At 63.4% G+C, this 190,951-nt stretch carries 151 protein-coding genes and 1 pseudogene (1 of these 152 cut by a window edge); 70 read left to right on the forward strand and 82 right to left on the reverse strand.

Annotated elements, in window-relative coordinates; genetic code table 11:
• The 12 genes from tagH to tssA form a co-directional block, all read right to left on the reverse strand.
• A protein-coding gene (gene tagH / locus G3N95_RS03610; RefSeq protein ID WP_205968563.1) for a type VI secretion system-associated FHA domain protein TagH crosses the window boundary here: on the reverse strand, nt 1-1,652 show its 5' portion. It extends 133 nt beyond the left edge of the window; only the first 1,652 of its 1,785 coding nucleotides appear in the window; its start codon is at nt 1,650-1,652; the stop codon falls past the left edge of the window.
• 33 nt (nt 1,653-1,685) lie between these two features.
• The gene (gene tssI / locus G3N95_RS03615; protein WP_205968564.1) at nt 1,686-3,677 is read right to left on the reverse strand and encodes a type VI secretion system tip protein TssI/VgrG; all 1,992 of its coding nucleotides are present in this window, start codon (nt 3,675-3,677) and stop codon (nt 1,686-1,688) included.
• Between the two features lies 1 nt (nt 3,678).
• On the reverse strand, nt 3,679-4,068 hold the full coding sequence (locus G3N95_RS03620) for a DUF4280 domain-containing protein (RefSeq protein ID WP_147235930.1): 390 nt from the start codon (nt 4,066-4,068) through the stop codon (nt 3,679-3,681).
• Between the two features lie 31 nt (nt 4,069-4,099).
• On the reverse strand, nt 4,100-6,802 hold the full coding sequence (tssH, locus tag G3N95_RS03625; protein ID WP_205968565.1) for a type VI secretion system ATPase TssH: 2,703 nt from the start codon (nt 6,800-6,802) through the stop codon (nt 4,100-4,102).
• 4 nt (nt 6,803-6,806) lie between these two features.
• Nucleotides 6,807-7,886: a type VI secretion system baseplate subunit TssG gene (tssG, locus tag G3N95_RS03630; RefSeq protein WP_205968566.1), complete on the reverse strand. Its 1,080-nt coding sequence runs from the start codon at nt 7,884-7,886 to the stop codon at nt 6,807-6,809.
• Entirely contained in the window at nt 7,871-9,748 is a 1,878-nt protein-coding gene (gene tssF / locus G3N95_RS03635; RefSeq protein WP_205968567.1) for a type VI secretion system baseplate subunit TssF, read from the reverse strand. Before tssF ends, tssG begins: the two co-directional genes overlap by 16 nt.
• 4 nt (nt 9,749-9,752) lie before the next feature.
• Nucleotides 9,753-10,265, reverse strand: a complete 513-nt coding sequence (gene tssE / locus G3N95_RS03640; RefSeq protein ID WP_205968568.1) for a type VI secretion system baseplate subunit TssE — start codon at nt 10,263-10,265, stop codon at nt 9,753-9,755.
• Entirely contained in the window at nt 10,258-11,097 is an 840-nt protein-coding gene (locus tag G3N95_RS03645; RefSeq protein ID WP_205968569.1) for a type VI secretion system accessory protein TagJ, read from the reverse strand. The genes tssE and G3N95_RS03645 overlap by 8 nt, the downstream gene beginning before the upstream one ends.
• Nucleotides 11,098-11,177: 80 nt before the next feature.
• A complete protein-coding gene (locus G3N95_RS03650; RefSeq protein WP_205968570.1) occupies nt 11,178-11,672 on the reverse strand; it encodes a type VI secretion system tube protein Hcp in 495 nt (164 codons plus the stop codon).
• Nucleotides 11,673-11,717: 45 nt separating this feature from the next.
• Entirely contained in the window at nt 11,718-13,214 is a 1,497-nt protein-coding gene (tssC, locus tag G3N95_RS03655; protein ID WP_205968571.1) for a type VI secretion system contractile sheath large subunit, read from the reverse strand.
• Between the two features lie 25 nt (nt 13,215-13,239).
• Nucleotides 13,240-13,740, reverse strand: a complete 501-nt coding sequence (tssB, locus tag G3N95_RS03660; RefSeq protein ID WP_028369702.1) for a type VI secretion system contractile sheath small subunit — start codon at nt 13,738-13,740, stop codon at nt 13,240-13,242.
• Nucleotides 13,741-13,819: 79 nt separating this feature from the next.
• Nucleotides 13,820-14,857 (reverse strand): type VI secretion system protein TssA, encoded by a 1,038-nt coding sequence (tssA, locus tag G3N95_RS03665; protein WP_205968572.1) that lies wholly within the window; start codon nt 14,855-14,857, stop codon nt 13,820-13,822.
• A 763-nt stretch (nt 14,858-15,620) separates the two neighbouring features.
• Between tssA and G3N95_RS03670 the strand changes: the two genes are divergently transcribed.
• From G3N95_RS03670 to G3N95_RS03685, 4 genes are read left to right on the forward strand one after another with little or no spacing between them, the layout of a single operon-like run.
• Entirely contained in the window at nt 15,621-16,352 is a 732-nt protein-coding gene (locus G3N95_RS03670; protein ID WP_241018185.1) for a hypothetical protein, read from the forward strand.
• Nucleotides 16,328-17,116 carry a protein phosphatase 2C domain-containing protein gene (locus G3N95_RS03675; RefSeq protein ID WP_205968574.1) on the forward strand — a complete coding sequence of 263 codons (789 nt, stop codon included), beginning with the start codon at nt 16,328-16,330 and terminating at the stop codon, nt 17,114-17,116. The genes G3N95_RS03670 and G3N95_RS03675 overlap by 25 nt, the downstream gene beginning before the upstream one ends.
• 23 nt (nt 17,117-17,139) lie before the next feature.
• Nucleotides 17,140-17,604 (forward strand): papain-like cysteine protease family protein, encoded by a 465-nt coding sequence (locus G3N95_RS03680; RefSeq protein ID WP_205968575.1) that lies wholly within the window; start codon nt 17,140-17,142, stop codon nt 17,602-17,604.
• Nucleotides 17,605-17,617: 13 nt separating this feature from the next.
• On the forward strand, nt 17,618-19,708 hold the full coding sequence (locus G3N95_RS03685) for a tetratricopeptide repeat protein (protein ID WP_205968576.1): 2,091 nt from the start codon (nt 17,618-17,620) through the stop codon (nt 19,706-19,708).
• Between the two features lie 28 nt (nt 19,709-19,736).
• Here G3N95_RS03685 and G3N95_RS03690 read toward each other — a convergent pair whose 3' ends face one another.
• The 3 genes from G3N95_RS03690 to G3N95_RS03700 all read right to left on the reverse strand — a co-directional run bounded on the left by G3N95_RS03690 (nt 19,737) and on the right by G3N95_RS03700 (nt 27,605).
• A complete protein-coding gene (locus G3N95_RS03690) occupies nt 19,737-23,471 on the reverse strand; it encodes a filamentous hemagglutinin N-terminal domain-containing protein (protein WP_205968577.1) in 3,735 nt (1,244 codons plus the stop codon).
• Nucleotides 23,472-23,607: 136 nt separating this feature from the next.
• Entirely contained in the window at nt 23,608-25,284 is a 1,677-nt protein-coding gene (locus G3N95_RS03695) for a ShlB/FhaC/HecB family hemolysin secretion/activation protein (RefSeq protein ID WP_205968578.1), read from the reverse strand.
• An 8-nt stretch (nt 25,285-25,292) separates the two neighbouring features.
• Nucleotides 25,293-27,605, reverse strand: coding sequence for a CHAT domain-containing protein (locus tag G3N95_RS03700; protein ID WP_346778349.1), 2,313 nt, complete (start codon nt 27,603-27,605; stop codon nt 25,293-25,295).
• A gap of 297 nt (nt 27,606-27,902) precedes the next feature.
• On the opposite strand from G3N95_RS03700, the gene G3N95_RS03705 reads away from it, so the two are divergent.
• Nucleotides 27,903-29,996, forward strand: a complete 2,094-nt coding sequence (locus G3N95_RS03705; RefSeq protein WP_205968579.1) for a serine/threonine-protein kinase — start codon at nt 27,903-27,905, stop codon at nt 29,994-29,996.
• A gap of 40 nt (nt 29,997-30,036) precedes the next feature.
• Nucleotides 30,037-31,878 (forward strand): MltA domain-containing protein, encoded by a 1,842-nt coding sequence (locus G3N95_RS03710; RefSeq protein ID WP_205968580.1) that lies wholly within the window; start codon nt 30,037-30,039, stop codon nt 31,876-31,878.
• Between the two features lie 124 nt (nt 31,879-32,002).
• On the opposite strand, the gene G3N95_RS03715 is transcribed toward G3N95_RS03710, so the two are convergent.
• The gene (locus G3N95_RS03715; protein ID WP_205968581.1) at nt 32,003-33,583 is read right to left on the reverse strand and encodes an isocitrate lyase; all 1,581 of its coding nucleotides are present in this window, start codon (nt 33,581-33,583) and stop codon (nt 32,003-32,005) included.
• Nucleotides 33,584-34,198: 615 nt separating this feature from the next.
• Between G3N95_RS03715 and G3N95_RS03720 the strand changes: the two genes are divergently transcribed.
• A complete protein-coding gene (locus tag G3N95_RS03720) occupies nt 34,199-35,497 on the forward strand; it encodes an MFS transporter (RefSeq protein ID WP_205968582.1) in 1,299 nt (432 codons plus the stop codon).
• Between the two features lie 54 nt (nt 35,498-35,551).
• Entirely contained in the window at nt 35,552-36,334 is a 783-nt protein-coding gene (locus G3N95_RS03725; protein ID WP_205968583.1) for a substrate-binding domain-containing protein, read from the forward strand.
• Between the two features lie 24 nt (nt 36,335-36,358).
• Here G3N95_RS03725 and dctA read toward each other — a convergent pair whose 3' ends face one another.
• The 4 genes from dctA to G3N95_RS03745 form a co-directional block, all read right to left on the reverse strand.
• Nucleotides 36,359-37,669 (reverse strand): C4-dicarboxylate transporter DctA, encoded by a 1,311-nt coding sequence (gene dctA / locus G3N95_RS03730; RefSeq protein WP_205968584.1) that lies wholly within the window; start codon nt 37,667-37,669, stop codon nt 36,359-36,361.
• Nucleotides 37,666-38,634, reverse strand: a complete 969-nt coding sequence (locus G3N95_RS03735) for a LysR family transcriptional regulator (protein WP_205968585.1) — start codon at nt 38,632-38,634, stop codon at nt 37,666-37,668. The genes dctA and G3N95_RS03735 overlap by 4 nt, the downstream gene beginning before the upstream one ends.
• A gap of 165 nt (nt 38,635-38,799) precedes the next feature.
• Entirely contained in the window at nt 38,800-40,902 is a 2,103-nt protein-coding gene (locus tag G3N95_RS03740; protein ID WP_205968586.1) for an acetate--CoA ligase family protein, read from the reverse strand.
• A 14-nt stretch (nt 40,903-40,916) separates the two neighbouring features.
• Nucleotides 40,917-41,702: an enoyl-CoA hydratase/isomerase family protein gene (locus G3N95_RS03745; RefSeq protein WP_205968587.1), complete on the reverse strand. Its 786-nt coding sequence runs from the start codon at nt 41,700-41,702 to the stop codon at nt 40,917-40,919.
• 242 nt (nt 41,703-41,944) lie between these two features.
• Here G3N95_RS03745 and G3N95_RS03750 point away from each other — a divergent pair, with 242 nt between their 5' ends.
• Nucleotides 41,945-43,270 (forward strand): MFS transporter, encoded by a 1,326-nt coding sequence (locus tag G3N95_RS03750; protein WP_205968588.1) that lies wholly within the window; start codon nt 41,945-41,947, stop codon nt 43,268-43,270.
• Between the two features lie 12 nt (nt 43,271-43,282).
• Here the strand turns inward: G3N95_RS03750 and G3N95_RS03755 are convergent, their stop codons facing one another.
• Entirely contained in the window at nt 43,283-44,083 is an 801-nt protein-coding gene (locus tag G3N95_RS03755; protein ID WP_205968589.1) for an IclR family transcriptional regulator, read from the reverse strand.
• 320 nt (nt 44,084-44,403) lie between these two features.
• Here G3N95_RS03755 and G3N95_RS03760 point away from each other — a divergent pair, with 320 nt between their 5' ends.
• Nucleotides 44,404-44,859 carry a hypothetical protein gene (locus G3N95_RS03760; RefSeq protein ID WP_205968590.1) on the forward strand — a complete coding sequence of 152 codons (456 nt, stop codon included), beginning with the start codon at nt 44,404-44,406 and terminating at the stop codon, nt 44,857-44,859.
• 47 nt (nt 44,860-44,906) lie between these two features.
• Here G3N95_RS03760 and G3N95_RS03765 read toward each other — a convergent pair whose 3' ends face one another.
• The 8 genes from G3N95_RS03765 to G3N95_RS03800 form a co-directional block, all read right to left on the reverse strand.
• Entirely contained in the window at nt 44,907-45,323 is a 417-nt protein-coding gene (locus tag G3N95_RS03765) for an organic hydroperoxide resistance protein (protein WP_205968591.1), read from the reverse strand.
• Nucleotides 45,324-45,349: 26 nt separating this feature from the next.
• Nucleotides 45,350-45,619, reverse strand: coding sequence for a hypothetical protein (locus G3N95_RS03770; protein ID WP_205968592.1), 270 nt, complete (start codon nt 45,617-45,619; stop codon nt 45,350-45,352).
• 277 nt (nt 45,620-45,896) lie between these two features.
• A complete protein-coding gene (locus G3N95_RS03775; RefSeq protein WP_205968593.1) occupies nt 45,897-46,358 on the reverse strand; it encodes a MarR family transcriptional regulator in 462 nt (153 codons plus the stop codon).
• Between the two features lie 138 nt (nt 46,359-46,496).
• A complete protein-coding gene (locus G3N95_RS03780; protein WP_205968594.1) occupies nt 46,497-50,687 on the reverse strand; it encodes a bifunctional nitrate reductase/sulfite reductase flavoprotein subunit alpha in 4,191 nt (1,396 codons plus the stop codon).
• Nucleotides 50,688-50,719: 32 nt separating this feature from the next.
• On the reverse strand, nt 50,720-51,067 hold the full coding sequence (gene nirD, locus G3N95_RS03785; RefSeq protein ID WP_205968595.1) for a nitrite reductase small subunit NirD: 348 nt from the start codon (nt 51,065-51,067) through the stop codon (nt 50,720-50,722).
• Between the two features lie 43 nt (nt 51,068-51,110).
• A complete protein-coding gene (nirB, locus tag G3N95_RS03790; RefSeq protein WP_205968596.1) occupies nt 51,111-53,675 on the reverse strand; it encodes a nitrite reductase large subunit NirB in 2,565 nt (854 codons plus the stop codon).
• Nucleotides 53,676-53,709: 34 nt separating this feature from the next.
• Entirely contained in the window at nt 53,710-55,011 is a 1,302-nt protein-coding gene (locus G3N95_RS03795) for an MFS transporter (protein WP_205968597.1), read from the reverse strand.
• A 498-nt stretch (nt 55,012-55,509) separates the two neighbouring features.
• A complete protein-coding gene (locus tag G3N95_RS03800) occupies nt 55,510-55,818 on the reverse strand; it encodes a hypothetical protein (protein ID WP_205968598.1) in 309 nt (102 codons plus the stop codon).
• A 602-nt stretch (nt 55,819-56,420) separates the two neighbouring features.
• Here G3N95_RS03800 and G3N95_RS03805 point away from each other — a divergent pair.
• From G3N95_RS03805 to G3N95_RS03815, 3 genes are all read left to right on the forward strand, one after another.
• Nucleotides 56,421-59,117, forward strand: a complete 2,697-nt coding sequence (locus tag G3N95_RS03805; protein WP_205968599.1) for an enterotoxin A family protein — start codon at nt 56,421-56,423, stop codon at nt 59,115-59,117.
• A 572-nt stretch (nt 59,118-59,689) separates the two neighbouring features.
• The gene (locus G3N95_RS03810; RefSeq protein WP_205968600.1) at nt 59,690-60,673 is read left to right on the forward strand and encodes a hypothetical protein; all 984 of its coding nucleotides are present in this window, start codon (nt 59,690-59,692) and stop codon (nt 60,671-60,673) included.
• 8 nt (nt 60,674-60,681) lie between these two features.
• The gene (locus G3N95_RS03815; protein ID WP_205968601.1) at nt 60,682-60,984 is read left to right on the forward strand and encodes a hypothetical protein; all 303 of its coding nucleotides are present in this window, start codon (nt 60,682-60,684) and stop codon (nt 60,982-60,984) included.
• Between the two features lie 168 nt (nt 60,985-61,152).
• Here G3N95_RS03815 and G3N95_RS03820 read toward each other — a convergent pair whose 3' ends face one another.
• Nucleotides 61,153-62,073, reverse strand: a complete 921-nt coding sequence (locus tag G3N95_RS03820; RefSeq protein WP_205968602.1) for a LysR substrate-binding domain-containing protein — start codon at nt 62,071-62,073, stop codon at nt 61,153-61,155.
• A gap of 107 nt (nt 62,074-62,180) precedes the next feature.
• On the opposite strand from G3N95_RS03820, the gene G3N95_RS03825 reads away from it, so the two are divergent.
• Together G3N95_RS03825 and G3N95_RS03830 are read left to right on the forward strand one after the other, a co-directional pair.
• The gene (locus tag G3N95_RS03825; protein WP_205968603.1) at nt 62,181-63,263 is read left to right on the forward strand and encodes a tartrate dehydrogenase; all 1,083 of its coding nucleotides are present in this window, start codon (nt 62,181-62,183) and stop codon (nt 63,261-63,263) included.
• Nucleotides 63,264-63,375: 112 nt separating this feature from the next.
• Complete coding sequence (locus G3N95_RS03830; protein WP_205968604.1) at nt 63,376-64,695, forward strand: MFS transporter; 1,320 nt, start codon at nt 63,376-63,378, stop codon at nt 64,693-64,695.
• A 49-nt stretch (nt 64,696-64,744) separates the two neighbouring features.
• Here the strand turns inward: G3N95_RS03830 and G3N95_RS03835 are convergent, their stop codons facing one another.
• Entirely contained in the window at nt 64,745-64,924 is a 180-nt protein-coding gene (locus G3N95_RS03835) for a CsbD family protein (RefSeq protein WP_205968605.1), read from the reverse strand.
• Between the two features lie 188 nt (nt 64,925-65,112).
• Complete coding sequence (locus tag G3N95_RS03840; RefSeq protein ID WP_205968606.1) at nt 65,113-68,298, reverse strand: EAL domain-containing protein; 3,186 nt, start codon at nt 68,296-68,298, stop codon at nt 65,113-65,115.
• A gap of 399 nt (nt 68,299-68,697) precedes the next feature.
• Between G3N95_RS03840 and G3N95_RS03845 the strand changes: the two genes are divergently transcribed.
• Nucleotides 68,698-69,564: a GNAT family N-acetyltransferase gene (locus G3N95_RS03845; RefSeq protein ID WP_205968607.1), complete on the forward strand. Its 867-nt coding sequence runs from the start codon at nt 68,698-68,700 to the stop codon at nt 69,562-69,564.
• Nucleotides 69,565-69,575: 11 nt separating this feature from the next.
• On the opposite strand, the gene G3N95_RS03850 is transcribed toward G3N95_RS03845, so the two are convergent.
• Nucleotides 69,576-70,442: a 3-hydroxybutyryl-CoA dehydrogenase gene (locus tag G3N95_RS03850; RefSeq protein WP_205968608.1), complete on the reverse strand. Its 867-nt coding sequence runs from the start codon at nt 70,440-70,442 to the stop codon at nt 69,576-69,578.
• A 175-nt stretch (nt 70,443-70,617) separates the two neighbouring features.
• Between G3N95_RS03850 and G3N95_RS03855 the strand changes: the two genes are divergently transcribed.
• Nucleotides 70,618-71,046: a hypothetical protein gene (locus tag G3N95_RS03855; protein ID WP_205968609.1), complete on the forward strand. Its 429-nt coding sequence runs from the start codon at nt 70,618-70,620 to the stop codon at nt 71,044-71,046.
• A 125-nt stretch (nt 71,047-71,171) separates the two neighbouring features.
• On the opposite strand, the gene G3N95_RS03860 is transcribed toward G3N95_RS03855, so the two are convergent.
• The 5 genes from G3N95_RS03860 to G3N95_RS03880 all read right to left on the reverse strand — a co-directional run bounded on the left by G3N95_RS03860 (nt 71,172) and on the right by G3N95_RS03880 (nt 77,259).
• A complete protein-coding gene (locus G3N95_RS03860) occupies nt 71,172-71,456 on the reverse strand; it encodes a hypothetical protein (protein ID WP_241018186.1) in 285 nt (94 codons plus the stop codon).
• Nucleotides 71,457-71,666: 210 nt separating this feature from the next.
• Nucleotides 71,667-73,031, reverse strand: coding sequence for a leucine-rich repeat-containing protein kinase family protein (locus tag G3N95_RS03865; RefSeq protein ID WP_241018187.1), 1,365 nt, complete (start codon nt 73,029-73,031; stop codon nt 71,667-71,669).
• 454 nt (nt 73,032-73,485) lie between these two features.
• A complete protein-coding gene (locus G3N95_RS03870) occupies nt 73,486-74,433 on the reverse strand; it encodes an amino acid ABC transporter substrate-binding protein (protein ID WP_205968610.1) in 948 nt (315 codons plus the stop codon).
• Nucleotides 74,434-74,446: 13 nt separating this feature from the next.
• The gene (locus G3N95_RS03875; RefSeq protein WP_205968771.1) at nt 74,447-75,754 is read right to left on the reverse strand and encodes a dicarboxylate/amino acid:cation symporter; all 1,308 of its coding nucleotides are present in this window, start codon (nt 75,752-75,754) and stop codon (nt 74,447-74,449) included.
• Nucleotides 75,755-76,311: 557 nt separating this feature from the next.
• Entirely contained in the window at nt 76,312-77,259 is a 948-nt protein-coding gene (locus G3N95_RS03880) for a lyase (RefSeq protein WP_241018233.1), read from the reverse strand.
• 520 nt (nt 77,260-77,779) lie between these two features.
• On the opposite strand from G3N95_RS03880, the pseudogene G3N95_RS03885 reads away from it, so the two are divergent.
• Nucleotides 77,780-78,497, forward strand: a pseudogene (locus tag G3N95_RS03885) (transposase); the annotation flags it as partial.
• Nucleotides 78,498-78,654: 157 nt separating this feature from the next.
• On the opposite strand, the gene alr reads toward G3N95_RS03885, so the two are convergent.
• The 17 genes from alr to G3N95_RS03970 all read right to left on the reverse strand — a co-directional run bounded on the left by alr (nt 78,655) and on the right by G3N95_RS03970 (nt 98,956).
• A complete protein-coding gene (alr, locus tag G3N95_RS03890) occupies nt 78,655-79,752 on the reverse strand; it encodes an alanine racemase (protein WP_205968612.1) in 1,098 nt (365 codons plus the stop codon).
• Nucleotides 79,753-79,924: 172 nt separating this feature from the next.
• Nucleotides 79,925-81,529: an aldehyde dehydrogenase (NADP(+)) gene (locus G3N95_RS03895; RefSeq protein ID WP_205968613.1), complete on the reverse strand. Its 1,605-nt coding sequence runs from the start codon at nt 81,527-81,529 to the stop codon at nt 79,925-79,927.
• A gap of 430 nt (nt 81,530-81,959) precedes the next feature.
• On the reverse strand, nt 81,960-83,213 hold the full coding sequence (locus tag G3N95_RS03900; RefSeq protein ID WP_205968614.1) for an MFS transporter: 1,254 nt from the start codon (nt 83,211-83,213) through the stop codon (nt 81,960-81,962).
• 186 nt (nt 83,214-83,399) lie between these two features.
• On the reverse strand, nt 83,400-84,752 hold the full coding sequence (locus tag G3N95_RS03905) for an MFS transporter (RefSeq protein WP_205968615.1): 1,353 nt from the start codon (nt 84,750-84,752) through the stop codon (nt 83,400-83,402).
• A gap of 51 nt (nt 84,753-84,803) precedes the next feature.
• Complete coding sequence (locus G3N95_RS03910; protein WP_205968616.1) at nt 84,804-85,697, reverse strand: phosphate ABC transporter substrate-binding protein; 894 nt, start codon at nt 85,695-85,697, stop codon at nt 84,804-84,806.
• A gap of 39 nt (nt 85,698-85,736) precedes the next feature.
• Nucleotides 85,737-87,287, reverse strand: a complete 1,551-nt coding sequence (locus tag G3N95_RS03915) for an acetolactate synthase large subunit (protein ID WP_205968617.1) — start codon at nt 87,285-87,287, stop codon at nt 85,737-85,739.
• Entirely contained in the window at nt 87,287-88,144 is an 858-nt protein-coding gene (locus G3N95_RS03920) for an aldolase/citrate lyase family protein (protein WP_205968618.1), read from the reverse strand. Before G3N95_RS03920 ends, G3N95_RS03915 begins: the two co-directional genes overlap by 1 nt.
• A gap of 78 nt (nt 88,145-88,222) precedes the next feature.
• Nucleotides 88,223-89,068, reverse strand: coding sequence for an amidohydrolase family protein (locus tag G3N95_RS03925; protein ID WP_205968619.1), 846 nt, complete (start codon nt 89,066-89,068; stop codon nt 88,223-88,225).
• 25 nt (nt 89,069-89,093) lie between these two features.
• Nucleotides 89,094-90,119, reverse strand: a complete 1,026-nt coding sequence (locus G3N95_RS03930) for an amidohydrolase family protein (protein WP_205968620.1) — start codon at nt 90,117-90,119, stop codon at nt 89,094-89,096.
• 17 nt (nt 90,120-90,136) lie between these two features.
• Complete coding sequence (locus G3N95_RS03935) at nt 90,137-91,108, reverse strand: ABC transporter substrate-binding protein (RefSeq protein WP_205968621.1); 972 nt, start codon at nt 91,106-91,108, stop codon at nt 90,137-90,139.
• Between the two features lie 514 nt (nt 91,109-91,622).
• A complete protein-coding gene (locus G3N95_RS03940; RefSeq protein WP_205968622.1) occupies nt 91,623-91,913 on the reverse strand; it encodes a DUF4148 domain-containing protein in 291 nt (96 codons plus the stop codon).
• A gap of 138 nt (nt 91,914-92,051) precedes the next feature.
• Nucleotides 92,052-93,059: a LysR substrate-binding domain-containing protein gene (locus tag G3N95_RS03945; protein WP_346778350.1), complete on the reverse strand. Its 1,008-nt coding sequence runs from the start codon at nt 93,057-93,059 to the stop codon at nt 92,052-92,054.
• Nucleotides 93,060-93,119: 60 nt separating this feature from the next.
• On the reverse strand, nt 93,120-93,650 hold the full coding sequence (locus G3N95_RS03950) for a carboxymuconolactone decarboxylase (protein WP_205968623.1): 531 nt from the start codon (nt 93,648-93,650) through the stop codon (nt 93,120-93,122).
• 51 nt (nt 93,651-93,701) lie between these two features.
• The gene (locus G3N95_RS03955) at nt 93,702-95,708 is read right to left on the reverse strand and encodes a tripartite tricarboxylate transporter permease (RefSeq protein WP_205968624.1); all 2,007 of its coding nucleotides are present in this window, start codon (nt 95,706-95,708) and stop codon (nt 93,702-93,704) included.
• 96 nt (nt 95,709-95,804) lie between these two features.
• Nucleotides 95,805-96,659, reverse strand: coding sequence for an amidohydrolase family protein (locus tag G3N95_RS03960; RefSeq protein ID WP_205968625.1), 855 nt, complete (start codon nt 96,657-96,659; stop codon nt 95,805-95,807).
• A 74-nt stretch (nt 96,660-96,733) separates the two neighbouring features.
• Nucleotides 96,734-97,774, reverse strand: coding sequence for a tripartite tricarboxylate transporter substrate-binding protein (locus G3N95_RS03965; RefSeq protein WP_205968626.1), 1,041 nt, complete (start codon nt 97,772-97,774; stop codon nt 96,734-96,736).
• 231 nt (nt 97,775-98,005) lie between these two features.
• Entirely contained in the window at nt 98,006-98,956 is a 951-nt protein-coding gene (locus G3N95_RS03970) for a LysR substrate-binding domain-containing protein (protein WP_205968627.1), read from the reverse strand.
• A gap of 172 nt (nt 98,957-99,128) precedes the next feature.
• Here G3N95_RS03970 and G3N95_RS03975 point away from each other — a divergent pair, with 172 nt between their 5' ends.
• A complete protein-coding gene (locus G3N95_RS03975; RefSeq protein ID WP_205968628.1) occupies nt 99,129-100,148 on the forward strand; it encodes an ABC transporter substrate-binding protein in 1,020 nt (339 codons plus the stop codon).
• A gap of 113 nt (nt 100,149-100,261) precedes the next feature.
• Here the strand turns inward: G3N95_RS03975 and G3N95_RS03980 are convergent, their stop codons facing one another.
• Complete coding sequence (locus tag G3N95_RS03980; protein ID WP_205968629.1) at nt 100,262-101,407, reverse strand: porin; 1,146 nt, start codon at nt 101,405-101,407, stop codon at nt 100,262-100,264.
• A 424-nt stretch (nt 101,408-101,831) separates the two neighbouring features.
• On the opposite strand from G3N95_RS03980, the gene G3N95_RS03985 reads away from it, so the two are divergent.
• The gene (locus tag G3N95_RS03985; RefSeq protein WP_241018189.1) at nt 101,832-102,095 is read left to right on the forward strand and encodes a DUF4148 domain-containing protein; all 264 of its coding nucleotides are present in this window, start codon (nt 101,832-101,834) and stop codon (nt 102,093-102,095) included.
• Nucleotides 102,096-102,228: 133 nt separating this feature from the next.
• Here G3N95_RS03985 and G3N95_RS03990 read toward each other — a convergent pair whose 3' ends face one another.
• The gene (locus G3N95_RS03990; RefSeq protein WP_205968631.1) at nt 102,229-103,062 is read right to left on the reverse strand and encodes an oxidoreductase; all 834 of its coding nucleotides are present in this window, start codon (nt 103,060-103,062) and stop codon (nt 102,229-102,231) included.
• Nucleotides 103,063-103,156: 94 nt separating this feature from the next.
• Between G3N95_RS03990 and G3N95_RS03995 the strand changes: the two genes are divergently transcribed.
• From G3N95_RS03995 to G3N95_RS04005, 3 genes are all read left to right on the forward strand, one after another.
• Entirely contained in the window at nt 103,157-104,128 is a 972-nt protein-coding gene (locus G3N95_RS03995; RefSeq protein WP_205968632.1) for an AraC family transcriptional regulator, read from the forward strand.
• 281 nt (nt 104,129-104,409) lie between these two features.
• Nucleotides 104,410-105,699 (forward strand): MFS transporter, encoded by a 1,290-nt coding sequence (locus G3N95_RS04000; protein ID WP_205968773.1) that lies wholly within the window; start codon nt 104,410-104,412, stop codon nt 105,697-105,699.
• Between the two features lie 57 nt (nt 105,700-105,756).
• The gene (locus tag G3N95_RS04005; protein WP_205968633.1) at nt 105,757-107,514 is read left to right on the forward strand and encodes an IlvD/Edd family dehydratase; all 1,758 of its coding nucleotides are present in this window, start codon (nt 105,757-105,759) and stop codon (nt 107,512-107,514) included.
• A 121-nt stretch (nt 107,515-107,635) separates the two neighbouring features.
• On the opposite strand, the gene G3N95_RS04010 is transcribed toward G3N95_RS04005, so the two are convergent.
• The 3 genes from G3N95_RS04010 to G3N95_RS04020 all read right to left on the reverse strand — a co-directional run bounded on the left by G3N95_RS04010 (nt 107,636) and on the right by G3N95_RS04020 (nt 110,964).
• Nucleotides 107,636-108,532, reverse strand: coding sequence for a LysR family transcriptional regulator (locus tag G3N95_RS04010; RefSeq protein WP_205968634.1), 897 nt, complete (start codon nt 108,530-108,532; stop codon nt 107,636-107,638).
• A gap of 66 nt (nt 108,533-108,598) precedes the next feature.
• A complete protein-coding gene (locus G3N95_RS04015) occupies nt 108,599-109,873 on the reverse strand; it encodes a hypothetical protein (RefSeq protein WP_205968635.1) in 1,275 nt (424 codons plus the stop codon).
• 659 nt (nt 109,874-110,532) lie between these two features.
• Entirely contained in the window at nt 110,533-110,964 is a 432-nt protein-coding gene (locus tag G3N95_RS04020; protein ID WP_205968636.1) for an Lrp/AsnC family transcriptional regulator, read from the reverse strand.
• Nucleotides 110,965-111,198: 234 nt separating this feature from the next.
• Here G3N95_RS04020 and G3N95_RS04025 point away from each other — a divergent pair, with 234 nt between their 5' ends.
• The 4 genes from G3N95_RS04025 to G3N95_RS04040 all read left to right on the forward strand — a co-directional run bounded on the left by G3N95_RS04025 (nt 111,199) and on the right by G3N95_RS04040 (nt 115,520).
• On the forward strand, nt 111,199-112,260 hold the full coding sequence (locus tag G3N95_RS04025; protein ID WP_205968637.1) for an ornithine cyclodeaminase: 1,062 nt from the start codon (nt 111,199-111,201) through the stop codon (nt 112,258-112,260).
• Nucleotides 112,261-112,310: 50 nt separating this feature from the next.
• Complete coding sequence (locus G3N95_RS04030) at nt 112,311-113,255, forward strand: arginine deiminase-related protein (RefSeq protein ID WP_205968638.1); 945 nt, start codon at nt 112,311-112,313, stop codon at nt 113,253-113,255.
• A 346-nt stretch (nt 113,256-113,601) separates the two neighbouring features.
• Nucleotides 113,602-114,435: a class I SAM-dependent methyltransferase gene (locus G3N95_RS04035; RefSeq protein ID WP_205968639.1), complete on the forward strand. Its 834-nt coding sequence runs from the start codon at nt 113,602-113,604 to the stop codon at nt 114,433-114,435.
• A gap of 263 nt (nt 114,436-114,698) precedes the next feature.
• Nucleotides 114,699-115,520 carry an alpha/beta hydrolase gene (locus G3N95_RS04040; protein ID WP_205968640.1) on the forward strand — a complete coding sequence of 274 codons (822 nt, stop codon included), beginning with the start codon at nt 114,699-114,701 and terminating at the stop codon, nt 115,518-115,520.
• A 47-nt stretch (nt 115,521-115,567) separates the two neighbouring features.
• On the opposite strand, the gene glcC is transcribed toward G3N95_RS04040, so the two are convergent.
• A complete protein-coding gene (gene glcC / locus G3N95_RS04045) occupies nt 115,568-116,347 on the reverse strand; it encodes a transcriptional regulator GlcC (protein WP_346778351.1) in 780 nt (259 codons plus the stop codon).
• Between the two features lie 234 nt (nt 116,348-116,581).
• Between glcC and glcD the strand changes: the two genes are divergently transcribed.
• The 3 genes from glcD to glcF are packed head-to-tail and all read left to right on the forward strand — an operon-like array spanning nt 116,582 to nt 120,442.
• Nucleotides 116,582-118,081, forward strand: a complete 1,500-nt coding sequence (glcD, locus tag G3N95_RS04050; RefSeq protein WP_205968642.1) for a glycolate oxidase subunit GlcD — start codon at nt 116,582-116,584, stop codon at nt 118,079-118,081.
• Entirely contained in the window at nt 118,081-119,148 is a 1,068-nt protein-coding gene (glcE, locus tag G3N95_RS04055) for a glycolate oxidase subunit GlcE (protein ID WP_205968643.1), read from the forward strand. The genes glcD and glcE overlap by 1 nt, the downstream gene beginning before the upstream one ends.
• A 13-nt stretch (nt 119,149-119,161) precedes the next feature.
• Nucleotides 119,162-120,442 (forward strand): glycolate oxidase subunit GlcF, encoded by a 1,281-nt coding sequence (gene glcF, locus G3N95_RS04060; RefSeq protein ID WP_205968644.1) that lies wholly within the window; start codon nt 119,162-119,164, stop codon nt 120,440-120,442.
• Between the two features lie 91 nt (nt 120,443-120,533).
• Here glcF and G3N95_RS04065 read toward each other — a convergent pair whose 3' ends face one another.
• The 7 genes from G3N95_RS04065 to G3N95_RS04095 all read right to left on the reverse strand — a co-directional run bounded on the left by G3N95_RS04065 (nt 120,534) and on the right by G3N95_RS04095 (nt 128,162).
• Nucleotides 120,534-120,887, reverse strand: coding sequence for a BON domain-containing protein (locus G3N95_RS04065; protein WP_205968645.1), 354 nt, complete (start codon nt 120,885-120,887; stop codon nt 120,534-120,536).
• A 118-nt stretch (nt 120,888-121,005) separates the two neighbouring features.
• Nucleotides 121,006-122,445: an aspartate ammonia-lyase gene (gene aspA, locus G3N95_RS04070; RefSeq protein ID WP_205968646.1), complete on the reverse strand. Its 1,440-nt coding sequence runs from the start codon at nt 122,443-122,445 to the stop codon at nt 121,006-121,008.
• A gap of 24 nt (nt 122,446-122,469) precedes the next feature.
• Complete coding sequence (locus tag G3N95_RS04075; RefSeq protein ID WP_205968647.1) at nt 122,470-123,969, reverse strand: amino acid racemase; 1,500 nt, start codon at nt 123,967-123,969, stop codon at nt 122,470-122,472.
• Nucleotides 123,966-125,249 (reverse strand): dicarboxylate/amino acid:cation symporter, encoded by a 1,284-nt coding sequence (locus G3N95_RS04080; protein ID WP_205968648.1) that lies wholly within the window; start codon nt 125,247-125,249, stop codon nt 123,966-123,968. The genes G3N95_RS04075 and G3N95_RS04080 overlap by 4 nt, the downstream gene beginning before the upstream one ends.
• A gap of 181 nt (nt 125,250-125,430) precedes the next feature.
• A complete protein-coding gene (locus tag G3N95_RS04085) occupies nt 125,431-126,345 on the reverse strand; it encodes a LysR substrate-binding domain-containing protein (protein WP_205968649.1) in 915 nt (304 codons plus the stop codon).
• A gap of 222 nt (nt 126,346-126,567) precedes the next feature.
• The gene (locus G3N95_RS04090; protein WP_205968650.1) at nt 126,568-127,911 is read right to left on the reverse strand and encodes a type II toxin-antitoxin system HipA family toxin; all 1,344 of its coding nucleotides are present in this window, start codon (nt 127,909-127,911) and stop codon (nt 126,568-126,570) included.
• A 2-nt stretch (nt 127,912-127,913) separates the two neighbouring features.
• Complete coding sequence (locus G3N95_RS04095) at nt 127,914-128,162, reverse strand: helix-turn-helix transcriptional regulator (RefSeq protein WP_205968651.1); 249 nt, start codon at nt 128,160-128,162, stop codon at nt 127,914-127,916.
• Between the two features lie 287 nt (nt 128,163-128,449).
• Between G3N95_RS04095 and G3N95_RS04100 the strand changes: the two genes are divergently transcribed.
• The 9 genes from G3N95_RS04100 to G3N95_RS04140 all read left to right on the forward strand — a co-directional run bounded on the left by G3N95_RS04100 (nt 128,450) and on the right by G3N95_RS04140 (nt 135,612).
• A complete protein-coding gene (locus tag G3N95_RS04100) occupies nt 128,450-128,785 on the forward strand; it encodes a hypothetical protein (protein ID WP_205968652.1) in 336 nt (111 codons plus the stop codon).
• Between the two features lie 123 nt (nt 128,786-128,908).
• Nucleotides 128,909-129,295: a hypothetical protein gene (locus tag G3N95_RS04105; RefSeq protein ID WP_205968653.1), complete on the forward strand. Its 387-nt coding sequence runs from the start codon at nt 128,909-128,911 to the stop codon at nt 129,293-129,295.
• Nucleotides 129,292-129,432, forward strand: coding sequence for a hypothetical protein (locus G3N95_RS04110; RefSeq protein ID WP_201647661.1), 141 nt, complete (start codon nt 129,292-129,294; stop codon nt 129,430-129,432). Before G3N95_RS04105 ends, G3N95_RS04110 begins: the two co-directional genes overlap by 4 nt.
• A gap of 33 nt (nt 129,433-129,465) precedes the next feature.
• Nucleotides 129,466-130,860 (forward strand): amino acid permease, encoded by a 1,395-nt coding sequence (locus G3N95_RS04115; RefSeq protein ID WP_205968654.1) that lies wholly within the window; start codon nt 129,466-129,468, stop codon nt 130,858-130,860.
• 17 nt (nt 130,861-130,877) lie between these two features.
• A complete protein-coding gene (locus G3N95_RS04120; RefSeq protein ID WP_205968655.1) occupies nt 130,878-131,555 on the forward strand; it encodes a hypothetical protein in 678 nt (225 codons plus the stop codon).
• Complete coding sequence (locus G3N95_RS04125; protein ID WP_205968656.1) at nt 131,542-131,829, forward strand: hypothetical protein; 288 nt, start codon at nt 131,542-131,544, stop codon at nt 131,827-131,829. Before G3N95_RS04120 ends, G3N95_RS04125 begins: the two co-directional genes overlap by 14 nt.
• A gap of 303 nt (nt 131,830-132,132) precedes the next feature.
• Nucleotides 132,133-133,263, forward strand: a complete 1,131-nt coding sequence (locus tag G3N95_RS04130; RefSeq protein WP_205968657.1) for an aminomethyltransferase family protein — start codon at nt 132,133-132,135, stop codon at nt 133,261-133,263.
• A gap of 228 nt (nt 133,264-133,491) precedes the next feature.
• Nucleotides 133,492-135,081: an APC family permease gene (locus G3N95_RS04135; protein WP_241018238.1), complete on the forward strand. Its 1,590-nt coding sequence runs from the start codon at nt 133,492-133,494 to the stop codon at nt 135,079-135,081.
• A 42-nt stretch (nt 135,082-135,123) separates the two neighbouring features.
• On the forward strand, nt 135,124-135,612 hold the full coding sequence (locus tag G3N95_RS04140) for a hypothetical protein (protein WP_205968659.1): 489 nt from the start codon (nt 135,124-135,126) through the stop codon (nt 135,610-135,612).
• Between the two features lie 6 nt (nt 135,613-135,618).
• Here the strand turns inward: G3N95_RS04140 and G3N95_RS04145 are convergent, their stop codons facing one another.
• Entirely contained in the window at nt 135,619-137,487 is a 1,869-nt protein-coding gene (locus G3N95_RS04145; RefSeq protein WP_205968660.1) for a PAS domain-containing protein, read from the reverse strand.
• Nucleotides 137,488-137,553: 66 nt separating this feature from the next.
• On the opposite strand from G3N95_RS04145, the gene G3N95_RS04150 reads away from it, so the two are divergent.
• Nucleotides 137,554-139,371: a histidine kinase gene (locus tag G3N95_RS04150; RefSeq protein ID WP_205968661.1), complete on the forward strand. Its 1,818-nt coding sequence runs from the start codon at nt 137,554-137,556 to the stop codon at nt 139,369-139,371.
• Here the strand turns inward: G3N95_RS04150 and G3N95_RS04155 are convergent.
• The 5 genes from G3N95_RS04155 to G3N95_RS04175 all read right to left on the reverse strand — a co-directional run bounded on the left by G3N95_RS04155 (nt 139,368) and on the right by G3N95_RS04175 (nt 145,161).
• The gene (locus tag G3N95_RS04155) at nt 139,368-140,510 is read right to left on the reverse strand and encodes a porin (RefSeq protein WP_205968662.1); all 1,143 of its coding nucleotides are present in this window, start codon (nt 140,508-140,510) and stop codon (nt 139,368-139,370) included. The two genes, G3N95_RS04150 and G3N95_RS04155, sit on opposite strands and share 4 nt — an antisense overlap.
• A 144-nt stretch (nt 140,511-140,654) precedes the next feature.
• Nucleotides 140,655-141,248, reverse strand: coding sequence for a dimethylamine monooxygenase subunit DmmA family protein (locus G3N95_RS04160; protein WP_205968663.1), 594 nt, complete (start codon nt 141,246-141,248; stop codon nt 140,655-140,657).
• A 27-nt stretch (nt 141,249-141,275) separates the two neighbouring features.
• Complete coding sequence (locus G3N95_RS04165) at nt 141,276-142,955, reverse strand: APC family permease (protein WP_205968664.1); 1,680 nt, start codon at nt 142,953-142,955, stop codon at nt 141,276-141,278.
• Nucleotides 142,956-143,118: 163 nt separating this feature from the next.
• Nucleotides 143,119-144,189, reverse strand: a complete 1,071-nt coding sequence (locus G3N95_RS04170; protein ID WP_205968665.1) for a DUF3445 domain-containing protein — start codon at nt 144,187-144,189, stop codon at nt 143,119-143,121.
• Nucleotides 144,190-144,204: 15 nt separating this feature from the next.
• Nucleotides 144,205-145,161 carry a PDR/VanB family oxidoreductase gene (locus G3N95_RS04175; RefSeq protein WP_205968666.1) on the reverse strand — a complete coding sequence of 319 codons (957 nt, stop codon included), beginning with the start codon at nt 145,159-145,161 and terminating at the stop codon, nt 144,205-144,207.
• A gap of 505 nt (nt 145,162-145,666) precedes the next feature.
• Here G3N95_RS04175 and G3N95_RS04180 point away from each other — a divergent pair.
• The 8 genes from G3N95_RS04180 (at nt 145,667) to G3N95_RS04215 (ending at nt 157,943) form a co-directional block, all read left to right on the forward strand.
• Nucleotides 145,667-146,779, forward strand: a complete 1,113-nt coding sequence (locus tag G3N95_RS04180; protein WP_205968667.1) for an aminomethyltransferase family protein — start codon at nt 145,667-145,669, stop codon at nt 146,777-146,779.
• A 165-nt stretch (nt 146,780-146,944) separates the two neighbouring features.
• Nucleotides 146,945-149,137, forward strand: a complete 2,193-nt coding sequence (locus G3N95_RS04185; RefSeq protein ID WP_205968668.1) for an FAD-dependent oxidoreductase — start codon at nt 146,945-146,947, stop codon at nt 149,135-149,137.
• 162 nt (nt 149,138-149,299) lie between these two features.
• On the forward strand, nt 149,300-151,462 hold the full coding sequence (locus G3N95_RS04190; protein WP_205968669.1) for a heterodisulfide reductase-related iron-sulfur binding cluster: 2,163 nt from the start codon (nt 149,300-149,302) through the stop codon (nt 151,460-151,462).
• Between the two features lie 31 nt (nt 151,463-151,493).
• On the forward strand, nt 151,494-153,050 hold the full coding sequence (locus G3N95_RS04195) for a hypothetical protein (RefSeq protein WP_205968670.1): 1,557 nt from the start codon (nt 151,494-151,496) through the stop codon (nt 153,048-153,050).
• The gene (locus tag G3N95_RS04200; protein ID WP_205968671.1) at nt 153,047-153,847 is read left to right on the forward strand and encodes an electron transfer flavoprotein subunit beta/FixA family protein; all 801 of its coding nucleotides are present in this window, start codon (nt 153,047-153,049) and stop codon (nt 153,845-153,847) included. The genes G3N95_RS04195 and G3N95_RS04200 overlap by 4 nt, the downstream gene beginning before the upstream one ends.
• Nucleotides 153,847-154,797 carry an electron transfer flavoprotein subunit alpha/FixB family protein gene (locus tag G3N95_RS04205; protein ID WP_205968672.1) on the forward strand — a complete coding sequence of 317 codons (951 nt, stop codon included), beginning with the start codon at nt 153,847-153,849 and terminating at the stop codon, nt 154,795-154,797. The genes G3N95_RS04200 and G3N95_RS04205 overlap by 1 nt, the downstream gene beginning before the upstream one ends.
• Before the next feature lie 218 nt (nt 154,798-155,015).
• Nucleotides 155,016-155,663 carry a two-component system response regulator NarL gene (gene narL / locus G3N95_RS04210; protein ID WP_205968673.1) on the forward strand — a complete coding sequence of 216 codons (648 nt, stop codon included), beginning with the start codon at nt 155,016-155,018 and terminating at the stop codon, nt 155,661-155,663.
• Between the two features lie 246 nt (nt 155,664-155,909).
• A complete protein-coding gene (locus tag G3N95_RS04215) occupies nt 155,910-157,943 on the forward strand; it encodes a sigma-54-dependent Fis family transcriptional regulator (protein ID WP_205968674.1) in 2,034 nt (677 codons plus the stop codon).
• A 31-nt stretch (nt 157,944-157,974) separates the two neighbouring features.
• On the opposite strand, the gene gph is transcribed toward G3N95_RS04215, so the two are convergent.
• The 3 genes from gph to G3N95_RS04230 are packed head-to-tail and all read right to left on the reverse strand — an operon-like array spanning nt 157,975 to nt 160,826.
• Nucleotides 157,975-158,748: a phosphoglycolate phosphatase gene (gene gph / locus G3N95_RS04220; RefSeq protein ID WP_205968675.1), complete on the reverse strand. Its 774-nt coding sequence runs from the start codon at nt 158,746-158,748 to the stop codon at nt 157,975-157,977.
• 47 nt (nt 158,749-158,795) lie between these two features.
• Nucleotides 158,796-159,668 (reverse strand): phosphoribulokinase, encoded by an 873-nt coding sequence (locus tag G3N95_RS04225; protein ID WP_205968676.1) that lies wholly within the window; start codon nt 159,666-159,668, stop codon nt 158,796-158,798.
• A 15-nt stretch (nt 159,669-159,683) separates the two neighbouring features.
• Nucleotides 159,684-160,826 carry a fructose-1,6-bisphosphatase gene (locus tag G3N95_RS04230; protein ID WP_241018190.1) on the reverse strand — a complete coding sequence of 381 codons (1,143 nt, stop codon included), beginning with the start codon at nt 160,824-160,826 and terminating at the stop codon, nt 159,684-159,686.
• Between the two features lie 133 nt (nt 160,827-160,959).
• On the opposite strand from G3N95_RS04230, the gene G3N95_RS04235 reads away from it, so the two are divergent.
• The 7 genes from G3N95_RS04235 (at nt 160,960) to G3N95_RS04265 (ending at nt 168,174) form a co-directional block, all read left to right on the forward strand.
• Nucleotides 160,960-161,931, forward strand: a complete 972-nt coding sequence (locus tag G3N95_RS04235; RefSeq protein WP_205968677.1) for a LysR substrate-binding domain-containing protein — start codon at nt 160,960-160,962, stop codon at nt 161,929-161,931.
• Nucleotides 161,932-162,123: 192 nt separating this feature from the next.
• Complete coding sequence (locus G3N95_RS04240) at nt 162,124-163,143, forward strand: beta-ribofuranosylaminobenzene 5'-phosphate synthase family protein (protein WP_205968678.1); 1,020 nt, start codon at nt 162,124-162,126, stop codon at nt 163,141-163,143.
• Between the two features lie 22 nt (nt 163,144-163,165).
• Nucleotides 163,166-164,086: an NAD(P)-dependent methylenetetrahydromethanopterin dehydrogenase gene (locus G3N95_RS04245; RefSeq protein WP_205968679.1), complete on the forward strand. Its 921-nt coding sequence runs from the start codon at nt 163,166-163,168 to the stop codon at nt 164,084-164,086.
• Between the two features lie 7 nt (nt 164,087-164,093).
• Complete coding sequence (locus G3N95_RS04250) at nt 164,094-165,278, forward strand: ATP-grasp domain-containing protein (protein ID WP_205968680.1); 1,185 nt, start codon at nt 164,094-164,096, stop codon at nt 165,276-165,278.
• Nucleotides 165,253-166,281: a methenyltetrahydromethanopterin cyclohydrolase gene (gene mch, locus G3N95_RS04255; RefSeq protein WP_205968681.1), complete on the forward strand. Its 1,029-nt coding sequence runs from the start codon at nt 165,253-165,255 to the stop codon at nt 166,279-166,281. Before G3N95_RS04250 ends, mch begins: the two co-directional genes overlap by 26 nt.
• 1 nt (nt 166,282) lies before the next feature.
• Entirely contained in the window at nt 166,283-167,236 is a 954-nt protein-coding gene (locus G3N95_RS04260; protein WP_205968682.1) for a RimK family alpha-L-glutamate ligase, read from the forward strand.
• The gene (locus G3N95_RS04265) at nt 167,236-168,174 is read left to right on the forward strand and encodes a triphosphoribosyl-dephospho-CoA synthase (protein ID WP_205968775.1); all 939 of its coding nucleotides are present in this window, start codon (nt 167,236-167,238) and stop codon (nt 168,172-168,174) included. The genes G3N95_RS04260 and G3N95_RS04265 overlap by 1 nt, the downstream gene beginning before the upstream one ends.
• Nucleotides 168,175-168,202: 28 nt before the next feature.
• Here the strand turns inward: G3N95_RS04265 and G3N95_RS04270 are convergent, their stop codons facing one another.
• The gene (locus G3N95_RS04270) at nt 168,203-168,616 is read right to left on the reverse strand and encodes a dihydroneopterin aldolase (RefSeq protein WP_205968683.1); all 414 of its coding nucleotides are present in this window, start codon (nt 168,614-168,616) and stop codon (nt 168,203-168,205) included.
• A gap of 215 nt (nt 168,617-168,831) precedes the next feature.
• Here G3N95_RS04270 and G3N95_RS04275 point away from each other — a divergent pair, with 215 nt between their 5' ends.
• From G3N95_RS04275 to G3N95_RS04290, 4 genes are read left to right on the forward strand one after another with little or no spacing between them, the layout of a single operon-like run.
• A complete protein-coding gene (locus tag G3N95_RS04275; protein WP_241018191.1) occupies nt 168,832-169,398 on the forward strand; it encodes a flavoprotein in 567 nt (188 codons plus the stop codon).
• Nucleotides 169,398-170,783 (forward strand): DUF6513 domain-containing protein, encoded by a 1,386-nt coding sequence (locus tag G3N95_RS04280; RefSeq protein WP_205968685.1) that lies wholly within the window; start codon nt 169,398-169,400, stop codon nt 170,781-170,783. Before G3N95_RS04275 ends, G3N95_RS04280 begins: the two co-directional genes overlap by 1 nt.
• A 2-nt stretch (nt 170,784-170,785) precedes the next feature.
• Complete coding sequence (locus G3N95_RS04285; RefSeq protein WP_205968686.1) at nt 170,786-171,379, forward strand: DUF447 domain-containing protein; 594 nt, start codon at nt 170,786-170,788, stop codon at nt 171,377-171,379.
• On the forward strand, nt 171,376-172,149 hold the full coding sequence (locus tag G3N95_RS04290) for a (5-formylfuran-3-yl)methyl phosphate synthase (RefSeq protein WP_205968687.1): 774 nt from the start codon (nt 171,376-171,378) through the stop codon (nt 172,147-172,149). The genes G3N95_RS04285 and G3N95_RS04290 overlap by 4 nt, the downstream gene beginning before the upstream one ends.
• Here the strand turns inward: G3N95_RS04290 and G3N95_RS04295 are convergent.
• Genes G3N95_RS04295 through G3N95_RS04305 form a run of 3 tightly spaced genes read right to left on the reverse strand, consistent with a single transcriptional unit; the run spans nt 172,131 to nt 174,810 of the window.
• A complete protein-coding gene (locus G3N95_RS04295; protein ID WP_205968688.1) occupies nt 172,131-172,721 on the reverse strand; it encodes an aspartate kinase in 591 nt (196 codons plus the stop codon). The genes G3N95_RS04290 and G3N95_RS04295 overlap by 19 nt on opposite strands.
• Before the next feature lie 30 nt (nt 172,722-172,751).
• Entirely contained in the window at nt 172,752-173,822 is a 1,071-nt protein-coding gene (locus tag G3N95_RS04300; RefSeq protein ID WP_205968689.1) for a hydantoinase/oxoprolinase family protein, read from the reverse strand.
• Complete coding sequence (locus G3N95_RS04305) at nt 173,812-174,810, reverse strand: ATP-grasp domain-containing protein (RefSeq protein ID WP_205968690.1); 999 nt, start codon at nt 174,808-174,810, stop codon at nt 173,812-173,814. The genes G3N95_RS04300 and G3N95_RS04305 overlap by 11 nt, the downstream gene beginning before the upstream one ends.
• A gap of 337 nt (nt 174,811-175,147) precedes the next feature.
• Here G3N95_RS04305 and G3N95_RS04310 point away from each other — a divergent pair, with 337 nt between their 5' ends.
• Genes G3N95_RS04310 through G3N95_RS04325 form a run of 4 tightly spaced genes read left to right on the forward strand, consistent with a single transcriptional unit; the run spans nt 175,148 to nt 179,851 of the window.
• The gene (locus G3N95_RS04310) at nt 175,148-176,395 is read left to right on the forward strand and encodes a formylmethanofuran dehydrogenase (RefSeq protein ID WP_241018192.1); all 1,248 of its coding nucleotides are present in this window, start codon (nt 175,148-175,150) and stop codon (nt 176,393-176,395) included.
• Complete coding sequence (locus G3N95_RS04315) at nt 176,392-178,080, forward strand: formylmethanofuran dehydrogenase subunit A (RefSeq protein WP_205968692.1); 1,689 nt, start codon at nt 176,392-176,394, stop codon at nt 178,078-178,080. Before G3N95_RS04310 ends, G3N95_RS04315 begins: the two co-directional genes overlap by 4 nt.
• Nucleotides 178,080-179,030, forward strand: coding sequence for a formylmethanofuran--tetrahydromethanopterin N-formyltransferase (gene fhcD, locus G3N95_RS04320; protein ID WP_205968693.1), 951 nt, complete (start codon nt 178,080-178,082; stop codon nt 179,028-179,030). Before G3N95_RS04315 ends, fhcD begins: the two co-directional genes overlap by 1 nt.
• Complete coding sequence (locus tag G3N95_RS04325) at nt 179,027-179,851, forward strand: formylmethanofuran dehydrogenase subunit C (RefSeq protein ID WP_205968694.1); 825 nt, start codon at nt 179,027-179,029, stop codon at nt 179,849-179,851. The genes fhcD and G3N95_RS04325 overlap by 4 nt, the downstream gene beginning before the upstream one ends.
• Before the next feature lie 7 nt (nt 179,852-179,858).
• Here the strand turns inward: G3N95_RS04325 and G3N95_RS04330 are convergent, their stop codons facing one another.
• Nucleotides 179,859-180,782: a LysR family transcriptional regulator gene (locus G3N95_RS04330; protein WP_205968695.1), complete on the reverse strand. Its 924-nt coding sequence runs from the start codon at nt 180,780-180,782 to the stop codon at nt 179,859-179,861.
• A gap of 267 nt (nt 180,783-181,049) precedes the next feature.
• Here G3N95_RS04330 and glyA point away from each other — a divergent pair, with 267 nt between their 5' ends.
• The 7 genes from glyA to G3N95_RS04365 all read left to right on the forward strand — a co-directional run bounded on the left by glyA (nt 181,050) and on the right by G3N95_RS04365 (nt 190,796).
• Complete coding sequence (glyA, locus tag G3N95_RS04335; protein WP_205968696.1) at nt 181,050-182,366, forward strand: serine hydroxymethyltransferase; 1,317 nt, start codon at nt 181,050-181,052, stop codon at nt 182,364-182,366.
• 47 nt (nt 182,367-182,413) lie between these two features.
• Complete coding sequence (locus G3N95_RS04340; RefSeq protein ID WP_205968697.1) at nt 182,414-183,679, forward strand: aminotransferase class V-fold PLP-dependent enzyme; 1,266 nt, start codon at nt 182,414-182,416, stop codon at nt 183,677-183,679.
• Between the two features lie 92 nt (nt 183,680-183,771).
• The gene (locus G3N95_RS04345; RefSeq protein WP_205968698.1) at nt 183,772-184,728 is read left to right on the forward strand and encodes a D-2-hydroxyacid dehydrogenase; all 957 of its coding nucleotides are present in this window, start codon (nt 183,772-183,774) and stop codon (nt 184,726-184,728) included.
• A gap of 49 nt (nt 184,729-184,777) precedes the next feature.
• A complete protein-coding gene (locus G3N95_RS04350; RefSeq protein ID WP_205968699.1) occupies nt 184,778-185,965 on the forward strand; it encodes a malate--CoA ligase subunit beta in 1,188 nt (395 codons plus the stop codon).
• 11 nt (nt 185,966-185,976) lie between these two features.
• Complete coding sequence (sucD, locus tag G3N95_RS04355) at nt 185,977-186,882, forward strand: succinate--CoA ligase subunit alpha (protein WP_205968700.1); 906 nt, start codon at nt 185,977-185,979, stop codon at nt 186,880-186,882.
• A complete protein-coding gene (locus G3N95_RS04360; RefSeq protein WP_205968701.1) occupies nt 186,860-189,772 on the forward strand; it encodes a phosphoenolpyruvate carboxylase in 2,913 nt (970 codons plus the stop codon). Before sucD ends, G3N95_RS04360 begins: the two co-directional genes overlap by 23 nt.
• 46 nt (nt 189,773-189,818) lie before the next feature.
• Nucleotides 189,819-190,796 carry a CoA ester lyase gene (locus tag G3N95_RS04365; RefSeq protein ID WP_205968702.1) on the forward strand — a complete coding sequence of 326 codons (978 nt, stop codon included), beginning with the start codon at nt 189,819-189,821 and terminating at the stop codon, nt 190,794-190,796.
• The last annotated feature ends 155 nt before the right edge of the window (nt 190,797-190,951 follow it).

Raw genomic sequence — 190,951 nt, forward strand, 5'->3', positions numbered from 1 at the left:
TCTGCCTCCCGCTCTACGAACAGATCCCACAGCTTTGCCTTGCGGTTCGACAGCACCTTGTCGAGCACGCCACCCTCTTTCAACTGGGCCTCGATGCTGGCGGGATCGAAACGGCCGAGCACGTCGGCCAGCGCCGCGCGCATGCCGACGATCACCGCGAGTTCATGCGATTCGATGTCGTTGAACGCGCGTTCGAGCGCTTCGGCAGGCGGTAGATAACCGGCGCCGCGGCCCGTGAGCATCTGCGCGAGCGCGCTGTCGACATCGGGGAAAAATTTCAGCGGATTGTTGTCGCGCGCCACGATCAGCGTGACGTCGAGGCGCGCTTCGCGCCGCGCCATCGAACGGGCGCGCAGCACGGCCATCGTGCCGCGCAGCGCTTCGCGCAACATCGTGCCGACGAGCCGCGCGAGTTCCGCCGGCGGCAGGTTCGGCATGCGCGAGGGGTCGAGACCTAGCCCTTCGAGCAGCGCCGCGTACGGATCGCCTTCCGAAGCCCTGTCGTGCGAGGCCGCAGGGTCGGGCCTGGCGGACGGAGCGGCCGCAGGCGTTGCCCTCGGCGCGGGCTCGGCCGTTGCAGCGGCGGCGCATGCAGGCTCGCGTTGCCTGGGCGGAGGCTGTTGCGCGGCCGGCTCTACGGGAGCAGGAACAGGTTCGACGGGAACGGACATCGCCGCAGCCAGCGAAGCTGCGGGCGCGATCTCGGTGGGATCTTCCGGCACCAGCGGCGGCCCGGCGGCCGGTGCGAGCAGGTCGTCGAACGGTGTCGCGACGTCATGACCGGCAGGACCGTCGAGCAGGCCTCGTGACAAGCCCGTCGGGCCGCCCGGCGACGCGGGGACCGACGGCGCGGGGGCGTGCGCTGGGGCCACGCTCGGCGCAGACGTAAACGCATTGAACGGTGCATCGGACGGCGGCGCGGCGAAGGGTGGCGACGCGTGCGCCGCTCCCGCCTGCACGCCGCCCGGTTGCACCGGCGTTTCCCATTGGGCGAGCGCATCCGCGAGCGGATCGTAGTCGGCGGGAATACCGCCCGACGACGGGCTCGCGACACTCGGCACGACAGGCGGCATAGCCGCATGCGATGCCGGGCCCGGCGCGGCGAACGCCTGAAACTCCGGCGCGACATGATCGCTTTCCGACCCCGCGTAGCGCGGCGCCGACGCAATCGGCGGGCGTTCGCCAAACGCAGGCTGTCCGAGGGGATCGAGCGCGCCGAGACCAAACGGATCGCCTTGCGCATCGGCGGGCAACGGGCCGCCAAGCACCTTCACCGCCGCCAGCGGATCAGCCAGACCCGTCACGCTGCGCGCGCCCGTCGCGGCGCGTTTCGCAATCGTCACTTCGAGCAGATAGGTGCCGATCATCAACCGGTCGCCATTCGCGAGCCGCGCCTCGCGCGTGCCGCCCAGTGCGCGCTGGTTCAGCACGCTCGGATTGCTGCCGAGATCGCACAGCAAATACTCGCCGCCGCGGAATTCGATGCGCGCATGCACGCGCGAAATGGCGCGCTGCTGGTCGGGCAGCACCAGCGTGCAATCGGTCGCGCGGCCGATGGTCCCGCCCGTCGGTCCGAACTCGACCGCAATCGGTTCGGCGACCGGCTCGTCATTGAAGCGCACGACGCGCAACGAAAGAATCGGATCGTTCACTTGTCTCCCCGGCCCCAACGGCCAAGCATCGCGTCATGATTTGAGCTTTTTCGTGCCATCGTCGGCGTCCTTCGGCGCGGTCGGCGCGGTCGGCGACGAGCCGCTGCCCGAGCCGGCCGAACCGCCGGAATTCAGCAGGATCGGCGTACCCGATACGGCGACGCTCGCGGGCCCCACCACCACGAACGCGCCGCCCGCCTTCAGCGTAATGCTGACGCCCGCTTCGATCACGACGTTCATCCCCGCCTTGATATGCACGTTCATGCCCGCATCGAGCGCGTAATCCATGCCGACTTTTTCCTGCAACTTCTGGCTGACGTTCAGCGAATCGTTGCCGTCCACCTTGGCGTTGCGGTCACCCGTCACGCTGTCGTGCCGTGCGCCCGTCACGGCGATGAACTCGTTGCCCGTGACCTTCAGATGCCGGTCGTTGCCGACGTTCGTCAGCGTATCGTTCTTGATCCACGTTTCATGATCTTTTTCCGCGTGGAAGAACAGTTGCTCGCTGCCCTTCGTGTCGTCGAAACGCATTTCGTTGAACCCGCTGCCGCCTTTGGTCGAATTGCTCTTCAACGTCGACAGCGCGGAGTTCGCGGGCAGGTCGTACGGCGGCATCGTGTTCGCGTTGTACACGCAGCCCGTGACGAGCGGCCGGTCCGGATCGCCTTCGATGAAATCGACCAGCACCTCCTGGCCGATGCGCGGAATGAAGAACGTGCCCCAGCGCTTGCCTGCCCAACTGTGCGACACGCGCACCCAGCAGCGCTTCATCCGTTCGTTGGCGCCGGACGGAGGCGCGAACTGCTCCCAGTGAAACTGCACCTTGATGCGGCCGTATTTGTCGGTCAGGATCTCGTCGCCGTCGGGACCGACCACCATCGCGGTCTGCGGACCCGCGACAAGCGGGCGCGGCGTGATGCGTTCGGCGCGGAACTGGTTTTCCTTACGCAACGCGGTGAAGCTGCAATCGAAAAACGGCAGTGCGCGGTGATCGCTGTCGCTCGACACGTAGGTGTCGGAGTTGATCTCGTACTCGGCGCTCATCACGAGGTAGTCGTGGTTCTGCGCATCGCACACATGGTCTTGCAGCTTGAAGAGTCCGCCCGGCCACATGCCACGCGCACTCGTGCGTCCGCTGATGCTGTCGTTGCGCGCCTGGCGTATTTCCACGCCGACTTTTGCGTAGCGGTCGCCATCGCCCGACTCGACGTGACCGCTCAGATGTTCCTGCATCGTGTACACGGGCGGGTCGTAGACCTTCGGCCTCGTCGCTCGCGACAGCAAACCCTGCTGGTTGCTCGACGACGGCTTCTCGAAGTCATACTCGTTGACTTCGTACTTGCCCGTCTGCAACTCCGCGCCCGACGACCATTGGTAGACGCACTCCTTTTCCTGCTTCGGTTCGTACCAGCCGTCGTACGAGATCGTCGCGTAGTGATCGATCGGCGCATGGACGTCGGTGGAATCCGTCATCACCAGCGTGTGCTTGCCGCCTTTGTGCTCGAAGTAATAGTAGATGCCCTCGTGCTCCATCAGCCGGCTGACGAAGGCAAAATCGGTCTCGCGATACTGCGCGCAATGCTCGAGCGACGCATAGGTTGCCGAACATTTATTGCTCAGATCCACGTCGTAGTCCTGCAGCACTTTCGCGATGATGTCCGGCACCGTCATCTCGTGAAAGAAGCGGCAGTGGGACGCACGCGTCAGCAGCCACAGCCGTGGCCGCACCATTGCTTCGTAGCGCGCCATGCGGTTGCGCGTCTTGTCGCCGGGCGCGACGAGCCGGAATGCGGTGACGATGCCGTTGATCTGCCGCTCGCCATCGGACGGCAAGTCGATCGCCACCGAGATATCCTGGCCGAGCACGTCGCCGGGTTTCAGGTCGTTGCTCATGCTGAGCAAGTCCAGATGAAACTCGCTCAAGCGGCCCAGTTCCTCGCGGCCGGTCAGGCGCAGGAACAGCAGGTCGCTGCCGGCAGGTGCGCAACTGACGGTGACGTGTCGGGAAGTGTCCTGGCTGGTCATGTCACGGAATCATCGTCTTGACGGTGGCCGGGTTCACGATCGTGACCACGCCGCCCCAGTTGCACATGCACTTCGATACGTTGTCGAGCGACGGCTGGTTGCCGAGCAGCACCGTCGGCGCACCCGGCACCCACGGCGACATCGTCGCGGGCACGCACGGCATCGGCGTCAGCACGCCGAGCGCAGCAGTCGTCGCCGCGGCCACCGTCGGGTTCGCGAGCGAACTGCACACGCCGAACGGCATGATGTTGACGAGCGGCACGTGGTCCATGATGTTGGCCGCGGGCGGCCCCTCGCCCATCACGCGATTCACGGGCAGGACGACGAGTGTCGACGGCGCGGCGCCGAACGAGCATTGCAGCGTCGCGCCCATGCTGACCTGTTGCGGCATATGAATACTCCGTCAAACGTGCAGCGCGCACTCAATCGAACGTGTAGACGAACTCGCCGTCGCGCGCGCCGATCTCCACCTTCGACACCGTCGTGCCGTTCATCATCCTCGTCAGGAACTCGTTGCTGATATGCGGCAGCAAGGTGTTCGTGAGGATCGCGTCGATCATCCGGCCACCGCTTTCCAGTTCGGTGCAGCGGCTCGCGATGAGCTTCACGACGTCGTCGTCATACGCGAACGGAATCTTGTGCGTCGCGCGCACGCGCTTGTCGATGCGTCCGAGTTGCAGGCGGATGATCGCGCCCAGCATCTCGTCGGACAACGGGTAGTACGGAATCACGACCACCCGTCCGAGCAGCGCCGGCGGAAACACCTTCAGCAGCGGCTCGCGCAGCGCCTTGGCGATGCCCTCGGGCTCCGGCATCAGTTCGGGGTCTTTGCACAGATTCGTGATCAGGTCGGTGCCCGCGTTGGTCGTCAGCAGGATGAGTGTGTTCTTGAAGTCGATGACACGTCCCTCGCCGTCTTCCATCCAGCCTTTGTCGAAGACCTGGAAGAAAATCTCGTGCACATCGGGATGCGCCTTTTCCACTTCGTCGAGCAGCACCACGCTATAGGGCCGGCGCCGCACCGCCTCGGTCAGCACGCCGCCTTCGCCATAGCCGACATAGCCCGGCGGCGCGCCCTTGAGCGACGACACCGTGTGCGCTTCCTGATACTCGCTCATGTTGATCGTGATGACGTTCTGCTCGCCGCCGTACAGCACTTCGGCGAGGGCCAGCGCGGTCTCCGTCTTACCCACGCCGGACGTGCCCGCGAGCATGAACACGCCGATCGGCTTGTTCGGATTGTCGAGGCCGGCGCGCGACGTCTGGATGCGCCGCGCGATCATCTCGGTTGCGTGGCCCTGGCCGATGATCCGCTTGTTCAGGTTCTCGGCGAGCTTCAACACGTTCTCGATTTCATTGCGGACCATCCGGCCCACGGGAATCCCCGTCCAGTCCTGCACCACCGAGGCAACAGCCTGCTGGTCGACGGTGGGGAGAATCAGCGGATCGTCGCCCTGATGTGCGGCGAGCTTCGCCTGCAATTCGCGCAACTCGGCAAGACGCGATTCGCGGGCGTCGTCGTCGGCAGGCGTCGAAGGCGCCGCTTCCGCCGCGCCTTCGACCTTGCCCGTCTCGTTGCGCAACTGCCCGCGCAAATCGAGGATGCGTGTCACCAGTTCCTTTTCCGCCTCCCAGCGCGCTTCGAGTTCGGACAGACGCGCTCGCTCGTCCGTCACGCGCGCGGTCGCCGTCGCAAGCCGCTCGCGGGTGTCGACGCCGACGGCCGTCTCTCTTCCGATGATCTCCAGCTCGGTTTCGAGCGCGGCGATGCGCTTTCTCGAATCGTCGACGGAAGGCGGCGTCGCGTGCTGGCTCACCGCGACGCGCGCGCACGCGGTGTCGAGCAGGCTCACGGCCTTGTCGGGCAACTGGCGCGCGGGAATGTAGCGATGCGACAGCCGTACGGCCGCTTCGAGCGCCTCGTCGAGCACCTGAACCTTGTGATGCTTTTCCATCGTCGACGTGATGCCGCGCATCATCAGGATGGCCTTTGTCTCGTCAGGCTCCGGCACCTGCACGACCTGGAAGCGGCGTGTGAGCGCCGGGTCTTTTTCGATGTGCTTCTTGTATTCGGCCCAGGTCGTCGCCGCGACGGTGCGCAGCGTGCCGCGCGCGAGCGCCGGCTTCAGCAGGTTGGCGGCGTCGCCCGTGCCCGCCGCGCCGCCCGCGCCAACCAGCGTATGCGCTTCGTCGATGAACAGAATGATCGGCTTCTCCGAGGCCTGCACTTCCTCGATCACCTGGCGCAGCCGGTTCTCGAACTCGCCCTTCATGCTCGCGCCCGCCTGCAGCAGGCCCACGTCGAGCGTGCGCAACTGCACGTCGCGCAGCGTCGGCGGCACGTCGCCCGCGACGATGCGCTGCGCGAAGCCCTCGACGACGGCCGTCTTGCCGACTCCGGCTTCGCCCGTCAGGATCGGATTGTTCTGGCGGCGCCGCATCAGGATGTCGACCACCTGGCGGATCTCCTCGTCGCGCCCGACGATGGGATCGAGCTTGCCGTTGCGCGCCTGCTCGGTCAGGTCAGTGGTGAAGCGCTTGAGCGCTTCCTGCTTGCCCATCGCGGCGGGCGGCACGGTGCCGCCGTCATCGCCTGTATGGGCCGACTGGGCCGCGGCCTGAGAGCCGTCGCTCGCGGTCATCCCCGCTTCGGGCGAACTGCCGAGCAGGCTGTCGAATTCATCGACGAGAGGATCGAGCTTGACCCGCTCGAACTGGCGCGAGATACCGTACAGCCCGTTGCGCAGCGACGGCGTCTTCAGCAAGCCGACCACCAGGTGACCCGTGCGCACCTGATACTCGCCGAACAGCAGCGAGCCGAACACCCAGCCGCGCTCGACGGCTTCCTCGACCTGCGACGAGATATCGACCATCGACCCCGCGCCGCGCGGCAGCCGGTCGAGCGCTTCCGTCAGATCGCGCGCGAGCGCCGAGGGCTCGATGCCGAAGTGCTTGACGATGCGGTGCAGATCCGAGTCCTGCAACTGCAGGATCTGATGGAACCAGTGCACAAGCTCGATATACGGATTGCCGCGCAACTTGCAGAACACGTTTGCGCTTTCGATTGCGCGATAGGCCAGCTTGTTCAGCTTGCCGAACAACGCTGCACGTCGGATTTCGGCCATTTTGCTAGTCCTTCGGTGAGTGTTGGGATGACGGCTCGCTCGCGCGCGCGTCGCTATGCGCGGGCTCGCCGGATCGTGCGGACAATGAAGCGGGATGCAAGCGCAGCTGACGCTGATCCTGCGTGACCGGGCCGCTCAACAGCCAGCTCGTGTAGCCGAGCCGCGCGCGGCGTCCCAGTGCAAGACGTGGCACATCTTCCTGCCTGAGCCACAGGTTCACGTCCCAGTCGAGACCGTCGCGCACGTAGTTGCGCACCCAGTCGGTGAGGCGCCGCAGACTGTCGCCGCCGGGCAGAAAGCGTTCGTAATCGGCGAGCGTCAACGGCCCGACGACGATGCGGAACTTGTGCTGGCAGTCCCACACGCGCGCGCCGAGCAGCGTCGAGACGCCGAGCCCCGACGAACCGTCTCGCGCGCCCAGGCGCGAGAGCGTGTCACGCGGCAGTTCCATCCAGTGGCCGACCCACTCCTCGATCCGCACCGGCAGGTTGAAGAAACGCGCGAGGATCAACTGCAGACCGGCGGCGGGACGTGTCGGGCCCGCCAGCAGGCCGGCGAAATGCAGCTTCGCGAAGTCGGGCACGGCGTCGCGCTCGCGCAGCGCCGCCTCGGCCAGACCGAACGTGCTGCCGACATAAACCGAAAAACGGTCGCGCTCCGGCCGGTCGAGACTCACGGCAGGCTGCGCATTGGCCCATGCCCGATAGAACAGCGACACCATCCGGTGCTGGAAGATGTCGAGAAAGCGCGCAAAGGTCGGGTCGTTCGCGTTGCGCGCGCGATCGCGCACGTACTCAGTCAGATGCACGGGCAGCGGGCCATGCGGCCCCATCAGGCCAAAGAAATTGACCGCGAGCCGCGCGGGGTGCCCATCGTGCGCCGGCCTTAACACACCGAGCGTGGTCGGGTGGAAGATCAGCTCGGGTTCCTGCGAGAAGCGCACCGCATCGTCGCGCGGACGCAGCGATTCGCCGATTCGCGGTTTGTCCCGCCAGGCGTTCTCGATGAGCCGCACGGCCTGGTAGAAGTCGAAGCGGCAGGCGTTCGCTTCGAGTTCGCGCAGCAGGGTCAGAGGGTCCGACATTGTCCGACCCTCGCTGGCCAGCGCATGATCTCGCCGCGCGACAGCGTTCTGACTACCGTCTCGGCGAACGAATTGATCGATACGTATTGTGCAAAGTAATGCGACAGCACCGCGCCGAGCAGAAACGCGCCGGCGCCTTCGAACGCGGCGTCGTCGAGTGTCAGCGTGATCGCGAGGCCGCGCCCGAACACGATCGGTCCTGTGCACGGCAGACGGCGCGTGACGGGATGCGATCCGATCGATTGCAAGCCTTCGATCATGCGTTGCGCCGCCGGATCGTCGACGGGGCAATAGAGGCTCAGCAGATCGCGCATCGCGCGGGCGCCCTCTTTGGCGTCGCTATCGACGAGCGATGCATAGTTCAGCGACAGGTGACTCAGCAGCCGCCAGGCGACTGCGCCATGCGCATACGACGGCAACGGCCGGCTCGGGCCACTCACGCAGCGCACCGTTTCGACGGGCGCCTCGACGTCGAGTGTGAAATCGCTCGCACCGACGCCGATCGACAAGGTGAGCGGCAAGTCGCGATTGGTGCACAGCACCTGTAGACCGAGCTGGCGCAAATCGCCGCGAAACGGCGCGTTCGCCGCATCGACGAGCGCGATGAACGTCTCGCTGCCGATGTAGCTGGTGCGCTGTCCGCGCTCGGCCTGACGCGACGAGCGCACGCGCTTGTCGCGCCGCACCTGGTAGTACGCGCCTGCGCCATAGCCCGCGCCGAGGTCGCGCGCGTGATAGAACGGTTCGAACTTCTGCTCGGCGGCCGCGCCCGCGCCATAGCCGGTGACTTCCTCGATCCGGTAGACCTCGAAGTCCATCGGCCGCGTGCGATCGGCCACCACGTGATATTCGAACTGCTCGGCGGACAGCGCGATCCGGTCAGTCCGGCGCGGAAACAGGTTGATCACGGGCGTGCAGTGGAGCGCGAAATTCGATGCGTCGACCGCCTGTTCGAGCATCGGGTCGCCGCGCTTCAACAGCACGATCACTTCGACCTCGTTCTCGGCGCAGCGGCGCAGCGCCTGCTGCAAGCCGTCGATCGCAACGAACATGAAGCGCGGCGCGAAAGCGAAGTATTCCTGCAGCAGCCGGTAACCCCGAAAGGATTGCTTGCTGACGGGCAGCAACGCTTCGTCTTCCGAGAAACCCATCGGCGCGACCGACGTAGCGGGCAATTGCACATGCCAGGTCGCGGGACGCGACACCGGCATCACGACGACGCCTATCGCCGATCCGACGAGCCGCTCGTAAAGACGCGTCGGCATCGAGTCAGTGCCGCGCAGATAGAGCGCCAGCCTGTCGAGCTTCAACTGATTGATCTTCAGGCCGCCCGTCGCGCGCAGGCGCAGCCGGAGGCCCGCCTTGACGCCTGCCGGCAGCGCGATATCCGCGCCGCCCAGCGAGCCGGAATGCGTGAAGAACTTCGCATCGGCGATGTCGAGCGGCCACAGCGTCAGGTCGTGCGCGCTGCGATATTCGCAACGCGTCGAACCGTTCTTGTCGAGCAGGCTGCGCAAGGCGCTGCCGCGCGGAACCTTCACCCCTTCCGCGAGACCCGCGTTGCTCAGATCGGGTTGAATCTGCACGACGGCCATCGACGGCGTCGGCGCCAGATAGTGTGGATAGACGAGTTCGGTGAGATGCTGCGTGAAGCGTGGAAACTCCGCATCGATCTTGAACTGCACGCGCGCGGCGAGAAAGCTGAAGCCTTCGAGCAGCCGCTCGACATACGGGTCCGCGCATTCGAGGCTTTCGAGCCCGAGCCGCCCGGCGATCTTCGGATATTCTCTGGCGAACTCGCCCCCCATTTCCCGCAGGTGCTGGAGTTCCGCGCTGTAGTACTTGATCAGTTCCGGGTTCATGTTGTCAGCGCGCGCCGCTTTGGTCGATCACCCTGATTTCCCCCGCCTCCAGATCCAGTTCAGTCCTGAAATAGAGTCGCTCCGGGTACGGCTGGGCCCACAGATCTCCTTCGATCAGAAACGATACCGTGTTGTGCTGCGCCGTAGTCTCCTCGACCTGGATCGCCGTCACGCGCACTGTCTCGCGCAAGATGCGCGGCTCGAACGCCCAGATCGCATCGCGCACGTGTTTTTCGAGCTTTGCCGGATCGACGCCCGACGCCGTCTTGCCGGCAATATCAGGAAACCCGTAGTTCAACACCGACGTGCTCACGTACGGATAGCCGGACACATCCTGCACCGACGCAAGGCCGTTCGCGTTCAGCAGCCACGCGAGATCGCGCTGCACGCTCTGGCGCAACGCGCGGATCGACAGCACCCGGTGTTCGCGCGCCTCCTGCTTGACCTCAGGCTCGTGATCGGTCAGCCGGTCGAGCAGCGACGGTTGCAGCCGGTCACGTGTGCTCAGTTCAGCCATGATCGCGCGCGGCGTCAGCGCCGCCCTCGCTGTCAGGCGCAGCCTCGGTCGCCAGTTCGATCGTGCGGATATCGAGCAACGCGTAGTCGTTCGCGCTGGTCGTCAGCATGCGTTGTCCAACCGGGCGCGCGTCGGCCGCATCGCCGCCGATCCAGTCGGTCAGATGCGCGAGCGACAGCGCACTTTTCTTTTCCGCCAGCGTGCCGGCGTAGCGCGTCGGAATCAGCCCGACCGCCTGGCCTTCATTGGCCCACGTGAAAATCGCCGGCGTCCACACGCGGTCGCGCAGATCGGTCGGCGCTTCGATCTCGATACGCTTGATGCGGAAAAACGGCACCCAGTAGTAACGGCCGTTGAGCACCGTCTCGAGTGTCGGCCCGAGCCGCATGTCGGCATCGGCGATCCACTCGAACGGTTCGCCGTTGATGCTGCCCGACGTGGCGGGCGCATCGCCGAGCGCCTGCTCGCGGGCATTGACAGCGGCTGCATGATCGCCCGCGGCATCGAGCCGCAATGCCTCGACCAGCAGCGCGAGCCAGCCGGTCGGCTCGCCGAAAATCAAAGGCGCGCGCGCACCGTTGAAAACTTCTTCGCGCAACGCTTCGCATTGCAGCGCCTCGCGATAGGTTTGCACCATCGGCAATGCTGCCGCGTCGAGGTCGCCCGCCACATTGAGTTGCGTCAACGCACGGTCCCATGAGCCGAGCACGGCGAGCAACTGGAACAGAAACACCCGGTGCGCAGCCTTCGACGGATCATTCCGAACCTGCATTTGCAACAGACGCAGGCACTCTTCCAGATTGCCTTCGCGCAAGCTTTCTTCTGCCGTCATGTCAGTTCGCTCCGTCGGGCCGGTTCAATGCCGCCGCCGCACCACGCGCCCGTGGCACGGCGGCAAGCGATACGCTGCTGCTAGCCGTTGGTCGGGTCGTTCTTCACGATGTTCCACTTCATCTCGACGACGCCGCCTTCCTTCGCGCCCTTCGCGTTCTGCGGCTGGTATTCGACATGGAACTGCTCGAAGTTCAAGGTCACGTTCTCGGTGAAGCGATCCTCACCACCCGAGCCGCCCGTCGAATACGAACTGATCAGGCACGCGGTCAGCGTGACCTTGTAGTATTCGAGCGGGTTGTCACCGCCGGCCTTGCGCACGGTCAGCACCACCGAATCGATGTGCGTGCCCTTGGCGCAGGCCAGCATGATCGTCGGCGTCGACTTGTCGACGTATTTGGTGAACGATATGTCCTGCACATTCACCTTGCCGGCGCCGCCGCCCGTTCCCAGGTGCATCGTGCCGCTCTGGCTCAACCCCCAGCTCCACGCAAGTACATCGATCTCATCCTTATGCGACTTGTCCTGAGACTCGCCCTTGATATCGCCCAGCTTGATGAACATATCGACGGCCATGTTCTTCTCCACTCAAATCGGTTCGCCACTGACAATGGAATTCCGTCATGCCGCCTTGGCGGACGGAAGCTTTGAGACCAACCGCAACGACACGGTCAGGCCTTCCAACTGATAATGCGGACGCAGGAAAAACTTCGAGGTGTAGTAACCCGGATTACCTTCGACTTCTTCGATCACGACTTCAGCTGCGGCAAGCGGCCTTCGCGCCTTCGACTCTTCGGTGGAATGCGCAGGGTCGCCATCGACGTATTGCAGGATCCAGTTCTGCAGCCAGCGCTGCATGTCGTCCTTTTCCTTGAAGCTGCCGATCTTGTCCCGCACGATGCACTTCAGGTAATGCGCAAAGCGGCTGCATGCAAACAGATAAGGCAGGCGTGCCGCCAGATTCGCGTTGGCGGTCGCATCCGCATCTTCGTATTCGGCTGGCTTGTGCAACGACTGCGCACCGATGAACGCGGCAAAGTCGGAGTTCTTCTTGTGCACGAGCGGCATGAAACCGTTCTTTGCCAGTTCCGCCTCGCGCCGGTCACTGATTGCGATCTCAGTCGGACACTTCATGTCGACGCCACCGTCGTCGGTCGGGAACGAATGCACCGGCAGGCCTTCGACCGCGCCGCCCGACTCGATGCCGCGAATCCGCGAGCACCAGCCATACATCTTGAACGAACGGTTGATGTTGGTCGCCATCGCATACGCAGCGTTGGCCCACGTGTATTTGCTGCTGTCGGCGCCCGCGGTGTCTTCTTCGAAATCGAACTCTTCGACGGGGTTGGTCTTCGCGCCGTACGGCGCGCGCGCGAGGAAGCGCGGCATCGCAAGACCGATATAGCGCGAGTCTTCCGATTCGCGCAGCGAACGCCAGGCGGCGTGCTCGGGTGTCTGGAAGATCTTCGTCAGGTCGCGCGGGTTCGCGAGTTCCTGCCACGAATCCATCAGCATCACGGCCGGATCGGCGGCAGCGATGAACGGCGCGTGGGCAGCCGCGGATATCTTCGCCATCTGCGTCAACAGATCGACATCGGGACCGCTGTTGTCGAAGTAGTAATCGGCGACCAGCGCGCCATAAGGTTCGCCGCCGAACTGGCCATACTCTTCTTCATAAAGCTTCTTGAAGAACGGGCTCTGATCCCAGGCGGTGCCCTTGTATTTCTTGAGCGTCTTGTGCAGCTCGCCCTTCGAAATGTTCATCACGCGAATCTTCAGCGATTCATCGGTCTCGGTGTTGTTCACCAGATAGTGCAGACCGCGCCACGCGCTCTCCACTTTCTGGAACTCTTCCGAGTGAATGATCAGGTTGATCTGCTCGCTGAGCTTCTTGTCGATCTGGGCGATCAGGCTTTCGATGGTCGCAAGCACGTCGTTCGAAATGACGGCGGTATCGCGCAGCGCCTGTTCCGCCAGCGTGCGCACTGCCGTTTCGACGGCTTCCTTTGCCTTGTCGCTTTTCGGCTTGAATTCCTTTTGCAGCAGATTCGCGAAGTCGCTCATCTCGAGCGTACCCTCTGTCTGCTGCGCCTGTCCTTCGAGGTTGGGTTCGGCCATGGTCAGACTCCACTGTTAGTCGCGCTTATTCCTGTGGCTTCGGCGCAGAAGCGAGCGATTGCAGCAAGGCGGGATCGTTCAGCACCTTTGCGATCAATTCCTCGGCACCCGTCTTGCCATCCATGTACGTCAAGAGGTTCTGCAACTGGCCGCGCGCCTCGAGCAGCTTCGACAGCGCGTCGACCTTGCGCGCGACAGCCGCGGGAGAGAAGTCGTCCATGCTCTCGAACGTCATGTCGACCGCGAGATTGCCTTCGCCCGTCAACATGTTCGGCACCTGCACCGCAACGCGCGGCTTCATCGACTTCAGGCGCTCGTCGAAGTTGTCGACGTCGATCTCCAGAAACTTGCGGTCCGCAACGGGCGCGAGCGGATCCGCAGGCTGTCCGGACAGATCGGCCATCACGCCCATCACAAAAGGCAGATGCACCTTCTTTTCCGAGCCGTAAACTTCGACGTCGTACTCGATCTGCACGCGCGGCGCGCGATTGCGTGCGATGAATTTCTGACTGCTTTCCTTGGCCACGACAGTTCCCCTGGTTGACGCCGCACCGTCGAGAGGCGGAGCAACGTATCAGTTGCAATGCTGATGAACTCCCCGACGACTATTCGCTTTCGATACCGCCAACCTGCCGGGCCTGCCCGAGACCTTCCGGCGCGAGGTCCTCCAGTATTTCGATGAAACTCTTGTCCACCAGACGTCGCGCCCGCGCGAGCAATAGCGGCACCGGACTCGACGGCTCGTTCTGTTCGTAATACGCGCAGATCTTGTCCAGCAGACGGATCACGTCCTGCCGGCTGTTGACTGCGCCACTCGGCGCCGCAGGTGATGCCGCGCCCGTGCCCGTTGCTGGATTCGCCTCGCCCTCACCGGCCGGCGCTTCATCCGCAGCTTGCTGGCCGGTGTCGCCGACCCGTTCGCCGAGAAAACCGGCCGCCTGCTGCAACAGCCGCGACAGTGGCGACAAGTCGATCGCCTGCGCTGCGCCGACGCGTTCGGTCAGCAGCGTTTCAATGCGCGTATTGCTCTGGCGCGCGGCAAGCAACGCAGCGTGCACAGCCGCCGCATCGTCGCGCACGTCGGCGATCGCCGCGTCGATCGATGCAAGCGATGGAGGCTCGATACCGTCGGGCACGGTCACGTCGCCCGTCGCATATTCGATGTCGCGCAGCCTGACAATTCCATGCGTGCGCGACGCGGCAAGCGCGGTGTCGCGCACATCAAGCAACATGCCGGACTGTTCGACCAGCACCGCGAGCGCGTTGATACGCGCAGTAGGGTCGTTGTCGTCGTCGGGGTCGAGTTGCGGATAGACGTGATCCCAATGCCGTTCGAGCAGGCCTTCGATCAGCGCCATCCCTTCGGCGAGACCGGTGAAGCCCTGGCGGTTCAGGAGCGCGCGCGCAAGATGAGCGCCGACACGCAGATCACGGCTCTTGCTGAACAGTTCTAGTGACAGGGCCTGGGCTGCTTTCCAGTCAGGCGGTGTGGCGGCGACTACGGTGTCGCCGTACTGGACTTCCGGCTTGCCATGCACGACCTGTTCGAGTTCGAGAAACATCGGGTCGTACTCGACGTCGTCCCCGCACGGACGTTCGGGCGATAGATCGGCAAGCAATACCCCGGCATCGAGCGTGACCATTTTTTGTATCGGCTTCAGTCTGAAACGAATGGTTTTAGCGTGACTGTCCCTCGCGACGAGTCACGCCACGAAAACTGCCGAATCTGGCCTTCATCAAACCGATTTACGACAACTCAAATATGGAACATTGATAGATTCGCGCGATGCCGCGACTTTTCGGAGCGGGTATTGTCACTACAGACCGATATGAGCATAGCACGCAATAATCAAAAGAAAAGGCTCGTCGCTCTGGTCATTCGATTCAAAGGATCGACTCTGAAAATCAATAGAAATCCGAGTTCATAGTCTGCATAAAAAAAGCGGGGACCGCATGCTTCCTTCATCTCGCTTACTCTTATAACGAATGGTCGTGCTTATGTCATTGTGACATTTTCCGAACCAATCAATAGTATTGGGCTGGTAAACGAATTAGCAATTTGAAATTGAAAAAAGAGTGCTAAATCACGCAGCAAGGTAAACCCTCATATAAGTTTCGTAGTCTGATGTGCGATATCTAAGGCATTGCTCTTCGTAGTGTTACGGTGATCAATCGTTCCTTCTCGTCGCACCGAATGGCAACGCACGATATTCGTATTCCCGTTTCCCCTGCCGCAATCGAACAACGCATATCGCAAACCGGTATTGAATCCGCACAGCGCGACGCTGTGCCCAGCATGCGGGGTGACATGTGACACACATCGAAAGCGTACGCACGGCCGATTGCGCCTGCGACAGTGCGCTGCCGGACCTTTGGCAAAGGCGCACATGTCTGAATCGTGACGAGATGGCTTCGATTTATCTGGTCGTACGCCGCGCATTGCAGGGATACCATCCGTTCGAATTGCAAGCGCTGGGCGAAGACAAGGAAGAACTCATTTCACAGTTCATCTATTTCAAGGTCTTCCGTATCGAAGCCGCACATCCGCAGCCAGAAACGTTTCCACTGCACAGCGCGCCGTCAAACGGTCATGCGTTGTGCGCGTACTTTCGCCGATACCTGATCGATTGTCTGCGCAACGCGGCCCATCAGCGCAACGTGTCATTCGACGATGAAAACGTGCTGGCCGAGGTCGAGCAGCAAGGGGCTGTGCAATCCGATCCGGTCGACTCCGTGCTGACGCTATATGGGCTCGACGAGCAAACCGTACGTGAGTCCGCAGCGCGCTTCATCGCGGGACTCGACGAGTGCGACTGGCTGCTGCTAGCGGGCAGCCTGGGCTGGCTGTCGAACGAAAAGGGCGGGCTGTCGCAGATCGCCAGCCGTTATCGAATCGCGTCGTATCACTATCGCGCCCGCAAGCTCGGCGTGACGCTGAAAAAAGGCTCGCTGCCAGCCGATTTCGCTGCAACGAGCATTGGTGAGTGGATCAAACATACGCTCTGCATCGACATCGAGGCAGAGAATCGTGTCGCGATTCTCATCGTGCTGGGCATCCTCGCCGAACAATCGCGAGCTCCGTCGGCTGACCCCGATTCGGCGAGAGGCTTACTGTGCGACTTGCCACAGCAAGCCTGAGCGATCGCGGCGGCCGGCAGCGCAACGAGGACGCGGTAGGCGACTGGTCGAGCGACCGTCTTTACTATTTCGTGGTCGCCGACGGTGCAGGCGGACATGGCGGCGGCGATGTGGCATCGGCGATCGTCGTCGACAGCGTGCTCGCGGATCTGCGCTACCTGACCGTCGCCGAGTTGCCCCCGACAGGCCAGCGGCTCGTCAGTGCCATCCGCCACGCCAACGCGAACATTCTGGAAGAACAGGCACGCGGCGACGCCGCACTGAAGGACATGCGTTCGACCGTCGTGCTGCTCGCGATCGACTGCGAACTGCGCACAGCGGCATGGGCTCATTGCGGCGATTCGCGACTCTACTGTTTTCGTGGCGGACAGATCAACGTGCAAACGCGCGACCATAGTCTCGTCCAGGACATGGTCGACGCGCATCTGATCGAACCCGGCGAGGCGCGCCGGCATCCGCGCCGCAACGTGCTGCTTACCGCGCTCGGCACGCCTGGCGAACTCGCCATCGACGGCCTGGACGGCACGTTCAGCCTGCTCGATCGCGACGCCTTTCTGCTGTGCAGCGATGGACTGTGGGAGTACGTCGACGAGATGTGCATGCGCGAAGCGCTTGACGAAGCCGCAACGCCCGACGCCTGGCTTCATGCACTCGCGGCGCGCGTGCGCGTCACCGCGCCCGCCCGCCACGACAACTTCAGCGCACTGGCCGTGTGGATCGTCGATCCCGAAGACACTCAGTCCACGGTACTGAAGAACAGGTAATACGTGTCGAACCGAGGGAATCGATGACTATCAAGCTGGATGTACCGCTTCTGGCGCAAGAAAAGCCTAACTGCTGCTGGCACACGGCGGCGATGATGATATGGCTGTACCACCAGCATCAGACTCATCGCCAGGGTCCGATGAATACTGTTCCCGAGGCTTACGCGCGTGCGGACACGCAACCGCTCTATTGGGCCGAATTCATCACGCTCGCCAGGAACGTCGGCATGACCGGCCTGCCGATGGCAAACAACTACTCCGTGGAAGCGCTGACGCAGATGCTGACGCAGTCCGGCCCGCTCTGGTGCTGCGGCTATTGGTACGGGCCTTGTCACGTCATCGTGCTCACGGGGGTCGAGCCCGGCACTGTGTTTCTCAACGATCCCGATCAGGGTGTCAAGAAGACGAACACGATCAGCTGGTTCAATCAAAACCTCCAGAGCAATGCCTATTGCTCGATCATGGCGAAAGACCCGTCGAGATACTAGGCGTGCGTGCAACATGAACGACACCGAAGCGCAGCTCGACTCCGCCCTCGTCCATCATCGGGCGGGCCGGCTCGCACAGGCGAAGGCGCTCTACGAACAGATCCTCCGGACGCAGCCGGGACAGCCAGACGCGCTGCACCGGCTGGGACTGCTCGCCTGTCAGACAGGGCAACACGAGGCAGGCATCGCGCTGATGGAGCGATCGCTTGCAGCACGTCCGGACGCTGTGTGCTGCAATGATCTGGGCATCGTCCTGAGTGAACGTGGCCAGGTTGCGCAGGCAATCGAGCGTTACCGGCGCGCAATCGCGCTTCGACCGGACTATCCGGAAGCTCACAACAATCTCGGCAACGCGCTGAAGGACACGGGCGAACTCGAAGCAGCGGCTGCCAGCTACCGCAAGGCAATCGGGTTGCGCCCCGACTTCCCCCAGGCCTACGTCAATCTGTCCGCCGTACAGCGTCGTCAGAAAGCCTATCTGCTTGCGATCGGCACAGCCCAACGGGCGGTCCAGCTTGCACCGGGACTGGCCGAAGCGCACAACAACCTCGGCAATGCCTATCATGGACTCGATGACCTCGCTGCGGCAGCCGCGAGCTATCGGCGCGCGCTCGAACTCGATCCAGTTGATTCCAATACACATCACAACCTGTCGCTGGTTCTTCTCAAGCAGGGACGTTACGGCGAAGCACAGTTGCATTGCCGCCGCGCGATGGCGGCGTGCACGTCCAATGCATCGATGCATGTGTGCCTCGGCGATATCCTGCGCGCACAGGGCGACATGGACGGTGCCATCGACGCCTATCGCGCGGCCCACCAGCTCGATCCAGGCGGCGCAACGCTGGCGCTTCCCCGATTGCTGTTTTGCGCAGCCGGGTCAGCACGCGTGACACCGCAGCAGTTTCTGGACGATGCGCGTCGCTATGGCCGTCTCATGGCCAGCCGGGCCCGGCCATTCGTGCATGACAGGCAGAAGCGCGCCGCTCGCGCTGCGGGCCGTCCGCTGCGAGTGGGTTTCGTGTCGCCCGATCTGCGACAGCATCCAGTGGGTATCTTCCTGGAAAGTGTTCTCGCACATATCGATCGCACTCGTATCGAACCGATTGCCTATGCAACGCATCCGGCGGAAGACGACGTGACTGCACGGCTGAAGGCGCACTTCAGTGCGTGGCACAGCCTGGTCGGGTTGGATACCGAGTCTGCGGCACGGCGCATTCTCGGCGACGGCATCGACGTGTTGATCGATCTCGCGGGTCACACCGCGTGGTCCGCCCTGCCCGTGTTCTGCTGGAAGCCGGCACCCGTGCAGTCAACCTGGATCGGCTTCTTCGCGACGACGGGATGCGAGGCGATCGATTACATCATCGGCGACCGCTACGTGCTGCCGGCAAGCGAAGAGCACCACTTCGTCGAAAAGCCGTGGCGTCTGCCGGACTGCTATGTGTGCTTCACCCCGCCGCCGTATGACGTCGAGGTCGCATCGCTGCCGATGCTGTCGGCGGGCACGGTGACCTTCGGCTACTTCGGGAAACTGACGAAGGTGACGGACGACGTGATCGCGCTCTGGTCGCAACTGCTTTGCTCCGTTGAGCGCTCCCGCCTGTTTTTGAAAGCACCGGCGCTCGATGCACGCGATCTTCAGCAAGCGATGGCCCACAGGTTTGCCATTCATGGCATCGCACCCGAACGACTGACGCTGGAAGGCGCGTCACCTCGAGATCAATACTTTGCCGCATACAATCGCGTCGATATCGCGTTGAGCCCTTTTCCGTATTCCGCCGGCACAACGACAGCCGAGGCGCTGTGGATGGGCGTCCCCGTGCTCTGCCTCGCGGGCGACCGGTTCGTCGCGCACATCTGCGAAAGCATGCTGCACACAGCAGGACTCGGCGACTGGATTGCCGCGAGCCGGCAAGCGTATGTGGAGAAGGCCGTCGCTTTCACGAACGACCGCGCGCGGCTCGCGCACCTGCGCAAGACGTTGCGCGCACGTGTGCTCGCGTCCTCGCTGGGCGATGCGCCGCGTTTTGCGCGCACGCTGGAAGCAGCGTTCCGCGCGATGTGGGACCGATATCTCGCCGCTGACGATTCCGCACAGATGTGACTGTGAAGCAGAACGGACCACGCCAGATCTAGAAATCGCCGCACCCGTGCTGACTGTTCAGCAACATGCAACTGTTCAGATTCGGCTGCGAGCGCACGCGCTTCCACTCCACTGCCAGCAGGTCCTGCGTATCGCCCGGCGGTGTCGTGCTGAACAGCGGCTGGTTCGATCCGATGCAGATGTTCGTGCCTTGCAGGTTGTTCTCATAGACGAACGTTTGCTCCTGGTTGCTGAAGAACGCCTGCAAGCCCGCTTGTGAGACCGGATTGGGCAAAGGAATCACCGTCAGGACGCCGGGCACTTCGTTCACGATGTAGCCAACGCTCGACGCGAAGTTCGGATTGATCGCGTACTGGCCGGGCAGCGAACTCGCATTGGCTGAGGTCGTCAACGATCCCGTCAGCGCGCCGCCCGCTGTATCGCCGTTGATGAGTCCGCTGACGGTAAAGGTGAACACCGGGTTCGGCGCACCGGCGATTCGGGTCGCGCCATCGGCGCTCACCGTCAGCGTCGGGCGCGCAATGTACACGAAGTGATCGCCCGTCGCGGGCACACTGCCGCCCCAGCTGCAACCCGCACCGAATGTGCATCCGTAGAAATTGGGCTGTGCGGTACCCGGCTGCACGTTGGCGCGCGTTTCGCCCGACCACGTGCTGGTCCAGATCCGCCAGCCGTTGGCCGCGCTCAGTGCACCCGAAGTGCCGGCATTGAAGAGTCCGCTCTCCGCGACGAGGTCGACCGTGCCGCCCGCAGTCAGACTGCTGTTGAGCGTCATATTGCCCGTCGTGGCCTGCGCAACGAGATTGCCTGTCAGCGTCGATTGGGTGCCGTCCAGCGTGGTCGGCTGACTGGCGCCGGAATCGTACGCCTGCCCCGTCACCGGCCCGATCACAATGCCGTGCGAGTTCGTGAAGTTCACATTGCCCGCATTGACCATCGCCAGCACGCCCACGTCGTTTTGCGGATCGGTCAGTGTGAAATTGCCCGGACCGGCGAGCAGCAGATTCGCAGCCTGAATGCCGCCGGGATCGGTGACTGCGCCCGCTGACGACAAGCTCAGCGTGTAGCCAGGCATCGACATGCCGTAGTTCATCGCAATGCCTTCGCTCCCGGCAGCAGGATTGGCAAGCGTCAGGTTTGTCGTGAATACAGGCTTCTGGGTGCAAGAGACCGCGTCGCATCCGGCGCCGCCTACCGTAATCCGCCCGGTTTGGGTCGTACTGCCGAGCACGATGTTCTGAAAGCCGTTGAACTGCCCATAGAACGTCCCCTCATCGATGCTGAGACCCGGCACCGTCACGAACAGGCCAATCGGCAGCGCATCGCCGCTGGTGAAATGGAACGTCTGCGAATCAACGCCGCCGGGAAGAATCGACAACGTGCCGTGATCCGAAGAAATCTGGCCGGTCGCACCCACGCCCTGGATCAAGAGGCTCGTGGTTGTGTTGTCGTTCATCGCACGCAGCGTGACGCTGCCGCCCGTTCCAGCCAGAATCTTCGTGCAGCCGCTGCAGTCTTCGGTAATTTGCACGCCTGGCAACGACTGGTTCGTCGAACCGGCTATCGAAACAGCCGTCCCCGCGCCTGTGGCTTCGATCGTCGAATTCGAGATGTTGACGCCCACGCCGTTCGTGTTTTGCGATACCGCTCCCGAACCGATGTACGTGCCGCGAATATCGATCGAACCGCTTTGGGTGCTGATGGTCGAGTCGAGAATGTCGACACCTTCGTTCGAGAAGGTTTCGCAGAAATTCGCCGGTCCCACGGATACACCGTAGAGAGAAATCGAACCGGACGTGGTGGTGAGCGTCGCATTTTCCATCTCGATGCCAGGGGAGCCCGATCCACTCGCCGGCGGCGCCGCACCCCGATTGGCCTCGATGTCGATCGACCCGTTCCCGGTCGTGATCGACGACTGATATCCGATGCTCACGGCGGATGAAAAGCCACCCAGCAGCCCCATGCCGTGGATCGTGACGGAGCCGTTATCGACGCCCCCCGGCTGCGTGACTGTCGTATCGATGGAGCCCTGAAGCGAGACGGATGCGCCGTCAACGGACTTGCCGTCCGTGCCCGCGCCGATCGTCACACTGCCGCCGTTGGTAGCGAGATGCGATCCGATGTTGATCACGTGGGTGCCGGCCGCCGCGTTGGACTGGTTAGCCGTGAACACGAGGTTGAGCGATCCCGCCGTCGACGTAATGCTTTGTCCGAAGTCGAAGATCGAACCTGCGGCGCTCAGTGTCAGCGTTGGGACATCGGTCGAGGCCACGCTCTTTGTGATCGGTGTCTCGATGGTGATGTTGCCCGCCTGTGTTCCGCCTGTTCCTGTCGAGATCGTCACCGATGTGCCGCTATTGAGCGGGCCCTCGATATCGGACTCGAACACGTTCGTGTCCGGACTCGTCGCCGTGAAGGTGACGGTCGAAGTCGAAGGCGTCGCGGCCGTCTGGGCGAGCTCGGTCGGATCGGCGACGATATGGACATCGAACGGATCGAGCAGCCACGTTCCCCCTTTTCCGTGCGCAGCGGACGCATCGATCTTCACACCCGCCGTATCCAGGTAGTGCCCCGACGTTTCGATCAGCCCGCCGTTGCCGCCCTGTGCCCCCCCTCTCGCCGTCAGCGTGCCGTACAGACGGCTCGCAGTCGTGCTGAATGCGACCACATGTCCGCCGTTTCCGTTGGTCAGCGCGTCCGCATGTATGCTCGCGGACGGGGACATCCACACGGCGTTCGCATTGCGGATATCGGTATCGCCGCCTGCCGCGCCGCCGCCGAATCGCACAGCGCCGCCGCCCGCCGAGCCGTTCGCGTCGATTCGCGCACCGTCCGCGAGCGCGACGTCATAACCCGTCACGTCGACCCGACCGCCCGACAGGCCCGCGCCGCCCGTCGCATCGAGCGTGCCGGCGACCATCGTGACACCGTTCGAGCCGCCGTCGAGCACGATATGTCCATTGCGCTCTGCAAGGCTCTGCGCGCGCACGATGCCCTGCTGGTTGATCACCACACTCGCCAGCGCATCGGCCGTCTGCGCGCTCATGATCACCATTCCGCCATCGGCGACCAACGTGCCCGTATTGCCGATCAATGCATGCGCGGCACCTTCGTTGATTTTCAGCGTGGTCAGTCCGTCGCCGGCAAAGTCCACCGTGATGTCGTTGCCGGCGCCCATCGCCACCGTGCCTAGCCGCGCGCTCACCGTGCCGGAATTGCTCACGCTGCCGCCGAGCAGCGCAATCGTGCCGCCTGAGCCGGCGACCAGCGTGCCGGCATTGCTGACGGGCGCAACGGAGTTGCCGACGAAGTGGAAATTGCCGGCAAGAAAATCCGCGTTCGAGATATTGAGCGTCGATGCCACGAGCGAGCCGACATTCACCGATGAGCCCTGCGCAAAGATCACGCCCGCAGGGTTGATGATGAATACCTTGCCGTTGGCCCGCAGTTTTCCCGCGATCGTGCTCGGATCATTGCCGACCACCCGGTTGAGCAATGCCGCCGATGCCGAGGGCTGGGCGATCGTCACCCCTTCGTTCGCGCCGATCGAGAACGTGTTCCAGTTGACGATGGCCTTCGGTGTGCTTTGCGTGATGGTCATCTGCCCCGGGCTGGGTGCATCGACGGCCACCGAGCCCGACACCACGCTTGCACCCGCTGGATTCGCGAGCGCCGCCGGCACGCACGACGCCGCGAACAGCGCCGCCACCGCGCTAGCGATAGTCCCCGCGCGCCGTGGACGTTGATGCACTGGCTTCTTCATCGCACACCTCAGTGCCGGGCTTTGCCCGGCGCGAACCCGATCCGAACGATTCCGTCTGCACGTCGCGGGCGATTCCCGACGATGCGGCGCGCAAACCGGACATCGCTTCCCTCCCCGACGCTTCAGAATCTCTTCATCAAAACGTTTTCGTCAGCTGCACGTAGAGGCGCGGCACCTTGTCGTCGCCGGAGGTATCGGAGCCGGTCGTGCGCCACGCCACGGTGCCCTGCAGCGAGATGCCGCCGGGCGCGACCCAGTACGCACCCAGGCCGATGCCGCTGCGCGTGATCATGTTGGGCCCCTGGTTCGGGCGCGAATTCGCGTTGTACCAACCGGTGCCGAAATCGAAGAAGCCAAACACCGCCGCCTTCGCATTGATCGCGTAGCGCGCTTCGACCGTCGCGACGAAACCTTCGTCGACGAGCCCTTCGGACGGCGAATAGGCTCGCACCGCATGCGGCCCGCCCAGCAGGAAACGCGACGAGTTGTCGAGTGTCGTGGCGGCCCACTGCCCCGATATACCGGCGAACATGCTGAAGCGTTCCGTCACTGCGTTCAGGCGGTTTGCGAAGAACGTCGCGCGCATTTCAGTGCCATGCGTGTTGCGCCCGAACGGGGACGTATCCAGTTCCTCGGCGGCCGCATTCCTGAAATGCAGGCTGCCGATCAGCAGCTCCACGTCGGCGCTGTTGAAGCCGCCGCCCAGCAACGCGTCCCGGCTCTCATAGCTGAGACCGACGCTACCCTCGATCAGCGAACGCGGATTGTGCGAGTCCACTACGCCGATGTTGTCGATCAGGTCGCGATACTCGAGGTTCGCTCGGGCCAGCAGGTTCTGGTTGCGGGTACGCAGCAGCGGCTGGGTCACCGTCAGATCGGCGACGGTCGCTTCGCCTTGCGCATCGAGCGACGCGAACTCCTTCCCGAGCGCATAGTTGAGCCGCGACAACGCGACACCCACGCGTGTGCCGTACGCGTTGACGGGCGCCTCGTAGCCGATCCGGCCGTACACGGTATCGAGCCGCTGGCTGGCGAGCACCCGCAGGTCGAGGTTGTCGCCGATCATGAACGGCGAGTTGAGCCGCGCCAGCGCGCCCACACGCCATGTGCCGCTCGAATCCGCGCCGTAGTTGTCGACATCGACCGCGAAGGTCCAGCGTTTGGCCGGCGCGACGCTGATCGCCAGATCGACGGTGCCTGGCTCGTCGCCTGTTTCGATCGCCGAAGTGACGACGATGCCCGGCAGGTCCGACAGCAGCAGCATCGTGCGTTCGAGATCGTGCTGTTGCAGCGGCTGGCCCACGGGAATCTGCGCGACGCGCGCACGCACCAGGTCTTCGCGGATCGGCGTGCCCGCCGCGATATCGAGCCGCACATGTCCGACGCGCCCTTCGAGCACGGTGAACTGGACCGTGCCCGCGCTCACGTCCTGCGCCGGGATCACCACCTGGGCGAGCAGATAGCCGCGCGCACGATAGACCTGGGTCACCTTGGCGGCAATCGCTTCGAGATCGGCAAATCCGATCTGCCTGCCGATCTGCTCGCGCACGGGCGCGAGCAGTTGATCGGCAGGAATCGTGTCGTTGCCACGGAACGTGATGTCCTTGAGCACGAACGTCGGCCCAGGCACAGCGATGGGCGGCGCGGCCCCTTGCGGCACGGCGGGCAGCGCCTGGCCGCCACCCGGCGGCGCCGGGCGCGTGTCGCGCGGCGCGGTTTGCTGGAGAATGCTGCCGGCATTCGGCAGCGTCTGGCCCCACGCGATCGTGCCGCTACAGGCCATCGCCGCCGCCATCAGTCGGAGTCTGTTCATCGTTCTTCTTAGCGCGCAATGCTCAGGCGCCAGCCTCCCATCAGGTCGAATGGTGCCCAGAAGAACGGGTGTGCAAAGCGGGGGTTCTGCATCACCGCAAGTTGTGCGGTGCGCATCGCATCGATTGCCTGATGCCCGTCAACCAGTTGCGCGTAGAACGTGCGCATCGTCAGCGCACTCGATTCGTCGGCCACGGGCCACATCGACACGATCAGGCTCGTCGCGCCCGCATAGAAGAACGCACGCGTGAAGCCGAGAATCTCGTCACCGCGCGCAATGCGGCCGAGCCCCGTCTCGCACGCCGACAGCGTGACGAGCGAAACGTTGTTCAGTTTCAGGTTGTAGATGTCTTTCGCGAGCAGCGAGTCGGGACCGTCGGCCGGCTGCGTGACGGGCGCGAGCAGGATGCGCGAATGCAGCGGGTCGATCGTGTCGGCTTCCGCATGGGTGGCGACGTGAAGGACGCGGCCGGCAGGCGCATTGTCACGGAAGCTCACGCGCGTCGCACTGGATTGCAGAAAGACTTCCTGACGGGCGAACAGCGGCGCGATGCCGCGGACTTCCGCCTCGGCGCCGGGCAGCGCATAGGCGGGCGCAATCGTCGGATTGCCGAACGCGACCAGATTGCTCGCCACCTGCCGCTCACGCGTTTCGAGCTGCACCGCGACGCTCGCCGACGGCTCCAGCGCGACGGGATGACGCTGGATCAGAAAGCCATCCGGCCCGTGCAACGCCTGGAACGGCAGATAGTGCAGCGCGCCGTGCGGAACGATGATCAGCCGCTCGTCGGGACGCAACCCGAGTGGCGCGATCAGCAGCGCGAACAGCTTGCCGCCATAGGTGATGGCGGTCGGTCGGCGGCGCACGATCGCGTTGCGGAAGTCGGTGACGGCCGTGTCCATATCGGCGCGCGCGATCGGCAGCCGGTAACCCTTGAGCCCTTCGTTGCGGATCACCCACACGATGATCGACTTCTCGAGGCTGTGATATTCGACGAGCGCCTCGTTCGGCTTCAGTGCGTTGCGTACGACATCGAGGCCGGGCACATCGCCGTTCAGTTGCCGGTCGTCCACGCCCGCGTCGACGCGGTTGCGCACGACGTCGAGCAGCGCGCGCGCACGACTGCGTTCGGACAGGTTCCACGCCGATGCATAGTCGCCCACTTCGACCGTCAGCGCGATCGCCATTTCGAACACGGACTGCGTGTCGCCGAAGAGTCCCGTCTTGAACTCTTCGCTACGAAAGCGCGCGCGGATCTTTTCCGAATCGTCCACAGCCTGCAGATAGGCTTCTCGCGCCCGCGCCCTCTCGCCGAGTGCGAGGTCGGCACGGCCGATCCCTTCGTGCGCCCACAGGCGGTCGTAGTTCGCATCGCTTCCGCCGCTTTCCGACAGCAGTGTGGTGAACGAGAGCAGCGCATCCTCGGGCTTGCCCTCGGCCAGCAGCAGATTGCCTTCGATACGCCGGTACTCCGGCGCGAGGTCAGCGCTCGGTGCGGGGCTGGCGGCGTCGAAGGTCTTGCGCGCGCCGACGGTGTCGCCTGCGGCGATCTGCGCATTCGTGATCGAGAGCAGCACCAGCGGGCGGTAACGCGGCGATGCCGTTTCGAGTGCACGCTTGTAGGCGTCCAGCGCATCCTGCGGATGGCCGCGGCGCAGAGCGACGTCGCCAAGCACCTTGTTGGCGGGGGCAAACACCTGTTCGGGCGCTTTGGGGGTGGAGGCGAGTGCTTCCGTGGCGTAGCGTTCGGCGTCGGCGAGATCGCCGGCGTAGCTGTACGCGATCGCGAGGTCGCGTTTCGACAGGGCAGCCAGGTCGGCGTTGTCGGTGCGCTGCGCCATCACCAGTGCGCGAGCGGCCGCCTGGACGCTGTCGCGGAAGTCGCCGCGCTCAGCCGCCGATACCGCCATGCTGCAATAGTCGTATGCAGGCAGCGTGACGCGATCGCGTGAAAGCAGCAGGCGCCCTTCGGAGGTCAATGACTGTAGCGTTTCGGCATCGCGTTCGCGCTCGGCTGCCTGCCGAAAACCCGCCGATTCGGGCGCGAGGCCCGGCACGGCGCTAGCGGACGCAGCGGCTGCTGGAGCGGCGGCGAGCGCACTGCCGCATACGCCGAAGCTCGCGCAGAGAATGAGCGCGGCGGCTATGCCCGCCATGCGCACGCCGATACTCGAAGCCGGACGCAACCCCGCACGCAACCCGGCACGCCATTCGACAGACATGCCGATGCGCGACGCGTGCAGGCATGCAGCGCCACTCTGCACTTCACGCTCCGCGGTGCGCGCCATGCTGGACATCGCGATTCTCGTGAGTTCGTTCACATCGTCTTCCTGCTGGACGGTCCATGGACGCGACCGGAGAGCCGTTGTGACTGCGAGAGTGTGCGGCAAGAGCGAGCACCGCGAGAAATCCCCACCTCTTTCTAACGAAACGATTGGCTATGCGTCATTTTGAATCCGGCCCGGCACACCGACGACGACGGCGTTGCCGCGCCGGGTCGGCCATCGCTTCAAAAACGACCACGTGATTCGTCTAGTAAACACACGCGCATGCGCGTGAGGACGCTGCATGCTCGTTCGCAGCGCCGCGCGACTGGACTTTCCTGGGGATCCGTCCCGATGACCAGCCCCGACGACAAGACGGTAATCGTGTCGCAGCCAACCGAGCCCGACAACCGGTCCGGCCCGGTCGACACGGCGGGCGCGGATAGCGGCAATAGTGCGGACAGCACGGACAGCGCAACCATCATTCCGTCCACGGCCACGGGCGGCAATTCGCATCACGCGCTGCCCGTCGGCACGCGGGTCTCGGAGTTCGAAATCAAGGGATTGATCGGCGAAGGCGGCTTCGGCATCGTCTACCTTGCTTACGACACGCAACTGGGCCGCAACGTCGCGCTCAAGGAATACATGCCGTCCGCGCTCGCTTCACGCGGCAGCCGCGCCGAAGTCTCCGTACGCTCCGAGCGCCACGAAGAAACCTTCCGCGCCGGCCTGAAGAGCTTCGTCAACGAAGCACGCCTGCTCGCACAGTTCGATCATCATTCGCTCGTGAAGGTGTATCGCTTCTGGGAAGCGAATCACACCGCCTATATGGTGATGCCGTACTACGAAGGCGTGACGTTGCGCGACGCGCTGCGTGCGAAAGATACGCCGCCCGACGAAGCCTGGCTGCGCGCACTGCTGACGTCGCTCATCAGCGCACTCGACGTGATGCACCGCGCGCGCTGCTACCACCGCGACATTGCGCCGGACAACATCCTGTTGCTGCAGGACAGCGGGCGTCCGTTGCTGCTTGACTTCGGCGCAGCGCGGCGCGTGATCGGCGACATGACGCAGGCATTGACCGTGATCCTGAAGCCTGGCTATGCGCCGATCGAACAGTACGCGGAAGTCGACTCGTTGAAGCAGGGGCCGTGGACCGATATCTATGCGCTCGCCGCTGTCGTCTATTACGCGATCGTCGGCAAGACGCCGCCGCCTTCGGTCAGCCGGATGATGAACGACAGCTACGTGCCGCTCGCGACGCAGGCTGCCGGCCGCTATTCACCCGCCTTCCTGCAGGCAATCGATCACGCGCTCGCGGTGCGCCCCGAAGAGCGGCCGCAAGACGTCCATACGCTCGCGGCAGAGTTGGGCCTGGCCTTGAGCCGTCAGGACGGCGCGCATGACGAGGCCGTCGCGTTGGCGTCGTTGCGTGCCGCGGCGCCTCCCACGGGCGCGGGTATGTCGGGATCGGAGACGGGCACGGGCGGCGAGCGTCGCCCTGCCTCCCCAGCGCGCACCAACCCGGCCGCATCCACGCCTGGAACAGCGTCTGCCGATGCCGCCAGCGTGTCGCGCCCGACGAGCCGGCGAACCACCGGGCTCGTGGTCGGCGCGGTCGCTGTCGTCGTCCTGGCGGTGTTCGGCGGCTGGTTCGCGATGCGGCCGTCAACGACAAAGGCGCCGCCTGTCGCCACCGGCGTCACTGCCGGCAACCATCAGGCCGTGCCCGGCGTGGAGCACGCGCAGACCGCTCCCCCGCCCGCTGCCGCGTCCACTCTGACGGCGGCAAGCACGCCTGCAAGCGCAGCATCGGGCATGGCCGCCAACACTGCCGCCACTGCGAGCGCCAATCCGTCCGCGAACACGAGCGCGAACGCGGCGCCAAACTCCGCGCAACCCGCCACAGCTGCACTGACGGCTTACACGCCCGGCGGCGAACTCGACCGGATCGTCGGCCTCGCCGATCCGTCGATCCGCGTCACCGCCACGTCGCGCAACACCACCGCGCGCATCAACAAGGATCATCTTCAGTTCAGGGTTGGCTGCAACAAGGCCGGCTATGTGTACGTCTTCATGGTCGACCCCGCCGGGCAATATCTGTTGCTGTTTCCGAACGGGCTCGACAAGAACAATTCGATTGCCGCAGGCCAGACGCTTTCGTTGCCGCGCGCCAGCTGGCCGATGATGGCGGGCGCGCCAGCTGGTCCGAACCACTTTCTGGTGATGATCTCATCCGCGCCGCGCGACTTTTCGGACGGCGGACTGCGCGGCGAATCGGTGTTCGCGGATTTCCCCGAAGATGCGCAGCGCGCCGCCGCAGCCCGCCGCACCGCAAGTTATTCCCCATTCGCGGGCAAGCCGCGTTGTGCAGCGAGCGCGACCCAATGTCCAGACTCGTTCGGCGCGGCAACGTTCACCATCGACGTCATCGGTTCGTCGACGTAGCAGAAGGACAAGGTCGGTGCATCGACGGCCAGGAGGCGGCATGCACAACGTATTCTGGAAGCTCGGCCTGATTGCGACCCTCGCCGGTTGCGCAAGCAGCCAGCCTGCGTCGACGACGATCCTGGGACCGGTAAGCGGACAGGCGGCGCAGGCGTCAGCCCAACCGGCGTCGCCGGCGTCGGCGCCGATGCTCGCACCCGCCACGCAGACGCCATCTGTCCGGACCGAAACGGCCCCCGTGGCACCCGTGACGGCAGCCGCTGTCATGCCCACACCCGCACCCGCGAGCACATCAGCCATACCCGCCGCCTCGACGGCGCACGCGGCCAATACGAGCAGCAGTGTTGCCTTCGCCACCCGTCACGCGTACTACGCCCCCGCCCGCTTCGACGATCTGCCTGGCTGGAACGCCGACGACCTCAGTGGCTCGTGGGACGCGTTCAAACGCAGTTGTTCGGTACTCGGTTCGCGTACGGGCTGGTCGGACCCGTGTGCGGCGTCGCGCTCCGTCAATGCGAACGACGCCGCCGCCATGCGTCGATTCTTCGAAACGTATTTCAACGCTTACCAGATCCGGAATACGGACAAGAGCGACGACGGCACGATGACCGGCTACTACGAGCCGCTGCTCAACGGCAGCCGGCAATACGGCGGCGCCTTTCTCTACCCCGTCTACGGCACACCCGACGACATCTTGTACCTCGATGCCCGACGCCTGCCGGACAGTGCGCGCGCTTCGACGAGTGCCGCGCGCATCGAAGGCCGCGCGGTCATTCCCGTTACCGATGCGACGCCGGGCAATACAAAGGGCATCTATGCGCTCGACCTGCGCGACAGCGTTCCGGACATACGGGACAAGAAGATCCGTCTGCGGCTCGATCATGAGCGCATCGTGCCGTACTACACGCGCGCGGAGATCGAGCGCGGCGCGCTCAAGGCACCTATTCTCGCGTACGTCGACGACCCCGTGATGCTGTACTCGATGCAGGTGCAAGGCGCGGGCAAGGTGCGCATGGGTGATGGCACGGTGCGCCGCTTCGCTTATGCGGAGCAGAATGGCAGGCCCTTCCTGCCACCCGTCGCGCGGGCGGGCGGCAGCGGGAAACGGATCACCGTACGCGGCGTGGATGTCGAGATCGAAGTCGAGGATGAGTCGTCGACGGGCGGCACAGGTAACGCAAGCTCACAGACATCGGGCGATGCCGTTGGCGGCGTTCCCCTCTCCCGCACGCAGGACGACGACGAACCGGTGTCGCCGCTGCTGCGTGGTTTCACACTGGCTGCGGCGACACCGCAAAGCGGCGGATCGGTGACACCCGCCGGACGCCCTGCGGGCGGCGCCAACATCGCAGCCTCTACGTCCGCGGCAAAGACGGGCAACGTCGACGCGGGAACAGCAGGCACGACGGCGAACAGCACGCCCGGCAAGCGCGTGTTTGCCATATCGGACCCCAGCTATGTGTTCTTCAGGCTGATCCCTGATTCGCCGAATGGTCCCGTCGGCGCGCTGGGCGTGCCGTTGTCGGCGGGCCGCTCGGTCGCCGTCGATCCGCGTACGACACCCCTCGGCGCGCCGGTGTTCGTCTCGACACGCGACGACCCGCAGGCACCTGGCGCAATCGACAGGCTGATGATGGCGCAGGACTCCGGCGGCGCCATTCAGGGCGCGGTCAGGGCTGACTATTTCTACGGCTTCGGACAGAGCGCACAGGCGCAGGCGAGCCGAACGAAGGAACGCATGCGCATGTGGGTGCTGTTGCCGAAAGGACTCCCCATCCCGGCACGGGATGCGACGCTGAAAACGCGAGGCGGCGGCGCACCCGCACCGAGTGCGGATTGCGTCGTCAGCGATCCGCAGTTATGCGTCGACGACACGCCATGAGTTGCTCGCGCATTTCGCATCCTGCGACGCTTAGCGCGAATGACCCGTACGAAGAATGCAAAGTCTCGCCGAAAAAAAACGCCAACCTGTTTGGGTTGGCGTTTGCCTTGGAGATTTGCCGATCTCAGAACTGGTTCATGGTGTTGTCTTTACCCGCCGCTTTCAGAGCCGCGTCACCACTGAAATACTCCTTGTGGTCATCGCCGATATCCGAGCCGGACATGTTCTGGTGCTTGACGCACGCGATGCCCTGACGGATTTCCTTGCGCTGCACGCCAGCCACATAACCCAGCATGCCCTGGTCGCCGAAGTATTCCTTGGCCAGGTTGTCGGTCGACAACGCGGCCGTGTGGTAGGTCGGCAGCGTGATCAGGTGGTGGAAGATACCTGCTTCGCGTGACGAGTCGGCCTGGAAGGTCCGGATCTTTTCGTCGGCGACCTGTGCCAGTTCGGTCTGGTCGTACTCCACGCTCATCAGTTGAGCGCGGTCATATGCCGACACATCCTTGCCTGCGGCCTTCATTGCGTCATACGCCTGCTGGCGGAAATTCAGCGTCCAGTTGAACGACGGGCTGTTGTTGTACACCAGCTTGGCGTTCGGGATGACTTTGCGAATCTCGTTGACCATGCCTGCGATCTGGGCGATATGCGGCTTTTCGGTTTCGATCCACAGGAGGTCGGCACCGTTTTGCAGTGCGGTGACGCAATCCAGTACGCAGCGCGCTTCGCCCGTGCCGGCACGGAACTGGAACAGGTTGCTCGGCAGACGCTTGGGACGCAGCAGCTTGCCGTCGCGCTTGATGATGACATCCCCATTGCCCAGTTCGTCAGTCGACAACTCGTCGCAATCGAGGAAGGAGTTGTATTGGTCGCCCAGGTCGCCCGGCGCATGGGTCACGGCGATCTGCTTGGTCAGGCCGGCACCCAGCGAGTCGGTACGGCACACGATGATGCCGTCGTCCACGCCCAGTTCCAGGAACGCATAGCGAATAGCACGCACTTTGGCGAGGAAGTCCTCGTGCGGCACGGTGACCTTGCCATCCTGGTGGCCGCACTGCTTCTCGTCGGACACCTGGTTTTCGATCTGGATGCAGCATGCGCCCGCTTCGATGAACTGCTTGGCCAGCAGGTACGTTGCTTCCGCGTTGCCGAAACCCGCGTCGATGTCGGCGATGATAGGCACGACGTGGGTGACGTGATTGTCGATTTTTTCCTGAATCGCGGCCTTGGCGGAGCCAACGGCCGCGTCCAGCTGACGGAACAGGCCGCCCAGTTCACGCGCGTCGGCCTGGCGCAGGAAGGTGTACAGCTCGCGGATCAGCGCGCTGACGGAGGTCTTTTCGTGCATCGACTGGTCGGGCAGCGGGCCGAACTCGGAGCGCAGCGCGGCCACCATCCAGCCGGACAGGTAAAGGTAGCGGCGATCGGTGCTGTTGAAGTGCTTCTTGATGGAGATCATCTTCTGCTGGCCGATGAAGCCATGCCAGCAGCCCAGCGACTGCGTGTATTGGGACGGATCGGCGTCGTAAGCGGCCATGTCGGCACGCATGATCTTCGCGGTGTACTTCGCGATGTCCAGACCTGTCTTGAACCTGTTCTGGGCACGCATACGGGCGGCATACTCGGGGTTGATGGCGTTCCACGCGCTGCCGTGGTTCTCTTTCAAACCGGCAACTGCCTTGATGTCGTCTTGATACTGGGCCATGGTGTTTCTCCTAAGAGCAAAGCGCGTTTGAGTAAATGGTTTCAGCGTGCCGCTGCGTACGTCGAAGCGAACTGCATGACTCAATGATAGTGCCGTTTGCCGTAACTCTTATATAAGACATAAGACGTAATTTTCCTTTACTTTTCAATGAGCTACATGCTGATTTTCGCCATGCAAAACAGGTTTTCAAGCGGCGAAAGGATGATGCGGACGAAAACCGGAGCGGATTCCGCAATACGAAATGCGCTTTCGCTGGAGGCAAACGGGCGTAGGAACGATCGGCGGTGGGATGGCTTTTGTGGATGACTGTTTTCGTGCTGCGAGAACTTTCGGACCCATCGCCGCCCGTCGCGCGGTTGGATAATCGAGGGCCGCTGACCGAGTGGTCCGTTCGAGCACCGCGTGTGGAAAGCCTCAGCGCGCGCCGCAATCACGACAACCCCTGCCCGGGGCTCACCCGAACGCACGGCGTATCCGGAAGTGATTTCGATTGATAACCGTGAAGCATCAATCGTTCGGAAAATTGCACTTATCGTTTTGGTCGCCACGATCCAACATGTCTCCAATCACAAAGAGCGGCTGGCCGCATATTTCGGAATTTCAGGAGACACGTCGATGCATCCCTCGCCCTCGACCCTTTCACCGGGACGTTCAAAGGCCGCAGCGGTTTTCCGGGTAACGGCCGGAAACTTTCTGGAGCAGTTCGATTTTTTTCTGTTCGGCTTCTACGCCACACAGATCGCCAACGTCTTTTTTCCCGCCGGGAGCGAATTTGCATCGCTGATGATGACTTTCGCCGTGTTTGGCGCGGGTTTTCTCATGCGCCCGCTGGGCGCGATATTGCTCGGGGCATACATCGACGATGTAGGCCGTCGCAAGGGTCTCATCGTCACGCTTTCGATCATGGCGAGCGGCACCATCCTGATCGCCTTCGTGCCGGGATACGCGACCATCGGCCTTCTGGCGCCAGTACTGGTGCTCGTCGGCCGGCTGCTGCAGGGCTTCTCGGCGGGCGCGGAACTGGGTGGCGTGTCGGTTTATCTCGCCGAAATGGCTACGCCCGGCCGCAAAGGCTTCTTTACGAGCTGGCAGTCCGCGAGCCAGCAGGTAGCGATCGTCGTCGCTGCCGCTCTCGGTTTTGCGTTGAACCAGTCGCTGAACGCCACGGCCATTGCGAACTGGGGATGGCGAGTCCCCTTCTTCGTCGGCTGCATGATCGTGCCGTTCATCTTCATGCTGCGGCGAAATCTTGAGGAAACGCAGGAATTCAAGGCGCGCCAGCATCGCCCGAACATGAACGAAGTGTTCCGCACACTGGTGCAGAACTGGGGCGTCGTGATCGCCGGCATGATGCTGGTCGCAATGACCACCGCCAGCTTCTATCTCATCACGGTCTACGCGCCGACCTTCGGCAAGACGGTCTTGCATCTGAGCACTGCGGACAGTTTGCTCGTCACGCTGTGCGTCGCGGTGTCGAACTTCGTCTGGCTGCCGATCGGCGGGGCGCTCTCCGACAAGATCGGCCGTCGGCCGCTTCTCGTCGGCATGACGATACTCGCCATCGCAACCGCCTACCCGGCGCTGTCGTTGCTCGCTCATGCACCGAGCTTCCTGAATATGTTGCTCGCGCTTCTGTGGCTCTCGTTCATGTACGGCATCTATAACGGCGCGATGGTTGTCGCGCTCACGGAAGTGATGCCGGTTGAGGTACGCGTCGCGGGCTTTTCGCTCGCCTACAGCCTGGCAACGGCAGTGTTCGGAGGATTCACGCCAGCGATTTCGACGGCGCTGATCCACATGACGGGCGACAAGGCCGCACCTGGCTACTGGATGAGCTTCGCCGCAGCATGCGCGCTTCTGGCGACGTTCGCACTCTATCGCAGGCGAGCAGCAACGCTGACACCAGCGCACTAACGGGCATGTCATCGCACGAGCGTCTATCCCCCGCTATCTGGCACGACTCCAATCATGAAAAATCCGCTTCTGAAACTATGCGCGACAGCGCTCCTGGCAACCTCGGCCGCTGCCGCCAACGTGCAGGCCGCCGACCTGCACGTCATGAGCTCTGGCGGCTTCACCGCGGCGTACAAGGTGCTCGGCCCCAGGTTTGCGTCTGAGACGGGCAACACGCTCGACACCGCGCTAGGTCCGTCGATGGGCAAATCGCCTGAAGCGATCCCCAACAGGCTCGCGCGCGGCGAACCTGCGGACGCCGTCATCATGGTCGGCTATGCGCTTGACGAGCTGATCAAGGAAGGCAAGGTGATCCCCGGATCCCGCGTCGAGCTGGCCGACTCGCGAATCGGCATGGTCGTGCGCGAAGGCGCGGCGAAACCCGATATCAGCTCGGCGGACGGACTCCGGCAGACACTGCTGCATGCGAAGTCGATCGCATACTCCGACAGCGCGAGCGGTGTCTACATCGAGCGTGAGTTGTTCCGGAAGCTCGGCATCGAGGATCAGGTCAAGTCGAAAGCGAAGATGATCCCGCGGATTCCAGTGGCCTCCGTGGTGGCGAACGGCGACTACGAAATCGGCTTCCAGCAGGTGAGCGAATTGTTGCCCGTCAAGGGCGCGACCTTCGCCGGCAAGATTCCCGAGTCATTGCAATCGGTGACGCGCTTCGCCGCCGGTATTCCTGTGAGTGCACAGCATCCGAAGGAAGCGAAAGCGCTACTCGACTATCTCGCGTCGCCAGGCGTGCAGGATGACGTAAAGTCGACAGGGCTCGATAGCGTCTCCACTCACTGAAAACAGCCTCAGGCCGCCTTCATGTCAACTCCCCGGAGCATTCCGCGCGGGCTTCTCCACACCTTTCGCGTCGCCGTGCGCTGTTGCCCCGAGCACCCGCGCGAGACGCGTACGATCGCAGGCACCTTCCCACATCGAAACGAAGATCACTGCGCAGGCGTTGCTGATCACGCTCGTCAGGGCGCGTGCCTCGGACATGAAGCGGTCGATGCCCACTAGCAGCGCCACCCCGGCGACGGGCAGATCGGGAATCACCGTCAGCGTCGCGACGAGCGCGACGAGCCCGCTGCCCGACACGCCGGCCGCGCCCTTCGACGTGAGCAGCATGACTGCGAGCATCGTGACGATCTGCGGCGCGGAAAGCGGCACGTCGCATGCCTGCGCAATGAACATCGACGCGAGCGTCAGATAGATCGCCGTCCCATCGAGATTGAACGAATAGCCTGCGGGCAACACGAGCCCCACGACTCCCTTGTCGCAGCCGAGCGCCTCCAGCTTTGCGATCAGACGCGGCAGCACCGGCTCCGTCGACGACGTCGCCAGAACGATCAGCAACTCCTCGCGCATATAGCGCAAGAGCCGCCAAAGCGCGAAACCGTGCAGGCGCGCAAGCGGAGCGAGAATGAGCGCTATGAACAGCACGCATGCCACGTAGAAGGACACCATCAACATGCCGAGCGAGCCGACCGAGCGAATCCCGAAGCGGCCCACCGTGAAAGCCATCGCACCGAATGCGCCGAGCGGGGCAAGTCGCATGATCATCGCGAGGATGCGGAACAGGGTCTGAGCGATGCCGTCGATGAACGCCAGCACCGGCCTGCCCGACTCAGGATAATAATTTAGCGAAAAACCGAAGAGCAGCGAGAGCAGCAGCACCGGCAGCACCTCGCCCTTGTCGAAGGCACCGGACATCGTCTCGGGGATAAGGCTCATCGCGAACGCGACAATGCCGGGCGGATGCGGGTCCTTCACATATTGCGCGAGGATACTCACGTCCAGGTGGCTAGCGTCGATATGCATGCCCGCACCGGGCCGCAACACGAAGGCCGTGATGAGTCCGAGCGCGAGCGCCGCGCCTGTCAGGAAATAAAAGAGCGCCAGCGCCTGAAAAATCGTGCGGCCGATCGCCTTTCCGCTCGCAAGCGACGTGATCCCCGAGACGATCGTGCAGAAGACGATCGGCGCAATCATCATCCGCACGAGACGAATGAACCCGTCGCTCAAGGGCTTGAGCAGCGGGCCGGCTTGCGGCAAGAAGTGACCGAGCGCCACACCGCACACCATGGCCAGCACAACCTGCACATAGAGCAGGCGAAGCGGTCTTGCCAACTTCACGACGCGGCCTTCCTGGCCGGCCGCCTTTTCACGGAAGCATCATTGCCGGATGTGTCGCTGCTTGCGACGCCGCCGTGCCTCATCTCGACAATCGTTTTGTGGAACTCCTGAGCGGCCGGTGTCAGCGGACGCCCGCGGCGCCTCAAGATTCCGACGCGCCGCTTCACCACCGGTTCGACGAGCGGTACGCTCGTGAGGATGGGATGATTGTGTCCCGGCATGGCCATCGACGGCACTGCGGCGACGCCGAGCCCCGCTTCGATCAGACCGAGCATGGTTGTGACGTGACGCGTCTCGCAGATGCTTGGCGAACGCGGCGCCACGGCCGACAGCGCCTGATCGAGCAGCAACCGGTTGCCGGAGGTCTTGTCCACCGAAACGTATTCGTGCTCGTAAAGCTCGTTCCAGGTCACGCGTTTCTTGCGCGCGAGCGGGTGGTCGCGGCGGCAAGCGGCAACGAAGCGCTCCTGCAGCAGCATTTTGAACTCGACCTCGGGTTCCTGGCTGCCCATAAAGCTCACGCCAAAATCAGCCTCTCCGCTGATGACGGCGGCAAGGACCTCATTCGCGCTCGAATCCAGAATCTTGACCCTGATGCGCGGAAAGCGGCGATGATAGCTCGCGACGGCGCCTGGCAAGAAATAGTAGGCCACCGAAGGTACGCAGGCGATGGTCACATGACCCAATCTGCTCGAGGAAACATCTCGTATGCCGAGCAACGCGACGTCGAGATCATCGAGCAACTGTTCGGCGCTCGGCGCGAATACGCGACCGACAGTGGTGAGCGTGACGCTGCGCGTGGTGCGCTCGAAGAGACGTACGCCGAGTGCTTCCTCGAGCTTGTCGATCCGGCGGCTCAAGGCCGGTTGCGAAATGCTCACTGCCTCGGCGGCCTTGCGGAAGCTTCCAAGTTCCACCACTGCTCTAAACGCCTGCAAGTCGTTCAGGTCGAAGTTGACACCCACGAGCCATTCTCCGCATTTTAGATGCGGTATTTTGCACGATCCTGTTCAGCGCGCCCATCAAGGACTACACGCGTTTGCAGGCAGCGGCGCACGATGAGCGAATTTCACGAGTCAGAGTTTTACCTGCGAAGGGTACGGGGAGCAAAACTCAGACTCCGTGTGAACTTACGCCGTGCTGCCTGTAACCGCGACACCATCTGCCGCATAAACGCCCTTCCCTTCGGGCAGAACAAAGATCGGATTGATCTCGGCTTCGCGCAAGCGGGGGCCTAGCTGAACCGCCATCCGCGCGAACGCGACAACCGCCGACACAAGCGCCTCGACGTCGGCACGCGGTCTGCCTCTGAAACCATTCAGCAGCGGGTACGTCTTGAGTTCGCGAATCATGGCGAGCGCGTCGTCGCGTGACAAGCCCGTTTGCGGACACAACAGACGCATCGACGTGTCCTCGATCAGTTCCGCTGTGACGCCGCCCATCCCGAGCAGAATCGCCGTACCGAGTGGATCACGATGAAGCCCGAGTATGACTTCGATACCGCCCGTCACCATCTCCTGTACGAGAAAGGCTTCGGCCTTCGTGCCCGTTGCCGTCTCGACATCGTCGCGCATCCGGTTCAGGCGCGCGCCAATCGCATCCGCCGACACGCCGACGGCCACCCCGCCCACATCGCTCTTGTGCGTGATGGTGGCCGAGAGCAACTTCAGGACAACCGGCCCGCCAAGCGTTCGCGCTGCGGCTTCCGCATCCTTTGCGTTGACGACCCGTATTTCGCGGACCGAGGGCACGCCGAACTTCGCAAAGAGCGCTTTGGCTTCGGCCTCGTCGAGCGAACGTTGCGGGAGCTCATCGGAATCGAAACTGATGTGCTCCGGCTGAATTTGCACGCACGCGCCGCGTCGCATGTTCTCTTCGTGCTGCCACAACGCCGTCAACGCGCTCGTCGCGCTTTCCGGACTGGTGAACGCGGGCACACCTTCCCTGTTCAACAAGCGTGTGATTCCCGGCGCGTGCGGACTGACGTACGCAATGACGGGCTTGTTCGTTCCCGGCATTGAATCGCGGATTGCGCCCGCCATCAGATCCGGCATCGCGAGACCAGACGAACCGACGATGACCGCCACTGCGTCATAGCCACTGCTATCCAGCAGTGTGCGAATCGCGCCGCGCAACAACTCCGGCTGCAAACCCGCCAGCGTAACGTCGATCGGATTGCGATCGAGCACCGCATGATCGCCCGTTTGCAACGCGCGCAGGTTGGCTGCTGTCGCTTCATCCGGCGCGGGTGTTTCGAATCCGGCGACGCCCAGGCTGTCCGCCACGAGCGTCCCCGCGCCGCCCGTCGAGGTGAGAATCGCGACGCGCTTGCCGGCAAGTTTGCGACGGGTCGCGAGCGTGTTCGGAACGTCGAGCAGATCGGAGAATGTCGCAGCACGTATCACGCCCGTCTGCTGGAACAGCGCGTCGTACATCCGGTCGGAACCCGCGAGCGCACCGGTGTGCGAGACGGCCGAGCGCGCGCCCGATTCCGAGCGTCCGATCTTGAACACGACGACCGGCTTGCCCGCAGCCCGTGCGTGAAGCGCAGCCGCACGGAACCGTTCGGGATCGCGCAATCCTTCCATATACAGCGCGATTACCGATGTCGCTTCGTCTTCGATCAGATAGTCGACGAAGTCGGCCATGTCCAGATCGGCTTCATTGCTGGTGGACACGAGCTTCGACAGACCGATGCCCGCCGCCGCCGCGCGCGACAGCAACGCGCCGAGGATGCCGCCGCTTTGCGACACGACGCCGAGGCCGCCGACCGTGAACGAATCCGTTTCGAGCGCGCCGCTCGCGGACAACGTGATTCCGTCAGTGAGATTCACGAGGCCGATCGTGTTCGGCCCGAGCAGGCGCATCGGGCCGGCGGCTTCGATCAGTTGCGCCTGTCGCCGTGCGCCTTCGTCGCCCGTCTCCGCATAGCCGCTTGCAAGAACGATCGCCGCGCTCGTGCCCCGGTCGGACAGCTCCTTCACGGCGAGATGCGCGCGCCCGGCGCCGAGCAGCACGATGCCGACATCGGGTGCTTCGGGAAGTGCGGCCACATCGGGATAGCAGGTCAATCCGTCGATGGTTTCGTAGCGCGGGTTGATGGGATAGACAGCGCCGTCGAAGCCATGCTTTTTCAGGTAGGCAACAGGACGCCCGGACGTTTTCGACACATCCGCGGACGCACCAATCACAGCCACGCTTTTCGGGCGCATCAATCGGGAAATGGCGTTCATGCTGGGCTCCGTACTCAACGTGTCTTCGACAAAAAAGCATGCACCGCTTCGCGATGCTCGCGGCTGGTGTAGCACACCGCCTGCGCCTGGCTGCCCTGCGCGAACACCTGCTGCGCCGACAGTTCATAGCTCTGGTTCAGAATCGACTTGCCGAGCGCCAGCGCGGTCGCGGAGCCTTCGCCAAGTTCGGCCGCCCATGCGCGGGCTTCATCGAGCAATGCATCCGGTGCGCACACGCGGTCCGCAATGCCGATTGCGAGCGCTTCCTTCGCTTCCACTTTGCGGCCGCTGAAGATGAGATCCTTGGCGCGCGCAAGGCCGACCCGTCGGGGCAAAAAGTAGAGGCCGCCACCATCGGGTATCAGGCCCCGGCGTATGTAGCTCCACGCGAAGCTCGCTTCATCCGACGCGAGTATGAAGTCGCACGACAAGGCCATGTCCGCGCCGAGTCCCGCCGCCGCCCCGTTGACGGCAGCGATGGTCGGCTTCGGCATCGAATACAGCAGGTCCACCGTATGATGGACGCGTTGCTGGCGTGTCCATCCGTTGAAAGCGACCTCGCCCGCCGGTGCTTCCATGCGCTGCGCCATCCCGCTCACGTCGCCGCCGGCGCAAAAGCCCTTGCCGTTGCCTGTGAGAATGACGGCGCGCACCAGCTTGTCGCGCTGCACGGTTTCCAGCGCGTCGATCAGTTCGGTACGCATGGCGTCGGTCATTGCGTTGCGCTTGTCGGGGCGATTCAGTGTGATAACAGCGACGCCGGATTCCACGGCGAGTTGAACAGTTGCGGATGTATTCATCTATGTCTCGGTTGCGCGGTGTGAATGTCGTGCAATGGAGCATAGTCCCGGCATCGACGTGCCGCATCTGCTTCGTTCCATCCATCGGAACAGTGCTGATTCAATGAGCCTGACCTTCACCGTTCCGCTGTATGAAACGACGGACTTGTCACACTCGTATTGCGACCGATAATGAAGCCCAACGCACAGCACTTGGGGCGCGCCGGGTGCGCAGTGCACAACCCATAACGAGTGGAGACATCATGCACACAGCGCACACGGCGCCACTGGATTCCGTATCTGACCGGCCCCGCGCCGAAGCTGTCTACCGCAAGGTCACTGTCCGGCTTCTGCCATTCCTCTTCATCTGCTACGTGTTCGCGTATATGGACCGCGCGAACATCGGCTTCGCGCATCTGCAGTTTTCACGCGATGTCGGGCTGTCGGATGCGTCGTTCGGGCTCGGTGTCGGCCTGTTCTATGTCGGCTACATGCTGTTCGAGGTGCCGAGCAATCTCTGGCTCGAACGCGTCGGCGTGAGGAAGACGCTGATGCGCATCATGGCGCTGTGGGGTCTCGTCTCCGCCGCAACGGCGTTCGTGCAGACGCCGACGCAGTTCTATATCGCGCGCATCTTGCTCGGCGCCGCCGAAGCGGGCTTCTTTCCCGGCGTGATCCTTTACTTCACGTACTGGTTTCCAGCGGCGCGACGCGCGCGAGTGACGGCGATCTTCATGACGGCCATCTGCGTGTCGGGGATCATCAGCGGCCCGGTTTCGGGGCTGATCCTGAACACGCTTTCGGGTTTCATGAACGTCAAAGGGTGGCAGTGGCTTTTTATTCTGGAAGGACTGCCCTCCGTGGTCGCGGGCCTGTTCGCGTATATCTATCTGACGGACCGCCCGGAGCAGGCAACGTGGCTTTCAGCCGATGAGAAGGACTTGCTGCTCGGCGAACTGCGTCACGACGCGCAGGCAAAAGCCGCGCGAGCGCATGCGTCGATCTGGGTCGCGTTGAAGGAACCGAAGTTCTACTTCCTGACCTTCGCGTACTTCAGCGTGCCGTGGGCGAGCATCGTCGTGCATATCTGGGCGCCCAGCGTGATCCAGAAGAGCGGCGTCACGAACTATTGGCATATCGGCCTGCTGTCTGCGATTCCCTACGTTGCCGGCGCGGCTGCGATGTATCTGCTTGGCAGGAACTCCGACCGGATGCTGGAGCGTCGCTGGCACTTCATGGCAAGTTCTGTGATGGCGGCGCTGGGCGTCGTGTTGCTGCCCGCCTTCGCCAGCCATCCAGCTGCACTGGTCGTGCTGCTTTGCATCGCGACGGCCGGCTATCTGGGCATGTTGTCGCTGTTCTGGACCATTCCGCCGGCCTATCTGTCCAGTACGGTGGCAGCCAGCGGCATTGGACTCATCAGCAGTCTCGGTCAGTTCGGCGGCATTTCCGCACCGACCGTCATCGGTTTCGCATCCACGCATTTCGGCAGCAGCGCGCCCGGCCTGTACGCAGTCGCGATCGTGTCGATTCTTGGAGGACTTGCTGTCGTGCTCGGCATTCCGGCTCGCGCCATCAGCGAGAAATAGCAGACACTTGCGCTATCCCTCGATATGCATCGTCGCGGCAACGATCTCGTCGCGCAGGCGAAGCAGGGACGGCGCAAGTGAATCCACGACCGATTCTAACGAGTCCACCGTACGCAGACTGAAATTGAGCACCGTGAGCTTATGTCCCGGTATGGCGAGCGGTGTCGCCAGCGCAATCACCTCGGGCTGCCACGTGGCAACGCAATATCCGCACTGATGCACGGCCCGCACGGCATCGGCGATCTCTTGCTCCAGCGCGGCCCACCCCGCCCGCTTGCGAGCCCTGAAACGCCCGATCATCGACATGAAGTCCGCCGGCGATTGCATCGCGAGCCACGCCCGTCCCAACGAAGTCAGCTCCATCGGCACCCGTTGACCGGAAACGACGGTACGCAGCGACGCGCGCGAACTGTAGCGGACCGACTCCAGATACACCATGTCTTCACCATCGGCACCGGCGATCCCGACATTGATCCGCAGGCGTTGGGCGGTGTCGCGCATCATCGGTGCGGCCGCCTGCAATAACGTGGAGCCGCTTCGCATGGCCTGCGCGACGCCGAGCACAGGAATGCCTAGCCGGTAAGCGCGGCGCGTCGCATCGTGCTCCAGAAAACCAGCCTCGACCAGCGTGGTCGCGAGCCGGCTCACTGTCGCCTTCGGCAAACCCGTACGTTCGACGAGATCGCCGTTGGTCAGCAAGGCGGCGCCCGGACCGAATGCACGCAGAATCTCTATGCCACGCTCTAGCGAACGGTTCAACGAGCTTGATGAGTCGCGTCGTGGCGAAATGATGTGAGAAGAAGATGACGGCATCCTGAATCAGTCGAGAATGGATCGCGGCGACATTGGAATTATTGCGTCGCAGCCAATTGTTCACGTTATCAGAGGTGAGAACAGACGGAAACACCCTCCTTCAATCGCAGCGCCCGTGACACCGAAGCAGCGGGATGCCACGAGGGACGGCTTCGACAGCGATGCCCTGGCGCATTCGTGCCTCAAGAGCGCGACCAACCGGCCCTATTCGAACCGACGATGCCGTTCGGAATGGGTCATTGTGCTGCGTGCAGGCTACTCGCACGTAAAATCACCAGACGTCGAATCCGACAGCCAGTTTTTCACATATGAGCAATGGCTTGGAGTCCACCATGCGCTTCCAGATCAGGATCACCGTTTCGGACGAACGGGCCGGCGCGCTGCGCGACGATCCCGTTGCTCAATCGTGTGCACCGCTACACGACGTACTGAGCCCGCACCGCGCCGCGCTGATCTGTCAATACGACGCGTTCGCCGGGTACGTGAAGGAAGCGGAGCAGATGGGAACCGACGCGTACCCGCTTTACGAATGGACGCGGCAGATCATCGAAAACCCCGAGAAGAAAGCGAAATACCTGCGTTCGTTCACGGTCTATGTGGACGGCGAGCAGGTGTATGCGAAGGACACCGCCGATTCGCTCGAAGCGGCACTGAACTCGCTGGTGGCGCAGCATCCCGAAGCGGGCATTGAGCGCGTGTTCAGGTACGACACCAATCCCGCCAACAATCCGCAGCCGCCGCAGTCTTCGCGTCCGGACGGCGGCGAGCCAGGGTAGCGGGTCTGCGCGTCCGTCTTCCGAAGGACGCCGCAGATCATTCGCACTCAGACCAGCGCGATTTCCACATCGATATTGCCACGCGTCGCCTTCGAGTACGGGCACGTTTGATGAGCCGCATCGACGAGCTTCTGCGCGACGTCGTGGCTCACGCCCGGCAGGCTCACATTCAGACGCGCCTGCAGGAAGTAGCCACCCTCGCCCGTGCCGAGGTCCACTTCGGCATTCACGGCTGTATCGGCAGGCAGCGCGACTTTCAGCTCGCGCGCCGCGAGTCCCATTGCGCCGATGAAACAGGCCGACCAGCCGGCCGCGAACAGTTGCTCCGGGTTCGTGCCCTTGCCGTTCGAACCGGGCGACGACAGCAGGATGTCCAGACGTCCGTCCGAACTGCGCGCCGTGCCCTCGCGACCACCCGTGGTTTGTGTCTTGCCCGTGTACAGCACGTTGTCGATTCTTGCCATGATGTTCGTTCTCCTTGGCGCGTGAGTTAGTGATGCTTAAAGGTGGACACGTTGAACTGGCTCGAGATGGTGCGGGCACCCGACTGAGCCGCCTGATCGGCGACACCGCCCATGTCGTCGTTGAAGGCGGCGTTGCGGCCGGCATCGGCGACGGTCGCGCCAGGGCCTTGCTGCGACGCCGGCGCGCCTTGCAGCGGGTTGTAGTGCGGCGCAGGGCCGTAGCCGCTAGCAAATGCCGATGAGGAAGCTGCCACGCCAACCGCAAACCAGACTGCGACTTTGAAGAACTTGTTCATCTTTGACTCCGTTAGTTGAAGGCCCTCACCCGAGGGCGCCATGTCTTTCGATGTTTCGCGGGGCACACGCTTCGGGCACCCCTTTTTAAACGCAAACGATTAGATCGCGTACGATGTATTCTAGATAAAAAGCCCCCTTTGTCAAGCATGCGATTAAATCGCGTGCGATTTATATGGGATGAAAAAAGCCGGAAACCGGCGGAATGCAAACGGCGCGCGGTGGCGCCGACAGGCGCGACTGACACGCCGCGCCCGGATGAACCGGGATGAGCCGCGCTTATTCCTGCTCGCTCACGGCCTTGATCAGGTTGTTGCGCAGCGTCACGATCGACTTCTGCATCTTCGAGAACTCATCGGGTTCGAGCCCGCACGCCTGCACCAGATCCATGCCGAACGCCTTTTCGCGCAGCTTCCGTCCGGCCCTGGTCAGGCTCACACGCACCTGGCGCTCGTCTTCCGGATCGCGCTGGCGCTCCAGATAACCCATGCCTTCCAGCTTCTTCAGAATCGGCGTGAGCGTGTTCGATTCGAGAAACAGTTTTTCACCGAGGCTGCTGACAGTCTGGTTGTCCTCTTCCCACAGCGCGATGACAGTGATGTATTGCGTGTACGTAAGTCCCAGTTCTTCCAGAATCGGCTTGTAGGCCTTGCCGAACGCGAGGTTCGCCGAATAAACGGCAAAGCACAGGAAGTCGGCGAGCTTCGGATTCGTGTCTTCTGCCTTGGCGGTGGTCTTCATTTGCGTCCTCGTCAGCACGAGACAGATGTCTCTTCATGAACGCATTATACATCGCGTGCGATTTAATCGGAAATGCTTGACATGACGCGAGGGTTACGGCGAGGCGCACGTGACGTGAAGCCACGCGCCCCGCCCGCTTTAGTAGACGTCGCGCACGTAACGGCGGTCCTTCGTCATCGAGCCGACGTATTCCTCCGCGCGTTCCGCGCTCATGCCGCCGTGCTCGACGACGACATCCTTCAACGCAGCATCGACGTCCTTCGCCATCCGGCTCGCATCGCCGCAAACATAGAAGTGCGCGCCCTCTTCGAGCCACGACCACAGTTGCGCACCCTGTTCGCGCATGCGGTCCTGCACATAGACCTTGTCGCTCTGGTCGCGTGAGAACGCCAGGTCGAGCCGCGTCAGCAGGCCGTTCTTCTGCATGCCTTCGATCTCGTCGCGATAGTAGAAGTCCGTGGCCGCATGCTGTTCGCCGAAGAACAGCCAGTTGCGGCCTTGCGCGCCGCGCGCGGCGCGTTCGTGCAGGAAGCCGCGGAACGGTGCCACGCCCGTACCGGGACCGACCATGATCATCGGCGTGTCGCCGCTGCGCGGCGGGCGGAAATGCGCCGACTTCTGCACGAAGACAGGCACGCTGACATCGTGTGCGCGGTCCGCGAGAAACGTCGACGACACGCCCTTGCGATTGCGCCGACCGTTGTTGTAGCGCACGGCGGCAACGGTCAGATGCACTTCGCCCTCATGCGCCTTCGGGCTCGACGCAATCGAATAGAGCCGCGGCTGCAAGCGCTTGAGCACGCCGAGCAGTTCGCCTGCCGACAGATCGACGGGAAACTCGTGCAGCACGTCCGCGAGTTGCTGGCCCCACAGCCATTGCTTCAGATCGCCCTTGCGCTCTTCCGTCAGGAGCCTGGCGAGCGAATCGTTGCGGCTGCGCGAGGCGATCAGCTGCAGCGCTTCGACGCTCGGCCGCGCGATTTCGTAGTGCCGTGCCAGCGCCTCCGCGACCCGCATGTCGCCGACGCCCGCCACGTGCACCGATGCATCGCCCTTCACGCCCGACAGATCGATCAGTTCGTCGACGAGTTCCGGGCAGTTTCGCGGCCACACGCCCAATGCATCGCCTGCTTCGTATTCGAGGTTCGAGTCGCCCGTCGCGAGCGAGAAGTAGCGCGTGTCCTTCGAGCCGTTACGATTCAGCCGCAGATTCTCGACCAGTCGCGATTGCGCGGGGCTCGTCTTCGACGGTGTCGCGCCCGGCAGCACGGCGGGAATCACGCCCTGCGCGGGCACGGCGTACAGCGACGCGTCGTCTTCCTTGATCTTCGCGATCACGGCGTCGAGCCATTTGTCGGCGGCAGGCTGGATGTCCGTGTCGCAGTCGACGCGCGCATGCAGACGTTTCGCGCCCAGTTCCGCGAAGCGCGCATCGAGCTTGCGCGCGTGGCCGCAGAACTGGTCGTAGGTCGGATCGCCGAAGCCGAGCACCGCGTACTGCTGATCGGCGAGGCGCGGCGCCGTGTCGGCCTGCAACGCGCTCCAGAAGCTCTGGCCGTTGTCGGGCGCATCGCCGTCGCCGAACGTGCTCGTCATCAGCAGCACGTACTTCGCCTGCGAAAGCGCGGCGACGGGATAGTCCGCCATGCACGACATGCGGATTTCGAAGCCGGACTCCATCAGTTGCGTCGCGTATTGCTCGGTCAGCGATTCGACGTTGCCCGTCTGCGATGCCCACAGCAGCACGACCTTGGGCCGCGCATGCGCGATGCGCACGGCAGACGCGCTGTCCGCTGCGGGATGAGCAGCCGAAGGCAACGCGGCGGGCGCATCCGATGGGGCACGGCTGAACAGCCCCGCGAGCACGCCGTCGAACCACAGGCGCGTCGCCGCCGGCAGCGGCGCGCTGGCGGGCAGCGTGGGCACGCCGCGCGCCTCGCCTTGCGACGAACGCAAGCCGCTGATGAAACCCGCGACATAGACGCGCGACGCGTCGTCCAGCGTCGGCGCGGGCGTGTCGGTGATGCCGAGCATGGCGGCGAGAGCGTCGATACGGGACATATCCAGTTCCTGTTGCTGACCGTCGTGCGAGACGCGCGAAAGAGGCGCAGCGCTCGCAGCGACGGGTGCTTCGTGAATGTCGTGTGCCGGTTCGTCGACGACATCGGCCGTCTCAGCTTCGACGCGCGTCAGCGCCACCGCGCAAAACTTCAATTCGGGTTGCTGCGAAATCGCGTCGATCGCATCGCTCGTCACGGCGTTGATGCATAGATCGTCGCCATACACGTCGTTCCAGTGCATCGGCGCAAAACAGTTGCCGGCACGCACGCGTTCGGTGACGACGGCGGGCAGCACCGCGCGGCCACGGCGCGAACGGACTTCGACGCGATCCTTGTCGCGCACGCCGAGCGATGCCGCGTCTTCGGGATGCAGTTCGATGAACGGCGCAGGGTTCAGCCGGTTCAGCATCGGCACCTTGCCCGTCTTCGTCATCGTGTGCCACTGATGTTGCAGGCGCCCCGTGTTCAACACGACGGGAAACTCAGCGCCCGGCATTTCGGCGGGATCCACGTGCGGTCGCGCGAAGAACATCGCCTTGCCGCTCGCGGTCGGAAATGCGAGCGCGGGGCGTGTGCCGTCGGGCAGTACCTTGAGCGTCTGGCTGACGCCGTCGTTCACGTAGCGCAGCGGATTGCGGTCGTCAGCGGCGTCGGGCGCGCACGGCCATTGCACCGGCGTCTCGCGCAGACGCGCGTGGCTCGCGCCGCGCAGGTCGTAGCCCGTCTTCGGATTCGATGCGCGCACGATCTCGTCGAACACCTCCGCCGCCGATGCATACGTGAACGCATCCGCAAAGCCCATTTCGCAGGCGACGCGCGCGATGATCTGCCAGTCCGCGAGCGCTGCGCCCGGCGGATCGATCGCCTGCTGCATCAGCGTCATGTTGCGCTCGGAGTTGATCATCACGCCTTCCGCTTCGGCCCACAGCGCGCCCGGCAGCAACACGTCTGCGTAGCGGTTGGTCTCCGTGTCGAGGAATGCGTCCTGCGCGATCACGAGTTCGGCGGCCTGCAAGCCGGCGATCACGTTCTGACGATTCGCGACGCTCGCCACCGGGTTCGTGCAGACGATCCAGCACGCCTTGATCTCGCCCGCCGACATCCGCGAAAACATGTCGACGGTGCCGTTGCCGAGCCTGGTCGTGAGCGTGCCGCGCGGCACTTGCCACAGGTCTTCGACGAACGCACGGTCTTCCTCGACCAGCACCGAGCGCTGACCCGGCAAGCCCGGCCCCATGTAGCCCATCTCGCGCCCGCCCATCGCATTCGGCTGTCCCGTCAGCGAAAACGGGCCGCTGCCCGGACGGCAGATCTTGCCCGTCGCCAGATGCAGGTTGCAGATCGCGTTCGTGTTCCAGGTGCCGTGCGTGCTCTGGTTCAGACCCATCGTCCAGCAGCTGACGAACTCGGGCGCATCGCCGATCCATTGCGCGGCCTGGCGGATGTCGGCTTCCGGAATCCCCGTGATCGCGGCGACCTTCTCCGGCGTGTAGTCGTCGAGAAACGCGGGCATCGCGTCCCAGCCTTCCGTGAAGTCGGCGATGAAGCGCGCGTCGGTGCGGCCGTTTGCGTGCAGCAGATGAAGCAGGCCGTTGAGCAACGCGAGATCGGTGCCCGGCCTGATCTGCATGAACAGGTTCGCTTTCTCGGCCGTCGTGTTGCGGCGCGGATCCACGACGATCAGCTTCGCGCCCGCCTTCACGCGATCCATCATGCGCAGGAACAGGATCGGGTGACAGTCGGCCATGTTCGCGCCGATCACGAAGAACAGATTCGCCTTGTCGAAATCCTGATACGAACCGGGCGGGCCGTCCGCGCCCAGCGACAGCTTGTAGCCGCTGCCCGCGCTCGCCATGCACAGCCGCGAGTTCGACTCGATGTTGTTCGTGCCGATGAAGCCCTTCGCGAGCTTGTTGACGAGATACTGCGCCTCGATCGACATCTGCCCCGACACGTAGAATGACAGCGCATCGGGACCGTGCTCGTCGAGAATCGCGCGCAGACGGCGGGCCGTGTCGGGAATCGCGAGATCGACGGGAACGGGGATCGGATCGGCATCGCGCGTGCGCCGCTCGAATGCGCTTTCGAGGCGCCCCGAGTTGCGCAGCGCGACGTGCGCCGATTGACCTTTCGTGCACAGGCGGCCGTAGTTGGTCGGGTGATCCTTGTCACCCGAAATCTTGACGACCTGCCCTTCCTCGACGTGCAGCACCATGCCGCAACCGACGCCGCAGTAAGGACAAGCCGTCTTGATGTTCTCGCACGCCATCGCAGAAGTCCGTTAGAAAGTCAGGCCCGCAGTCAGGCAGATACCCACACGTGTCCGTCTTCGATGCGCGTCGTGAACGCGCTGACGGACTTCTCCGGCGCTTCGAGGCATTCGCCCGTGCGCAGATCGAAGTGATGCTTGTAGATCGGCGACGCGACCACGACGCGCTCGCCGAGGCTGCCGATCAATCCGCGCGACAGCACCGCTGCCTGCGAGGTCGGATCGAAGTTGTCGATCGCGTAGATGCCGCCGCGTTCGCCTTCGACGCGAAACACGGCCACCTGCTCGCCGTTGACGAGCGCGCAGACGCCCGTGTTCGGCACGATTTCGTCGAGCGCGCAGATGGAAGTCCAGGTGGTCGGCAGACGGTCGTTGTTCATGTCGATCTCCGTTTCTATCAATGAATGAGGATGAGCGTGAGCGTTAAACGGTTTCGGCCGATTCCGTCGACTGCTCGACGACGACGGGAATGCGCACGGGCCGCTGTTGCCGCTCGTCAGGCGTGGCGGGACGAATCTGGCCGCGCGTCGCGACGAAGCTGATGTTGTCGTCGGTGCTGTCGCTGTTGACGAAATGACGGAAGCGTTTGCGCGTTTCGGGGTCCGTCACGGCCTTCTTCCATTCGCATTCGTATGTGTCGACCACGTGCTGCATTTCCGCTTCGAGTTCGGCAGCGATGCCGAGCTTGTCGTGAACGATCACATCCTTCAGATAATCGAGGCCGCCTTCGAGGTTTTCGCGCCATACGCTCGTGCGTTGCAAACGGTCAGCCGTGCGCACGTAGAACATCAGGAAACGGTCGACGTAGCGGACCAGCGTCTCCCGATCGAGATCCGATGCGATCAGCTCGGCATGACGCGGCTTCATGCCGCCGTTGCCGCACACGTAGAGATTCCAGCCCTTTTCCGTGGCGATGATGCCGACGTCCTTGCTCTGCGCCTCGGCACACTCGCGCGTGCAGCCCGACACCGCGAACTTCAGCTTGTGCGGCGAACGCAGACCCTTGTAGCGGTTCTCGATATCGATCGCGAGGCCGACGGAATCGTCGACGCCGTAGCGGCACCACGTCGAGCCGACACACGACTTCACCGTGCGCACCGACTTGCCGTATGCGTGGCCCGACTCGAAGCCGGCGGCGATCAGCTCTTCCCAGATCGACGGCAACTGCTCGACACGCGCGCCGAACAGATCGACGCGCTGGCCGCCCGTGATCTTCGTGTAGAGGCCGTACTTCTGCGCGACCTGGCCGACGGCGATCAGGCCTTCGGGCGTCACTTCGCCGCCCGGCATGCGCGGCACGACGGAATACGTGCCGTCGCGCTGGATGTTCGCGAGGTAGTAGTCGTTCGAATCCTGCAGGCCGGCGTGCTCCTTCTTCAGCACGAACTCGTTCCAGCACGACGCGAGAATGCCCGCGACGGCGGGCTTGCAGATATCGCAGCCGAGGCCATGGCCGTGCTTCTCGAGCAGCGCGCCGAAGGTCTTGATGCGCTCGACGCGCACGAGGTGATACAACTCCTGGCGCGAAAACGGGAAGTGCTCGCACAGATGATTGTTGACGGCGAGACCCTGCTTCTTCATCTCGGCCTTCATCACCTGCGTGACGAGCGGCACGCAGCCGCCGCATGCCGTGCCCGCCTTCGTCGCGTTCTTCACGTCGCCGATAGTCGTCGCGCCTGCGCAGACGGACGCGCAGATCGCGCCCTTCGAGATGTTGTTGCACGAGCAGATCTGCGCGCTCTCGGGCAATGCATCGACGCCAAGTGCGGGCTTCGCGTTGCCGTCCGCTTGCGGCAGGATCAGGAATTCCGGCGACTCGGGCAGCTCGATGCGGTTCAGCATCATCTGCAGCAGCGTGCCGTATTCGCTCGCGTCGCCGACCATCACGCCGCCCAGCAGATACTTGCCGCAGTCCGACACGACGAGCTTCTTGTACACCTGCTTGCGCTCGTCGCTGAACTGATACGTGCGGCTGCCCGCCGTCGATCCATGCGCATCGCCGAGGCTCGCGACATCGACGCCCATCAGCTTGAGCTTCGTGCTCATGTCGGCGCCCGCGAACGCGGCGTCCTGTTCGCCGAGCAACTGCTTCGCCGTCACGCGCGCCATTTCATAGCCGGGCGCGACGAGGCCGAAAATCTGGCCGTTCCACAACGCACATTCGCCGATCGCATAGATGTCGGCATCGCTCGTGCGGCACTGGTTGTCGATCACGATGCCGCCGCGCGCGCCGACTTCGAGGCCGCTCGCGCGCGCGATCTCGTCGCGCGGACGGATGCCTGCCGAGAACACGATCATGTCGGTGTCGAGATGGCTGCCGTCGGCGAATTGCATGCGATGCGTGCCGTCTTCTCCGTCGACGATCTCCAGCGTGTTCTTCTGCGTATGCACGGTCACGCCGAGTTCTTCGATCTTGCCGCGCAGCGTCTTGCCGCCGCCGTCGTCGACCTGCACTGCCATCAGACGCGGCGCGAATTCGACCACATGCGTGTCGAGGCCCATATCCCGCAGCGCTTTCGCGCACTCCAGACCGAGCAGGCCGCCGCCGATCACCACGCCCTTCGTCGAGCGCGCGCCGCACTCCTGCATCGCTTCGAGATCTTCGATCGTGCGGTACACGAAGCAGTCTTTGCGATCCTTGCCGGGCACGGGCGGCACGAACGCGTACGAGCCGCTGGCGATCACGAGCTTGTCGTATGAAAGCGTTTCGCCCGTCGAGGTCGTCACCGTGTGCGCGTCGCGATCGATCGACACAGCCTTGGCGTTCAAACGCAGCACCATGTCGTCGCGATCGAAGAAGCCCGGCGCGACGAGCGACAGGTCGTCGGCCGACTTGCCCGAGAAGAACTCCGACAGGTGCACGCGATCGTATGCAGGACGCGGCTCCTCGCACAGCACTGTGATGTCGAGGCGCGCAGCGGACTGTTCCGCGAGGCATTCGAGCAGTTTGTGGCCGACCATGCCGTGGCCGATAACGATGACTTTCATGTCGCCGATCCTGTCAGAGAGGGGATTCATTGATTTAATTCGTTGCGCCGAGTGCGGCTTCGCGTGCGGTGTGCTCGGCGGAGAAGCGCACGGCGACCGCGCAGATCGCGGATGCCGTGACGAGACCGCCGAGCGTCATCAGCGTTTGATGCAGGTCGCCCATGCCCTTCGCCAGAAAGCCCGCCGCCACCGCGCCGACATTGCCGCCTGCGCCGACGATGCCCGCCACGCCGCCGAGCGCCTTGCGATCGATGAACGGCACCAGCGCGTAGGTCGCGCCGCACGCCATGTGCGTGAAGAGACCGAACAGCAGCATCGCGGCCACGGCGAACGCCGCGTGGCTCGCCTGCGAGAACAGCAGCAGGCCCGCGCCTTCGCCGGCGATCAGCGCGAACAGCAGCATCGAACGTGCGGACAGTCCGCGGCGCTTCGCGCCCCAGTCCGACAGCAGGCCGCCGAGCGGACGCGCGAAGATCGCGAGCAGGCCGAAGCTGCCCGCCGCGAGACCGGCGTCGCGCAGCGAGAGCTGGAAGTGATCGACGTAGTAAATGGCCGCGACGTTGTGGATGAACACTTCGACGCCGAAGCACGCGGCGTAGGTGACGAACAGCATCCACACGCGATAGTTGCGCGATGCTGCGAGAAGGCTGGCCCAGCCGCCCTTCTTGCCGCTGTCGACCGAGATGCCGCGCGCACGCAGTTCGCTGAAATTGCCTTGCGGGCAGTCCTGCGTGAAGCGCCAGTAGAGCGCGGCCATCAGCGGCATCGCGAGGCCGGGCAGCACGAGCGTGAGACGCCACGCGTCGGCATGGCTCGCGCCCAGCGCGACGATGCCCGCGAGCATCAGCGGCACCAGCATCTGCGCGGCGCCCGCGCCTGCATTGCCCCAGCCTGCGCTCGTCGCGTTCGCCGTGCCGACCACGTTGCCCGCGAACATCACCGACGTGTGATATTGCGTGATCACGAAGCTCGCGCCGACCGCGCCGATGCCGAGCCGGCACAGCAGGAACGCCGTGTAGCTGTGCGCGAGCGCCGCGCCGAGCACGGGCAGCGCGCCGAGCGTCATCAGCGCGACGTAGACCTTGCGCGGGCCGAAACGATCGCACATCGGGCCGACGATCAGACGCACGAGAATGGTGATCGCGACCGCGGCGATGTTGATGTTCGCCACCTGATCCGCCGTCAGATGAAACTCCTGCTTGATGAGGGGCATCAGCGGCGCGCACGCGAACCACGCGAAGAAGCAGACGAAGAACGCCATCCACGCAAAGTGGAATGCACGCATCGCGGGCGTGCGCCAGTTCAGCAGATCGATCGATGTGGCTTTGTCGGTCATGTTTCCGGGCCTGTAAACGACTACGGCGTCCCGCGAATCGGGTGCGAGACCAGATCCAGGGGACGCCGTTGTCCAAAATTCGTCGGTACTAGGGGATGCTGCTGTGCGACTCGTCGTTGAGTCGCGACGGGAGTGTTAAGGCAAGGTGTGTGCCATGCGCGCGCTTATACGCCGGAATGCTTGCGGGATAAGGGTTTGCGAGGTTTTTCAGGCAAGCGTTGCACGCCACCCCGCTGAATCATGATGAAGCCTCGCGGCACAGGGCTGGTGCAGCGCAGCACTATGGACGTGCGCTTTCGGCATGGCGCCGCATTCGGTAGCGCAGGTCGAAATCTGAACGTGCACTCGCTTTGAGCGCGGCGCAAAAGGATGCCTCGTTGGCCTTGACCTGGGGCCAACGAGGCAGAATTGCACGGGGTCAGGATGTTGAGCAGCCCCCGTGCACGGGGTATTGCGCACAGCATTCGTGCTTCACGCAGGTACGTCCAGACGGTCGACTCAGGGCCGGCGAGCGAGCATGCACAGCGCCCGGAAGGTGCGATGCTGTTCGTCGTAGCCCTGCAAAGTGCCCCTGTTCCAGGTGATGCGGTTGGTGCGCCTTTTGGCCAGTTCCTCAGCCTCCTTCTTCGTCGGAATCCAGAAGACGCTGCTTCTGATGCCCGGCAGCTGCCAGATGTGCCCTTCGTTCGCCAGTTGTGCCAGCACCGGATTGAGTGCCTGCACGGACTGACCGAGTTTTTCGGCGATTTCCTGCGTGCTGTATCGGATGCCCTTTTTCATGACGGCCAGTACGTCACGTGCACTCACGCGCCTCATTTTCTGCGCGCTGTCTGCTGACTGAGTCCCCTCACCACCTGAGCGACTCCGGTGAGATGCAGGTGATGCCTTGCTGTCGGTGGATGTTGCCGTGGGCTGACTACGTCTTGTTGTGGACATCGCACGCCTCCGCTAACCATTACGTTGTGCTAACTGTTTGAACGCGAATCCGATATGAAGAACCAGTCGGTTCACCGCCTGTACAACGATGCAGCAGGAAAATAAAGGTGCAACTGATAGGTATATTTTTCCTTATCAGATTCGGAATCGGTAACTGTTACTTATAGTTCAGAGATGTCGGGTTTGCAAGGGCGAGAGCGCGTTCATGATTCTGCGACGTCAGAAGCGCTGCCGCACGCGATGCCGATGTTCGTTCCCGAATGGGTGCCCCGCCGCCCAAACGTACGACGCGAGTTGTTAGAAATTCAGAGGCGCGTAGCCGACCGAGATGTCGATGCAAGCCGGCACGCACGTGGGCTGAACGTTTAGTACTCGGCTAACACACCTTGTTGGCCCCACATGATGAGATGAGGACGACCCACTCGTTGTCACAAAGCAGCGTGTGAAGGCAACACCCCTCAGGAGCATCAAACATGTCGATATCAGCCATCAACCATGGCAACAGCCCGCTACACGCATACAGGAATCCCGAAGAACAATCCAGCAGCACGAACCCCGATGATCCACCGGATAACCCGGATGGCGCTCAGCAAACGACATCCACTGCCAACCGGGCGAACGTTCCACAAAGAAGCCGTCCTGAGCAACGCAAGATTGGCGGCACGCCGGCCACCGCCGACAGTGCGCCAAGGGTCAGACGCCAGCCGGGCGATAGTAACGGCATGCACCTCACATCCGACGACTATGCCGGCACAGCAATAGAGAGCGAACTGCTGGGCGACAACGAACTTTCGACCGCGGCGGGAGAGCCTGGTGTCCTGCAAGATCAGTGTGCGGGCCTGGCCACGACGGCAATGCAACGGGTAGCGTCCCGGCAGTCCCCTGACCTCGCGCATGCCGTTCGCGATTTGCGCGACCAGTTGACGGATCCCGCCACTCGGCAGCAATCCATCGAGCAGATACGGCACATGCACCAACAGAACCGGACAACGACGACCACGTCAATGCCGGGATTGACACAGCGCGATGGCGAAGCCGATCTGAGCGACGGACATGATCTGGCCGACGAACTCCAGAGCCAGTTTGAGACGCGTCATATAACCAATGATGGGACAGGAGACGAGGAAAATACCTTTGCCGAAGTCACCTTCTCATTCGCCAATCCCGTCGACGATCACGTCATTACGATACATCGGCTCCATCCGTCCAACGACTATCGCAACGATCAATACGAAATCTACGATCCGAACCTCGGCGTTTTTCGCTACAACAGCTTCCAGCAAATGGCTGCCGCGCTTGTGCGCCTTTACGATAATGGTTATCGAAACCTCGGCGGCATAACGAACGCGCGCACTACATACTACGCAGACGCCAGCACCTACCATTCGTACGCTCCCGTCGCCGCCGGATCCAGGCCGCGAAGCTTGAACACCGTGCCACTGGGCAACTTCGGGAGTCCTCGACCCGGGCATGGACTCACGCCGCCTGACGCGCAGCTTCCGCCGCCGCCCGATTTCAGCCAGCCGGGGCCTTCCGGTGGCCGGCATACGGACCTCCGGCGTTCGGTGCGCGATCCTTCGGTGCGCGATCCTTCGGTGCGCAATTCATTTGCCAGCCGGCAACCATTCGCGCTGTATCGCCCGTCGAGCATCCCGCCTGAAGAGGTCAAGAAACAGTTCGGTTTCGACGCAGGCAATACGCCACTCGGCAACGTCAACCTCGAAATGCACGACTATCACGTGCGATACGGGAAAGGCAACGTCGATGGAGCCGGCTATCTGGGAACCTTCCGTGATGAAGACACCGCCACGCAGAAGCTCGCTTCGGGCAACCAGAAGGACGGCTATGTCTACTACGTCGCGCCAACTCCGAACATGGTCGACGTCAACGGCAGCCTTGGCAACTGGGCGGCCGGTCCCAACGATCGCGAAGTCGCGGCAATGGGCAATATCCAGTACACGCAGATCCGCGGCTGGCGCAAGGTCCATGACGGCAAGATCGGACCGTACGAGGCCAATCCCGATTATCGCTGGGACGTCTACGACAAGACCCAGACGGCGGGCGCCAGACGGGAGCTGGCAGGGTTCTCAGCAGAGAACCGTACCTGGGGCGACACCCAGCACAACCCGTTCGCATCGAAGATGAAGCGAAACGGCCGGACTTTCTACAAGCCCAATGAAGATCCAGCGCTGACAACTGCACGGTTCATTCAACATGCCAATGCGCAGGTGCAGAACGTCGTCGATCAACAATCGCTGCGGATGGACTACACCGGCCCGGTCCATATCAAGCCGTACTGGCGCAACAACAGGGGAGAAGGTTCGACGCGCCTGAACTTCTATAGCGTAGGCAACGGCGGTTACCCGTCGGTCGACAGTTCCACAGGGGCTGCCTCGGAAGACGAACTTCGCTTCGGCCCGGATGGCCGCATCCATCTTGCAAGGGACTACACCAAGGTGCTGCGCATCGACAGCTACGGCAACGCATACATCGGCGACATTCCCAAGGACAAAAACGACCTGAACGGCGTCTTTGAATATTCCAGTTCGGCAGGCACCCTGGAACATCTGGAGGACCACAAGTACCTGACCGAAGGCAAGTCGGCCTACACGCCTTTTGTATCCGACCTTGTGCCAAACGGACGTTCCCCGATCGATCGTCAGAGATGGAGCATCCAGAACATGCAGGGAAGAATGGCGACGCCGACAACTCCATTGGCAGCGTACAACCAGAAGAGCACGGCCGGCAGTCCCGCCACGCTACGTGAATTCGAACACAATCCTGACAGCGCGCTGCCAAGGCAGGCAACACATTTCGTCACCACGGTACCCGGCACCATAACGAATCCCGACAACAAATTCCTTGACTATGTTGCCCACATCAAGCCGGGCGAAGCAACGAGGGTCAATGACTGGCTGCGAAGCCACAACGCCGCCTGGATCTTCCGCGATGGATTCGCGGCCGTCTCGATCAGCAAGAACACGTTGGAGGTCCGCACGATAGGCGGCAGGCCGGTGTGGCACGTGCATATAGATCCCGTGACTCGTAAGGAAACCTACGAACTGCTGCAGAACGGTATAGCGTCAAACTACTGGATCCGCGACCCTGTCTGGCGGCAGATCAAAAAGATCGAGACCAGCGACGGAGAGCTGGAATCGCGCGAGCAGTAAAAGCGTCAATCTTGAGATCGGCGGTTCGTTCGCAGGCGCGCGTTGATGCCGCCGATACGAAGCGGCTCCGCACGCCGCATCGGCACGCGCGGGCTGCCCCTGTCTCGCCCGCGCTTCCCTCGTCGATGTCGAAGAACTCGTCCTCACGGCATTCCTCGCCGCGTGCCCGGCGAGATCCACGAATATCGACAATTCGGCGGGTTTGTGGTGGACGGCCAGCACGGGGCACGAATTGCCTCGATGCCGGACGGTTCGAGGTCTGTGCGCTACCAGCCGGTGCCACTACCTGATTTACGTATCCCCCACCCCGCCCATTGGCAGCCCGAGATTTTCGTCTTGCGTTCCAGCACCGAGCGAAGGCCAGTCCGCACGCGGCACGGCGATGTCTGGACCTGCAGCGGACTGTTCGACGGATGCGAAACACCCGGCTACCACCCGGGATAAAAGCGCGCAGAGCAGACTGACTTCCAACGTTGGCCGACACCGTAGCGCGGATTGCCGCTGGCGTATGGACCAGCGGCGTCGCCGCATGGCCGAAGTCGGGCGATCATGCCCGTTCCCGGGAGAATCGAATGGACGTATCAAGCGCAAGTCGCAACACGCATTGGGCGGCTCAGCAGGACGACAACGAACAGGACCGCAGCGGAGCTGATGACAACCATCCGCGGGCGGATGCGGCACCTGCGTCGCGCGATCAGGACCGCCATAACGAGCCGAATGAAGGCGCGGCGCAGCATGGCGATCCGGCTTCCGCGCCGGTCATGCAGAAGCAGCAGACATCGAATGCTTCCGCGCGAGCGCGACCGTCTCGCTCGACGCTCAGCCAGATCAGCGATGGCTCACCGCTGACGGCACAACCGGCCGGCGCGTCGACCGTTTCTAGCGGCACACCGGTCGCCAACGCGAACATTCCACCCACGGAACCCCAGCATCTGCTCGACAGATACGAGGACGTCAACGACCATCCGACCGACACCGACAATGCCAATAGCGAGGGTGCGCTACAGGCCGACCGGATGCGCGGCATGCCGGAGGACGAGGTGCTGTTCGTGAAGCAGATCAACCTGATCAACCAGCAGATCGACGCATTGCCGCCGACTGCGCGTGCCCGCTACCGCGAAAGACTGAACGACGCGATCCGCGAGTACGGTGAGACGACTTCGCCTGAAGCGCGCCAGAAGATCGCGACGGCGCTTCAAGACAACGTGCAGAAGCCGGTGAACGCCGCGTACCAGAAGATCATGGGCGATCCGGCGCAGCGCATGCAGCTAGAGTTCACGCCGCCCTATGGCACGGGTCTGCTGGGGGCGGCGGGGCAGAACCAGGCTGACCAGCTCAGGCGGTTAGGACAGCAGTTCAATGAAGCAAAGACGCCCGGGCAACGCGAGGCGCTGTTCAAACAGGCCGCCAGCCTGCGTCATCAGATGCAGCGTGACGTTCAGACCGCCATCGCGAACGAACAGAAAACGCTTACGGAGCAATGGGCGCAGGCCGACCGCGAGCTGGATCAGGCGCTGAGTGATGCAGCGGGTATTGCACCCACGACCGTCCAATAACCGCCCAGGTGCAGTCGCGCGTCAGCCAGTGGCTGAACGATCTCGGCTGGGGCAGCGCCCAGCTGAGAGATGTGCTGCAACGCACCCGTCCCGGCGTGAATTTTGAGGCTCAGCCAGGCGACCAAGCGATCCTGGACTGGATCCACGGCGAGGGACCCACTCCTGCACGCCTTCAGCAGGAGATGATTCATGACGGTTTCCCTGACCTGACTCCGGATACGGTCCGCAACTTTTTCAACGGCACGCATGTTCCGCCGCCGGAAGTCCTACAACGGATCAAGGAATGGCTGTGGGGAACGCACCACGGCTGAGGGAGTAGCCGGCGGTGCAATCCGACAGGCAACGACGTCTTGCCGAGAATCGCCGCCCTCTACCGGGGCGGCCTCGTGCATAGCATCGCCGCCAGCCTGAAACACGCGTCGAACTCCTCCATCTTGCCCACGATGACGCTTCGCACGATGGCCCTGGCCAGCGGCCCCCTACCCCTCCCGTGCCGCCCTCAACTCCCCCGCGATGAAATCCACAAACGTCCGGATCCGCGCCGACATCTGATGCCTTTGCGAATACACCGCGAAGATATCCGCGCCCGGCGTCTCATACGCGGGCAGCACCTGCACGAGCCGGCCATCGGCGAGATATTCGTTGATGTCCCACTCCGCGCGCATCAAAATGCCGTGCCCTTCCAGCGCCCACTTCACTGCGATCTCGCCGTCGTTGGTCGTCAGATTGCCGTTGATGCGCACCGCCTCCGTCTTGCGCGCGGCGCCGCGTCCCGTCGAGAGACGCCATATGCCGTACGCTTCGTCGCCCTGCCGTATGCCGATGCAGTTGTGCCGCACGAGATCGTGCGGCGCGAGCGGCACCCCGTATCCGGCGATGTACGACGGCGCCGCGCACAGCAGCCTTCGATTCGGCGCGAGCCGGCGCGCGACAACGCGGCTGTCGGGCGGCTCGCCGAAGCGGATGCAGACATCGAACGCATCGTCGGTGAGCGGCGGCGGCGTCACCGACAGCTGCAATTGCACCGCGACCTGCGGATAGCGGACGACAAAGCGCGAGATCGCCGGCGCGACGTGACTGCGCCCGAAGCCGAGCGTCGCGTTCACCCGCAGCAACCCCTTCGGACTCTTCTTCGCGCTGCCCAGCAGTTCGGACAGCGCGTCGATTTCATCGAGGATCCGACGCGCATGCTCCAGATACACCTCGCCTTCCGGCGTCAGCATCATCCGGCGCGTGGTCCGGTTGACGAGGGGCACGCCCGCGCGCTGCTCCATCTGCGTCAACCGCTTGCTCACGGCGGCGGGCGTCAACCCCAGCTCGCGCGCCGCGGCGCTCAGACTGCCCGAGGCCGCCAGCGTCGAAAAAAAGCTCAGATCGGTGGGTTGAACAGTGTCGGTCACGGTGCGATTGATGAACTGAAGTTAAAGATGCTTTGAGTCTAGCACCGGTTACTGCGTTCCCAGTTGGGTAAAGTCGGTCTCATTCCAAATCATTCGAGGAGTGAGACATGAAGACCTATCGCATTGCAACGATCCCCGGCGACGGCATCGGCAAGGAAGTCGTACCGGCCGGCAAGGAAGTGCTGGAAGCGCTCGCGCGCACGAGCAACGGCTTGCGCTTCGAGTTCGAGAACTTCGACTGGGGCGCCGACTACTACCGCGAGCATGGCGTGATGATGCCCGCCGACGGTCTCGACGCGATTCGCGACAAGGACGCGATCCTGTTCGGCTCGGCGGGCGATCCCGATGTGCCCGATCACGTGACGCTGTGGGGCCTGCGCCTGAAGATCTGCCAGGGCTTCGACCAGTACGCGAACGTGCGTCCGACGCGCATCCTGCCCGGCATCGACGCGCCGCTGAAACGCTGCACGCCCGAAGACCTGAACTGGGTGATCGTCCGCGAAAACTCCGAAGGCGAATACTCGGGCGTGGGCGGCCGCGTGCATCAGGGTCATCCGATCGAAGCCGCTACCGACGTGTCGATCCTCACGCGCGCCGGCGTCGAGCGCATCATGCGCTTCGCGTTCCGTCTCGCGCAGTCGCGTCCGCGCAAGCTGCTTACCGTCATCACGAAGAGCAATGCGCAACGCCACGCGATGGTGATGTGGGACGAAGTCGCGCTGCAGATTTCGAAAGAGTTCCCCGACGTCAAATGGGACAAGGAACTCGTCGATGCCTCGACGGCGCGCATGATCAACCGCCCCGCTTCGCTCGACACCATCGTCGCGACCAACCTGCACGCCGACATCCTGAGCGATCTCGCCGCCGCGCTCGCGGGCAGCCTGGGCATTGCGCCGACCGGCAACATCGACCCCGAACACCGTTATCCCTCGATGTTCGAACCGATCCACGGTTCGGCATTCGACATCATGGGCAAGGGCCTTGCGAATCCGATCGGCACGTTCTGGTCGGTCGTGATGCTGCTCGAACACCTCGGCGAATTCGAAGCGGCGAAACGCGTGATGAGCGCCATCGAAACGGTGACGGCCGACACCTCGCTGCATACAGGCGACCTCGGCGGCAAGGCGACGACGGCGCAAGTGACGGCGGCCGTGTGCGCGCTCGTCGAGAAAGCAGCCGTGGCCGCGTAACACGTCCGCCCGCAGGCTTCGCGCACACAACAACAACTGACCGCAAACGGCAGACGACGCGCGAAGCCCGAATATGCCGGCACAGTCCGGCTAACCTCCAAGGAGGAGACATATGCAACCGGAACTCGAAGCACTCGAAGCGCGAGTCTCGCGCAAGCTCATGTGGCGGATCATTCCGTTCGTGATGCTGCTTTACTTCGTCAGCTTCCTCGATCGCGTCAACGTCGGCTTCGCGGCGATGACGATGAACAAGGCGATCGGCCTTTCGCCGACGGCATTCGGCCTCGGCGGCGGGCTGTTCTTCATCGGCTACTTTCTGTTCGAGGTGCCGTCCAATCTCATTCTGCATCGCGTGGGCGCCAGAATCTGGATCGCGCGCGTGATGGTGACGTGGGGCATCATCTCGGCCGCCTCGGCGTTCGTGACGGGACCGACCAGCTTCTATGTGTTGCGCTTCGTGCTGGGCGTCGCGGAAGCGGGCTTCTTTCCCGGCATCATTCTTTATCTGAGCCTCTGGTTTCCGGCGAAGCAGCGCGCGGCAGCCGCCGCATGGTTCATGGCCGCGGCGCCGATTTCGACGGCCATCGGCTCGCCGCTCTCCGGCGCGATCATGCAGATGCCGCCCATCTTCGGTCTCGCCGACTGGCAACTGCTCTACATCATCGAGGCGCTGCCTGCCGTCGTGCTCGGCTTCGTGGTGTTGAAGTTCCTCACCGACACGCCGTCGAAAGCGCACTGGCTGCAAGCCGACGAACGCGCATGGCTGATCGCGAAGCTCAAGTCCGAGGCCGACGAGCGCAAAGGTCACGCGGGCCACACGGCCGGCGCGTTGAGTGCACTGCGCGATCCGCGTGTGCTGGCGCTCGCGCTGATCTACTTCGGCACGTCGGCGGGCTTGTACACGCTGGGACTGTGGGCGCCGCTGATCATCAGGCAGTTCGGCTTCAGCGCGCTGCAAACGGGCTTGCTCACGGGCATTCCGAGCATCCTCGCCGTGATCGCGATGGTGCTGTGGGCGCGGCACTCCGACAAGACGGAAGAGCGCACGTGGCACGTCGTCATCCCATGCGCACTGGCGTGCATCGGCTTCATCTTCGCGGGTCAGGCAGGCACCGCGTTATTGATCGTGCTGGCGCTGGTCGTCGTCAATGTGGGCATCAGCGCGGCGAAGGCACCGCTGTGGGCAATGCCGAGCATGTTCCTCTCCGGCGCGGGCGCGGCAGCGGGTATCGCGATGATCAATTCCGTCGGCAACCTCGGCGGCTTCGTCGGTCCGTTCGCGATAGGCTGGCTCAAGAACGTGACGGGCGGCTACTCAGCGGGCCTGTATGTGGTCGGCGCCACGCTGGCCGTGTCCGCAGCCGTCACGCTGCTGCTGAGCCGCAAGGCCGCGCAGCAGCCGGTGACGGGGTGCATGCGGCACGATCATTGATCGCCCGATGTTCAACGCATGACGGACGGGCCGGCACGAAGAATCGACGTTACCGGCCCAACTTTCTGATCTTTGCCTTACCGTCGCCGTATGCCTTGCGCGCCGTGCCCGTCGCCTGTTGCAGATCGCCTTTCAGTTGCTGCGTACGATTGCCGGTCGCCTTGCCCACGACCTCGTTGACCTTGCCCTTCACCTGCTGCGCCACACCCTTCAGCTGATCGCGGTTCATATTGCTCTCCCTGTCGACTGGCGCGTCGGCGCCATCAAAGCGAGCAGCACGCAATTCACGCGCCAAGCCATGCGAGAGCGGCGCATTGCCTTGCATATTGACGAACACAGCGCATTCCTAAGGTCAAAATGAACGCGTCGTCATGACAAAGCGCAGGTAACTTGTACCCACACAGGCAGACGGCGCCTTCATTCGACATTCGCCTCGATGCGCTGCTCAGCCCACGTTTCCAGTTCGTCAGCAGATAACGCCGCCGAATAAAGGAACCCCTGCAACTCGTCGCAACCGATGCTGCGCAGTGTATTCGCTTCATCTTCGCTTTCCACGCCCTCGGCGACCACGCGCAGACCGAGTTCATGTCCAAGCTCGATGATTGCCTTGATGACGGCAAGATCGGCGGGTGCATCGAGCATGTCGCGCACGAACGCTCTGTCGATCTTCAAACGATCCAGCGGAAAGCGATTCAGATAGCTGAGGCTGGAATAGCCGGTGCCGAAGTCGTCGAGTGACAGCTTCACGCCCAGCGCGCGGATCGCACGAATCGCGTCGAGATAATTCTCCGCGCTATCCATCAACACCGTTTCGGTGATCTCGAGTTCGAGCCGCTGCGGCGCGACGCCATGCGTGGCGAGACTGTGCCGCAACGTCTCGACGAGATCGGCGTCGCGCAACTGGATCGCCGACAGATTGATCGACATGCGCAGCTCGCCCATCTCCGCATCACGCCAGCGCGCGAGCTGCCTGCACGCTTCGTCGATGACCCACGCGCCGATCGGAATGATGAGCCGCGTTTCTTCGGCGATCGGAATGAACTGCGCCGGCGTCACCGCGCCCAGTTGCGGATGCGTCCAGCGCAACAGGCCCTCGACGCTGACGAGCGCGCCCGTTTGCGCGTCGAGACATGGCTGATACGCGAGGCGCAATTCGCGCCGCTCGATCGCGGTGCGCATGCAGGCTTCGAGCGCGAGCCGTTGACGCGCGCGTTCTGCCATATCGGGCGAAAAGAACTTCACGAGATTGCGCCCCGCCGCTTTCGCCTGATACATCGCGGCATCGGCATTCTGCATCAGCGTTTCGATGTCGGTGCCGTCGTCGGGATAGAGCGCGACGCCCACGCTGCACGCAACCTGCAGCGTGACGCCGCCCATCGCATGCGGCTCGCGCACGAGCGGCAGCAAACGTTCGTCGATGGTGCGCGCGACATCGGCGGCGCTGCCCGCATCGGCGAGGATCATCGTGAACTCGTCGCCGCCCAGACGGCTCACGGTGTCGCCGCTGCGCACCGCCTGCACGAGCCGCCGCGACACGGAACGCAGCAGACCGTCGCCGATATGATGGCCGAGCGAATCGTTGATGTCCTTGAAACGGTCGAGGTCGATGAAGAGCACGGCCACGCGCTGCTGCGCGTATTTCGCGTTTTCTAGCACGACGCCCAGGCGCTTCGTGAACAGCGCGCGATTCGGCAACTCCGTCAATACGTCGTGCTCCGCCAGAAACTCGATGCGCGCCTCGCTCTTCTTGCGATCGGTGATATCGATCAGCGTGCAGATGTAGTGCGAGACGCTGCCGCGCTTGTCGCGCACCGCGCTGATCATCAGCCATGCCGGATAGTCGCCGCCTTGACGCCGCCGGATCTGCGCTTCGCCGTTCCATGAACTGGAGCGGTCGACGAGCGTCGCGAGCGCCGTGATCACCGTGCCGCCGTTCGCGCCGGCGACGATGAACGCCGGCGGCTTGCCCGCGATATCTTCGGCGCGATAACCCGTCGCACGATAGAACGACGCATTGGCCGTCAACAGACGCCGCTCCTGGTCGAGAATCAGGATCGCCTCCGACGACGCCTCGAACACCTTCGCCCACAATTCGAGCCGCTGCTCCATCAGCTTGATCTGGTTGATCGGCGTGAAGGCTGTCAGCACGGCGTCGCGGCCCTGGAAGTTCAGGCGCCGCGCGGACAGCATCGCCCATGTCGGTTCGGTGCTCGCTTTCCAGCGCACTTCGAACTCGTCGACGGCATCGCGATCGGACAACTGCTGGAAGAAACGCGCGCGCACCGACGAATCGAGGCCATAGGCCCACGGGTCCGTCGTACAGCCGTTGAGCCAGTACAGCGCGGGTTGGTTCGCGTGCAGCACTTCATGACCGGGGACGGCCGTCACCATCATCGGCACGGGCGTCGATTCGACGAGTGCATGCTGCGCGGCAGACGCGCGCGCCGTCGCCGCGAGTTCCTTCTGTACATCGCGCTCGCGGTCGAGCTGTTCGAGCATGTCGTTGAAACCGCGCACGAGCTGGCCGATTTCATCCTGACTATGCCAGTCCGCGCGGACCCCGTGATCGCCCGTCCTGCGCACGGTGTCCATCACGCGTGCGAGTTGACGCAGCGGCCGGGAAATCTGCTGCGCGACGAAATAGACCATGCCGAGAATGCTGCACAACAGGAAGAGTGCGGTGCCGAGATGCAGCCACATACGCGAAAATAGTCCGCGCACGCGCGCATGCAACAGGCCGTCGAGCTGGACCGAGGTGCTGCGCCAGGTGTCGCGCACGCTGGCCACGAGTGTTTGCTGCTGCACGTCGACGATCGACAGCAATGCGGGATCGACCTGGCCATTGCTGTCGACGATAATACGCGCCGCATGACGATACGACTCGACGGCGGTGAGCATGCGGGCCATCGAAGGCCCGAGCGCCGAATCGAGCGCATGATTCGCCGCGCCCGCTTCCGAAAAGTCGGAGCGCATGCCTTGCAGCACGGCATCGAGCTGCCCTTCGAGAACAAGATAGCGCGTGCGCAATTCGTCGTGCGAGCGCGCTGCGTGCGCGCCTTCGTGCAACTGCCTGCCGATGCGGTTCACCGATTCGAGCAGTGCCGGATAACGCAGGATCGACAGCGACATCGCGTAGTAACTGTCGAGGTCGGGATCGAGTATCAGGTTCGATTGATTGCCGACGCGCGTCACGAGTTCGCGGCATGCGTCGAGGGCTTCGTTGATCTGTGCGGCGGTGGGCTGCGATTCGCGAGCCAGCACGTCGAGCGCCGCGCGCACACGCGCATTCAGCTCCGCGCTTTGCAGATGTGCGCCATAGCGCGCTTCAGTGTGCGTGAGATCCGTCTGTGCCGCTTCGAGACGCGCAGCGGGCGGACGCCGCCCCGCGCCCGCCATCGCGACGTCGATCAGCGCATCGCTTACCGTGCCGATATAGGCGTTACCGACGATCTCCTTGTTCGAAAAGTCGATCGAAATGTATTTCTCGTGGATCAGAATGCCGCTGATGTACACCACCGCGCTCAGATCGAGCAGATAGATCAGCAACAGCTTGCGTCCCACGCGCAAACGCGCAAGCAGGCGGAAGAATAGATTGCGCTTCATGGCATGCGCGCCACTGCGTACGACATCGAACGAGTCACACCGCACTCCCGGTCAAAGGTAGGAGAGAAAGTGGCGCGCCGGCTTCCATGGAACCGCTCGCCACTACGGCATATCGGCGGGTCGATTCGCGACTTTAGCGTTTGCTGAATAATCCCTTCGACGGTGCGCAAATGCTGCGCGCAGGTGCAGAAAACAAGGCCTTTTCGATCGATCCGCACCAACGTGCATCACGCTTCATGCGCGTTTTTCAACGTCGTTGACTTGACGACGCAACCATTCGCATGCCGACGTGAAATCGGTTTTGGCGGCATCATAGGCGGCTTGAGATGACCTCTTCATGCGACACGGCTTTCAGCCTCGACCGCACTGGCGTGCATGGGACCCGGGTAAGGAGACATCATGGAACAGGCGCCGGACACGGCACGCGACTTCGTCGTCCGCACGATGACCGCCGACGAAGTGAATCTCGCGATCGAATGGGCCGCGCGGGAAGGCTGGAATCCCGGCTTGCACGACGCGTCCTGCTTCCGCTGCGCCGACCCGAATGGGTTCTTCATCGGCGAATGGCGGGGCGAACCGGTCGGCTCGATTTCGGCCATCGCCTATGACGGGCACTTCGGCTTCATCGGACTATATATCGTGAGGCCGGAGTTTCGCGGCAAAGGGTTCGGCTTGCGCATCTGGCAGCATGGCATCGACTATCTCGGCACGCGCAATATCGGACTCGACGGGGTGGTTGCGCAGCAGCCGAACTACAGAAAGTCGGGCTTCGAACTCGCGTACCGGAACATCCGCTTTCAGGGAATCGCAGAAGCCGACCCTTCGCGCGACGAGGCTGCGTTAGTCGATGTGCATGGGTTGCCATTCGAGCAATTCGCATCGTATGACGGGCGCTTCTTTCCTGCGCCGCGTGCAGCGTTCTTGCGCGCGTGGATCGATCAACCCGATTCAGTGGCACTCGCCTATATCGGCGACGGTCGGATTCGCGGCTATGGCGTCCTTCGACGCTGCCGCGAAGGACGCAAGATCGGGCCGCTATTCGCCGATGACAAGCGGATCGCCGAAGCCCTGTTCGCGGCGCTCGTCGCGCGTTGCCCGAACGAGGTCGTGGCGCTCGACGTGCCCGAACTGAACCCGGCGGCCGTCGCGCTCGCAGAGCGGCATCGCCTGACGAGCGTGTTCGAAACGGCGCGCATGTACACGAAGCACGCGCCGGACCTTCCGCTTACGCGGCTTTATGGCGTCACCACGTTCGAACTCGGATGACGCGCAATGCTTCAGTGCTTCGGATCGTAGCGATACACGCCGTGTCCCGTCTTGCGGCCCAGACGCCCCGCCGCGACGAGTTCGCGCAGCAGCGGACACGCACGGTATTTCGAATCGCCGAAGTCCTTCAGAAACACGTCCATCACGGACAGGCACACGTCGAGACCGATCAGGTCCGCGAGCGCAAGCGGCCCGATCGGATGGTTCGCACCGAGACGCATGCCCGCATCGATCTCCTCCGCCGTCGCGGTGCCTTCCGCAAGCAGGAAGAACGCCTCGTTGATCATCGGCACGAGGATGCGGTTGACCACGAAGCCCGGCGCGTTCTTGACGCTCACGGGAGTCTTGCCGAGGCGCTCGGTCAACTCGCGCACGGCCGTCGCGGTGTCGTCGCTGGTCTGCACGCCGCGGATCACTTCGACGAGCGGCAGCAGCGGCACCGGGTTGAAGAAATGCATGCCGACGAAACGCTCCGGCTTGCCGATCGTCGCGGCCAGCGCTGTGATCGAAATCGACGACGTGTTCGACGCGACGATCGTCTCGTCGCTCACGACGGATTCGATCTGCTTCAGAATGCGGACCTTCAGTTCGGCGTTCTCGGTCGCCGCTTCCACGACGATGTCCGCGCCCGCGAGGCGCTGATAGTCGGTCGACGTTTCGATGCGCGTGAGCGCGGCATCGCGTGCCGCCGCTTCGACCTTGCCCTTCTCGACGAGCTTCGCGAGACTGCCGGTGAGCGTCGCCACGCCCTTCGAGAGCGCGGCGTCCGTCACGTCGATGAGCACGACCTTGAGGCCCGCCACGGCCGCCACCTGAGCGATGCCGTTGCCCATCGTGCCCGCGCCGACGATGCCGATTGTTTCGACCTTCTTTGCCATTGCTGCTCCTTTTCTCCTGAATTGCTGGGTTTCGACGGCGCGCTGCAGCGCACCATGAACGATACGATACCCGGTTCTCACGCGAATTCGTGTGAAAGAGGCAACGGCCGCGCGCACCGGGAGCCCCACAAGGCGCGCGGTTATATCATCGGAAGAATTTCACTGAAGGCCCGTCATGCAGCCTGTCGATCTGAACCCGAAACGCAAGAAGGAAAATCCGCTCGTCTGGATTTTCGAGCCGCTGGAGCGCGACCCCGAATATTCGCGGGAGCGGTTCTTCAATTTCCAGGCTGCCTATCTCGATGGACTGCTGTATCTCGCCGTGGCGAGCGGCGAGGAGCCGTGGAATGGGCTCGTCGTATGCACCTCGCATGACCGGCAAGCCGGCTTGCTCGACGAGTATCCCGTGCTCGCGCCGCATCCCGTGCTCGGCAAGTGGCTGTATGTGTCGCAGCGCGATCCCGAGTTCGAAACCATCGCGCATCAAATGGTCGAACTCGCACGCGAACGCGATCCGCGCATGGGTGTGGTGCCAGGCAAGCGCAAGCGCTCGCCCGATGTGATCGACATGAAGTCTTCGTCGCGAAAGAAGAAATCTTCGTAGCGGTTTTCGCGGTAGGCTCGGGCCGCCCTTTTGCGGAGCTGAAGGTTGTCGCCGAAGGCGTTTGAGGAGCTTGAGGCGGGCAGACCGGTAGTTGCGTTTTTGACTGTGTAAAGAGGCGCAGCAGATCAAGGCAGATGCGTCTCGCCCGCAACAAGCAAATGCCGATGAATACTGCAATAACACTCGTCATGCCAGCCGTATTGCAGATCACGGCAGATCGAATACCGTACAGATTCCGGAAGACTCGACGGTTCGCTGCGCAGATCGAACTCAAGCGCTGCGAATACCGAATCCGCCTGGGGCCAGTCAGTCTTGCTCGGCCCATCTTTCAGGCGATTGCCTTGCGCGATCTCGCTCGCGAGAATTGCCGCGAGTTCTGGGCACATGGTCACTGCGTTCTTCTTCGTCATCGTGTCGATTCCGTGTGCCCGCGCGAGCCGGCGCGTGTATCAGTGCGCCCGAGATACCAGGCATCAGATGCATTTCCCGGCACGCGGAACGCGCAGCGCGCCGCCCGGATGAAACGCTGCAAAGACCATCGCAAGTCGAAGAGCGCTCCAGGTTGTCGCACTAGCCGATCCGGCATGGCCTGAGTCAACGCGGCCATCTCGACAAAACCGTTATCCGACGATCGCGCTGCGACCGGCTCCGCTCAAAGCGCTCAACGCAGTCAGCCGCGCGACAATCTCGTCGAATGAAGGCCGCATCTCGATGCGCTCGGCGAAACAGTCTTCGACCAGCGCATCGAACCCGGCGGCGAGATCATCGACCTCTCCCGCCGAACGTTGCGCGAGTTCTTCGAGCAGGCAACCGAACGCGCGCACCTCGATGCGCTCGAGCGCGTGCGCCCGTGCGCGATCGTCGATATCGTGCAGGGACGCCGCGCCGAAGTCGCCGAGCAATACGTGCCCTGCGCCGTCATGCAGGATGTTGTGCGCGTAGAGATCGCCATGCATGATCCCGCGCCGATGCAGATGCTGCGCCGCCGATGCGATCCTGAGCGCGATCTGCAATGCAACTGCTCCGTCGAACCGTACGTCGGCCGCATAGACGTCACGTGTGCACGAGTCGAGGCTTGGAGGCCCTGCGAGATTGCCGAACGCCGGATGGATCAGTTTCATCACGAGGCCGTGCTCGTCGAGCGGATGACCCGTGAGCTTGCCGAGCACCGGGATGAGATTCGAGTGCTCGCCGGCTTGCAGACACGCGGCCATTTCGAGTTCCGGCAAGCCGTCGCTCGTCACCGCGCCCTTGAACAGTTTGACGGCGACCGCCTCGATGGGATGCCCGTCGCTCAGGAGACGCGTCGCGCGATGCGTCACGCCGGATGCGCCCTCTCCAAGCGTTTGTCCAAGTGCGAGCGTATGCCAGTCGATTTCCGGCACCCGCGCATCGGTCAGCGCGACGTGCTCGCGCGCTGCGTTCAGCGGATTGCCCGCGTAGGCGAGCCATGCGAGACGAGGCAGACGCAACAGCCAGTCGGGCAACACGTCGAGCCGGTTCGCCGAAACGCGCAGCAGTTCGAGGCGGCTGCAAGCGGCCATCGTCTCGGGCAGCGACCGCAGCCGGTTGCCGGCGAGCATCAGCTTCTGCAAATTCGGACGCTCCCCGATTTCAGCCGGCAGCGCTTCGATGTCGTTATCGGTCAGGATCAGCCAGCGTAATTGAGGCGGCAGCGCTCGCCCCGGCACGTGCCGGATGCGGTTCGCCTTGAAGCCGACCATGCTCAGCGATTCGCAGTCGCCGAGCACGGCCGGCAACTCGGTGAACGGGTTATTCGAGGCAAACAGGACGCGCAGATGACGCAGCCTCGGCAGGTCATCCGGCAGCGATGTGAGCGCATTGCCCGACAGGTCGAGCACCTCAAGGGTGTCGGCGAGGTCGAAGATCTCGCGCGGAAATTCGGTCAACCCGCAGGCGAGCTTGATGTGTCGCGCACCGGCGAGTTGCCCGTCACGCAATTCTTCGAGGGTAGCAGTCTTCAAACGTAGATCGAATCGGAGAATGGCAAGTAAGTCGCAAGCGCCGGGAGCGCAATGCGGCACCGGTCATGATTCTAGCGGGAACGGCCGTGGAGAACGGCTAATCGGAGGTACAGGTCCTGCATGGTGATGCTGTCGATGCCGACATTAGCGGATCCCGGAATGCGCTCAACGCACAGAGTGTCGACTGATCCTCGCGATGTCGTTGGACGTTTGAACTCGCCGGCCCTCCAGGCGCGTGCGTGAGGAGCGGATTACCGCGAATCGCATTCGAGTGAGTTCTTAAAGCGCTTCTGTGCAGCTAGCCGCCTGTCGAGTACGACGAGGTGGTACGAGCGGTGCGCGCCCGATTCGTTTGGTCCTGAGTCGATCCGTCATCGACTCTACACCGTCACGCAACGCTCATCGAACTCAGTGCACGCTTCCATAGCATGACGTGCGCACGACCGCGTGGCGCTCACTGCGCCTCGCCACCGGCCATCGTCTGAATGATGGTCGCAAGCTGCGCACTCATCGGCAGGTTGAGGCTGGTTCCCGACGGCAGGCGGCGCAAGAACCACCGCTTGTATTGGCGATCGATTTCTCCGTCCGCCGCGAGTTCCTGGAAAGCATCCCTCACCACTTGCGCGAGTTGCGGGTCATCCTTGCGAAACATGATGCCATACGGGTCATACGACAGATAATCGCCGACAACGCGATACTCGCCCCGCTCGCTGGCGTGCTCCGCGATCAGGCCATACAGCAGCACGTCGTCGGTGGCGAACGCGTCGGCCTGGCCTTCGGCCACCTGCGCGAAGCCCTGCGCATGGTCGGGCACCACCTGCAATTGAATTCCGAGCCTGAACTTCCGGTCCAGATCGCGCAGCGCCTTCTCGTTCGTGGTACCCGCCGTGACCGCGACCCTCCTGCCCGCGAGATCCCGGAACGAGCCGATCGGCGACCCTTTCTTCACCATCACCTTGGTGCCGGCCACGAAAATAATCGGCGAGAAGGCCACACGTTTCTGGCGTTCCACGTTGCTGGTGGTAGAACCGCATTCCAGATCGACCCGGCCGCTGACCACCGCGTCAATGCGGTTTTCGGGCGTGACAGGCACCCACTGAATAGTCAGAGTCCGATTGACCGCATCTCCGATCGCCGACACCAGCGCCTTGCACAGTTCGATCGAATAGCCGATGGGCTCCTTGCGCGCGCTCAGCCAGGAAAACGGCACCGACGACTCGCGGTAGCCAAGCGCGATGGTGCCCGTCTCTCGGACCTTGGACAGCGTGCCCGTCAGCGCCGCCGGCGCGAAGCTGTCGGGAACCGGGCGTGACGTCTGCGCGTCCTCCTGCGCCCGCACTGCGGCGCCGGCCATCAGCAGCCCCGCGATGGCCAGCATCGACCAGAATCGCTGCGTCTTCATGGCTCGGCCCCTGTCAGCTTTCTGCCGGATGGGCGATCGTCGCGCCCAGCTCGGCGTCGATTCGTGCCGCGTTGGCCTCAGCCTCGGCCTCTGACATCAGTTCCCCTTCCCACTTGGCGACCACCGCGCTCGCGATCGAATTGCCCACCGCGTTCGTGGCCGAACGGCCCATGTCGAGAAACGTATCCACGCCAAGGATCAGCAGCAAGCCGGCTTCGGGGATGCCGAACTGGTTGAGCGTGGCGGCGATCACCACCAGCGACGCTCGCGGCACGCCCGCCATCCCTTTGGACGTCAGCATCAGGATCAGCAGCATCGTCAACTGCGTACCTAGCGAGAGGTGCATGTTGTACGCCTGCGCGATGAACAGCGTCGCGAACGTGCAGTACATCATCGAGCCGTCGAGGTTGAACGAGTATCCCATCGGCATCACGAAGCTGGAGATTTTGCGCTTCACGCCGAAACGGTCGAGCGCGTCGAGGATCTTCGGATACGCGGCCTCGGAACTCGCCGTCGCAAACGAAAGCATGAATGCCTCCTTGATCAGCGCCAGTAACTTGAAAACGCGTGGCCCGAGGAAAACGAAGCCGGCCGCCGTCAGCACCGCCCACAACAGGAAAAGGCTGAGGTAGAAATCCCCCATGAAGACCGCGAATTTCAGCAGGATTGTCAGACCGTTGACCGCCACCGTCGCGGCCATCGCCGCGAGCACCGCCAGCGGAGCGAGCTTCATCACGTAGCCGGTGATCTTGAGCATGACGTGCGAAAGCTGGTCGATCGCGGCCACCAGAACCTTGCCCTTCTCGCCGAGTGCGGCAAGCGCGATACCGAAGAACATCGAGAACACGACGATCTGCAGAATCTCGTTGTTGGACATCGCCTCGGCGAACGACCTGGGGACCATGTGACCGACGAAGTCCTTGAGCGTGAACTTGGCGGTCGCCAGGTTCGCCGAAGCGCCGATGTCGGGCAAAGGCAACCCGAGATTCTCGCCGGGCCTGAGCAGATTGGACATCAGCAGGCCGAGAAGCAGCGAGACCAGCGAGGCAGTAACGAACCAGCCTAGCGCTTTCGCGAACACCCGTCCGACCGAGGCCGCGTCGCCCATGTGCGCAATGCCGACGACGAGCGTAGAAAAGACGAGTGGGCCGATCACCATCTTGATCAGACGCAGGAACACGTCCGACACCAGCGATATGTAGCCCGCGATCTCGGTCGCAGCCTTTCGGTCCGGAAAGCTCGTGTAGATCATGTAGCCGATTCCGATGCCTGCCAGCATCGCGATCAGAATCCAGATGGCCGCGGCATTCTTTTTGTTCATCTCGAAGCCTCCATTCACTGCATGTGGTTGCGGATGGAAAGGTCGAAACAGGATGCGACATGCGTTGCACGGGATGCTGCCAACTGCGTTCAAGGCGGGGGCTGCTGACTCAGAAGATTGCCTGTCCGCCGCCTCGGGGGCCGGCAAGGACCGTGTCCATGCTTCGTCATGGCCCGCGAGCCCGTGCCCGTCTCGACAGCTTACGGCGGATCGTCCATTAGAGTGTAGCGTAGCCACGTAGCCAGGCAACCTGCGCGAGCGGCTCCGCAACGGTGCGTCGTCATTGGCATTCACGCGCTGTCCAGTTCTCCGGGCGCTTCTCCAAGCCGGCGGTTAGCGTCGTCCGCTGCGGCCCCATACGTATCGCACCCACCGCTGCCATCGACCTTCAGGCACGGGCGAGTTGTGCGTGGCCGGCGCCTCACGGTCCCGCTGGACGGATTTCCGCCCCTGTTCGTGGATCTGCCGCGGCGCCATGCCACCAGCGCGCTTCAGTTTGTCGGCATCGGGATCTTCTGTCATGGAATTGCCTGGAGACGGTAACGGTCACTGTGGTGTCACTTGCTGCCGACGACCGCTGCGCCAGACCGGTAGCGCAGCAAGTGATCCGTGCCGGACTCGGACAGCCAGACTTCTCCCGGCCGGCCCATCATCTGGCGTACGTTCGCGTGCTGGCGCGGCAGCGCAAACGTCTCGAACCGTTCGGTTCGCGGGTCGAAGCGCACTAGTGCGTTGGCGCTCCATTCGCTGAGCCAGACGATGTCTTTGTCGTCGACGAATATCGCATACGCATGAGGATCGGAGCCCGGCAGTTTCCATTCGCGCCACCGATGCGCCGCCGGGTCGAACACGCCCACCTTTCCCGCGTTCCACTCGCTGATCCAGACGCGTCCTTTCGAATCGGACCATACCCGGCGTGCTCCCTGTTCCGGTGTCGGCGGCTCGATGACTTGCGCCGCGCCGCTCACCGGATCGATGCGGCCGAGGTAGCTGCCGGCCAGTGAAGCGAAGTACAAGCTGCCGTCAGGGGTGACACAGATTCCATACGCGCCCGGCCCGCGTGGCGCATTGAACACGCGCATGCTGCCGCTTCGCGGGTCGAGTTCGCCATAGATTCCGCCTTGTCCGGTAAACCACAGGTGTCCGCGTTTGTCGAAAACGGCCGTGTTCAGGTTGGCGTTCGGTCGGTCTTCGGGCAACGGGAAGCGCGCGACAGCGAGTGTCTTCGAATCGACGCGTACGATCGCGTTCAGGCCGCCATCCGTAATCCACGCTGCGCCATCCGGACCGACGATCACGCCGTGCGGCGCTGAACCGTTGCCGAGCGGGACCCGCTCCGTTTTGCCGCTGCGCGGGTCCAGCCTTCCGACGGCGCCTTGCGCCTGCGCGGTGTACCAGACGGCGCCGCCGGGCTCCGGCGCGACGTCGTGCGGTGCGCTGCCGGAGGGGACGGCAAACGAATCGAACGAAGGGGACTGCGCCTGTACTGAACCTGTTGCCAACATCGCGCCAACAAGAATCGACGCGAAATATCGGAACAACCGGGATGCGAAGATTCCGTTCACCGCCGCTGAAGCCGCTGCGTTTGCGATGTGAATCACGTCCGCCTCCGTAACCAGAATTGGCTTGCACGCTGGTGCCGGCTTATTGTGGCACTAACCGGAAGAATTCTCGGGTTGGGCGCGGACAAGGGCTGCGCCGAGGTGATTTTCGCGCGGCCAATCCAGCTTCCATTCAGCAGAATCCTTTCGCGACCTGGCGCTCAACACCACTCCTTTCAACCCCCACTCATGTGGCGCTATTTTTACTGCTCTCAGCATCTTGCAGTGCAGCTTTTCGACAGCGTCAAAAAGGGCCCGATTAACTTGGGCAAATCGACGAAAAGAGGCCTAAAAAAAGGCCTATTCGCGATGTACGCGCGCGCGCGCGGTCTATAGAATTTCTTCCCATCTACAGGTTACGCAGCATCACGCGTCCGACACCTGTCGGGTCGCTTTCCCACATCGGATTTCCGGTTAATTCAGCATGACACGGCTTGCACGGCACTACGTCCCAGAACAACCGCAGCACGTTATCTTGCAGGGGCTCTCGGGGCCCGCATTCCTGGACGAAGGAGACTACCTGTACTTCCTCGCCTGCCTGGCAGACGCCGCGCGCGTCGCCGATCTGGCAGTCCATGCGTGGGTGTTGATGCCCGACGCAGTACAGTTCCTCGTCACGCCTTCCTACGAGTCGAGTGTGGCAATGGCGATGCAGGCTGTCTGCCGTCGCTATGTCGAGACCTTCAACCGCCGCCACGGACGCCGAGGTACGATGTGGCGCGGCGGGTACCGGGCAACGGTGATCGAACCCGACCGCTATTTTCTGCTCGCGAGTCAGGTCATCGATCAGGCGCCCGTGCGCAACCGCCTTGTCGCCGAGCCGGGAAGCTACCAATGGTCGAGCTACACGCATCACATCGGGCTGCGTGTCGATAGCTTCATCAAGGATCATCCGCTCTATCGTGCGCTCGGCGAGACGCCGGTGGCGCGCCAACAGGCTTACCGCGATTTCGGCGCACATCCGCTCGACGAACACGAGGTCGATAACCTGATGCAGTCGACGCTCAACGGTTGGGTGCTAGGCAGCGCCGCCTATTGCGAGTGGGCGGCACAGACAGCGAACCGGCGTTTGATGCCGCTGCTGCTACGCGACCGGCCCGCTGCCCAAGGTTCGCGCGACGCGCGCCCTCGCATGCGAGGGCGAATCAAATGAAAACGAGCAAGGGAACCTTGCTCGTTTGAGGGATGCTGCGTCGGGTCAGAGCAGTTCAATGCTCGTGATCGGGTTGGGCATTGCTTTGCCTGGCAGAGCACCGACGAAGTGTCCTGGGCACGATTCAATACACTGACATCAGTGCATCACACCTCGACCACTTCTTCGCGAACTCCGGCCTCGACGCTCACCGGCACACGCCGCGCGAGCGCGCACATCAGCTCGTAGCCGATCGTATTCGACGGTTCGGCCACTTCATCGACCCTGATCTGTTCGCCCCACAGTTCCACCCGCGAGCCGATACCTGCCACAGGGCATGGCGTGAGATCGACGGTGAGCATGTCCATCGAAACGCGCCCGACGATGCGCGTGCGTACGCCATCGACCATCACGGGCGTGCCCGCCGGCGCATGGCGTGGATAGCCGTCCGCGTAGCCGCATGCGACCACGCCGATCGTGATCGCACGATCCGCCGTGAAGGTACGCCCATAACCGATCGTTTCTCCCGCAGCAAGCGTCTGCACACCGATGATCCGGCTTTCCAGCGTCATCGCGGCGCGCAGCGACGACCCGTCGATATGGCGCGCGCAACCCGTCGGCGACGCGCCATAGAGAATCGTGCCGGGCCGGACCCAGTCGCGGTGCGCACGCGGATGCCACAACACAGCAGCCGAGTTCGACAGCGAGCGCGTGCCGGGCAGATCTCGCGTAGCGGCATCGAATTCATCGATCTGCCAGTCGATTTCGCCATCGTCGGCATTCGCGAAGTGGCTCATCAAACCGATCGAACCGATGGCCGGGACAGCCGACGCACGCTCCCACGCATGCCGGAATTCGTGCGGCCTGAACCCGAGCCGGTTCATACCGGAGTTCATCTTCAACTGAATGTCGATACGCTCGTTCGGCCTTGCAGCCTTCAGCAAATCGAGTTGTTCGTTGCAGTGAATGGTGACCGTCAAACGATGGCGGTCCGCAATCTCCACATCGCCGGGCTCGAAAATCCCTTCGAGCAACAACACGGGTTTCGTCCAGCCGCGTTCGCGCACGCGCACGGCTTCATCGAGATCGAGCAACGCGATACCGTCCGCTTCCGCGAGCGCCGGATAGATGCGCTCGATACCGTGACCATAGCCATTCGCCTTGATCACGGCCCACACGCGCGACTGCGCCGCCGTGCGCTTGACCAGCCGCAGGTTGTGCCGGACAGCATCGAGATGAATGCGCGCGGAAATCGGACGAGGCATGAGTTCTCCCTAGCCGGCGCGCATCCCGGCGCACCGTTATATGTGATTGAAAACAGGAAAGTGCACCATCGTATCGAGCAATTTGTAGTGTTTGTTAATGTATTTTCGCGATTTTTTGGTCGCATAACCTAAGCAACGGACGTGCACGTCAACAGACGCTCGCGCGATGAAGTCATCGACCGGCTTGTGCAGAAGGCCCCGCCACTTCCCCATCGACGAGACGCCATACGCCCAACGGATTGCCTTCCTTCACCGCATCCGGAAGCAGCCCTTCAGGCAGATCCTGATAGCAGACGGGACGCAGGAAACGGTCGATTGCCGTCGCCCCCACCGACGTGAACATTGCATTCGACGTCGATGGGAACGGGCCGCCATGAACCATCGCGTGGCACACTTCGACACCCGTCGGGAAGCCATTGGCCAGAATGCGGCCGGCCTTCCGTTCGAGCACCGGCAACAGGCGCTGTGCGTCGGCATGATCTGCTGCGTCGATCTGAAGCGTCACGGTGAGCTGTCCTTCGATGTGCTCCGCGATCGCGATCAACTCATTGAGATCACGAGCGCGAACCACAACGGATGCCGGCCCGAACATCTCGGCCTCCAGTTCGGGGGACGCGAGCAGGCGCTGCGCGTCGGTCACATAGAGCGCCGCCTGTGCGGAATTCGCACGCTCACCTGCCGATTGACCCTGCGCGACGATCGTCACGCCCTGTACGGCGTCGACGTTCTTCGTTCCGGCGCAATACGCTTCGAAGATGCCGGGCGTCAGCATCGTCTGCGCGGGCTTCCCGGTCAACGCCTCGCCCGCTGCCTTCACGAAACGTTCGAGACCCGGCCCGTCGATGGCAAGTACAACGCCGGGGTTCGTGCAGAACTGGCCCGCTCCCATCGTCAGAGAATCGACGAACGCACCGCCGATCGCTTCAGCACGGTTTTCGAGCGCTGACGGAAACAGGAATACCGGGTTGATGCTGCTCATCTCCGCATAGACGGGGATCGGCTCCGGGCGAGCGTTCGCGATGCGCATCAACGCAAGCCCGCCCTGCCGCGAGCCCGTGAAGCCGACTGCCTTGATGACGGGGTGAGACACGAGCGCTTCGCCGAGCGTGCGACCCGCGCCGAACAGCAGCGAGAAAGTGCCTTCGGGCAAGCCGTTTTCCTTCACGGCTTTCTGGATAGCGCAGCCAACGAGCTTCGACGTGCCCAGATGTGCGCCATGCGCCTTGACGACGACGGGCGCGCCGGCCGCCAACGCCGATGCCGTGTCGCCTCCCGCAACCGAAAACGCCAACGGAAAATTGCTCGCGCCGAATACGGCGACGGGACCGAGCGGTACTTTCGCAAGCCGCAGATCCGCGCGCGGCAAAGGTTGACGCGCGGGCTGCGCGTGATCGATCGTCGCGCCGAGAAAGTGTCCGTCGTGCACGACTTTGGCAAACAAACGCAACTGTCCAACCGTGCGTGCACGTTCTCCTTGCAGGCGCTGCAGCGGCAAACCCGTCTCCGCGTGTGCGCGCTCGATCAGTTCATCGCCCAGGTCCAGAATGTTATCGGCGATCGCTTCGAGAAATGCCGCGCGCTTTGCAAGCGGCACATTGCGATAACTATCGAAAGCCTGCTGTGCCAGCGAAGTCGCGCGCTCGACCTCCGCTGCGCCACCCATGCCGAAGACCGGCTCCGCGATCTCCGAATTGCTTGCGGGATTGAATGCCCGCTGTTCGCCCTCGTTCCCGCGCACTGCAGAAAAGCCGATGAGCATGTCGCCCGTGATAGTCATGCTGATTTCCTGAACGTGTTCAATGAAGTTGTTGTGCCATGCGCAATTCGATTTCGGCTGCCTCTTCGCCCACATTGACCCAGCCGCTTTCAAAGCCAATTCAACGTTGGCTGAACGACGGAAGGCGGATAGACACACCACGAGCCGTCGTCGTGGCGAAAGAACACAATCGCGAACGTTCCGGACGTGCGCGCCACTTCGACTCTGACGACTCGCCACGGCATCGACTTCGACCGGTCCGGCCGCGTGACCCGGAAATGCCCGCCGTTCCCAAACCAGTCCTTGATGAGGACACGAAGGGATTTGCACTGACTGCTCATACGCTTCTCCGTGCTGTCTCGCTCCATTCGATGTCTTGTCATCATCGTGCGGTGTGTCGGCGCCGTCCATTGAAGTTAAAGTCCAACGACTTAACCGGAACGTTAAAGCGCTATCGATGCAAGGTATCGCGCCGCGCCAAGGGTTTGAACAGTCGACTCCACGCGATGCTGACGAGCACCGTCGCGCATCCGCCGAGCACCACCGAGCCGATCGCGCCGAATGCCGTCGCCGTGACGCCGGATTCGAATTCACCCAGTTGATTGCTCGCGCCGATGAAGAGCGTGTTCACGGCCGCGACCCGTCCACGCATAGGGTCCGGTGTTTCGAGCTGAATCAGCGTCTGCCGCACGATCACACTGATCGTGTCGGCGCCGCCGGAAATTGCCAGCAGCAACAGCGATAGCGGAAACGAGCGTGACACGCCGAATGCGACGATCGCGATTCCATAGACGGCAACCGCAACGAGCAGCTTCTTGCCGACACCGCTCACCATGGCACGCCGCGACAGCATCAGACCCACACACAGCGCGCCCACGGCGGGCGCGGAGCGCAGCAAGCCCAGACCTTGCGGCCCGACGTGAAGAATCTCTTTCGCGTAGACAGGCAGCAATGCCGTCGCACCGCCGAACAGCACCGCGAACAGATCGAGCGAGATGCCGCCTAGCAGCAGCGGATTGCTCCACACGAAGCGCACGCCGGCGAGCACGGTCTCGGCCGTGACGGGCTCGCGTGGCGGCGCAACGTAGTCGTAGCGGATCAGCGCGTACATCACGGCGCTCACGCAGAACACTGCAGCGCAGGTCAGATAGAGCGCGTTGACGCCCGTCGCAAACAAAAGGCCGCCCAGCGCCGGCCCGGCGATCACACACACCTGCTGCACCACCGTGCTGAGCGCCATCGCGCGCGCGAGCAAGGTCTGCGGAACGAGCATCGGCAGCAACGCCTGCTGCCCCGACATCTGAAACGGGCGGATCGCACCAAGCACGAGCGAGAGCCCGAGCAACAGGTCGCGTGTCACGACGTGCGTCATCGTCGATACGGCCAGCAGCGCGGCCGTGACGGCCTGGGCCGCAAGACAGACCGCAACGATCTGTCCGCGATGCATGCGATCGGCGCAATGGCCTGCTACGAACGTCGTCGCGAGCCCCGGAATGAACTGGAAGAGTCCGACGAGACCGAGATACCAGGCACTCCCCGTCAGGTCGTACATATGCCAGCTGATCGCGAGCATCAGCATCTGCTGCGCCGTGATGGAGCCGGCGCGCGCTATCAGGAAGCGCGTCAACGATGCATGCTGCAGCAAGGGCGCCGTGCCGGCGCGCGCGTCGATCGCCGCCGACGATGAATCGTTGAGACGCGTCATGACGATTGCCTGCCTTCCGCGTCGTGGACGTGCACGTGAGTGTCGAAGATTCTTGTTGGCATAAAACAGATACTGCGGAAGGCAGGCTATGAGAATGCCGCAATCATCGGCATCCGCGCACAAGCCGTCTATTGAATAAAAACGCGCACGTCTTAACCGTCCGGTTATAGCGGCGTGCAGACCGGCTTACGACTCGTCGTGATATCGACCCGCATCCGCTTCGAGAATGGGAGCGCTCTGCAAGGCCCGCGGCGGCACGTCGTCGGACGGCTGCTCGTGTCCGCTCATGTTGACTTTCGGCGCCCATTTCCGCTGCAACAAGACCACGGTACTGGCGGCACCGAGCAACAGAAAACCGAAAATGGCCAGCATCGGCAGCGTGTAGCTGTGTCCCACATGAAGCAACCAGCCGGACAGACTCGCCGAAACGCCGCCCGCGAGACTCGTCGCAACCTGCTGCAAGCCCGTATTCAAACCCACCGCCTGCTTCGGAATCAGCGTGAGCTTGACGAGCGCGAGGTTGTTCGCGGTGACGAGACCCAACAGAGACAAAGAGACGACGTTCCAGAACAACGCCATCTGCGGCGAGCGTGTAAAAGCGCCGATCAGCACCGTCGTGCCGCCGATGAACCCCGCCACGATGAACGATTTGCGCACGACGACAGCGTCGTGTCCGCGTGCGATCAGGCGGTCCGCTGCGAGCCCTGCGAACGCCGCCACGATCGCAATGCCAATGAAACTGAAGAACGTATAGAGCCCCGACTGCCGCAGCGAAAGCCCGCGCTGTTCGACCAGATACGCGGGCATCCACGTCATGCAGTAGAACGCGAAATAGCTGTAGCAGAAGTTGGTGATCAAACCGCCCCACACCACGGGACTCGACAGCAGATTTCCCAGCGGCACGGCAGCGGCTCGCCGTTTCCGTGCCGCAAGTTCAGCCTTCGACGGATAGTCGTTGTCGAGCATCAGCTGCCACGGCATCAGCCACACCAGTCCGGCGAGCCCGGTGACGATGAACATCGCTTTCCATGAACTGACGGCGATCAGCCACGCCGCGATCGGCGCCCCGAGCGCCGGCCCCATCTTCCCGCCGATCGAATAGATGCCGAGCGCTGTGCCCTTACGCGTTTCGTCGAAGTTGTTCGCGAGATAACGATAGGTGGCGGGGACCACCACCGCTTCGGCGACGCCGATCAGCAGACGCACGAAAATCAGCGCGGACAGCGTCGTGACCATGCCCGTTGCCGCCGCCGCGAGACACCACAGCAGGAAACAGATCGAGTAAGGCCACTTCACGCCATAGCGGTCGACCAGCCAGCCCATCGGCATCTGCAACAAACCGTAGGACCAGAACATCGCGGAGCCGAGCCAGCCGCGCTCGACGTGCGTCAGCGCGAACTCCTGCACGAAATGATGATCGGCGAGCGCAGCCGACATGCTCGTCCGGTCCACGAAGGAAATCATCAGCCCGAGCGCGAGCAGCACGAGAATGCCCCAGCGATTCTCCGCCCGCGCCGCCCTGCTTCGGGTGATCTCCATCTGCGTGTCTCCGATGATTGTTCTGTTTTCTCCGGCGCGATCTTGCGTCGCTCAACCGAGACTGCCCGTCACATCGTCGAACAGTTCGTCGACGGACAGGCGGCGCGGAATGATCTTCTGATCGAGCGCCCAGTCGATTGCCAGTTGCAGGCCCTTGCGATTCGCTTCCGGTCCGACCGGCGGAAAGATGGCCGGCACGCCTTCGGCGAGCGAGCGGCTCTCGACGATCATCCGGTACAGCTCGCGCACCACATCGGGCCGCTCCTTCGACAGATTCTCGTGCACCACGAACATGTGGTTGATCGGGACCACGCCCGTGCGCGCGAACCAGTCTTTCGCGGCGGCATGCGCATCGGGGACCAGCGTGCGCACGCGTTCGTCCTTCGGCATGTCTTCGCCGAGCAGCGCGGCCGTCAATTCGCCGTCGAGCATCATCTGCGGAATCGACGAACCTGCCGGCAGACGCTGACAGTTCGACGGATCGCGGTACTCGGCAAGGTGCCCGTCGCCGAGCGTCATCCACGTGACCTTGTCGAGATCGACGCCGTATTCATGGCGCAGAATGCCCCGAATCCACAGTGCCGTGGTTTGCGTATAGGTGCGCACGCCGACCTTCTTGCCTTCGATATCCTTCGGATCGAGGTGCCCGAAGTCGAGGTTGTAGCCCGCGCAGTGATGCTGGAAGCGGCCTGAGATCGGCGTCGGCAGCAGCACATAGGGCTTGCCGTACGCCTTGGCCTGAAGGAACGTGACGATCGCCAGTTCGCCCGCGTCGAACCTGTTCTCGCGCACCATCGCCTTGAAGCCGTTGTGCGCCGGGGTCGGTCCGCAGAAGTCCAGCGTCACCACGTCGGAGCTTACGCGCCCGTCGCGCATCGCCTTCGTCACGGCGTATTCGGCCAGATTGGTGCGCAGCGTCGGCACGCCAGTCAGCGTCGTTGTCATGCTTGTCTCTCCGTATGCTTTTGTATCTTGTCGAACGAATTACAACCGGACCTCGATCAGGCACGGACCCGGCTCGCGCGTCGAATCGACCATCGCTTTGTGGAAGTCTTCCGCCGTCTCCACCGCGATGCCCGGCACGCCCATGCTCTTCGCCATCGCCAGCCAGTCGATGCGCGGCTTGTCGATGTCGATCATCGACAGCGCGCGTTCACCGGGCGTGCCCGCGCCCATGTTGGCGTACTCGGCCTTGAGAATCGCGTAGCTGTTGTTGGCGAAGACGATGGTCGTGACGTTCAGGTTTTCGCGCGCCTGGGTCCATAGCGATTGAATCGTGTACATCGCGCTGCCGTCGCCGACCATGCAGAACACGCGCCGGTCGGGACACGCGAGCGCAGCGCCCGTCGCGACGGGCGTCGAATAACCGATCGAGCCGCCCATGTTGTTGATGAGGTCGTGCGGCAGCGCGCCCATCGTCAGACTCATCGACTCGCGGCCCGTCGTCAGCGATTCATCGACCACGATGCAGTGCTCGGGCAAGGCTGCCGCCAGCGCGTGGGCGATGCTCGTCGGGTTGAGTGCGCCCGTCGGCACGGCTGTCTCGATGCGCGGCTGCACGAGCGGTGCCGTGCCCGCAGCGCCGAGCGCCTGCAACAGCATGTCGAATGCGAGTTCGCTGTCTTCGTCGGACTCGACGAGCGGATGCACCAGCGTGCCCTCCGCCTTCAGCAAGCTCGGCTTGTCCGGGTACGCGAAGAACGCGACGGGCTCGGTCGTCTCGACCGTGACGATGTGCTTGTAGTCCTTCAGAAATGCCGTGGCCTGCGCGACCGCGTATGGAATGCGCGCAATCGGCACACGCCCGGCGCCGCGCTCGATACGCGCCGTGAAGAACTGCGAGCCGAGCCGCGCACCCGTCGCCGCCGCGATGCGGCCGGCTTTGTCGAGGGCCGCGCCGCGCGTCGCCTTGTTCGCGAGGATGATCAGCGTCGGCTCGCCCGAGCGCAGCACTTGTGCGACGTGTTCGATGCGCGCGGCGCTGGGCGTCTTGCGACGCGCATCGACAGGCGGCGGCAATACGCGCGCCGCGCCCGCCTGTTGCCACGAGGTATCGCCGGGCAGGATCAAGGTGGCGATCTGCCCCGGATGCTCGCTGGCTTTGGCCACGGCCTGCGCGGTATCCCACGCGATCGTATCGGCCGATCCGGCGCGGCGCACCCAGTGGCTCAGCGGCCGCGCAAGACCCTCGATGTCCGACGTGAGCGGCGGATCGTACTTCAGATGCGACACCGAATGCTCGCCGACCACATTGACCATGCCCGACGACGCGCGCTTCGCATTGTGAATATTCGCGAGACCGTTCGCGAGTCCCGGCCCCAGGTGCAGCAGCGTCGAGGCGGGTTTGTCCTTCATCCGGTAGAAGCCGTCGGCTGCGCCCGTCGCCACGCCTTCGAACAGGCACAGTACGCTGCGCATCTTCGGGTTGTCGCCCAGCGCGGCGAGGAAATGCATCTCCGACGTGCCGGGATTCGCAAAGCAGATGTCGACGCCCTGCTCGACCAGCGTCGCGACGAGACTTTCGGCGCCGTTCATCAGTAGCCCGCCATGTCGCGCGCGAGACCGACCACGCCGTAGGTGCGTTGCGGCGCCGACATCAGATAGCGATAACCCTCTTCCATCAGTCGTCGATGGTTCTTTGCCGTGACGTGCGGATGACCGACGACCACGTTGTGCTTCTTGCAGGTCTCGACGATCCGGCGCATCGCATCGAGGACTTCAGGGTGTTCGTACTGGCGCGGAAAGCCCAGTTCCTGGCTGAGGTCGCCTTCGCCGATCAGGATGAAGCCGATGCCGGGTACATTAGCGAGGATGTCGTCGAGGTTCTCGATTGCCTGCGTGCTCTCGCACATCAGGCCGACGAGAATCTCGCCCTGCGGCGCGAGCGGCCACACATCGGCCTTTTCGTAATACTCCTGCATCGACAGGCCCCAGTAGCGCGCCGCATTCGCGGGACCATCGCCGCGCACACCCTTCGGCTCGTACAGCGGCGCACTCTTCGGCCGCGCATAACGGCACGACGCGACGGCGTTATAGGCCTGCTCGACGGTCGCGACGTGCGGCCAGATCACGCCATACGCGCCGCGATCGAGCACCTGCTTCGCGAAGCTCTGGTTCATCTCGACACCGTTGGCGGGAATGCGCGCGATCGGCGTCACCTTCGTTTCCACCGATGCCGTCTCGACGATCTGCTTGCGGCTGAGCATGTATTGCAGCGCGTCGCCGAGTGCGCTCACGTCGTACGGGTTGTGCTCCATCTCGAAGACGATGCCGTCATACGGCGAATCGCTCATTTCGATGGCAGTCTGCTTGTCGAGCTTGGCGAACGCAGCATGCGCGGCCTTGCCCGATTCGAACGCGCGGATGATGCTGTTGAGGCGTATGTTGGACATGTTGATCTCTCGTTCTCACTGCGCGGCGGCGCTTTGGTTGGCCGCGCACGCGGTTGGCAATGTTCGGTGCGATTCCCGTCAGCTCAGCGCGGGATACAGCTTCTGTGCGGTCTTGCCGAAGATCCACGCGCGGTCTTCTTCGCCGAGACAGGCGACCCCTTCTTCGGCTGTCGCAAGAATCTCCTCGAGCGTTCCCGTCGAGGTCGGAAAGTTCGAACCCCAGGCCATGCGCTGGGCGCCGAAGGCTTCGACGACGCGCGGGAAGAAGGTCTCTGCACTCGCCTTCTCCTTCTTCACGTCGCCGAAGATGCGCGGCGTGAGCTTGAGATAGATGTTCGGCAGATCGGCCAGTGCGAACAGGCCGGCGGCGTTCGCATACGGCGGCCCGTCGAGCACGTCGGGACGGCCGAGGTGATCGAGGATGATGTTCACACCCGGAAACTTCTCCGCCAGCATGCCCACCTGGGGCAAGCCGATCGGCCCGGTCTGGATGCACATCGGCAGCCTCAGTTCGGCCAGCATCTCCCATGCCTTGAATGACCTGGGATTGTCGAGTTCGCTCGGATCGAAGTCCTTGGTCGAGCCGCCCGTGAAGATGCGCAGCCCGGCAAGACCCTTGTCCGCCCAGCCTTTGATCACGGCCGGCACGTCGTCGGCCAGCATATCGACCGAACCCACCGCCACGAGACGGTCCTTGTACTGGTTGCAGCCGTCCACGACATAGCTGTTGTCGAAGCCATAGGTCGTCGACGAGTGCACGACGGCGGCCTTCGCGACGCCCGCTGCGTCCATTGCCTCGATCAGCGCTTCGACGGTATTGGGCCGCTCCTGAGACCAGTCCGAGCGCTTGCCGAACAGCGGCGCGGACGGGTAGCGCTTCTCATCGTCCGAGATGATGTGAGGATGAATGTCGATGAAGTTCATGATGTCCGTGCAGATCGCGTCTGCGTTACAGTCCCTTGGCTTTGAGGTGCGCGTCGAGGCGCGGATAGACGCGGCGCGCATTGCCCTCGAAGATCGCGTGACGATCGGCGTCGCTCAACGCGCTGCACGCGTCGATGTAACGCTTGGTGTCGTCGAAGTACTCGCCCGTGTCCGGGTCGCGGCCGCGCACGGCGCCGATCATTTCCGATCCGAACAGCACGTTGCTGGTCGGCACGACCTTGGTCAGCAGTTCGACGCCCGGATGGTGATAGACGCAGGTGTCGAAGAAGATGTTGTTCAGCAACCCTTCGAGCGGGCGCTTCGCCATCTCCAGCGACATGCCGCGATAACGGCCCCAGTGGTAAGGCACCGCGCCGCCGCCGTGCGGAATCACGAGGCGCAGCGTCGGGAAGTCCTTGAAGACATCGCCCTGCAGCAGTTGCATGAAGACCGACGTGTCGGCGTTCAGGTAGTGCGCGCCGGTGCCGTGATGACACGGGTTGCACGACGCCGCGACGTGGATCATCGCGGGCACGTCGAGATCGCACAGTGCTTCGTAGACGGGATACCACTCGCGATCCGTCATCGGCTTGCCGGTCCAGTAACCGCCGCTCGGATCGGGATTCAGATTGCAGCCTACAAAGCCCATCTCTTCGACACAGCGCCGCAGCTCGGCCACGGAGTTCTTCGGCGGCGCCAGCGGCGACTGCGGCAACTGGCAGACGGGCACGAAGTTGTCCGGGTAGATGTCGCAGACGCGGCGCACCAGGTTGTTCGACACTTCAGCCCATTCGAGGCTCGTGCGCTCGTTGCCAAGGTGATGGCTCATCAGGCCGGCGATCGGCGAGAACAGCGTGAGGTCGCCGCCGCGCTCTTTTTGCAGGCGCAACTGGCCATTGCCGACGCCTTCGCGAATAGCGTCGTCGCTGACGTGCGCGCCCGAGAGCGGCGGCGCGTTGGCGGGATCGTTAGCGGAGTCGATCTGCTTCGCGCGCCAGTCGCGGAAGGAAGCAGGGACGGTCGTGAAGTGACCGTGACAATCGATGATCATTTTTCTTCCGTCCTGATTCAAACGCGGGGATCGACGAACAGCTCGCTCATGGACATGCGCTTCGGCGTGAGGCCTTGCTTGAACGCGGTCGCTTCGAGTGCCTCGATCGTCTTGCGGTTCTCCTCGATGCCATAGGGCAGGGGATCATGTCCGACGATCTTCTGCAGCTCGATATACTTCTTGTTCTTCTTGTCGGTGAGTTCGCCTGCGTCGAGCTTCGCGAGCCAATCCTGCTTGGCTTTGTCGAATGCGTCGTAAATCGACTTCGCCACCCACGGATGCTCGGCCAGCACCGAATCCTTCACGACGATCGTGCCATGCATCGGATACACGCCCGTGCGTGCGTAGTACTCAGCTTCCAGTTCTTGCGCATTCGGGAAGAGATCCGGATAGTCGGCCTCGACTTCCTTCCAGCCGCCCGTCGGCGCGCCCGTGCGGCCGATGCCCGCGTTGCCGTGAAAGCCCGCTACCAGTTCGCCCTTCTCCATCATTTCCGCCAGCGAGCTGCCAGCCGGTGCGTGAATCACGTTCGGCGGCAGTTTCAGTTGCGTGACATGCTCTTCGTCATCGACGACCCAGGTCACCTTCGATGCATCGAGACCGAACTCGTCCATCAGCACCTGACGCGTCCATGCGCCCGTCGTCACCGAATACGCGCGCACGCCGACTTTCTTGCCTTCGAGGTCCTTGGGCGTCTTGATGCCCGCATCCGGACGCACCAGCAGACCCGAATGGTGAAAGCGACGTACCACGAAGATCGGCAGCGCGACGAACGGCGCGCCGTATGCACGGGCGATGATGTAGGTCGTCGGCGCCAGTTCGCATACGTCGAACTCGACATCGCGGACCATGCGGCGGAACGCGCCGATCTGCGGCTGGACGGTGACAAATTCCGCATCCACGCCTTCGATAGGAATGGAACCGTCGCGGATCGCAGCGGTATGCGGATGCTCGGCAATGGCGAGCTTGAGGTGCACTTTCTTGGTCAACGTAGTCTCCTTTGACTTGGACAATCGGATCGGCCTGTATGCCCTCTGCTTCATGCGTGCTGCTTGCAAGTTGCGTGGCTGTTCAGGCGATCTCGTTGACTGAATGATCTTTCTGCGCCCGTTTTCCGTCTATTGAATTAACCTGCGGGCGCGTTAACCATTCGGTAAAGGCTCGGTTGTGCCGGCGCGTGCCAACGCACGCCGGCAGCGGCGCTTTGCGATGTTCGATGCAGATGCTGTTCCAGACCGGCTCTGGATGCCGGAGGCGTTGACGCGTATCGCGCCAGAGAGCCTGGCCGGATCGATGAAGTGTGGAATCGACAGAAGAAAGCGGGCAGCCGCTCAAGCCGTCCAGGCCGCACTGTGTGCTCGCCGATGCAGTTGAGTCTCCGGTTATGTTGACTCAATAGATAAGGGAGATAAGGGCAAAACGCTGCCGCGCCGCCGCATGCAGCCTCGCGAAACCCGACAGCGCCAGTGCGGCCGGATCCGCACCGGCACAGTCAATCGTGTCTTAAACCGGGCAGTCCTTCCTGTACCAGTCAGCGACGCGCCGCTGCGCGTGGTGCAACGCACCAGGATAGACGTCTCCGTCGGTCACCGAGTTATAGCCGGCTGTCAGCAGCACATCGGCCTCAGTCGTCAACAGTGCATGCGTCGGCGCGGCGCCCTGTTTGAGCGCGGCAAGATCCTGGCATTGCCGGGGCGTGATATGGGCGCTCGACACACTGTCGGCAGATGGCGCGGCGCAAGCCGCCAGCAACGCGGGAAGAGTCAGACACGCAAGAATGATCTTCTTCATCATGGTCTCCGCTTCGAGAAAAACGGGTACTCCACGACGAAGTGTAGTGCGCAGAAACTGTCCAAAAGATGGCGGGAGGCTGACAAATCCGCCATTCGAGCGAGGCTGCGCGCATGGCGAACCTCGAGTGCTGAAGCTCGCTCAGTTTGCCTCTGGAGCCGGTTGCAGCCGGTTTGCCCGCGCCGGCGACGACACCCCGCGCGGCGCGGCGCCAGCCCCTGCCTGAAGCCGCTCGGCCGCCTCCTCCAGACACGACACCATCAGCTGCGCGCTAGGCGTCAGGCCGCGATTGCGGTTCCACAGCACGCCGGCAGGACGCAGCAGCCGCGGCAGGCTCAACGGCAGCGTATGCAGCGGCTGAGCGGTGTCGCCGGCGGGTGTGCCCGCCATCACGGCGATGAAGTCCGAGATCTGCAGATGCGCGCGCGCGACGTGAATCGACAGCGTTTCGATGTAGTTATTGGTCAGTGGCACGTCGTGCGCTTCGAGTGCGCGTTCCAGCGGATCGCGCAGTATCGAGCCGGGCGGCGGCAGTATCCACGGAAAGGGACGCAGATCCGACCATGCCAGCGTCTTCCTGCGCGCCAACGGATGATGACGGCCCGTCATCAGCGTAACGGGCTCTTCGAGAAGCTCCTTTTCGTCGAAGCTGCCGAGCGTATCCGGCGGCGGCAGACGGCCCACCACGAGGTCGAGATGGCCTTGCCAGAGTTCGGGCAGCAGCAAAGCCGTGGTGCCTTCCGTGACCATCACGTTGGTGCCGGGCGAACGCTGCTTCAGAAGGCTCAGTGCTTGCGGCAGCAGCACGGAGGCCGATGCGGGCAGCATGCCGATGTGCACCTTGCCCTCGGTTCCCGAACTCAGCGCTTTCAGTTCGTCGCGTGCCTGATGAAGGATGGTCAGCATCTCGCGCGCGTGGCGGATCAGGCAGTCGCCATACGGTGTGGGCACGAGCCCTTGCGCCGTGCGAGAAAACAGCGTGAGCCCGAGTCCTTTTTCGAGTTCGGCAAGCGACTTCGACACGGCGGGCACCGTCACATGCGTGACGTCGGCCACCTGGGTCAGATTGCGATACGTGTCGATCGTCACGAGCAGGCGCAGATGACGCGCCTTCAGATTGATCTGCAGGTACCAGTCGAGAGCTGACACGTCGTGTACCTCCGCGGTTTCACCATCTCTTGAATATGCGCGCCGCCCGGCGCGTTCAGGTCAGCCCTTCGGCTGCAGCGCGTGCAAGGTCATGCCGAGCGAGATCGACGTGAAATAACCCACCGTGACGAGCAGTTCGGCGATCACGGCGCGTCCGAGCCCGGCGTCGTAACGTGCAAAGCGCGCGTCGTCGATCGCGCCGCCCGCGAGAAGGTCGCAGACCGCGTCGCAGATCAAACCGAAACGATCATCACCGGCTTCGGGTCGCCGCTTCTCCAGGATTGCAGCCACCACGACCTCTGGAACGCCGGATTTCAACGCATGGCGGCGATGATTGGCGATCACGTAAGGCGCATTCCAGAACACGGCCGTCGAGAGAATGGCGACTTCGCTTTCCGCCTCGCTGAGCACGGGCGATCGATCGACATGCGTGCCGATGATCTCCATGCCTTCGGCGAGATTCGGGTTGTGCAGCCAGATATTGAACGGCGTCGGGATGCGCCCTCGCCCTTCGCCGAGCCGTGAGATGACTTTCTTCTGAGCGTCGGTGGCGTTGTCCGCGTCGATGCGTTCGAGTCGGTTGTCCGTCATACCCGTTCCTTCGAGTGTTCGTTCAATGAAGAGGTGCTAAAGCAGTGGCGCTCACAGCAGGCTGCTCGGCCACGGAATATGGATGATCTGATCGAACACGCCATAGATCAGCGCCGTCACACAGGCCGCGAGAATCAGACTGAGCCGCCAGGACTCGCGCCCTTCGATCCGCATAAACGCGACGATCACGATCGGCACCGTCGGGATCATGCCGATCAGCGACATGCAGACCAGGAACCCGACGAACCAGCCAAAGAACTTCGCTGCCCGCAGCAGCACGACCTTGTTCGGCAGCTTTTCGCCGTGGTCGCTCGATACATCCATGTGGATGCCGCCACCGGCGTTCGCCATGCCTGCTTGCGCCGGAATGAAAAACACCTTGTAGGCGAGACTGCCCGTTCCGGCGATCACGAGAATGCTCGCGATGACCGTCGGCCCGATTCGCGCCATCAGGAGCCAGCTCTGCGCCGTCAGCAGCATGTAGAGTCCGATGCCGATGAAGAACACATAGACGAGGTCTTCGAGCTTGAACGCGATCTTTCCGCTCGGCCGCATCCGCGCGAGGCCGCCGCTGCGCAGTGCGCTGAACAAGGGCTTGAAGAAGACCAGTGCCGCGAGAATCAGAAGAACCATCACGACCGGACGCGTGACCCACTCCGTCCCGTAGCGCACGTACGAGATCGACATGTAGCGCTCCATCAGCACGCCGAGCACGAGACCGAGAATCAGCGGCGGACGCGCCCATTTGAGGCGCTTCATGGTCCAGCCGATCAGACCGGCGATCAGCAGCACGAACAGGTCGCCCCAGCTACGCGAGCCCTGAAAGGCGCCGACGTAGATGATGGGCATGATGACGGGCAGGATCAGCGTGTAGCGCAGCGTCGAAATCTTCGCGAACTGCCCGCTGAGCAGAAAGCACAGTCCTGCGCCGAAGATGTTCGCCAGTGCGATCGACCAGACCATCGAATAGGTGAAGTCGAGATGCTTGGTCAGCATGTCGGGCCCTGGGATGAAGCCGTGCACCATCATCGCGCCGAGCAGGATCGCCTGAGCGGCGCCGCCCGGCACGCCGAACGACAGCATCGGCACGAGGCTGCCGCCTTCGCGTGCATTGTTGGCCGCTTCAGGCGCAATCACGCCGCGCACATCGCCCGTGGTGAAGGTCTGCTTCGCGCCCTTCGAGGTTTGCAGCGCGTGGCCGTAGGCGATCCAGTCCGTCACCGCGCCGGTGATACCGGGCACTGCACCGAGGATTGCGCCGAGCCCGCCGCAGCGAAGCACCAGGAACCAGTTACGCAAGCTGTCGGCCACGCCCTGTTGCATGCCCTGGCGCGAAGTGAACTGCACATTCTCCGCGATGGCCGTGCGCCGGATCGCAAGCTCGCACAGTTCCGGCAATGCAAAGATGCCGAGGATGATCGGCACCAGCGGAATGCCGTCCTGCAGATAAAGAATGTCCCCCGTCCAGCGCATTTGCCCCGTAGCGACGTTGGTGCCGACCATGCCGACCAGAATGCCGAAACAGGCCGCGACCACGCCCCTCAGCGGCGCGTTGCCCGACAGGGCCGACACCATCGAGACGCCGAAGATCGTGAGCCCCAGCATTTCCGGCGTGCCGATCGACAGCACGAAAGGCCGTACCAGCGGCAGCGAAACAGCAAGAATGACCGCGCCGATCAGGCCGCCGAGCAGTGAAGACATGTAGCACGCACTCAATGCGCGCGACGCTTCTCCGCGCTTCGTCATCGGCAGCCCGTCGAGTACGGTGGCCTGCGACGCCGCGTGTCCCGGCACGCCGAAGAGCACGGCGGGAATGACGTCCGAAGTCGTAATGACGGACGCCATGCCGAGCAGCATCGCAAACGCCGCATACGGGTCCATCGTGTAAGTGAACGGCACCAGCAGCGCGAAGCCCGTCAGCCCTCCGATTCCCGGCAGCAACCCGATCGACAGTCCGACGACGACGCCGAACACGAGGAAGATCAGACGGTTGAACTGCAAGAGCGTCGATAGCGCATGGCCTGCTGCCAATAGCGTTGCGTCGTTGAAAAATTCCATGCGTCATCCTGATGAAAGGGCAAGCTCGCTGGCTCACTTGATGGGTCCCACTTCACGCGCCGGCGAGAATCGAGGGTTTCCCACCTCGCGACGAATTCAGTCGGCAAGCGACGGGTACAGCACCTTCGCCGTACGTCCCCAGACCCACGCGCGTTCGTCGTCGCTGAGACCTGCGAAACACGCATGTCCCTGATCGATCAGCTTCTTCAACGGTCCCGCGGAAGCCGGATAATTCGAGCCGAAGGCCAGGTGATCGGCGCCGAACACCTTCGCCAGTTTCTGGAAGAATGCCTCTGCTCCACCAGGCGCTGCCTGCGCGAGATCGAAGGTTCGCGGCGTGATCTTCATGTAGATGTTGTCGTACTTCGCCAGATCGAACAGTGCAGCACAACGTGCATACGGCGGGCCATCCTCGAGATCGGGACGCGCACAATGATCGAGCGCGATCTTCACCGTGGGGAAACGTTCGGCGAGTTCGGCGACCATCGACAAGCCATCCGGCGTCGTCTGCACTGCCATCGTCATGCCGATCTCTGCGCAGCGCTCCCAGATCGGGAATGTCGCCGGATTGACCAGCCAGCTTCCGTCGCTCTGATGCGTCGCCCCGCCCGTGAAGAGCCGGATACCGCCCATGCCGTTGGCCAGCCAGTAGTCGAAGGTCTTCAGCGCATCGGGTGCGAGCAGGTCGAACGAATAGACACCCGTGAAGCGCTTCGGAAATTGCGCCACGCTGTCGGCCACATACGCGTTGTTGTGCCCGTAGGTCGTCGACGAATGCACGATCGCGGCTTTTGCCACGCCGGCCTCGTCCATCTCGGCGATCATCTGTTCGAACGTGACGGGGCGCGTGGCCGACCACTTCGAGCGATGTCCGTGTTGCGGAGCGACCGGATAGCGATCCGTATCCGCCGAAATGATATGCGGGTGAATGTCGATGATTTCAGGTGTCATTTGCCTAAGCCTTTTGATGGTGGCTGTCATTCACCTGCATGAGGTTCATGACGTCTCGTGGTCAGATCAAGCGATCAACGCGAACTGAAGATGAGCTTGCGTGCGCTCTCTAGCTGCGGTTCGGGCGTCGCGTACAGCTTGCTGACGATCTGCTCCACCGCGCTGCCGTCGATCGGATCGATGGGAAAACCCGAAGTTTTCATGGCCTCGATGAACGAGGGATCCGCAATCGTCTTTGCAAACGCATCGCGCAGTGCGTTCAGACGATCCTGAGGCACGTCCTTCGGCACGGCGATCGGACGCCCCGCGTTGAACGGCAGCAGGAACAGGTTGAACAGCGCCTTCACATTGGGATCCGTGATGTACGCGCTCAGGTTCGGAATATCGGAGAAAGGCGCCGGACTGTTCCAGCCAAGATGCAACAACACCTTCATCTTGCCGTCGGCAAGCATGCGCACGGGTTCGCCCTGTTGCAGACCATCGATGGTCGACGCCCAGCCGTCGACTTCGCCGCGCTGCATCGCCAGATACACTTCGCCGCGGCCCGTGTATCCCGGCACGATGCTCATCTTCGCGCCGAGGTATTCGTCGAGCAGCGCGGGCAACGTTCTGTCCTCGTTAGCGAAGCCTGTCGCGCCGATGTACATCTTCTTTTTCATCAGGTCGTCAGCGGTGGTGACGCCGGAACGCGTCATCGACACCAGGCAGTATTCGACCTTGTTGAGACTGCCGAGCCATCTCACCTGGCGGGGATCGAATCTGTTCTGCCGCGGATCGAGCAGAGGGATATAGAGGTTGTTGCGCTGAAGAAAGCCGATCACGGTGCCGTCGTTGGGCTGTCTGGACTGAAGCGACGCCGCCGCGACCATCCCGCCGGCGCCCACCACGTTCATCACCACCGCACGCGGTTTGCCGGGAATGTAGTTGACGAAGAAGCGCGCGAACTGACGCGCGATGATGTCAGTCGGCGTGCCTGCATCGGCGCTGACAACCAGCGTCAGCGTCTTGCCGTGATAGAAGTTTTCGACCGACTGGCCAAAAGCGGGTCCATTCATCGCCATCGCGGCAATACCCAGCAGCGCCGCGCAAGCGCGAATTGCGGTCCTGAACTTCATGGTCGTCTCTGTCTCCGGTAATAGTCCGCGATTCGCATTCGTGGCCAGGCCGACACATTGCAGGCCGGATGCGGATCGCGTTGTCTACGTTCGTTTATCGAGTGAACGTAGACAAATTTTGCCAGCACGACGACGTGGGTCAATTGAGAAAAACGGCGAGGGGTTTGAGCAAATGGTTAAGGCCCGCGCAGAACGGCGGGCGGCAGGCAGGTTCGTGTGAGCGGGCGACGCTTAACGCGCGGCCCGGCTCTTTTCGGCGAGACGTTGAGCCGCCTCTTCCAGACACGAGACCATCAGTTGCGCACTGGGCGTCAGGCCACGATTGCGATTCCACAGCACGCCCGTCGGCCGCAGCAGACGGGGCAGGCTCAACGGCAGCGTGTGAAGCGGTTGTGCGGGATCGTTAGCGGGCGTGTCGGCCATCACGGCAATGAAGTCCGATACCTGCAGATGCGCGCGCACGACGTGAATCGAGAGCGTTTCGATGTAGTTGCTGGTCAACGGCACGTCATGCGCTTCGAGCGCACGTTCGAGCGGATCGCGCAGTATCGATCCCGGCGGCGGCAATATCCACGGGTACGGTTGCAGGTCCGACCACTTCAGTGTCTTCCTGCGGGCCAGCGGATGCTGACGGCCCGTCACCAGTGTCACCGGATCTTCAAGCAGTTCCTTCTCCTCGAAACTGCCGAGCGTATCCGGAGGCGGCAGACGGCCCACCACGAGGTCGAGCCGCCCCTGCCAGAGTTCGGGCAAGAGCGAGGCCGTCGTCCCTTCGATCACCACCACATTGGTTCCGGGCGAACGCTGCTTCAGAAGGCCCAGCGCTTGCGGCACCAGCACGGACGCCGATGCGGGCAGCATGCCGATGTGGACTTTGCCCTCGGTGCCCGAACTCAGCGCTTTCAATTCGTCGCGTGCCTGATGAAGGATCGTCAGCATCGACCGTGCGTGGCGAATCAGGCAATCGCCGTACTGCGTGGGCACGAGGCCCTGAGCCGTGCGTGAAAACAGCGTGAGCCCGAGTCCTTTTTCAAGCTCGGCCAGCGACTTCGACACGGCAGGCACGGTCACATGCGTGACGTCGGCGACCTGGGTCAGGTTGCGGTACGTGTCGATTGCCACGATCAGGTGCAAATGGCGCGCCTTCAGATTGATCTGCAGGTACCAGTCAAGCTCCGACACGTCGTGTGCCCCCTTTTACCAACTCGTTAAGTCTGAGGCCATTTTACTCAATTGCCCGCAGTTGCTGTTCGCTGGCAGGATCGCGATGCGCCCGATGGCGCTTTTTTGCATTGGCCGCAAGCTACACGATGAACGACAACTCGTCGGCACGACCGGCGTATGGAGACAGCCGATGACCCACACCTTAAGCCGCCGCCGCTTTCTGCGCAGCGCCGGCCTGCTCGGCCTGAGCGTTGCCGCTGGCGGGCTCGCCGTGCCGTATTTCGCGAGGAGCGCGACGACCCAGCTGCGCATCGTCAGCAACCCGGGACTGGAGAATGCCACGCTGAACGCGTTGATGGACGAGATGGGTTATTTCAGGCAGTTCGGCGTCAATGCGATGATCGTGCAGATCCCCGGCGCAACGGGCCCTTTCGATGCCATCTCCGCGGGCGCGGCAGATGTCTGCATGGTATCCGGCTACAACATGGTGTTGTCACGCATCGCGCAAGGCGCCAGGGTCAAGATCGTCGGCGCCGGGATGAAGAAATGCGCGCTAACGGTTTTCACGCGGCCCGCCGATAGGGTCACGACGCTCGCCGATCTAAAGGGCAAGACGGTCGCGGTCGGCCCGACCTTGGGCTTGCTGCATACGCTGATGCTGCAGTTGATGAAGGAAAAGGGGATCGACGCTTCGCAGGTCAATTTCGTCGATAAAGGCAGCAACGAACAATGCTACGACGCGGTTATCAGGGGCGAAGCGGACGCGTGCTGCGCGAGCATCTCGCATCTGAACGTTTCTGGCGGGCTCGTGGCGATCAGCGATGCCAACATGTGGCAAGCGCTGCCGCGATGCATTTTCCAGACCGCCTATGCGTCCGATACTGCATTGCAGGAAAAGCACGAGGGATTGGTCGCCGTCATGGCCGCCTATGGCGCGCTCTACGATTTCCTGATGTCGCCCGCATCGCGCGATGCGTTCTTCGAAGCACGCAAACACGCGCAGAAAAAATTCGACAAGCAATCGGCGCAGGCCATCTGGGAGTTCAATGAATCGCAACGGCCCTACTCGAAGGATCTCTCGCTGACAGGCGACGATATCGGCTATCTGCAAGACATGTTCATCGGCCTCGGCAGCCTGAAGCGGAAACAACCCTTCGCGGAAGTGGCCGACATGTCGGCGGCAAAAGCCGCGACGAAGCTGCTCGGCTGAACGGGTCACGCGGTTCAGTCTTTGCGATGACAAAAGCCCCGCAGGCCGGATCGATGTCCGGCCTGCGGGGCATGCTTCATTTGGGTGCTGCGATGCGTGCGTCCTGCATCATGTCAGAACGTGTGCCGGATACCCGCGATGATTGATATCTGCGAACTGCCGGCCGGAGGCGTGGGAACAGGCGTGATGGTGGTCGCTGCGAGCGCGAGATTGCCGTAGTTGTGGATATGCTCGCCCGTCAGGTAAAGAAACGTGCGCTTCGACAGCAGATATTCACCGCGCAATACGAGCACCAGCGCCTTGTTGGGCGAATGGTCGTACTTGAGTTGCGCCACCATGCCGTCGACATACACGAACGGTGTAACGGGTACGGTGCCCGTCACCCAGAAGAGGTTGCTCTTCGGCGTCTTGAGGCCTTCGTCATCGCGCCTGATCCAGCCTACGCCGAACTTGGCTTGACTGATCTTGAAGTAGCCACCCAACGTGAACCGGCTGTCGGTGAGATTCGGTGAAGTGAGGCCGCCGAACGTTCCTGACGTGCCGCCGTAGTTGCGTTCATAAGAGGTCGCCACGCCCCAGGTGTGTCCATCGTACTTACCCATGACCGAATATTCCCGGCATTCGTTCGACGGTGTCGTCTGTCCCGGGCAATTGGCGGCTGCGGCGGTCGCCGGATTGCCGTTCACGGCATCGCGACCGAAGCTGTAGTTCACCCCGCCTTCGAATCCGCCGAGAAAATAGCGGTAGCTCACGGAATTGTCGGCGCGTGCATTGGCGATGCCGTTATCCAGCGTGGTAAGACCTTGCGCGCCCGTTCCGAACGGATTGATGAACGAGGTCGCATAGAAGCGCATCGTGTATTGACGCCCGAACGTCAGCCGGCCGAACTTCCCATCGAGACCGACGTACGATTGCCGCCCGAACAGACGGCCACCTTGCCGCGACGTTCCATTGCTGGGCATGAAGCCGCCTTGCAGATCGAAGATCGCCTTCGTCCCGCCGCCGAGATCTTCGCTGCCGCGAATCCCGAAGTACGACGTTGCCGTTCCGTCTCCCATGCGATAAGCGTTGGTCGTGGCGTTCTTTCCCTTGGCCACGTTGTTGACGTATTCCAATCCCTGATCGATCAAGCCATAGATGGTCACCATACTGGTACCCGTGGCTTTACCATCGGCCGCGCCTTCGTCTTCAGCCTGCGCCCAGGTCGGCACAATGCTCATCAATGCCGCGCAAGCACATATTGCGGTCCTGTATTTCATGATTGATGCCGTCTCCTTGAATGGGTCACAATGTGCCAGATCGCGAACTGGCGTCGCTATCGGGACTTGGACCATGCTTTTTCGTTTGTTTGTAACGCACTGAAATTTTGCCAGCGCGTGACGGCAGGTCTATTGAGAAAAACAGCCTCGGCATTGAGCGAATGGTTAAGCTCCATGCGGCGCGTTGAAGTTCAGGTGCTATTCGGGCAATTACAGGCTGGGGCGCGAAATGTTCTCAGGCGACCTGCCCGATACGCAGAGCAGATGCGATGTCGGAAGAACTCGCGTTAGGGTGACTTGAAGAAACACTCAACCGCTCGTCGCTTTTATTCAATGGCCTAAGTGTTTTCCCTAGTGTGAAATGCGGCTTCGTCGCTGCGGAAATTCGCGGCCATCTTCAAGTTAGAAGGGTAAGAAAATGAACATGTCGATCAAAGCCGCTTTCGTCACTGCAGTCGTCCTGGTTCCGGCACTGGCGTTCGCTCAGACGAACGTGCCTCTCACGCGCGGGCAGGTTCGCGCGCAACTCGTACAGCTGGAAAACGCCGGCTACAATCCGCTCGCTGATTGTTCGGGGGATTGTCCGGGAAGCCTGCAACGTGCTCAGGCCATCATCGCGCAACAGGAGGCCAACGCGAACGCCGCTTACGGTCCTGCGTTTAATGGTACGGAACAATCCGGCAAATAAGTCGGATGCATTCCGACCCTTGCACGGTAATCAGCTCGAATGCATGTGTTCGGCGCGCATGATCACGCGTTCGAACACATGAGCAATTTCCCACTGCATCGAACTGTGCCGCTATGGTTTGGCCGCCCACGCTTCAGCCGTCCGTCGAAACCGTCGTTGCCTCCCATGCATCGATTTCCGTCTTCGACGTCGACAGTTTTTCTCGCACGAACCCGAGTGCGTCGCTGCCGAGCAAAAGATGCGCGGGCGGGTGATCGGCAGCCATGACAGCCAGCATGGCGCGTGCAGCTTTCGTGGGATCTCCCAGTTGCTTGCCGCTTTTTTCTTCACGGGCTTTGCGGATGGGGTTGAAGATATCGTCGTAATCCGCAATCGAGCGGGGCGTGCGCCTCATCGAGCGGCCCGCCCAGTCAGTGCGGAACGAGCCCGGCGCCACGGCCGTCACGGCAATGCCGAAGGCTTTGACCTCTTTGCCAAGCGCCTCGGAGATACCCTCCAGCGCGAATTTGCTCCCGCAGTAATACGCGATTCCCGGCATCGTGATGTGGCCGCCCATCGACGTGATATTCAGAATGTGACCGCGACGGCGCTTACGCATGAATGGCAGAACAGCCTTCATCATGGCGACCGCACCAAATACATTCACATCGAACTGCTGGCGCATCTCCGACAGCGGCGTTTCCTCCATGATCCCTTCGTGTCCGTAGCCGGCATTGTTGACCAGTACGTCGATGGGTCCGACGCCAGCCTCGATTTCCGCCACGACGCCGTCGATTGAGTCGAAGTCGGTCACGTCAAGCACACGCCCCCAAGCGGCATTCGCGGACAGAGACTCGAACTCGCGTTTTGCCTGCTCGCTTCTCACCGTACCGACGACTTGGTGACCCGCTGCCAGTGCTTCTTGTGCAAGGGCGCGACCGAAGCCGCTGCTGACGCCGGTGATGAGCAGAGTTTTGCTGGATGCCATTGAAGCTTCTCCCAGATATCGGTTGGAGAGTGCATACTAATCTGGCCAACGGAGCACGATAAGCCGAGTTACGCTGATTTTCTTGCATAAAACTATGAGAACGACACGCGCATCGAAGCAGTATCCGGATCTATCCGCTCGAAGCCAGAAACGCATGATTGCCTTGCTCCGCGCGTTGGCACCCGACGAAGGGTACAACCTCACGGCACTGCCAGGCGTGCGCATCCTGCGGTCGAACCGGGCACTGTCGCGCACGCCCGTTCTGTACGACCCTGGTATCGTGATCGTCTGCCAGGGCCGCAAGCGAGGCTATTTCGGCGAGCAACTCTATCTGTACGATGAGCGTCACTACCTCGCCGTATCCGTGCCTGTGCCGTTCAGCATGGAGACCGACGCGACAGCGGAGCGCCCGCTGCTCGCGCTGTATCTGCACCTCGATTTCACATTGGCCGCCGAGCTTGCGGAGCAGATCGACCACGAAGGCGGAGCGGCGCCCTCACAAGCACCTCAGAGCATGATGTCGACGCCGATGGATGACGCAATGCAGGCGTCGGTGTTGCGATTCCTGGAGGCAATGAATCGGCCGCTCGAAGCTGCCGTGTTGGGTGCCGGGTTATTGCGTGAACTGTATTTCCGGGTGCTCACGGGAGCCCAGGGAGCCTCGATGCGCGAGGCGTTGGCGTTGCGAGGACAATTCGGCCGGATAGGCCGGTCACTCCGACTGATTCATGCAAGCTATGCGCAGCCGCTCGACGTCACGCAACTCGCCGGCGAAGCGGGTATGAGTGTCCCGAGTTTTCACAGCCACTTCAAGGCCATTACGCAGGTGTCGCCGATGCAGTACGTGAAGTCGACGCGTCTGCATCAGGCTCGACTGTTGATGGTGCGCAAGGACCTGACCGCCGAAGCGGCGGGACACGCCGTGGGTTACACGAGCCCATCGCAGTTCAGCAGGGAATTCAAGCGGCTCTTTGGTTTGACGCCGGCGGCGGAAGCGAAGCGTATGCGCGAGAGCTTCGCTATCCCCGCAGAATTCGCAGATACGGCTTACGTCTCTTCGCACTGATCGAGGCCCGCGCGGCCATCGAACGAGCGTGCTGTTCGCATCAGGCCCAAACCGAAAAAATTTTTTGTTCTCAACCTTTCGGACCCACCTTTCTCCCCGTTCCCGGCTCTTGCACTATTCGCAACATCAACACCGAACACGGTTGCTTGATCGCCCGGCGAACGTGCCCTGCCCGTTCCAGCGAAGCGCCTCCATCGATGAGCGGCAGCACGCAATCGCCCCATGCCCGCTGGCATGAACGGACAAATGAAAGGAGACAACCCATGTCCTCACACCCCGCCATGCCGGTGGACGCTGAACAAGCGACCGCCGATGCAACCTTCCGGCGGGCAGCATGGCACTTTATGCCACTGCTGTTCATCTGCTACGTCGTTGCTTACCTTGACCGCGTGAACGTCGGATTCGCAAAACTGCAGATGCTGAACGATCTGCACTTCAGCGATGCAGTCTACGGACTCGGCGCCGGCCTCTTCTTTGTCGGTTACTTCTTCTTCGAGATTCCAAGCAATCTGCTGCTGCATCGCGTGGGCGCCCGGCGCTGGATCGCGCGCATCATGGTGACGTGGGCAGTGCTTTCGCTCGCGACGGCCTGGGTGACCACACCCGCGACGTTCTACGTCGTCCGCTTCCTTCTCGGTGTCGCGGAAGCAGGGTTCTACCCCGGCATGATTCTCTACCTGACTTACTGGTTTCCATCGCACCGCCGCGGGAAGATGATGGCCGTCCTCACAGCGGGCAATCCAGTATCGGGCATGATTGGCGGACCGCTTTCCGGATACATCATGCACACCTTTGCCGGAACCGCCGGATATGCAGGATGGCAATGGCTTTTTATCATCGAAGCCGTGCCGGCTGTCGTGCTCGGAGTCGTCGTCTATTTCTTTCTCGACGACCGCGTGCAAGATGCAAAGTGGCTTACCGATCAGGAAAAAGCGCACATAGCGCGCGAGATAAGTGGCGACGCTGCGAAGCGCACGCACGGATCCGTCAAGGCGGCTTTCACGTCGAGGTGGGTGTGGTTGCTGTGCGTAATCCTGTTCGGCATCATCATGGGATCGTATGCGCTCGGATTCTGGCAACCGACGATCATCAAAAGCGCCGGCGTCAACGACCCGTTGACCGTCGGTCTGCTCACCGTGATTCCCTATACCTGTGCGCTCATTGCCATGATTCTCGTTGGCCGTCACGCAGATCAAACGCGGGAACGCAGGTGGCACGTCAGCGCGCCCGCCCTCCTCGCCGCTCTTGGCTTCTGTATATGCGCGCTCAGTGGCAACCAGTTGATTCCATCGATGATCGGCTTGTCCCTCGCAGCAGCAGGCATCATCTCCGCATTACCGATGTTCTGGGCGCTTCCGACCTCGTTCCTCGGCGGCGCGGGCGCGGCGGCCGGCATCGCACTGATCAATTCGACAGGCAACCTCGCGGGCTTCGTCAGTCCTTCGGTGATGGGATGGCTCAAAACCGAAACCCATTCGCTGACATCCGGCCTTTACCTCGTAGCGGGCAGCCTCACGCTCTCTGCGATTCTGATTCTGGTTTTTCTTCCCGCTCGCATCGTCAATCGATGAGATTCCCGGTGCGCGTACAACGGGACGCACTGCATTGATGTTTATCTGGAGAAAGTCATGGCTGACAAGAAAGATGCCCCCCAGGCCCCCGTGGAAGCAACGGGCATGAAGCGTGGACTGACGTCTTACGGTGATCAGGGATTCTCGCTTTTCCTTCGCAAGGCATTCATCAAAGGCGCTGGATATACGGACCAGGCGCTGGATCGTCCCGTCATTGGCATCGTGAACACTGGCAGCGGCTTCAACGCATGCCACGGCAACATGCCGCAACTGGTCGAAGCGGTGAAGCGCGGCGTGATGCTCGCGGGTGGCTTGCCCGTCGACTTCCCCACTATCTCGATCCACGAAAGTTTCTCGTCGCCGACATCAATGTATCTCCGCAATCTGATGTCGATGGATACCGAAGAGATGATTCGGGCGCAGCCGATGGACGCGGTCGTGTTGATCGGTGGATGCGACAAGACAGTCCCGGCACAACTGATGGGCGCGGCATCCGCCGGCATTCCGGCTATCCAGCTTGTCACCGGCTCGATGCTGACGGGATCGCATCGCGGCGAACGTGTCGGCGCGTGTACCGACTGCCGACGTTACTGGGGGAAGTTTCGCGCGAACGAAATCGATCAGGAAGAGATCGCCGACGTGAATAACCAGCTTGTCGCGAGCGTCGGCACCTGTTCGGTAATGGGCACCGCCAGCACGATGGCATGCATTGCCGAAGCGTTGGGGATGACCGTGCCTGGCGCGGCGACGCCGCCTGCTGTGACTTCCGACCGAATCCGTGTGGCAGAACAAACCGGCACGGTTGCAGTCAGGATCGCGAGCGAACGCTTGACCATCGACAGGATTCTCACGCCAAAGGCTTTCGAGAACGCGATGCGCGTGCTGCTGTCGATTGGCGGATCGACGAATGCGATCGTCCACCTCGCTGCTGTTGCGGGTCGCCTGGGCCATAAGATCGACCTGGACATGCTTGATCGCATGGGCAAGGAAACGCCGGTGTTGCTGGACCTCAAGCCTACGGGCCAGCATTATATGGAAGACTTCCATAAGGCAGGAGGTGTCGTCACTTTGCTTCGCGAGTTGAAGCCTCTGCTGCATCTGGATGCGCTGACCGTGACGGGACGTACCCTCGGCGAAGAGATCGAAGCAAGCGGCGCTGGGTTCAGACAGGATGTCGTGCGTTCGTTCTCGGACCCTATCTACCCGCAAGGCGGCCTTGCCGTGCTCCGTGGCAACCTCGCGCCCGCAGGGGCGATCATCAAGCAATCGGCCGCCGATCCCGCGCTCATGGAACACGAGGGCCGGGCTGTCGTGTTCGAGAACGTAGAAGATCTGATCAACCGGATCGACGATGAAGCACTGGACGTCAAGCCGGACGATGTTCTCGTACTGAAGAACATCGGACCGGTCGGCGCACCCGGCATGCCGGAAGCGGGGTATATCCCGATCCCCCGCAAACTCGCGAGGGCCGGCGTAAAGGACATGGTGCGGATTTCGGATGGACGCATGAGCGGAACTGCTTTCGGCACAATCGTACTGCACGTGACGCCCGAAGCCGCGATCGGCGGGCCGCTCGCTTATGTGCGCAACGGCGACCGCATTCGTCTTAGTGTGTCTCGTCGCGAGATCGCGCTGCTGGTTGCCGATGAAGAAATGCGGAAGCGTGCCGAAGCAATGCCCGTCGAGCGGCCAACCGCCGAACGTGGTTATCGCAAGCTTTTCCTGCAAACGGTCACCCAAGCCGACGAGGGTGTCGATTTCGATTTCTTGCGTTCAGCGAGTCTGCAGAAAGATCAGGCGTCGAAGCTCGGATAGGAGGTTAGTACAGGTATTGCCTCTTTTTTGCGGCACAACGGCCCCGTCTTCGCGGGGCCTTTCTTTTAGCAACTGTTCTATTCAGCAACCACGCGTGCGGCTCGCAATTCGAGTAAAGCAGTCACGGCTGCATGTCGCCGTGAGGACGATTGAACAAACCCAGCGCCTCGCGGGCAAACACCTCCACCAGCGCAAAACGAGGTGTATGGCGCGCCATGATCAGCCCGATGCGGCGAACCGGTGCGCGTTCCGGCAGCGGTATGCGCGTGATAGCCAGTCCGCTCGTCCACATCGACGGCCAATCGGGCAATAGAGAGACGCCTAGCCCCTTGTCCACGAGCGTCGCAATGGCAAGCAAGCCGTCGATCTCCAGTCTCGAGCGCGTATGGATATGGTGATCGCGAAGGTATCTGTCCGCAAGCTGGCCGCCGAGAACCGAGCGAGCGTAGCGAATGAACGGTTCGTTTTGCAGAACCTCGTGAGCGTCCCGCCCCACCATCGACTCGTGGGCAACGACAACCAGCGGCTCCTCCGTGAGCGGTTGCCATTCACACGTCTTCGGCATCGCGAACTGAGGCTCTACTACGATCGCCACGTCCAGTTCGCTGGCAGCCACTTTCCGGCACAGTTCGACAGAACTGCCGGGCTCCACGAAGAGCTTCATATCAGGATGGTGGGCATAAACACGCTGCAACACCGACGGCAATACGCTCACCATTGCCGACACGAATACGCCGACCCTCAGTTCGCCAATCTGCGTCTGGCCGTCCTGTGCGATTGCCTGCATGTCGCGCATCGCTCGCAGAAGCGCCTGCGCGCTGTCGAGAACCTTGACTCCTTCCGCCGTAGGTCTGACGTATCGGCCGGAACGCTGGATGAGCGGTGCGCCCAAAGTCTCCTCCAGCGAGCGAATGCGGGCCGCCACTGCTGTTGCAGTCAGCCCAAGGCGTCGCGCGGCTTCTGCAATCGACCCGCTTTCCACCACCGCGACGAAACTTTGCACGTAACGAATGTCCATGACCGATTTTACGATGCGGCACACTGCATCCGCACGTGTTCGATCATCTCGCTCGTTATGCGGGTATCAGTTGTCCGGGTTGCCCGAAACGAAAGAGGCGAACGCACTGTACGGCGGATTCAGTGCAACGCCGTCCTTCATAATGCCGAACGTATTGTTCCCGCTATCGAGGATGTAGTACATCACGGACTGAACGTTGTGCGCTTTCCGCCCTTGATAGAAACTGCCCAGCGTTTTCGTAATGTAGCTGGCGCGATAGTCCTGAGCCTTCTCCGGGCCCGTGTTCCATTCCGTGATCATGAACGGTACGCCATATCGTGCCTTGCAATACGTCGGGAGATCGAATCCCGGGCCCGCGCCATCCATTCCGATGTTGAAGATGTCGCCATACACCTCGTAGTTGTGCCAGGTCGTGATGTCCCAACGCACTTTCGGGTGCCCGCCCGTGCCATCCGGTTGCATGCCGTCCCACAACGCGTCCGCTGCGCCGATATCGGCAACGCAGAAGTTGATACCGCATTTCGCGGATGACTGCACCGCCTTCACGCCGTCGATCATTCCACGCATCGCCCCGCGCATGACGGGCCAATTCAGGTTATTGAAGTCGATGGCCTTGGTGCCGGCGTTGGTGAAGTCAAGAACTGTTGCGTTTTGACGCGTCAACTCATTCCCACACTCATACATCGTGACGCCGTATTGCTTGAGCGCGTTTGCGATGGACATGGCAGCCTGCAATCCGCGGTTATAGGCGGCAGACTCGCTCGGAAACAGATTGTTATTCGAATCGTAGATGCCCATGTTGATGAGCACCAGCAGCGAAATTCCATTCGACTGAAACGCTTGAGCCAGTTTGGAAACGGCGCTGATCTGCGCGGGATCGTCAGTGCATCCGACGCGGTAGGTCGTGCAACCTATCCCTTTGAGGATCGATACGAGCTGCGCCGGCTTATACGTATAGTCGTAGTGTCCGTTGATACCGTAGAACATTCCCGCCTGGGCTGCGACAGCGACGCGTGGATCGCTGCAAGGCAGCCAGACGTCGAGGTCCGCGCACACATAGAACTGCCCGCCCGTACCGATGTGCCAGATCTTCCCGCCATACCAGAGCAACAGCGACACGTTATACGTGTTGCCCACGGTAAGCCCATTGCGATATACGACGCCGTTCTTGACCGTCCACCTCGATCCCATCTTGTCGATGATGACGGAAGCCGAAGGAATCGTCGTGCCGTCCGGTGACGCTCCACTGGTTACGGCTCCGAAAGCCTGTCCATACGTGCTCATGAGATATCCACCACCCAGAGCCGTCAGGCTGCCAAGAAATTGACGTCGCTTAATCATCGAAAATGAGTTCTCTCGAGAAAGTTTAAGGGAACAAAAAATTTGGTTTTCGTTCGTATATGCGAACCCGAAGGACAGAACGATCGAGTTCTATTTAAACAGTACTGCTTACTGATAATGGCAATGAGTCGCCTGCTCGATGCGCGGAATTGAAGGCCCGGAGATCGACTCTTTGAGGTGGCGACGCAATTTGGCTGCGGGTTCATCCCGCCACCTGTTGCCGCTCATTCCGATGCGTTACGCAAACATCTCCCTGCGTAAGCAAAGGGAGCGTGCAACTCGTTCGCCCCCGCCGTTCGACCGGGGTAAATAATACCCGTCTAACGATTTGATTTACATACTTCTCGCCTGCCAATAGGCCAATTAGCGAGATTCTTTCCGCCGTTAATTTCAGGAAAGGAAATTCCGCCTTATTCGAAAACGCGGGAAAAGATGTTTCATCTTTTTGAACCGCCTTACCTGGCGAGCCGGTATTTATTGGACTTATTGCGCTGCAACCAGGTCATACCTTGCCTTGAGAAGGTCGCGACCAGGGTCGAGCGCCGGTTCGGCTCTCTCTTTGAAGTCACAATTACCGACCGCCACGCAGTGTAGAACCGGTGAAAATTTAATCGCGATGAGAAAATCTTTTCGGAATCGACCCCGAACTCAAATGACACTCAGGCCTTGTGCGTCGACAGCAGGATGCTGGTCTCCGTATTCGCGATCCCATCGATCAGCCTGATCGCTGCCAGTACGCGATCGAAGTTCTCCAGCGAATCGGCGTGCAATTCGGCGATCAGATCCCAACGCCCGTTGGTGCTGTGAATGGTGGCCACGCTTGGATGCCCGCGCAAGACCTTGACGACATCGGCAGCCCGGTTGCCCTGCACGGCGATCGACATCAGCGCACGGATGCGATGCTTCTCCGCCGCGGGCTTGAGCCGGACCGTATACCCGACGATCACGCCGTGCTTCTCCAGCCGCAAGAGCCGGTTTTGCACCGTCGCGCGCGCCACTCGCAGTTCCTTCGCCAGCGTGACGACGGAAGCGCGCGCGTTATCGCGCAACAACGCGATGAGCTGACGATCGACGTCATCGAGATTGATCATCTGTTTACCTTTGACGCGATGAATGGGCGCACAGCATAAGGGCACCGTCTCGCGAAACACCATACGCTTGAACAAATTGCTATCCGGACTCTAGCAAAATGCCCGAAAGCTGGACACTTTTAGCACCTTTGCCATCTTTCTGTTGGCTGCCCTCGTCGAAATAATGTCTCTGTCGGCGGCGTATCATGCCGCAAACCGCTTAGGCAACAGATCTGATCGACAGGAGACAACACCATGACCCGCTTTCTCGACGTTCCCGACACTAGCCGCCTGGTAGCAACCATCGGCGTGCCGCGTTTTCTCGCCGAGCTGGTCGGCACTTTGCGAGCCGACTATCTGCGATGGACGGACTTCGACAAATCGCCGCGCGTCGCGTGCCATTCGCGCGACGGTGTGATCGAACTGATGCCCGTCGCCGACGCAAAGCTGTTCGCGTTCAAGTACGTCAACGGTCATCCGGTCAATGCACAAAGGGGCATCCATACCGTGATGGCGTTCGGCGCGCTCGCCAACGTCGACACGGGCTATCCCGTCCTGCTCGCCGAGCTGACACTGACCACGGCGCTGCGCACGGCGGCGACCTCCGTGCTTGCCGCGCAAGCATTGGCGCGTCCCGATTCGAAGACGATGGCGCTGATCGGCAACGGCGCACAAAGCGAATTTCAGGCGATTGCGTTTCACACACTACTGGGCATCGACGAAATCCGCGTGTTCGATGTCGATGAGCACGCGACCGCGAAGCTCGTGCGCAACCTGTCGGCGTACCCGGCATTGCGCGTCGTGCGGACTGCTTCGACGGCCGACGCTGTGCGCGGCGCCGATATCGTCACGACGGTCACCGCCGACAAGGCGTATGCAACGATCCTCACACCGGACATGATCGAGCCCGGCATGCATCTGAACGCGGTAGGCGGCGATTGTCCGGGCAAGACCGAACTGCATGCCGACGTACTGCGCATGGGTCGCGTGTTCGTCGAATACGAGCCGCAAACGCGTATCGAAGGCGATATCCAGCAGATGTCCGCGGACTTCCCCGTTGTCGAACTATGGCGCGTTCTGCGGGGCGAAGCGGCCGGCCGCGAGAGCGCAACGCAAATCACCGTGTTCGATTCAGTCGGCTTCGCGCTGGAAGACTATTCCGCGCTGCGTTACCTGCATGCGCTCGCGCTGCAACACGATGCCGGCACGCAGATTTCACTGATTCCCCCTGCAGCCGACCCGAAGAACCTCTTTGCGCTGATCGCCGCGGAATCCACGCCTGCGGCTGAAAGCGTCGCGTTCGAACTGGCGCACTGAATCGCAATCGCCTCGCTGCTCCTTCTTGCATCTTGCAACCACGTGCTCATATGAACCGATTGTCGACTCAGGCGCCATCCGCCGTCGTGATGGTGCGGCCGCACTGCTTCACGCCCAACCCGGAAACGGCCGCGGACAACGCATTCCAACATGCGCCTGTCGCCTACGACGGCGATGCGCGAGCGCTGCTCTCCAACGCGGCACACGACGAAGTGACCATCGCGGCGCAAACACTCTCCGACGCGGGCGTCCGCGTGCATCTGTTCGATGACCTTGGTGGGGACAGCACGCCCGACTCCGTCTTCCCCAACAACTGGTTCTCGACGCATGCGGGAGGCCATGTCGCGCTGTATCCGATGTACAGCAGCAACCGGCGGCGCGAGCGGCGCGCCGATGTGATCGAACTGCTCAAGTCGGAATATCGGGTACAGGATGTCGTCGATTATTCGGGCCTCGAACACGACGAGATCTTTCTTGAAGGGACGGGCGCGATGGTGCTCGATCACGTGGCGCGCATCGCCTATACAGCACGCTCGCGGCGGGCGAATCCGGTAGCGCTGGAACGCTTCTGCACGCACTTCGGTTTCGAGCCGATGTGCTTCGACACCGCCGACTCCAACGGCGAGCCTGTCTATCACACGAACGTGATGATGAGCGTCGCAACCGAATTCGCGCTGGTCGGCTTCGACGTGATCAGCGATCCCATCCGGCGTGAGCACGTTCAACGTCGTCTGGTCGAAACAGGGCGCACGGTGATCGCGCTCGACAATGGACAGTTGAACAACTTTGCGGGGAATGCGCTCGAACTGACGGCACGCGACGGCCGCCTGCTTGCGCTGTCACGGCGTGCATTCGACTGCCTCACGCAACGGCAGCGCAGGCTGATCGAACGTTCGGCGCGGCTGCTGCCGCTCGACGTTCCCACCATCGAACTGGCGGGAGGCTCGGTGCGCTGCATGCTGGCGGGTATCCACCTCGCGCGTAGAGACCGCTAGGCCCTACTGGCGAGGCTCGGTGGTCGTCTGCAATTCGAGTCCGCCCGCCATTTCCGGCGTCCCGCGCAAAACATCTGGACGCCCGGACATTCCTCCCCACGGCTGACGTGCCGATACTGGCACTCACGCGATCTGCAACACCGGTCCCATTCTGAAAGCCCGAAGCGCTGTGCATCACACATCGCTTCGACGGCCCCTCGGCCTTTCCGGCAAACCGCTTGTCAGATCCCGTGCGCTTCGCCCGATCGCCGCGCGGGCACGCTCGAAGCATCGTTTCGCGGCGCCAACTGAGGCGCGGGACGCACGCATTGTCGAACGCGCCGCCCCGGTCTTTCAGGAGATCTCCATGTCCGTTGTCGATTCCGCTTTCGCACCCGTCGCAGACTTCGCCGCCGTCAAGCTCCGTCAACAGGCAGCCTGGTCGACGGGCGACTACGCCGTCGTCGGCACCACGCTGCAAATCGTCGGTGAGAACCTGTGCGAGGCGCTCGATCTTCGCGCAGGCAGCCGCGTGCTCGACGTCGCCGCGGGCAACGGCAACGCGACGCTAGCCGCCGCGCGCCGCTGGTGCGAGGTGACGTCGACTGACTACGTCGCGTCGCTGCTCGATGCAGGTCGTGCACGTGCGCAAGCTGAAGGCCTCCGGGTGCAGTTCCAGGAAGCGGACGCTGAAGCGCTGCCCTACGCGGACGCTTCATTCGACGTCGTGATGTCGACCTTCGGCGTGATGTTCACTCCCGATCAGCAAAAAGCGGCGGCCGAACTCGCCCGTGTTTGCAAACCTGGAGGACGGATCGGCCTCGCCAACTGGACACCGGACAGCTTCATTGGGAAGCTGTTCAAGACGATCGGCAAGTACATTTCGCCGCCCGCCGGCGTGAATTCGCCGGCGCTCTGGGGGACGAAGGCGCGCCTCGACGCGTTGTTCGACGGCACTGCGCGGAATATCACTGCGATCAGCCGCGATTTCACGTTCCGCTATCGTTCGCCGGTGCATTTCATCGAGGTGTTCCGCACGTTCTACGGGCCGATGAACAAGGCGTTCGCTTCACTGGAAGGAGAACGGCAGGCGGCGTTCCTCGCCGATCTCATTGCACTGATCGACGACGGCAACCGGTCGAACGACGCAACGCTTGTTCTGCCTGGCGAGTATCTCGAAGTCGTGGTGGAGCGACTGTAGATCCAGTGAGCAGCAACACACGTGTCTGCAAAAGTCCAACGTCGAGCCGTGCATCTGTCGGCGGCTCGACGACGTTTCGCCCGATCCGTTCAGCGGGTGATAGCCAAACGCTCCTCCAGGCAAGGCTCGTCCAACTATGGCATGGACTCTGCAAGTGCACGGCGTTCGCACCGACGTCAAAGCGCGATCGGTTTCGTCGACCGCGCCGGAGAACATCGTGCTCATCCATCTGTTGCCGTTATCGACAAAGGCGCTTGACCGACATGAATAGCACCGCCGCATCGCCAGCCTTCTCATCTGCAACGTCGGTGATCGCGTTGCATTGCTCCGGGTCGGGAGCCGCGCAATGGCGAAAGCTCGGCGAGGCCCTGGGTTCACGCCACGCGTTCGTCACGCCTGAGCACTACGGCTGCGAAAGCACGGGGCCGTGGAGCGGCGAGCGAGCATTCACGCTCGCCGACGAGGCAGCGAGGACCGTCGGCATCATCGACGCGTCGAGCGGCAAGGTCCATCTCGTGGGTCACTCGTATGGCGGTGGTGTAGCGTTGCGTGCAGCGCTCGAACGGCCCCATCGCATCGCGAGTCTGACGCTCTACGAGCCCTCGGCGTTTCATCTGCTCAAGATGATGGGCTCGTATGGCACGCATGCACTCGCAGAAATCATTGCAATTTCGAAGCTCACCGCCGATGGCGTGAGCTGCGGCGACTATCGCGGCGCCGCCGCTTCGTTCGTCGATTACTGGGGCGGCCTGGGCGCGTGGGACGCGCTGCGGCCTTCTCTGCAGGCCGCGCTCACGCGCTGGGCTCCGAAGGCGCCGCTCGATTTCCGCGCGCTGCTCGACGAGCGCACGCCCGCCGATGCATACGCCACGCTGCGCGTACCGGCACTGATCATGCGCGGACAGCACGCTCCGTTTCCAACGCGCGCGATCGCCGAGCGCCTGCCGATGCTGCTGCCGGCGGCGCGGCTTGCGGTTGTCGAAGGCGCGGGACACATGGGGCCCGTCACGCACGCCGACGAAGTCAACGCCGCCATCGTGCGGCATATCGCCGAAGCCGAAGCTGATCTTTGCGCAACGCATTGAAGGATGAAGCCAGGATCGTCACCGCGTACGCACGCGCAAGCTGCCCGTCACTTCCACCCTTCGAGCCTGAGGGTCGCCCGCACCAGCCGCTGCTCTTCCTGCTCGATCTCCTGCAGGCTGTCGCGCACGCTGTTGATGTGATCGGCGGCTGTCCGATACGCTTGTTCGGGCAGCTTGCCCGTCACCGCGCTATAGAGCCGCGCATGCTGGCGGTCGATCCGCTTGCGATGCGGCTGACGGTGATAAAGATTGTTCACCGACGCGAACACCGAACTCAGCAGCAACTCGGTCAACGACCGGAGCGTATGCACGAGCACGGGGTTATGCGACGCCTCGCAGATCGCCAGATGAAATGCGTGGTCGAGGCGTGCATGCGTCGCGGGGTCCGTATCGGTTTCGTGCGCGGCGAGCATTTCCTCGTAGCGGCGCGTGATCATCATGTAATCGGCGGGCGTGCCGCGCAATGCGGCGAGGCGCGCGGATTCCGCTTCGAGCATGCCGCGCACCTCGAACAGGTCGTAGAGCGTGCGCGGCTGTGAAGCGAGCAGATGCATCAGCGGTGATTGCGGCGGCTGCGCGGTCAGATTCGCGACGAACGAGCCCTTGCCGTGCGCCGTTTCGATGATGCCCCGCGCGCGCAGCAGCTTGAGCCCTTCGCGCAGCGCCGTTCTCGATACACCGAGCTTGTCCGTCAGGCGCCGCTCCGACGGCAACGCCTGTCCTGACCTCAGCACGCCGTCGACGATCAAGCGTTCGATGCGCTCCGCGACGACGTCCGCAATCTTCCGATCGGCCTCTTTTCCGCTCGATTCCGTGTCTGCAATCACTGGTATGACCACTTTCTCAACTGGTTTTTCATGAAGCCGATGATACTGCCATTTCCTGCATTCTTGCTGGCTCAACGCGCTCAACGCGCCGTAGACCGCGGATAAAAACTGGTATTACCACCTTCCATCTTCATCGACAGCCCGATCCGAAACGTGAACAATCGGCGGCTACACGGATAAGCGGCGCGTGAAAGCAGGTGCAAAACAGCACTCGCGCGCCCACGGAGACGCCCCATGAGCTACGCGTACGACGAACGGATCGACGGCCCCCTTCCCTCGCATGACAAGACCGCCCTGGTTGCCGAACTTCAGCGCCTCGTGCCCGGCATGCAGCTGCTGTACGACAGGGAAGACCTGCGTCCATTCGAATGCGACGGTCTTTCCGCGTATCGCACCACGCCGATGATGGTCGCGCTGCCCGATTCGATCGAACAGGTGCAGGCACTGCTGAAATTCGCTGCCGCGCGCAAGGTGCCCGTCGTCGCGCGCGGCGCGGGCACGGGTCTGTCGGGCGGCGCGTTGCCGCTCGAACAGGGCATCCTGCTCGTGATGGCGCGCTTCAACCGCATTCTGCACATCGACCCCGATGCATCGATTGCACGCGTGCAGCCCGGCGTGCGCAATCTCGCGATCTCGCAGGCGGCCGCGATTCACGGCCTCTACTACGCACCGGATCCGTCGTCGCAGATCGCATGTTCGATCGGCGGCAACGTCGCCGAGAACGCAGGCGGCGTGCACTGCCTGAAATACGGCCTGACCGTGCACAACATCATGAAGCTCGAAGTGATGACTATCGACGGCGAGCGCCTGACGATCGGCTCAGAAGCGCTCGACTCGCCCGGCTTCGACCTGCTCGCGCTGCTGACGGGCTCCGAAGGCATGCTCGGCATCGTCACGGAAATCACCGTGAAGCTGCTGACCAAACCGCAAAGCGCAAAGGTGCTGCTCGCCAGCTTCGACGACGTCGAAAAAGCGGGCGCGGCCGTCGCTCAAATCATCGGCGCGGGTGTGATTCCCGGCGGCCTCGAAATGATGGACAACCTCGCGATCCGCGCCGCCGAAGACTTCATTCACGCGGGCTATCCCGTCGACGCGGAAGCGATCCTGCTATGCGAACTCGACGGCGCCGAATCCGACGTGCAGGAAGACTGCGATCGCGTCGGCGCGTTGCTGCGCGAAGCAGGCGCGACCGATATCCGCATCGCGAAGGACGAAGCCGAACGCCAGCGTTTCTGGGCCGGCCGCAAGAATGCATTCCCCGCTGTGGGCCGCGTTTCGCCCGATTACTACTGCATGGACGGCACGATTCCGCGTCGCGAACTGGCGCGCGTGCTGCGCGGAATCGCAGCGCTGTCGGACGAATATGGCCTGCGGGTCGCGAACGTCTTTCACGCGGGCGACGGCAACATGCATCCGCTGATCCTCTTCGATGCGAATGCGCCCGGCGAAATGGAACGCGCCGAAACGCTCGGCGCGAAGATCCTCGAACTGTGCGTCGACGTGGGCGGCAGCATCACGGGCGAACATGGCGTCGGACGCGAGAAGATCAACCAGATGTGCGTGCAGTTCAGCAGCGAAGAACTCACGCTGTTCCATTCATTGAAAGCCGCGTTCGATCCCGACGGCCTGCTCAATCCCGGCAAGAACATTCCGACGCTGCACCGCTGCGCGGAATTCGGCGCGATGCACATTCATCACGGCAAGCTGCCGTTTCCCGAGCTGGAGCGCTTCTGATGCGACGCGAATTCGATTCAATGGACGACAGCGCGCGCCTCATCGCGCAGGTTCAGCGCGCAATCGCGCAGCACACGCCGCTGCGCATTCGCGGCAGCGACAGCAAGCGTTTTCTGGGCCGCGACGTGCAAGGCGAAGAACTCGATACGCGCTCGCATCGTGGCGTCGTCGCGTATGACCCGACCGAACTCGTGATCACGGCGCGCGCGGGAACGCCGCTCGTCGAACTGAACGCCGTGCTCGACGACGCCGGCCAGATGTTGCCGTGCGAGCCGCCGCTGTTCGACGGCGAGGGAACCGTGGGCGGCGCGGTGGCGACGGGATTGTCGGGACCGCGCCGCCCGTGGGCGGGCTCGATGCGCGACTTCGTGCTCGGCTGCCGCGTGATTACGGGCGACGGCGATCATCTGCGCTTCGGCGGTCAGGTGATGAAGAACGTCGCGGGCTACGACATGTCGCGTCTGCTGGCAGGCAGTTTCGGTTCGCTCGGCGTATTGACGGAAGTGTCGCTGAAGGTGCTGCCGAAGCCGCGCGAGCGCCGCAGTTTCGCGCTCACGCTCGGCGTGGACGACGCGATGCGCGAGCTGTCGGCATGGCGCAAGGCCGCGTTGCCCGTGAGCGGCGCCTGTTATGTCGGCGGCAAACTGCATGTGCGGCTCGAAGGCGGCAGCGGCTCGGTGAAATCGGCCGTGGACCGCGTCGGCGGCGAAGAGATCGATTGCGCGTTCTGGGATGCATTGCGCGACCATCGGCTGTCGTTCTTCGCGGACACGCGTCCGCTGTGGCGTCTGTCGCTGCCGAATGCGACGCCGTTGATGCCCTTGCCGGGCGAAGCGCTGATCGACTGGGCAGGCGCGCAGCGCTGGCTCAAGAGCGACGCACTCGCTGCCGAAATCCGCCAGCTTGCGCATGCCGCGGGCGGACATGCGACGTGCTTTACGCCGTCGCCGGAGCGCGAGCCATTCCAGCCGCTCGCCGCACCGTTGCTGCGCTATCAGCGTCAACTAAAACATCGCCTCGATCCGAATGGCGTGTTGAATCCTGGCCGGCTGTACGCCGATCTCTGAAGCGAGCGCGCTCATGCAAACGAATCTCGACTCTCACGCAAAAGCCCTTCCCGATGCCGAAGAAGCGGAAAGCATCCTGCGTTCGTGCGTGCATTGCGGCTTCTGCAATGCGACGTGCCCGACGTATCAACTGCTCGGCAACGAACTCGACGGGCCGCGCGGGCGCATCTATCTGATCAAGCAGCTTCTCGAAGGCGAGCCTGTCAGCGACAAGACGCAATTGCATCTGGACCGCTGCCTCACGTGCCGCAATTGCGAAACGACGTGTCCGTCGGGCGTCACGTATCACCGGCTACTCGATATCGGGCGCGCGGAACTCGAACGCCGCGTCGAACGGCCCGTCGGCGAGCGCTTGAGGCGCAAAGGCCTGCGCGCCGTGATTCCGCGACCCGCTGTGTTCGACGCGCTGCTCAAGACGGGACGCGCGGTGCGGCCGCTGTTGCCCGCAAGCGTGCAGGCGAAGATTCCCGCGCGCGCCGCCGTGTCCGCGAAGCAACGCCCGACACCCCGTCACGCACGCCGCGTGCTGATGCTCGAAGGCTGCGTGCAGCCGTCGCTCTCGCCGAATACGAATGCCGCGGCGGCGCGCGTGCTCGATCGGCTCGGCATCAGCGTGACGCCCGTGAGCGAAGCGGGCTGCTGCGGCGCGACTGACTATCACCTGAACGCGCAGGATGCAGGCCTCGATCGTGCGCGCCGCAATATCGATGCATGGTGGCCGGCTATCACCGCGGGCGCTGAAGCGATCGTGCAGACGGCGAGCGGCTGCGGTGCGTTCGTGAAGGAATATGGACATCTGCTGCGCAACGATCCGCTTTACGCGGCGAAGGCGGCGCGCGTGAGCGAGCTGGCGCGCGATCTCGTCGAAGTGCTGGCGGCCGAACCGCTCGACGCGCTGCAGCCCGCCGACGATGCCATCGCAATGCGCGTTGCGTTTCACTGTCCCTGCACGCTGCAACACGCGCAAAAGCTAGGCGGCGCAGTCGAAAGCGTGCTGACGCGGCTCGGCTTCGATCTGTCCGCTGTGCCCGACGCGCATCTGTGCTGCGGTTCAGCGGGCACGTATTCGATCACACAGCCCGAACTCGCACAGAAGCTGCGCGACAACAAGCTGACCGCGCTCGAAAGCGGAAAGCCGGACATCATCGCGACGGCGAACATCGGTTGCCAGATGCATCTCGATGGTGCAGGCAGAACGCGCGTGCGTCACTGGATCGAACTGGTGGAGGAAGCACTGGATGCGTCGAACGCGTCGCTGCGACCGCTGCAACCCATTGCAACGGCCGAGCCTTGACGGGCGATACGGATCGACCGGGCGCATGCAATTCCAATGGAACGCATGCACCCGGTCAGTTATACCGATTCACAGCGAGTACCGCGCGAACTCACTGCCCGCCCTCGCGAACCGTCAACGCATTTTTCACGGACGTGACGCCGGCAACGCCCTTCGCAATCGAGGTCGCCTTGTCGATCTGGGCCGGATCGTTGACACCGCCCGCCAGCGTTACGGCGCCGCCTTTGGCCAGCACGTTGATGCCCGTCGTATCGATGCCTCCCTTGGAAAGCGCCTGAGCCACTTTCTTGCTCAACGCCCGATTCGCTTTCTTGACGTCGGACTTCGACGTCCCATGCGTCGGAGCCGACGCATCGGCAGATTCGCTTCCCTGCGCCCACGCATTGACGGAAGCGACGACTACGAATGCAGCACCAAGCAGTTTCAACGTTCTGATTGCGTTCATTCGTGACTCCAGTAGAAATGACCTGACGGAAGTTTCGATCCGGCCTGGAACCCGCGAAGCCGTCGCGGCTCGGTCTCGGCGAACGAGGAGACCATTCTAGAACGTCGCATCGGATTTCTCATTCAAGGGACAGGGCGGGCGGCCGCCTGGACGGCGCATGCCTCGGCTCGGTCAGCATGGCGGGTTGCAGGATTTCGTCGAGTTGCGCCCGGCTCAGCAGTCCCTTTTCGACGACGATCTCCGCAACGCTTTTCCCCGACAGCAGCGCCTGCTGTGCGACCTGCGTCGCATTGGTATAGCCGATGTAGGGATTGAGCGCCGTCACGATGCCGATCGAGTTCTCAACCAGCGCGTGCAGTCGATCGCGGTTCGCGGTGATTCCATCGACACATCTCGACGCAAGCGTGAGACATCCTGCGCGTAAATGCGCAACGCTTTTGAAAATGCTGTGCGCAATGAGCGGCTCGAACGCATTCAACTGCAACTGACCGGCTTCGGCGGCAAAGCTGACCGTGACGTCGTTTCCGATGACTTCGAACGCGATCTGGTTGACGACTTCCGGGATCACCGGGTTGACCTTGCCGGGCATGATGCTCGACCCCGCCTGAACAGGCGGAAGGTTGATCTCGCCGAAACCCGCTCGCGGACCACTCGAAAGAAGACGAAGGTCGTTACACGTCTTCGAGAGCTTGATGGCCACGCGCTTGAGCACGCCCGACAACTGGACGAACGAGCCCACGTCCTGGGTCGCCTCGACGAGATTGGGCGAAGTAACGACGGGTATGCCCGTGATACTGGCCAGATGCCGGCACGCGAGCGGCGCATAGTCCGGCGACGTATTGATACCCGTACCGATGGCCGTTGCACCGAGGTTGATTTCGCAGATCAGCTTCGATGCTTCCTTCAACCGCTCTTCGTCTTCTCCGAGCATGACGGCGAACGCACTGAACTCCTGCCCGAGTGTCATGGGAACCGCATCCTGCAGTTGGGTGCGCCCCATCTTGAGGTCGTTGCGGAATTCTTCTGCCTTGCGCTCGAAAGCGTGACGCAATACACCCATCGCATGCACCAGCTGAACGATCCCCATGTAGGTCGCAATCTTCAACGCGGTCGGATACACGTCATTCGTGCTTTGACCGAGATTGACGTCTTCGTTGGGATGCAACACAGCATAATCGCCGCGCCGGTGGCCAAGATGCTCCAGCGCGAGATTGGCGATCACTTCGTTGGCGTTCATGTTCGTCGAAGTGCCTGCACCGCCCTGAATGACATCCACCACGAACTGATCATGTGCGATGCCATTGCGAATCTCACGACACGCGTGGACGATCGCCTTCATCTTGTGCTCTTCGAGCAGACCAAGGTCGTAGTTCGCCATGGCGGCGGCTTCTTTTACGCTCGCCAGAGCGTTCACAAGATTCGGATACGTCGAGATCGGAATGCCTGTGATAGCGAAATTCACGAGTGCACGCAGCGTGTGCACGCCATAGTAGGCGGCATCGGGTACTGCGAGATCGCCTAGAAGGTCGTGCTCGATACGCTCGGTGATACTGGACATGGACAACTCCATTTAATTCGGTCGTCAGGCTGGCAAGGTCAGGCTGTTCGTGATTGCGGCGCGTGCAGAGTCCCGGGCTGCCGTCGCGTAGGCGATGCAGCGCCGGGCGAGGACGTCGGTTGGATCGACGAGTCTTGCCCGCTTGCCGTTTCTGCCGATGAATTCGGCAAGCGGAAGAAGAAGCGGCAGTTCGGTGCAGCCGAGAATGATGATTTCCACGCCTTGGGCAATCAGTCCTTCGACTGCCGCGGCGATATCTTCCTGACACCGTCCCGTAGTGAAGCCCGCCTTCACGCCGTTGTTGCCGTAGATCGCTGCCATCACGCACTTTTGTAGCGCCTCGTCGGGAGCCACCTGGCGAAGGCCTTGTGATTCGAGCGCCTTTTCATAAACACCGCTCGCGATCGTGCCCGACGTCGCAAGAACGCCGATGTCGCGATGCGCCGGCCACGACTCGCACACGTAGCGGACCGTCTCGGTCAGCATGTTGACGATCGGTATGCCGAGGTACGGCTGGATCCTTTCGACGAACGCATGAGCGGTATTGCAAGGTATCGCAATGATGTCCGCGTCGCCTTCCTCCAGCCTCTTGCACGTCGCGTATAGCGAGACGGTCGGGTCTGCTCCGTTGCCTATCAGGTTTTCGGTACGATCCGGAATCTGCGGATTCTGCTCGACGATCAGCCTGATATGGTCCTGGTCCCGAGTGGCCGGCGTGTTGCGCACTACTTTATCGAGGAAATCGATGGTCGCAGCGGGACCGACGCCGCCCACGACCCCCACCTTGAAGACACTCGACGGCGAGTCATACTGGCCGGACACGACCTGTTGTGCGTACACCAGATTGGAGTCCACCAGCGGCACACTGAGCACGCGAATTTCATCGGCAACGAGCGCGATCTCCGTCATGCCGGGCACGATGACATCGACGCCCTGCTCGATCAGATCGGCACATGCCCTGTGCAGCAGTTCGACGGGCCGGCCACGCAGATTGCCGCTCTTGATGCCTTCGCCGCCATACACGGCTTCCGTCACGAGATCGACGCCATCGCGCAGGCGCGGGTAGACGACCTCGAACTCGGGCGATATGAAATAACGCTCGAACAAACGCTTTTCTCGCGTGAAGTCCGACGCGAGAATGCCGATTCGCCTTGCCCCGTGCATCCGTTTGCGAACATGCTGGCGCACCGCGTCGACCATGTCCACGATCTGCAGACTCGTGTTCGTCTTCAGTTCATCGATGAACGTATGACTGAGGAAGCAGGGAAGCACGACTGTCGTCACGCCCTGCTTTTCGAAATCGCGGATCATCTCGAAGATATACAGCTTGCGTTCTGTCGTTGCCGCACTGCCCGCGCTGGCGCTGCGAAACGGATGCTGCTGGAAAATCAGGTCAGCGTGCTCGGCATCCGTCGATGACGGCAACGCCTTCACGAGCTTGAAAAACACGTCGGCGCTTGCCAACGGCCCGAGGCCGCCGACGATACCGTACTTGCGCCTGTGTTCGGCGATCACCGGCGTCATTTTGCTCCCGCCTCCACCTGATCGAACACCCGTGCGTCGTCGTCAGATCGTGCCCGGCGCGCGCCCTCCCATTTCGCAATGACAGCCGTCGCCACGCTATTGCCGATGACATTGGTCATGGTCCGTCCCATGTCCAGGATCTGATCGATTGCCAGCACCATCGCCACGCCGGCAGCAGGCAAATGGAACATCGGCGCCACGGCCGCGACCACTACGACGGAACCGCGCGGTACGCTGGCCATTCCCTTGCTGCTCAGCATCAGCACCAGCAGCATGAAGATCTGCTGCGAGACGGGCATGTCGACGCCGAACGCCTGCGCGATAAAGATCGCGGCAAAGGCCTGGTACATCATCGAGCCGTCGAGATTGAACGCATAGCCGAGCGGCAAGGTGAAGCCCACTACCTTCTTGTCGACGCCGAAGCGCTCCAGTTGTTCAGTGAGGCGGGGATACGCCGCTTCACTGCTTGCCGTCGAGAACGCAATCATGGCCGGCTCGCGCACGGACTTCAGAAGCGCTCCAATGCGGCGGCCCAGAAACAGATAACCCATGCCGATCAGAATCGCCCACAGAAGCGCCAGCCCAAGGTAGAACGAGCCGATCAGCTTGCCGTAGGTGTAGAGGACATCGGCGCCGCGCAACGTGACAGCCGATGCAATCGCGCCGAACACACCAAGCGGCGCAGCGCGCATCACATAGTTCGTCAAACGCAGCATGACGGGCACCATTCCGTCGATCGCGTGGATGACGATCTTCACGCGCTCGTCGCGTTTCAGTGCACTGAGTGCGAGCCCGAGAAACACGGAGAAGACGAGTATCTGCAGGATGTCGTTGCGTGCCATCGCGTCCAGCAAGCTGGTCGGAAATGCGTGCGTAATGACATCCTTGACGTTCAACGCCGATGTGTTCAGGCCGGTGTTCACCTCGCCAGTACTTTCGACCAGGTGCAATCCGGCTCCCGGCTGCAGCAGATTGGCCAGTACGAGGCCGAGACTCAGCGAGAGCAGAGATGCGCAGACGAACCAGCCTACCGAACGAAGACCGATCCGGCCCACGTCCTGGCCGCTGTCCATGCCTGCGAGTCCGGATACCAGCGTCGCAAAGACCAGCGGCGCAATGATCATCTTGATGAGCCGCAGGAAGATATCCGTGACGATCGAGAAGTACCCCGCGACAGCCTTCACCATTGCAGGGTCGGACAAGCTCGTGTGACACACGTAGCCTGCGATGACGCCGAGCACCATCCCGGCGGCAATATTCAGAGTAAGGCGATTCTTCATTTCCATCCGTCCTTGAGTGACGCATGGCGGTCGCGATGCGATCGTCATGCGCTGGAAGAGGTTCTGCACGGCGTCGGCCACGCGTCGCGCCAGAGTCAGAACGGATGGTAGAGATGATCAAAAAGACCTGAATGCCAGTGCTGCATGTGGCTATGCTGATTCCGCATAAGCCGGGAAAACCCTAGCCGGCCACAGGAGAAACGGCACGAAGGTGCTGCCAGAGTGAATCGAGAAACTCATTGCGATTGGACGCATCGCGATAGACGCGCAACTCGATTTCGAGGTTCCACATGGACGGTCCGGCGGGAACGAGATCGCCACTATCAAGCTCGGCGGCGATTGCGCTTTTGGGAAGCCACGCAATGCCCTCGCCTTCCATCACGAGTTTCTTGAGAACTTCGGCCATGTCCGATTCGTAATGAAGTCGCAATGCAGGCGTACTGGAAGCCCGGCCAAGCAGGAGTGAAAGACAACGTCCGAAATAGCTCGTGTCCGTATAAGAGATGTGCGGCAAGGGCTGTTTTGCGGTGCCCGGCAGACGGTACATCGGAGCGGAGCGTTGATTAGGCCTGCTCGCGGGCATGAGCGTGTCGATGCCTACCGTGACGTGCTCATACTTCGCAGGGTCGAGATGCAAGGGGAGTTCGGGATGGTGATACGCAAACATCAACTCGCAGTTGCCGTTGACGAGCATCAGAATCGAGTCGTGTACGTTGGTCGGCACCACCCGCGCACGCACCTCTCCAAAGTGAGCCGCAAGAGCCTTTAGCCAGGAGGGAAGAAAATTCAGCGCGATCGTATGTCCGGCCGCAATCTGCAGACTCTTGCCCGCAATCCGCTGCTCAGTGCGGATGATCGCGCGCGTATCGAAGAGCTTGTTCAGGACGTCGTCCGCCACCTCGCGGAACAGTTGACCTGCGGGCGTCAAGACCGGTGGGAAACTGCTGCGGTCGATCAGTTCGGCGCCGACCCATTGCTCTAGAGACTGGATTCGCCTGCTGAATCCCGATTGGGTCACATTCCGGAATTCCGCTGCTCGCGAGAAGCTCTGGTATTGAGCGAGGGCGATGAAATCCTCAATCCACTTGATTTCCATAACGCGCGGGTAGCCTTGTGTGGAGCGAACGTCGCTTTCGTCGACGCCAGCATTCTAACCTCGCCCGCTTGCTGCGCTTTCGTCGGCACGGTGGCGCCGTTTGCGGTCAGCAATTGCGTCAACAGGCGGGCGAACGGATGATAGGGATAAACAAAAAAGTTGATGATGCCAGTCGCGCATGGCCGTATGCGGATCACGCATAGGGTAAGAAAACCCGCGGTATCAGATACCCGGTTGCATGGCAGCGAGGCGCTCCGCTGAACTCCTCAGACCATCGAAGATCCGCTTCGCCACCTTCTGCGGGAAGCCGGCGGGAAGTGCTGCGGCGACCTGTTCGATAGCGACGGGGGTCTTCTCGATCAGGCTCTCGATCAGCGGCTCGGCATCGGTGCCATAGAAGCAGCGCGATGCCATCGCGTTGAAGTTGCGGCGCTGGATGTCCTTCATCAGGTAATGCCGGTTCTTGCCGGCCACGGCCATCGCGAGCTTCGCCTTGTGCCACGACCACTGATTGCCGCCGTCGCCTTCGACGGGCCAGATCGACATGATGTCGTACAGCGGCGTCAACGCGTAGCGCCCGCCCGCCAACAACTGGATGCTGAAGTTCTTCGCGTGGCCGTCCGGCGCGGCAAGCATCCAGAACAGAATCTGCGCACTGAGGAACGTGGCGAGATCGTCGTCGGGCCGCTCCGACTGACGCAGCACGGCGGCGATATCGATCATGCCGGGACCGCCGTCCGCCTCATACCGTTGATGCGGCGGCTTGCCGAGCACCTGGCAAAAGTCCTCCTGCGGCAGCCGCAAAATCCACTTCCGCGAAGGATGCAACCGCCGGTCGAAGCGTTCGACGGCGAGTACTTTCTGTTTGCCGAAGGACAGGATGTCGGCATGCGGCACGGGCAACCCGAACGCTCTGCAGAGCGCGAGACAAAGCCATTCGTTTTCGACTGAAGTGGTCCAATCCGCCTGCTTGTTGCCGACGAGCCCGAGCGGCAGCTTGAAGATGTGCGTGGTCGGCGTCGCGCCGTGCGGACGCATCCACTTTCCCTTGTGACGAAGCAGCGCCGTCTTTTCCTGCGCCCCTGCGAGCGAGATGCGAAAGTCGTCGTTGTCGCCGCCCGCGCCCGGACCGCTCGATGCAACCGTGCGCGCGAGCATCTGTTCGATCGCTTCGTCCGACATCGGCGTGCCGTCGATCCCGTCGAATCCTTCCGGCTGCGCGTCTTCGGCGAGCAGTTGCGCAGCGCCCACACAGTCGCGGCCGATAGCTTCGAGCAGATCGAAGGCGTCGGTGGTGGCCGTCCTGAAGCGCGTGGCGAGACGCCGCCGGATCGCTTCGCTGTCGGGCAGCAGATTGTCGAAGTAATTGCGCACGCGCTCGCCGCGCAACGGCGCATCGTCGATCCCAAATGGGAGCGACAGCGACAACGGCCGCCCCGCGTCCGACGCCATCCATTCGCGGTCGTACTGGAACTCCATGTCCCCGCGCGACGGAATGCGCCACGCGCCGACCCGCAGACCGTTGGTCCACACCGACAGCGCGCGGGCATGAGACGGGCGGCCCACGACTACCACTCCGCCTGCGAGGGCGCAGTGCTCGCGGGCCGCGTCTGCACGCTCAGTTCGAGGCCGTACATGGCCAGCAGCGCAAACAGCTGCTCCGCGGTAATCGAGTCGGGATTGAGTTCGATCGCCGAGAGGCGGCTCTGGCTCAGGCCGACGCGCGACGCGGCCTGGGCCTGCGAAAGCCCTTTGCCGCGCCGTGCGGTGCGCAGAATCTGGCCGAGCTGTGGTGGGTTGAGCAACGTGCGTTTCATCGCGTAGCGCCTCGATGGATTACCTGCCTGACAGGTAAATGCATTTTACGCGTATTACGGGTATTTGCAAGATAGTCGTGTGACAGGTAAAGAGAGGTTGACGTGATGCTCGTGCAGTGAAGCCTCGGACGCGCCTCCTGCGCCTTCTACCCACCAAACCGCATTGACAAGCGCGCATCCACCAACAAATACTCTCAGGAAACTTTGTTGACCAAGGTGAATTCACAAGCGAAGCCGATTCATTGACCACCGCCGGCGGTGCCGGCACGTCCGAGGGAGTTGCCGAGATGGAACACGCGATTCGCAAGCGCATCAATCAGATGTTCTCCCGCGACCGGCGCATGGCGCAGATTGCGCTCCTGCTGCTCTGGGTCACGATCGGCTACGTGTACTTCGCCGTCACCTCGCAGACAAACGACTTTTTCGTACGCGTCGCGCTCACCATTGGCGCGGGCGCGGTGCTCGTTTTCAACTCCGCGTCGATCCTTGCCATGATCCGTCATTACGAGGAAGACAAGGATCACATCTACGGGCTCGATATTCGTCACCTCGATGAGAATCGCGCGGCCAAAGCCGCACTCGCGACAGGCGACGGCGAAGCGCTCAGCCCGGCCGTCGACTAGGCGCCCGATTTCCTTCTCAAGCAGCCCGATGTGTTCTCCCGGCGCCGTGCAGGCACCGGGCCGCTGCCGCATTGCGCTCCACTCTTGCAAACCGGAATGCCGTCACCCGAAAGGAGGCCCACCATGGCAGCCGATTACGTTCCGCCCGTTCAGAAAGGCTTCGGCCAGCTCGTCGACAGCATCTTTCTGCTCGTGCTCGTCTATTGCAGTCTGCTCGCGCCGTTATTGCTCAAGACGCCCGACAAGCCACCTGAAGCACAAACTGCGAAGACCCAGGTGTCATGGCGCGAGCTTGGACAAACGCCCGCCATGGAAGCGCAATGGCGCAAGCTCGGCTATGACGCGCAGCAGGCGAAGCCGATCATCACGTCCCGCTTCGATTACCAGATCGAACCCGTCTCGCTGATCGTGACTGCGCTCGTGATCGCGGGCTACTTCGTCTTCGTGCTGCGCGTGTCGGACAGGCAATACCGTCAGGTGATTGCCGAAAAATTCGGGGAGACGTCATGAACTTCTGGCAATGGCTGAGCAACGCCGCATGGGGTCTTTCGATCCTTATTTTCGCGTGGATTCTGATCGATGCGTTCCGGGTTCATCGCGATTACGACGACGACTTCCTGATGAGTTCGACGGAAGGCAAAGAGTGATCCAACAGTCATCATGCCGCAAAGGAGCAGCTCATGAGTGACGCAGCAGGCGTGGCACAGCAAGGCGAGCGGATCGCGTTGCTGAAAGTGTTGGGGCCGATTCACGTGTGGGCGCTCGGCGTCGGCATCGTGCTGGTCGGGGAATTCATGGGCTGGAACTTCTCGGTCGCGAAAGGCGGCGCATATGGATCGCTGATCGCGTGCTGGATCATCGGTCTGCTCTATACGTGCGTCGCGATGATCGATTCGGAAGTGACGTCGACCGTCGCCGCAGCGGGCGGCCAGTACACACAGGCCAAGCACATCATCGGACCGCTGATGGCGTTCAACGTGGGCCTCTATCTGGTGATGGCCTACACGATGCTGGAAGCCGCCGACGCGCTGGTGGTCGGCGATCTGATCAAGGCGGTGGCCATCGACTCGGGCTACGCGAATTTCGACTCGCGTCCCTTTACGCTGGTCACGATCGCCTTTCTCGCGCTGTTGAATTATCGCGGCGTATTCGTGACGCTCACAGTCAACTTCGTGATCACGGCTGTCGCGTTCATCGCGATCGTCGTGCTGTTTCTCGGCGTCGCGCCGTGGCATCCAGGGCAGACACTCATTCATCGCGAACTGCTCACGCAACTGCCATATGGATGGCTCGGCGTGGTCGCTGCGTTGCAGTTCGGCATGTGGTACTACCTCGGCATCGAAGGCACCTGTCAGGCCGCCGAAGAGGTTCGCTCGGCGGGCCGCTCCATTCCGCTCGGCACGATGTGCGGGATGATCACGCTGCTCGTTGCGGCGGCGATGACCTGGTACGTCGCGACCGGCCTGATGCCGTGGGAATATCTCGGCCAGGCGGTGACGCCGCTGTACGACGCTGCCCGTCTGTCCGGCAGCAAGAGTTTGCAGACGCTGCTTTTCGTGGGCACGCTGTTCTCGGCGGTGGCCTCAGCGAACGGCTGCATCAACGATGCATCGCGCGCATGGTTCTCGATGTCTCGCGACCGCTATATGCCGATGTGGTTCGGCGCAGTGCATCCGCGTTACCGCACGCCTTATCGCGCGATCATCTTTCTCGTGCCGATCGCCATTTCGTTCGCGTTCACCGGGCTGCTCGATCAGGTAATCACGTTCTCGATCCTCTCGGGCCTGCTTGGCTACACGTTCATGTCGATCAACATCATCAAGTTTCGCCGCCAATGGCCGCTCGGCAGCATCAATCGCGGCTACATCCATCCGTTCCACCCCATCCCCGCGATCGTGCTGGCAGTGCTGTGCACCGCGACATACTTTGCGACGTATCTCGGCTACGGCACGTCGCTGCTGTCGATCATGGCCTTCTACATCATGGCGTCGATCTGGTTCGCGCTGCATCGATACAAATACGTGAAGCGCGGCGATCAGTTCACGATGGACTGGCCACGTCCGAAGCATTATTGACGCGAGGCGCGCCCGACATGCAATCAGCGGGAATCGTACTGGCGGCCCTCTTCGTGACCGCGCTGGTCCTGATGCACCGGCGCGATCGCCATGCCTTGAGAGCGGAGCGGGGCAAGCTGTTCGATGCGTGCCTTGCGCTGTTCGAACGCCATCGCGTCACTCAGGATTCCGTCGCGTGGCCTGTGCTTGCCGGGACGTATGGCGGATATGAAGTGCACATCGCGCCACTCGTCGACGACGTCGTGTTTCGCAAGGTGCCGTCGCTATGGTTGCTGGTCACGGTGAAACGCGCTCTGCCGATAACGGGTACCGTCGACATGCTCGCGCGCGCGCAGAACACCGAGTTCTATTCGCCCGCCGATGGTTTGCCCGTTCGCGTCGCGACGCCGCACGAATGGCCGCGCCAGATGACGATCAAGGCCGACAGGCCCGCTGCCGATCTTCCGCTTGCCGCGCTCGATCCTCACGTGCGGGCGTTCTTTGCCGACCCTCGCGCGAAGGAAATGCTCGTGACGCGCCAGGGTGTGAGGATGGTGTATCAGGCACACGGCGCGGACCGCAGCGAATATCTCGTGTTACGACGCGCCGTGTTTCGCGACGCACGCTTGCCGGCGGCGCTCGTCGGCTCGCTGCTCGATCAGGCCCTGCAGGTATGTTCCGCTGTGATGAAGGGAGGCGTTCATGGGCAAGCTTAAGGCGGCACGGCCGGTGCATCCGTACATTGTTCTGGCAGCCGCAGTCCTGCTGCCATGTGCGGGACAGGTGCTCAACCGCATGCCGACGCGAGCGCTGATCATGCTGTTTTTCATGCTCTCGCTCGGCTTCGTGACCATGCAGCTTGCGCCGCCTGGGCGGTCGTTCGTCGGAAGCCATGCAGGCGGCGTGTTCGTCTACGCGATCGCCGTGATGGATGCATACATGCTCGCCCGCTATCGATGGGAAATGTTTCGGGCCCGCGCTGCTGTTTGATGACCGTCTTCGGGTGAATCGCTCGCCCGCGTACTCACGCGAGTACACCCTTCCGCATCACCGAACCGCAACGAGGCCAGACGCCTGAGCCTCGCTCCGGGCCGCACTGCGACGACACAGACGTCACGCACAGCAAATAAAAAAGCCGTCGCCGCAATCGCGGCCTGCCCCCTTCCCCGTTTCGTCTACCTCATTAGTCGTACCCCGACTAACGGATTGAGCATTTGTCGTCGATAAGAAACGATCTCACCTGTGGAGACGACGACACGCACGAATCCGATCATCGACCTAACGGAGTGTTCTATGGCAAATTCCTGGCGCATCTCGGCGCTCGCAGACCGTCACCGTGCCCTGGGTTCCAGTCTCGAAGACTGGAACGGTATGGGCACGGCCTGGACCTATTCGACGGACCTCGCCGACCACCACGAGACCATCCGCACGAAAGCCGGACTGATGGACGTATCCGGCCTGAAGAAAGTCCACTACGTGGGCCCGCATGCCGAAAGCCTGCTCGACTGGGCGACCACGCGCGACATCGGCAAGCTGTATCCCGGCAAATCGGCTTACGCCGCGATCCTGAACGAGGAAGGCAAGTTCATCGACGACTGCATCGTGTACCGCACGGGGCCCAATGCCTTCATGGTCGTGCATGGCGCGGGCACGGGCTACGAGCGGCTCGTGCGCTCCGCGCAGGGCCGCCAGGTCGCCGTACTGTTCGACGACGATCTGCACGACCTGTCGCTGCAGGGACCGAACGCGGTGGATTTCCTCGCGGAACATGTCCCCAGCATCCGCGATCTGCCCTACTTCCATCACGTGCAAACGCGCCTGTTCGGGCGCCCCGTGATGATCTCGCGGACCGGCTATACGGGTGAACGCGGCTACGAGATCTTCTGCAAAGCCGCCGACGCGCCGCTCATCTGGGACACGATACTCGCCAAAGGCGCGGGATTCGGCATCGTGCCATGCGCGTTCCTCGCGCTGGACTGGTTGCGCGTGGAGAGCTATCTCCTGTTCTTCCCGTACGACAACTCGGAGATGTACCCGTTCGCGGACGAAAAGGCGGGCGACACGTTGTGGGAGCTGGGTCTCGACTTCACCGTGTCGCCCGGCAAGACCGAGTTCTGCGGCGCGCGTGAACATTTCCGGCTCGCCGGCAAAGAGCGCTTCAGGATCTACGGCGTCGACATTGCAGCATCCAGGGCCGCGTCCGCAGGCGACACGTTGTGGCGTGACGGAGAACAGGTCGGCGTCGTCACGTGCGGAATGTATTCAAGGCTCAGCAACCGCTCGCTCGCCATCGCCCGCATGAATGTCGCGCAAGCTCGCGACGGCGTCGCTCTGGAAGTGAGAGGCAGTGTCGATGCGCGCGCAACGGCGGCGGCATTGCCGTTCGACGACCCCGAAAAGAAGAAGCGCACCGCAATCGGCTAGCCGTACCGCCGTTCATGGGCGGTTCCATTCTTGCTGGCATGCACCGACGGTCTTACCTACCCCGAGGTATTGTGAGCCGGAGGTTGCGCATTGCACCATGATTTCATGCCTTGTTCTTCAATATCGACAGATCACGGCCGCGACGCGTTGTCGGGCACGTGATCGAGGAGACGTAAATTGAGTGCAACCGAAGAGATTCACCGTCTGGAGGGACTGGCCGATGACGGCATGCGGTCGACCCTCAAACGCTCGCTGACATGGAAGGATGCGTTCTGGGTGGCGAGCGGCTCGCCTGCGTTCGTGCTCTTCACATTGGGCGCGATTGCCGCAACGGTCGGCCAGCCCGCATGGATCATCTGGATCGCGTCCATTTCCATCGGCTTCATCCAGTGCTTCACGTATGCCGAAATCTCCGGGCTCTTTCCTCATAAATCGGGCGGCGCGTCGATTTACGGCGCCATTGCATGGGTCCGGTACTCGAAGTTTCTTGCGCCCGTGTCCGTATGGTGCAACTGGTTTGCATGGTCGCCCGTGCTGGCGCTCGGCACGGGGCTCGGCGCGAGCTACATTCTCTCCACGCTCTTTCCCGCCGACGCCGCCATCAACACGTGGTCGTTCACGTTGATGAAGCTCGACTTCATCAAGGACGGTCTGAGCCTGCGCATCAACTCGACCTTCATCCTGGGCGCGTCCCTGCTGCTGCTGACGTTCTTCGTCCAGCACCACGGCGCCGAGCGTGCCGCGAAGCTGCAGAAGTACATGGGCATCATTGCCCTGATTCCGCTGACCGTCTTCGGTCTCGAGCCGCTGCTCACCGGCACCGTCCACATGAGCAACTGGTTTCCGTTGCTGCCGCTTGCGCACGACGCCAAGGGCAACGTCGTTCCAGGCACATGGAATGCGGCCGGCTGGACGCTGATGATGGGCGGACTGTTCGTCGCGGGCTGGTCGACTTTCGGATTCGAAACCGCCGTGTGCTACACGCGCGAGTTCAAGAATCCGAAAACCGACACCTTCAAGGCGATCTTCTACTCGGGCCTGCTGTGCCTCGCGGTGTACATCCTCGTGCCGCTGTCGTTCCAGGGCGCGATGGGACTCAAGGGGCTGCTCGCCCCCGAAATCTACGACGGCACGGGTGTCGCGGCCGCGATGGCGCGAATCATCGGCGGCGGCACGGCGATCTTCTACCTGATCGTCGTGATGCTCGTCTTCACGTTGCTGCTGTCGGTGATGACATCGATGATGGGCTCGTCCAGAACGCTGTATCAGGCATCCGTCGACGGCTGGCTGCCGCGTTATCTGTCGCATGTGAACGAGCACGGCGCACCGACGCGCGCGATGTGGACCGACCTCTGCTTCAACCTGATCCTGCTGATGATGTCGGATAACGTCGCGGTGCTCGCGATGTCCAACGTCTGCTATTTCGCATTCGTGTTCCTGAACCTTCAGGCAGGCTGGATTCACCGGCTCGATCGTCCGACCTGGGCACGTCCGTTCAAATGCCCGAACTGGCTGCTCGCGCTCGGCGCATTGTGCGGCTTCATCGACCTGGTGTGCATCGGCGCGGGCGCGGACATCTGGGGACCGGGCACCTTGCGCAACGGCCTCGTGGCGATTGCGCTGATCATCCCCGTGTTCATCTATCGGCACTACGTGCAGGACAAAGGCCGCTTCCCCGACGCCATGCTGGACGACCTGGAACTGCGGCCTGATGACGGCACGACCCGGCGCCGCGCCGCCTGGCTTCCGTATCTGACGCTGGTGGCGACCGTGCTCGTGGTCTGGCTGTCCCATCACTTCGCCGTGTTTCCGGCGTGACGGATGCCCCGCAACGCCCATTCCGCTCAAGGAGCCTCGCAAGTGGACAGAACGGCATACATCGCCAGCATCAAGGCGGCCTACGAAGGCGAGCTATACGGTGAGGCATGGTTCGCCGCCATGGCTCGCGAAGCCACGGCACCCGACCGTCAGCGCAAGCTCACGACGATGGCGTGGCTCGAAGCCCAGACGGCCATGCGCATGATGCCGCTGGTGAGACGTCTCGGCATCGACGGCATCGACGAGGCGGCACAGCGTGAAAAGGGCATCCGGCTTGCGCAGCGGCATGCCGGGCAGTCGTGGCCCGTCTTCATTGCGTGGTTCATCGACGAGATCGGCCGGTTCGTCACGCTCTACGACGAACTGGAGCGCAACGGTCCCCCGGAAGACGCGGCGATCCTGGCCGAGCTTGCCCGTCACGAACGGGCGTTGCTCGACTTCGCCTGCCTCGAAGCGGAAGGCATGCCGGATCGCTCGCTGGAACCTGTGCTCGCGCTGCTCGACATGCGCAGCAGCATGAGCACGCCCTGAAACGGCTCAGGCGTCGCCCGCCGCTTCCCAACCGGATGCCGCCAGCACATGGTCGAGCACGTTCTTCGGATCGCCCTTGCCATGCCCGATCGACGCGCAACCGATGCGCGTCGGCACGCTGAACTCATGCCCTTCGATACGAACGGGCGCTTCGAGCAGACCGCGCAGGTTGTCCTGAAGCTCGTCGAGCACGGCATCCGGATTCGCCGCCGCGCGTTGCGCAAGCCCTTGCGCGTCACCGCACCACGCGAGCGCGTCGGCGCTGAAATCGACCACCATCACCACGAACACATGCGGGTCCAGCAGCGCCGCGCAATTGAGCTGCCCTTGCGTCACTTCGAGCCGCCTGCCCAGGTCGATCATCACGCGATCGGCATAGTCCTGTCCGAAGCGCGCCGCGACGTGTTCGAGTTCGCCGACGTTGATCGCGAAGATCGCGCACGGCAGCGGGGTTCGCGCCGAGATGGCCGCCGCGAACTCCATCCGGCCGATGAACATCGACGCACTCGCAAGGCCTGTCGAATGCTCGAACGTCAAGCGGCGGCGGGCGTTTTCCTCGACCATCTGCCTGCGCGCCACTTCCACGATGAAGCCTTCGAGTCCCATCAGCTCGTCGCGCGCCGAATAGACGCCGCAGCCCTGATCCCATACCCACTTGGTCTGTCCCGAGCGGTCCACGATCCGATAGGTCAGTTCATAGGGCTCGCGGGCGACCACGCGCGCCTGCACTTCGTTCCACACGAACTCACGGTCGTCGGGATGGATCAGCGAGCGGAACGCGAGGCGACTTTCGTCGATGAGTTCGAACGCCTCGTAGCCCGTCAGATCGAAGCACCCTTCGCTGACGAACTCCATCGACCAGTCGCGATTGTTCTGCCCGCGATAGATCATCGCCCGAAGGTTGGACAGCAGCGTGCGCAGACTGCGCCGGCTCGCGCGCAGCGCTTCTTCGTTGCGGCGGCGATTGGAGATGTCCGTCGCGAGACCGACGGCGCCGTCGAGAACACCCTCGTCGTCGGTCACGGCGTGCAGGCGCAATTCGACATGCGCCGTGGTGTTGTCGGCGCGGATGAGACGTGCTTCCGTGACCAGCTCGCTAAGGTGGCCGTCGAGCAGCGCCTTCACGCGCGCATTCAGCGTCTCGGCGTCTTCGGGATGAAAGAACGAAGAGAACGGCTTGAGCTCCGCATCGCTGCCGACGGCGCGCATGAGGCTGCGCCACGCGGGATTCGAAAAGATCAGACGTAACTCGCGGTCGACGCGGAACAGCGCCTGAGGCAACTGCAACACGGCATCCTTGCAGTGCTGCAGCAATTGAAGCTCGCTGCGCTGCGCATCGACACTGGTATGCGGCGCGGGAAATTGCAGCAGCGTCATGCGCGAGCCGCGCGCGCGCAACGCCGTGACAGGGTGCAGGCGAAAACTGCCGTCGCCGTAGGCAATGCGCAGCGAGCCCGAGGTGCGCTCTTCGCCGTCGCGCGACTGCGTGAGCAATGCGGTCAGATCGAGCAGCGACTGTGGATGAACGAGATTGCTGAACGGCATCCCGACGATTTCATCCGCGTAGGACTCCCAACGCGCGTGCTTGAGAAACGCGCTGTTGACGAACACGAGAGCGTCGTTGTCGAGCAGCACGGCGGGCGTGGAAAGATTGGCGGCGAATGCGCCCAGTTCCGGCGATTCGGTCGTGCGCACGATGCGCGGCGCCGTACGGCGTGCGCCGTACGCCATGCTGAGGAGAAACGCCGCAAGGCACCCTGCCAGCCCGATCGAGACATACAATAGATCATTGTTGTCAGGGCTGTATCCGAGTCTGGGAATCACCAGTGCAGCCACTGCAGCCAGCAATACCGTGGCGAACAGATAAACCGACATGACGCTCTCGCTTCAAAAAACAGGATCACTGATCGCCAACGCCGCGCGAACTCACACTAACCGCCCATGAATATCGACCAGTCTGCGCGCATTCATCGCTATCCGCTTTACGCGAAAGTCTGTTTGCTGCTCGCCTGTATCGTGGCGCTCATCACCGTGCTTTACCTGGGCGCGTTCATGCAGACAAGAGGAAGCGAAGGCTTCCGGCAGACGCTGTTCTCGCTCGACGAAGCCATGCGGCTGGAACGCAAGGCCGCGAGCCTGCAAACGGATTCGCCCGATACCGCACGTGCCTTGAGAGAGCTGTCCGACTCGCTTGTCCGCAACGATACGCTACTGACGGACTGGAGGCAACGCGGCGCGCCCACGCCCGAAATCGGCGGCGCGCTGGCGGCGGTGAATGCGCCCGCTGCGCCGGAGCACGCGGGCAAACCCGATGTGAAGCTCGCGGCGCTCGGCGCGTTGCGCTCGCAGGTTGCGTATCAACGCGAGGTGCATGCCGCCGTGCTCGGACTGTTGCAGGCCTGCACCGTGTGTCTGCTGATCTTCGGCGTGGTGTCGCTCGCATGGGGCACGCGGCGCACGCTCGTCGCGCGGCCGCGCGCGGCATTGCAGGCGCTCGTTGAAACGGGGCTGAGCGTGCCGCAAGGCCGCGACGAAATCGATCGCCTGCTGAAGCTCCAGGCCCAGCTCGCCGTGCGGCTGCGCACGGAGCAGGACGAGTCCGTGCGGCTCAAGCGCATCGTCGAGGACTATATTACGTTCGCCGACCAGTCGCTCGAACTGCTGCATCACATCTGCGCCCAGCTCGCCGAAGAAGAACCGTCCGGCCGCACGCTCGAAGCGCTGTTGCAACGTCTGGTCGGCGTGCTGCGCGCGCGGCGCATCGCACTGGTGGTCACGGAATCGACGGCACAACTGCTCGACATCGATCCCGTTGTCGCGCCCAATGGCGATGTGCCGTCCATCGTGCGCGCCCGTGTGACGAACGAACTGATGACGCTTGCCGGCACGCACACGTTCCCGCCGCTCGATAACGGCGAGGTGCCGCCGCCCGTGCTGGCCGCGCCCGTGCGCGTGCCGCTCGCGAGCTATGGCGTGCTGATCGCGGAGGGCGAGCCGGATACGCGCTTCGAGCTGCGCCACCTGTATCTGATGGAAACCATCGCGAGCGTGCTGGCGCACGCGATCTCCAATCTCAGCCGCGACGTGCGAGACCGGCGCATGGCGCTGTTCGAAGAGCGCAATGCGATCGCGCGCGAACTGCACGACTCGCTGGCACAGTCGCTGTCGTACATGAAGATACAGCTGGCCCGCCTGCAGGCCGTGCTGCCGCCCGAACTCTCACAAACCGACATCGCCGAAATCGCACGCGGCATTCGCGAAGGTATCGACAGCGCTTACCGGCAGTTGCGCGAACTGCTCACCACGTTCCGTTCGCCGATGCATGCACACGGCCTCGCATCCACGCTCGAAGAACTTGCCGAGGAATTCGGCTCGCGCAGCGAAGTGCAGATTTCGATCGACAACCGCGTGCCGCGCATGCGTCTGTCCGTCAACGAGGAGATGCACGTCGCGCAGATCGTGCGCGAGGCGCTGACCAATGTGCTTCGCCATGCACGCGCGACGACAGCCCAGGTGCAACTGATGTCGGACGGCCACACGATGACCGTATCGATCGACGACGACGGCCGCGGCATCAACCGCACCGAAGGCGACGAGCATCACTACGGCCTGTCGATCATGCGCGAGCGCGCCCGCAGCCTCGGCGGACGGCTCGAAGTGAAACCGGCCGAACGGGGCTCGCGCGTGGTGCTGACCTTCGTCCCCACCGCGCTCGCCGCATACAAGGCGCGCGCGACCAGCGGGGCCGGCGTGCGCTAGAACTTGTGCGACATCGCCAGCCGCGCAACGACCTGGTTTCCAGACGACGACAGCCCGGCGGACCCGACGATATGCGCGCCGTCCAGATCAGTACCCGTGTTCGCGTTGGTGTGCTGCCAGGCGCCCTGCACATAGACCGAGGTTCGCTTGCTGAGGCTGTAGTTCAGCATCAGCGCGACCTGGTGCCAGTTCGGACTGTCGCTCCCGGCAGTGGATTCGAGCTTGCCGTGCGTGAACGTGTAGGCGCCCGTCAGCGAGAGATCCGGCATGAAGTAATACTGTCCGTTGATCTCGATGTTGTCGAACTTCCACGACGTCCATGTCACCGTTCCGATGTCCGGCGCGTACCCGTTGCCCGTGGGCGACCTGACGTCGACGTGCGAATACGCGAGCGCAACGTTGGCGTTCTCCGAGAACGTCCATTTCACGCCCGCATCGATGTTCTGCTGCCGCGTCGCGACGAACACGGAGTCGGAGGTCACGGCGCCGTCCGTTCCCGTGCCCGGACCGTTCAGATGCAGGTAGGCGACCGCGATGGACAACGGACCCGTGCCGTACGTCACGCCCGCGCTGTATGCCCGATTCGACGCGAAATTCGTCGAGTTGCTGAAGCCGTATACACCTTCCAGCTGGAAACCGGCGAGTGTCGGCGACACGTACTTCACCGAGTTGCTGAGCCGGAAGTCGAAGTCCGCATTGTCGTTATCGAACGGATGCGCGGCCAGATCGCCGATCGAGTTTCCGGCTGCCGTGAACGGACTCCACATATCGATCGTCGCATCGTATTGCCGGCCGAACGTGAGCGTGCCGGCGGGTGCGGACGAAAGACCGACGAAGGCCTGCCGCCCGAACAGCCGGCCGCCTTCGTTGAGCTGGCCCGTGTTGATGTTGACGCCGTTTTCGAGCGTAAAGATCGCGCTCAATCCGCCGCCGAGATCTTCCGTTCCTTTCAGGCCAAAACTCGTTTCAGCCGTATCGCCGCTCACCATGGCAAAAGCATGGTGTCCACCGGCGTTGCTGGTGTAGTTCAAACCGTCATCGAGCACACCGTAGAGCGTGACGGAGCTTTGCGCATAGCTGGCTCCGCTTCCGCATAAGCACAAAGCGAAAAGCGCTGCATAGCGAGGTAGTTCATTCATCGAAGTCTCTTTGTGATTACCAGCAGTGAGATAACGTGACATGACGCGACATCGCGCGGACCGTTGCGATGCGCGCGAACTCACCGCGCCGCCGAAGCAGCGCGATGAGCGTCTCGATCAGACTTGGGGAAGAACGACAGCGAACTACAGATAGGGATGGGAGACGGCAGGCAGTTCGCCGGATACTTCGGCATCCGCCTGCACGCCCATGAACGCGGCAAGGCGCCGTGAAAAATGATCGCGCACGAGGAGTTGCAGTCCGCACCCACCGCAGGTCACGACATTCCGCGTCACGGCCTCATTGAACGCGTGACAGTGAATGCAGTAGACGCGACGTTGCAGTGTGCCGCTGTGCTGCAACTGGACAGCCTCCGCCGCAAGCGCGTGGTGCTCCGCGATGCGTCGGATCGACCAGATGAACGGCTCGCTGCCGAGCACATAGATGCGCAGGCCGATGGTCGCGACGGCCGGGTCGCGCAACGCCTCGTCGAATGCCGCAAACAGCGCGGCGTCATCGGCGAAGGTGCGCTCTCTCGCTTCATGGAACGTGACACCCGCGCCGTGCCGCGTGGCATCGTGCACCTCCCACACGTCCATCGGCGAGAGCCCCGCGAGCGCAAGGCTCGCACGTACGCAATCCTCGGCGCTCGCACCGTTGGTGATGAACCAGTGGCGCGTGCCGTGCAGATCGGGAGCCAGCCGCGCGTACTCGGGCCGGCTCTTGTTGGTCGACATCATGGCAGTTTCGTCCGTTCGATGCGGGGTTCAATAGATCGCGAGGCTGTGCGTGACAGCGACCACCAAGATGCCCGCCGCTACCGTCACGTAAGGCAGGATGCCTGCGCGCCGCGCCACGCTTTGCGAGCCGACGAGCTGCATGTCTTCCTTCATCGCATCGGGGAAATGCCCCTTGTCGGTCACGTAGTGACGGAACAGGAACACGGGCAGGATCAGCGCCGCGAAGCACAGGCCCGAGATCAGCGTGCCGGAGCCCCAGATATCCGCACCCATGCCGAGCAGCGCGAGATTGACGAACGAGAACAGCGTGCCGAGCGCGAGCAGCCAGTTCGGCGCGCGGAACGGCCGGCTCCAGTCCGGGCGGTCCATCCGGTGAATCCATGCGGAATTCAGGTTCAGGAAGTTGAAGATGATGTAGCCGACATTCGACATCGCCAGCACGAACACATAGTCGGACATCAACAGCAGGACCAGGTTGAAGCACAGGTCCGTCCACATCGCGCGGGTCGGCGCGCCGTGTTCGTTGACGTGCGACAGGTACTTCGGCAGCCAGCCGTCGACGGACGCCTGATACAGCGTACGCGACGAGCCCGCCATCGACGTCATGATGGCCAGCACCAGCGCCAGCACCAGCATCACGATCAGCACGCGCTCGACCAGCAAGCCGCCGTGAATCATCGGCGCCATCGCTTTTGCGACGCCCATGCCGCTGTAGATGTCGGGCGAAAGCATGCCGTCGTACACGGCGGGCGTGACGATGTTGCCCGCGGCATCCTTGACGGCGGGCGTGACCATGTGGCCGAGACCCAGCACGCCCTGGAACGCGAGCGGCACGATCGTGAACACGAAGATGCACAGCAGGCCGGAATACAGAATGGCCTTGAACGTGTCGACCTTCGGATCGCGGAATTCACGCGTGTAGCAGACGGCCGTTTCGAAGCCATACGTGGACCATGCGGCGATGAACAGTCCACCTGCCATCAGCGTGATACCCGCTCGATCCCATGTTCCGTCGACGATCTGCCCGGCGCTGTCCTTCGCGAACGGCACGAGCGGAAACAGGTTGTGCAACGGAAGATCGCCGCTGAAGAGCGGCACCGTGCCGACGAGAATCAGAGGCACCAGCGCGGCGATGCCGAGTATCGTCTGAATGCGTGCCGCGTTCAGAATGCCGCGGTGCTGAATCGCGAAGGTGACCAGCAGCACGACCGCGCCGAGTATGAAGGTCGAGTTGATCCGCAGGCTCAGGCCCGAACGGATCCAGTCGAGACTCACCAGCGTGACCTGCCATGTGTTGATCGCCGCGTCCGCCGGGAACAGCACGGAGAGTATGTAGCCCGCCGCGAGCCCCGAGCCGATCGCCAGCACGGGCGACCACGCGAACCAGTTGCACCAGACCGACAATGGCGCAAACAGCTTCGAATAGCGGACCCACGCGATCGCGCCATACACCGACGCGCCACCCGACTTGTGAGGAAAGAGACCGGCGATCTCCGCATACGAGAACGACTGGATGAAACCAAGTCCGATCGAGATGATCCATACCGCCCACGACAGCTTGCCGACCGTCGCCGCAATCGACCCGATCGAAAACAGCACGAGCGCGGGCACGCCGCTCGCCACCCAGAATGCACCCGTCCAGCTGATCTTTCGATGTAAGGTACCGTCCGCTGCCTCGGCAACGTAGTCTTCGGAAACCGCACTCATAACTGTCGTCCTTTTTCCGGTGGAATACCGATTGTGGGAATCGATCCGCGTGAAAGCACCCGCTCCGCGCCATGGAAGCGCGAACGCGGGAAGGAAACACTGAACAGCTTGTGGTTGTTAACGGCGTAGATCGTTAAAGGCATGCACCCCGGCGAATGCCCTTCTATGCAACTTCCACCCCGAGCCGCTCGACTTCGGGATGCGTGCCCTTCGAAAGCGTCGTGCCGTCATCGAGCGGCGCGAGCCATTCGATGGCCGTCTGCCGGTAGCGCGTGATGCCTTTGTAATCGGCAAGCTCGGGCGGCAGCGTCGACAGCACGCGATGCAGGCGCTTGCCCCATTTCGGCACGCGCGCCAGTTCGCCGATACCAATCAGGTAGCAGCGCACGCAAAAGAGAATCGCGTTGCTGCGCGGCAGGCGGAACAGCGTCTGCAATTCCACGCGCAAATGCAGCTTGTCGCCCACATTCTGCGGCGTCACGCTCGCGCGGTCGCGGCCCCACTCGTGGTAGTTCTCCGGGGAGGTATCGAGCCGCGGATTGACCGTCATCGTCCAGTTCAGCCGGCGCACGGGCGCACCCAGTTGCAGGCGCAACAGAAACTTCAGCGCGCGTTCGAAGATGCCTGCCTGATGCGCGAGAGGAACCGGGCCGTGCCATTCCATGAAGTTCATGCCGAGGTCGAAGTCGAGCGACCAGTCAGCCTGGGTCGTGACCATCCCGCCGTCCATGAACAGATTGTCGTCGCGGTGATCGATCAGCACGTAGTCGCCCTGCGCCTGGCGCGTGATGTACTCGAACGGAGAGCACGGCAGCGTGCTTGCATCGCCGAACGTGAACGTCTGTTCGAGACCGAGCGGACGGTTGATCCACGTCCACCGGTCGCCGTCGCGCGTCAGCGAGAAATGCTCGGGGTAATCCTCGGCGAGACTTTCCATGATCAGTTCGAGCGTGTCCCATTGCGCCGCGTCCATGTGCTCCAGCACCTGACAGCGCAGCGGATCGCGTTCGAGCGTCAGCGCGCGGTCCCGGCACTCGGCCACGTAGTGCTCGTCAATGTCGAACGTCGACAGGAACACAGGCGAGTTGCCCTCTTTTACATGCGGCTCGATATTGATCGAATACATGTACGCGTCTTCGGGAAACGGAAACGGAAAACGCAGGATCGCCTCGTCGCTGTTTCGAAACGTATAGGTGTCGCGGAAGGTTTCGTCCTTCTTGAAGTCGATAGCCATGAGATCCCCCTTGCGTTAGATGTTCAGCACGAGGCGTTCGCCCCGGGCGCGCGACACACAGGGCAGCATCTGACATCCCGTGGCCCGCTCGGCCTCGCCGAGGCAGAAGTCCCGATGATCCGGCTCGCCTTCGAGCACATCGAGCGCGCAGGTGCCGCACGCGCCGCCACGGCACATGTACGGCGCGTCCACCCCTTCGCGCTCCAGCGCCTCGAGCAGGCTTTCGTCGCTTCGCACCCTGACTTCGCGCCCGCTTTGCGCAAGCACGGCCGTAAAGGGCGCGCCATGCGAGCCGCCGCCGAAGCTCTCCTGATGGAAATGACTCGCGGGCCAGCCCAGCGCGCGCGCCGTGCTCGCCACGCCGCTCATCAGGCCTTCCGGTCCGCAGGTATAGAGATGCGTACCCGCCGGCTGCCGCGCGAGCATCGCGCCAAAGCGCTCGCTCGCGTCGCATAGGTCGGTGTACACGGTGATGCCGCCCGTCGTGCGCGTCGCGATCAACTCGCTGAACGACGCCTCGTCTTCGGGACGGCAGCACAGATGCATCTCGACGCGCGCGCCCGCCTGCGCCAGCTCGGGCAGCATCGACAGGAACGGCGTGAGGCCGATGCCGCCCGCGATCATCACGTGCTTCGCGCCGCGCCGCGCGATCGGGAAGAAGTTCGACGGCATCGAAATTTCAAGCTCGCTGCCTTCGTGCACGTCGCTGTGCATGAACGCGGAACCGCCGCGCGACTGGGGCACGCGGCGCACCATGATCTGATACGCGTCGCGCGCGCCGGCGGGCGTGGTGAGCGAATAGGCGTTGCGCCACACGCGTTCCTTGCCGCGCATCGTCACGACGACATGGCTGCCCGCCGAATACGCCGGAAGCCGGCCTCCACTGGCACATTCGAGCGTAAAGCGCCGCACATCTTGCGTCACCGGCTCGACGCGTGCGACTCGCACGGGGATCGTTCTCGAAGCATTCATGCCGTCGACACCTCCATAAGTCTCAGCTGTGGGCGTGAGTGACAGACACGCTGCGTGTCCTTCACGTCGTTGCATTCATGGAAGAAGCATCGGCCTGCAAAAAACGCTTATCAATGATTCAGTGGGGGTAGTCCCTGCGCAGTAATGGTTGTCGCGCACGACGCTGTCCGTCACGCCATCCGGCGCTTCACGAGGGTCTCGCCGATGTCGGCGCGAGCCGCGCCCGCATTGGCGCTCCCGCCTCTTTTACCGATGCCTTTCGGCAAACGTACAGTCTCGCTTCGCAGCCGGACGTGCTCATTTTCTTCTTGCGCCGGCGCAGCCGGAGTACCCGCGTCTACCCACCGGGAGGTAGTGCCACCGGGCGATTGTGGGGCGAAATTGAACGGCAGAGACTTGCGCTCATCGACGCTGGCCCATCCAGCCCGTCCGATATCGCCGCCTTCGCAACACCAAACGCGTGCAGTCATTGCCCAGTAAAGGGTCCTACTTTCGGGAAAACATCATGACAAGGCAATCCATTCTCAACGCCCGTCATCGCGAGCTAGGTTCGAAGCTCGATGGCGACTCCTGGAACGACATGCCGATTCCCTGGTACTACTCGGGCGATCCGTATGACGACGTGGTCGCCGTGCGCACGGCAGCGGGCCTCTACGACATCAGCGCGCTCAACATCGTGCGCGTGACGGGCCCCGATGCGGCAGCCGTGATCGACAGCATCTGCGCGGTCGACGTGAGCCGCATGAAGCCGGGCACCGCTCGGCTCGCGGCCGAAGTCGACGAGCGCGGCGGCGTCTGCGACGACCTGATGGTGATCTACGACGCTCCGCAGCATTTCAGGCTCTCGCATGGCGGCGGCACCACGCAGTCGCTTCTCGAACGCGCCGCGCACAAGCGCAACGTGGAATGGCGCCAGGACTTCGACGTGCACATGCTGTCGCTGCAAGGTCCGCGTTCGACCGACATCCTGCAGCCGCACATCGGCATCGAACTGAACAAGCTGCCCTACTTCGCGCACGTCGAGACACAACTCTTCGGCCGCAAGATCATCGTGTCGCGCGGCGGCTATTCGGGCGAACAGGGCTTCGAAGTGTCGTGCGCTTCCGCCGACGCCGTCGCGCTGTGGGACGGCATTCTCGATGCGGGCAAGCCGCACGGCGCGGTGCCCGCCTCGTGGATGTCGCTGGAAATCGCGCGGATCGAAGCCGCGCTGCTCTTCTATCCGTTCGACATGCCCGAAGGCGACACCACGCCGTGGGAGCTGAATCTCGACTGGATGGTCGACGTCGACAAGGCGGGCGACTACGTCGGCAAGCAGGCCTTGCTCGCCGCGCGCGGCAAGGAACGCGTGAAGCAGGCGGGCGTGGTCGTCAGGCACGACGCGGCCGTGAGCGCCGGTTCGCCGATCTATATCGGCGACGAGCAGGTCGGCGTCGTGACGAGTTCGATTTTCAGCCGCTATCTGATGCAGTCGCTCGCGATGGTGCACCTGAAGCCGAACCACACGGCCCTCGGCACCAAGGTCGAGATTCGCGACGCGGCCGGCAAGTTCAACGGCGTCGTCAGCAAGACGCCGTTCTACGACCCGATGCGCTTGCGCACCCGCGTCGCCGCCTGACACGCAGTCCCCACGATACGGCGGCACGCGCAACGCCGCAGCGCGCGTGCCGTCACCACGAGAAAGACAGAGGCAGAGCGAAGTACAAGAACTGTCCAGGGTTCGACGGTCCACGGCCGTAGCCCGCCTTTGTCTCGGTAGTCCATGTTAAAGGAGACATTTTCCATGCCCCGCGATCCCCGTCATGACGTGCTGTTCCAGCCGATCCAGATTGGCCCCAAGACCCTGCGCAACCGCTTCTATCAGGTTCCGCACTGCATCGGCGCAGGCAGCAACCTGCCGGGCTTTCAGGCCGCCCACCGCTCGATGAAAGCCGAAGGCGGCTGGGGCGCGATGAACACCGAGTACTGCTCGATCCACCCCGAGTCGGACGACACACACCGTCTTTCAGCGCGCATCTGGGACGAAGGCGACGTGCGCAATCTGCGCGCGATGACGGAAGAGGTTCATAAATACGGCGCGCTGGCAGGCATCGAAATGTGGTACGGCGGCGCACACGCGCCGTGCATGGAGAGCCGCGCGACGCCTCGCGGCCCGAGCCAGTACGCGTCCGAGTTCGAGACCCTGACCTACTGCAAGGAGATGGATCTCGACGACATTCGCGACGTGCAGCAGTTCTATGTCGATGCCGCGCTGCGCGCCCGCGACGCCGGCTTCGATATCGTCTACGTGTACGGCGCGCACTCGTATCTGCCGCTGCAGTTCCTTTCGCCGTACTACAACAAGCGCACCGACGGCTATGGCGGCTCGCTCGAAAACCGCGCGCGCTTCTGGCTCGAAACGCTGGAGAAAGTGCGTCGCGCCGTCGGCAGCGACTGCGCAATCGCGACGCGCTTCGCCGTCGATTCGCTGTACGGCAGCGGCGGCATCGAAGTCGAGAAGGACGGCATGAAGTTCGTCGAAATGGCCGATTCGCTCGTCGACCTGTGGGACGTCGACGTCGGCGATATCGCCGAATGGGGTGAAGACGCGGGCCCGTCGCGCTTCTATCTGCAAGGGCATCAGGTGCCGTGGACGCGCTTCATCAAGGAAGTGTCGAAGAAGCCCGTGCTCGGCGTCGGCCGTTTCACCGATCCCGAGAAGATGACGGAGATCGTCACGAAGGGCATCGCCGACATCATCGGCGCAGCGCGTCCGTCGATTGCCGATCCGTTCCTGCCGAAGAAGATCGACGAAGGCCGCGTCGACGATATTCGCGTCTGCATCGGCTGCAACGTGTGCATCTCGCGCTGGGAAATCGGCGGCCCGCCGATGATCTGCACGCAGAACGCAACGGCCGGCGAAGAGTATCGCCGCGGCTGGCACCCGGAAAAGTTCGCCGAATGCAGCTCGAACGATTCGGTGCTCGTGGTCGGCGCGGGTCCGTCAGGCTCGGAGTGCGCGCGCGTGCTGATGCAACGCGGCTACACGGTGCACCTCGTCGATCAGGCGGAGAAGATCGGCGGCCATCTGAATAGCGTGGTCACCTTGCCGGGCCTCGGCGAATGGGGCTATCACCGCGACTATCGCGAAACGCAGATCACGAAGCTGCTGAAGAAGAACCGTCATAGCCAGCTTGCACTCGGTCAGAAGCCGCTCACGGCCGACGATGTGCTCGACTACGGCGCCGAGAAGGTCGTGATCGCCACGGGTTCGCACTGGGTCGGCGACGGCACCAACTGCCTGACGCACGATCCGATTCCGGGCGCGGATGCCTCGCAGCCGGACCAGTTGACGCCGGAACAGGTGCTGTCGGGCAAGAAGGCGATCGGCAAGCGCGTCGTGATCCTGAATGCCGACACGTACTTCATGGCGCCGAGCCTCGCGGAAAAGCTCGCGGCGGCCGGTCACGAAGTGACCATCGTGAGCGGCGTGCATCTCGCGAACTACATGCACTTCACGCTCGAGTATCCGAACATGATGCGCCGCCTGCACGAACTGGGCGTGAATGAACTCGGCGATCACTTCGCAAGCCGCATCGAGCCGGGCCGCATCCAGATCTACAACATCTGGGGCGATGGTTCGCGCCGCACGTACAAGGGCGCCGGCCAGTTGCCGCGCGACGAGAACAAGACGCACCGCTGGCTCGAATTCGATTCGCTCGTGCTCGTGACGGCTCGCCGCTCGAACGATGGCCTGTATCGCGAACTGAAACAGCGTGAGAGCGAATGGGACGGCAAGGGTATCAAGGCCGTGTATCTGATCGGCGATGCCGAAGCGCCGCGTCTGATCGCCGATGCGACCTTCACGGGCCATCGCCTCGCACGCGAGATCGAAGAGAAGAACGCCCAGTTCCCGCTGCCGTACAAGCGCGAAGTGGCCGTGTGGGGCACGCCGCATCAACCCGGCGGCACCTTCGAGATCGTCTACAAGAAGTAACGCAGCGGTAAGCAACGGAAGCCGGCAAGGCCGCCGGCTTCCTCCGCCCTTCCCCGCAGTCAGGACGCCACGCGCATCGCGCCGTCCGGATCGCCGCACCCGGCGATTCGTGCAGCCGATGCCGGGGCGGGTGCCCCTTTTACTCTTTCAACGGACGAGCCCATGTCGAGCGCAGCGAACTTCGACCCCGTCAACGTCACCCGGATCCTCTTCGAGGGCTTCCCCACGTTCGCGATCGTACTGTTCTATCTGGCAGGCGTCGGCGCGATGGCCGCATTCGCGTGGGGCGTCTATGTGCAGGTGCGCAAGTACCGGCGCGGCAAACCCGTAGCCGGCCCGATCGATCTGCGCGAACGCGTCGGCGCCATGGTGCGCGTGGTGCTGAGCCATCGCACGATCGCGCGACGCGACCCGGCAGCGGGCCGCGCGCATCGCTTCATTTTCTACGGCTTCGCGGTGCTGTTCCTCGGCACGGCGACCGTCACCGTCGACTACGACATCACCGCGCGCTTTCTCGGCTTCCATTTCTGGAACGGCAACTTCTATCTGTTCTTCAAGCTGGCGATGAATCTCGCCGGCCTGTCGCTGGTGGGCGGGTTGATCTACATGATGGCGCGGCGCGGCTGGATCAAACCGCCGAAGCTCGATTACACGCGCCCCGATCGCAAGCCCGGCGACCCCGACTACGACCGCAGCGGATATCGTCGCGAAGACTGGGCCTTCCTGTGGTCGCTCGTGCTGATCGGCATCACCGGCTTCGTGCTGAGCGGCTTGCGCCTCGTGTGGCTGCAGGATCGCGCCGTGGTGTGGGACACGCGCTGGTGGTCGCCCGTTGCGGCGCTGCTCGCCGAGATCATGCGCGGCGCGGGGCTCAGCGCGTCGGCCGCATACGTAATGCGCACGGGTCTGTGGTGGTTTCACGGCGCGCTCGCGCTGACGTTCATTGCGCTCATCCCGTACACCAAGGTCAAGCACATCTTCACGGCAAGCGGCTCGCTGCTGATGCGCGACCCGCTCGCCGCGCAGCGCCTGCCGAAAGTGGAGGCCGACGCGCCGCGCGCAGGCTACAAGACGATCACCGACTTCACGTGGAAGCATCTGCTCAATCTCGACGCCTGCACCAAGTGCGGCCGCTGTCATGAGGCTTGCCCCGCGCGCGCCGTCGGTGCGCCGCTCTCGCCGCGCGACGTGATCCTGTCGCTGCGCGAATTCGCCAACGACGCGCTGGAGAAAAACACGCTGCCCGAAGAGGTCAAGCTCGACGTGCACGGCAAGGACATCGGCCAGGTCTTCATGGAAACGGTCTGGTCGTGCCGGACCTGCATGGCGTGCGTGGAGATCTGCCCGGTCGCCGTCGAACACGTGCCCATCATCGTGCAGTTGCGCCGCAATCTCGTCGAAGACGGCAACATGGAACCGCAGGTGCAGAAGACCTTGCAGGCCATCCACAAGAACGGCAACTCGTTCAACGAATCGAAACGCAAACGCGCCGCGTGGACCAAGTCGCTGCCCTTCCCGATCAAGGATGCGCGCAAGGAGCCCGTCGATCTGCTGTGGTTCGTCGGCGACTACGCGTCGTTCGATCCGCGCAACCAGCGTGTCACGCAGGGTTTCGCCACGTTGCTGCACGATACGGAGGTGGATTTCGGCCTGCTGTTCGAAGGCGAAGCGAACGCGGGCAACGATGTGCGGCGCGTCGGCGAAGAAGGCCTGTATGAAGTGCTCGCGACGCAGAACATCGCGACACTCGGCACCTCACAGTTCCGTCGCATCGTCACCACAGACCCTCATTCGTACAACACGATCCGCAACGAGTACCCGGACTTCGGCGGCCACTTCGAGATCGAGCACTACACGAGCCTCGTCGCGCGCATGCTCGCCGAGGGCCGGCTGCGTCCGAAGCGCAAGCTCGGCTATCGCGTGACCTTCCATGATCCGTGTCACCTCGGCCGCTTCAACAAGGGCTACGACGCGCCGCGCCAGATCATCGAAGCGCTCGGCTGCGATCTCGTCGAAATGAAACGCTCGCGCGACAACTCGTTCTGCTGTGGCGCAGGCGGCGGCCGTATCTGGATGAACGATCCCGTCGGTCAGGAAAAGCCCTCTCAAAACCGCATGAAGGAAGCGGCCAGCATCGAAGGTCTGGAGGTGTTCGTCGTGTGCTGCCCGAAAGACCTGACGATGTTCGAAGACGCGCTGAAGACGAGCGGCTACGAAGGACGTTTCGTCGTGCGCGAGCTGATCGAGCTGATTGCCGAGAGCCTCGTCGACGTCAACGACGACGCGCCGCCCGCGGACGATGTCCGCATCACGGCCGACGCCTGAGCAACACGACCTCCAGCGACCCATCGCCGCCATGACGCCCACCGCCCGTCACGCCGACAGCCAACCGTGCGCCGCGCATGACGCACGCGCGGGCGCGCGGCTGCGTCGCCACTGGCGGGAACTCATGCGGCTCGCGCTCGACGCGCCGGATGCGCTCGCTTGCGCGATGCTCTATCCGCACGCGGGCGGTGCCGAGCGCAAGCGGCTGGAAGCGCGCATGTTCGGCGCACGCAGCGAACGGCTCGCGCTCGCGGCCTGCCCGTATGCGCCGCCTGCCGTGCTTGCAAGGCTTTGCATACTCGCCACCGCCGACGCTGACGGCACGCTGGCGACGCGCCTCGCCCGCAACGCCGCCACGCCCGCCGACGGATTGGAAAGGCTTGCCGCGTCGCTCGAAGCCACGACGGCTGAGCAAGGCACCCAACGCCTCGCGCAACTGATCGCGCGACATCCGCTTGCACCGCCCGCGCTGCTGGAGAAAATCGCGGCGCACGCCGACAGCATCGAAACCTTGCGCTCGCTATGCGAAAACGTCGGCATACAGCCCGATCTGCTGGCGCACCTCGCCGGCCGCGGTATCGCGCCGTTGCAGCGGCTGCTCGCCATTCACTTCGCAACGGATGCACGCACGCTGCATCAGCTATGGCAAAGCACGCGTGAAAGCGCCGTGCGCGCTCAGGTGCTGCGTCATCGCGCGTGCCCGAACGAACTGTTGCGCACGGTCCCGGCATCGAGCGCGGAACGGCGCAGCCTCGCATCGAACGTGCGCACGGCCGCCGAGATCCTGACCGCACTGGCACGCGATGACGACCCGACCGTCCGCCGCGCCGCCGCCACCAATCCGGCGACACCCGCAGGCGCGCTGATCTTGCTGTGCTTCGACGCGGACACGCTCGTCAGACGCGCGGTCGCCGTGCGCGACGATCTGCCTCTCAAGGTCGTCGAGTGGCTCGCCAGCGACGGCGACGTGTGGGTGCGCAGCAGTCTCGCGCGCAACCGGGCCTGCCCACGCAGCTGGCTCGATCGTCTTGCACGTGACCGCGAGCCCGACGTGCGCCGCTCGGTCACGCGCCATACGGGTTGCCCGATGACACTGCTCGCGCTGCTCGCGAACGACGAGGTCGCGTGGGTCCGCGCGGGCGTCGCATTGCGCGACGAACTGCCCGGCAGCGTGCTGCATCGTCTGTTGCAGGACGACGATATCGACGTGCTGGCGGGCGTCGCGCGCCATCGCGGCACGCCGCAGGCAACGCTCGCGCGCCTTGCCCAGCATGCGTCGCCCGATGTGCGGCGTGCCGTCATCCTCAACCGCCATGCGCAGCGGCGCGTGTTGCTGCCGCTGCGCGACGAGTCGTATCCGCTGCACCGCGTGCTCGTGTTCATGCATCAGAGCCTGACCGATGCGGACCGCTGGCGCATGCGCTTCGAACCGGACATGGAGGCACGTGCCCGCATGTACGGCCATCTCGCCGGCACACTCGCCGCCGCGCGCGAACGGGAGTGCCAGCAACGGCGCGCCGCTGACGAAGCGGGACCGCCTGAGCCAGACACACATCAATTGACCACATCAGTGGAGGAGGCAGGATGAAGATACTCGTAACCATCAAGCAGGTCACGTCGCTCGACGAGGATTTCGAGCTGCGCGACGACGACCGCGACGTCGAAGCGGACTTTCATGTCTTCGACCTCAACGAATGGGATCACTACGCGCTTGAAGAAGCGCTGCGGCTCAAGGAAGGCGCCGACGGCGACGGCATCGAAGTCGTCGTCGTCACCGTCGGCCCGGAGCGCGCCGACGAAGAGCTGCGCAAGTGCCTCGCCAAAGGCGCCGACCGCGCGATCCGCATCTGGAACGACGAACTGGAAGACGCCGACCCGATCGGCATCGCGCGCGCGCTCGCCGCGCTGGCGCGCCGCGAAGCGCCCGACATGATCTTCGCCGGCGTGCAGGCGTCCGACCATGCGTACGGCGCAACAGGGATGGCGCTCGCGGGTCTGCTCGACTGGCCGCACGCGGCTGTCGTCGCCGGTCTGGAATACGCGCCCGGCGCGGGCACGGCCAGCGCGCGCCGCGAGCTGGAAGGGGGCGCCTACGCGAATGTCACCGTGCAATGCCCCGCCGTGCTCACGCTGCAACTGGGCATCAACACGCCGCGTTACGCGTCGCTGCGCGGCATCAAGCAGGCCGCGTCGCGGCCGATCGAAGCCGTGACGCCGGACGCACTCGGTCTGCCCGCGGAGCAGACGGGCGCACGAGGATCGCTGTCGCGCATCCGGCGCGTCTATGTGCCCGAACTCGGACGTGCGCAGATGATCGACGGCACGCCCGCCGAACAGGCCGCCCGCCTCGCGGGCATCATCAAGGAACTTCGGGGAGAAGCGTAATGAGCGGGATTCTGGTTATTGCTGAACATCGTCAGGGGCAACTGCGCCCCGTGAGCACCGAACTGATCGGCGCCGCGCGTGAAGCGGGCGGCGAACGCGTGACGGTCGCCGTGCTGGGCGCAACGCCCGCAGCATTCGTCGACGCGCTCAAGCTGGCAGGCGTCGACGAGATCGTCACTGTGCAGACGGCGAGCGATGCGTTCGACCCCGACACGTACCAGGCCGTTGCACAGGCGCTGATCGAAGCGCGCCAGCCCTCGCTCGTGCTGCTGCCGCATACGATCGACACGCTGGGTTACGCCGCGCCTCTCGCGGTCAAGGGGAACTACGGCTTCACCACTGACACATTCGGGCTCGCACGCGACGGCGACGGCTGGATCGCCACGCGCGCGGGCTACGGGCAGAAGGTCAACATGGAGATCGAGTTTCCCGGGCACGCCACCGTCGTCGTCACCGTGCGGCCCGGCGCGTTCAAGGCGCCCGACGCCGCCGGAACGCCCGAGGTCAGCACATTCGACGCCCCCGCCGTCACGCCGCGCAGCACTCATGTGTCGTTCGAAGAACCCGCTGCGAGCGGCGACGTGGATATCGTCGGTGCGGACTTCATCATGTCGATTGGCCGTGGCATCGGCGAGGAAACGAACGTTGAACAGTTCCGCGAACTCGCCGGCTCGCTCGGCGCGACGCTCGGCTGCTCGCGTCCCATCGCGGACTCGGGCTGGCTGCCGAAAGCGCATCAGGTCGGCCAGTCCGGCAAGACAGCAGCCGCCTGCAAACTGTATATCGCCATGGGCATCTCGGGCTCGGTGCAGCACATGGCGGGCATGAAGCACGTCGAGAACATCATCGCCGTCAATACCGATCCCGAAGCGTCGATCTTCTCGATCGCGAAGTACGGCATCGTCGGCGACATCTTCGACATTGCGGAAGAACTGCGCGGCCACTTCTAAACCGGCATCATGGAAAACCCGGAACGCGCGTGCATTCCGGGTGCAAACTATTTTTTCAATTGTGGTTAATTGCTAAACTCATCGACGCAACACTTCGGCAACAGAAACAATAAGCCACCGCTCACAGCTTCACGACATCGCCCTGCGCCGCAAGACGCAGTCAAGCCAGCCGGACCGACGAAGCGCATTGGTCTGGTCAATGAGTCCAGGAAGAGCAGATGGTCCCTCACACAGTACTTCTGATCGACGATCACGCGTTGTTTCGCAAGGGCGTCGCACAACTGATCCAGATGAACCCGGCGTTCGAGGTCACGGGCGAAGCGACCTCGGGTCAGGATGGCATCGAAATGGCCGTGCGGCTCAAGCCGGATGTCGTTTTGATCGACCTGAACATGCCGCGCATGAACGGCATCGAAACGCTCGAAGGCATGCGCCAGGCCGGTGTCGACGCGCGCTTCATCATGCTGACGGTGTCGGACAACGAGCGCGACGTGGTCGCCGCGTTGCGCGCGGGCGCACACGGGTATCTGCTGAAGGACATGGACCCCGAGGACTTGTGCGTGTCGCTGCAGAAAGCGCTGAAAGGCACGGCCGTGCTGAGCGAATCCGTCACGGGCAGTCTCGTTCATGCGCTCTCGGGCGGCCAGCGCATTCCCGCTGCGCAGAACGATCTGACGGCCCGCGAAGTCGAGGTGTTCGATTACCTCGTGGCGGGCCTGTGCAACAAGGCGATCGCACGCAAGCTCGACATCAGCGTGGGCACGGTCAAGGTGCACGTCAAGCACGTGCTGCGCAAGCTCGATCTGCACTCGCGTCTCGAAGCCGTGCTGTGGCAGCAGGAACACGGCTCGCGCTCGCATCACTGATATCGCGGCGCGTATGCGCCGCTTCCGATCCCCATCATCGACGCCGCGTCCTGCTCGCGGCGGCGTTCTGCTGTGCGTGCCTCGCGCATCGCGTATCGCGTATCGCGCTGCTCTGGTTAACCTCTACTCCCCGGGAGGTAGCCCATCATGGCCGATTGTCACGTGAATTCCGATTGCCAATAATGGGCTTCAATGTGGCGCACTGTCCGCATGCAAGTGCGCAGCGAATTCTCGGAGATGTTCACCATGTCGTCATGCCAGCCGCTCGCGGGACAAGCCAGCCAGGTCGAAGCCATCATGCGCACGCGCCCTGGCGGATTCGCACCGAGCGCGCCCGTGGTCCGCTCGTGGACGCGCTGCATCGAAAACTACGGACTCGATCCCGACGTGTGCCTGCCGCCGCCCGTGATGACGAGCGCCGAACTCGCGTTGCGCCGCGAACAGAATGCCAGTCTGGTCGATTGCGCGAAGCTCGAGATGGCCACGCTCTATCAGCAGCTTGGCGACTCCGAGCTTGCCGTCGTCCTCACGGATAGCGACGGCGTGATCCTGCATCTCGCGTCTTCGCCGGAGTTCGCAGGCGAGGTCGAAGACTGGGGATTGTGCGCGGGCGCCATATGGAACGAACGCGAAGCGGGCACGAACGGCATGGGCACCTGCCTCGCGGAAGGCGAAGCGATCGCCGTGCGCCAGCACGAACATTTCTACCAGCGCTATACCTCGCTCACCTGCGCGGCCGTGCCCGTATTCGACGAAGGCGGATCGATCGCGGGCGTGCTCGACGTCACCAGCCGCTCGCCGCTGTTGCAGCAGCATTCGCTCGTGCTGGTAGGCATGTCGCGGCAGATGATCGAAAACCGTCTGCTCGATGCCCGTCATACGCACGCGTTTCGTATCCAGTTTCACAGCAGGCCCGAGTTCGTCGGCACCTTGCATGCGGGCAAGCTCACGGTCGACGATGACGGCACGATCCTCGGCGCGAACCGCAGCGCGCTCGCGCAACTGGGTTTCGTGACGCTTGACGAGATCGCCGGCAAGCCGGTCACTGAAATCTTCAATGCGTCGCTGGGCGAGATCGTCGCGCGCAGCACGCGCAGCTCGTTCTATCCCGTAGCGATCTATCGCACGCACGCATCGAGCCGCTTCTTCGTCGTCGCCCAGGAGCCGCGCGATCGTGCCGCACGCGAAACCATCGCGCCCGCACGCGCGGAAGCATCGAACGATGACGCGTCGTCGGCGCTCGCTCGCCGTCCGGCTCGCGCAACGCGCAGCACGAGCCCATTGCGCCAGGGCACAGCGCGCGTCGAATTCGGCGATGCGCAGATCGCGAGTCAGTTCGATCTCGGCGCGCGCGTGATCGATCGCGGCATCGCCGTGCTCGTTCACGGCGAAACGGGCAGCGGCAAGGAAGTGTTCGCCAATGCACTGCATGCCGCGAGTGAACGCAGCAACGGCCCGTTCGTCGCGGTCAACTGTGCTTCGCTGCCGGAACATCTGATCGAAAGCGAACTGTTCGGCTATCGCGCCGGTGCTTTTACGGGCGCGCAGCGCGAAGGACGGCGCGGCAAGATTCTGCAGGCCGACGGCGGCACGCTGTTCCTCGATGAAATCGGCGACATGCCGCTCGCGTTGCAAGCGCGGCTGTTGCGCGTGCTGGAAGAACGCGAAGTCACGCCGCTCGGTTCGGAAGCGGTCGTCAAGGTCGACTTTCAGCTCGTGAGCGCGAGCCATCGCGACCTGAACGAACTCGTCGAAAGCGGGCAGTTCCGTGAAGATCTCTACTACCGGCTCAATGGCGTGATGCTGGAGCTTCCGCCGCTGCGCGCGCGCAAGGACAAGCTCGCGCTGATCCGCCACTTGCTGGAGAAGGAGCGCGCGCCGGCGCCACGGCTTTCAGCGGATGTGCGGCAGATTCTGCTCGACAGCGACTGGCCGGGCAATATCCGCCAGTTGCGCAACGTGCTGCGTACGGCAACGGCGCTCTGCGACGGCGATGAACTCACCACGGCACATCTGCCCGCGTGGCTCGTGCAGCGTGAGAAGAACCTGAATCGGCCGCAAGCCGTCAGTGCGCCCACGGCCCTCTCCGACACCGACGACTCCGCCGATACGGAAGAGGCATCGAACGCACCGCTCAATGCGATTCTGCAGGCCGAACGCGAAGCACTGCTCGCGTTGCTCGACAAGCACCGCTGGAATGTGAGCCAGGTTGCGCTCGCGCTCGGCATCACGCGCAATACGCTCTACCGGAAGATGAGGCGCGTGCACATCAAGACGTGAAGACGTGACGCGCCTCGCGGCGCATGCCGGTTCAGTTCGGCAGGTTGGAGCGCATCTGCATGTCCATCCCAGCGGCAGCATGATCGCCGCGCGCCGGACGATGCCATTTACGCGGACCGCCGATCAGTTCCGTCAATTCGCCGATGCTGTCGATCACGCGCATGCACGGCAGTTCGCTCACGGGATGATCGCTGCTGTATCCATAGCTGACGCACACCATCGGCATGCCCGCCGCCTGCGCCGCGAGCGCGTCCGTCACCGAATCGCCGACGAACAGCGTATGCGCCGGATCGACGCCGAGTGCTTCGCATGCGTGCAGCAGCGGCTCGGGGTCCGGCTTGCGCGGCAGCCGCGCGTTGCCGTCGACGACCATGTCGAACCATGCCTGCAATCCGAAGCGCCACATCAGCGGATCGACGAAACGCGTCTCCTTGTTGGTGACGAGGCCGAGCTTGAGCCCCATGCCGCGCAGGCTGTCGAGCGTCGCTTCAGCGCCGGGATAAGGCTGCGTCAACTGCTCGTCGTCGCGGCAGATCTGGTGGTAGCAGGACTCGTAACGGCGCAGCACGAGATCGAGCGTCGCGGGTCGCGACTCGACGCCCAGCAGCGTCAGCGCGCGATCGACGAGAATCTCGGACCCGCCACCGATCAACGTTTGCGCGACGCCTGGCGCGAGCAGCGGAAGGCCGTTTTCGGCCAGCGCGCGGTTGAGCGCATTGCCGATATCCGGCGACGTGTGCAACAGCGTGCCGTCGAGATCGAACAGCACGGCATCGATCGGCAGATTGCGCGGCATGACTTGCATGTCTGTGTCTCCTGTTGACGGTTAGGACGTTCGTTCGTGCAGAACGATCAGGCCGCGCGTCTCTGGCGGTCGATCATCTGCAGGATCATGGGTGTGAAGATCAGCTGCATCGCGAGCCCCATCTTGCCGCCCGGTACGACGATCACATTGGGCCGGCTCATGAACGAGTCGTGCAGCATCGTGAGCAGATAGGGAAAGTCGATCCCCTTCGGGTTCGTGAAGCGGATCACGACAAAACTTTCGTCGGCGCTCGGAATGTCTCGGGCGGTGAACGGATTCGACGTGTCGACAGTCGGCACGCGCTGGAAGTTGACATGCGTGCGGCTGAATTGCGGACAGATGTGATGCGCGTAGTCCGGCATGCGGCGCAGGATCGTGTCCATCACGGCTTCCTGCGAGTAGCCGCGCAGCGTCTTGTCGCGATGCAGCTTCTGGATCCATTCGAGATTGATGATGGGCACGACGCCCACCAGCAGATCCGCGTGCTGCGCCACGTCGATCCCGCGACCGACGAACCCTCCGTGCAGCCCTTCGTAGAAGAGCAGATCGGTGGGCGGCTCCAGGTCCATCCACGGCGAGAACATGCCGGGTTCCAGACCGTACTGCGCGGCCTCGGCTTCATCGTGCAGATACTTGCGCACACGCCCTCGCCCCGTCGCCGCATATTCGGCGAACAGCGCGGCGAGTTCTTCGAGCAGATTCGCCTCGGGTCCGAAGTGACTGAACTGACGTTGTGTTTCCTCCGCCTCTTTCATCGCGGCGCGCATCGCCAGGCGGTCGTAGCGATGAAACGCGTCGCCTTCGACGATCTGCGCATTGAGCTTTTCGCGCCGGAAGATGTGCTGAAAACTGTTCATGACGGTGGTGGTGCCGGCGCCGCTCGAGCCCGTCACCGCGACAATCGGATGTTCGATCGACATGCTCTCGCTCCCCGTCTACACGCGTGCTTCCGGACGAAACAGCGAGCGCTCGTTGAAGAGCGGCGACGTGAACGGCGTGTCTTCGCCCCGCTCGTGTTCGCGGTGATAACGCTCGATGCGCTCCACCTCGCACCGTGTGCCGAAGAACATCGGCGTACGTGCGTGCGTATCGTTGTCGGCGGTGACATCGAGAAGCCGCGCGCGTCCCGTGCTGGCTAGGCCGCCCGCCTGCTCGACGAGCCACGCGAGCGCCTGCGCCTGATACAGCAGCGGCTGACGCGCGGCGCGCGGCGCACAGCGGCTCTCGCGCGGCAACAGACACAAGCCGCCCCGCATCAGGGTACGGTGTGTATCGGCGACCAGCGATGCAATCCAGCGCGTTTCGAAGTCGCGCTGGCGCACGCCCGCGCTGCCGTCGCGGCACTCGTTGACGTAACGCTGCACAGGCGGTTCCCAGAAGCGCTCGTTGCCGCCGTTAACGGCCAGTTCGGCGCCCTGCTCGGGAATGCGCATCTCGCGATGCGTCAGCACGAATTCACCGCGTTCGCGGCAAAGCGTGAAGCCGTGCGTGCCGCGCCCGACTGTGATCACGAGTATCGTCGCCGGACCGTAGAGCGCGTAACCGGCCGCAAGCTGTCTGGAGCCCGCGATCACGCAGCCGCCATCGGCGCTTGCCGCACCCGCGTGGCGGATCGAGAACACCGTGCCGAGCGCGACGTTCGATTCGGCATTCGCCGCGCCGTCGAGCGAGTCGGCAAACAGCACATAGCGGCCCGCCGATGTCGGGCGCGCGGACGCCATGCCGGGCAGGACCAGCCCTGCGATTCCGGCGCTGCGTTCGCACATCGCGATCAACCTATCCTGGACGGCCACGCTCAAGGCCGTATCGCCCGGCGTTGCGTGCCGCGATCCGCCAATCGCGCCTTGTGCGATGCGCGCGGCAATACGCTTCACCGTACCTGCGATTTCGTCGATCACCTCACGGAGCCCTTCGGCGTCGGCGGCATGCACGACGCCGGGCGCCTGCGCACGGCGCGGCGCCAGATGGTCGGCGAGAAAGTCCGGCAGCGCCGGTTGAGCGCCATCCATGTCGACGCAGCGGCCGCTCGCGATGCCGGCGGACTGCGCCTGCTCGCCTGGTTCAATTCGTGCATTCATCGTGACCTCGATCGTCCGTTGCTTGCGTTGACCGCTGGCAAACACAGTAAGCCAGCGGGCCCGAGAGAAAAATTCAGAGATTCTTATTTGCGCTTTAAGCGATGCTTATCTGCCGCTGCGTGGAGTGACCATCATGCTCAACCTGCTTCGCACCCTCACGCTGCGCCAGTTGCAGATCTTCGCGGCTGCCGCGCAATACGAGAGCTTCGCGCGCGCCGCGGAGGTGCTGCATCTGACGCAGCCAGCCGTATCGATGCAGATCAAGCAACTCGAAGAAGCGATCGGACTCGCGCTGTTCGAGCGCATCGGTCGTCGAATCGCGCTCACCGAGGCAGGCACGACGCTGTCGCATCACGCGAAGCGCATTCTTGGCGACATCAAGGATGCCGACGATGCGATGCGCGCCCTCTCTTCGGCGGATGGCGGCACCGTGTCGATCGGTCTCGTCAGCACCGCCCGCTACTTCGTGCCGCGACAGATTTCGCGCTATGCGGAGCGGCATCCGAAAGTCGATATCCACTTTTCGATCGCCAAACGCGACACGTTGCTGCGCCAGTTGCAGGACAACGCGATCGACCTCGCCGTGATGGGCCGTCCTTCCGTCGAACTCGACGCGCACTGCGAACCGCTCGCGTACAACCCGCACGTGATTGCCGCAAGTACGACGCATCCATTCGTCGATGCAGCGCGTTTCGACTTGCACGAACTGCGCCATGACACTTTTCTGATGCGCGAGCCGGGTTCCGACACGGCGGCCGTCGCGAATGAAATGTTCCAGCAGCATCTGTTCACGCCGGCCCGCACGCTCGCGCTCGACAGCCACGAGACGGTCAAGCAGGCGGTGGTGGCGGGCATGGGCGTGAGCCTGCTGCCGCTGCACACGCTGCGGCTCGAACTGCTCGCGCGCGAGATAGCGATCCTGCACGTGAACGGCACGCCCATCGATCGCGTGTGGCACGTGGTGCATATGAACGCAAAGCAACTGTCGCCTGCCTGCGCAGCGTTCCGGCGCTTTCTGATCGAGAAGACGGGTTCGTGGCTCGAAGGCCAGTTCGCGGACCTCACGCCGCCTGCTCAGGTCGCGAGTCCGTTCGTGCAGACATGAAGCAAAATGTCACCGATTTTGCACAAGGTCCGCTTGCACACCGTTCTTCCCGACGGACGTCCCGTTGAAAACATCCGCCGCGCGCACACGCAATTTCAAAGGCGTTCACGCGTGTGAACGGCACGCATGGCATAGCGCTTGCGTTTGATGCCCCGACAACGATCACCCGTCCAGGGATTGGGGAACGCGCCTATGAGCCTGCATGGCACCGCTGAATCGACGAAGCACACCAGCATCGTCACCGTAAACGCACCCGGACGTCTGCATCTGGGATTCCTCGATCCGGGCGCGTCGCTCGGACGACGCTTCGGCAGTCTCGGGCTCGTGATCGACGGCATCAGCACGACGCTCGACGCGCGCCTTTCGTCGGATGACGAGGACCACTACAGCGCCGTGCCGTCGGCCCAAGATGAATTGCCGCGCGTGAAGGCGCATATCGACACGCTGCGCAATCTGACGGGACACGACACGCCCGTCGATATCCGGCTGCGTCGCACATTGCCGGCCCATGCCGGGCTCGGCTCCGGCACGCAACTCGCGCTGACTGTCGGTCATGCGTTCGCGCGTCTGCACGGCCTCGATCTCAGCGCGGCTCAACTCGCTCCGGCGCTTGCGCGCGGTGCGCGTTCAGGTGTCGGCATCGCCGGGTTCGAGCGCGGCGGACTGATCGTCGATGGCGGTCCGCGCGGGCCCGGCGTGTTGCCGCCCGTGCTGTCGCGCTTTGACTTCCCGTCCACATGGCGCGTGATGCTCGTGTTCGACGATGCGCGCACAGGGCTCTCCGGTCCGGCGGAACGCCAGGCGCTCGCCGCGCTGCCGCCGTTCCCGCAGGCACTCGCCGCGCATGCGTGCCATCTGACCTTGATGCAGATACTCCCCGCCGTCGCGGAACACGAGTTCGCGCCCTTCGCGCAAGGCGTGAGCGCGCTGCAGGACGGCATCGGCCGCTACTTCGCGAAGTCGCAAGGCGGCATCTATACGAGCCCCGACGTCGGACGCGTGCTCGACTGGATCGGCGCGCGCTATTGCGCGGGCATCGGCCAGAGTTCGTGGGGGCCGACCGGGTTCGCGATCATGGAGTCGCAGGAAGAAGCGGAACACGCGCTGCGTTCGGCGCGCGACGCGCAAGAGATCGGGCCCGGACTGCGAGTCGAGATCGTCAGAGGACTCAACGCGGGCGCTACCGTCACCTGGGCATCGGCCCAGGATTGATCACCCTGTTTACCGAGGAAACATGGAACGCCAACACATTCTCCATATGTTCACACCGGGACGGCAGATGAGCCCGTTCGACGTGAACATGGCCGTCGATGCGGGCTATCAGGTCGTCGTGCCCTACACCGATGTCGACGCCAAACTGATCGGGCCGCTGACACAGGATGCGATTTTTTCGCGCGGCCCCAAAGGCGTCGCGCACACAGGCATCTTCATCGGCGGACGCGACGTGATGCTCGCCACCGACATGCTGCGCCTCTCGCGCGAAGCGATGGTGCCGCCGTTCGAAGTGTCCGTATTCGCCGATCCGAGCGGCTCGTTCACGACGGCGGCCGCGCTCGTCGCGAGCGTCGAATGGCAACTGCGCCACGCATTCGACACGAGTCTCGATGGCAAGCGCGTGCTCGTGTTCGGCGGAACGGGGCCGGTTGGACTGATCGCGGGCGTGCTGGCGGCGCAGACCGGCGCGCGCGTGTCGCTGGCGAGCAGCCGCGGACTCGACGCCGCGCGACAGGCGTGCGAGCGCGCCACCGCGCGCTTCGGTGCCGCGCTCGAAGGCGCCGATGCAAGCAGCGCCGATGCGCTGGCGGAAACCTTGAAGTCCGTCGACGTCGTGTTCGCGACGGCGGCTGCCGGCGTCGAAGTGATGAGCGCGCAGCAGGTGAACGATGCGTCGCGCCTGCTCGTCGCCGCCGATGTGAACGCGGTGCCGCCTGCGGGCATCGCGGGCGTCGGCGTGATGGACAACGGCAAGCGCGTCGGTCAGCACGGCGCGCTCGGCATCGGCGCGCTCGCGATCGGCAACGTCAAATACGAAGTGCAGCAGCGGCTCTTCATGCAGATGCTCGCGGCGAAGCAAAAGGTCTATCTCGGCTTCGAAGACGCGATGGAGATGGCCCGCCGCGTGGTGGCCGAGCGTTCCTCGCTCGCCGCAGCCTGAGGCCGCCGTGTCGCCGCCCGTCGTCGTTGTCGCCGCGTTGTCCGCCCGCATGCTGGCCGAGTCGGCGCGGCGTGCCGGCTGGCGCGTGATCGTGCTCGATCTGTTCGGCGACACCGACACGCGGCGAACGTCGGGCATGTGGTATTCGATCGGCGAATCCGAGTCGCTGTCGATCGATCCACGACGTGTGCGCGAAGCGCTCGACGCGGCCAGCCGCGTCCCGAACGTGATCGGCTGGATTGCAGGCAGCGGTTTCGAAGCGCATCGCGAACTGCTCGACGACAGGCGCATCGCGCTTGCTCCGATCGGCAACACGCGAAAAGCATGCGACGCGGTGCGCGACCCGGCGTGCTTCTTCGCGTTGCTGGACGACGCGGGCATTCCTCATCCCGACATACAGTTGCAAGTACCTGCCGATACAGCAGGTTGGCTCGTCAAACGCGCGAACGGCACGGGCGGCGTTCATATCCACCACGCCTCCGCGACCATCGCAGTGAACGGCGACAGCTATTTTCAGCGCCATCAAGCAGGCCGTTCGATGTCGGCGCTGTTCATCGCGGATACGCGTCGCGCCGCGATCATCGGCTTCAATGAACAGTTGATCGTTTCGAGCAACACGCATCCGTTCGTCTATGGCGGTGCGCTGGGAAACATCGACGTGCCGCGGTCGCTGCGCGAACAGATCACCCGCGCTGCGAATGCCATCGTGTCGCGCGCCGGACTCAAAGGGCTCAACAGTCTCGACTTCATTTTCGACGGCGAGCGTTGCTTCGTGCTCGAAGTCAACGCGCGGCCCTCGGCCACGCTGTCCCTTCATGATCGCGACGCCAACCCGTCGCTGCTGGCGCTGCATACGCGCGCGTGCGCGGGCGCGCCGCTCGATGCCGATGAATCGAATCCGTTCGATCAGACAGCGTCGATGCGCGGCGAGCTGATCGTGTTCGCCGATCGCGACCGCAAGATATCGCCGGAATTCGTTCAGCGCGCATTGAATCTCGGCTGGTGTCACGACATTCCCGTCACGGGCAGTGTCGTCGCGGCGGGCGCGCCGTTGTGCAGCGTATCGGCGGACTGCGCGCACGGCACGCCGCCGGCCACACTACGCAAGGAACTCGCCGCCCGCGCAGCAACCGTTCTCTCCATCGACATCACCCGGAAATCAGGCCATGCAGACCTCCCCCTCTCTCGCTGATGTTTCGCCGTCGCCTTCGTTTCTGAGCGTCAACACGCTGGTTCGGCCGTTGATCGCGAGTCTGCTCGAACGACACACCGAACTCGGCATCGATGCGAAGCGCGACGAGCGCGGCGTGATGATCGTCGATGCAGGCATCGATACGTCCGGCAGCGTCGCCGCGGGTATCGCAATCGGCGAAATCTGCATGGGCGGCCTGGGGCGCGTCGCGTTGCGCGCCGCTGCGTCGCGCAACGCGACGGAAGAATGGCCGACGTTCGTCGAGATCGCCAGCGCGCAACCGGTGCTGGCCTGCCTCGCGTCGCAATACGCAGGCTGGAGTCTTGCGGCGAGCAAGGAAGAAACGGGCGGCAAAAAGTTCTTCGCGCTCGGCTCGGGGCCGGCGCGTTCGCTCGCGTGCAAGGAGCCGCTATTCGACGAACTCGATTACCGCGACGTCGTGTCGACGGGCTGCCTCGTGCTCGAAGTGGATCGCGCGCCGCCCGCTGTCGTGATCGACAAGATTCTGCGCGACTGCAAGTTGCAGCCGCGCAATCTCACGCTGATCCTCACGCCGACGTCGAGCCGCGCGGGCACCACGCAAGTGGTTGCGCGCGCGCTCGAAGTCGCGCTGCACAAGGCGCACGAACTCGGCTTCGCGCTCGACGACATTCGCGAAGGCTCCGCCAGTGCGCCATTGCCGCCGCCCGCGCAAGACGGCGTCGAAGCGATGGGCCGCACCAACGACGCCATCCTGTACGGCGGCCGTGTGCATCTGAGCGTGACGGGCAGCGACGACGCCGCTCGCGATCTCGCGCGACGCCTTCCCTCTTCTGCATCGAAAGACTTTGGCCGGCCGTTCGCCGACGTGTTCAAGGAATACGAATTCGACTTCTACAAGATCGATCCTGCGCTTTTCGCGCCCGCCGAAGTCTGGGTCAGCAATCTGACCACGGGACGCACCTTCCACGCGGGCGCAACCCGTTTCGATCTGCTGCGCCCGCTGTGGCTCGACGAGGTGTGAGATGACAGGCACCCCGCTCGCCGTCGCGATCATGACGGACGAAACCGGCTGGCATACCTCGCGTCTCAAACGGGCGCTGCGCGAGCGCGGCGCGCAGGGCCGCTGCGTCGATCTGGCCGACTGCCGCTTCGACACCACGCATGCGCCGCACGGACTCGCGATTCCAGGCTACGGACGCGGCCTGCCCGATGCCGTCATCGTGCGCGGCATCGCGGGCGGGACCTTCGAGCAGGTCACCGTGCGGCTCGGCATCCTGCACGCGCTGCGGGAACTCGGCGTGCCCGTCTACAACGACGCCCGGGCGATCGAGCGCAGCGTCGACAAATCGATGACCACCTTTCTGCTGCATCGCGCGGGGATTCCGACGCCGCCGACATGGGTGTCCGAATCCGCCCCGTTCGCGCAGCGCGTGCTGATGCGCGAAGGCAGGCAAAACCACGAGGTCGTGATCAAGCCGCTATTCGGTTCGCAAGGCAAGGGCGTGATGCGGATCGGCGCGAGCCCCGAGGGTTGCGAGCCGCTGCCGGCGCTGAAGGCGTATGGACAGCTCGCGTATCTGCAGCGCTTCGTCAGGCCCGTCAGCGAGCCGGGCTATGACTGGCGCGTGATGGTGATCGGCGGCAAGGCGATGACTGCCATGCGCAGGATCAGCGAGCATTGGGTGCACAACGTCGCGCAAGGCGCGCGCTGCGAGGAAGCGGAACTCAGCGCGCCGCTCGCGACGCTCGCCGAACGCGCGAGCGCCGCGCTCGGACTCGACTACGCAGGCGTCGACCTGATTCCTTGCGACGACAACCCGTTCGGCTCGACCGTGATCGAGGTGAACGGCGTGGCCGCGTGGCGCGGGCTGCAGTCGGTGACATCGTTCGATATCGCGGGCTGTATCGTCGACGATCTGCTGAACCGGCGCATGGCGCTTGCGCGGCGCGCCGTCGACATCAAGGAAGTCGCATGATGCCCGGCACGCGCGCCGATACGATCGCCGACGCCTTCGCGTGGGCGTGCGCGCTCGACGTGCTGTGCGCGAAGCCCGGCAACGTCAGCTTCGGCGCGCCGGGGCATCGGATGACAGCCGATCTGTTCATCGCCAGCGCGCAGGCGTCGTGTCCCGCCGTGACGGCATGCGGCGCGAGCGTGGGCGAACGCATCGAGCGCGCGGTGAGTCTGTCGATGCGGGCAGCCGGCTGCAATACGAATCTGGGCATCGTACTGCTATGCGCGCCGCTCGCGCATGCATTCGAAAGCCTGCACACGACGCAACGCGGACCGACCGCGCACGAAGCGCATCTCGCCGTGCGCGCGACCCTGTCGCGTCTGGATCTGAGCGATGCGTGCGCCGCCTATCGCGCGATTGCGCTGGCCAATCCGGGCGGCCTCGGCGAAGCGCCCAGCCAGAATGTCGGCACAGCGCCGACCGTCGATCTGCTCAGCGCGATGACGCTGGCAAGAGACCGCGACAGCATCGCGCGTCAGTATGCGAGCGGCTTCGTCGACGTGCTCAGCTATGGTGTGATCCAGATGCGCGCGGCCTTGGGCGCGGCGCCCGTCGGTCCCACCGATCAACCGCGTCTGCTGCGAGCGGTGCTCAGAACGTGGCTTGCGTTTCTGTCCCACTGGCCCGACTCGCATATCGCAAGAAAGCACGGTATCGCGGTGGCGCGCAGAGTCACGCTCGATGCCCGCGCGTGGCACATGCAAACAGCGCTCGACTTCGACAAGCTCGCTGCATGGGACGATGCGATGAAGCGCGAAGGCATCAACCCAGGCACGACTGCGGACCTGACGGTAGCAACGCTTTTCGCATGCGCCTGCCTGGACCCTTCGCTGCTGCGCGTGCGTTGCATGGAAAGCGCAGCACGCGAGGCCAGCATCGAAATCGCTGCCGAATACTAAACGGCGCGTGCTTCAGGTGCGCCGGCTATCACGGCCAGCGCACGGTCCGCTCGATCGTCACGCCGACCGCCCTCACATTCGCGAACTTCGCGGGCTTCGCCAGCGACACGCGCACCCAGTGCGCGCCGAAATCGACGATCAGCATCTGCGCGACCGATTCCGCGAGCGCCTCCAGCAACTGCATCTTGTGCGTCGCGAGCAGCGACACGAGCGCCGTGTGTACCTTGCTGTAGTCGATCGTGTCGCCGATCTGATCGGTGTCGCACGCATGACTGTGCGGCACGCCTGCCCACAGGTCGATCCGCACCGGCTGCAGATTGGTCAGCTCGTCCGGGTCGATGCCGATCACGGTGTCGCCCTCGAAGCCTTCAATAAAAATCACGTCCATCTCGGATGCAGCGAGATGTGGCCGCTCGAGCACGTTCTTGTCGATTACGTTCATCTGGGTTCCTTACCTGTCGATCCGTCAAGCGCACTCATGCAAGAAGCGGCCCAGGCACGAATGTCGCAAGCATTGGATATGAACGCGCCCGCGCAAGCCGTCTGTATCGCGCATACGGCTAATCGCCACATACAAGGCTGATCGCGACGCGTCGCATTGTGTATCGCAAACTGAACAACCTGGCTGCGCCACCGACGACGATGACGACGACCCACATGCAACACCCGCCACGCTTCGCCTGGGCTATCACCGGCTCCGGACATGGGCTGATCGAGTCGCTCGATATCGCGGCGACGTTGCTGCCTCATGTCGATCTGTTCCTGTCGCGCGCCGCCGAAGAAGTGCTGCCGCTATACAAGATCGAACTCGCAGAACTCAAGGCGCGCTTCAAGGTGTTCCGCGACAACAGCGCGAGCGCGGTGCCCGTCGGCATGCTGTATGACGAGAACCGCTATCACACGGTCGTCGTCGCGCCCGCCACCAGCAATACCGTCGCGAAATGCGCGTTCGGCATCTCGGACACGCTGCCGACCAACATGTTCGCGCAGGCGGGCAAGCTGGGCATTCCGGGCATCGTGTTCGCATGCGACACACAGCCCGTCGTCGTCACGAAGAGTCCGCTCGACTGGGTCGAGCTGCGTCCGCGCAATATCGAACTCGACAACGTCGAGCGGTTGAAACGAATCGATCATTGCCGCGTCGTGTGCTCGCTGGACGAATTGCGCGCAGCGCTCGACGCGCGCGTGGCCGAGGTCGACATGCCGTGCTGCGCGAGCGCCTGATGGAACATATCGTTTTCCTCACCGGCCGCCTTGCCCAGCCCGCACTCGAACGCGTGCTGCGCACTCTTGCGCCCGCGCCGTTCAGCTGGGAGATTCGCGAGATCGGCCTGCAGGTCGCGGCGCTGATGACGGCGGATATGATCCGGCGCCGTGTCGCCGCGCCCATCGCAGCCGACCGGGTGATCGTGCCTGGCCGATGCCGCGGCGATCTCGATGCGCTCTCCGCGCACTACGGCATTCCCGTTCAGCGCGGCCCCGAAGAACTCAAAGACTTGCCGGGATGGTTCGACTGCAGCGCCCGCGCCGTCGATCTGACGAAGCACGATATCGCGATCTTCGCGGAGATCGTCGATGCGCCGCATCTGGGCGTCGACGCGATCTGCGCGCGAGCGGCAACTCTCGCCGCCGATGGTGCCGATGTGATCGATCTCGGCTGTCTGCCCGCGACGCCGTTTCCACACCTCGCCGATTCGATCCGCGCGTTGAAGTCGCAAGGGTACAAGGTCAGCGTCGATTCGATGGACGTGAAGGAACTGGTGCGCGGCGGCCGCGCGGGCGCGGATTATCTGCTGAGCCTGACGGCCGATTCGCTCTGGGTGCTCAACGACATCGACTCGACGCCCGTGCTGATTCCGCGCACGCCAGGCGACGAAGCCTCGCTATACGAAGCCATCGATACGATGCAGCAACAGGGCCGGCCCTTTCTCGCCGATCCGATCCTCGATCCGCTGCCCTTCGGGCTGCTGAAATCGCTCACGCGCTATCAGCGCCTGCGCGAGCGCTATGCCGACGCGCCGATCCTGATGGGCACGGGCAACGTCACGGAACTCACGGAAGCGGACACCAGCGGCATCCACGCGGTGCTGCTGGGCATCGGCATCGAACTGGGCATCGCGGGCATTCTCACGACGCAGGTCAGCGGTCATGCGCGCTGCGCGATACGCGAAGCCGATGTTGCCCGCCGCATGATGTACGCGGCCCGCGAAGGCCAGACGCTCCCCAAGGGCTTCACCCATCAGTTGATGACGACGCACGCGAAGCATCCGTTTCCGGATACGCCCGACGAGATTGCCGCAACGGCCGCCGCCATCCGCGATCCGAACTTTCGCGTCCAGGTCTCGACGGACGGCATTCACGTGTACAACCGCGACGGCCATCATCTCGCCGCCGATGCATTCGCGCTCTGGCCGCATCTGCGTCTGGAAGCGGACGGCGCACACGCGTTCTACATGGGTGTCGAACTCGCGCGCGCGGAACTCGCGTGGCGGCTCGGCAAGCGCTATAGCCAGGATCAGCCGCTGGAATGGGGATGCGCGGTCCCACGCGAAGCAGACGAGCTGCTCGCGCAATGCGCGCCCGGTACGACTCGCAGAAAGGAAGCATGACCATGATCCACGAAACCGTCGTCACGACCGTCACGCCCGAAGGCAAGCCGCACATCGCGCCGATGGGCGTGCGCCAGCAAGGCAATACCTTTCTGCTGATGCCGTTCCTGCCGTCTGCCACCTACGACAACGTGATCTCGACCGGCTGCGCCGTCGTCAACTTCACGACGGACGTGCGGGTGTTCGCCGGCTGTGTCACGGGCAGGCGCACGTGGCCGACCGTCGCCGTCGATCACGTGCGTTGCGTGCGGCTCGCCGATACGCTCGCGCACGCCGAACTGCGGCTCGCCTCGGTGAACGACGACGCGCAGCGTCCGACCCTCGTGATGGAGTGCGTCGCGCGTTGCACGGATGCGCCGTTCACGGGCCTCAACCGCGCGCAGGCCGCTGTGATCGAAGGCGCGGTGCTGGTCAGCCGGCTCGCGATGCTGCCGCGCGAGAAGATCGAGGCCGAGGTGGCTTACCTGTCCATCGCCATCGACAAGACGGCCGGGCCGCGCGAGCAGCAGGCGTGGCAATGGCTGATGGACGCCGTGCATGCTTTTTTCGCAAGACCGGCCGAGGCCGATCATGTTCTGAACGAGGAGGCCTTATGATCCGTATGCTCGCCAGTGTGCGCAACCTCGACGAGGCGCGCGACGCCGCCAGGGCCGGCGCCGATCTCATCGACCTGAAAGAGCCCGGCGCGGGCGCGCTTGGCGCCGTCTCCGCAGCTCGTATCGCGCATGTCGTGCAGTCGCTGCGTGCCGACTATCCCCGTCTGCCCATCAGCGCGGCAATCGGAGATCTGCTGCCGGGCGACGACGCGGGCCTGGTGTTTCGCGCCGCGCAGGCGGGGCGTTGCGGCGTCGACTATGTGAAGGCGGGCGTCCCCGCCGACGGCGGCTCGTTCGATATCGCGTGTCGAACGCTCGCGTACATGCGCGGGCTTCAATGGAACATGGTGCCCGTGCTGCTGGTCGACAACGGCCTCGACTTGCGGATAGTCGACTACGCGGCCGAACTGCGCTTCGCTGCCGTCATGGTGGATACGGCCACCAAGAAGCGCGGCAATCTCTTTCAATGCGTGCCGCTCGCGGTGCTCGACCACATGGTGCAGATCGCGCGTGCCCACGACGTGATGGCGGGACTCGCGGGCTCGCTGCTCAGCGGGCACGTGCCGTTGATCCGCGCGCTCGGCCCCGATATCGCCGGCTTCCGCACGGCACTGTGCGACGGCTCGCGCACGGGGCGCCTCAATGCCGCGCGCGTGCACGATCTGCGCGCGCGGTTGTCGTACCCCGCCCATACGCCGGGCGCGGCGAGCCCCGCCGCCAACGATACCGGCTTCGGCGCTGTCGCAATCCGTCAGTCCGTGGTCGCGTGAAGCAGCAGGTCGCGCACGCGCGCGCCGTCGGTCCGGCTCAGCAGATCGACGGGATACGGCGCGTCGTGCGTGAACCCGGCCAATGAGCGGTCGACGATACCCAGCGCGGCGTATTCGTCGATCGATCGCTCCCGCTCGATGTCGCACGACTTCACGATCACCAGACGTTCCGCGTTCAAGCGGTTCGCGAGCCACGCGGCGAGGCTGTCCGACGTGACGTCCCAACTGGTCAGCCGGTTGGGCTCCTGATACAGCAGGTCGAGGGGCGCCCATACCGCGACGCGGCCCGCATGCAGCGCGGCGCGAATCTGCGCATCCGTTGCGGCGATCACGAGGCGCCGGGATATGCCTTGCATCAGCAGCGCATATTGCGCCATCGCCAGCACGGCCATGTTGTGCGCGGCGACGTCGTCGAAACGCCAGATGTCCTGATGCTCGCGGGCCTGCTCCGCGAAATCGCCGCCGCCCGGCACGATCACGACGCGCCCGCCGCCGAAGTCGACCAGATCCGTGAGCCATTCTTCGAGCAACGGATCGCGGCTCATGCTGCCGCCAATCTTCACGACCCACATAGACGCCTCATGTGCGGAGTTTGCCGAAATTCAAACGGTCGCATCAGCCATGCAGCGTTCGTCCGCGCGCAGCAGCGCAACAGCGACGGCGGGCGCGCAGACCTGCGTCCAGCGCGCGGCTGTGTCATCTGTGTCATCGGCATCGACGAGCGACGCAAACGGCATCACGTCGCGCCCGAACTGGGCCGCCAGCTCGTCGGCAAGAAAGGCCCCGCAGCCCGCCGCGACAAGCACGACGTCATGCCCGAGACCGACACGCCCAAGCACCTGGGCGAGGTTCGCCGACAGATGCGCAAGCTGCGCCTTGCGCCATTCGCGCGCGAAGCACTCCCAGTCGGCCATCGACGCTTCGCGCGCATCGCGGCCGATCATTCGCGCGAGACGCCGGCTGCTGCCGAGGCGATCCTTCTCGCCGCCGTCGGCAGCGGGATGCTGATCGTGCAGCGGATCGAGTTCGCCTGTCAGCCGGTAGATATCGGCCGTGGTCGCGAACAGTTCGTTCATCACGTTGTGCGGCTCGCCGCGAAAGCGGATGCGCGGCGCGAGCGCACACAACGGCGTGCGCACGACGCCCTGATAGACGAGTTCGCCGGATCGGAGCCGCCCCGCGTCGTCCGTCCCGCGCGAAACGAGCACGCCTTCGCGGATCGCGATGAAGTCCGTCGTGGTGCTGCCGATATCGACGAGCACCGCTGCGGGCACGCGCGCCGCTATCAAGGCCGCCGTCGCGTGCCAGTTGGCGGAGGCGATGTCGGCCCAATGGTCCGTGACGGCTTCGTAGGGCTGCCATCCGGCGCGCCCTGCGTAGAACGATGTACGCGGCCCGAAGCGGCTCGCCAGCCGGTTCGCCAGCGCGCCCACGCCCGTCTCGCGATCGTCGAAAATGTCGGCCATTTCGCCGCTCATGGTGACCGCATGCTCCGCGTCGCCGTGATCGGGCCAGCGCTGCGCGGCGGCGTCGAACACGGCATCGAGATGCGCGACGCCCTGCCATAGCGGACAGACCCATTGCATCACGTCGCACACGCGTCCTGATTCGATCCGCGCCGCCTTCACATGCGCGCCGCCGATGTCCCAGCCGATCACGAGATCACGCTGCATGGCGCCTCCGATCGAGGTCGTCGCCGAGATCGAAATGGCCGTCGACCACGCTTGCGCCGAGGTTGAAATCGAGCATGCGGGACAGCGCCGGATACGCGCACGTCACGCGCGGATTGACTTCGATCACGACCGGCCCGCGTTGCGGATGCCAGACGAGGTCGATGCCGACGAACCCCGCCAGGCCCGGCAGCGCGCGAGCGATGCGTGCGGCGAGCGCCCTGCACGTCGCGGCCTTGTCGTCGGAAAGCGGGATGACGTTCGCCGTCACGCCTTCGTAACTGATCTGTCCGTCATCGATGCCGATATGCTGGCGGTTGATGCCGAGCAGTTGCGCATGGCCGTGGTTGCAAAGCAGAGAAAGACTCAGCGCATCGCCGTCGATCCACGCTTCGAGCGTCACGCTTTCGCCCAACGCGGCGCGACGCAGGAACACGTATTCGGCCTGCCGGTAGTCGCGATAGACGCGGGTATCGACAGCACCTGCTCCATCGTCGGGCTTGACGACCCAGGCGCTTGCGTTACGCGCGACGTCGAGCGGCGCCTCCACCGACCACGCGCGCGGCGTCGACATGCCAGCCTGCGCGAGACAGCGCGCCGTACGGCGCTTGCTGCTCGCGATATGCAGCGTCGCCGCGTCGCAACCGATCCAGCGCGCGGAATCGACTGCTTCGCACATCGCGCTCAGCACCCCGCCCGTCTCAGGCGCGATCACCCACACGGCGTCGTGACGGCGTGCTTCCGCTGCGAGAAAACGCGTCGGCGGTATCGCGAGCGGTGCGCAAAGCCAGTCGATAACAGGTTTGGTCTCCATCGCCTCGCGTGCTTCGTCGTGGCCCGCGACACAGGTCAGCGCGATGTGATCGGACCGCGCGAGATCGCGTGCCACCGCGTCGCGCATCGCCCTGCCCTGCATTCGCAGGTCCGCGGACACGCTACCGTCCGCGTCGCCATAGGCACTGAGATGTTCGTACAGCAGGATCTTTTTCATCGCTTGCTCCCCGTGCAGGTGGTCGCGTTTCGTGCCTGCTGCATTCATGTTCCATGCCATCGATCTCCACGCCGTGTGCCTGTCCTTTGTCATCCGTCGACGCGTGACAGTCTGCATCGTGCACGGCGCAAAACACGTCGAACGAGCGCACCGCGTACGCGTCTTCCGTATCGAAGCGTCTCGCGCAACTGCCTGCGAGACGTGTCTTCAACGCAAATGGCACATGAGTTGCTGTCAGGCGGACATGACCTCGAACCGCTCTCCTACTTCCTGGACGTGTCCGTTCTGCCCGCTGTTATGCGACCGGCTTTCGATAGCGACGGACACGACATTGACCTTGAACGGCACCGACTGTCCGCGTGCGAAGCGGGCGCTCGCGCAGTTCGGCACGCGTCCGGCTCAGGCACAGCCGACACTCGACGGTAAACCGCTCGGCTTCGACGATGCGGTCGGCCTCGCGGCACAATGGCTTGCGCACGCAAGGCAGCCCTTGTTCGCGGGCATGGCCACTGACGTTGCCGGCACGCGCACGCTGTATCGGCTTGCGAACGCGAGCGCCGCGATCATCGATCATGCGCACGGCCGCTCGCTGATGCGCAGCCTCACCGCGATCCAGGATCGCGGCGCGTTCACGACGACGCTTTCCGAAGTGCGCACGCGCTCGGACCTGATCGTCTGCTTCGCGTCGACGCCGGCGACGCGCTACCCCGAGTTCTTCCAGCGCTGCGGAATCGGCGCCGCGCCGCGCGACGCGTCGGGTCCCGCGCAACGCGAAGTGATATACGTCGGTAGTGAAGTCGACGCGAACCTCGCGCGCGACGCACAGCCAGCAACGGTTTCGCAACGCGCGATACCGCTGCATGGCGATCTGTACGAGACGGTGGCGCTGCTGAACCTGCACGTCGACCAGCTTCTGCAGGGCAAACCGCATGCGGGCACCGCGCCCGAACTCGAAGCGCTCGCCGGCCGGATGCTCGCCGCGCGTTACGTGACGCTCGTCTGGAATACGGCCGACCTGCCCGGCGATCACGCGGCGCTGCTCGTCGAAGCACTCGACCGTCTGACCAAGTCGATCAACCTCAGGACACGCGCGGGCAATCTCGCGCTCGGCGGAGACGACGGCGCGGCCACTGTGAACCAGACGCTCACATGGATGTCCGGTTTGCCGCTACGCACAGGCATCCATCGCAGCGGCCTCGAACACGATCCGCATCGTTACGATACGGCGCGTCTGCTCGCAGACCATGCTGTCGATGCAATGGTCTGGGTCGCGAGCTTCGGTGTCGATTTGCCGCCGCCGCAAACCGGCGTGCCGACCGTGGTGCTCGGTCATCCGGGGCTCGCGCCGCTATGCGCGGATAGACACGGGCCCACGCTGTTCATCCCCGTGTCGACGCCAGGCATCGGCTCCGGCGGACACCTGTTCCGCGCGGACGGCGGTGTGGTGCTGCCGCTCGTGCCCATCTATGAAGACACGCTGCCTGCCGTCGCGCACGTCGCGGCACAGATCGCGCAGGCCCTCGGTGGATCGCTTACGAGCGCGTCATTCACCGCGACGTCCGCGTCAAAGGAGCCCGCACGATGAGCACGTTCCGCTTGCGCGGTGGCCGCGTGTACGACCCCGCGTCCCGCATCGACGGGCAGATCAGGGACATCTGCGTGCGCGACGGCAAGATCGTCGATCTGCCCGAACAGGAGCCCGTCGATTGCGAATACGACGCGTCGGGCATGATCGTGATGGCGGGCGGCATCGACATGCATTCGCATATCGGCGGCGGCAAGGTGAATCTCGCGCGACTGCTGATGCCGGAAGATCATCGCAACCGGGCCGCGCCCGAGAATCCGCTCGAACTCGCTTCATGCGGCGACTGCACGCCCGGCACGTTCGCGACGGGCTACCGCTACGCCGAGATGGGCTACACGGCCGCGTTCGAGCCGGCCATGATCGCGTCGAACGCGCGTCACACGCACCTCGAAATGGGCGACACGCCGATCATCGATCACGGCGCCTATGTGATGCTCGGCAACGACGAACTGTTCCTGCGCATGCTGGCCGAGCACACCGACTACGAACGCATGCGCGATTACGTCGGCTGGTCGATCAACGCGAGCCGCGCACTCGGCGTGAAGGTCGTCAACCCAGGCGGGATATCGGCGTTCAAGTTCAACCAGCGCAGCCTGGATGTCGACGAACACCACACGCACTACGGCATCACGCCGCGCAACGTGCTGCATGTGCTGGCCCGCGCGCTGACCGATCTCGGCGTGCCGCACCCGCTGCATATTCACGCGAGCAATCTCGGCGTGCCCGGCAATATCGATTCGACGCTCGCCACCATCGATGCGCTCGAAGGTCTTCCCGGCCACCTCACGCATATCCAGTTCCATAGCTACGGCAACGACGGGCCGAAGAAATTTTCGTCGGCGGCGCATCGCATTGCCGAGGCCGTCAACGCGAATCCGAACATTTCGATCGACGTCGGCCAGATCATGTTCGGCCAGACGGTGACGGCTTCCGGCGACACGATGAAGCAGGTCAAACAGGCCGCGTTCGCTTCGCCGCGCAAGTGGATCGCGGGCGATATCGAATGCGACGCGGGCTGCGGCGTCGTGCCGTTTCGCTACCGGGAAACGAGCTATGTCAACGCACTGCAATGGACGATCGGGCTCGAACTGTTTCTGCTCGTGAAGAACCCGTGGCAGATCACGCTCACGACCGATCATCCGAACGGCGGCCCGTTCACGAGCTATCCGCACCTGATCCGTCTGCTGATGGACAAATCGTTCCGCGACGAACAACTGGCGAAGCTTCATCCCGATGTCGCCGCGCAGTCGCCGCTTGCTGGCCTCACGCGCGAACTCGATCTGACCGAGATCGCGATCCTCACACGCGCCGCGCCCGCGCGGCTGCTGGGGCTCGCCGATCGCGGACGGCTCGATGCGGGCGCCGCCGCCGATATCGCCGTGTACCGCGAGCATGCCGATCGCGAAGCGATGTTCCGCACGCCCGCTTATGTGTTCAAGGACGGCGAACTGGTCGCACGCGAAGGCCGCATCGTCGCGACGCCCGCGGGCGGCACGCACTATGTCGAGCCCGAGTTCGACCGCTCGATCGAAAAGATCGTCGAGGACTACGGCGACGCCTACCTCGCGACCAACATGCGGCGCGCGCCCATCAGCCGCGACGAACTCTGCCTGTGCGGCAACGGCGGCCGTCTGCTGCCCGCTGCGTGCGGCATCCACCGACAACCGCGTGCGGAGTCTGCGTGATGAGTGTGACAACTTCGCCGCGCAGCGTGCGCGGTGTGTCGATCGACGACACCTTCGCCGAAGCCTTCCCGATGAAGGCGACGCGCCTCATCGTCACGGCGCGCGATGCCACATGGGCGCGCAATGCGGCGCTCGCGGCAACCGGCTTCGCGACCTCCGTGATCGCCTGCGGTTGCGAAGCCGGCATCGAGCGCGAGGTATCGCCCGACGAAACACCGGACGGACGACCGGGCGTCGCACTGCTGCTGTTTTCGATGTCCGGCAAGGAGCTCGCGAAACAGGTCGAGCGCCGCGTCGGACAGTGCGTGCTGACCTGCCCGACGACAGCCGTGTTCGGCGGAATCGAGAATGGCGAGCCGATTGCGCTCGGCAAGAATCTGCGCTTCTTCGGCGACGGCTGGCAGATCGCGAAGATGATCGACGGCAAGCGCTACTGGCGCGTGCCCGTGATGGACGGCGAGTTCGTCGCCGAGGAGACCACTTCGGTCATCAAGGGCGTGGGCGGCGGCAATCTGCTCTTTCTCGCGCGCGATACCGACGCGGCGCTTCGTGCCGCGCAGACTGCCGTGCGTGCGATACGCAACGTGCCGAATGTGATCATGCCGTTTCCGGGCGGCGTCGTACGCTCGGGGTCGAAGGTCGGCTCGAAGTATTCTGCGCTGCCCGCCTCGACCAACGATGCATTCTGTCCGGGCCTTGCCGAACTCGCGCTGCGCACCGAACTGCACGGCGACGTGCGAAGCGTGCTGGAGATCGTGATAGACGGATTGAGCGAGGCAGATGTGGCCGACGCGATGCGTGTCGGCATCGACGCCGCGACGGGAGAGGACGCCGGTGTCGCACATGGCCTCGTGCGGATCTCGGCGGGCAACTACGGCGGCAAGCTCGGGCCGTTCCACTTCCATCTGCATCAACTGTGCGACCAACTGACTGAGCCGGAGAGCCGATGAAGCGCATCACGTTACGTCTGAAACAGGCGCCCGCGTTGCGCATCGATGCACGCGAATTGCTGCCCGCACGGCTCGCGGAACTCGCTATGCAAGACATCTGCGCGATCACACTTTGGCATGGCGCCGAGCGGATAAGCGTCGGCGATCTGTTCGCGGTGAATGTCGACGAAGGCTCGCGCGATGCCCCGCAACTCGTGTTCGAAGGCGACATGCAACGCTTCGACCGCCTCGGCATGCGCATGAACGCGGGCCACATTCTCGTCGACGGCAACGCAGGCGATTTCGTCGGCTTGCAGATGAGCGCGGGAACGGTGCTGGTCGACGGCCATTGCGGGAGCTTCGCAGCATGCGAGCTGACGGGCGGACGGATCGAGATTCGCGGCGATGCAGGCGACTTCGCGGGCGCTGCGCTGCCCGGCGACATGGACGGCATGCGCGGCGGCACGCTCGTGATTCACGGCGACGCGGGCGCACGCCTCGGCGATCGCATGCGGCGCGGCACGATCGCGGTGTTCGGTTCGGCGGGCGCATTCGTCGCGTCGCGCATGGTCGCGGGCACTGTCGCGATTGCGGGCAAGGTTGGAGAACATCCGGCGTATGGCATGCGACGCGGCTCGCTCGTGCTGCTCGATCCCGCCTGGCCCACGACTCCGCGCCTCGCCGAAAACAGCAGCGACATCGACGTATTCTGGCGGCTGCTCGTGCCGACGCTCGCGCGCGAAGGCGGCGCTTTCGCGATGCTGTCGCGCACGCGTGCCCCACTGAGGCTGCGCGGCGATGTGTCGGTTCAGGGCAAAGGCGAAATCCTGCTGCCGGCTTAGGCCTTGGTCAGACTTCCATCGCCACCCGCTCGCCCGCCTCGTGCGCGCCGCTCACGAGGCTGTCCCTGAACGCGGACGCTGCCGTCGAAAGCTGCTTGCTCTCGCGATGCACCAGATACAGATACCGCACGATAGGAAAATGCTCGACGTCGAGCACCTTGAGCCGCAGCGTTTCCAGCTCGGCCATGATCGTCGCGAGGGGAACGACTGACAGGCCCATGCCCGCCTGCACCGCCCACTTGATCGCCTCGTTGCTGCTCACTTCCATACCCGGCCGAAAGCTGCCGCGATGCTCGGCGAAGAAACGCTCCATCGCGCGGCGCGTGCCGGAGCCCGACTCGCGTACGAGGAACGTTTCGCGCTCCAACGCTTCAAGTGCGATGCGGCGCGCGCGCACGAGCGCATGATCGGGCGGCGCGATCATCACCAGCGGATTTTTCGCCACGCGCACGGCAGCGAGCCCTTGCCCTTCGGGCGGCAGTCCCATGATCGCGAGATCGGTCTCGTTGTTCGCCAGTTCGTTCAGCACGCACTCCCTGTTCCCCACCGAGAGACTCACCCTCACACCGGGAAACGCACGTGTGAACTTCGCGATCAACTGAAGCGCGAGCGGATTGGCCGTGCCGCTCACCAGCGACACCTTCAGCTTGCCCTGCTTCATGTCCCGCAACTGGTCGAGCGAGGTTTCGAGCACGGATAACTGCTGCTGAAGCAGACGCGTATGGCTGTATAGCTCCTTGCCCGCAGCCGTCAGAAAAACGCGCCGCCCGACCTGCTCGAAGAGCGGCATGCCGATGCTCGTTTCGAGCTGCTTCAGTTGCGACGAAACGCCGGGTTGCGTCAGATGAAGCTCTTCCGCAGCGCGCGAAAAACTCAGGTGGCGCGCGCTCGCTTCGAACACGCGCAACTGACGCAAAGTCAGATGCAGCATCTCGCTCCCTATCCTCCTGAACGCAGCCATAACCGCTCGATTTCACGTCTCAACTCTACCAGCCGGGGCTACGCCCGCAATGCCCATGAGGGAGTACCCCGCGAGGTTTCACGCCCGCCCGGCAAGGCTCGCACGCATGGTTATGGGTCGGATAAGTAACCCGAATGAGTGTTTTGCGCGGCACGCCTCTACCATCGTTTCAACAGGAATGCGAAGGGGGCGCGCAATACGTCTGGCCCGTCCGGTCCACTCAAGAGAGGTTCATCCATGTTCAGCTACAAAAACACGCTCGCCGTCACCGACCCGGAACTGCAGCACGCGATTGCGGCGGAAACGCAGCGCCAGCAGGATCACATCGAGCTGATCGCATCGGAAAACTATACGTCGCCCGCCGTGCTCGAAGCGCAGGGATCGCAGCTCACGAACAAATACGCGGAAGGCTATCCGGGCAAGCGTTACTACGGCGGATGCGAACACGTCGACGTCGTCGAGCAGTTGGCGATCGATCGCGCGAAGCAGCTCTTCAACGCCGATCACGCGAACGTGCAGCCGCATTCGGGATCGCAGGCGAATCAGGCCGTCTATCTGTCCGCGCTCAAGCCGGGCGACACGATTCTCGGCATGTCGCTCGCACATGGCGGCCACCTCACGCATGGTGCGTCGGTGAACGTGAGCGGCAAGCTGTTCAACGCGGTGTCGTACGGCCTCGATCCCGAGACGGAAGAAATCGACTACGACGCAGCCCAGCGGCTCGCGGAGGAACATCGGCCGCGCATGATCGTCGCGGGCGCGTCCGCGTATTCGCTCGTGATCGACTGGCAGCGTTTTCGCGCGATCGCCGACAGCGTCGGCGCAACGTTGCTCGTCGATATGGCGCACTACGCCGGTCTCGTCGCGGCCGGTCTCTACCCGAGCCCGGTCGGGATCGCCGATTACGTGACCACCACCACGCACAAGACGCTGCGCGGTCCGCGCGGCGGTCTGATCCTCTCGCGCGCCGACACCGCGAAGGCGATCGATTCGACGATCTTCCCCGGCATCCAGGGCGGCCCGTTGATGCATGTGATCGCGGGCAAGGCGGCCGCGTTGCGCGAAGCGATGACGGACGAATTCCGCCAGTACCAGCAACAGGTGCTCGTCAACGCACGCACCATCGCGCAGACACTCCAGCAGCGCGGCTTGCGGATCGTGTCGGGGCGCACCGATTCGCATGTGTTTCTCGTCGACCTGCGCGCGAAGAACGTGACGGGCAAGGAAGCGGAAGCCGCGCTCGGCCGCGCGTTCATCACGGTCAACAAGAACGCGATTCCGAACGATCCGCAAAAGCCCTTCGTGACGAGCGGCGTGCGCATCGGTTCGCCCGCCATCACGACGCGCGGCCTGCGCGAAGCCGAAGCGGAACAGCTCGCGCATCTGATCGCCGACGTGCTCGACGCGCCCGGCAACGATCTGGTGATCCGCCGCACCGCCGACGCCGTGCTCGCGCTCACCGCGAAGTTCCCCGTGTATCGCGACGCGCCCGACGCACTGCGCCAGGACGCAACGCGCGACGACCGTGCAGCCGCCGGCCGCAGCGCGCATTGACAACCCTTCGAGCGACTTCTCAAGCCCATCAATCAAGGAGACAAACCATGTCGAACACTTCAGGCTCGCGCATCGCCGGACGCAACATCCTCGCCGTCCCCGGCCCGACGAACGTTCCCGACGCCGTGCTGCGCGCGATGGTCGTATCGATGGAAGACCACCGCTCGACGAAATTCCCCGAACTCGCGCATGGCCTGCTGTCCGACCTGAAGAAGATCTATCGGACGGCGGAAGGCCAGCCGTTCATCTTCCCGTCGTCGGGCACGGGCGCATGGGAAGCGGCGCTCACCAATACGCTGTCGCCCGGCGACCGCGTGCTGGTGCCGCGTTTCGGCCAGTTCAGCCATCTGTGGGCGGACATGGCGCAGCGATTCGGCTTCGACGTGGAGATTCTCGACGTCGATTGGGGCGAAGGCGTGCCCGTCGAACGGATCGCGGAGATTCTCAAGGCGGACCGGCAGCACACCATCAAGGGCATTCTCGCGTGTCACAACGAAACGGCGACGGGCGTGACGAGCGATATCGGCGCACTGCGCCGCGCGATGGACGACGCAGGTCACCCGGCCTTGCTGTTCGTCGACGGCGTGAGTTCGATCGGCTGCATCGACTTCCGCATGGACGAATGGGGCGTCGATCTCGCGGTGACGGGCTCGCAGAAAGGCCTGATGTTGCCGGCAGGTCTCGGCATCCTGTGCGTGAGCCAGAAGGCGCTGAAGGCCATCAGTCATGCGAAATCGCGCCGCTGCTACTTCGATCTCGCCGACATGGTGCGCACCAACGCCACCGGCTACTTCCCGTACACGCCCGCGCTGTCGCTGCTCTACGGGCTGCGCGCCGCGCTCGACCTGCTGTTCGAGGAAGGGCTCGATAACGTCTTCGCGCGGCATCACTATCTCGCCTCGGGCGTGCGCGCCGCCGTCACGGAAGGCTGGGGGCTGGAGCTGTGCGCGAAGGGACCCAGGTGGCATTCGGATACGGTCTCCGCGATCGTCGTGCCGGAAGGCATCAACGGCGCGCAGGTGATCGACACCGCGTATCGCCGCTACAACCTCGCGCTCGGCGCAGGGCTGTCGAAGGTCGCGGGCAAGGTGTTCCGCATCGGCCATCTCGGCGACCTGAATGAACTGATGCTGATGAGCGCGATCGCGGGTGCGGAAATGGCGATGCTCGACACCGGCATCGACGTGCGTCCGGGCAGCGGCGTCGGCGCGGCAGGCCAGTACTGGCGCACGCACACGCCGGGCGCTCAGGCGGTCCACGCGAGCGCGCAAACGGCGGCTCAACCCGCCCCGCGCCGCGTCGCCGCTGCCTGATTCGCTTCCTGAGTGCAGCTACCCGAGTGCGCGTCCGATGCAGCCGCATCGGACCGTGCGCTTCCCGCTCATCTCACGGCACCCACGACACCATGCAACATGAAATCGTCTTTCTCGACCGTTCGACGCTGAATGCCGATGTGCGGCGCCCCGCGTTCGATCACCACTGGGTCCAGTATGCGTCGACCTCCGTGCATGAGGTCGAGCAGCGGCTCGACGGCGCCACCATCGCGATCACGAACAAGGTGCCGCTGCGGGCCAATGTGCTCGACCGGCACCCGTCGATCAAAATGATCGCCGTGGCGGCGACGGGCTACGACTGCGTCGATACCGCGTACTGCCGCGAGCGCGGAATCGCCGTCGCCAACATTCGCGGCTACGCGACGCACACGGTGCCCGAGCATACGTTCGCGCTGATGCTCGCGTTGCGGCGCAACCTGTTCGCCTATCGCAACGACGTGCAGCGCGGACGCTGGCAACAGGCGCGGCAGTTCTGCTTCTTCGATCACCCGATCAGCGATCTGCATGGCGCGACGCTCGGCATCATCGGCGGCGGCGCGCTCGGCCAGGGCACGGCGCAGATCGCGCGCGGCTTCGGCATGCGCGTGATCTTCGCGGCGCACGACTCGCAGCGCACGCGGTTGCCCGGCGCCGAATACGTGCCGCTCGAAACCCTGCTGCGCACCTCCGACGTGATCTCGCTGCATGCGCCGCTCACGCCCGCGACACGCAACCTGATCGGTCTCGACCAGTTGCGCATGATGAAGCCCAGTTGCCTGCTGATCAACACGGCACGCGGCGGGCTCGTGTGCGAAGCCTCGCTGGCGACGGCGCTGAAGGAAGGCGTGATCGCCGGCGCGGGCTTCGACGTGCTGAGCCAGGAGCCGCCCGTCGCGGGCAATCCGCTGCTCGAACTCGATCTGCCCAACTTCATCCTGACCCCTCACGTCGCGTGGGCGTCCGACGACGCCATGCAGTCGCTCGCCGACCAGTTGATCGAGAACATCGAGGCCTTCGCACGCGGCGAGCCTCGCAATCTCGTGATCTGACGGTCAAGGAATTACGCGAAAACCTACGCAATACCAAGGAGACATCGATATGGACATTCACGAGTATCAGGCCAAAGATCTGCTGGCCGGCTTCGGCGTGCCGATCCAGCGCGGCGCGGTGGCCTACACGCCGGATCAGGCGGTGTACTGCGCAACCGAACTCGGCGGCTGGCACTGGGCCGTCAAGGCGCAGATCCATTCGGGCGCGCGCGGCAAGGCAGGCGGCATCAAGCTGTGCGAGACCTATCACGACGTGCACGAAGCGGCGACCTCGCTGTTCGGCAAGCAACTCGTGACGACGCAGACGGGACCGGAAGGCAAGGTCGTCGAGCGTGTGTACGTGGAAGTCGCGGAGAAGTTCGATCGTGAAATCTACCTCGGCATCGTGCTCGACCGGAAAGCGGAACGCGTGCGCGTGATCGCGTCCTCGCAGGGCGGCATGGATATCGAGGAAATCGTCCACACGAACCCGGAAGCCGTGCTTCAGGCCGTGGTCGAACCCGCCGTCGGTTTGCAGCCCTTCCAGGCGCGCGAAATCGCCTTCGGTCTCGGCCTGAGCATCAAGCAGGTGAGCCGCGCCGTCTCCACGATCATGGGCGCGTACCGCGCGTTCCGCGATCTCGATGCGACGATGGTGGAGATCAACCCGCTCGTCGTGACGACGGACGACCGCGTGATCGCGCTCGACGCCAAGATCTCGTTCGACGACAACGGCCTGTTCCGCCACCCACACGTATCGGAAATGCGCGACGCCGCGCAGGAAGATCCGCGCGAAGCGGAAGCCGCGCAGTTCGGCCTGAACTACGTCGGGCTCGACGGCGATATCGGCTGCATCATCAACGGCGCCGGCCTCGCGATGGCCACCATGGACACCATCAAATACGCGGGAGGCGAGCCCGCCAACTTTCTCGACGTCGGCGGCGGCGCTTCGCCCGAACGCGTGGCGGCCGCGTTCCGCCTCGTGTTGTCGGACCAGAACGTGTCGGCCGTGCTCGTCAACATCTTCGCCGGCATCAACCGCTGCGACTGGGTTGCGGAGGGCGTCGTGCAGGCCGCGCGCGGGCTGAGAGTGCCGCTCGTCGTGCGGCTGGCGGGCACGAATGTCGAGGAGGGACGACGCATCATCAACGAAAGCGGCCTGCCCATCATCGCGGCGGAATCGCTGCTGGAAGCGGCACAAAAGGCCGTCGAGGCGTCCAAGGCGCACCGCGCGCGCCTCGCCGGCAACCACCGATAAGGAGAACGGACATGAGCATCCTGATCGACGAAACCACCCGCGTCATCGTGCAGGGCTTCACGGGCGACAAGGCCTCGTTCCACGCGAAAGAGATGATTGCCTACGGCACCAACGTGGTGGGCGGCGTGACGCCCGGCAAGGGCGGCAAGCATCACCTCGAACGTCCCGTCTTCGACACCGTGAAAGACGCCGTGCGCGAAACGGGCGCGACCGCGAGCCTCGTGTTCGTGCCGCCGCCCTACTGCGCCGACGCCATCATGGAAGCCGCCGACGCCGGTCTGAAACTCGTCTGCGTGATCACCGACGGCATTCCGGCTCAGGACATGATGCGCGTGAAGCGCTATCTGCTGCGCTATCCGAAGGAAGCGCGCACGATGGTGGTCGGCCCGAACTGCGCGGGCATCATCAGCGCCGGACGCGCGATGCTCGGCATCATGCCGGGCCATATCTACCGGCGCGGCAATATCGGCATCGTGTCGCGCTCGGGCACGCTCGGCTACGAAGCCGCCGCGCAACTCAACGCGCTCGGTCTCGGCGTGACGACGAGCGTGGGCATCGGCGGCGATCCCATCAACGGCAGTTCGTTCCTCGATCATCTGAAGCTGTTCGAGCAGGACCCCGAAACCGAAGCCGTGGTGATGATCGGCGAGATCGGCGGCCCGCAGGAGGCCGAAGCCGCGAAGTGGGTCAGCGAGCATATGACGAAGCCCGTGGTCGGCTATGTGGCCGGTCTCACTGCGCCGAAAGGACGGCGCATGGGGCATGCGGGCGCAATCATCTCGGCGGCGGGCGACAGTGCGGCCGAGAAAGCGCAGATCATGCAGTCCTATGGCCTCTCGGTTGCGCCCAGCGCATCCGAGCTGGGTTCCACCGTTGCCTCAGTGCTCGAAAGCAATGTCGCGCGCCGCGTTGCCTGACTGGGGCTACGGCATCGACACACAGCCCGACTCGCCGCGCGTCGAGGCTGTGCGCCCCCTCCATGCGGGCAGGCACGCCGCCGTCGACGGGCTGCACAAGCTCGCCGCCGCGTCGGCGTCACTGCCCGCGCTCAGTGCGGACGAATACGAACACGCTGTGATCGATCTGCTGTCGGAACTGCTGCGCGATATCGCGCGTGCCCGTCAGCCGGAAGTGGAACGCACGCTGCGCGGCGAGTCCGCGCACGAATCGATGAGCGAGCTGATGCGCGAGCGGATGGACGACCGCACCGCGCGCGTCGTGCTGCGGCGCATGCTGCAGGCGCAGGGCATGTGGTTCCAGTTGCTCAGCATCGCCGAACAGAGCACTGCGATGCGCCGTCGCCGTGAGATCGAACTCGAAGGCGGCTATGACAGGCTGCCCGATTCGTTCGCGCGCGTGATTGCCGAAGTCGCGGAAGCGGGCGTCCCCGCCAGCGAAGTGCGCGACGTGCTGGGCCATATGAAAGTGCGGCCCGTGCTGACGGCTCATCCGACGGAAGCGAAGCGCGTCACCGTGCTCGAAATCCACCGGCGCATCTACCGGCGTCTGATGGAACTCGAATCGCCGCGCTGGACGCCGCGCGAACGCTACACGCTCGTGCTCGCGCTGAGAAACGACATCGAGCTGTTGTGGATGAGCGGCGAACTGCGGCTCGAAAAGCCCACGGTCGCACAAGAGGTGGCGTGGGGTCTGCACTTCTTCGGCGAGACGCTGTTCGAAGCCGTGCCGCTGCTGTTCGACAAACTGGAGAGCGCGCTCGAACGGCACTATCCGGGCGAGCGCTTCGACATGCCGCGCTTTTTCCAGTTCGGCTCTTGGATAGGCGGCGATCGCGACGGCAATCCGTTCGTCGACGACAGCGTCACGCGCGCGACGCTGCATGAGAATAGACTCGCGTGCCTGAAGCGTTATCGCCTGCGTCTCGTCGAACTGGCGCAGACGCTGAGCATCACGTCCGAGGCGCTGCCCTTGCCCGACAGTTTCCACGAAGCACTGGCGCGCGTGCTGATGGCGAGCGGCGAACCCGCGTCGGTCGCGTCGCGCAATCCGGGCGAACTGTTCCGTCAATATCTGACGTGCGTCCTGCGCCGGCTCGACGCATCGCTTGCCAACGCAAGCCGCCCCGCCGACGGCGTGCCCGTTCAAGGCGGCTACACCAGCGCGGACGAACTGGCCGCCGACCTGCTGGTGATCGAACAGACGCTGCTCGCGACGGAAAGCGGCCAGCTCGCGCGCATGTTGATCCGCCCGTTGCGGCACGAAGTGGAGACGTTCCGCTTCAGCACCGTGCAACTCGATCTGCGTCAGAACACGACCGTCATCGAGCAGGCGCTGCAGAGCTTGTGGCGCGCGACCTGCGGCACGTCGGGCGAGCCGCCCGCGAGCGATTCGCCCGAATGGAAGGCGTGGCTGCTGAGCGAACTGGCCCAGCCTTCCGACAGCGAAGCCGAACGCGAGCGACGTTTCCAGTCGCTGCCGCCCGAAGAGGCCCAGACGCTGCAGATTTTCCGCACGGTTCGGGAGATGCGTCAGCAGGTGGATCGCAACGCATTCGGCGCGTTCATTCTCAGCATGACGCATCGCGCGAGCGACGTGCTCGGCGTCTATCTGCTCGCGAAGGAAGCCGGTCTCTTTTCCGACGCGGCGGGCACCGAAAGCTGCACACTGCCCGTCGTGCCGCTGCTCGAAACCATCGACGACCTGCGCCGCGCGCCAGAAATCCTGCGCGAACTGCTGGCCGTGCCGATGGTCCGCCGCAGTATCCGTGCGCAAGGCGGCGTGCAGGAAATCATGATCGGCTATTCCGATTCGAACAAGGACGGCGGATTCTTCGCGAGCAACTGGGAGCTGTCGAAGGCGCAGACGAAAATCAGGCGGCTCGGCGACGAACTGGGCGTCGCGATGGCGTTCTTCCACGGACGCGGCGGCTCCGTGAGCCGGGGTGGCATCGCTGCCGGCCGCGCGATCGCCGCGTTGCCCGCCGGCTCCGTCGACGGACGTTTCCGCGTGACCGAACAGGGCGAAGTGGTGTCGTTCAAATACGCGAATCGCGGCACGGCGCAGTATCACGTCGAGTTGCTGGCGTCGAGCGTGCTCGAACATACGCTGAAGTCCGAACGCGAAGACGCGTTGTTGCCCAAGGGCGAATTCGACGAGGCGATGGAAGCGTTGTCGGGCGCGTCGCGGGCCGCGTACGCGAAGTTCATCGAGCAGCCGGGCATGTTGGCTTATTTCCAGGCGGCGAGCCCGCTCGAAGAACTGTCGATGCTCAACATGGGCTCGCGCCCTGCCCGCCGTTTCGGCGCGAAGAGTCTGCAGGATCTGCGCGCGATTCCCTGGGTGTTCGCATGGGCGCAGAACCGTCACGCGTTGACGGGCTGGTACGGAGTAGGCAGCGCGATCGACGGCTTTCTCTCCGTGCGGCAGGAACGCGGACTCGATCTGCTGCGGCGCATGTTCAACGAATCGCGGCTCTTCAGGCTCGTGATCGACGAAGTCGAGAAGACGCTCGCGCAGGTCAACCTGGAGATCGCACGCGAATACGCGAGCCTCGTTCCCGATGAGCAGATCCGCGACACGATCTTTACGCAGGTCGAAACCGAATACCGGCTGACCGTGAAGATGGTGCAGGCCGTCACGGGTTCGTCGGGGCCCGGTACGCGCTTTCCGAAGTTCAGTGCCCGTCTGGAGCGCAGGCTGCCCGCCATCGATCTGATCAGCCGGCAGCAGATCGAATTGCTTCGCCTTTACCGTTCGGCGCAGACGGAACGGCAGCGGCGCGCGTATCAGGTGCCGCTGCTGCTGTCCATCAACTGCATTGCATCGGGCTTCGGCGCGACGGGCTGAGCGCCCAGCGCCGAAACCTTCAAAGATTGCCTACAGGAGAACGCATATGAGCTTTACTGTCATCGAGCAGGCCAAGGCACGGCTGCATCGTTCCGAGCTGGCCGTCCCCGGCTCGAATACCGCGATGTTCGAGAAGGCCGCGCGCTCGGCTGCCGACATCATCTTTCTCGACTGCGAAGACGCCGTCGCGCCGGACGACAAAGAACAGGCGCGCAAGAACATCGTCGAAGGGCTCAACGAGATCGACTGGGGCACCAAGACGATGATGGTCCGCATCAACGGTCTCGATACGCATTACATGTATCGCGACGTCGTCGATATCGTCGAAGCGTGCCCGCGTCTCGACATGATCCTGATTCCGAAGGTCGGCGTGGCCGCCGACGTGTATGCCGTCGACATGCTCGTCACGCAGATCGAGGCCGCTCGCCGGCGCACGAAGAAGATCGGCTTCGAAGTGCTGATCGAAACCGCGCTCGGCATGGCGAACGTCGAGAGTATCGCGCAATCGAGCCGCCGCCTGGAGGCGATGTCGTTCGGCGTCGCGGACTACGCGGCATCGACGCGCGCACGCACGACGGTGATCGGCGGCGTGAATCGCGACTACGGTGTGCTCACGGACAAGAACGAGCGCGGCGAGCGCGACTACTTCTGGGGCGACCAATGGCACGCCGCGCAAACGCGGATGATGGTGGCATGCCGCGCGTACGGGCTGCGTCCCATCGACGGCCCGTTCGGCGACTTCAGCGATCCCGACGGCTACGATGCGGCCGCGCGCCGCGCCGCCGTGTTGGGTTATGAAGGCAAGTGGGCGATCCATCCGTCGCAGATCGAACTCGCCAATCGCGTGTTCACGCCCGCCGAGGCCGAAGTCACCAAGGCGCGCCGCATCATGGACGCGATGGCGCAAGCCGCGAAGGAAGGCAAAGGCGCGGTTTCGCTGGATGGGCGACTGATCGATGCTGCGAGTATCCGTATGGCTGAAGCGCTGCTCGCGACGGCGGATGCGATCGGGAATAACAGGTAGTGGGAATGCGAAGGGCGGCCCGCGGGCCTAATGCCGTTCAGTTAAGGTCTCTTTTGAGGACTCGAACGGTATAACGAAACGGTCTGGACTTGACGGCCCGAGCGCAAGAGCGCCCGGGCCGTTTTTCGTTGATAAGTTGCTTGAGCCGCTCACGC

The sequence above is a fragment of the Paraburkholderia sp. Tr-20389 genome, assembly GCF_017104565.1.
Classification (GTDB): Bacteria; Pseudomonadota; Gammaproteobacteria; order Burkholderiales; family Burkholderiaceae; genus Paraburkholderia.

What these genes read in the sequence shown, in the direction of transcription:
- tssI (WP_205968564.1), bottom strand. Translation starts at nt 3,677, where the DNA reads ATGACCAGCCAGGACACTTCCCGACACGTCACCGTCAGTTGCGCACCT.
- G3N95_RS03620 (WP_147235930.1), bottom strand. Translation starts at nt 4,068, where the DNA reads ATGCCGCAACAGGTCAGCATGGGCGCGACGCTGCAATGCTCGTTCGGC.
- tssH (WP_205968565.1), bottom strand. Translation starts at nt 6,802, where the DNA reads ATGGCCGAAATCCGACGTGCAGCGTTGTTCGGCAAGCTGAACAAGCTG.
- tssG (WP_205968566.1), bottom strand. Translation starts at nt 7,886, where the DNA reads ATGTCGGACCCTCTGACCCTGCTGCGCGAACTCGAAGCGAACGCCTGC.
- tssF (WP_205968567.1), bottom strand. Translation starts at nt 9,748, where the DNA reads ATGAACCCGGAACTGATCAAGTACTACAGCGCGGAACTCCAGCACCTG.
- tssE (WP_205968568.1), bottom strand. Translation starts at nt 10,265, where the DNA reads ATGGCTGAACTGAGCACACGTGACCGGCTGCAACCGTCGCTGCTCGAC.
- G3N95_RS03645 (WP_205968569.1), bottom strand. Translation starts at nt 11,097, where the DNA reads ATGACGGCAGAAGAAAGCTTGCGCGAAGGCAATCTGGAAGAGTGCCTG.
- G3N95_RS03650 (WP_205968570.1), bottom strand. Translation starts at nt 11,672, where the DNA reads ATGGCCGTCGATATGTTCATCAAGCTGGGCGATATCAAGGGCGAGTCT.
- tssC (WP_205968571.1), bottom strand. Translation starts at nt 13,214, where the DNA reads ATGGCCGAACCCAACCTCGAAGGACAGGCGCAGCAGACAGAGGGTACG.
- tssA (WP_205968572.1), bottom strand. Translation starts at nt 14,857, where the DNA reads ATGGTCACGCTCGATGCCGGGGTATTGCTTGCCGATCTATCGCCCGAA.
- G3N95_RS03670 (WP_241018185.1), top strand. Translation starts at nt 15,621, where the DNA reads ATGGCTTCGATTTATCTGGTCGTACGCCGCGCATTGCAGGGATACCAT.
- G3N95_RS03680 (WP_205968575.1), top strand. Translation starts at nt 17,140, where the DNA reads ATGACTATCAAGCTGGATGTACCGCTTCTGGCGCAAGAAAAGCCTAAC.
- G3N95_RS03685 (WP_205968576.1), top strand. Translation starts at nt 17,618, where the DNA reads ATGAACGACACCGAAGCGCAGCTCGACTCCGCCCTCGTCCATCATCGG.
- G3N95_RS03690 (WP_205968577.1), bottom strand. Translation starts at nt 23,471, where the DNA reads ATGAAGAAGCCAGTGCATCAACGTCCACGGCGCGCGGGGACTATCGCT.
- G3N95_RS03695 (WP_205968578.1), bottom strand. Translation starts at nt 25,284, where the DNA reads ATGAACAGACTCCGACTGATGGCGGCGGCGATGGCCTGTAGCGGCACG.
- G3N95_RS03705 (WP_205968579.1), top strand. Translation starts at nt 27,903, where the DNA reads ATGACCAGCCCCGACGACAAGACGGTAATCGTGTCGCAGCCAACCGAG.
- G3N95_RS03710 (WP_205968580.1), top strand. Translation starts at nt 30,037, where the DNA reads ATGCACAACGTATTCTGGAAGCTCGGCCTGATTGCGACCCTCGCCGGT.
- G3N95_RS03715 (WP_205968581.1), bottom strand. Translation starts at nt 33,583, where the DNA reads ATGGCCCAGTATCAAGACGACATCAAGGCAGTTGCCGGTTTGAAAGAG.
- G3N95_RS03720 (WP_205968582.1), top strand. Translation starts at nt 34,199, where the DNA reads ATGCATCCCTCGCCCTCGACCCTTTCACCGGGACGTTCAAAGGCCGCA.
- G3N95_RS03725 (WP_205968583.1), top strand. Translation starts at nt 35,552, where the DNA reads ATGAAAAATCCGCTTCTGAAACTATGCGCGACAGCGCTCCTGGCAACC.
- G3N95_RS03740 (WP_205968586.1), bottom strand. Translation starts at nt 40,902, where the DNA reads ATGAACGCCATTTCCCGATTGATGCGCCCGAAAAGCGTGGCTGTGATT.
- G3N95_RS03745 (WP_205968587.1), bottom strand. Translation starts at nt 41,702, where the DNA reads ATGAATACATCCGCAACTGTTCAACTCGCCGTGGAATCCGGCGTCGCT.
- G3N95_RS03750 (WP_205968588.1), top strand. Translation starts at nt 41,945, where the DNA reads ATGCACACAGCGCACACGGCGCCACTGGATTCCGTATCTGACCGGCCC.
- G3N95_RS03755 (WP_205968589.1), bottom strand. Translation starts at nt 44,083, where the DNA reads ATGCCGTCATCTTCTTCTCACATCATTTCGCCACGACGCGACTCATCA.
- G3N95_RS03765 (WP_205968591.1), bottom strand. Translation starts at nt 45,323, where the DNA reads ATGGCAAGAATCGACAACGTGCTGTACACGGGCAAGACACAAACCACG.
- G3N95_RS03770 (WP_205968592.1), bottom strand. Translation starts at nt 45,619, where the DNA reads ATGAACAAGTTCTTCAAAGTCGCAGTCTGGTTTGCGGTTGGCGTGGCA.
- G3N95_RS03775 (WP_205968593.1), bottom strand. Translation starts at nt 46,358, where the DNA reads ATGAAGACCACCGCCAAGGCAGAAGACACGAATCCGAAGCTCGCCGAC.
- G3N95_RS03780 (WP_205968594.1), bottom strand. Translation starts at nt 50,687, where the DNA reads ATGGCGTGCGAGAACATCAAGACGGCTTGTCCTTACTGCGGCGTCGGT.
- nirD (WP_205968595.1), bottom strand. Translation starts at nt 51,067, where the DNA reads ATGAACAACGACCGTCTGCCGACCACCTGGACTTCCATCTGCGCGCTC.
- nirB (WP_205968596.1), bottom strand. Translation starts at nt 53,675, where the DNA reads ATGAAAGTCATCGTTATCGGCCACGGCATGGTCGGCCACAAACTGCTC.
- G3N95_RS03795 (WP_205968597.1), bottom strand. Translation starts at nt 55,011, where the DNA reads ATGACCGACAAAGCCACATCGATCGATCTGCTGAACTGGCGCACGCCC.
- G3N95_RS03805 (WP_205968599.1), top strand. Translation starts at nt 56,421, where the DNA reads ATGTCGATATCAGCCATCAACCATGGCAACAGCCCGCTACACGCATAC.
- G3N95_RS03810 (WP_205968600.1), top strand. Translation starts at nt 59,690, where the DNA reads ATGGACGTATCAAGCGCAAGTCGCAACACGCATTGGGCGGCTCAGCAG.
- G3N95_RS03825 (WP_205968603.1), top strand. Translation starts at nt 62,181, where the DNA reads ATGAAGACCTATCGCATTGCAACGATCCCCGGCGACGGCATCGGCAAG.
- G3N95_RS03830 (WP_205968604.1), top strand. Translation starts at nt 63,376, where the DNA reads ATGCAACCGGAACTCGAAGCACTCGAAGCGCGAGTCTCGCGCAAGCTC.
- G3N95_RS03835 (WP_205968605.1), bottom strand. Translation starts at nt 64,924, where the DNA reads ATGAACCGCGATCAGCTGAAGGGTGTGGCGCAGCAGGTGAAGGGCAAG.
- G3N95_RS03840 (WP_205968606.1), bottom strand. Translation starts at nt 68,298, where the DNA reads ATGAAGCGCAATCTATTCTTCCGCCTGCTTGCGCGTTTGCGCGTGGGA.
- G3N95_RS03845 (WP_205968607.1), top strand. Translation starts at nt 68,698, where the DNA reads ATGGAACAGGCGCCGGACACGGCACGCGACTTCGTCGTCCGCACGATG.
- G3N95_RS03850 (WP_205968608.1), bottom strand. Translation starts at nt 70,442, where the DNA reads ATGGCAAAGAAGGTCGAAACAATCGGCATCGTCGGCGCGGGCACGATG.
- G3N95_RS03855 (WP_205968609.1), top strand. Translation starts at nt 70,618, where the DNA reads ATGCAGCCTGTCGATCTGAACCCGAAACGCAAGAAGGAAAATCCGCTC.
- G3N95_RS03860 (WP_241018186.1), bottom strand. Translation starts at nt 71,456, where the DNA reads ATGACGAAGAAGAACGCAGTGACCATGTGCCCAGAACTCGCGGCAATT.
- G3N95_RS03870 (WP_205968610.1), bottom strand. Translation starts at nt 74,433, where the DNA reads ATGAAGACGCAGCGATTCTGGTCGATGCTGGCCATCGCGGGGCTGCTG.
- G3N95_RS03875 (WP_205968771.1), bottom strand. Translation starts at nt 75,754, where the DNA reads ATGAACAAAAAGAATGCCGCGGCCATCTGGATTCTGATCGCGATGCTG.
- G3N95_RS03880 (WP_241018233.1), bottom strand. Translation starts at nt 77,259, where the DNA reads ATGTTGGCAACAGGTTCAGTACAGGCGCAGTCCCCTTCGTTCGATTCG.
- alr (WP_205968612.1), bottom strand. Translation starts at nt 79,752, where the DNA reads ATGCCTCGTCCGATTTCCGCGCGCATTCATCTCGATGCTGTCCGGCAC.
- G3N95_RS03895 (WP_205968613.1), bottom strand. Translation starts at nt 81,529, where the DNA reads ATGACTATCACGGGCGACATGCTCATCGGCTTTTCTGCAGTGCGCGGG.
- G3N95_RS03900 (WP_205968614.1), bottom strand. Translation starts at nt 83,213, where the DNA reads ATGACGCGTCTCAACGATTCATCGTCGGCGGCGATCGACGCGCGCGCC.
- G3N95_RS03905 (WP_205968615.1), bottom strand. Translation starts at nt 84,752, where the DNA reads ATGGAGATCACCCGAAGCAGGGCGGCGCGGGCGGAGAATCGCTGGGGC.
- G3N95_RS03910 (WP_205968616.1), bottom strand. Translation starts at nt 85,697, where the DNA reads ATGACAACGACGCTGACTGGCGTGCCGACGCTGCGCACCAATCTGGCC.
- G3N95_RS03915 (WP_205968617.1), bottom strand. Translation starts at nt 87,287, where the DNA reads ATGAACGGCGCCGAAAGTCTCGTCGCGACGCTGGTCGAGCAGGGCGTC.
- G3N95_RS03920 (WP_205968618.1), bottom strand. Translation starts at nt 88,144, where the DNA reads ATGTCCAACATACGCCTCAACAGCATCATCCGCGCGTTCGAATCGGGC.
- G3N95_RS03925 (WP_205968619.1), bottom strand. Translation starts at nt 89,068, where the DNA reads ATGAACTTCATCGACATTCATCCTCACATCATCTCGGACGATGAGAAG.
- G3N95_RS03930 (WP_205968620.1), bottom strand. Translation starts at nt 90,119, where the DNA reads ATGATCATCGATTGTCACGGTCACTTCACGACCGTCCCTGCTTCCTTC.
- G3N95_RS03940 (WP_205968622.1), bottom strand. Translation starts at nt 91,913, where the DNA reads ATGATGAAGAAGATCATTCTTGCGTGTCTGACTCTTCCCGCGTTGCTG.
- G3N95_RS03950 (WP_205968623.1), bottom strand. Translation starts at nt 93,650, where the DNA reads ATGACGGACAACCGACTCGAACGCATCGACGCGGACAACGCCACCGAC.
- G3N95_RS03955 (WP_205968624.1), bottom strand. Translation starts at nt 95,708, where the DNA reads ATGGAATTTTTCAACGACGCAACGCTATTGGCAGCAGGCCATGCGCTA.
- G3N95_RS03960 (WP_205968625.1), bottom strand. Translation starts at nt 96,659, where the DNA reads ATGACACCTGAAATCATCGACATTCACCCGCATATCATTTCGGCGGAT.
- G3N95_RS03965 (WP_205968626.1), bottom strand. Translation starts at nt 97,774, where the DNA reads ATGAAGTTCAGGACCGCAATTCGCGCTTGCGCGGCGCTGCTGGGTATT.
- G3N95_RS03975 (WP_205968628.1), top strand. Translation starts at nt 99,129, where the DNA reads ATGACCCACACCTTAAGCCGCCGCCGCTTTCTGCGCAGCGCCGGCCTG.
- G3N95_RS03980 (WP_205968629.1), bottom strand. Translation starts at nt 101,407, where the DNA reads ATGAAATACAGGACCGCAATATGTGCTTGCGCGGCATTGATGAGCATT.
- G3N95_RS03985 (WP_241018189.1), top strand. Translation starts at nt 101,832, where the DNA reads ATGTCGATCAAAGCCGCTTTCGTCACTGCAGTCGTCCTGGTTCCGGCA.
- G3N95_RS03990 (WP_205968631.1), bottom strand. Translation starts at nt 103,062, where the DNA reads ATGGCATCCAGCAAAACTCTGCTCATCACCGGCGTCAGCAGCGGCTTC.
- G3N95_RS03995 (WP_205968632.1), top strand. Translation starts at nt 103,157, where the DNA reads ATGAGAACGACACGCGCATCGAAGCAGTATCCGGATCTATCCGCTCGA.
- G3N95_RS04000 (WP_205968773.1), top strand. Translation starts at nt 104,410, where the DNA reads ATGCCGGTGGACGCTGAACAAGCGACCGCCGATGCAACCTTCCGGCGG.
- G3N95_RS04005 (WP_205968633.1), top strand. Translation starts at nt 105,757, where the DNA reads ATGGCTGACAAGAAAGATGCCCCCCAGGCCCCCGTGGAAGCAACGGGC.
- G3N95_RS04010 (WP_205968634.1), bottom strand. Translation starts at nt 108,532, where the DNA reads ATGGACATTCGTTACGTGCAAAGTTTCGTCGCGGTGGTGGAAAGCGGG.
- G3N95_RS04015 (WP_205968635.1), bottom strand. Translation starts at nt 109,873, where the DNA reads ATGATTAAGCGACGTCAATTTCTTGGCAGCCTGACGGCTCTGGGTGGT.
- G3N95_RS04020 (WP_205968636.1), bottom strand. Translation starts at nt 110,964, where the DNA reads ATGATCAATCTCGATGACGTCGATCGTCAGCTCATCGCGTTGTTGCGC.
- G3N95_RS04025 (WP_205968637.1), top strand. Translation starts at nt 111,199, where the DNA reads ATGACCCGCTTTCTCGACGTTCCCGACACTAGCCGCCTGGTAGCAACC.
- G3N95_RS04030 (WP_205968638.1), top strand. Translation starts at nt 112,311, where the DNA reads ATGAACCGATTGTCGACTCAGGCGCCATCCGCCGTCGTGATGGTGCGG.
- G3N95_RS04035 (WP_205968639.1), top strand. Translation starts at nt 113,602, where the DNA reads ATGTCCGTTGTCGATTCCGCTTTCGCACCCGTCGCAGACTTCGCCGCC.
- G3N95_RS04040 (WP_205968640.1), top strand. Translation starts at nt 114,699, where the DNA reads ATGAATAGCACCGCCGCATCGCCAGCCTTCTCATCTGCAACGTCGGTG.
- glcD (WP_205968642.1), top strand. Translation starts at nt 116,582, where the DNA reads ATGAGCTACGCGTACGACGAACGGATCGACGGCCCCCTTCCCTCGCAT.
- glcE (WP_205968643.1), top strand. Translation starts at nt 118,081, where the DNA reads ATGCGACGCGAATTCGATTCAATGGACGACAGCGCGCGCCTCATCGCG.
- glcF (WP_205968644.1), top strand. Translation starts at nt 119,162, where the DNA reads ATGCAAACGAATCTCGACTCTCACGCAAAAGCCCTTCCCGATGCCGAA.
- G3N95_RS04065 (WP_205968645.1), bottom strand. Translation starts at nt 120,887, where the DNA reads ATGAACGCAATCAGAACGTTGAAACTGCTTGGTGCTGCATTCGTAGTC.
- aspA (WP_205968646.1), bottom strand. Translation starts at nt 122,445, where the DNA reads ATGTCCAGTATCACCGAGCGTATCGAGCACGACCTTCTAGGCGATCTC.
- G3N95_RS04075 (WP_205968647.1), bottom strand. Translation starts at nt 123,969, where the DNA reads ATGACGCCGGTGATCGCCGAACACAGGCGCAAGTACGGTATCGTCGGC.
- G3N95_RS04080 (WP_205968648.1), bottom strand. Translation starts at nt 125,249, where the DNA reads ATGAAGAATCGCCTTACTCTGAATATTGCCGCCGGGATGGTGCTCGGC.
- G3N95_RS04085 (WP_205968649.1), bottom strand. Translation starts at nt 126,345, where the DNA reads ATGGAAATCAAGTGGATTGAGGATTTCATCGCCCTCGCTCAATACCAG.
- G3N95_RS04095 (WP_205968651.1), bottom strand. Translation starts at nt 128,162, where the DNA reads ATGAAACGCACGTTGCTCAACCCACCACAGCTCGGCCAGATTCTGCGC.
- G3N95_RS04100 (WP_205968652.1), top strand. Translation starts at nt 128,450, where the DNA reads ATGGAACACGCGATTCGCAAGCGCATCAATCAGATGTTCTCCCGCGAC.
- G3N95_RS04105 (WP_205968653.1), top strand. Translation starts at nt 128,909, where the DNA reads ATGGCAGCCGATTACGTTCCGCCCGTTCAGAAAGGCTTCGGCCAGCTC.
- G3N95_RS04110 (WP_201647661.1), top strand. Translation starts at nt 129,292, where the DNA reads ATGAACTTCTGGCAATGGCTGAGCAACGCCGCATGGGGTCTTTCGATC.
- G3N95_RS04115 (WP_205968654.1), top strand. Translation starts at nt 129,466, where the DNA reads ATGAGTGACGCAGCAGGCGTGGCACAGCAAGGCGAGCGGATCGCGTTG.
- G3N95_RS04120 (WP_205968655.1), top strand. Translation starts at nt 130,878, where the DNA reads ATGCAATCAGCGGGAATCGTACTGGCGGCCCTCTTCGTGACCGCGCTG.
- G3N95_RS04125 (WP_205968656.1), top strand. Translation starts at nt 131,542, where the DNA reads ATGGGCAAGCTTAAGGCGGCACGGCCGGTGCATCCGTACATTGTTCTG.
- G3N95_RS04130 (WP_205968657.1), top strand. Translation starts at nt 132,133, where the DNA reads ATGGCAAATTCCTGGCGCATCTCGGCGCTCGCAGACCGTCACCGTGCC.
- G3N95_RS04135 (WP_241018238.1), top strand. Translation starts at nt 133,492, where the DNA reads ATGCGGTCGACCCTCAAACGCTCGCTGACATGGAAGGATGCGTTCTGG.
- G3N95_RS04145 (WP_205968660.1), bottom strand. Translation starts at nt 137,487, where the DNA reads ATGTCGGTTTATCTGTTCGCCACGGTATTGCTGGCTGCAGTGGCTGCA.
- G3N95_RS04150 (WP_205968661.1), top strand. Translation starts at nt 137,554, where the DNA reads ATGAATATCGACCAGTCTGCGCGCATTCATCGCTATCCGCTTTACGCG.
- G3N95_RS04155 (WP_205968662.1), bottom strand. Translation starts at nt 140,510, where the DNA reads ATGAATGAACTACCTCGCTATGCAGCGCTTTTCGCTTTGTGCTTATGC.
- G3N95_RS04160 (WP_205968663.1), bottom strand. Translation starts at nt 141,248, where the DNA reads ATGATGTCGACCAACAAGAGCCGGCCCGAGTACGCGCGGCTGGCTCCC.
- G3N95_RS04165 (WP_205968664.1), bottom strand. Translation starts at nt 142,955, where the DNA reads ATGAGTGCGGTTTCCGAAGACTACGTTGCCGAGGCAGCGGACGGTACC.
- G3N95_RS04170 (WP_205968665.1), bottom strand. Translation starts at nt 144,189, where the DNA reads ATGGCTATCGACTTCAAGAAGGACGAAACCTTCCGCGACACCTATACG.
- G3N95_RS04175 (WP_205968666.1), bottom strand. Translation starts at nt 145,161, where the DNA reads ATGAATGCTTCGAGAACGATCCCCGTGCGAGTCGCACGCGTCGAGCCG.
- G3N95_RS04180 (WP_205968667.1), top strand. Translation starts at nt 145,667, where the DNA reads ATGACAAGGCAATCCATTCTCAACGCCCGTCATCGCGAGCTAGGTTCG.
- G3N95_RS04185 (WP_205968668.1), top strand. Translation starts at nt 146,945, where the DNA reads ATGCCCCGCGATCCCCGTCATGACGTGCTGTTCCAGCCGATCCAGATT.
- G3N95_RS04190 (WP_205968669.1), top strand. Translation starts at nt 149,300, where the DNA reads ATGTCGAGCGCAGCGAACTTCGACCCCGTCAACGTCACCCGGATCCTC.
- G3N95_RS04195 (WP_205968670.1), top strand. Translation starts at nt 151,494, where the DNA reads ATGACGCCCACCGCCCGTCACGCCGACAGCCAACCGTGCGCCGCGCAT.
- G3N95_RS04200 (WP_205968671.1), top strand. Translation starts at nt 153,047, where the DNA reads ATGAAGATACTCGTAACCATCAAGCAGGTCACGTCGCTCGACGAGGAT.
- G3N95_RS04205 (WP_205968672.1), top strand. Translation starts at nt 153,847, where the DNA reads ATGAGCGGGATTCTGGTTATTGCTGAACATCGTCAGGGGCAACTGCGC.
- narL (WP_205968673.1), top strand. Translation starts at nt 155,016, where the DNA reads ATGGTCCCTCACACAGTACTTCTGATCGACGATCACGCGTTGTTTCGC.
- G3N95_RS04215 (WP_205968674.1), top strand. Translation starts at nt 155,910, where the DNA reads ATGTCGTCATGCCAGCCGCTCGCGGGACAAGCCAGCCAGGTCGAAGCC.
- gph (WP_205968675.1), bottom strand. Translation starts at nt 158,748, where the DNA reads ATGCAAGTCATGCCGCGCAATCTGCCGATCGATGCCGTGCTGTTCGAT.
- G3N95_RS04225 (WP_205968676.1), bottom strand. Translation starts at nt 159,668, where the DNA reads ATGTCGATCGAACATCCGATTGTCGCGGTGACGGGCTCGAGCGGCGCC.
- G3N95_RS04230 (WP_241018190.1), bottom strand. Translation starts at nt 160,826, where the DNA reads ATGAATGCACGAATTGAACCAGGCGAGCAGGCGCAGTCCGCCGGCATC.
- G3N95_RS04235 (WP_205968677.1), top strand. Translation starts at nt 160,960, where the DNA reads ATGCTCAACCTGCTTCGCACCCTCACGCTGCGCCAGTTGCAGATCTTC.
- G3N95_RS04240 (WP_205968678.1), top strand. Translation starts at nt 162,124, where the DNA reads ATGAGCCTGCATGGCACCGCTGAATCGACGAAGCACACCAGCATCGTC.
- G3N95_RS04245 (WP_205968679.1), top strand. Translation starts at nt 163,166, where the DNA reads ATGGAACGCCAACACATTCTCCATATGTTCACACCGGGACGGCAGATG.
- mch (WP_205968681.1), top strand. Translation starts at nt 165,253, where the DNA reads ATGCAGACCTCCCCCTCTCTCGCTGATGTTTCGCCGTCGCCTTCGTTT.
- G3N95_RS04260 (WP_205968682.1), top strand. Translation starts at nt 166,283, where the DNA reads ATGACAGGCACCCCGCTCGCCGTCGCGATCATGACGGACGAAACCGGC.
- G3N95_RS04265 (WP_205968775.1), top strand. Translation starts at nt 167,236, where the DNA reads ATGCCCGGCACGCGCGCCGATACGATCGCCGACGCCTTCGCGTGGGCG.
- G3N95_RS04270 (WP_205968683.1), bottom strand. Translation starts at nt 168,616, where the DNA reads ATGAACGTAATCGACAAGAACGTGCTCGAGCGGCCACATCTCGCTGCA.
- G3N95_RS04275 (WP_241018191.1), top strand. Translation starts at nt 168,832, where the DNA reads ATGCAACACCCGCCACGCTTCGCCTGGGCTATCACCGGCTCCGGACAT.
- G3N95_RS04280 (WP_205968685.1), top strand. Translation starts at nt 169,398, where the DNA reads ATGGAACATATCGTTTTCCTCACCGGCCGCCTTGCCCAGCCCGCACTC.
- G3N95_RS04285 (WP_205968686.1), top strand. Translation starts at nt 170,786, where the DNA reads ATGATCCACGAAACCGTCGTCACGACCGTCACGCCCGAAGGCAAGCCG.
- G3N95_RS04290 (WP_205968687.1), top strand. Translation starts at nt 171,376, where the DNA reads ATGATCCGTATGCTCGCCAGTGTGCGCAACCTCGACGAGGCGCGCGAC.
- G3N95_RS04295 (WP_205968688.1), bottom strand. Translation starts at nt 172,721, where the DNA reads ATGTGGGTCGTGAAGATTGGCGGCAGCATGAGCCGCGATCCGTTGCTC.
- G3N95_RS04300 (WP_205968689.1), bottom strand. Translation starts at nt 173,822, where the DNA reads ATGCAGCGTGATCTCGTGATCGGCTGGGACATCGGCGGCGCGCATGTG.
- G3N95_RS04305 (WP_205968690.1), bottom strand. Translation starts at nt 174,810, where the DNA reads ATGAAAAAGATCCTGCTGTACGAACATCTCAGTGCCTATGGCGACGCG.
- G3N95_RS04315 (WP_205968692.1), top strand. Translation starts at nt 176,392, where the DNA reads ATGAGCACGTTCCGCTTGCGCGGTGGCCGCGTGTACGACCCCGCGTCC.
- fhcD (WP_205968693.1), top strand. Translation starts at nt 178,080, where the DNA reads ATGAGTGTGACAACTTCGCCGCGCAGCGTGCGCGGTGTGTCGATCGAC.
- G3N95_RS04325 (WP_205968694.1), top strand. Translation starts at nt 179,027, where the DNA reads ATGAAGCGCATCACGTTACGTCTGAAACAGGCGCCCGCGTTGCGCATC.
- G3N95_RS04330 (WP_205968695.1), bottom strand. Translation starts at nt 180,782, where the DNA reads ATGCTGCATCTGACTTTGCGTCAGTTGCGCGTGTTCGAAGCGAGCGCG.
- glyA (WP_205968696.1), top strand. Translation starts at nt 181,050, where the DNA reads ATGTTCAGCTACAAAAACACGCTCGCCGTCACCGACCCGGAACTGCAG.
- G3N95_RS04340 (WP_205968697.1), top strand. Translation starts at nt 182,414, where the DNA reads ATGTCGAACACTTCAGGCTCGCGCATCGCCGGACGCAACATCCTCGCC.
- G3N95_RS04345 (WP_205968698.1), top strand. Translation starts at nt 183,772, where the DNA reads ATGCAACATGAAATCGTCTTTCTCGACCGTTCGACGCTGAATGCCGAT.
- G3N95_RS04350 (WP_205968699.1), top strand. Translation starts at nt 184,778, where the DNA reads ATGGACATTCACGAGTATCAGGCCAAAGATCTGCTGGCCGGCTTCGGC.
- sucD (WP_205968700.1), top strand. Translation starts at nt 185,977, where the DNA reads ATGAGCATCCTGATCGACGAAACCACCCGCGTCATCGTGCAGGGCTTC.
- G3N95_RS04360 (WP_205968701.1), top strand. Translation starts at nt 186,860, where the DNA reads ATGTCGCGCGCCGCGTTGCCTGACTGGGGCTACGGCATCGACACACAG.
- G3N95_RS04365 (WP_205968702.1), top strand. Translation starts at nt 189,819, where the DNA reads ATGAGCTTTACTGTCATCGAGCAGGCCAAGGCACGGCTGCATCGTTCC.